Genomic DNA, 230,686 nt, shown 5'->3' on the forward strand with positions numbered 1-230,686 from the left:
GAGCATTGGAACCACCTGATCCCATCCCGAACTCAGCAGTGAAACGATGCATCGCCGATGGTAGTGTGGGGTTTCCCCATGTGAGAGTAGGTCATCGTCAAGATTAAATTCCGAAACCCCTATCTGCGTAGCAGGTAGGGGTTTTGTCTTTAAAGTAGAAACATCAAGAATTCGTCGGCACGTCATTACAGACGGATCGACACACAGAATTTCTTGACGACCATAGAGCATTGGAACCACCTGATCCCATCCCGAACTCAGCAGTGAAACGATGCATCGCCGATGGTAGTGTGGGGTTTCCCCATGTGAGAGTAGGTCATCGTCAAGATTGAATTCCGAAACCCCTGTCTGCTGACGCAGACAGGGGTTTAGTCGTTTCAGGGCCCTGTAGGTTACTTCGAGGTCTTTCTGGCCTGAGCTTCAGGGCTGTCTAGGTAGCGTGTGATGACTTGCACCGCACGGTTCAGGTGGAGCTCCAGCAACTGAACAGAGCGTTCCACATTCCGCTCCCGGGCTGCATGCAATAGAGCTCTGTGGTCGTCCTGGGATAGCTTGCCGAGGCCCATGGCCTCCAGGTTGAAACGCAGGAAGCGCTCCTCTTCATTCAACCCGTCCTCAACCAGCTGCAACAGCCGGCGATTGGGCGCCCTGCTGTACAGCATCATATGGAAGAGACGGTTGAGACGGCCGATTTCGGTGTAGTCGTGTTCTGTTTCGAGTTCTTCGATGTATCGTTGGGCCTGTTCGATGTCCGCATCCTGGAGCAATGGGATCGACAGGCGTAGCGCTTCCGACTCCAGGAGAATGCGCAAGGCGTAGGTTTCCACGGCATCACCCTGGACCAGCGGAGCGACGACGGCACCTTTATGGGCTACAACATTAAGCAGTGCTTGTGCCTCGAGCTGGCGCAGGGCTTCGCGCACCGGCATGCGACTGACGCCGAACAGGTCGGCCAGGTCTTGCTGACGCAGTGCAGCACCACAAGGGATGCGCCCGTCCAGGATGGCCGAGCGCAGGGTTTCTTCGATCACCGAACGCGCCAGATGTGCGGGAATCGGCCCGTTGATCTTGATACTGCTAAGAGGGTTGGGCTTTTGTGTCACTACAACGCACCCTGATTCAGAGGTTTTGGATCCAAATGACACTAGTGACTGCCTGACGGGAAGTCAAACAAGCAGTAGCTCACCTGTCTTTAGTTTAGCGCGACGCCAATGATCTCATCGTGCCATTGTTTTTTTTCAGGCTAACCTTCACCATTCAATCGACTCCTTCCTGTCCACCCTGGATGCCTTTGCATTGACGGCACCTATAGCGATTCCCCGGATTCTAAGTTGGCTGTGCAGTGCATTACTGCTGGCTGGCGTGATGCTGGGCAGCCTGAGTGCCGACTGGGATTTTTCCCTGATCAGCCGGAAGGCGCAGGGGTTGTACGGGCCCTTGGGCCAGGGGCAGCAGCGCATTGACGACTGGCAGCAGCTATTGGCCAGCCAGAAGCAGCTCGGCGAGCTGGAGAAGCTTAATGTGGTTAACCGCTTCTTCAACAAACAGCTGCGCTACGTTGAGGACATAGACCTGTGGCGCCAGGTGGATTACTGGGAAACCCCGATCGAGGCGCTGTGGAAGGGCGCCGGCGACTGTGAAGACTACGCTATAGCCAAGTACTTCAGCCTGCGCCATCTCGGTGTCGCCAGTGACAAGTTGCGTATCACCTATGTAAAGGCTCTGACCCAGAATCGCGCGCATATGGTGCTGACCTACTACTCCAGCCCGGAGGCCATGCCACTGGTGCTCGACAGCCTGATCGACGTGATTAAGCCCGCCAGCCAACGAAAGGATCTGCTGCCGGTCTACTCTTTCAACGCAGAAGGGTTGTGGTTGGCTGGTGCCAAGGGCAACCAGAAGGTTGGTGATACCAAACGCCTTTCGCGATGGCTGGATGTACTGAAAAAAATGCAGGCCGAAGGTTTCCCGCTCGAGACGACTAATTAGGAGCACGCGCTCAGATGTCTTTGTTCAAACAGCTGTTGATTGCTATCTGTCTGTTCCTGGTAGTCGCTTTCACCGGCAGCTTCATGGTCAGCCTGGAAAGCTCGCGCACCCAATACGTCAATCAACTGCGCTCCCACGCTCAGGACGCGGCGACGGCACTGGCGTTGTCCTTGACGCCGAACATCGACGACCCGGCGATGGTCGAGCTGTTGGTCAGCTCGATTTTCGACAGCGGCTACTATGCGAGCATCCGCGTAGTCGACGTGAAGACTGATCAGACGCTGGTTGAGCGTACGGGCATCCCTGCAGTCACCAACGTTCCGGACTGGTTCGTCAAGCTGATAGGTCTTGAGGCTGCCGGTGGTGACGCGATAGTCAGCCGTGGCTGGGAACAGGCGGCGCGGGTCGAAGTGGTCAGCCATCCGATGTTTGCTCTGGCCAAGTTGTGGCAAAGCGCGTTGGGTAGCCTTGGCTGGCTGCTGATCTGCGGCGCGGTGAGTGCAGTGCTGGGCGCGCTGTTGCTGCGTCGGCAACTCAAGCCGCTCGATTATATGGTCCAGCAGTCCCATGCCATCGCCCGGCGGGAATTCCTGAGTCTGCCGGAATTACCGCGCACTCCCGAATTGCGCCGGGTGGTGCAGGCCATGAACCAGATGGTAGAAAAACTCAAAGCGCTGTTCCAGGAACAGGCCGAGCGCAGCGAAAAACTGCGAGCCGAATCCTATCAGGACACCTTGACCGGATTGGCCAACCGGCGCTATTTCGAGATGCAACTGAATGCGCGGGTCAGCAATCCTGAACAGGCCAGCTCCGGTTATCTGCTGTTGTTGCGGGTCAAGGATCTGGCTGGACTCAACCAGCGACTCGGCGGCCAGCGCACCGATGAAGTACTTAAAGCAGTCGGCGAGCAACTGTCGCGCGAATGCGCCAAATACCCGGAAACCCAGAACCTGGTCACTCGTATCCGTGGCGGTGAGTTTGCTGTGCTGGCACCGGGTCTGGTACGCGAAGAAGCACTGCATCTGGCCCAAAACCTCGACAGCGCCCTGGCGAGTCTGCACGCCACTGGTGCTACAGATGTGCCGGCAGTGGCCTCCATTGGACTGGCACCATTCGCCCATGGCGACTCACCGCAATCGGTGTTGAGCCTCGGCGATCAAGCATTGGCGCAAGCGGAAGGCCAGGGCGAGCAGAACTGGGCCTGCCTGGACCACAGTCTTTCGGCCAGCGTCGGCGACGATCACCACGCCTGGCACCGCTTGCTCGACCAGGCACTGAGTCAGCAGCGTTTCGACTTGTATTTCCAGCCGGTAGTGGCTGCCCAGGACACGCAGATGGTGCTGCATTACAAAGTACTGTCGCGGTTGCTCGACGAACAGGGCCAGACCATTCCTGCCGGGCGTTTCCTGCCATGGCTGGAGCGCTTTGGCTGGACCGCACGGCTCGATCGGCTGATGCTCGAGCGCGTGCTGGAGCAGATGCACGGACACGAAGAGTCACTGGCGTTGAACCTGTCATCGGCCACCCTGGCCGACCCCCAGGCGCTGAACAAAGTCTTCGAGATCCTGCGCGCTAACTCCAGCCTCGGCCCACGTCTGACCCTGGAAATCGGCGAAGAGCAACTGCCCGAACAGGCGGTACTGGAGCAACTGACCCGACGCCTGCGAGAGCTTGGCTTCTCCTTGAGCCTGCAGCGCTTTGGCGGACGCTTTAGCATGATTGGCAACCTGGCACGACTTGGACTGGCATACCTGAAAATCGATGGCAGTTACATTCGATCGATTGACCAGGAGAGCGACAAGCGTCTATTCATCGAGGCAATTCAGCGGGCGGCGCACAGTATCGATTTGCCGCTGATTGCCGAGCGGGTCGAGACCGAAGGTGAATTGTCGGTGATTCGCGAGATGGGGCTTTATGGGGTGCAGGGGCAGCTGTTCGGTGAGCCCAAGCCCTGGGGATGAGCTGATGCCTGAAAAGATCGTTCGCGATACGGACGATCTTCATGGGTACCGGGAGGTCAGATCAACCCGGCTTCTTCTTCATCGATCAAATGGCTCAGGCCACCCAATGCTTCACGGGCTTGGGTCCGGTCCATGAGTTTTGCCTGGGCCGCCGGTGGCAGATCGGTGACGCGGATTACGCCTTTCTGGGTCAGCACCTGAATCAAGTCGTCGAGTACCCGGATCATTTCCAGGTCGCTCTGCTTGAGCTGCTTGAGGCTAGTCTCCACGGCCTCGTTAGCGTACCAGTCCTGGATTTCATGGTGGTCGGCCGGCAGCGTCTCCGTGGCCTCGGCGTAAGCCGCAGCTTCCACGCGAACCAACAGGCCCTGCGCATCGCGTTGCACGTAAAACATTGAGCATCCCTCGGAAATTAACCAGCATCATGCCGTCAGCAGCATAGGACAACTGTACGCGAGTATGCGGTGCGCCGACGAAATCGTCATCGGACGGTAGCCGCAAACGTGACGACCGCCCCATAAGGGCGGTCGTTTTTACGCATCAGCTGTTGTTGTGGTCGACCTTGATGGTCGGGTCGCTACCGGCAATCAGGCTGTGCAGGTTGGCGCTCGACCAGTTGTTGCCTTCCAGTTTGATCGTCACATCCGGTGTGGCCGCTGCCGCGTCGCCGGAGTTGAACTTGCCGCCCGAGCTGACCTGCAGCGACGACACGCCATCGACCGTAGAGATCTTCAGGAAGTTGTCGATGGTGCTGCCGGTTTCGCCCTGCAACAGATCGCGCAGGTCGATGCGGTCGCCTTCGCTGGCCTTGAAATCCTTGATCACGTCGCTGCCGGTGTCGCCCGCCTTCCAGACGAAGGTGTCGCCACCGGATCCGCCGATCAGGATGTCATTGCCCTGGCCACCGGTCAGTGAGTCGTTGCCGGTACCACCCAGCAGGATGTCATTGCCTCTGCCGCCGTCGAGCAGATCGGTACCGCCTGAACCGAACAGGATGTCATTGCCCGCGCCGCCTAGCAGGGAGTCGTTGCCATCATGGCTACCCGATACATCGAACGCTGTGTAGTGCTCGGTGATGTACTGGTGCACATTGCTGGTGGTGACTTTGCTGACGTCTACGCCGGTCTCTTTGGCGACGAACGCCTGCATCGCCGGATAACCCTCGCCGGCGATGCCGTTGAAGCTCACCAGGTCGCCGAACAGGATGTCGTTGCCATTGCCGCCATTGACGATGTCGTTACCCGGCATGGTTGCTTCGGTATGACCGATGATCGAGTCGGCAAGGTTCTTTGGATCAATGTCGGTCTGCGGCGTTCTATCCGAGTCGTACGGCCTCAGGTCGCTGAGCGTCACGTCCTTGTTCAGGCCGATAGCTTCCACCGCCGACACCTTGGCCAAGAGCGCGAAGCCATCGGAGGAGTTGTCGATGGCGTCGGAACCGGTGCTGTTGCCGGTGCCGTCGCGACTGGACAGCTCATAGGTGCCGTTGCCCTCGGCGCGAATGGTACCCAGATCATCACTGCTCCAGTAGTTGCCAAGCCATGAGGACTTGTACGTCTGCAGCGTGACCGTGCCATCGCTATCGATGGACAGTTTGTGAGTACTGTCCAGAGTGGCGCTGTAGGTCTGCCCCAGTTTGTAATTGCTGGTGGTGATAACGTCGTCGAACTTCACGTTGCCGTACAAGGTCGGGTTGGTCAGCTCACCGCTCTGGTAGTAAGTCGGTTTGCCGTCGGTGATGAAGTACGTGAGGTTCGTCGCCCCGGAGTTGGCCTTCGCCTCGGTGCTCTGGAACCAGTTGGCCGTGGTTTTGAACACGTCCTCGTAGTTAGTGCCGCCGCCGGAAGCCATCGAATCCAGCACCCCTTTGAGCAGGGTCAGGGCATTTGGATCGTTCAGGTTGACCGAAACAGACTTGTTGACCTGGCTATCGAAGTCCGCGAGGAAGATGTTCACGGTGCCCGAGTTTCCACCCATGCTCTGCTTGAGCGTGTTGAACACCGACGTCAGCGAGGTCTTGGCCGCGCTGATCGACGACGCGCTCATACTGCCCGAACTGTCGACCATGAACGCAATGTTGTAGTTGGTGCCCGGCACCACCGTCAGCCCGCCGATGTCGGCGATCATGATGTCGTTGCCGTCGGTGCCGACGACATTGTCATTACCGGTGGTGCCAGTGACCGAGTTATAAACCGCCGGATTAATCGCGATCGGAATCTGAGTGGTATTGCTGGCCGAACCACCTTGGCTTTCGGTCGAGACTGCCGTGACTGTCAGCGTGTTGGTACCGGTGGCGTACGGTGCCGGGGTGTAGCTCAATTTGCTTACATCCCACCCGCTGAGGTTCACGACGGTATTACCGAGCGTGCCGGTAAAGGTGTGCGTGCCGTCGGTCAAGGTCGCACCTGCCGGGATGCCGCCGATCGAGGTAATGGTCTGTGTTTCAGAGCCATCAGTGTCCGCGGACGTTACCTTCAAGCCCAACGCAATGCTGCCGTTTTCGGCGACCTGTGTCGTGGTGGCGGACACGATCGGTGCATCCGCGACCGCGGTCACACTGATGTCTAGCGTGGAGTTTGAACCGGTGCTGGTGATGTAGGTGACAGTCGGAACCTTGCCGCTCCAGTTGTTGGCGGGGGTAAAGCTGTATTCACCGTTGGCACCGAGAGTCAGCTTGCCGACGTTCAGTATCGTGGCGGTACTCCCTGCCGTGTACTCCACGCCACCCACCGTGAACTTGGCCACGCTGAGGGCGTTATCCACATCGCGGTCGTTGGTCAGTACGTTGCCGGTGGCGATCGTGTCCTCAAGGGTAGTTTTGAGGTCAGCAGCCAGCACGCTCGGGTCATCGACCGGTGTAACGCTGATGTTCAGGGTCGAGGTGTCGTTGGTGCCCGAGCCGTCGGTGACGGTGTAGGTCACGGTCGGTACCGTGCCGTTGTAGTTGGCGGCCGGGGTGAAGGTGTAAGCACCGTTCGCACCGATCACCAGGGTGCCGACGTTGGCGATGTTCGCGGTCTGGCCGGCGTTGAACGAACCAGTGACGCCAGCGACGCTGAAAGTGACCACGCTGACCGAGCCATCGACGCTGGTCGTACCCGTGAGGACGCTGCCGGTGAGGGCGGTGTCTTCCAGTGTGGAGACCGTTTCGTTGGCGTCGGTGAAGCTGTCGTCGACCGGTGTAACGCTGATGTTCAGCGTCGAGGTGTCGTTGGTTCCCGAACCGTCGGTGACGGTGTAGGTCACGGTCGGTACCGTGCCGTTGTAGTTGGCAGCCGGGGTGAAGGTGTACGCACCGTTCGCACCGATCACCAGAGTGCCGACATTGGCGATGTTCGCGGTCTGGCCGGCGTTGAAACTACCGGTGACGCCAGCGACGGTGAAGTTAACGACGCTGACCGAACCGTCGACGCTGGTTGTGCCAGTGAGGACGCTGCCGGTGAGGGCGGTGTCTTCCAGTGTGGAGACCGATTCGCTGGCGTCGGTGAAGCTGTCATCGACCGGGGTGACGCTGATGTTCAGGGTCGAGGTGTCGTTGGTGCCCGAGCCGTCGGTGATGGTGTAGGTGACCGTTGGTACCGTGCCGTTGTAGTTGGCGGCCGGGGTGAAGGTGTAAGCACCGTTCGCACCGATCACCAAAGTGCCGACGTTGGCGATGTTCGCGGTCTGGCCGGCGTTGAAACTACCGGTGACGCCAGCGACGGTGAAGTTAACGACGCTGACCGAGCCGTCAACGCTGGTCGTACCAGTGAGAACGCTGCCGGTGAGGGCGGTGTCTTCCAGTGTGGAGACCGTTTCGTTGGCATCGGTGAAGCTGTCGTCGACCGGTGTAACGCTGATGTTCAGCGTCGAGGTGTCGTTGGTTCCCGAACCGTCGGTGACGGTGTAGGTGACGGTCGGCACAGTGCCGTTGTAGTTGGCGGCCGGGGTGAAGGTATAAGCCCCGTTTGCCCCAATGACCAAGGTGCCGACGTTGGCGATGTTGGCGGTCTGACCAGCTGTGAAGGTGCCATTGACGCCTTCGACGGTGAAGTTGACCACAGTGACCGAGCCATCGACGCTGGTCGTACCAGTGAGAACGCTGCCGGTGAGGGCGGTGTCTTCCAGTGTGGAGACCGTTTCGTTGGCATCGGTGAAGCTGTCATCGACCGGTGTAACGCTGATATTCAGCGTCGAGGTGTCGTTGGTTCCCGAACCGTCGGTGACGGTGTAGGTCACGGTCGGTACCGTGCCGTTGTAGTTGGCAGCCGGGGTGAAGGTGTACGCACCGTTCGCACCGATCACCAGAGTGCCGACATTGGCGATGTTCGCGGTCTGGCCGGCGTTGAAACTACCGGTGACGCCAGCGACGGTGAAGTTAACGACGCTGACCGAACCGTCGACGCTGGTTGTGCCAGTGAGGACGCTGCCGGTGAGGGCGGTGTCTTCCAGTGTGGAGACCGTTTCGTTGGCGTCGGTGAAGCTGTCATCGATCGGGGTGACGCTGATGTTCAGGGTCGAGGTGTCGTTGGTTCCCGAGCCGTCGGTGACGGTGTAGGTGACGGTCGGCACAGTGCCGTTGTAGTTGGCGGCCGGGGTGAAGGTGTAAGCACCGTTCGCACCGATCACCAGGGTGCCGACATTGGCGATGGTCGCGGTCTGGCCGGCGTTGAACGTGCCGGTAACGCCCGCGACGGTGAAGTTGACCACGCTGACCGAGCCATCGACGCTGGTTGTGCCAGTGAGGACGCTGCCTGTGAGGGCGGTGTCTTCCAGTGTGGAGACCGATTCGCTGGCGTCGGTGAAGCTGTCGTCGACCGGTGTAACGCTGATGTTCAGCGTCGAGGTGTCGTTGGTTCCCGAACCGTCGGTGACGGTGTAGGTCACGGTCGGTACCGTGCCGTTGTAGTTGGCAGCCGGGGTGAAGGTGTAAGCCCCGCTTGCCCCAATGACCAAGGTGCCGACATTGGCGATATTGGCGGTCTGGCCGGCAGTGAACGTGCCAGTGACGCCCGCGACGGTGAAGTCGACCACGCTGACCGGACCGTCAACGCTCAAGGTACCGGACAACACATTGCCGGTCGCCACGGTGTCTTCGTTGACCGTAACGGTTTCGTTGGCATCGGTAAAGCTGTCATCGACCGGGCTGACGCTGATGTTCAGGGTCGACGTGTCGTTGGTTCCCGAGCCGTCGGTGACGGTGTAGGTGACTGTTGGCACAGTGCCGTTGTAGTTGGCAGTTGGAGTAAAGGTGTATGCACCGTTCGCTCCGATGACCAAGGTGCCGACGTTGACGATGGTGGCGGTCTGGCCGGCAGTGAACGTGCCAGTGACGCCCGCGACGGTAAAGTCAACCACGCTAACAGGACCGTCAACACTCAAGGTACCGGACAATACGTTGCCGGTCGCCGCGGTGTCTTCGTTGATCGCAACGGTTTCGCTGGTATCGGTAAAGCTGTCGTCGACCGGCGTGACGCTGATGTTCAGGGTCGAAGTGTCGTTGGTTCCCGAGCCGTCGGTGACGGTGTAGGTGACTGTTGGCACCGTGCCGTTGTAGTTGGCAGCAGGGGTGAAGGTGTAAGCACCGTTCGCTCCGATCACCAAGGTGCCGACGTTAGCGATGTTGGCGGTCTGGCCGGCGTTGAACGAACCAGTGACGCCAGCAACGGTGAACTCGACCACGCTGACCGAGCCGTCAACGCTGCTCGTACCAGTGAGAACGCTGCCGGTGAGGGCGGTGTCTTCGTTGACGGTAGCGGTTTCGCTGGCATCGGTGAAGCTGTCATCGACCGGGGTGACGCTGATGTTCAGAGTCGAGGTGTCGTTGGTTCCAGAACCGTCGGTGACGGTATAGGTGACGGTCGGCACTGTGCCGTTGTAATTGGCGGCCGGGGTGAAGGTATAAGCCCCGTTTGCCCCAATGACCAAGGTGCCGACGTTGGCGATGTTGGCGGTCTGGCCGGCGTTGAACGTCCCAGTGACGCCCGCGACGGTGAAGTCGACCACGCTGACCGGGCCATCAACGCTCAAGGTACCGGACAACACGTTGCCGGTCGCCACGGTGTCTTCGTTGACCGTAACGGTTTCGCTGGCATCGGTGAAGCTGTCATCGACCGGGGTGACGCTGATGTTCAGAGTCGAGGTGTCATTGGTTCCCGAACCGTCTGTAACGGTGTAGGTGACGGTCGGCACTGTGCCGTTGTAATTGGCGGCCGGGGTGAAGGTATAAGCCCCGTTTGCCCCAATGACCAAGGTGCCGACGTTGGCGATGTCGGCGGTCTGACCAGCTGTGAAGGTGCCATTGACGCCTTCGACGGTGAAGTTGACCACAGTGACCGAGCCATCGACGCTGGTCGTACCAGTGAGGACGCTGCCGGTGAGGGCGGTGTCTTCCAGGGTGGAGACCGTTTCGTTGGCGTCGGTGAAGCTGTCGTCGACCGGGGTGACGCTGATGTTCAGCGTCGAGGTGTCATTGGTTCCCGAACCGTCTGTAACGGTGTAGGTGACCGTTGGCACCGTGCCGTTGTAGTTGGCAGCCGGGGTGAAGGTGTAAGCCCCGCTTGCCCCAATGACCAAGGTGCCGACATTGGCGATGTTGGCGGTCTGGCCGGCAGTGAACGTGCCAGTGACGCCCGCGACGGTGAAGTCGACCACGCTGACCGGGCCATCGACACTCGAAGTACCGGACAACACGTTGCCGGTAGCCGAGGTGTCTTCGTTGACCGTAACGGTTTCGCTGGTATCGGTGAAGCTGTCATCGACCGGGCTGACGCTGATGTTCAGCGTCGAGGTGTCATTGGTTCCCGAGCCGTCGGTGACGGTGTAGGTGACGGTCGGCACCGTGCCGTTGTAGTTGGCCGCCGGGGTGAAGGTGTACGTGCCGTTTGCCCCAATGACCAAGGTGCCGACGTTGGCGATGTTGGCGGTCTGACCAGCTGTGAAGGTGCCATTGACGCCTTCGACGGTGAAGTTAACGACGCTGACCGAACCATCGACGCTGGTCGTACCAGTGAGAACGCTGCCGGTGAGGGCGGTGTCTTCCAGGGTGGAGACCGTTTCGTTGGCGTCGGTAAAGCTGTCGTCGACCGGGCTGACGTTGATGTTCAGGGTCGAGGTGTCGTTGGTTCCCGAGCCGTCGGTGACGGTGTAGGTGACGGTCGGCACAGTGCCGTTGTAGTTGGCAGCCGGGGTGAAGGTGTAAGCCCCGCTTGCCCCAATGACCAAGGTGCCGACATTGGCGATATTGGCGGTCTGGCCGGCAGTGAACGTGCCAGTGACGCCCGCGACGGTGAAGTCGACCACGCTGACCGGACCGTCAACGCTCAAGGTGCCGGACAACACATTGCCAGTCGCCACGGTGTCTTCGTTGACCGTAACGGTTTCGTTGGCATCGGTAAAGCTGTCATCGACCGGGCTGACGCTGATGTTCAGGGTCGAAGTGTCGTTGGTTCCCGAGCCGTCGGTGACGGTGTAGGTGACTGTTGGCACCGTGCCGTTGTAGTTGGCGGCTGGGGTGAAGGTGTAAGCACCGTTCGCACCAATGACCAGGGTACCGACGTTGGCGATGGTGGCGGTCTGACCGGCGTTGAACGTACCAGTAACGCCAGCGATGGTGAAGTCAACCACGCTGACCGTGCCGTCGACGCTAGAGGTACCCGTCAACACACTACCGGAGACTGGAGTCTCTTCTGCGGTGGTCACGCTTTCGCTGGCATCGATGAAGCTGTCGTCGGCCGGCGTGACGCTGATGTTCAGGGTCGAGGTGTCGTTGGGTCCAGAGCCGTCGGTGACGGTGTAGGTGACCGTGGGCACAGTGCCGTTGTAGTTGGCAGCTGGAGTAAAGGTGTATGCACCATTCGCTCCGATCACCAGGGTGCCGACGTTGGCGATGTTGGCGGTCTGACCAGCTGTGAAGGTGCCATTGACGCCTTCGACGGTGAAGTTGACCACAGTGACCGTGCCATCAACGCTCGAAGTTCCGGACAGCACGCTGCCGGTGGCCACGCTGTCTTCCAGGGTGGAGACGGTTTCATTAGCGTCAGTGAAGTTGTCGTTGACCGGCGTAACACTGATGTTCAGCGTACTGCTCGAGCCAGTATTGGTGGTGTACGTCACCTGTGGAACGTTGCCATTCCAGTCAGCAGCCGGTTTGAAGCTGTAGTCGCCATTGCTGGCGATGATCAGCGTTCCGACACCGGTGATGGTTGCGGTCTGACCCGCCGTGAAGCTGCCGTTGACCCCATTCACGCTGAAGCTGGAGACGCTCAGGGCATTATCGACATCGTGGTCGTTGTGCAGCACGTTGCCGGTTGCGTTGTGGTCTTCGCTGACGGTGTTCTGGTCTGCTTGCAGTACGCTTGCGTCATTGACGGGCGCAACGTGCACCACCAGTGGCAGCGAGGTGCTGGCGCTTTGGGCATCGCCGTCTTTGGCGGTGGCCGTTACGGTCAGGGGGATGTCGCCATTGAAGTTCGTTGGCGGTGTCAGCTTGAGCGTGGACAGGTTCCAACCCGTAATGTCCACCGACGTCGAGCCGTCGGCAGCGTTAAAGGTGTGAGTGCCATCGGAGAGCGTGGAACCCGCCGGCAAGCCGCTCAGAGTGAGAGCAAGCGTTTCCGAACCGTCGACGTCATTGGTGTGGGCCTGGATGGTCGATAGCAGGATCGCGTTGTCTTCGAGGCCCGAGTTGAGCACCTGAGTGACATTGATGTTGTCCAGCAGGCCGCCCACGCTATTGCTGTCCCCAGCGCGGAACTCGAGCTTCTGATTGCCATCGGCAGTGACCGGAACGTCGAAGCTGTAGTGCTTCATGCCGGTGGCCGAGGTGTTCAGAGTGCCAATGAGTTGACCACCCCAGTACACATTGATGAGCGAATTATCCACGCCGGCACGCGGTGCATAGTCGAGCGACACGTTATAAGTGGTGCCGGCCTTGGCATCGATAGTGGTGTAGAGGTTGCTCGCATCACCGGTATTGCGCTCCAGTTCAATGACCTGGTTATCGCCGCCGGCACCGTAGACGCTGGCCTTGCCGATTTCGACCATGCCACCGCTGTTGTCAGTGTGCCAGGCACCATTGCCGAGCTTGCTGACATTGACGTTGCTGTTATAGGAGCCGTTAACAGCGACTTCCTGTAAGTCGGTCGAAGCAACCACACCGCCACCGGTCAGTGACAGGCTAGGGGTGTCGGTTACTGGCGCAACGACGATGGTTCCGGTCGCGGAAGACGCGGAAGGCAAACCGCCGTTGTCGGTCGCGTTATAGGTGAAGCTGGTGGTACCGCTCCAGTCGCCGGTTGGCTTGAAGTAAATCGTTGCGCCGTTGGCGGTAGCGGAGATCACGCTGCTGGCGGTCAATGCGATTGTCCCGGCGGCGTCGGCGTAAAAACTGCCATTGGCCGGCAGGCTGGTCAGGCTGAAGTGGTTGACGCTGCCGTCAATGTCATTGCCGCCAAGCTGCACGGCGATCAATTGATCTTCATTGCCGTGGGCCGAAGTGGAATTGACGGTCGGAGCGTCGTTGACCGAATTGACCGTAATATCCAGCGTGCTGGTGGAGTTGGTGTTGGTGGTGTAGCTGATCTGTGGAACGTTGCCGTTCCAGTTCGCGGCCGGGGTGAAACTGTAGTCGCCGTTAGTGGCGATAGTCACAGTACCGACTCCGGCGATAGTCGCGACCTGGCCCGCGGTAAAGGAACCGGTGGCGCCTTGCACAGTGAATGTCGCGACACTCAGAGCGTTGTCGACATCGCTGTCATTACCCAGCACGTTGCCGGTTGCAATGTGGTCTTCATCGACGGTGTTGGTGTCCGCGATCAGCACACTCGGGTCATTGACCGGGGTGACGCTGATGTTCAGGGTCGAGGTGTCATTGGTTCCAGAGCCGTCAGTGACGGTGTAGGTCACGGTCGGCACAGTGCCGTTGTAATTGGCGGCCGGGGTGAAGGTGTACGCACCGTTCGCTCCGATGACCAGGGTGCCGACGTTGGCGATGGTCGCGGTTTGGCCAGCTGTGAAGGTCCCATTGACGCCTTCGACGGTGAAGTTGACCACGCTGACCGAGCCATCGACGCTGGTCGTACCAGTGAGGACGCTGCCGGTGAGGGCGGTGTCTTCCAGGGTGGAGACCGATTCGTTGGCGTCGGTGAAGCTGTCGTCGACCGGGGTGACGCTGATGTTCAGGGTCGAGGTGTCGTTGGTTCCTGAACCGTCAGTCACGGTGTAGGTCACGGTCGGCACAGTGCCGTTGTAATTGGCGGCAGGGGTGAAGGTGTACGCACCGTTCGCTCCGATGACCAGGGTGCCGACGTTGGCGATGGTCGCGGTTTGGCCAGCTGTGAAGGTCCCATTGACGCCTTCGACGGTGAAATTGACCACGCTGACCGAGCCATCGACGCTGGTCGTACCAGTTAGAACGCTGCCGGTAAGGGCGGTGTCTTCCAGGGTTGAAACCGTTTCGTTGGCGTCGGTGAAGCTGTCGTCGACCGGGGTGACGCTGATTTTCAGGGTCGAGGTGTCGTTGCTTCCCGAACCGTCGGTGACGGTGTAGGTCACGGTCGGCACAGTGCCGTTGTAATTGGCGGCAGGGGTGAAGGTGTAAGCACCATTCGCACCGATCACCAGGGTGCCTACGTTGGCGATGGTCGCGGTCTGGCCAGTTGTGAAGGTCCCATTGACGCCTTCGACGGTGAAATTGACCACGCTGACCGGGCCGTCGACGCTCGAGGTCCCCGCCAATACGTTGCCGCTGGCCGTGGTGTCTTCGTTGATCGTGACGGTTTCACTGGCATCGATGAAGTTGTCGTTAACCGGCGTGACGCTGATGTTCAAGGTCGAGGTGTTGTCGGTGCCCGAGCCGTCGGTGACGACGTAGGTCACCGTTGGCACCGTGCCGTTGTAGTTTGCGTCCGGGGTGAAGGTGTATGCACCGTTCGCTCCGATCACCAGGGTGCCGACGTTGTCGATGGTCGCAGTCTGGCCGGCAGTGAACGTGCCAGTGACGCCAGCGACGGTGAAATTGAGCACGCTGACCGGGCCATCGACGCTCGAAGTGCCGGACAACACGTTGCCGGTAGCCACAGAGTCTTCTTTGATCGAGACGAATTCACTGGTATCGATGAAGTTGTCGTTGACCGGTGTGACGCTGATGTCCAGGGTCGAGGTGTCGTTGCTGCCCGAACCGTCGGTGACGGTGTAGGTCACCGTTGGCACCGTGCCGTTGTAATTGGGGGCCGGAATGAAGGTGTACGCACCGTTCGCCGCGATCACCAGGATCCCGACGTTGGCGATAATTGCCGGGACACCTGCCGCGTAAGTGGTCGCCCCGACGGTGAAATTGAGCACGCTGACCGGGCCGTCGACGCTCGAAGTGCCGGTCAGCACGTTGCCGGTCGCCCAAGTGTCTTCGTTGATCGTGACGGCTTCATTGGCATCGACGAAGTTGTCGTTGACCGGCGTGACGCTGATTTTCAGGGTCGAGGTGTCGTTGCTTCCCGAACCGTCGGTGACGGTGTAGGTCACGGTCGGCACAGTGCCGTTGTAATTGGCGGCCGGGGTGAAGGTGTAGGCACCGTTCGCTCCGATCACCAGGGTACCGACGTTGGTTATGGTCGCGGTCTGGCCGGCGGTGAACGTGCCAGTGACGCCAGCGACGGTGAAGTTGAGCACGCTTACCGGGCCGTCGACGCTCGAAGTACCGGTCAGTACATTGCCGGTAGCCACCGTGTCTTCGTTGATCGTGACGGTTTCACTGGCATCGACGAAGTTGTCGTTGACGGGTGTGACGCTGATGTTCAGGGTCGAGGTGTCGTTGGTTCCGGAGCCGTCAGTGACGGTGTAGGTAACCGTTGGCACGGTGCCGTTGTAGTTGGCGGCCGGGGTAAAGGTGTAAGCCCCGTTCGCTCCGATGACCAGGGTGCCGACGTTAGCGATGTTGGCGGTCTGACCGGCGGTGAACGTGCCAGTGACGCCAGCGACGGTGAAGTCGACCACGCTGACCGGGCCGTCGACGCTTGAAGTTCCCGCCAATACGTTGCCGCTGGCTGTGGTGTCTTCGTTGATCGTGACGGTTTCGCTGGCGTCGGTGAAGCTGTCGTCAACAGGTGTGACGCTGATATTCAGGGTCGAAGTGTCGTTGGTTCCGGAACCGTCAGTGACGGTGTAGGTAACCGTTGGCACTGTGCCGTTGTAGTTGGCGGCCGGGGTAAAGCTGTACGCGCCATCGGCACCAATGACCAGGGTACCGACGTTGGCGATGGTGGCGGTGGTGCCTGCGGTGAACGTACCAGTGACGCCTTCGATGGTGAAGTTGACCACGCTGACCGGGCCGTCGACGCTGCTCGTTCCACTCAGGACGCTGCCGGTGACTGGAGCGTCTTCGGCGGTGGTCACGGTTTCGCTGGCATCGGTGAAGCTGTCGTCGACCGGGGTGACGTTGATGTTCAAGGTCGAGGTGACGTCAGTGCCGGAGCCGTCGGTGACGGTGTAGCTGACGCTTGGCACGTTGCCGTTGTAGTTGGCGGCCGGGGTGAAGGTGTATTCACCGTTCGCTCCGATCATCAAGGTGCCGACGTTGGCGATGTTGGCTGTCTGACCGGCGGTGAACGTGCCACTGACGCCTTCGATGGTGAAGTTGACCACGCTGACCGGGCCGTCGACGCTGCTCGTTCCACTCAGGACGCTGCCGGTAACTGGAGCGTCTTCGGCGGTGGTCACGGTTTCGCTGGCGTCGGTGAAACTGTCGTCGACCGGGGTGACGTTGATGTTCAAGGTCGAGGTGACGTCAGTGCCGGAGCCGTCGGTGACGGTGTAGCTGACGCTTGGCACGTTGCCGTTGTAGTTGGCGGCCGGGGTGAAGGTGTATTCACCGTTCGCTCCGATCACCAAGGTGCCGACGTTGGCGATGTTGGCTGTCTGACCGGCGGTGAACGTGCCACTGACGCCTTCGACGGTGAAGTTGACCACGCTGACCGGGCCGTCGACGCTCGAAGTGCCGGACAACACGTTGCCGGTAGCCGCGGTGTCTTCGTTGACCGTAACGGTTTCGCTGGCGTCGGTGAAGCTATCGTCGACCGGGGTAACGTTGATGTTCAAGGTCGAAGTGGCGTCAGTGCCGGAACCGTCGGTGACGGTGTAGCTGACGCTTGGCACGTTGCCGTTGTAGTTGGCGGCCGGGGTGAAGGTGTATTCACCGTTCGCTCCGATCACCAGGGTGCCGACGTTGGCGATGTTGGCTGTCTGACCGGCGGTGAACGTGCCACTGACGCCTTCGATGGTGAAGTTGACCACGCTGACCGGGCCATCGACGCTCGAAGTGCCGGACAACACGTTGCCGGTAGCCGCGGTGTCTTCGTTGACCGTAACGGTTTCGCTGGCGTCGGTGAAGCTATCGTCGACCGGGGTAACGTTGATGTTCAAGGTCGAAGTGACGTCAGTGCCGGAACCGTCGGTGACGGTGTAGCTGACGCTTGGCACGTTGCCGTTGTAGTTGGCGGCCGGGGTAAAGCTGTACGCGCCATCGGCACCAATGACCAGGGTGCCGACGTTGGCGATGGTTGCGGTGGTGCCGGCGGTGAACGTACCAGTGACGCCTTCGACGGTGAAGTTGACCACACTGACCGGGCCATCGACGCTCGAAGTGCCGGACAACACGTTGCCGGTAGCCGCGGTGTCTTCGTTGACCGTAACGCTTTCGCTGGCGTCGGTGAAGCTATCGTCGACCGGGGTAACGTTGATGTTCAAGGTCGAAGTAACGTCAGTGCCGGAACCGTCGGTGACGGTGTAGCTGACGCTTGGCACGCTGCCGTTGTAGTTGGCGGCCGGGGTAAAGCTGTACGCGCCATCGGCACCAATGACCAGGGTGCCGACGTTGGCGATGGTTGCGGTGGTGCCGGCGGTGAACGTACCAGTGACGCCTTCGACGGTGAAGTTGACCACACTGACCGGGCCATCGACGCTCGAAGTGCCGGACAACACGTTGCCGGTAGCCGCGGTGTCTTCGTTGACCGTAACGCTTTCGCTGGCGTCGGTGAAGCTATCGTCGACCGGGGTAACGTTGATGTTCAAGGTCGAAGTGACATCAGTGCCGGAACCGTCGGTGACGGTGTAGCTGACGCTTGGCACGCTGCCGTTGTAGTTGGCTGCCGGGGTGAAGGTATAAACCCCGTTGGCTCCGATCACCAAGGTGCCGACGTTGGCGATGGTCGCGGTGCTGCCGGCGGTGAACGTGCCACTGACGCCTTCGATGGTGAAGTTGACCACGCTGACCGGGCCGTCGACGCTCGAAGTGCCGGACAACACGTTGCCGGTAGCCGCGGTGTCTTCGTTGACCGTAACGCTTTCGCTGGCGTCGGTGAAGCTATCGTCGACCGGGGTAACGTTGATGTTCAAGGTCGAAGTGACATCAGTGCCGGAACCGTCGGTTACGGTGTAGCTGACGCTTGGCACGCTGCCGTTGTAGTTGGCGGCCGGAGTAAAGGCGTAGGCGCCATCGGCACCAATGACCAGGGTGCCGACGTTGGCGATGGTTGCGGTGGTGCCGGCGGTGAACGTACCAGTGACACCTTCGACGGTGAAGTTGACCACACTGACCGGGCCATCGACGCTCGAAGTGCCGGACAACACGTTGCCGGTAGCCGCGGTGTCTTCGTTGACCGTAACGGTTTCGCTGGCGTCGGTGAAGCTATCGTCGACCGGGGTAACGTTGATGTTCAAGGTCGAAGTGACGTCAGTGCCGGAACCGTCGGTGACGGTGTAGCTGACGCCTGGCACGCTGCCGTTGTAGTTGGCTGCCGGGGTGAAGGTATAAACCCCGTTGGCTCCGATCACCAAGGTGCCGACGTTGGCGATGGTCGCGGTGCTGCCAGCGGCGTAGGTGGTATCACCGATGGTGAAGTTAACCACGCTGACCGGGCCGTCGACGCTCGAAGTACCCGACAACAGGTTGCCGGTGGCGACGGTGTCTTCGCTGACCGTAACGCTTTCGCTGGCGTCGGTGAAGCTGTCGTCGACCGGACTGACGTCGATGTTCAGAGTCGAGGTGACGTTGTTGCCAGAGCCGTCGGTGACCGTGTAGCTCACGCTTGGCACCGTGCCGTTGTAGTTGGCGGCCGGAGTAAAGGTGTACGCGCCATCGGTACCAATGACCAGGGTGCCGACGTTGGCGATAGTCGCGGTGCTGCCAGCGGCGTAAGTAGTTTCACCGATGGTGAAGTTAACCACGCTGACCGGGCCGTCGACGCTCGAAGTACCCGACAACAGGTTGCCGGTGGCGACGGTGTCTTCGTTGACCGTAACGCTTTCGCTGGCGTCGGTGAAGCTGTCGTCGACCGGACTGACGTCGATGTTCAGAGTCGAGGTGACGTTGTTGCCAGAGCCGTCGGTGACCGTGTAGCTCACGCTTGGCACCGTGCCGTTGTAGTTGGCGGCCGGAGTAAAGGTGTACGCGCCATCGGTACCAATGACCAGGGTGCCGACGTTGGCGATAGTCGCGGTGCTGCCAGCGGCGTAAGTAGTTTCACCGATGGTGAAGTTAACCACGCTGACCGGGCCGTCGACGCTCGAAGTACCCGACAACAGGTTGCCGGTGGCGACGGTGTCTTCGTTGACCGTAACGCTTTCGCTGGCGTCGGTGAAGCTGTCGTCGACCGGGGTGACATCGATGTTCAGGGTCGAGGTGACGTCCGTACCGGAGCCGTCAGTGACGGTGTAGCTCACTGTCGGCACGCTGCCGTTGTAGTTGGCTGCCGGGGTAAAGGTGTAGTCGCCGTTAGCCCCGATCACCAGGGTACCGACGTTGGCGATAGTCGCGGTGCTGCCGGCGGAGTAAGTGGTTTCACCGATGGTGAAATTGACCACGCTGACCGGGCCATCGACGCTCGAAGTACCGGACAACACGTTGCCGGTAGCCGCCGAGTCTTCGTTGACCGTTACGGTTTCGCTGGCGTCGATGAAACTGTCGTCGACTGCAGTCACGGTCAAATCCAGCGTGCTGGTCGAGCCGGTGTTGGTGGTGTACGTGATTTGCGGTACGACGCCGTGGTAATTGGCGTCCGGAGTAAAGGTGTAGTTGCCATTGGTGCCGATGGTCACGGTACCGACCCCGACGATAGTCGCTGTCTGGCCTGCGGTGAAACTGCCGGTCACTCCGGCGACGGTGAAGCTGGCGACGCTGAGTTGCGAGTCAGCATCGCTATCGTTGTTCAGTACGTTACCCGTCGCGACGCTGTCTTCGGCCAGTGAGCCAGTATCAGCGGTCAGGACACTCGCAGCGTTGCTGGTAGTGGTGTTCTGATTGCCGATATCGAGCGTGGTGATTGCGGCAGCGGAATCAGGACCGTCGGTTGGGAAACCAATGGTTGCGTCTACCCGGCCAGCAGTGGCATCGAGCATAACAAAGCTGTGACCGCCACCGGCGGCACCACCATTAGAGCCCGCCGCAGCCGGACCGGCAGCGGTAGCCTCAAGTGCCGTAGTCGGGTCGACGCCGGCGGCGATAGCTTGTTGCAGTTCATCAACGGATGGCGCGGCTTGCGCGGTGGCTTCTGCCAGATCGCTGCTGGAGTCCGCAGCGCTGGCGCTCCATTGGGTTTCACGTCCCAGATCCAGGGTACGGCCGTCAGCCAGTTCCAGGGACACGGCGCCGGACAGGCCCGTGTCAATCTGGTCGCCGACGGACAGTCGGTCGCCTTCAACGAGTACGCGGCGCACGCCCTCTGGTGACACCACGAAAACTTGACCGACAATGCTTTTGACGACGGCAACAACACTGCTCATTGAAGACTCTCCGGGTGTCACATTCAGTTGACTTACATTGACCTGAGGGGGGGACTTATCAGATCGGGGACGCAATTTTTAAAAGTAGTACAAATATTTGACGCCAGTTTGCGCCAATATTTTGTCTATATTCTTTGGCTATTAACTTTATGCCAAACTATTGACCTTCTTGGATCCATCCTAAACAATCGTCCCAATAATGTCACATTGATATTTGATGGGTGGCCTGCCCTAGGCGCGTGATTCAGTTCCGCTTTTGAACTTTCCGACATGCGGTCATCCCACCTGCCATCTTCCGACACGGCGTTTTCATTCGCGCTGATTCAAGACAAGTAGTTCTGGGAAACTCCTACCATGCGTCCGCTTTTGTTCATGGCTATACCTTTCGCTCTCACCGCCTCTTTTGTTCAAGCGCAATCCTTACCGCAAGCCATGCAACAGGCGCTGGATGTCCATCCGGAGGTCCAGGCAGGCGTAAACAGCCGATTGGCCGCGGATTATCAGTTAAAGGCTGCGAAAGGGGGATACCTGCCCAAGGTTGACCTGCTGGGCGGTTATGGCCGTGAAGGCACTGATAGCGTGACCACCCGAGGCGATGGCAGCAATAACCACTACGAAACCCTGAACCGCGGCGAGTCAAATTTACGTCTGTCGCAAATGGTCTTCGACGGTTTTGCGACGTCGAACGAAGTGGGGCGCCAACAAGCCACCGTCAACTCCCGTGCCTACTCGTTGCTTGGCACCTCCGAACGCACCGGGCTGACCGTGGCCCAGGTTTATCTCGACGTGCTGACTCGCCGTGAGTTCGTACGCCTGGCCGAAGACAACCTCAAAAGCCACCAGCGCATTTACGATCAGATACAGCTACGCACCCAGCGGGGCGTCGGCAGTGGTGCCGACCTTGACCAGGCCGAGGCCCGGATGGCCCAGGCCCGTAACAATCTGCTCACTGAGCAGACCAACCTTGCTGATGCCGAGACCAATTACCTCAGTGCTGTCGGTCAGATGCCCGATCAGCTGGAGCTCCCGGCGCCATTCATGGCGTTATTGCCGGCCGATCTGAACGAAGCCCGCGCGCAGATGCTGGAAAACAGCCCGATCCTGCGCTCGGCCGAGTCCGACATCGCTGCTGCGGAAAAGCAATATGAGACCGCCAAGTCGACATTCTATCCACGTGTCGATGCTGAGTTGGGTTCCACCGCCGACAACAATATTGACGGCCAGGCCGGCCATAACAACGAATGGCAGGCTATGCTGCGTATGCGCTTCAACCTGTATGCCGGCGGCAGCAACAAGGCTGATCTGGAATCTCGGGCCTACCTGTCGAACCAGGCGCTGGACATCCGCAACAACGCCCTGCGCCAACTGAATGAAGAACTCGGCTTGGCCTGGAATGCCTTGAACAACGCCAACGCTCAGGTACCAATTGCCCAGCAGTACGTCGATCGCAGTACTTCAGTGCGAACTGCCTACCAGCGTCAATTCAGTCTCGGCGAACGTACCTTGCTCGACTTGCTCGACAGTGAAAATGAACTGTTCACCGCATCGCGGCGTTTAGCTGAGATCAAAAACATTCAGTTATTTACTCAGTATCGAATCAAGGCGACCATGGGCGAGTTGCTCAAGAGCCAGGGAGTGGTGGCGCCGTTGGCATCCGTTGTGCAGAACGATGTGAAGCCCAAGGTGCAGCTACCCGGGATGAATTGAGTTATCCCTTTCAACTGCTAAAGAGTGTCGAGCGTGGAATCAGAAATCAGTCGAGTAAATCTCAGTCATGATCCACGCGCATTGCACGACGATCCGTTGCTGGACGGTCTGCTCGCTCTTTGCATGCTGCACCAGAAGCCCGCCAGTGCGGCGATGCTGACAACCGGCCTGCCACTGCCCAAACAACGCTTGAGCGTCGAGTTGCTACCCCGGGCGGCAGCTCGCGCCGGGCTGCAGGGCCGGGTGCTGCAGCGCAAACTGGAAGAAATTCCCGCCATCGCCATGCCGGCGCTGTTGCTGCTAAAGGATGGCCGCAGTGCTGTACTGCTCGGGTGGCAAGGTGAAGACCAGGTCCGGGTGCTGCTCAGCGAAAGCGATGGCGGCGAATCTCTGGTTAGCCGCGAGTTGCTGGCTGACGACTACATCGGCAAAGTCTTTTTCGCCCAGCCGCAGCACAAATTCGACGTCAACCACGGCACGCTGATTCCGCGCGCACGCTCGTGGTTCCGCGATACCCTCAAGCGTTCGCGCTGGCTGTATGCCGACGCCATCGCTGCCAGTTTCCTGATCAACATCATCGCCATGGCCGCGCCGCTGTTCGTGATGAATGTCTATGACCGTGTCGTACCGAACCAGGCTGAAGCCACCCTGTGGGTGCTTGCGCTCGGCATCACCGGCGCCTACATCTTCGACCTGATCCTCAAGAGCCTGCGCAGTCTTTGCCTCGATCTGGCCGGCAAGAAAACCGACCTGATCATCTCCGCCACGCTGTTCGAGCGCATTGTCGGCATGGCCATGAAATACCGTCCGGCGCGGGTCGGCAGCTTTGCCCAGAACATCCATGAGTTCCAGAGCCTGCGCGACTTTCTCGCCTCGCTGACGCTGACCAGCCTGATCGATCTGCCGTTCACCATCCTGATATTTATCGTGATCGCGATACTCGGCGGGCATCTGGTGTGGATTCCGGTGCTGGCATTCCCGATTGCCCTGGCTATTGGCTACGCCTTGCAGAAACCCCTGGTGGCAACCATGGAACGCACCATGGCGCTGGGTGCCGAGCGCCAATCGAGCCTGATTGAAACCCTCGCCGGTCTCGACGCGGTCAAGGTCAACAACGCTGAAAGCGAACGCCAGTATCAGTGGGAGCAGACCATTGGCACCCTCAGCCGCCTTGAACTGCGGGTGAAAATGCTCTCCGGTCTGGCGATGAACATTACCCTGCTGATCCAGCAACTGGCCGGGGTGATCATGATCGTCTTTGGCGTGTACAAGATCATCGCCGGTGACCTGAGCATGGGCGGTCTGATCGCCTGCTACATGCTCAGCGGCCGCGCGCTCAGCCCGCTGGCGTCGCTGTCCGGCTTGCTGACCCGCTACCAGCAGGCACGCGTGACCATGACCTCGGTCGATCAAATGATGGAGTTGCCTCAGGAGCGCAATTTCGAGGAGCGCCCGCTCAGCCGCAAGGTACTGCAGGGTGCCATCGAATGTCGGCAGCTCAACTTCACTTATCCGCAACAGCAGAATCTGGCGCTGAAGAACATCAACCTGGTGATTCGTCCCGGCGAGAAAATCGGCATCATCGGCCGTAGCGGCTCGGGCAAGAGTTCGCTGGCGAAGCTGCTGGTGGGGCTGTACCAGCCGGACGACGGTGCGTTGCTGGTCGATGGTGTGGATATCCGTCAGATCGATGTCAGCGAACTGCGCTACAACATCGGCTACGTGCCGCAGGACATCCAGTTACTCGCCGGCACCCTGCGCGACAACCTGGTATCCGGTGCGCGCTATGTGGAAGACGAGTTAGTGCTGCAAGCCGCGGAGCTGGCCGGTGTCCACGAATTTGCCCGTCTGCACCCGCAAGGCTATGAGCTGCAGGTCGGCGAGCGTGGGCAGAACCTGTCCGGTGGCCAGCGCCAGAACGTTGCCCTGGCCCGTGCGCTGCTGCTCAACCCGCCGATCCTGCTGCTCGATGAACCGACCAGCGCGATGGACAACACCGGCGAAGAACGCCTCAAGCAACGCCTGGCGGCGGTGATTGAAAACAAGACCGTGGTGCTGGTGACGCACCGGGCGTCGCTGCTGTCGCTGGTTGATCGCCTGTTGGTGATCGACCGTGGGCAGATTCTCGCCGATGGCCCGAAAGCCGTTGTGATGGAAGCGTTGAAGAAGGGGCAGATCAGTGTTGCTTAAGTCGGGTTTCAAGGACTCTATCCGCCGTTACTTCAAGGGCTCCGCATCGCTGCAAGGCCAGCCATTGCCGGAAGTGAACAAGGCGCTGATCGAAGATGCGCCGCGCGTGGTGCGGCTGACCATCTGGGCGATCATCGGTTTCTTCGTGTTCCTCATGCTTTGGGCCAACTTCGCGGTCATCGACGAAGTGACCAAGGGAGATGGCAAGGCGATTCCGTCCTCGAAGATCCAGAAAATCCAGAACCTTGAAGGGGGTATCGTCGCCGAACTGTTCGTCAAGGAAGGCCAGATCGTCGAGGCTGGCGCCCCGCTGATTCGCCTGGACGATACGCGTTTTGCTTCCAACGTCGGCGAAACCGAGGCTGACCGGCTATCGATGCTGTTGCGCGTAGAGCGGCTGAGCGCCGAGGTCGATGACCGACCGCTGAATTTCCCCGCAGACGTACTCAAGGCGGTTCCGGGGCAGGCCCAGAGCGAAGAATCGTTGTACATCAGCCGCCGCCAGCAATTGCACGACGAGATTGGCGGCTTGCAGGAGCAACTGATCCAGCGTCAGCAAGAGCTGCGCGAGTTCACCTCCAAGCAGGCACAGTACCGCCAGCAACTGAGTCTGCAACGCCAGGAAATCAACATGTCCGAGCCGCTGGTGGCTCAGGGCGCGGTCTCTCCGGTGGAAGTATTGCGCCTCAAGCGTGCCGAAGTGGAGACCCGTGGTCAGCTCGATGCCACCACCTTGGCGATCCCCCGTGCCGAATCGGCGATCAAGGAAGTACAGCGCAAAATCGACGAAACCCGCGGCAAGTTCCGTAGCGAAGCCCTGACACAACTCAACGAAGCGCGCACCGACCTGAACAAGGCCCAGGCCACTGGCAAGGCCCTGGAAGACCGGGTCAGCCGTACCCTGGTCACTTCACCGGTGCGAGGGATCGTCAACAAGCTGCTGGTCAATACCATCGGTGGGGTCATCCAGCCAGGCAGTGATCTGGTGGAAATCGTGCCGCTGGACGACACCTTGCTGGTCGAGGCGAAGGTCCGTCCACAAGACATCGCCTTTCTACACCCGGGGCAGGAAGCGACGGTGAAATTTACCGCCTATGACTACACCATTTATGGCGGGCTAAAGGCCAAACTGGAACAGATCGGTGCCGATACCATCACCGACGAAGACAAGAAAACCACCTACTACATCATCAAGCTACGTACCGATCGTAGTCACCTTGGCTCTGACGAAAAACCGCTGCTGATCATCCCGGGGATGGTCGCCTCGGTAGACATCATTACCGGCAAGAAGACCGTGCTCAGTTACCTGCTCAAGCCAATCATTCGGGCCCGGGCCGAAGCGCTGCACGAACGTTGATTGTTCAGCGAGGCTGCTGGCATTGTGTCTGAGTCAATCCATATCAGACACGAGTGCACACCATGCAACTCCCGGACATGAACCTGTTGGTTGCCCTCGACGCCTTGCTCGACGAGGGCAGCGTTGTCGGCGCCGCACGCCGCATGAACCTGAGCCCGGCCGCGATGAGCCGGACGCTGACACGCATCCGTGAGGCCATCGGTGATCCCATTCTGGTACGCGCAGGGCGAGGGCTGGTGCCGACACCCAAGGCCCTGCAGTTGCGTGAACAGGTGCGCGACGTGGTGGAGCAGGCCGCGCTGCTGTTTCGATCGGCCGATGCCGTGGAACTGGGCTCGTTGCGCCGACGTTTCAGTATCCGGGCCAATGACTTTTTCGTAGGCGTGTACGGCGGCAAGCTGTTCGATACGATGGACCGCCAGGCGCCGCACTGCGAATTGCGCTTCGTCCCGGAGGGTGATGGCGACGATGAAGCGCTACGCGAAGGGCGGATCGATCTGAGCATCAGCAATACCCGGCCGCAGACCCCGGAAGTGAAAGTCCAGAATCTGTTTTCGACCCACTTTGTCGGCCTGGTACGCGCGGACCATCCGTTGTTCGACGAAGAAATCACCGCCGAGCGCTATGCGGGGTTCTCCCATATCAGCATGTCCCGGCGAGGCATCGCCCGCGGGCCGATCGACACAGCGCTCAATGCCCTGGGGCTGGAGCGACGGGTTGCGGTCATTGCCCCGAGCTTCCATGCGGCGATGTTCGCCCTGCCCGATTCGGATCTGATCCTGCCAGTGCCCAAGGAAGCGCTACTGAGCGTGCGACGCCTGGGACTGAAACTGCGCTCGTTCGACCTGCCGATCCCGTTACCGACCCTGATGCTGACCCAGGCCTGGCATCCGCGCTTCGACAAGGACCCGGCTCACCGCTGGATGCGCGAAACGCTCAAGGCGTGTTGCGACGAGACATGGCTCGCTGCCCAGCCAGCCTGAGTGGTAGGCCAGCTCCGGGTGCTGCAATCCCGGGGAACACAGAAACAAGAATGCGGAACTGTTGGAGTTCGCGTTTCTCTGTAGGAGCCGGCTTGCTGGCGATGGTCGATAACGATAAAGCGTATGAGCTGAATGAATGCGGCGTATTTGAGACCATCGCCAGCAAGCCGGCTCCTACTGGTATGACGTTCTGCGTACTTCCCGGGATTGCCTGAAGAACCCGAAATAAGCCATATCGTTATTCACTAACGGTATTTAAATTAGTTCTCTTATACCTATAAAGTCACTCTCCTGCGTACCTGCCGACCAATCGGCGCGCCGCACGACCGAACCAACACGGGACCACCGTGAGTTTCTGATCGACGCGCGCCTTTGAGCGTGCCGTGCGTGGGAGAGATTTATGTCTGCAGCTTCAGCATCGCCAGCTATCGCGCCACAGCTCTTCGAGATTCGTCCCTTCATCGGCGCAGTGGGCGCCGAAATCGTCGGGCTCGACTTGTCCCGTCCAATCAATGACCAGGACTTCGCCCGCATCCACCGCGCGCATCTGGACCATCACGTGGTGGTGTTCCGCGACCAGCGCATCACCCCCGAGCAGCACATCGATTTCAGCCGTCGCTTCGGCGTGTTGCAGATCCATGTGCTCAAGCAGTTTTTGCTGGCGGGGCACCCGGAAATCCTCATTGTTTCCAACATTATTGAAAACGGCCAATCCATCGGTCTCGGCGATGCCGGCAAGTTCTGGCACTCCGATCTCTCCTACAAGGAACTGCCAAGCCTGGGCTCGATGCTGCATGCCCAGGAGTTGCCATCCGAAGGTGGCGACACGTTGTTCGCCGACATGCACAAAGCCTGGGACAACCTGCCCGAAGCACTGCGCAAAGCCGTCGATGGTCGCTCGGCCGCGCATTCCTACACGGCGCGTTACAGCGAGACCAAATTCGAAGGCAACTGGCGCCCGACGCTGACCCCGGAACAACTCGCCCAGGTCGCCGAAGTGGTTCACCCGATCGTGCGGACTCACCCGGAGAACGGCCGCAAGGCGTTGTTTGTCAGTGAAGGATTCACCACACGCATCGTTGGCCTTCCCGATGACGAGAGCAAACAGCTGCTGGCCGAGCTCTACGCCCACAGCGTATTGCCGCAAAACATCTACCGCCATCAATGGCAGCCCCATGACCTGGTGTTCTGGGACAACCGTTCGCTGATCCACCTTGCCGCCGGCTGCCCCAGTCATCTGCGCCGCAAGCTGTATCGCACCACCATCCAGGGCGACGCGCCTTTCTGATTTATCGGAGATCGATCATGTCCAAACGTATTCCATTTGCACCCCTGGCCGCCGCCATCGGCTTGGGTTTCAGCCTGATCGCCGGCAGCCTGGTGGCGCCGACCGTGGCCCATGCCGAAGGTGAAATCCGTATCGCCGAACAATTCGGCATCGTTTACTTATTGCTCAACGTGGTTCGCGATCAGAATCTGATCGAGAAATACGGCAAGCAGGAAGGCATCGACATCAAGGTCGACTGGACCCAGCTTTCCGGCGGCGCGGCGGTCAACGATGCATTGCTCTCCGGTTCCATCGACATTGCCGGGGCCGGTGTCGGCCCGCTGCTGACCATCTGGGACCGCACCCATGGCAAGCAGAACGTCAAAGCCGTCGCCTCCCTGGGTAACTTCCCGTACTACCTGGTGAGCAACAATCCGAAGGTCAAAACCATTGCCGACTTCACCGAGAAGGACCGCATCGCAGTACCGGCGGTCGGCGTGTCGGTGCAGTCGCGCTTCCTGCAATATGCTGCCGCCAAGCAGTGGGGCGACAAGGAATTCAATCGCCTCGACAAGTACACCATCGCCGTCCCGCACCCCGATGCGACAGCGGCGCTGGTGGCTGGCGGTACCGAACTGACCGGGCACTTCTCCAACCCGCCGTTCCAGGATCAGGCACTGACCAATCCCAATGTGCACGTGGTATTGAACACTTACGACCTGCTCGGCCCGAACTCGCCGACAGTGCTGTTCGCCACTGAAAAATTCCGCGACGAAAACCCGAAAACCTATAAGGCTTTCATCGACGCCCTGACCGAAGCTGCGCAGTTTGCCCAGAACGACAAAGGCGCGGCGGCCGACACCTATATCCGCGTGACCAAGGCGAAAATCGACCGCGCAGAGCTGCTGAAGATTATCGACAACCCGCAGTTCGAATTCAGTGTCACGCCGAAAAACACCTACCCACTGGCCGAGTTCCTCTACCGCGTGGGCGCTATCAAAAACAAACCGGACTCGTGGAAGGACTATTTCTTCCAGGACGCCAAGCCGCTGCAAGGGAGCTGACCGAAATGAATGCCCCTTTGCAAGGCCACACGGTCAGCAAACCGACCACGGCAGCGCAGGCGCTGCTGTCGGTCGATAACGTCAGCCTCGAATACCGCACGCCGCAGCGTGTGGTTCGAGCGACCCACCAAGTCAGTTTCGAAGTCGACCCGGCGGATCGTTATGTCCTGCTCGGCCCGTCCGGTTGTGGCAAGTCGACCTTGCTCAAGGCGGTCGGTGGTTTTATCCAGCCTGTTGAAGGAGAGATTCGCCTGCAGGGGCAGACCGTCCACGCACCGGGGCCGGATCGCATCGTCGTGTTCCAGGAGTTCGATCAACTGCCGCCATGGAAAACCGTCAAACAGAACGTGATGTTTCCACTGCTGGCGTCTAAGACTCTCAAGCGTCGCGACGCTGAAGAGCGCGCGCTGCATTACCTGGAAAAGGTGGGGCTGGCGGCGTTTGCCGATGCCTATCCGCATACGTTGTCTGGCGGCATGAAAGCTCGGGTTGCCATCGCCCGGGCGTTGGCGATGCAGCCGAAAATCCTTTTGATGGACGAACCCTTCGCTGCCCTCGACGCGCTGACCCGGCGCAAGATGCAGGAAGAATTGCTGCTGCTGTGGGAAGAGGTGCGCTTCACCCTGTTGTTCGTCACCCACTCCATTGAAGAGGCGCTGGTGGTGGGCAATCGCATCCTGTTGCTGTCGCCGCATCCGGGGCGGGTGAGGGCGGAAGTCCACAGCCACCAATACGATCTGCACAGCCTCGGTGGCGTGGCGTTCCAGGAATCGGCGCGGCGTATTCATCGGCTGTTGTTCGATGAAGGTCAGTCGCCGCAAATCGAGCGCGAACTGGATTTCACTGATATCCGCATTGCTTATTGAGCTGCCTGGAGGATTGCCCGATGAGCCAATCATCATCCCTGCGTAAAGAATTCGAAACCGTTCTACAGCCACTGACCAGCGTGCCGCTGGAGCGAGAACTGCCCCTCGGCCAACGCCTGTGGCAACAGGGCTGGCTGCGCAAAAGCCTGATCCTGATTTTGCTCGCGGTGCTCTGGGAGGCCGTCGCCCGTTATCAGAACAACGACCTGCTGCTGCCGAGCTTCCTGCAAACTGGTCATGCCTTGTATGACGGCCTGCTCAGTGGTGAATTGCTGGGCAAGGTGTGGATTTCCCTGGTGGTGTTGCTCAAGGGTTACCTGATCGGCATCGTCCTGGCGTTTGCCCTGACCACACTGGCGGTGTCGACGCAGTTCGGCCGGGATCTGCTGAGCACATTGACGTCGATGTTCAACCCGCTGCCGGCCATTGCGCTGTTACCGCTGGCGTTATTGTGGTTTGGCCTGGGGCAGAACAGCCTGATTTTCGTGCTGGTGCATTCTGTGCTCTGGGCCTTGGCACTGAACACTTACGCAGGCTTTCTCGGCGTCTCGGAAACCCTGCGCATGGCCGGGCGCAACTACGGCCTCAAGGGCATGCGTTTCGTGTTGTTCATCCTGATCCCGGCTGCGCTGCCGTCGATCCTCGCCGGCCTGAAAATCGGCTGGGCGTTTGCCTGGCGCACCCTCATTGCTGCCGAACTGGTGTTTGGTGCTACCAGCGGCAAAGGCGGTTTGGGCTGGTACATCTTTCAGAATCGCAATGAGCTTTATACCGACAAGGTGTTTGCCGGGTTGGCGGTGGTGATTTTGATTGGCTTGCTGGTGGAGAATCTGGTGTTTGATACGTTGGAGCGGGTGACGGTGAAGCGGTGGGGGATGCAGCGGTGAGGCGTTGTCGGCCGGTTTGATTTTTATCGCCTCAGGATCAACCCCGCTAATTGTTTCGTCTGAATAAAATTAATCAATGGTCCCCTGTGGGAGCTATGTCAGGAGGCTATTGTTGCGTCTGACGCACTTATAACCTGCCAATAAGTTGATTTTCGTCAGCAGCCACGCTTCTTAAAATGCTTCGGTATTCTCCCGGAGCTCGCAGTACATGACTTCCCTCACGGTCACGATGCCTGTAGCCGCGCCTAGCCCGGTAGCCGCCGCACCAGCGGTCTTCGGCCCACGGATCATCATCGGTCTGGTCGGTGTACTGCTGGCGGTGTTGGTATCGGGCCTGAACGAGATGGTGACCAAGGTCGCGCTGGCCGATATTCGCGGCGGGTTGTCCATCGGCTACGACGAAGGCACCTGGCTGGTCGCCAGCTACACCGCCACCTCGGTGGCCGCCATGGCCTTCGCGCCGTGGTGCGCGGTGACCTTTTCATTGCGCCGTTTCACCCTGTGCGCCATCGGCGTATTTACCTTGCTGGGCGTGGTGAGTCCGTTCGCCCCGAACTACGAAAGCCTGCTGCTCCTGCGCACCCTGCAAGGCCTGGCGGGGGGCGCGTTGCCACCCATGTTGATGACCGTAGCCCTGCGCTTTCTGCCGGCCAACGTGAAGCTGTACGGCCTGGCTGGTTATGCACTGACGGCTACCTTCGGCCCGGGGCTGGGTACACCGCTGGCCGGATTCTGGACCGAGTATGTCGGTTGGCAATGGACCTTCTGGCAAATCGTCGCGCCCTGCCTGATTGCCATGGTCGCGGTGGCTTATGGTTTGCCGCAGGATCCGCTGCGACTGGAACGCTTCAAGGCATTCAACTGGCGTGGATTGCTCCTGGGTTTTCCGGCGATTTGCATGCTGGTGATCGGCATCCTGCAGGGCAATCGCCTGGACTGGTTCGAGTCGGACTTGATCTGCGCTTTGCTCGGTGGCGGCCTGCTGCTGTTGCTGGCTTTTCTGATCAACGAATGGTCGCAGCCAGTTCCGTTTTTCAAGTTGCAGATGCTCGCCATCCGCAACTTGTCGTTCGCCTTGATGACCCTGGCCGGGGTGCTGGTGGTGTTGCAGGCGGTAGTCATTATTCCGTCCGGCTACCTGGCGCAGGTGCAGGGTTATCGCCCGCTGCAGACCGCGCCAATCATGCTGCTGGCTGCGCTGCCGCAGTTGATCGCGCTGCCGTTGGTGGCGGCGTTGTGCAACCTGCGTTGGGTCGATTGCCGGTGGGTGCTGGGGATCGGCCTGGGCATGCTGGCGCTGTCGTGCATCGGTGGTTCGCAGCTGACATCGATGTGGATTCGCGACGATTTCTATGTACTGCAATGGCTGCAGATTTTCGGCCAGCCGATGGCGGTGTTGCCGCTGTTGATGCTCTCCACCGGCAGCATTCACCCGATGGAGGGGCCGTTCGCATCCTCCTGGTTCAACACCGTGAAAGGCCTGGCGGCGGTGATCGCCACCGGCGTGATCGAGGCACTGACCACGGCGCGCCTGCATTTCCATTCGACCATGCTGGTCGACAACCTCGGTAACTCGCCATTGGCCGAGCGCGACAGTGCGGGGCTCGCCCATCGTCTGCACGAACAAGCGCTGGTGCTGACCTCTTCAGACCTTTACCTGTGCATGGCCGGCGTCGCAGTGGCGTTGATCCTGCTGATTTTCTGGGTGCCGACGCGGATTTATCCGCCACGGGCGCCGACCTGATCGCTTCACTGAAACAGAAGGTTTTCATGACGACTCAAGCAAAGCAAAAAATAGCGGTGGCCGTGGCCGTCGCACTGGCTGTTGGCGTGTTGCTGTACCTGACGATGCCCGGCCTGTTCGGCAAGCGCACCAGCCAAAACACCAATGATGCATTCGTTTCCGCCGATTTCACCCTGGTGGTGCCGCGGGTGGCCGGGTTCATCAAGGAAGTGCTGGTGGAGGACAACCAGCAGGTCAAGGCCGGGCAGTTGTTGGCACTGATCGACGACCGTGACCTGCGTGCCGCCGCCGAGGCCGCTGATGCGCAAACGCTGATGGCCCGCGCACAACTGCAAAACGCCCGGGCAACCCTGGAACGCCAGGCTTCGGTGATCGCCCAGGCACAGGCGTCGGTGGTCTCGGCCAAGGCCGAAATGGCCTTCGCCCAGCAGGAACTGAACCGCTACAACCACCTTGCGGGAGTGGGGGCCGGCACCGTACAGAATGCGCAGCAGGCCAGGACCCGCATCGATCAGGCCAGCGCGCGGCTGGATACGGCCACGGCAGTGCTGGCGGCCGAGCGCAAGCAAGTGGAAATCCTCGCCGCACAGCGTGACGCCGCCGACGGTGGCTTGAAGCGCGCGCAGGCGGCACTGGAAATTGCCAGCTATGAACTGTCGTACACGCGCATCGTTGCGCCGCAGGATGGTGTGATAGGTGAGCGCGCGGTGCGGGTCGGTGCTTATGTGACACCGGGCAGCAAGCTGCTGGCTGTGGTTCCGTTGCATCAGGCCTACGTGGTCGCCAATTTTCAGGAAACCCAACTCACCGATGTGCAACCGGGGCAACAGGTCCAGGTGCGCGTCGACAGCCTTGGCGGCGCGGCACTGAACGGTCGGGTCGAAAGCATTGCGCCGGCCACCGGGGTCACGTTCGCCTCGGTCAAACCGGACAACGCCACCGGCAACTTCACCAAGGTGGTACAGCGGATTCCGGTGAAAATTGTGCTGGAGCCGGGGCAGCCACTGGCTGAGCGTGTGCGGGTGGGGATGTCGGTGGAGGCGAGGATTGATACCGCCAGTGCCGGCACCGAGCATGAGGTTGCGCAACGATGAGGAGGCTTGGTGACTGGTCTGACGCTTTCGCGAGCAAGCCCGCTCCCACACTTGATCTGCAGGGTGGTCAAGCTCCCTGCATAAAAGGAAATCCCGTGTGGGAGCGGGCTTGCTCGCGAAGAGGCCGTGCGCCGCAACTCATCCTGAGCGCCGTGTTCGCCGTAAGCCTCAGTGCCTGCACAGTAGGCCCGGATTTCCACAAACCCGAAGCCCGGCAAATCGCAGAGTGGTCCAGGCCATCAAAAGCCGCGGACAGCCAAATCATTAACGAGACAATCAACGAACGCTGGTGGGAGGTTTTCAACGACCCGAAACTCTCTGAACTGAGCCAGCGCGCCCTTGCCGACAACCTCGACCTGAAGATTGCCAGCAGTCGCCTGCAGCAAAGCCGCGCCGTACGCCAGGTGATCACTGCCGAGCGCTATCCGAACACCGCCGCTACCGGCAGTTATGCGCGTAAACGCAATAGTGGCGAAGGCCTGAGCGACCCCTCGGGACACAACGGCAATTCGGCGTTCAATCTTTGGGACGCAGGCTTTTCAGCGTCCTGGGAACTGGATTTCTGGGGCCGGGTGCGCCGCGAAACCGAAGCGGCAGACGCCACACTTGAGGTCGCGGAAAACGATCGTCGTGGGGCGCTGTTGTCGGTGCTGGCCGAAACGGCCCAGGACTACATTCAGCTGCGGGGTGTGCAAAACACTCGGGCAGTCACCGAGCAGAACCTCGACGTCGCTCGCCACAGCTTGAAGCTCTCACAGTTACGCCTGGCCGACGGGGTGGCGACGGACCTGGACGTCGCCGAGGCTGCCGCGCAAGTCGCGGCCATCGAATCGCGGCTGCCGGCCCTGGAGCAGCGTCAGTCGCAACTGATCAACGCCTTGAGTCTGTTGATGGGTGAACCGCCACAAGCGCTGGCGGCGGAGTTATCCACAGACGCGCCAGTGCCGCAGACGCCGCGTCAGGTCGCCATCGGAGTGCCGTCGCAACTGGCCGAGCGCCGTCCGGACATCCGTCAGGCCGAGGCCCGCCTGCATGCGGCGACGGCCAACATCGGCGTGGCGAAGGGCGATTTTTATCCGCGTATCACCCTGTCGGGCAATTTAGGTTCGCAGGCCATGCAATTGAGCGATTTCGGTTCATGGAACTCGCGCTCGTTCGGTATCGGCCCGCAGTTCAGCCTGCCGCTGTTCGACGGTGGCCGCTTGCGCGGCGTGGTTGAGCTACGCGAAGCGCAACAGCAGGAGGCGGCCATCGCCTATCAGCAAACCGTACTGCGCGCCTGGCATGAAATCGACGATCAGCTGACAGCCTACAACGCCAGTCAACTGCGCCGCGACAGCCTGGCCGAAGCCGTGCGCCAGAACCAGATCGCCCTGCGTACCGCGCAACAGCAATACGTGGAAGGGGTGGTGGATTTCGTCAATGTACTCACCGTGCAAGGCGCCTTGCTGACGACCCAGGAGCAATGGGTCGAAAGTTCGACCGGTGTGTCATTGGCGATGGTGGGGTTGTACAAGGCGTTGGGTGGGGGATGGGAGTCGGTTTATCCGGTGGCGGTGAACACTCGATAAACGCCAGCGGCTCAAGGTTTCGCCGACAGATCGGCCATGCCCTTGAGCAACTCGATCGGCAATGGAAAGACGATGGTCGAGCTCTTGTCGCCGGCAATCGAACTGAGTGTCTGCATATAGCGCAATTGCATGGCCCCCGGCTGACGCCCCAGCATTTCGGCGGCCTGCATGAGTTTTTCCGAAGCCTGCAATTCGCCCTCGGCGTGAATCACCTTGGCCCGCCGTTCCCGTTCGGCCTCGGCCTGCTTAGCGATGGCGCGGACCATCGATTCGTTGAGGTCAACGTGCTTGATCTCAACGTTGGCCACCTTGATCCCCCAGGCGTCGGTCTGGGCGTCGAGCACTTGCTGGATGTCGACATTCAACCGTTCCCGCTCGGCCAACAATTCATCGAGCTCATGCTTACCCAGCACCGCGCGCAACGTGGTCTGGGCCAATTGGCTGGTGGCCATCAGGAAGTCTTCGACCTGAATGATTGCCTTCTGCGGATCGAGCACGCGGAAATACAGCACCGCATTGACCTTCACCGAGACATTGTCGCGGGTGATCACGTCTTGCGGCGGTACGTCGAGGACTACCGTGCGCAAATCGACGCGGACCATTTGCTGGACCACCGGAATCAGCAGAATCAGACCGGGCCCCTTGACCTGCCAGAAGCGCCCGAGCTGGAACACCACTCCACGCTCGTACTCGCGCAGGATACGAAACGTCGAACCCGCCAGTGCGATCAGCAACAACAGCAGCGCGACGAAACCCAGTTGCACACCCATGACTATTCTCCACCCGGTGCCGCGTCAGCCGCGGCCACTTGCAGCAGCAATCCCTTGCGCGCTACCACCCGCACCCGTTGTCCGGGTTGCAGCGGCGTCGCGCTGAGCACTTGCCATTGTTCTCCTTGCAGATGCACCCAGCCGCCATGGGCGTTACCAGCCTGCAATGAAGTTATCGGTGCCACGCTGCCGACGAGGCCGGCATCACCGCTGACCGTGTGGCGCGGCCGGGTTTTCAGGGCGTGGATCACCAGCAGGAGCAGCAGCAGGGCGCTGACCAGTCCCAGACCGATCATCAAGGGCACGGGGACTTCGGTGTTGGTGAGGATGACCGCACCGATCACGAACATCACGATCCCGCCCAGGCCGATCACGCCGTAGTTGGGCAGGGCGGCCTCGGCTATCAGAAACGCGATGCCGAAGGTGATCAGCCAGATCCCGACAGGGTTGGGAGCCAGCAGCACAACCGAGTCTGCGGCACAGGCCGATCCGCTCAGTGCCAGGAACAGCGCAACAGCACAACAACGAGTGTTCACTTGACCCTCCGGGAGAGTCATGGGGTGGCTCTGCATACAGTTTAGTTGAGCCTGGGGTTGTATGAACTTCGCTCAATTGTCGGCGGTGTCCGATGGGCGGAATTCCAGCCGGAAGACGTCAGCGGGCCTAGATTTTCAGTACTGCGAAAATGTTAACCATCGTCCGCAAATGATTGTTGCGCGGACACCGAGGTGCATCATGCGTATGGCAAGAACCGTGCAGCGCAGCCTGGACAAGGCTCAATGCGAATATGACATCGTCAGCCACCCACATTCGGCCAGCAGCCTGGAAACGGCGCGGGTCGCCGGCATTCCTGCGGAACGGGTGGCGAAATCGGTGATCCTTGACGACCACCATGGTCACTATCTGATGGCGGTACTGCCCGCCAGCCGTCACCTGGACCTGAGCAAGGTGCGCAGCAGTGGCCAATGGCAAGTTTCCCGTGAAAGCAATCTGGCGCACCTGTTTGATGATTGCGAGCGCGGCGCCGTGCCTGCCTTGGGTGAAGCCTATGGCTTGGACGTGGTGATCGACCCACTTTTGACTCGGCAGAAAGACATCTACCTGGAGGCTGGGAACCACACCAACCTGCTGCGTATGGACATGCCCGAGTACCTGAAAATGGTGCCGCATGCCGAGGTGCGGGAATTGAGTCATTAGTTCTGCAGTGTTTTCGCTGCCGTCATCGCGAGCAGGCTCGCTCCCACAGGTTTTGTGATCGATACAGATCCTTGTGGGAGCGAGCCTGGTCGCGATGACCGCGCAGCGGTCCCCGAATTGGTCCCCAGGAGTTCGATATGGAAAGCCCGACGCATAACCTTCCTTCGCTGTTCAAACAACTCGGCCTGGCGGATGACGCCGAAAGCATCGATAAATTCATTGCCACCCACTCACCGCTCAAACCGGAACTGCACCTGGCGGATGCCTTTTTCTGGAGCCAGAGTCAGGCGCAGCTTCTGCGCGAAGAGATTCTCGATGATGCCGACTGGGCGGAGGTGGTGGATCAGTTGAATGTGATGTTGAGGAAGGGGCGGGGGGTGTAAAAATCTGATGGGCAGCAGCTTTCAAGATTGCTGGGAGATTAAAAGTAGACCAGAATTACGACCTTATTTGAGGTCTTAATTATGCAAAGTGTCCTGGCCGATATGGCAGTCAGTGTCTCTGAACTGAAGAAAAACCCGTCTGCCGTCTTAAATGGCGCTCATGGTGGGCCTGTTGCTGTGCTCAATCACAATCGAGTCATGGGTTACATGGTCCCGGCCGATGTTTTCGAGGCCATGATGGAGCGCCTCGATGATATGGAGCTGGCGGAAATCGTGCGTTCTCGTCGTCATGAAACGCCAATTCCGGTAACGCTGGATGACCTATAAGCTCGAATTTCTGCCGTCTGCACGCAAGGAGTGGGACAAGCTGGGGCACACGCTGCGTGAGCAGTTCAAAAAGAAACTGACAGAGCGGCTCGAAGTGCCCCGGATTCCCTCTGACTCGCTGCATGGCATGCCTGACTGCTACAAAATCAAATTGAAGTCATCGGGCTACCGGCTTGTCTACGAGGTGATAGATGAGCGTGTTGTCGTTTCTGTAGTCGCGGTGGGCAAGCGCGAACGTAGCGAAGTCTACGAAAGGGCCAAGAGACGCTGAATTGTTTCAAAACTTGACGAGGAATCCCTGCAAATGCCATATTGATAGTTAGCAAACTAACTATGTATATTTCCTCTCGTGCCAAATAACCTCAACGTCCTCCAGATGAACATCAGCAGCTCCATGGTGGTGGCCGCCAGGCATTGGCGCAAAATCTGCCAGACCACGCTGGTCAACTATGGAATCTCCGAAGCCTGTGCCGTCCCGTTGTTGATGATCGGGCGTCTGGGTGAGGGTGTGCGGCAGGTGACAGTGGCGCAGGCGGCAGGGATGGAGAGCCCTTCTTTGGTACGCCTGCTCGATCAGTTGTGCCATGACGGCTACGTTTGCCGCACCGCAGACACCCAGGACCGCCGCGCCAAATGCCTGAGCCTGACTGCGACCGGCCGGGAGCTGGTGCAGGCGGTCGAAGTCGAACTGGTGCGCCTGCGTCATGAGGTCCTCGATGGCATTGACCAGAGCGATCTGGAAGCTACGCTGCGGGTACTGAGAGCTTTTGAAGCGGCCACGCCGCCATCGGTGGCCCACTCTTGAAAGGATTTTTTGCTGGTATGCCCCCGGCGCGGGACTGGTTCTACGGGGTTCGCACTTTCGCCGCATCAATGATCGCGCTGTACATCGCCCTGCTCATGCAAATGCCGCGTCCGTATTGGGCGATGGCCACGGTTTATATCGTTTCCAGTCCGTTTCTCGGCCCGACCAGTTCCAAGGCGTTGTACCGTGCGATCGGTACGTTCATCGGTGCTGCGGCCGCAGTGCTGTTCGTGCCGATGTTCGTTCAGAGTCCTTATGTGCTGGTGGTCGTGATTGCGCTGTGGACCGGGACGCTGCTGTTCTTGTCTTTGCACCTGCGCACCGCCAACAACTACGCGCTGATGCTCGCCGGCTACACGTTGCCGCTGATCGCCCTGCCGGTGGTGGATAACCCGTTGGGGGTATGGGACGTCGCAGAGGCACGGACCGAAGAGATCTTTCTGGGCATTGCCGTGGCGGCGGTGGTTGGCGCGATATTCTGGCCACGACGCCTGGCCCCGGTATTCAACGATTCGGTAAGCAAATGGTCTGCCGAGGCATCGACCTACAGCCTGCGTTTCATCAGCCGCAATGTGCAGCCCGAAGAAGTCAGCGCGCTACGTACGTCCATGGTTGCCACCTTCAACACCCTCGAATTAATGATCGGCCAGTTGCCCCATGAAGGCGCGGGTCCGCAAACGGTACGCAACACCAAGGAATTGCGCGGGAGAATGATCCACCTGCTGCCGGTAATCGATGACCTCGACGACGCGCTCTATGCTCTGGAGCGGCGCACGCCTGAACTGGTGGAAAAATTCGCGCCTCTGGCGGCCGCTGCCAGCGAATGGCTGGAGCACAAGGATGCCGACCCGAGTCGCTGGCAAGCCCTCAAAGATCAACTGGAGGCCCAACAGCCGGGTCCCGAAGCGCTGGATGACCGTAAGCAACTGCTGCTCTCCAATGCCATTTACCGCCTCGGCGAATGGGTTGATTTATGGCAGGACTGCCGCAGCCTGCAATACGCCATCCAGTGCGACAGCCAGGACAACTGGCGCGCGGTGTATCGACATTGGCGCCTGGGGCGGCTGACCCCGTTCCTGGATCGCGGCTTGATGCTCTATTCCGCTGTTTCCACCGTCACTGCCATTATTGTCGCCTCGGTCTTGTGGATCCTGCTGGGCTGGACCGACGGCGGCGGCGCCGTGATTCTGGCGGCGGTGGCGTGCAGCTTTTTCGCCTCGATGGATGACCCGGCGCCGCAGATTTACCGGTTCTTTTTCTGGACGGCGATCTCGGTGGTGTTCGCCAGCCTCTACCTGTTTCTGGTCCTGCCCAACCTGCATGACTTTCCGATGCTGGTGCTGGCGTTTGCCGTGCCGTTCATTTGTATCGGCACTCTGACCGTCAAGCCGCAGTTCTATCTGGGCATGCTGCTGACCCTGGTCAACACGTCGTCTTTCATCAGTATCCAGGGCGCCTACGACGCGGACTTCCTCAGCTTCGTCAACTCCAACCTGGCCGGTCCAATGGGCTTGCTGTTCGCGTTCATCTGGACGTTGATCGCCCGGCCTTTCGGGGCCGAGCTGGCGGCCAAGCGCCTGACCCGATTCAGCTGGCGCGATATCGTCAGTCTCAGCAAACCGGCGACGCTGGCCGAGCATCGGCAGTTGGGCGTGCAGATGCTCGATCGACTGATGCAGCATTTGCCACGCCTGGCCATGACGGGTCAGGACACCGGCATTGCGCTGCGGGAAGTACGGGTGGCGTTGAATCTGCTGGATTTGCTCGCCTATTCACCGCGTGTTCGTGGTGTGCCGCAAGTAATGTTGCGTCAGGTGGTGAGCGAAGTGGGCGACTACTTCAAGGCGTGCCTCAAGGCCGACGAGCGCTTGCCGGCACCTGGCCCGTTGCTGATGACCCTCGACCGCACCCGTCGCGCCCTTGGTGGCGCCGGGGATGACGAAACCCGTCGGCATCTGCTGCACGCCTTGAGCGGCCTGCGCCTGGCATTGCTGCCAGGTGTCGAATTCGTCGGCTCTGCCGAACCTGAAGAGCCGCTTCCCCATGGCATCGATGGAGCGCCTTTATGATCGGTGATCTGGATATCAACGGGGTGTTCCTGCCTACGCTGCTGGTACTGATGGGCATTACGTACGTGTTGTACCTGTTGGTGCACGGGGTGCTGACGCGCCTGCACTTTTACCGTCTGGTCTGGCACCGGGCATTGTTCAACGTGGCTCTCTACGCCTTGCTGCTTGGCGCCGTGGACTCACTCAGTCGATACCTGATGACATGAAAAAACCGTTCCTGACTTTTGGTCGCGTGGTGCTGACCCTGTTGATCGTGAGCTTCGCCGTTTTCGTGGTGTGGCGCATGGTGATGTATTACATGTTCGCGCCCTGGACCCGCGACGGGCACATTCGTGCCGACGTCGTGCAAATCGCCCCGGATGTGTCCGGGCTGATCCAGCAAGTAGAAGTGCGCGATAACCAGTTGGTCAAACGTGGCCAAGTGCTGTTCAGCATCGATCCGGACCGTTTCAAGCTGGCGCTGCGTCAGGCCAAGGCAGCGGTCGCCGATCGCGAAGAAACCCTCGCCCAGGCCCAGCGTGAGGCCAAGCGCAACAAGGGGCTGGGCAATCTGGTGCCGGGTGAGCAACTGGAGGAAAGTCAGTCCCGGGTCGCCCGCGCCCAAGTGGCATTGATGGAAGCCCAGGTGGCAGTGGACAGCGCGCAACTGAACCTCGACCGTTCGGTGGTCCGCAGCCCGGTGGACGGCTACGTCAACGACCGTGCTCCGCGAGTCCAGGAGTTCGTCAGCGCCGGGCGGCCGGTGTTGTCGGTGGTCGACAGCAATTCGTTCCACATCGATGGCTACTTCGAAGAAACCAAACTGGGTGGTATTCATATCGGCCAGAGCGTCGATATCCGCGTGGTTGGCGACAGTGCGCGCCTGCGCGGGCACGTGGAAAGTATTGTCGCCGGCATCGAAGACCGGGATCGCACCAGCGGCAATAATCTGCTGCCCAACGTCAATCCGGCGTTCAGCTGGGTGCGCCTGGCACAGCGGATTCCGGTGCGGATCGCCTTCGATGACGTGCCTGAGGATTTCCGCATGATCGCCGGTCGCACCGCGACAGTATCAATCATCGATGACAACAATCGGGAGCCTGCGCAATGAGCAAGGCCTCGGGTTTGGCCGTCGTCGGGTTAGGCCTGTTGCTCTCGGCGTGTCAGGTGGTCGGGCCGGATTATCACTTGCCCACGGAAGCGGCCATTCAGCGCAAAGACCTGCAAAGTGATCTGGCGAAGGATGCTAAAGCCGTGGTTTCCGCACCCGTGCCGGCCGATTGGTGGCGCTTGTACCGAGACCCGCTGCTCGATCAATTGGTGCAGCAGGCCATGGCTTCCAACACCGATTTGCGGGTGGCGGCGGCCAGACTGTTGCGGGCTCGCGCCCAGGTCGACGAGGCGCAAGCCATGGGTGGCTGGAGTGGCGGCGTGAAAATGGGCGCTCAGCGTTTGCAGGAATCCGGTGAAGCCTTCCTGCTGCCGGAAAAAGTGCCGGTGGCCAACATCGGCGATATCGGCATCAGTGCGTCGTACCAGTTCGACCTGTTCGGCACGCTGCAACGCGGCATCGAAGCGGCCAAGGCCAATGCCGATGCGACGCAAGCCGCGGCCGATACCGCACGCATCACGCTGGTGGCGGATGTAGTGCGCGCTTACACCCAGGTTTGCGCAGCCAACGAAGAGCGCGAGATCGCCGAGCACTCCCTCGACCTGCAAGCCCAGAGCACCTCGCTGATCCAGCGCTTGCGCGATGCCGGGCGCGGCGACGAAACCCAGGTGACTCGTTCACAAACCCAGTTCAAATCACTTCGCGCCGACCTGCCGCGTTACGAAGCGGCGCGTCAGGCCGGGCTTTACCGTTTGTCGATGCTGCTGGCCAAGCCGGTGGATCAATTACCCGCTGGAACCGCGACCTGTGCCGAGCTGCCGAAAATCGCGCAACTGGTGCCGGTGGGCGATGGCGCCGCGTTGCTCAAACGCCGTCCGGACGTACGCCAGGCCGAGCGCCAACTGGCTGCCGCAACAGCCGACATCGGCGTTGCCACTGGCGAGCTGTACCCCAATATCAGCATCGGCGCGACCGTGGGCACCGTCGGTCTCCTGGAGAACCTCGGCGAACCGTCCACCAACCGCTGGGGCTTCGGCCCATCCCTGACCTGGAACGTGCCGACCAATGGCGCGCGGGCGCGAATCCGCGAGGCGGAAGCCGCGACCCAGGGTTACCTGGCGCACTTCGATGGCGTGGTGCTCAACGCCATTCGTGAAACCCAGACCGGCCTGGCCCAGTACTCGGCGTTGTTGCAACGTCGCGATGCCCTGGCCGATGCCGCGCAATCGGCGCAACTGGCCGCCGATCAGACTCACCGCTTCTTTCAGGCCGGCCGCGAGTCGTTCCTGGCGGACCTGCAAGCGACCCGCACCTACACCGATGTCACGGCGCAACTGGCTGCTGCGAACACGCAAGTTGCGATGAGCCAGATCGATCTGTTCCTCGCCTTGGGCGGTGGCTGGGAAAGCGGACGAACGCAAGCGTCGAACCCCGGCAAACCCTGAGGCCGTTGCTATGCTTTGAAGTGTTGGAAGGGCGCCTCGTGCAAAGCGCCCTTTTATTGCACAAAGCTCGCGCAGGTCATGGGGAAACCAATAATGAAAAACCCTTATGCTCTCGGCTTCTGGTGTGCCGTGGTGGTGTTAGTGCTGCTTTCGGCGACCTATTTCTACGGCATCATGCTGGCTGACCAGATTGATAAGGCGCTGGCCTTTCTCGATAGTGCCATCGCGCTGATCGCGGTCATGTCCATTGCGGTGGTGGCCTGGGCGTCGGTCCAGAATCAACGCACCAAAAAAAGACAGCTTGAACAAGGCAAGACTCTGGTGCTGATCTGGGACACCAAGGTTGCGCTGCGCCGTGTCGAAACGGTGTTCGACCGCTATTTCTGGGGCAGTTACTGGCAACCTGGGCGTACGTTTCAGGAGGTCATGGGGGAACTGACCGGCACGCCGCTGGAGAAAAGCCTCGAGACCCTGAAAAAACAATGCCTGGCGCTCGACAGGCAAGTGGCTGACGACGGTCGGCACTGGCTCAGCAATGCCCGGGAACTGGCCGATGTCGCCACGGCCATGGCCCGTGAACGTTATCAACTGGACTTCTGCGACCCCCGCGCCGAAGTGACGGGCGGGGCGGTGATCAATCGCGACTTCGAGGTGTTGGTGTACACCTGGACTGCGCGGTTAAAAAGCTTTGATCATCAGCTGGATGAAATCGAGGTTCAGTATTCCTGATTTTGTTTTGGCTGTTCTGACGCCTTCGCGAGCAAGCCCGCTCCCACAGGAGATCGCATTCCAATGTGGGAGCGGGCTTGCTCGCGAAGGCGCCAGAACATCCACCGCAATTCTCTGCTTTTGATGACCAACCCAAAGACACTCTTTCACCGTTAATCATTGGGCCGCTCAACGCGCCTGATGCTAATCTGCACCCCACTTTCAGCGCAGTCGTGACCGCAACCCGTCATGGGGGCAGGGAAGACGACGACACCTTCAGCAACGGACATTGAACGGGTCATACATGAATAAATCAGCAGGCGTGCTTCTGGGAATTGTTGTCGTCATCGGAGCCATCAGCGCCGGCGGTGCATGGTTTACCGGCAGCAAACTCGAAGGCGTGCTCAACACCTCGATCGCGGATGCCAACAAAGAGCTGCAAGCCGCGATGGTCGGTTCCAACGGTACGGCGTCGCTGGAGCTGGTGTCGCTGGAACGTCATGTCTTCAGCAGTACTGCGCACTACCGCCTCAAGGGCGAAGGCGAAATGTTTGGTGAAACACCACTCGAGTTGCAGTTCGTCGACCACATCGAACACGGCCCGCTGCCGTTCTCGCGACTGATGTCGCTGAAATGGTTGCCGGTCATGGCGACCAGTCACTATGAACTGGAAAAGACCCCGCTCACCGAGAAGTGGTTTGCCGCCGCCAAGGACAAATCGCCCCTGACCGGCGTGGTCAACATCGGCTACGACAACGCCACCAACGGCACACTGCAATTGCAGCCACTGGAAATGGCCCTGGATGAAAAATCCAGCATGAAGTTCTCCGGCCTGAGCATCGACGTCGCTGCCAGCGCGCAGGCGAAAAAGGTCAAGGCCGATGGCTACATGGACAGCCTTAAACTGATCACCGTTTCCGAAGATCAGGCACCGGTGCAAGTCGAGCTGAACGGCCTGACTCTGGCCAGCAACCTGACAAAAAGCACTTACGGTTTCTATGTCGGCGAGAACGTGCTGGAACTGGCCAGTGGCAAATCGACCTTTGGCACCAAGCAGTCGGTGCTCGACTTCAAGAAGTTCGAAATGAAGAACCTGACCGAAGAATCCGGCACCAATGCCTCGGGGCGTGCCGATTACAAGGTCGGCGAAGTATCCCTGAACGGCAAGGCCGTCGGTTCCGCGGCCATGGCCATGAGCCTGAAGAACCTCGACATTCCGGCAACCCTGTCGTTGATGCAGGTGTATCAGAGCAAGCTGCAACCCTATGAAAGGGCTGCCTCCGAAGCGATCGCAGCCGGGCTGCCGGCACCGGAGTTGCAACTGACCGAAGCCGAAGAGGCACTGCTCAAGTCCAGTCTGGAGAAAGTGCTGGCGGCAGGTCCTCAGGTTGCCCTGGAAAATCTGTCGTTCAAGACCACCAACGGTGAAAGCCGCGCCAACCTGGTGCTCGACCTGACCAAGCCACAAGCGATCGACCTGCCGACCGATCAGTTGGTCCGACAACTGATCGCATTGCTGGACTTCAATCTGCAAGTGTCCAAACCCATGCTGGTTGATGTGCTCTCGCTGCAGTCGCAACTCGACGGCCAGACCGACGTCAAGTTGATTGCCGATCAGGCCACTGCCACCGCGGACATGTTCAGCAGCATGGCGGTCGGCTCACAGTTGGCGAAACTGGATGGCAATAACATCGTCACCAAGTTGCACTACGCCAACAACCAGGTGGAGTTCAATGGCCAGAAAATGACCGTTGAAGAGTTCGCCGCTTTCGTCATGAGCAAAGTCGGTGGTGTCGGCGAGATGCAATAAACGTTGGGCTGGCCTGTGTAGGAGCTGTCGCAGGCTGCGATCTTTTGCTTTTAAAAGATCAAAAGATCGCAGCCTGCAGCAGCTCCTACGGGGATCTGGTGCGCGCAATGCTTATCGGCGAACCAGCCGCCACGCCTCGTCTGTCGGCAATGGATGTTTCATCCGTTGCGCCAGCAAGAGCATGGCCCGTTCTTCATCGCAGGCAACGAAACGCTCTGCGGGCGGACGTTTCAAATATGGGTCTGGACCCAGCCATGAGGTTCAGTGAAATCCCAGTGCCACGGCGTGAACGGTCCGGCTATAGTTTGCACGCCGACGACGGCCCAACACGCACAAGGTGCTCCGGTATGACCCGATCGACCTCATTGAACCCTTGGCTTGCGGCGTTGGCTGTCGCTCTTTGCGTGCAATTTCCGGCACAGGCTCAGGAACGATTCACCCTGAACATCCCTGGTGTATCGGATGACCGTTTGTTCACGGCGGCGGCCGCCAGCGATGCCGCCGGCTGTGGCGGACACAACGTTTCCCCGGCGCTCAACTGGAACGCCGGCCCGGCAGGCACCCGCAGCTATGCCATCGTCATGCATGACCCCGACGGCCAGAAAGGCCAGGGTGTCGATCACTGGGTGCATTACGGCATCAAGCCCACCACGCAACAGATCCCGGCCGGTGCAGGGGCAAAATCCGCGCTGGAGGGCATCGGCGGCACCAACAGCAAGAACACCACGGGTTACGTCGGCCCGTGCCCGCCAGTGGGTGACAGCGCTCACCACTACATCATCCAGATTTATGCCTTGGACCTTACCCCGGACGCCTTGCCCGCCGGCCTGACCCGCGCGCAGCTGCTGGAAAAAATAAAAGGTCATGTGCTGCGAAACAGCAGCGTAGTGCGGCGTTATCACCGCTGAAGATTTTTTCTGCGTTAAGCGCGGCGATTTGGCATCCAGGCCCGAAAGCGCGCACTATCGAGCCATAGTCGATGCGTTGGAGGATGCCGTGGCAAAAAAAATCGACCGCATCGCCCAAATGCTCAACTGCCCGAAAAAGGGTGAGGAACTGCGGCGAGCGATTACCGAGAGTCGCAAGGATTTTCTGCTGAATCAGCCGGAAGAAGACGTTGTTGAAGACGACGACCTTGAAGAGGAGTTTTTCGAGGACGACGAGGACGACGATGAGTACGACGAATTCGACTGGACTACAGAATAAAAAAACCGCTTCGGCGGTTTTTTTGTGGGGCCAGGCAAAAGCCCTGATGTGCTGTTTCTGGCTTAGAGCCCATTGGGGAGAAATTTTGTTGCGCCGCTGACATCGTCGATTTTCTTGATGCGAAAGGCTTTCAGGCAAGTTTCGTCGCGTGTGTTGGTGTCAGCGCAAAATTGCTTGATGAAGTCGGCAAAGACCATATCCTGGCCATTAACGGTGAGGACTCGCTTGTAGTATTCACCATTGATGCCTTGGGCTTGACGACTGCTAGTCATTTCCTGATCCACCACCAGGCGTCCGTGCAGATCGACAGCTGGAACCTGGGCTTTGGGATCTTCTTTGGAGCAGGCGCTCAGGAGCAGTCCTGCGGCAATCAGCATACAAAAACGCAGCATATGAATTCATCTCTGGTAACGGATACCCCGGACCGAAGTCCGGGGCAGATCGATAGGAAGATTATTCGCCGAACAAACGGCTGGAGCGGTTGACTTCAGCCTTGCCGGAATCTTCCAGCAAAGACTTGGCGCCTGAGGTCACATTGCGTGCCGAGTCGGCTTCAGACTGGATCACGTCGGTGCGTGCTGCGCTGTCACGCAACTCCGCATCGATGTAGTCGTTGGCGCGCGCGGTGCGCGCACGCTTGGCCTGCAGTGCCAGACGGCGCTCCTCCAACTCCAGTGCGCGCAACTCGTCTTCGTAGCCTTCTTCACGGGTTTGAACACGTTTATGTTCAAGATCCTGTGTCTTGCGCTGCTCAAGAGCCCTTTGCTGCGCAGCTTGCTGTGCCACTGCCCGCTGCTTGCGATCAGCTGCGCTGCGAGCCTCTTCGCGTGCCCGATCGGCTGACGCCTGGCGGATGCGTTCGGCCTCGGCGGCGGCTTCAGACTGTTTGGTTTGCTGTTCAATTTGATGCAGGCTGTCGAACTGGTTTGCCAATGTCGGCAGGGTGAGCAGTGCGAGAACGGAGCCCAGAACAATATGTTTCATGTCCGTCCCCTTAGCTTTTCTTGGGTTCTGGACAGGTCGCATTCGGCTGAATGCGTGTTTCGTTGGAGATCGTCATCACCATCAGTGAGATTTCGCCAACCTTGAACTCACAAGGGCGACCTACCTGGGTAGAGGTGTAGATCTTGCCGCTTTCGGAATAACCAATCAGCACGCCCGGTACCAGGGTGGTGTCATTGACCAGAGAGCCAGCCATGGCGCCGGCAGCACCACCGGCTACACCGCCAACAATGGCCGTGTCGGTGTTTTTAGTGTTGCCCAGTGCGGCACCACCGAGCAGGCCCAATACCCCGCCCGCCATCATGGCGGCTTTTTTGTTCTTTTCGTTGCTGACTTTGATCTTGCTCGGCGAAATCGTAATGATTTTTACGGTTTTAGCTTCCTGCTGAGTGTTTACCTGACTGGCGTCGAATACATCTGCTTGATACTCCTCACCGTTGGTTTGGCAGCCAGCAAGAACGGCAACAATCGACAGCACCAGGCAGCGTTTTAACATCATCATTTCTAATATCTCTATGAGCGTAAGAAATCCCGGAAGGGACAATCCATTGTGATTAGCGGCAATGTGCCATCATTCTAATCAAACTCAATAAGGGAAGGCCAAGAAAACTTTGGAGGCGGTTGTGGATTTGTGCTTTGGTCGCCAGGACCGGTATGGAAGTCGGCTGGATGGCCAGACTCTGGAGGCTGCATTCAATGCTGGCCTGTTCGTGATTTTGATGGTCGGCGACGTCGGTGCGGCGGCTTTCAGCAACTGCTGAACGAGGGGAGGGCGCGCGCATTACAGTCAGGCAAATATCCGGCCCACAAAAAAGCCCCAGTCCCATAAGGCCTGAGGCTTTCTCGTTTCTTCTATATGGTGCACCAGGCGGGATTCGAACCCACGACCCCTGCCTTCGGAGGGCAGTACTCTATCCAGCTGAGCTACTGGTGCAGCGGGCGCCATGATACTCATATGCACTGCGGGCGTCCATGCTGCTGAATCGCCTGTGTTTTTCGAAGCTGTCACAGGCGTTTGCTACGCTGATCAGAAAAAATGAGGCAAAAGCGTCGTTTTCGTTCTTTTTTTCGAACAGCCTATTGTCCTTTACCCCCTTTGATCCTAGGATTCGTTTGAGATTTCAAACGCTCTTGTCTGGGTGCTGAACCGCGCGAGTTCATTGCGTGCGCTATTTATGTGCTTCAGCCCGGTGAATGATTTCCCTGACGGCAGCCTATCGAGGCGCCTTTCTACAATCATAATTTGCTCCGCATTTATTGCGGTGCTGTTAAGGAAAGCCGACATGCAGCTTAAAGACACCCAGTTGTTCCGCCAGCAAGCCTTCATTGATGGCGCTTGGGTCGATGCGGACAATGGTCAGACGATCAAGGTCAACAACCCGGCAACGGGCGAAATTCTGGGTACTGTGCCGAAAATGGGCGCTGTCGAAACCCGTCGTGCAATCGAAGCCGCTGACAAGGCGCTGCCGGCCTGGCGTGCACTGACCGCCAAGGAACGCGCGAACAAGCTGCGTCGCTGGTTCGAACTGATCATCGAGAACCAGGACGACCTGGCGCGCCTGATGACTATGGAACAAGGCAAGCCATTGGCCGAAGCCAAAGGCGAAATCGTTTACGCCGCTTCCTTTATCGAATGGTTCGCCGAAGAAGCCAAGCGCATCTACGGTGACGTGATTCCGGGCCACCAGCCAGACAAGCGCCTGATCGTGATCAAGCAGCCGATCGGCGTGACTGCTGCCATCACCCCGTGGAACTTCCCGGCTGCAATGATCACCCGTAAAGCCGGCCCGGCCCTGGCCGCCGGTTGCACCATGGTGCTCAAGCCTGCTTCGCAAACTCCGTTCTCCGCCTTCGCCCTGGCTGAACTGGCCCAGCGTGCCGGTATCCCGGCTGGCGTTTTCAGCGTTGTTTCCGGCAGCGCCGGGGACATCGGCAGCGAGCTGACCAGCAACCCGATCGTGCGCAAGCTGTCCTTCACCGGTTCGACTGAAATCGGTCGTCAACTGATGTCGGAATGCGCCAAGGACATCAAAAAAGTGTCCCTGGAGCTGGGTGGCAACGCCCCGTTCATCGTGTTCGACGACGCGGATCTGGATAAGGCCGTCGAAGGCGCGATCATTTCCAAATACCGCAACAACGGTCAGACCTGCGTCTGCGCCAACCGCCTGTACATTCAGGATTCGGTCTACGACGCGTTCGCCGAGAAGCTGAAAGTGGCTGTGGCCAAGCTCAAGATCGGCAACGGTCTGGAAGACGGCACCACCACCGGTCCGCTGATCGACGAAAAAGCTGTGGCCAAGGTGCAAGAGCACATCGCTGACGCCGTTTCCAAAGGCGCCACCGTGTTGTCCGGCGGCAAGCCGATGGAAGGCAACTTCTTCGAGCCGACCATCCTGACCAACGTGCCAAACCACGCTGCCGTAGCCAAGGAAGAAACCTTCGGTCCATTGGCGCCGCTGTTCCGCTTCAAAGACGAAGCCGACGTGATCGCGATGTCCAACGACACCGAATTCGGTCTGGCCTCGTACTTCTATGCTCGCGACCTGGGTCGCGTGTTCCGGGTGGCTGAAGCCCTGGAATACGGTATGGTCGGCGTCAACACCGGGCTGATCTCCAACGAAGTCGCGCCATTCGGCGGCATCAAGGCCTCGGGCCTGGGCCGTGAAGGCTCCAAGTACGGCATCGAAGATTACCTGGAAATCAAATACCTCTGCCTGGGCATCTAAGCTCGCAAGACATCAGCCCGGCAGGGCATTGCTTGAAACGCAAAGGGCACGAGAGCGCTGACCCTTTGCGTGCTTCAAACGGAACTTTCTCTGTGGCGGGGAAAACTGTGGCAGTCGATCATCGCATGCTGCCTTAGTCACCTTCCCGCCGCTTAATCCTTGAACCACGCCGACCGATGAGCGGCGAATGAGGAATGTAATGAGCAAGACTAACGCTGATTTGATGGCCCGCCGTACCAATGCAGTTCCACGTGGTGTTGGCCAGATTCACCCGATCTTCGCCGAGTCCGCGAAGAACGCGACCGTGACTGACGTTGAAGGTCGTGAGTTCATCGACTTCGCCGGCGGCATCGCTGTACTGAACACCGGCCACGTGCACCCGAAAATCATCGCCGCCGTGACCGAGCAGTTGAACAAGCTGACCCACACTTGCTTCCAGGTTCTGGCGTACGAACCGTACGTGGAAGTGTGTGAAAAAGTGAACGCCAAGGTTCCGGGTGATTTCGCCAAGAAAACCCTGCTGGTCACCACCGGCTCCGAGGCTGTGGAAAACTCCATCAAGATCGCCCGTGCTGCCACTGGCCGCGCCGGCGTGATCGCCTTCACCGGCGCTTACCACGGTCGCACCATGATGACCCTGGGCCTGACCGGTAAAGTCGTGCCTTACTCGGCCGGCATGGGCCTGATGCCAGGCGGCGTATTCCGCGCGCTGTACCCGAACGAACTGCACGGTGTGAGCATCGACGATTCGATCGCCAGCATCGAGCGCATCTTCAAGAACGACGCCGAGCCGCGTGACATCGCTGCCATCATCATCGAACCGGTTCAGGGCGAAGGTGGTTTCTACGTCGCGCCAAAAGAGTTCATGAAGCGTCTGCGTGCCCTGTGCGACCAGCACGGCATCCTGCTGATCGCTGACGAAGTACAGACCGGCGCTGGCCGTACCGGTACCTTCTTCGCCATGGAACAGATGGGCGTTGCTGCCGACCTGACCACCTTCGCCAAATCCATCGCTGGTGGCTTCCCGCTGGCCGGTGTGTGCGGCAAGGCCGAATACATGGACGCCATTGCTCCAGGCGGCCTGGGCGGCACCTACGCCGGTAGCCCGATCGCTTGCGCCGCTGCATTGGCAGTGATGGAAGTGTTCGAAGAAGAGCACCTGCTGGACCGCTGCAAAGCAGTCGGCGAGCGTCTGGTCACTGGCCTCAAAGCCATCCAGGCCAAATACCCGGTAATCGGCGAAGTCCGTGCCCTGGGCGCAATGATCGCGGTCGAGCTGTTCGAAGACGGCGACACCCACAAGCCAAACGCTGCAGCGGTGGCGTCCGTTGTGGCCAAGGCTCGCGACAAGGGTCTGATCCTGCTGTCCTGCGGCACCTACGGCAACGTTCTGCGCGTCCTGGTACCGCTGACTTCGCCGGACGAGCAACTGGACAAAGGCCTGGCGATCATCGAAGAGTGCTTCTCCGAGCTTTGATCTTCGAGTGTGACCCGGTCGACAAAAACCCGCTTCGGCGGGTTTTTTTTCGTCCCTTGAATCACAACGGGTGGATTGGCGCTGTAACGAATGGCCGCCATTGGCTAAGGTTCAGGCATTGCCAGGGAGCGCTAGTATGACAAGTGTCATTTTACCCGCCGTGCCGAGAGTACTGATCGCCGAGGCCGACCCCTGGTCCCGCGATCTGCTCAAGGAAGTGCTTTTGAACGTGCGCTGCGATGCGCGGCTGGATTTGTGCGCCGATGGCCAGCAGGCACTGGAACTGTTGGCGGCCAATCCCTATGACCTGGTGATCGCCGACTGGGAGCTGCCCGGCGTCGATGGCCTGAACGTCCTGCGCAACATTCGCCAGCGCAAACGCCAGCCGCCTTTGCCCTTCATCCTGATGAGCGGGCGCGCCGATAGCGCCAGTGTGCGCGAAGCCTTGCCGTTGGCACCAACGGCCTACCTGACCAAACCCCTGAACATGGAAAGCCTGACCCGGCGGCTGCAGGGCTTGCTGCTCAATGCTGGCGTCGAGGTGTCGTGCGAGGTTCCGTCGTTGGCGCCGGGCATGACGCTGTCGGTGTACCTGGAGCGTCGGCGCGAACTGGCGGAGGGGGCGCCGTTGATGACTGACGTGCAGTTGGCGGTCAAGCGCAGTCTCAATCCCGGGGGGCTCGATCTGACGGTGTTGGAAGACGAAGTCCGCACAGATCCACAAGTTACCGCTGTGCTGATAGCGGCCGCCAACAGCGCCGCCCAGCACCAGGGTGGCGCCGTGCAAACCCTGGCCCAGGCACTGCATCGCCTGGGTACCGGGCAAAGCATGAACCTGATCCTCGGGCTGGCACTCAAGCGCAGCGCCCGGCTCAGCGATCCCTGCCTGGCTGACTATGCCGAGCGCTATTGGGAGTTGTCGCTGCATACCGCCGAATACGCGCGCACGCTGGCGCGCCTGCTCGATCTGGATCAGGAGCGCTGTTATTGCGCAGGCATGTTGCATCGCCTCGGTGATCTGGCATTGCTGCGCTGCTTGCAGGAATGGCAGCAGGCGGGTGGTGAACTGGACGAGCGGGAGGAAGTGGGTGAAGCCTTGGCGCATTTTGCTGCGGCCTACGGCTCGGGGCTGCGTACTCGCTGGCGCCTGCCGCTGGAGCTGCGGGAGCTGATTGCAGCGGCCTATCAGCTCGGTGGCGGGGTTTACTCGCGCGAAGCGCTGGTGATGAACGTGGCGGCGCAGCTGGCGCGTCTGACCGAGCATGAGGGCGTCGAGGCGTTGGCAACGAGCCGGACGGCGCGCCTGCTCAAGATTGGTTTGCCTGAGTTGATGCGCTTGCGCAAAAAATGATCAAGCACAAACCTTTGTGGGAGCGAGCAAGCTCACTCCCACAGGGGTTTAATGTCGGGTTTGGCCGGGGGCGCCAGTTCAGCGCCCTCGTTACAGTCAAGCAGCGTTAGGGCGCAGCGAATAGGTCTTCAGCTGATCCGCGAAGTCGCGCAGGGATTGAATCCCGCTGGCCTCGGCTTCGTGTACCCAATCCTTGATGGCGGCGAGCATGTCGTGACCATTTGAGCTGGTCTTGACCCAGATCTGCTGCAGGGCCAGGCGTTTCTCGTAAATCACCTTCAGTGCATGACTGTGCTCGAGCATGTTCTGGATGCGCACGTGGTGTTTGTCATCCAGCAGGCTGGTTTCCCGCGAGAGCAGGCGTTTGGCCCGGTGAAACTGGTGGCGCACCGAATGATCGACCTTTTCCAGCTCTTGTTTGACCAGTGGGCCGATCACCAGCTTGCGGTACTGGGCCATGATCTGGAAGCGGTTGTTCAGGATCGCCATGGCGGTATCCATGTCCAGGCTGCCTTTGCCTTCGACGCGGTGGGCAATCGGCGCAACCCGCTGGACTTTGGCCAGGCGCAGAAAGCTGAAGACTTTGATCCAGGCCCAGCCGAGGTCGAACTCCCATTTCTTCACCGACAGTTTTGCCGAATTGGGATAGGTGTGATGGTTGTTATGCAGTTCTTCACCGCCAATCAGGATGCCCCATGGCACCAGGTTGGTCGCCGCATCCCGGCATTCGAAGTTGCGGTAGCCGACGGCATGTCCCAGGCCATTGACCACGCCGGCGGCCCATACCGGAATCCACATCATCTGGATCGCCCAGATGGTGATACCGATGGTGCCGAACAGCAGCAGGTCGATAACGCCCATGATCGCGATGCCCAGCAGCGGGAAACGGCTGTAGAGATTGCGCTCGATCCAGTCTTCGGGACAGTTTTTGCCGTAGATGCGCAGGGTCTCGGGGTTTTCCGCTTCGGCGCGGTACAGCTCTGCGCCTTTGCGCAGAACGGTCGACAGGCCCTTGATGACCGGGCTGTGCGGGTCATCGACGGTTTCGCATTTGGCGTGATGCTTGCGATGGATGGCGGTCCACTCGCGGGTGTTCTGCGCCGTGGTCAGCCACAGCCAGAAACGGAAGAAATGCTTGAGGCCCCCATTCAGCTCTAGGGAGCGATGGGCGGAGTAACGATGCAGGTAGACCGTGACGGCGATGATCGTGACGTGGGTCATCAGCAGGGTGACTGCCACCAGAGACCAGGGCGACAAGCCAAGAAAACCTTCGTACCACATAGGCTATAGGGCCCTCGATAAAGAAAAAGACAGCCATTGCATTATCACTAAGCCCACAGAGAAAACCAGTCACCCTTTCAGATAAGAGTGGCTGGATGTGTCTTTTATTTATAATTCCCACTTTTTTGTAGGGGTATCGATCGCCGGATGTATGCCACCTATCGCGCTGCCTTGCTCGCAACGCTGCTTTATCTGTTGCTATCTGTGGTTTGGCTGCAGCTCAGTGGCTATTTATTGAACAGTTTCTTCGATGATTTAGCTGGGCGTGCGCCGGTGATTCGGTAAAAGATCAAAAGATCACAGCCTTTGACAGCTCCTGCAGGGTGCGCACTACGGTGTGGGGGGCTGAGGCTGCGATCTTTTGACCTTCGTTCTGCGCAAGCCCTTGTCCCATCAGATAATGTTTTCTGGTTATATAAACATTCTTAAATAGTCTTTTTAAGAATATCCGCGCCTCTCTACTATTGCCCTCAAGCCACAAGCAGTGCCGTCCACTGCCAGGCAATCTCTCAGTAGAAGGAGCAGCACCATGAGCGCATCCCTGCGTAGCGTTGACGGTCAAGACGAAGCCACCATCCTGCGTGAAATCCAGAGTGCCTTGCGTGACCTGCGTTTTGGCGCAGTGGAAATCACCGTGCACAACGCCCAGGTGGTTCAGATCGAGCGCAAGGAAAAATTCCGTTTGCAGCAGCCGGGCAACAAGCCGGGCTGAGGCTGACGATCTGTAAGCCGGCAACCGTTTCCAACCCATAAGAAAAAGCCATCACGCCCAGAATTCCAGGAGCTTTCACCATGTCGTCGATTCGTCATTTCGCTTTGGCCGCCCTGGCCAGTGCCCTGTTCGCCGGTTCCGCGGTTGCCAAGGATTACGAACTGCTCAACGTGTCGTATGACCCGACTCGTGAGTTGTATCAGGATTACAACGCCGAGTTCGTCAAGTTCTGGCAGAAGGACCATGCCGGTGACAACGTGAAGATCCAGCAATCCCACGGTGGTTCGGGCAAGCAGGGGCGGGCAGTGATCGACGGCCTGCGTGCCGACGTGGTGACCTTGGCGCTGGCCGGTGATATCGATGAAATCGCCAAATTGGGCAAGACCCTGCCCGCCGACTGGCAGAAGCGCCTGCCGGAAGCGAGCACGCCGTATACCTCCACCATCGTGTTCCTGGTGCGCAAGGGCAACCCGAAAGGCATCAAGGACTGGGGTGACCTGGTCAAGAATGACGTCTCGGTCATTACGCCAAACCCGAAAACCTCCGGTGGTGCGCGCTGGAACTTCCTCGCGGCGTGGGCTTATGGCCTCAAAGCCAACGGCGGTGACGAAGCCAAGGCCAAGCAATACGTGCAAACCCTGTTCAAGCATGTACCCGTGCTGGACACCGGTGCCCGCGGCTCAACCATTACCTTCGTCAACAATGGTCAGGGCGACGTGCTGCTGGCCTGGGAAAACGAAGCTTTCCTGGCCCTGAAAGAAGATGGTGGCGCCGACAAATTCGAGATCGTCGTGCCTTCGCTTTCGATCCTTGCCGAGCCGCCAGTGGCAGTGGTCGACAAGAACGCCGAGAAAAAGGGCAACGAGCAGATCGCCGAAGCCTACCTCAAGCACCTGTACAGCCCGGCCGGCCAGGAAATCGCGGCGAAAAACTTCTATCGTCCAAGGGACAAGGAAGTGGCTGCCAAGTACGCCCAGCAGTTCCCGAAACTGGAATTGGTGAGCATCGACAAGGACTTCGGGGGCTGGAAAACCGCTCAGCCGAAATTCTTCAATGACGGCGGTGTATTCGACCAGATCTACCAGGCACAGTAATCTTAAATAGCCACCACAAGCCCCAATGCAAGTCAGCTACGGTGCTTGGCATGTGGGAGCGGGCTTGCTCGCGAAGGCGGTGTATCAGGCGGCATTTACGTTGACTGAGACACTGCTTTCGCGAGCAAGCCCGCTCCCACATGGGTGGGTTTAGCGGATCGCTTTTTAACCAAGGACTTTTATGTCGCGTCGTATCTCCCCCGTCATACCCGGCTTCGGGCTGACGCTGGGCTACACCTTGGTGTACCTCAGCCTGATTGTGCTCATACCTCTGGCGGCGATGTTCATACATGCCGCCCAACTAACCTGGGATCAGTTCTGGGCCATCATTTCGGCGCCACGGGTGCTGGCGGCGCTGAAGCTGAGCTTCAGCACCGCACTCTATGCCGCGATCATCAACGGCATCATCGGCACGCTGCTCGCCTGGGTGCTGGTGCGCTATACCTTCCCTGGACGCAAAGTCATCGACGCCATGATCGACCTGCCGTTCGCATTGCCCACCGCCGTGGCCGGTATCGCGCTGACTGCGCTGTACACCCCCACGGGGCTGGTTGGTCAATTTGCAGCCGATCTGGGCTTCAAGATCGCCTATACCCCTCTGGGCATCACCCTTGCCCTCACTTTTGTGACACTTCCATTCGTAGTACGTACCGTACAGCCAGTATTGGCCGATATTCCCCGTGAAGTGGAAGAAGCGGCGGCGTGCCTGGGTGCCAAACCCTTACAGGTTTTCCGTCATATTCTGGTGCCGGCACTGCTCCCGGCATGGCTCACCGGCTTCGCGTTGGCCTTTGCCCGCGGGGTCGGCGAGTACGGATCGGTGATTTTCATCGCCGGCAACATGCCGATGAAAACCGAGATCCTGCCGCTGCTGATCATGGTCAAGCTCGACCAGTACGATTACACCGGCGCCACCTCCATTGGTGTACTGATGCTGGTGGTTTCCTTTGTCCTGTTGCTGCTGATCAACTTGTTGCAGCGGCGCATCGAAACCCCATAAGGAGGCGCAGAACATGTCCCAATCGTCTATTGCTGCCGCTTCCTCGAATGCTGCCCGTCGTGGCAGTGCGACATCGCGGCGAATCCTGATCGGTCTTGGCTGGCTGATTTTTGCGCTGTTTCTATTGCTGCCGCTGTTTATCGTGGTGTCCCAGGGCCTGAAGCTTGGTCTGGGTGCGTTCTTCACCGCGATCTTTGAACCGGATGCACTGTCAGCGCTGAAACTCACGGTGATCGCCGTGTTGATTTCGGTGCCGTTGAACCTGGTATTCGGCGTCAGTGCCGCGTGGTGTGTGAGCAAGTACTCGTTCCGCGGCAAGAGCATGCTGGTGACGCTGATCGACCTGCCGTTTTCGGTGTCGCCGGTGATCGCGGGCCTGGTCTACGTGTTGATGTTCGGCGCCCAGGGCCTGTTCGGGCCGTGGCTTCAGGATCACGACATCCAGATCGTCTTCGCCCTGCCGGGCATCGTGCTGGCGACAATTTTCGTCACCGTACCGTTCGTGGCCCGCGAGTTGATTCCGCTGATGCAGGAACAGGGCACCCAGGAGGAAGAGGCCGCGCGCCTGCTCGGGGCCAATGGCTGGCAGATGTTCTGGCATGTCACCGTACCCAACATCAAATGGGGCCTGATCTACGGCGTGGTGCTGTGCACCGCCCGGGCCATGGGTGAATTCGGTGCGGTGTCGGTGGTTTCCGGGCACATTCGCGGGGTGACCAACACCCTGCCGCTGCACGTCGAGATCCTCTACAACGAATACAACCACGTGGCCGCGTTCGCCGTGGCGAGCCTGTTGCTGATCCTGGCGCTCTTCATCCTGCTGCTCAAGCAGTGGAGCGAAAACCGTATTAACCGCCTGCGCACCAGCGCCGCGGAGGAATAATTCATGTCGATCGAAGTGCGTAACGTCAGCAAGAATTTCAACGCGTTCAAGGCCCTGGACAACATCAGCCTGGACATCCAGAGCGGCGAACTCGTGGCGCTGCTGGGCCCGTCGGGTTGCGGCAAGACCACGCTGCTGCGGATCATCGCCGGTCTGGAAACCCCGGATCAGGGCAACATCGTGTTTCACGGTGAAGACGTCTCCGGGCACGACGTGCGTGATCGCAACGTCGGTTTCGTGTTCCAGCATTACGCCTTGTTCCGCCACATGACGGTGTTCGACAACGTCGCCTTCGGCCTGCGCATGAAGCCGAAGAATCAGCGCCCAAGCGAAAGCCAGATCGCGGCAAAGGTTCATGAACTGCTGAACATGGTGCAGCTCGATTGGCTGTCGGATCGCTACCCGGAGCAACTGTCCGGCGGCCAGCGTCAGCGTATTGCCCTGGCCCGGGCCCTGGCGGTGGAGCCGAAAGTGCTGTTGCTCGACGAACCCTTCGGCGCCCTCGATGCCAAGGTCCGCAAGGAGCTGCGCCGCTGGCTCGCGCGCCTGCACGAAGACATCAACCTGACTTCGGTGTTTGTGACCCACGATCAGGAAGAAGCAATGGAAGTCGCCGACCGCATCGTGGTGATGAACAAGGGCGTGATCGAACAGATCGGCTCACCGGGCGACGTTTACGAGAACCCGGCGAGCGATTTCGTTTATCACTTCCTTGGCGATTCCAACCGTCTGCACCTGGGCGAGGACAAGCACGTGCTGTTCCGCCCGCACGAGGTGTCGTTGTCGCGGCATGAACTGGAAGACCACCATGCGGCGCAAGTGCGCGATATCCGCCCGCTGGGCGCGACGACGCGGGTGACGCTGAAGGTCGAAGGGCAGAGTGATTTGATCGAGGCCGAAGTGGTGAAGGATCACGACAGCCTGATCGGACTGGCCAAGGGCGAGACGTTGTTCTTCAAGCCCAAGGTCTGGCAGAAAGTCGCCAACATCTAAAATCTGGCAACAGACAAGGAGCTGGCTTGCCAGCGATCAGCGATAACGCGGTGTGTCATGCTCACCGCAATCGCCAGCAAGCCGGCTCCTACAGACCTTTCAGGCCGCTGCGTTTTTGCGATTGGCCCGCACTCCGCCTGCCCGCGCCTCGATCTGCTCCTTGAGCTCAAGGCGCATCCCCAGCAGGAACGCCAGTTCAGCCACCACGAACAACGGGCCGACAATCAGCCCCGTCACGTCATCGACAAATGCCGGTTTGCGCCCTTCGTAGTGATGGCCGACAAACTGGATCACCCACCCGATCACAAACATCGCCAGGCCGCTGCTCAACCACACCATCGTGCTTTGCTGGGCCAACACGTACCCGAGCCATACACTCAACCCAAGCAACACCGTCATCACCACACCGAGGCGCAATTCCAGGCGCAGGTAGAACCACGCCGAGGCCAGCGACACCAGCACCGCCGGTGAAAGCCAGCCAGCGCCCCATTGCGGACGCGACAGCAGAACGGCCACGGCGACCATGATCAGCGGAATACCGATGAAGTGAGTGGCAATGTTGCGTGGGTCGCGATGGTAGGCGGCGTATTGACTGAGGTGGTCGACGAGGCTTTTCATTGTTGTTCTCCTGTGGGTTGATGGATCATGCCCCGGGGCCACTTCACGCTCTGTCAGCCAGGCGACAATCTCTAGGAGTTTTCATGGATATGCAGGTCTGGCGCCCATGCCTGATGCGCGGTCAGTGGTTCAGCCATTTGCCTGTTTCTCTACAGGATAGTCTGCTGTCCGTTGCCCGGGTACGGCGCTTGTCACCGGGCCAGCGCCTGTTCCAGCGCGGTGATCCGCCTTGTGGCCTGTACGCGGTGCTTGAGGGCGCGGTGCGCATAGGCGCGGTGAGTGAGCAGGGCAAGGAGGCGTTGCTCAGCGTGGTGGAAGCGCCGCACTGGTTCGGCGAAATCTGCCTGTTCGACGGCCAGGCGCGCACCCATGATGCATTTGGCCTGGGCCAGTGCGCCCTGCTGCACATCCCGCAGGCTGCGCTGCTGGCGCTACTCGCCGAACAACCGGAGCACTGGCGGCAACTGGCCTTGTTGATGAGCCAGAAGCTGCGCCTGACCTTTATCTATCTCGAACAACTAAGCCTGATGCCCGCCCCGACGCGGCTGGCGCACCGTTTGCTGATGATCGCTCAGGGCTACGGCGAGATCGACCCGCCGCGCCGCGTCCTGCAACTGCCCCAGGAGCAGTTGGCGTCGATGTTGTCGTTATCGCGCCAGACCACCAATCAAATCCTCAAGGATCTTCAGGGGCAGGGCATTTTGAAGCTTGGTTATGGCGAGATTGAAATCCTTGATGTCGAGCGGTTGCGCGAGCTGGCGATCTTTTAAGGGTGGGCTTTCCTCGCGAAGGCGCCTAGCCTGTCAGGACGACAATTGAGGTGTGCCATGCGTGTGTTGCTAGTGGAAGACGAACCCGAGGTCGCCGAACGGCTTGCCAAGGGCTTGAGCGAGGCCAGCTATACGGTGGATGTGGCCGTCAATGGCATGGACGGGCGGCGTTTCATCGAGTCCGGTGAGTACGAGATGATCATCCTCGACGTCATGCTGCCGGGGCTCAACGGCTGGCAGTTGTTGCAACAGATCCGCAAGCTCGGCGCAACGCCCGTGCTGTTTCTCACCACTCGCGATGGCATCGAGGATCGCCTGCGTGGTCTGGAGCTGCACGAGGATGATTACTTGCTCAAGCCGTTTGCCGTGAGCGAACTGGTGACGCGGGTGCGCAAGTTGTTGCGGCGGGATCGGGGGCGTTGACGCGATGAGTTTTGCACAAAGTTGAACTGCTCTCGGCCTTGAATCTGCACTAAATACAATGCATATTCGTTTATAGGCAAGATTTGCACTGTATACGATGCAGGATTTTTGAATGGAAAACCTTGGTGAACTGATTCGTACACTACGCAAAAAGCAAAAGCTTACCCAGCAAGCGCTGGCAGAACAGTATGGAATGAGCCGCTCTACGATATCGGGTATCGAGAACAGCTCCATCTCCGAAATTGGTCTGCGCAAGGTTGAGGCGATCCTCAATGGATTTGGGTATGAGCTTACCGCCGTACCTCGCCAGTCAACGCGTCCAACGCTGGACTCTCTGAAGAAGGTTAATTTCCATGGATGAGCGGCAGAAAATTGACCGGCTGCACATCAGCGTCTCCGACGCTGCGGTCGGCATTCTCGGTCGTGGTCAACCTCGCAGCGATTCAGTTTTTACCTATTCCGAAAGCACGCAGGAAGAGAATTCGGTTTCGTTGACGATGCCGGCTCGCTTGGAAAGTTATACGTGGGAGCAAGGTGTACCGCCGATTTTCGAAATGAACCTGCCAGAAGGTGCCCTGCGCGACGAATTGGTTCGTCGCTTCAGTAAAGCGGTCAGAGGGTTTGATGATTTTTCCATGCTGGCAATCGTCGGACCCTACCAGCTCGGTCGAGTGGGGATTGCAAGTGCGCAAGATGGGAGCGACTGTCCACCTGACACCAGCCTCGCTGATCTTTTGGTTCACGACGGTGCCCAAGGTTTATTCGAAGAACTATTACAGACGTATGGCCAGTATTCGGGCGTTTCCGGCGTGCAGCCCAAAGTGCTTATCCGCGATAGTGAGACAGTCGTTGACCGTTTGACTCATCGCGGCGCGACTCACTTGGTCAAATCGTTCCGTCCAGAGGAATACCCTGAGCTTGCGGCCAACGAATATTTTTGCATGCGGGCCGCGTTGCATTCGGGTCTTGAAGTGCCGAAATTTGAACTCAGTGAGCACGGAAAATTTCTGATTGTCGAACGCTTCGACCTGAACGACCAAGGGTATTTGGGGTTCGAGGATTTCTGTGTTCTCAATGCTTGGCCATCAAAGGCCAAGTACGATGGTTCATACGAAGGTGCCGCCAGGCAGATCAAAGAGTTTGTCTCCCCGCCATTGCTCAACCGGGCGCTTGAATCTTTTTTCAAGATTGTTGCGCTCTCGTCGGGCCTGAAGAATGGAGACGCTCACCTCAAGAACTTTGGTGTGCTGTACGATCATTGTGGTTCCGATACGCAGATCCGCCTCGCACCGGCCTACGACGTCATCACCACTTCGGTCTACATAAAGACCGACAGCATGGCGTTGTTGCTCGGTGGGTCGAAAGCATGGCCCAAGTACAAAATGCTGATGCGTTTTGGCCGGTCGGCCTGCAATCTGACGGAAGGGCGTTGCAATGAATTGCTGCAACAAGTGGCCCATGGCATGGACGTGGCGATGAACGAAATGGCTGATTACATCAAGGTTAACCGAGGTTTTACCAGCGTTGGCGAATCGATGATTGAGCAATGGCGCTCAGGCATGGCACGCAGTCTCGTGAAAAACTGATCAGCGCAACCCATCCCGAAACTGCCCCGGCGTCATGCCGGTCCAGCGTTTGAATGCGCGGCTGAAACTGCTGGTGTCAGCGAAGCCGAGCAGATAGCTGATCTCACTCAATGACACTTGCGGGTCACGCAGGTGCAGCAGCGCCAGATTTTCCCGACTTTCGTTGAGCAGCGTATCGAACCGGCAGCCTTCATCGGCCAGGTGCCGCTGCAAACTGCGCAGGCTCAAGTGCAGGGCCTTGGCGATGTGCTCGGCGCTGGGTTCGCCTTCGGGCAACTGCTCCTCAATGGCATCACGAACCTTGCGCTCCCACGTCAGCGGCTTGAGTTGCGCCAGGGTTCTCTTGAGCACGGTTTCGTTGTGTTCGGCCAGTTCCGGGTTGGCATCGTCCAGATGGCTGTCGAAGTCCAGGAGGCCGAATTCCAGCCGGTCTTCCTCGGCGCCGAAGTGCACCGGTGAGCGGAATACCTTGTGCCATTGATGCGCGTCCAGCGGTTCCGGGCGCCGCAGGAACGCCGCCAACGGTGCGTAGTCACGACCCAGGCGATTACGGCAAGTGCGCACGTAGATCGCCATGAAGGCATCGATGGCCTCGAAGGCCGGTGCCGGATTGCCAGGCGGAATTTTCAGACTGAAATGGTAGCGATCCTCTGCCCGGATCAGCTCCAGCTCCAGGGCATCGCTGACCACCTGGTGATAACGCACGATGCGCTCGAACACTTCGCGCAGACTGCCGCTGGCCACCAATGCGTAGCCCAGCGCGTGGAACGTAGTCGGGCTGACAAAGCGCGATACGCGCAAACCAATCGCCGGGTCGCCGCTGACCTGCACCGCCAGTTCCCACAGCCGCGTGGTGCCAGACAACGGGTAACGAGCGTTCGGGTCGTCCATCAAGTGTGGGTCGAGGCCTGCTTGATGGCACAGTGCGCCGCTGTCGATGCCCAGGGCATCGAGTTGCTTGCGCAGAGCGCGGGTCCAGCTGGCAAGGGAGGTCGGTTCACTCATGCTGATTGGCGCTTCCGGTCAACAGGTTGGCGTTCACGGCTACCGCGTTGTGAAGATTCGCAAGGCAGGATGCGAACATCAATAACCAGAGGATGGAAGCATGGACCGTACTTCTGCAAGTGCCCAGCGACTGAATGCAGCGCAACGATCGGCACATATTCGCGAAGTGGTGCTGGCCAGAGGCGTCGAACTGCGTAAACAGTATCCGATTCTTAAGCATCAGGACGCCCTTGGCGCGGGCATTCTGGCCTTCGCGCTGATCGGTATGGTCGGTTCGGCGGCGTTGTACATGACCGGGCACATGGCCTGGTGGGTCTGCCTGCTGCTCAATGCCTTTTTCGCCTCGCTGACCCACGAGCTGGAACACGACCTGATTCACAGCATGTACTTCCGCAAGCAGCGGGTGCCGCACAACCTGATGATGGGGCTGGTGTGGCTGGCGCGGCCGAGCACGATCAATCCGTGGATTCGCCGCCATCTGCATCTCAACCACCACAAGGTGTCCGGCACTGAAACCGATATGGAAGAGCGCGCCATCACCAATGGTGAACCATGGGGGTTCGCACGGTTTTTGATGATTGGCGACAACATCATGTCGGCGTTCATCCGCATGCTCCGGGCGCCAACCTGGGCGCGCAAATTAAGCATCATCAAGCGCACCCTGAAGGTCTACGCGCCGCTGGCACTTGTACATTGGGGCGCTTGGTATGTGTTTCTCGGCTTCCACGCAGCGAACGGTATCGCGTACTTGATGGGCGCGCCGATCGAGTGGTCGGCGATGACGCTGTCGGTGATGCAGGTGATCGATATCGCGGCAGTGGTGATCATCGGCCCGAACGTGCTGCGTACGTTCTGTTTGCACTTCATCAGCTCAAACATGCATTACTACGGTGACATCGAGCCGGGGAATGTGATGCAGCAGTGCCAGGTGCTGCATGCATGGTGGTTGTGGCCGTTGCAGGCATTCTGCTTCAACTTCGGCAGTAGCCATGGCATCCACCATTTTGTGGTGAAGGAACCGTTTTACATCCGCCAGATGACCGTGCCGGTTGGACATAAGGTGATGCGCGAAATGGGTGTGCGCTTTAATGATTTTGGTACGTTTGCGCGGGCCAACCGGTTTGTGCGCAAGGATGTCGGGGTGCAGGAAGAGGTGCGTACAGCGCAGGCTTGATGAGTGTCGATGATGGCCTCATCGCGAGCAGGCTCGCTCACAGGGGACCTCTGTTGTACTCAAATAGTGAGTCCAAAGACGACCCACTGTGGGAGCCTGCTCGCGATAGCGATAGTTCAGACAACATCAATCCGGCTGAAACGGCGAGGCTTGCCGTGCCATTGCTTGCCCGGATGGCGCACGCCGGCCACCGGGCCAACCATCAACGGCGTCAATCTGTATCAGGCACGGGCCAGCGCCGCTGGTGCAACGCTGGTCAACGCGGCAAGGCGTGGTCGTGCCGGGGCGTATGACTCCGGCGACTTGAATCAGTACAGCTCCAGCCCTTCTGGCTTACTGAACCTCAGCTACCGCGTCACCGACGACCTCCTCACTTATGCAACCCTCACCACGCTCTGGACGGCAGCCAACGGCGGCTATGAAGGCCTGCTCGGTGCGCCGCGGACCCTGGGTGTGACGGGTCGCTACGACTTTTAAGCAGCAACTGTCTCCCGCGGCTACCCAGGGCTGCGCGCGGGAGACAGACGCCTCAATTGCCGGTGACCAGGACGCAGGTTTGCGCCTTGCAGCCCTTGCCATTGCTCAGCGAGACAAACCGGATGACTGCCTCGGGCGTCGAAGTGGAAATCGTCACCGTGGCGTTTTGGTAATCCCTGGCCTCAAAGCGCTCATCCGGTAACACGACGCCCTTCCACTGCCTCTGGAAGACATTGATGGGGTAACTGGTCTTGTTGCTGATCTCGAGTTCAATCGGTTCCTGGTCCTTGGTAGTGGCCGCAAAAAGCGATAACGGCGCCAATAACAGCGCCATGTAAGTCAGCAGGCGGGTAGTGAATGTCATGGGTACTCATCCTGAGTTGATTGAATGAAGCGGTATTTAACGTTGGTACAACTGTTGTTGTTCTAAAGCGTGTAGCTGCCCTTTAGCAATCCTGCTGTTGTAAGACGGCGTGTGCACCGGCTTGAGACCGTATGAATCATGCCGTCCGGGAATATTTTCCATGCCTTGAAAGCATGCAGTCTCGGCCTGTGGCCCCGACCCTTTACGGATCAAGGCGTGTAGCAATTCGGAAGTTTTATATATTCCTTAAAGTTCTATATTTAACTTTAAATATTACTTCCGAAGCTAAGCGTTTCGGCCAATGATTCTTCCATCCAGAGGTCGTCGGGGGATGTTCAGTACGACCATCGATTTCAAGATTCATTAAACCGAAACCAAATTCGCGCGAAACGTTTACACGAGGAATACACCATGACGTTACTGGCATCTCCACTTGCATCCATTGAAAGCGCGGTGATCTGACTGTTGGTGGTTTTTTCCGTCGCCACCTGGGGGCTGGCATTGCTCAAGGGTGTGCAGTTTGGCCGCCTCAAGGTGCAGGATCGCAGGTTTCATAAACAGTTCTGGGCCGCTTCGAGTCTGGATTCAGCGGCGGAGTTGGCCGAAACCCAACCCGGCGCTGCAGCGCGGGTAGCGCAGACCGGTTACGCGGCAATTCAGGTGGGCGAGGCGCAACAAGCGGCGGACCTGAGCCAGGCGATCAATCATCAGGATCGCCTTGAAAGGGCCTTGTGCAAGCAGATCGTGCGTGAGCGCCGCTCGAGCGGGCAGGGATCACCAAGCTGTCGGTGATTACCGCGCGCTGAAAGGTTTTCGATTTTCCGGGGCCGTCTCCTTGGCAGGGTGCGGCCCTTTTTTTGCCTGAAACAAAGCCCCCAAAGGGGTATGTGTTATTCGATATGGATCTTAATAAATAGCTTCTTATTCCTTAACGAATATAAATCTCCTCCCTATACTCGACCGGGAACAGACACGCAGCAGGAGAGCTCCCCCCATGCGCAACGAATCAATTCGCTACCTGATTGTGCCGGGCTGGCAAGGATCGCCAGAAGATCATTGGCAAAGCCACTGGCAGAACAGCCTGCCGAACAGCGCACGGGTTGAGCAGTCTGACTGGCTGACACCGCGTCGTGAAGACTGGGTGGCGGCGCTGGCCGAGGCGATTGCCGCCGATAGCACGCCAGTGATCCTGATCGCCCATAGCCTGGGTTGCATCACCGTCGCGCATTGGGCGGCGACTGCGCCTGTGCAGTTTTTGCGTCAGGTGCGTGGCGCCTTGCTGGTCGCCCCGGCGGACGTAGAACGCCCTGCCTGTGCACCGGCCCTGCGCAACTTCGCGCCGATCCCGACGCACTTGCTGCCATTCCCGAGCCAGGTCGTCAGCTCCGACAACGACAGCGCCGTCAGTGCGCCGCGAGCCCTGGAGCTGGCGCGCAATTGGGGGGCCGAGGCGGGGATTCTGGCGGGGGCCGGGCACATCAATGTGAAGTCCGGTCATCAGCGCTGGGAGCAGGGTTTTGCTTACCTCTATCGTCTGCAGAACCGCATGGAGCATCACGCCCTGCGTCGCGCCTGAACCTTCTTGTTTTGTGAATCGGCCCCCCGCCTCCCGGCGGCTTTGGGCGGGAGTCTGCCATGAGTTTTGAAACATTCGGTCAGCCACTGCTGACGTTCCCCGATGCTGAAAAAAGTCCCCTGAGCATTCGCGCCAAGGCGCTGGTGTTCGTCGATCCGCGTTCCCGCCAGTTACGCCAGGACCTGGAGCTACTGGCCCCGCGCGCCATCTCGGTGCTGATCCGTGGCGAAACCGGTACCGGCAAGGAATTGTTGGCGCGGCATATCCATCGCGCCAGTGATCGTGGCGGGTTGTTCGTTTCGGTCAACTGCGGCGCGATCAGCCCGACCTATGCCGACGCTGAACTGTTCGGCTACGCGGCGGGCAGTTTCAGCGGTTCGGCGAGCAGTCGCGCGGGTTGGTTTGGGTCGGCCAATGGCGGCACCTTATACCTGGATGAAATTGGCGACCTGCCGCTGGCGATTCAGATCAAATTGCTCGCCGCTCTGGAAAACCACGAAGTGACCCGCGTCGGCGCTTATCAGCCAAGCCCCGTGGATGTGCGGTTAGTGGCAGCCACCAGCATCGACCTGGCCCAAGCGGTCGCTGCCGGGAAATTTCATGAGCGGCTTTATCACTATCTCAGTGAGGGGCAACTGGAGTTGCCGGCGTTACGTGAGCGCACGGGCGACATTCTGTCGCTGGCCGAGTATTTCCTTGGCATTTACAGCCAGCGCCTGGAACTGCCGGTGCCGTTGATCAGCGAGGCGGCACAAGCTGTGCTGGAGCGCCACAGTTGGCCCGGCAACACCCGGGAGCTGGAAAACATCATTCACTTTGCGCTGCTGGTGAGCACAGGTGACGAGATTTTGCCTGAGCATTTGAATTTGCCGGATGACGGATTGGTGCAAATTGAACGACAACTCCAGCTGATTCTCGACACGGGTTCCGACGCCGAAAAAGACGCTCTGAAACAAATACTTAAGCAAACTGGCCTCCTGTAGGAGCGAGCCTGCTCGCGATGAACCTGAGAGCGCCGCGGGGTGTCAGGACACCAGCGTTATTGTTGACGACCACCGCGAGCAGGCTCGCTCCAACATGGAATGCGCGAGTTAGAGCTGTATGAACAAAATGGAATATGAAAGTGAATAAAAGATATTGTTCGGGAATAAAAAATCCCGGTATTGTCCGCGTCACGCCAGCGATAGCACTTCGCTGGCACCTTCATATTTAGCCGTCGCCACAAGCGACTGTGATTTTCGATAAGGACACTGCATGAAAAAGGTTCTGTTGTTCACCGCACTGGCGGCTGCCCTGACCGCGGGCCTGGCCCAGGCTGGCGAGAAACTGATAGTTGCGGCGACCCCTGTTCCACACGCCGAGATTCTCGAACTGATCAAGCCAACCCTCGCCAAAGAAGGCGTGGACCTGGAAATCAAAGTATTCACCGACTACGTTCAGCCAAACGTACAGGTCGACCAGAAGCGTCTGGATGCCAACTACTTCCAGACCCTGCCATACTTGAAAAGCTTCAACGAAGGCAAAGGCACCAACCTGGTGACCGTGATCGGCGTGCACGTCGAACCGTTCGGCGGCTACTCGAAGAAAGTCAAAACCCTGGCCGAACTGAAAGACGGCGCGACCATCGCTATCCCGAACGAAGGCAGCAACAGCGGCCGTGCCCTGATCCTGCTTCAGAAGGCTGGCCTGATCGAGCTCAAAGACCCGAAAAACGCCCTGGCCACGCCGAAAGACATCGCCAAGAACCCGCACAACTTCAAGTTCAAGGAGCTTGAATCGGCGATGTTGCCGCGAGTGCTGGATCAGGTTGACCTGGACATGATCAACACCAACTACGCGCTGGAAGCGGGCCTGAACCCGGCTAAAGATGCGCTGGTGATCGAAGGTGCCGATTCGCCTTACGTGAACTTCCTGGTCGCTCGTCCGGACAACAAGGACAGCGCAGCCATCCAGAAACTGGCCAAGGCCCTGACCAGCCCTGAAGTGAAAGCCTTCATCGCGCAGAAGTACAGCGGCGCGGTACTGCCGGCGTTCTGATTCGCCAGGTAAACCCCTTCAAGGTTTCAAACGCCGACGGCTGATAGAGCGTCGGCGTTTTTTATGATCGTTCCCACGCAGAGCATGGGAACGGTCGTCTCAGGCCGTCGCCGTCCGCGCCTTCAACGCCTTGTGCAATGCCATCAACAACTTCACGATATCTTGCGGGTCCAGCCGCTGGGGCACTTCCACGTCTGCCATTTTCCCGTCCTTGTGATTGTTCGGCCGGGGGAGTCTGGCCAAACGCGATCCGTCCTTGGAGTGGCAATCTGAAAAAAAGATCCGTCCTGCGGCGCAAACGAAAAAGGATGTCCTCCGCTGCCCGGAAAATTCGGAATTCTCAGAGCATGACTCGCCATTCATTTGCCATCGCAACAGCCGATAGAACAGCGCCAAACGTCAGTCATGCATCCGGCCAATACCACGCGGGCTCATCAAGCACTCGCTGCCCGACAATCCCGGTCTGCCCCAGGTTTTTCTCCAGCACGATGCAGTTACACTCCGGGTCCTCCTGCAACGCCGAAATCAATCGCCGGGCATGGGACACCACCCACACCTGGCACTGTTCTGATGCCCGGATAATCAAGCGTGCCAATGCCGGCAGCAGGTCCGGGTGCAGGCTGGTTTCCGGTTCGTTGAGCACCATCAGGGTCGGCGGGCGAGGTGTCAGCAGCGCCGCCACCAGCAGCAGATAACGCAATGTGCCGTCCGACAATTCCGCCGCCGAAAGCGGTCGCAACAACCCTTCCTGATAAAACTCGATAGCAAAACGTCCGCCCGCCAGTGGCTCGATATGCAGCCGTGCACCGGGAAAGGCGTCGCTGATTGCGGCCCGCAATGCTTCGGGGTCACCAATTTCGATGATGGTCTGCAAGGCTGCCGCCAGGTCGCGGCCATCGTGATGCAGCACCGGCGTGCGCGTGCCCAGTTGCGGTTGGCGCACCGGCGCGTCGGCGTCGCTGCGAAAGTGATCGTAAAAGCGCCAGCGGCGGATGAATTCGCGCATCTCCAGAACCTCTGGAGAAGCGCGCAGGCTGCCGACCTGATCAAACAAACTGTCGAAATTCGGCGTGTGCTGCGCCAGTACGTCCCAGCTACGGTCGACCCGGGCGCGGATCCTCGGGCCCTCGCGATCCACCAGCAGGCTCGCCGGGCGATAGAACGGCCCGGCCCACAGGCACTCGCGCTTTATTTGCGGGTCGAGGCTGAAGCGCGAGGGAATGGGGGTGCTTTGCCCGGGCAACATGAAATGACCGTTGGAATCGGGCAGGCCGAGGCTGATGGAATAGCCGAAGTCTTCCCCGGTAAACCCGAGTCGCAGGCGTTTTACGCCTTGGCGCACAGAAGCTTGCACCGGGACCTCGCCGTTGCGCATGCGTCGGCTGATGTTTTCCGGGCCGGCCCAGAAGGTCGAATCCAGGCCACCCTCGCGCGCCAGGGCGTTGACCACGCCGCCCTGGGCGGTTTCCGCGAGCAGGCGCAAGGCTCGGTACAAATTGGATTTGCCACTGCCATTGGCGCCGGTGATCAGGTTCAGGCGGCCCAGGGGGATCACCAGTTTGTTGATCGAACGGTAATTGGCTACCGCGAGGGTCTTGAGCATGTGATTACCTGGAACGAGCGACCGGGTCCTATTGTCCGACATGCGCAGGCGTCTGGCGCAAGCACTTTCGGGCGCAGGCAGGAGCAGTTTTTCTTTTTAAATGAGCGGTGTGCAAGGCCGGACGCCTGTTCTAAGCTCTCTGTCGTGTTGTTTAAAAAAAGGCCAAGGAGTTTGCATGCGGGTCCCCGGATTGAAAAGTGTAGTGGCCTTGGGCGTTGTCACCTTGCTGACCGCCTGCGAAAAGGAAAAGCCTGTAGCGGAATATCTACCGCGGGTGTTCGTCCAGGAAGTAAAACCGGCGGATTACGCCGCCCCGATCACCCTGACAGGTGACATTCAGCCCCGCGTGCAAACCGAGTTGTCCTTTCGCGTCGGCGGCAAAATCATCCAGCGTTCGGTTGATGTCGGTGATCGGGTGACGGCCAAGCAAGTGCTGGCCCGGCTCGATCCCAAGGATTTGCAGACCAGTGTCGATTCGGCCCAGGCGCAAGTGCTCGCCGAGCAGGCCCGGGTCACGCAGAGTGCCGCGGCGTTCGTGCGTCAGCAGAAACTCCTGCCCAAGGGCTACACCAGCCAGAGTGAATACGATTCGGCCCAGGCCGCGCTGCGCAGTAGCCAAAGCGCCTTGAGTGCCGCCCAGGCGCAACTCGCCAACGCCAAGGATCAACTGAGCTACACCGCGCTGGTGGCCGATGCTCCCGGCATCATTACGGCGCGTCAGGCTGAAGTCGGCCAGGTGGTGCAGGCGACGATGCCGGTGTTCAGCCTTGCCCGCGATGGCGATCGGGACGCAGTGTTCAACGTTTATGAAGCACTGCTGGCGGAGAAACCGAAGGATCAGACCATTGTCCTCAGTCTGCTTGATAACCCCGCCATCAAAACCACCGGAACGGTGCGTGAAGTCACGCCGGCGGTGTCGGCGCAGTCCGGTACCGTGCAGGTCAAGGTCGGCCTCAACAGCGTGCCTGCAGGCATGGAACTGGGCTCGGTCGTCAGCGCAACGGCCCGGGGGTCGGGCAAGTCGGTCATAGAGCTGCCCTGGTCGGCGCTGACCAAAAACATCAGTGAGCCTGCCGTCTGGATTGTCGATGACAAGGGCCAGGCGCAGTTGCATACCGTCACGGTCGGCCGTTACCTGACCGGCAAGGTCATCATCAGTGGCGGGCTGGAAGGTGGGGAAAAAGTCATCATCGCCGGTGGGCAGCTGTTGCACCCGGGCATGGAAGTCGAAATTGCCGAAAACACTTACAAGGATTTGACGTGGGAAGCCAAGCCATGAGGCCTTTATGGGCATTGTCCATCGCACTGGTGCTGAGCGCCTGTTCCGAAAAAGAGCCGCCGCCGGAGCCGGTGCGGCCGGTGCTGTCGATCAAGGTAGAGGCCTTGAGCGAAGAGGACCTGGGCCGGTTTGCCGGCAGCATTCAGGCGCGTTACGAAAGCAATACCGGCTTCCGGGTCGCAGGGCGCATCGCCAGCCGTAACGTCGATGTCGGCGCGGAGGTCGAGAAAGACACCTTGCTCGCCACGCTTGATCCGTCCGACCAGCAAAACCAGTTGCGTTCGGCCCAGGGCGATCTGGCGAAGGTCCAGGCGCAATTCATCAATGCCAAGGCCACGGCCCTGCGTCAACAAGCCTTGTTTGATCGCGGGGTGGGTGCACAGGCGCAGCTGGACGCCGCCAATACCGACCTGAAAACCACCCAGGCGTCGCTCGATCAGGCTCGGGCGGCGGTCGACCAGAGCAAAGATCAGCTCGGCTACACCGAGTTGCGTGCCGACCACAAAGCCGTGGTCACCGCGTGGAACGCCGAAGCCGGGCAAGTGGTGTCGGCCGGTCAGCAAGTGGTGACACTCGCGCAGCCAGACATCAAGGAGGCGGTGATCGATCTGCCCAATACCCTGGTGGATCAACTGCCCAGTGACGTGGTGTTCCTGGTCGCCGCGCAACTTGATCCGGACACCAACACCACCGCGGTCATCCGTGAAATCGAACCCCAGGCTCAAAGCGCCACACGTACCCGTCGCGCGCGCCTGACGCTGGCGCAAACGCCGCCGGGCTTCCGTTTGGGCACGGCCATCAGCGTTACCCTGAGTTCGGCCATCAAGCCGCGCATCGAACTGCCGCTCACGGCGCTGCAGGATGTCGACGGCAAGCCACGCATCTGGGTGATTGATCCACAGAGCAAAACCGTATCGCCACGTGAGGTTCAGGTCATCAGCCGCACCGACAGCACCGCTGTGTTGGCTGACGGCGTGAAAAACGGCGAGCGCGTGGTCAGTGCCGGAGTCAACAGCCTCAAACCGGGGCAGAAAGTGAAATTCGACGAGGACAGTCAATGAAAGGGCCTTTCAACCTCTCGGAATGGGCCCTCAAGCATCAGTCGTTCATCTGGTACCTGATGTTCGTCGCCTTGCTCATGGGTGTGTTCTCGTATTTCAACCTGGGGCGTGAAGAAGACCCCTCGTTCACCATCAAGACCATGGTGATCCAGAGCAAGTGGCCAGGGGCGACCCAGGAGGAAACCCTCAAGCAGATCACCGACCGCATCGAGAAAAAGCTCGAAGAGCTCGACTCGCTCGACTATGTGAAGAGCTATACACGCCCCGGCGAATCGACGGTGTATGTGTACCTGCGCGATACCACCCAGGCCAAGGACATCCCGGAAATCTGGTACCAGGTGCGCAAGAAGATCAACGACATTCGCGGCCAGTTCCCCCAAGGCATGCAAGGCCCGGGGTTTAACGACGAATTTGGTGATGTGTTCGGTTCGATCTATGCGTTTACCGCCGATGGCCTGACCATGCGCCAGTTGCGCGACTACGTGGAACAGGCCCGCGCCGAGATTCGCGGTGTGCCGGGGCTGGGCAAGATCGAGATGGTCGGCCAGCAGGACGAAGTGCTGTATCTGAACTTCTCCACGCGCAAACTCGCGGCGCTCGGCATCGATCAGCGCCAGGTGATACAGAGCCTGCAATCGCAGAACGCCGTGACACCGGCAGGTGTCATCGAAGCGGGACCGGAGCGGATTTCGGTGCGTACCTCCGGGCAGTTCGCGTCGGAGAAAGACCTCGCCGAGGTCAACCTCAAGCTCAACGACCGCTTCTATCGTCTGGCCGACATTGCCGATATCCGCCGTGGCTACGTCGACCCGGCGTCGCCGGAATTCCGCTTCAACGGCAAACCCGCCATCGGCCTGGCAATTGCCATGCAGACCGGGGGCAATGTCCAGGCGTTCGGCAAGGCCCTGCATGCCCGTATCGATCAGTTGACCGCTGACTTGCCCGTGGGTGTTGGCATCTTCAACGTCTCCGATCAGGCCGTAGTGGTGGAAGAGGCCGTCGGCGGCTTTACCAGTGCCTTGTTCGAGGCGGTGGTGATCGTGCTGCTGGTCAGCTTCGTCAGCCTGGGCGTGCGTGCCGGTCTGGTGGTGGCGTGCTCGATCCCGCTGGTGTTGGCGATGGTCTTCGTGTTCATGGAGTACAGCGGCATCACCATGCAGCGGATCTCCCTCGGCGCCCTGATCATTGCCCTGGGCCTGCTGGTGGACGATGCCATGATCACCGTGGAAATGATGGTCACGCGCCTGGAAATGGGCGAGACCAAGGAGCAGGCGGCCACCTTTGCCTACACCTCCACGGCCTTCCCGATGCTCACCGGTACACTGGTGACAGTGGCGGGTTTCGTGCCGATTGGCTTGAACGCCAGTTCCGCCGGTGAATACACCTACACACTGTTTGCGGTGATTGCCTGTGCGATGCTGGTGTCCTGGGTGGTGGCGGTACTGTTCGCGCCGGTGATCGGCGTGCACATCCTCAGCACCAATGTGAAACCCCACGAGGGTGAACCCGGGCGCATCGGCAAGGCGTTCAATGGCGGCTTGCTGTGGGCCATGCGCAATCGCTGGTGGGCCATCGGCTTTACCGTGCTGTTGTTCGTGCTGTCGGTGTTCTGCATGCGCTTCGTGCAGAACCAGTTCTTCCCGTCTTCGGACCGCCCGGAAATCCTGGTGGACCTGAACCTTCCGCAAAACGCCTCGCTCGATGAAACCCGCCGGGCCGTGGACCGTCTCGAAGCCACACTCAAGGGCGATCCGGACATCGTGCGCTGGAGCACCTATATCGGCCAGGGCGCGATCCGTTTCTACCTGCCACTGGACCAGCAACTGCAAAACCCGTTCTACGCGCAGTTGGTGATCGTCAGCAAAGGCGAGTCCCGCGAGGCCATGATGCAGAAACTGCGTGAGCGCCTGCGCAATGACTTCGTCGGCATCGGCGCTTACGTCCAGGCCCTGGAAATGGGCCCGCCCGTCGGGCGTCCGATCCAGTACCGGGTCAGCGGCAAGGACATCGACCAGGTGCGGCGACATGCCATCGACCTGGCTACCGAGCTGGACAAGAACCCGCACATCGGCGAGATCATCTATGACTGGAACGAACCGGGCAAAGTCCTGCGTATCGACATTGCCCAGGACAAGGCACGGCAGCTCGGACTCTCTTCCGAGGACGTCTCCGAACTGTTGAATGGCATTGTCAGTGGCGCGCCGGTGACTCAGGTCGATGATGATATCTACCTGATCAACGTGGTCGGCCGCGCGGTGGATTCCGAGCGTGGCACCCCGGACACCCTGCAGAACCTGCAGATCGTCACACCGAATGGAACGTCGATTCCGCTGCTGGCCTTCGCCACTGTGCGCTACGAGCTTGAGCAACCCTTGGTATGGCGTCGTGATCGTCTGCCGACCATCACCATCAAGGCGGCGATTCGCGACGAGATCCAGCCGACGGACCTGGTGAAAATCCTCAAGCCGTCGATCGACGCCTTTGCCGAAAAACTGCCCGCAGGCTACAAGGTCGCCACTGGCGGTACCGTAGAGGAAAGCGGCAAGGCCCAGGGGCCGATTGCCAAGGTGGTGCCATTGATGCTGTTCCTGATGGCGACCTTCCTGATGATCCAGTTGCACAGCGTGCAGAAGATGTTCCTGGTGGCCAGCGTTGCGCCGCTGGGGCTGATCGGTGTGGTGATCGCGCTGGTGCCAACCGGCACACCCATGGGCTTTGTGGCGATCCTGGGGATTCTCGCGCTGATCGGCATCATCATCCGCAACTCGGTAATCCTGGTCACGCAGATCCACGAGTACGAGGAGAAAGGCTATGCGCCGTGGGATGCGGTGTTCCAGGCGACCGAGCACCGGCGCCGCCCGATCCTGTTGACGGCGGCGGCGGCGAGCCTGGGCATGATCCCGATTGCGCGGGAGGTGTTCTGGGGGCCGATGGCCTACGCGATGATCGGCGGGATCATCGTCGCGACCTTGCTGACACTGCTGTTTCTGCCGGCGTTGTATGTGGCTTGGTACAAGATTCGCGAGCCGAAGAACGACTCATCGGTTTCTGCTCCATGATCTTTCCGGTTACATTTTTGGGAACGGTCTGACTTACAACGCCGGTGAATTGCATTAGCGTCCCTTCTCCATTTGGAGGAGGGTCGCTGGATGTCTACCGTCGTTTACTGGTTGCGCCATGTATTGCTTCTGGCAGGCCTGTGCCTGTCGTCCGGCGTGGCGGCCACGACCGTACTGGAAAATCCCCAGTGGCGTATCGAGCTCGATCCCGCGACCCTGGCCATTCGCGTCACACCATCGGGCAGGGCGGCGGTTCAGGCATCGGCGGGGGTGGCCGGGCACAAGGTCAGTGAGCTCGTCCGGCAGGGTCATCGCCTCGACTGGAAATGGGATGATGGCGCCTGGGTGCTCAGTGTCCGCCTTGAACAGAACGAACTGTCGTTCTCGATCACCGCAAGCAAACCCGGGGATCTGGACTTCCTGCACCAGCCCGGTACTGCAATGGGCAAGGGGCTGGTCTGGCCTCTGGCGGAGGGGCGTTATGTGCCCGCGAATGATCCGGTCTGGCGTGATTTTCTCTTGGAACAAGCCCGCTTCAACACCACCCAGGACCTGAGCCTGCCGCTGTGGGGTGTCGACCACGACGGGTTCACCCTGAACTGGCTGATGACCAATCCTTATAACAATCAACTGACCTTCAGCGCCGAAGGCAAGGCCCTGGCGCTGACTGCGCGACACCAGTTCACCTCGCTCAAGCCCACAACGCCGTTGACGTTCACGCTGTTGCTCGGCGATGACGACCCACTGGCGGGCGCCAAACGCTACAGGCAGTGGCTGATCGATAACGGTCGCTACGAAACCTTGAGCAGCAAGATCGAAAAAACCCCGCTGGCCAGCAAGCTGTTGGGCGCCAGTCATGTCTACCTGTGGGGCAATGATCTGTTGGGGCCCAAGGACGTGCGTGACTGGCCTGCGCTGCTCAACCATTTGCGTGGCAAAGGCGCTTTGGCCAGTGAACTGCGCACTGGGCTGGATCCCGAAGCGAGGCAGATTCTCGAGGGCGCCGCGTCGTTCAACTACGAGAAAACCATGCTGCTGCGTGGTCTCAATCGGGCTTTGAATACCCTGGCGCGCAAAAGTTGGCAGGCGCGACCGGTGCCGGACATGCAGGCGCTTGCAGGCGGGTACGCAGAGCTGAGGGCGCAGTTGGCCAACACCATGCCCGATGCCTTGACTCCAACGCCCGAGCGCTGGGGAGGGAGCTTGTCGCTCGACACGCTGGAGCGGTTGCAGAAGTCCGGGCTGTCACGTTTGTGGCTGGGGCTCGGGGAGGGCTGGGAAGGCGGTCTCTGGCATCCGGAAGCGGTTCGCGCGGGTGTGGCGGCGGGGTATCTGATGGCGCCGTATGACTCCTATGAAACCGCACTGGCCCGTGACGAGAACCCGGACTGGACCACCGCTCATCTGGGTGACAAGGCCAATATCGAGTGCGCCGTCGTGCTCAAGGACGGCACGTTGAAAAGCGGTTTTCAGCAGTCTGGCCACTACACCGACCCGCACTGCGTGCGATCGTTGCTGCAAACGCGGGTCAAGGCGGTTCAGGCGGCGGCCGGCTTTAACAGCTGGTTTCTCGATGCCTATGCTACCGGCATGCTGTTCGACAGCTATCGCCCCGAAGCTCCGATGACCCAGGCGCAGAATGCCGAAGGCAATATCGCGGCGTCGCGCTGGATCAATGAAGTCATGCAATTGCCCGCGGGGTCCGAGGACGGCAATGCGACCACCGCTCAGGGGGTTCTGTTCGCCCATGGCATGCAGACGCCAGTGATAGGTTGGGGCGATGTCGATCTGAGCAAAAACCCTCAGTCCGAGTACTATCTCGGCAATTGGTATCCACCGGAGCAACCGGCGGTGTTCTTCAAGCAAGTGCCGATGAAAGAGCCTTACCGACGCATTCATTTCGATCCGGCGAGTCGCTTGCCTTTGTATCAGGCGGTATTCCACGGTTCGGTCATCACCAGCCATCATTGGCTGTTCGACAGTCTGAAACTGAGCAACGTACGGGCGCAGAATGAGCTGGCCCAGCTGCTCTACAACGTACCGCCGCTCTATCACTTGAGTGCCTCGACGCTTGAGCAGCGATTGCCGCTGATCGAGCGTCAGGATGCGTTCTTTCGTCCCTTGCACGAGCGCCTCGCGACGCAGGCGATGACGCGATTTCATTGGCTGACCGAGGATCGTCTGGTGCAACAGACCACTTTCGATGATGGTACGCGGCTGCGGGCGAACTTTGATGGGCGCACGCGCCAGGTGCAGGGGCAGGCGTTGCCGGGCCATAGCATTACCGTACTGTCACCGGATGGCGCTGTAAGCCGGTATCGGGTGGACGCCGTGCCTTGAGGGCATCAGCCCTTGCGCCAGACACTCGCCAGCCAGGGCTGCTGCTCTCGCGGCAGCCCCGCCGGCCGGTAGTAGTGTTCCAGCTCGACAAACCCTGCATTGGTCAGTAGCTGCTGCCAGGTCGCGAGGTCGTGATAGGACCCATACCGAGGTCCATTCCAGCCCTCCTGGTTGTCGCCCCGGGGATTGGAGCTGAACAACACACCGCCCGGTTTCAACGTTTCGCGCAACTGCTGCAACACCCGTGGCAACTCCTGGCGGGGAATGTGAAACAGCACCGCGTTGGCAAAAATTCCGTCGAAGCGTTCGGCCGGCAGATCGAGTTTCAGAAAGTCCTGCTGCCAGACTTCGCAACTGCTGTCCTGGTGCGCCATCTGCGCAAACTTTTCCGAACCATCCAGGCCAACCGCTCTGTGTCCCATACGGGTGAAGGTTTGCAGGTCACGACCGGGGCCGCAGCCGAAGTCGAGAATGTCGAACGGGGCCTCACCCTGGATATGCCGCAACAGCGCATCGATGTTCTGGCTGACATCGTGGTCACGCGTCCCTTCACGAAAACCTTCGGCCACCGAGTTGTAATGGCCCAAGGTGGTGGAGGTGATCTGCTCAAGGTCGTCGGGTGTCTGTTTCATGGTCGGCTGCGCAGGTAAGTGGGATTGGCCGAATATACGCCATGGAGCCGCAGGCTGCTGCGCAGCCCATCGCGAGCAGGCTCACTCCCACAGTTGACCACGTACTCCTGGACGACATTGGTCCAATGTGGGAGCGGGCTTGCTCGCGAAAGCGGTGTTACTGACACCTGATCACTAAAGCCAGACTCAGCCCTGCTTCATCCCCAGGCATTCAATGGACCGGTCAACCATCGCCTTGGCGATCTCCAGCAAATGCCAAACCGAAAACACCATGGCCCTGTCGGCCCCATGCAAGTGGTCACCACACTGATACGCCGTCACCGAAGCACAGCGCAGCAGATCAGCGATGTAAAGTTGGGTGTCTTCGAAGCTCACGTCTTTGCTGACGTTGTAAAACCGAAGTTCGTCCGGTGCGGTGGGGTGTTCGCCGGTGAGGTAGAAATCGATGGCGCGGTAAAGGGCGGAGCGATCTCTTGGCGGGTCGTCGGTGGGGCCGTGTTGGGCGGATGTTTCGGGTGGTGGGTCGGGGACGGATTTTTTCATTGTGTTGCTCCTATTGCTGCATGGGAGCCGTCACTTTTCGCCTACTAAACGTTGGGTGGCGGCTGTACGCAGGTTAGTAGGCCGGTCAATAGGAAAACCGGTGCACCCGAAGGTGCCCCACGCACAGCCACCATATTCAGTTCCCGACAAAAAAATTGCCGGACATGAACATGAAAACGCTATGCACCTATTGATCCGGGCTACTAAACCCGATCACTGATGAGCAGTGACTGACCGAGACTAGCCACACGATTTGACAGGCGCAAGCGAGCGAAATGATCTAGGAAACGTCCTGCAAAGGAAAGCGAATTGGCCTTCGGAAAGGCTGAATTCCCTGTGCGAAATATCGCTTTTCCATCATCACTTATCGCTTGTTCAACCCCCGAGCCAAGCGATCCCCACCCAGTTGAATAATCGCCACCAACACCACCAGCAACACAATCACTGTCAACATGATCTGGCTATCAAACCGCTGGTACCCATACCGATACGCAATGTCCCCCAGCCCACCGGCACCAATCGCCCCGGCCATGGCCGATGAGTTGATCATCGTCACCAGCGTTATCGTGAAACCACCGACGATCCCCGGCAGCGCCTCAGGCAACAGCACATGCCAGACGATGTGCCAGCGCCGGCAGCCCATGGCTTGCGCCGCTTCGACCAACCCATGGTCGACTTCACGCAAACTCACTTCAGCAATCCGCGCAAAGAACGGCGTCGCCGCGATGGTCAGCGGCACCACGGCTGCCCAGACGCCGTAAGTGGTGCCCACGATCAGACGCGTGAATGGAATCAAGGCCACCATCAGGATCAGAAAAGGTATCGAGCGAAACAGGTTCACGAAAGCGCCCAGCACGCGGTTCAGCGCCGGGGCCTGGTAGATGCCGCCCTTGTCGCTGGTGACCAGGATCACGGCCATCGGTATGCCCGCCAGCAGCGCGATCAGTGATGAAACTCCGACCATCAAAAACGTATCGATGAAACCTTGCAGCAAGCGATCAAACCACATAACCCAGCACCTCTGCTTGTTGTGCCCATTTGCCGGCGCGCTGACGCAACTCTGCCGCGCCGAGCGCCGAGCCGCTCACCGCCAGCAGCAATTGACCGAGCGCATGGCCCTGAATCCGTTCCACGCCGCCCTGCAACAAGCGCACGCGACCGCCGAGTGCTGCGAACAGCGCTGCCAGATCCGGCTCGTCCGTTGCACTGCCAGTGAATTGCAAACGCAGCACCAAGGCAGCGTCCGTAGACTGTGGTTGAGCCTGAAGACGACTTTGCAGTTCTTCCGGCAATGCGTGTTGCAACGGCGCCAACAATGTCTTGCTGACCTCATGCTGCGGGTTGCCGAACACTTCCCACACCGGCCCTTGCTCGACGATGCGCCCGTGCTCCAACACCACTACGCGATCGCAAATGTCGCGGATTACCGCCATCTCGTGGGTGATCAGCACGATGGTCAGGCCCAGGCGCTTATTAATCTCGCGCAGCAGGCCGAGAATCGATTGCGTGGTCTCCGGGTCCAGCGCTGAAGTCGCCTCGTCACACAGCAGAATCTCGGGGGCGTGTACCAGCGCACGAGCGATGCCGACGCGCTGTTTCTGGCCGCCGGACAACTGCGCAGGGTAAGCCTTGTGTTTGGCTTGCAGGCCCACCAGTTCCAGCAGTTCGCGGACTTTCTGCTCGCGTTTATCCTTGGGCACACCGGCGACTTTCAGTGGTAACTCGACGTTCTGCCAGACCGTCTTGGCAGACATCAGGTTGAAGTGCTGAAAGATCATGCCGATGCGCCGACGCAGTGCTACCAGGCGGTCCTCATCGAACTCGCCGATGTCGACCTGATCGATCAGCACCCGGCCGCTGCTCGGTTGTTCGAGGCGATTGATGGTGCGGATCAGCGAAGACTTGCCGGCACCGCTGCGACCGATGATGCCGAACACTTCACCGCGCTGGATCGCCAGGTCGATGCCGTGCAGGGCTGCCACCGGCCCCTGCTGGCCGTTGTAGGTTTTGCCCAGGCCGATGAAGCGCACATGAGCCCGGTTGAGCTGCGGGTGCAGTTCGGTGTGGTCCGCGTTGTGGGGCTCCGGAATTTCCAGTCGCCGTTGGATGGCAGCGCTCATGCTCAGCTTTCCCAACCGGCCTGGTACAGCTTGCCGTGAGCTTTATCCAGCGCGGCACGAACGGCCGGCGAGTGCTGGTAGATGTCGACGAATTTGATCAGGCGCGGGTCGGTTTTGCTTTTCGGCTGGATCACGAACTGGATCACGTACTCCTTGTGATCCAGGCCATCGAACAGCAGGGCAGAGCCGGCGTCGAAGGTCTTCGACAGGCGGATGTAAGCGGGGTAGCCCTGGACCAGGTCGGCATCGTCATAGGCACGCACCAGTTGCACGGCTTCGACCTGCAGGATTTTTATCTTTTTCGGGTTGGCGATGATGTCCTCTTCGGTGGCTTTGTAGCCAACACCCGGCTTGAGGGTGATCAAGCCGGCCTTGGCCAGCAGCTGCAAACCGCGACCGCTGTTGATCGGGTCATTGGCGATGGCAACGCTGGCGCCTTCGGGTAGCTCATCGAAGCTTTTGTATTTCTTCGAGTAGAGGCCGACGTTGTTGATGATCCCCGGTGCGAACGGCACCAGCTCAAAACCGGAGGCGGCTTTGGCGTTTTCCAGGAACGGGATGTGCTGGAAGTAGTTCACGTCGATGTCGCCGGCGGCGAGGCTGACGTTGGGGGCGATCCAGTCGGTGAACTCGACGAGTTCGACTTTCAGGCCTTGTTTACCGGCCTCTTCTACGGCGGCCTCCAGAGGAATGGCGAAGGCCGCGGTGGTGCCGATTTTCAGTGGTGCGTCGGCGGCAAAGGTCACCGAGCTGAAGAGGCCGAGGGCCAGGGCCAGTGCTTTGACTGGTTGAGAGAGGTAGTTCTTGGTCATGATGTTTTTCCAGTCAGTTCGTTTATATGGGCACGCATTTTGTGGCGAGGGGGCTTGCCCCCGTTGGGCTGTGAAGCGACCCCAAAGGCATTCATGGGTGTGGCAGGTAAAACGGGTATGCAGGCTTGCGACTGCTACGCAGTCGAACGGGGGCAAGCCCCCTCGCCACAGCGTTGGTGTCGGTAGTGAGAGCCGGTATGTTGTTCAGGTAAAAGCGCCTTTTGCTGAAACAGCTTTTCGCGCAAGGTGCCGCTGTCGTAAGCGGTCTTGTACGATCCACGCCGTTGCAGTTCCGGTATCACCAGCTCGATGAAATCCTCATAACTTTCCGGGGTAACGATGCGGGTCAGGTTGAAGCCGTCGAGGCCGGTTTCGGCGATCCACGATTCTAGTTCGTCAGCCACCTGTTCAGGTGAGCCGACCACGGTGATGTAGCGGCCGCCGAGGGCGTGTTGTTCAAGCAGCTTGCGCCGGGTCCAGTCGTTGTTTTGCAGGTGCTTGGTGGCGGACTGGATGGCATTGCTCTTGACGTACTGGATCGGCTCGTCGATGGCGTATTCGGAAAAGTCGATCCCGGTTGAGGCCGAGAAATGTGCGACGCCGGCCTCTGCGCTGGCGTAGCTCAGGTATTCGGCGTGCTTGGCCCACGCCAGCTCTGGCGTGGCGCCGACGATCACGTTCAGGCCCATGAACACCTTGATGTCATCCGCATTGCGTCCCGCCTCGACGGCACTGGCGCGAACCTTGTCCACCTGCACCTTGGTCGACGCTTTGGTCTGGCCGCTGATGAACACGCACTCGGCGTGGCACCCGGCGAACAGCAAACCGCGATCCGAGCTGCCGGCCTGGAACAGCACCGGCGTGCGTTGTGGCGACGGCTCGCAGAGGTGGTAGCCCTCGACCTGATAAAACTCGCCCTTGTGTTCGACCTTGTGCACTTTTTCCGGTTGGGCGTAGATCCGCCGCTGCGGATCGTTCAACACCGCGCCGCTTTCCCAGCTGCCTTCCCAGAGTTTGTAGAGCACCTGCAGGTACTCGTCGGCCTGGTCGTAACGCCGGTCGTGCTCGACCTGTTCGCGCAGGCCCATGGCCTTGGCGGCACTGTCGAGGTAGCCGGTGACGATGTTCCAGCCGACCCGGCCACGGCTCAGGTGGTCCAGGGTAGACATGCGCCGGGCGAACAGATACGGCGGCTCGTAGGTGAGGTTGGCGGTGAGGCCGAAGCCAAGGTTTTTCGTCACCGCCGCCATGGCCGAAACCAGCAGCAAGGGATCGTTGACCGGCAGCTGGATCGACTCTTTGAGCGGCACGTCCACTGAGTTCTGGTACACGTCGTAGACGCCGACTATGTCGGCGATGAACAAGCCATCGAACAACCCGCGCTCGAGCAGTTGCGCCAGTTCGGTCCAGTATTCGATGGTGTTGTAGCGGGTCGAGGTATCGCGCGGGTGCGTCCACAGACCGTGGTTGATGTGCCCGATGCAGTTCATGTTGAAGGCATTGAGCAGGATTTTCTTTTTCCCCATCAGATGGTCCCCCGCAGTGGCGGGTTTTCATCGTTGAGGTAGTAGTTGCCGACGGCGTGATACTTCCAGCGTACCGGGTCGTGCAGGGTATGCACGCGGGCGTTGCGCCAGTGACGATCAAGACCGTGTTCGATCAGGGTCGCCTGGCTGCCGGCCAGTTCAAACAAGGTGCTGCCGGCGGCAAGGGAGATCTCGGTGCTGATGGCTCGGGCTTCGGCTACCGCTATTGAAGCAGCGGCGACGGATTCGGCATGGGTGTCGGCCTGGGCGTTGTCGAGCAACTCACCGGCGCGTTCCAGCAGTGCCTCGGCGGCGTGCAGGCGAATGCTCAGGTGGCCGAAGCTCTTGAGCGTCAGTGGGTCTTCGCTGGCTTTGTCGTGGGTGGCGTCGATCCATGGGCGGGTTTTGGTCCGCACAAAATGCAGCGCATCTTCGTAGGCCGCGCGGGCGATACCGGTGTCGATGGCCGCGTGGAGGATCTGCGCGAGCGGGCCGACCGGGGTCGGGCGCTCGAAGGCGCTCTGGAACGGGATCACGTCTTGCGCGGCAACGTAAACATCCTCGAACACTACCGAGCCACTGCCGGTGGTGCGCTGACCGAAACCGCTCCAGTCGTCGATTACAGTCAGGCCTTTGCTGTTGCGCGGGACAAACGCCAATTGCTGCACGCCGTGTTCATCCACCACTGATGTGGGGATGCGCTGGGCGTAAATAGCCCCCGTGGCGTAGAACTTGCGACCGTTGATGCGATAGCCGCTGGCGTCGCGGGTCAGGCTTGTGACGCGGTCGTGAGCGGTTTTGGTGCCGAGTTCGGCCAGGGCATTGCCAAAGCGTTGCCCAGCCAAAACTTCTTCATAAAGGCGTTTTTTCTGATCGGCGCTGCCATTGACCCGCAGCACTTCCAGTGCATAGAAATGGTTCTGCGGAATTTGCCCGAGCGAGCCATCGGCCTGGGCAATCAGCGCGATGACCTTGGCCAGCGTGACATTGGAAACACCGGCGCCACCGTATTCTTTTGGCACGCTGATGCCCCACAGGCCTGAACGGGAAAACACCTCCAGTTCCGGGTGCGGCAACCGGCGTTCGCGGTCGCGCAGGGCGCTGTCGCGTTTGAAATCTTCGGCCAGATCGCTGGCGACGATCAGGGCTTGCTCATCGCTGGTGATGACCGCGACGTGGTGAGAACTTGTCATGTGCTTCTCCAGAGATCTGGTCAAAAGTGTTCTGGTTAAATCCAGGAGTGGCGAGCGGGCAGGGTGCCGTTCAGGCGGTAGGTGCCGACCGCGTGATACTTCCAGCGCACCGGGTCGTGCAGCGTGTGCACCCGGGCGTTACGCCAGTGGCGATCGAGGTTGAATTCGGCGAGGGTGGCGCGGCTGCCGGCCAGTTCGAACAGCTTCTCGCTGGCCAGCAACGAGATCTCGGTGGTCAGCACTTTGGCTTCAGCCACGGCAATCGAGGCGCTGGCGGCGGAGTCGACGGTGAGCGGCGAAGCGCTGACCTGATCGAGCACCTGCCCGGCCTTGCGCAACAGCGCTTCGGCGGCGTGCAACTCGATTTTCAGTTTGCCGATGTCGGCAATCACATACAGGTCATCGCTGGCTCGCTCGACATTGGCATCGATCCACGGCCGGGCGCGGGTTTTCACGAAGTCGATGGCGTCGTCGATGGCGCCTCGGGCGATGCCGGCGTCGATAGCGGCCTGGATCAACTGCGAGACCGCGCCCTGGATGTTCGGCGAGTCGTTGATTTTCCAGTTATCCACAACCAGTTCGGCATCGACCCGCACGTTGTTGAGCAAAATGGTGCCGCTGGCAGTGGTGCGCTGACCGAAGCCCGACCAGTCATCGACAATGCGCAATCCCGGGGTGCCGCGACGGATGAAAGCCAGCACTTGTTTGCCGTCATCGTTCAGCGCCTTGACCGCGACCCAATGGGCGAACAGCGCGCCGGTGGAATAGAACTTCTGCCCGTTCAGGATGAAACCATCGCCGTCGGCGGTGATCCGGGCCTTGAGTTCCAGGGTATTTTTGCTGCCGCGTTCAGGGCCTGCGTTGCCGATTCGCCAGCCATCCAGCACGCTTTTGAACAGCTGTTTTTTCTGCGTTTCGGTGGCACTGCCTAGCAGCAGATTGAGAATGCCGAACTGGTTTTGCGGGATCTGCCCCAATGCCGGGTCGGCCGCGGAAATGATCGCGAAGACCTCAGCCAGGGTGACGAACGAAACCTGCGGCCCCCCATACTCACGGGGAATGGAAATACTGCCCAGGCCGCTGCGGGTGAACTGTTCGATTTCTGACCACGGCAACTTGCGCTGCTGGTCGCGTTTTGCCGCTTGCTGGCGGGCAACCTGCGCCAGCTCATGGGCGGCCTTGAGCGCCTGGGCATCGTTGCGCAAGACTTGTGCGGGCAACAACAGCGGGGCGATGTCCAGATCACTGTGGACGATTGCATCTGCCAGACTGGACATCAGTGCCGCTCCTTGGCTGCACGCAATGCCCTGGCGATCTGCACTGGGGTGATTGTGTTCCGGACCATACCTACCTCTCATCTCATGGCGTCGTCGCGTTGTGCGACGAACGAAATCAAGAATGTCCGGTGGTCCGGTTTATATACCCTAAACGTGTATAAATTTTTTATAAACTAACTTTTAGGAATATGGATAGAAGGAGGCCTTCATGCCTCGCGGGGGGCACGAGGCCTTCCGGTGTCATCGCTGGAAGGACTCTGCGGCCCTGAAAGGTATTTTCTTCGGGACGTGCAGCCAAGGACTGCAGCCGATTTTCAGCGTTCTTGGCGGCGCCCAGCGTGAGTTATTGCCCACGCGGTCGAGGATGCAGTAAGTCACTTCAAGTCGCAGGTCTTCACCGGCTTCGAGGATGACTGCCGGTGGTACCCAAACCTGAATCGGCTGGTCCACATCGCCCGCCTTCAGGCGTGGCAGGTCCATGCGCACATCGCCCCAGCGCAGGGTGATTTCGTCGTCGATGGCCATGTTCAGGTAGGGCTCGATGGTCAATGGAACACCGCGCTTGATCTGATTCGGATTGACCCCCTGGCGGCGGATCATTTCGGGGATCGTCAACGGCGCCAGGCTCTGGTTTTCATCACCGTACAGCGCCGAAGGTTGGCCGCCGGGGCAGTCGAGTTTGATCTGCACCTGCCTTGCAGCCGATACCGAAGGTCCCAGACCGATCTGCATGACCCGGTAGTGAATTCGAGAGGTGCCAGAGACGATGAAGCTTTCCGGGACGCGCAGTTGAACCGGGTGACCGATGTCCTGGCCGGCGAGCACTCTGGAGGCCACGTAGCAGTTGTCCCAGAACAATTCGATCAGGTCGCCTTCATCCATTGAGGGATAGGGCGGCACGTCGATCATCAGGTGTGCGGCCATGGTGGTGTTGATGACGGTCTTGTGTGATTGCGCCAGGGTTGGCGCTGCAAGCCTGGTTTTGTTCGAGCTGCTGGTCATGGGAGTCTCCTTGGGGTTTTGCATCGAAGTCCGTTTCGCAAGAACGAGAGTTTCGAACAGCAATACCGTTCATTACTTTGAGTTGAAATAATGATGAGCGTGATGATTGACGCGTTTGGAGACTAGATAAAGGTGCGCTTCAATAGGTGTCAATAGGGTTTGTTAGTTTGGCGCTAACTATTAAGTTATTCAGAAAGTTCCTACGAGGCGGAGTTAATAAACTCTAGCGAAGCGTCGAACTATTCCAGGCAGGCCGTTGTGTATCAGGGCGGGCGCCAACTTTTACGAAGCGCAGGCAGGACGTTTCAACGACAGCTGGCGTTCAGGAAAAACACTGCCGAACATATATATGTACCGCGCACGCTGACAAAAAGTTGCCTGTTGTTTGTGCGGTTTAATTGTGTGTGAATGGTATGGTTGAAGAGGGTTGTAACTTCCGTCCGTGGAAGTTAGCAATTATTGCGAGTGTGTATTAGTTGTGGCTGTTGTTCAGAAACTTGCTGAGAAATTGTTTCGTTCGCTCTTCTTTCGGGTTGGCAAACAGCGCCTTGGCTTCACCTTGCTCGACGATCACACCCTTGTCGAAAAACACCACGCGATTGGCCACATCCCGGGCAAAACCCATTTCGTGAGTGACGATCACCATGGTGCGCTTTTCTTCGGCCAGGCCGCGAATGGTCGCAAGAACTTCGCCTACCAATTCCGGATCAAGCGCCGAGGTCGGTTCATCGAACAGGATCACTTCCGGTTCCATCGCCAGCGCCCGGGCAATTGCCACGCGCTGTTGCTGGCCACCGGAGAGGCGTCGCGGGTAAGCGTCCTCCTTGCCCGCCAGGCCAACCTTGGCCAACAGTTTTTTGCCCAGGGTCACGGCCTCGTCTTGCCCGATCTTCTTCACGATGATCGGGCCTTCAATGACATTTTCCAGCGCAGTGCGATGGGGGAACAGGTTGAAGTTCTGGAACACGAAGCCCACGTGCTGGCGCAAGCGTCGCACCAGGCCCTGTTGCTGGTTCAGGGGGCGGCTGCCATCGATCTCGATGTCACCGACCTTGATCCGGCCGCTGGTGGGCTCCTCCAGAAAATTCAGGCAGCGCAGGAAGGTGGTCTTGCCGGAACCACTGGGGCCGATAATCGCCACCACCTCGCCTTCCTTGACCTCTAGATCGATGCCGTTGAGCACGACTTGACCCTTGAACTGCTTTGTCAGTTTTTCCACGACAATCATCGGGTCAGGACTCCTGGTCATGCCGGTTGACCCGCGCTTCCAACTGATTCTGCAGGTGCGACAGCACCGTAGCCAGAACCCAGTAGATCAGTGCGGCGGCAAGATACATGGTGAAAATTTCGAAGGTGCGGGCGGTGATCAATTGCGCCTGGCGGAACAGCTCCGGTACCTGGATGGTAGCGGCCAGCGCGGTGTCCTTGACCAGCGAAATGAAGCTGTTGCCCAGCGGCGGCAGCGCCGTGCGCATCGCTTGTGGCAGGATGGCCCGACGCAGGGTCTGGGCACGGGTCATGCCGATGCTCGCAGCAGCTTCCCACTGGCCACGCTCGATCGAGCTGATCGCGGCGCGAAGGATTTCACAGGCGTAAGCGGCCATGTTCAGCGAAAAGCCGATCAGGGCTGCTGGCAGCGGATCAAGTTCCACTCCCAATTGCGGCAAGCCGTAATAGATCACGAACAGTTGCACCAGCAACGGCGTGCCGCGAAAGAACGACACGTAGATGCGGGCGATCCAGCTCACCAGTTTGAAGCGCGACAGGCGCATCAACGCGAGGCCGAAGCCCATCAGCAGGCCGAAGAACATCCCTCCCAGGCTCAAGATCACTGTGTAATACGCGCCCTTGAGCAGAAAGGGCGCGGAGTCCAGCGCAAGTTGAAAAGCTGCTTCCATTATTGAGTGACGTCTGCGTTAAAGTATTTTTCCGAGAGCTTTTTCAGGGTGCCGTCGGCACGCAGCTTGTCGATTGCCTTGTTCACTGCGGCCAGCAGTTCAGGCTCGCCTTTGCGCAGGGCGATGCCGGCTTCCTGACGGGAGAACGCATCACCGGCGGCGGTGGTGTCCTTGGCCTTCTTGGCGTATTCCAGCGCCGCGAGGCGGTCGATCAGAATGGCGTCGATACGACCGACACGCAGGTCCTGGAACTTGGTCGGATCATCTTCGTAGGTGCGGATGTCAGCGGTCGGCACATTGGCTTTCACCCACTCTTCGTAGTTGGTGCCCAGGCCTACGCCGACTTTTTTGCCAGACAGGTCAGCGGCGGACTTGATGTTCAGCTCGGCGGCCTTCTTCGTCAGCACCAGCGCCTGAATACCGGAAACGGTGTACGGCTCGGAGAAGTCGTACTTCTTCTTGCGTTCTTCAGATATGGTCACCTGGTTGATCACCGCGTCCAGACGCTTGGATTCCAGTGCCGCGAGAATGCCGTCCCATTTGGTTGGCTGCAGTTTCACCTTCACGCCCAGCTCTTTGGCCAGGGCTTCGGAGAACTCGACTTCGAAGCCGGCCAGCTTGCCGTCGGCGTCGACGAAACTGAACGGTGGGTAGGTGCCTTCCAGGCCGACGTTGATCACGCCAGCGTCTTTGATTTTTTGCAATTGCTCACCGGCAACTGCCTGGCCAATCAGGCCGGCGCTCAGAGCCAGGCCCAGCGTACCCACCAGCAGATTGCGACGTAGTGCGGAAAAATTCATGACAAGCCCCTGTGTTTTCTTATGGAAGACGCTTAAGGAAAGTTGGCAAATTTCGACTGCGACATCGTGCCTTAAAGGAACGTTAGCGTCTCTCGACAAATTCGCCTGCGGTGTGACTATATGACGGCACCGTTAGATTGGAAAATGGTAAATATGATTTTTTATATTCCATAAATGAATATTGGTGAGGCATGGGAGAGATCGCAGCCTCCGGCAGCTCCTACACAAGGATCGGCGTACTCTGTAGGAGCTGCCGCAGGCTGCGATCTTGCGCTTACATAAAATCCTTGTAGGCAAACAACGCCGGTGCCCCACCGGTGTGCAGGAAGATAATCGGGCCCTCATTGAAACGCTGGCGACCAATTCCATCCAGTAATCCCGCCATGGCCTTGCCAGTGTAGACCGGGTCGAGCAACAGGCCTTCCTGACTGGCCATGAGCTTCACCGCCGCCAGTGTGCCGGCATTCGGCTCACCGTAACGGGGGCCGAAATATTCGTCCCAGAGCTCAACCTTGAAAGCTGCCGGCAGGGCTACACCCAGCAGCTCTGCGGTACGTTCGGCAAGGCCTTGAACCTTGGGTCGCTGATCCTCTTCACTGCGAGAAACCGTCACACCGATCACCGGCAGGTCCGGCAGCGCTTCGCTCAGGGCCAGTGCCAGACCGCTGTGGGTTCCGGCGCTGCCAGAGGCCAGGACCACGGCGGCGAAGTTCAGGCCGGTGTTCTTGATCTGCTCGGCCAGTTCCAGCCCGGCGCGCACGTAACCCAAGGCACCGAGTGCGTTCGAGCCACCGATCGGCACCAGATAAGGCTTCTTGCCGTTGTTGCGCAAGCGGGCAGCCAGGGCATGCAATTGTTCGTCGGCGTTGTCGAGATTTTCCACCAGTTCGACCTTCGCATCGAACAGGTCCAACAACAGCCGGTTGCCGTTGCCGGTGTAATTGCTGTCGTCAGTACCCAACGGGTTTTCCAATAGCGCCACACAGCTCAGACCCAGCTTGGCCGCAATCGCGGCAGTCTGGCGTACATGGTTTGATTGCAGCGCGCCGGCGGTGATCAGCGTATCGGCGCCTTGGGCCAGAGCGTCGGCGGCAAGATATTCGAGTTTGCGCAGCTTGTTGCCACCCATGGCCAACGGCGTCAGATCATCGCGTTTGACATACAGGTCCCGGCCAAGCCAGGTCGACAGGCGTTCGAGTTTTTCCAGGGCGGTAGGCTGACCGAGCAGGTCGAGACGGTGAAAACGGGCAAGCTGTTGTTTAATCATGGGTCCGTACTGGCGGTGGAAGATGTCAGGACTATAGGCACGCCCCTATCTCGGGGCAACCGCCAATCGCTTATAGCCAATCGTACTGAACACAGCACAATTGGTTCTTAATTTGCTCGACAGCCCTTGCCGTAAAGTAAGCGCCGACAGCGTGGCCAGACAGTCCGGCCGCCCTAAAGGAGTTTTTACCGTGAGTGAGCGTTCCAGCCATTGGCAATTGCAGACCATCGTCAGCCAACTGCGCACCGCACGTGAACAGTGGCGTGCGCAAAACGGCCGGGCCAGCGGTGAGCAGGGTGGTCGCGAGCTGCCTTCCCGAGCGGCCATGGCGGAAATTCTCGAAGCCTTGTGCGGTGCGTTGTTCCCGATGCGTCTGGGGCCGGTGGACCTGCGTGAGGAGAGTGAAGATTTCTACGTCGGCCACACCCTTGATGTGGCGTTGAATGCCTTGCTTGCCCAAGCACGGCTCGAGTTGCGCTATGCAGCGCGGCACAGCGCCGAGGTCGAGACTGAAGTCGAGGCCAAAACCATCCAGATCATCCAGGACTTCGCTCTCGCCCTGCCCGGGTTGCGCAGCCTGTTGGACACCGACGTGTTGGCGGCCTATCACGGTGACCCGGCGGCGCGCAGCGTTGATGAAGTGCTGTTGTGCTACCCGGGGATTCTGGCGGTGATTCACCATCGTCTGGCTCATCATTTATATCGGGCCGGGTTGCCGTTACTGGCGCGGATCAGTGCGGAAATCGCGCACTCGGCAACCGGCATCGATATTCACCCCGGCGCGCAGATCGGCCGCAGCTTCTTCATCGACCACGGTACCGGCGTGGTGATCGGCGAGACGGCAATCATTGGCGAGCGCGTGCGGATTTATCAGGCGGTCACTCTGGGCGCCAAGCGTTTTCCGGCAGATGAAGACGGTCAGTTGCAGAAGGGCCAGCCTCGCCATCCGATTGTCGAGGATGATGTGGTGATCTATGCCGGGGCGACGATTCTGGGGCGGATCACCATTGGCAAGGGCTCGACCATCGGCGGTAACGTCTGGCTGACCCGCAGCGTGCCGGCGGGCAGCAACCTGACTCAGGCAAACCTGCAGCATGACGATGGGGCGCAGAAATAAGCCCCGATTTCTTTTCAACGGCCCCGGCGCATCTCGACATGGTCCACGCCGGGGGCTGCGCGGGTCAGGGCTTCGGCGCCAGACTCGCCTCGCCACTCAGCCACTTCTGCGACAGGGCCTGCAGTCGCCCGTCGTCCTTGATGCGCTGTAGCGCATGTTCCAGGCTGGCATGGAAAGCCGGATTGCCTTTCTGGAATGGAATCACCAGGTCCACCGGCAGCCCGACCTTGGGTTTTTCTTCGGTCAGTGCCTGCACCAATACCAGCGGCCGTGGTTGTTCGTCCTTATTCGCCAACATTTGCTCATTGACCTGACTATAAGGTTCGCTGAAGTCGAAACGATCCTTGAGTTGTGGGGTCTGTGATATGTGATTGAGGGCGACGTCGTACTTGCCACTTTCGACCCCGGTCAACAGGTCGCTGCCGTCGGTGACGACAAAGTCAGCCCGCACATCCAGTTCGCTGGCCAGCAGTTGACCGAGCTCGACTTCGAATCCGGTGAGTTTGCCGTCTTCCTTGAAACTGAAAGGCGGGGTATCGGCTTCAACGGCAATGCGCAGTTCGCCTCGGTCGTTGACGTCGTCAATCAGTTCGGCATGAGCCAATGGGCTCAAAAGGGGTAGCAGGCAGATCAGGCCAGGCAGAAATCGCATGGTCACTCCTTTGAAATTATTATCGAGACCCATTGATTCAGGCTCGCTTTGCTATGGTTGTCGAGTGCCTTCGACAACAAATGGTCATTAAGTTGTGATGACCACACGGATTTTACGGAAAAAAACTGGAGAAGATAATGAAAAGCTTTATGTCACGTTCGGCCATGGCTGGCCTGCTGATGGGTGTTTCGGTATTGGCCAGTGCGGCGACCCAGGCCCCCGAGGGGGCTGAAGTGTCCATCGTTGCGCCTGCGGACGGTGCGACGGTACCGCAGACTGTCGTCGTCAAATTCGCCGTAAAGGACATTGCGCTGGCACCAGCGGGTGATCCCACCAAGAACACCGGCCACCATCACTTGCTGATCGATGTCGACGAATTGCCTGCGGCCGGTCAGCCGATTCCGAACGATGCCAATCATTTGCACTTCGGCAAGGCGCAGACCCAGGCTGAAATCACGCTGACGCCGGGCAAGCACACCTTGCAACTGGAACTGGGCGACCGCAACCATCTGCCGTTCGATCCGCCGATCGTCTCTGAAAAAATCACTGTAAACGTTAAATGACGTTGCAGCGCACATGAAAAAGGGAGCCAGAAGGCTCCCTTTTTTATCGCTCAAATCGCAATCAGAACAACACCCGGCTACGGATGGTACCGTTGACGTGTTGCAGCTTCTCTTGCGCCAGCTCCGAATACTCGGCGTCTACGTCGATGACCACGTAGCCGACTTTCTCGTTGGTCTGCAGGAACTGACCGGAGATGTTGATGCCGTTTTCGGCGAAGACCTTGTTGATCTCGCTCATCACACCCGGGATGTTTTCGTGGATGTGCAACAGGCGGTGCTTGCCAGGGTGAGCCGGCAGTGCCACTTCCGGGAAGTTCACCGACGACACCGAGGTACCGTTGTCGCTGTACTTGACCAGTTTTTCCGCCACTTCCAGACCGATGTTGGCCTGGGCTTCAGCGGTGGAGCCGCCGATGTGCGGGGTCAGGATCACGTTGTCCAGGCCACGCAGCGGGCTTTCGAACTCTTCGTCGTTGGAGCGTGGCTCCACCGGGAATACGTCGATGGCGGCGCCGATCAGGTGTTTGTCCTTGATCGCTGCTGCCAGGTGGTCCAGCTCGACCACGGTGCCGCGCGCGGCGTTGATCAGGATGCCGCCTTTCTTGATGGCGCGGATTTCCTTCTCGCCGATCATCCACTGGGTCGCAGCGGTTTCCGGAACGTGCAGGGTCACGATGTCGGACATGCCCAACAGCTCGTGCAGGTTGCCGACCTGGGTGGCGTTACCCAGTGGCAGCTTGGTCACGGTGTCGTAGAAGTACACCTGCATGCCCAGGCCTTCTGCCAGGACCGACAGTTGAGTACCGATCGAGCCGTAGCCGACGATACCCAGCTTCTTGCCGCGGATTTCGAAGGAGTTGGCCGCGCTCTTGATCCAGCCGCCACGGTGGCAGGAGGCGTTCTTCTCAGGGATACCGCGCAGCAACAGGATCGCTTCGGCCAGCACCAGTTCGGCAACGGAACGGGTGTTGGAGTACGGGGCGTTGAACACGGCGATACCGCGTTCGCGCGCCGCGCCCAGGTCGACCTGGTTGGTACCGATGCAGAAACAGCCGACAGCCACCAGCTTCTTCGCGTGATCGAAGATTTCTTCGGTCAGTTGAGTGCGGGAGCGAATGCCGATGAAGTGCGCATCAGCGATCTTTTCCTTGAGCTGGGCTTCCGGCAGAGAACCTGTGAGGTACTCGATGCTGGTGTAGCCCGCCGCCTTGAGGACGTCGACAGCCGATTGGTGGACGCCTTCGAGAAGAAGGAACTTGATCTTGCTCTTATCGAGAGAAGTCTTGCTCATCTGCGTAAACCTGTATCCCGGAGAAAAATGGCAGGAAGTAGCCAGCAGACGCTGACCCGGACGGCAAGAAAGCCGTCACCGCAGAACAGCCGTTGGGCACTACCCTGCGGGGTCGGTATGCTAGCATAGGCGCCCCGCTAAACACTCATTCCTGCGACGTGAAGCGTTCTCAGGATGACCATGAATTGTTCGAGAGTTCTGTCGATGACCAATCCTGCCCTGATTGATGAGCTGAAGACCCTGGTTGAGCCTGGCAAGGTGCTGACCGACGCCGACTCCCTGAATGCTTACGGCAAGGATTGGACCAAGCATTTCGCCCCGGCCCCGACGGCCATCGTGTTCCCCAAGACCACCGAGCAGGTCCAGGCCATTGTCCTGTGGGCCAATAAACACAAGGTGGCGCTGGTGCCGTCCGGTGGTCGCACCGGGCTTTCCGCCGCTGCAGTGGCAGCCAATGGCGAAGTCGTCGTCTCCTTTGATTACATGAACCAGATCCTCGACGTGAACCTCACTGATCGCACCGCCGTTTGTCAGCCAGGCGTGGTCACTGAGCATCTGCAAAACGTCGCCGAAGAAAAAGGCCTGTACTACCCGGTGGACTTCGCTTCGGCAGGTTCGAGCCAGATTGGCGGCAATATCGGCACCAATGCCGGCGGGATCAAGGTCATTCGCTATGGCATGACCCGTAACTGGGTGGCGGGCATGAAAGTGGTCACAGGCAAGGGCGATGTGCTGGAACTGAACCGCGACCTGATCAAGAACGCCACCGGTTATGACATGCGCCAGCTGTTCATCGGCGCCGAGGGCACCCTGGGCTTTGTGGTTGAAGCGACCATGCGTCTCGACCGCGCACCGAAAAACCTGACCGCCATGGTCCTCGGCACTGCCGATTTCGACTCGATCATGCCGGTGCTGCACGCTTTCCAGAGCAAGCTGGACCTGACCGCTTTCGAGTTCTTCTCCGACAAAGCCCTGGCCAAGGTCATGGGGCGTGGTGATGTGCCGGCTCCATTCGAAACCGATTGCCCGTTCTATGCCCTGTTGGAATTCGAGGCGACCACCGAAGAAGTGGCCAACCACGCCCTGGAAACCTTCGAGCACTGCGTCGAGCAGGGCTGGGTGCTGGACGGTGTGATGAGCCAGAGCGAAACCCAGTTGCAGAACCTGTGGAAGCTGCGCGAATACATCTCCGAAACCATTTCCCACTGGACGCCGTACAAGAACGACATTTCGGTCACCGTATCGAAAGTCCCGGCTTTCCTGAAGGAAATCGACGCGATCGTCGGCGAACATTACCCGGACTTCGAAATCGTCTGGTTCGGCCACATTGGCGACGGCAACCTGCACCTCAATATCCTCAAGCCGGATAACCTGAGCAAGGACGAGTTTTTTGCCAAGTGCGCGACCGTCAACAAGTGGGTGTTCGAAACCGTGGAGAAGTACAACGGTTCGATTTCCGCCGAGCACGGCGTGGGCATGACCAAACGCGATTACCTGACCTACAGCCGCTCGCCGGTTGAGATCGAGTACATGAAGGCGGTCAAAGCGGTGTTCGACCCTAACGGCATCATGAACCCGGGCAAGATCTTTGCTGTTTGATTTTCGAATGTTAAGAGCACGAATCAGGAGTCGGTAAATGAGCTATCAGCACCAGTATGTCGACGGTACGCGTATTCATTTTCCGCTGGGGAAAGTGGTGTGCATCGGGCGTAACTACGCCGAACACGCCAAGGAGCTGGACAACCCGGTTCCAACCGAGCCGCTGCTGTTTATCAAGCCCGGCAGTTGCGTGGTGCCGCTGGAAGGTGGTTTCAGCATTCCGACCGAGCGCGGTTCTGTTCACTACGAAGCCGAAATCGCCGTGTTGATAGGTAAGCCATTGTCGACCAAGCCAAGCCGTGAAGAAGTGCTGGATGCCATTTCCGGCTTCGCTCCAGCGCTGGACCTGACCTTGCGCGACAAGCAGGCCGAGCTGAAATCCAAAGGCTTGCCGTGGGAAATCGCCAAGAGCTTTGACGGTGCAGCGGTGATTGCGCCGTTTGTGTCCGGCAGTACCTTTGCTGATCTGACCGATATCGGCATCCGCCTGACCATCAATGGCGAAGTGCGCCAGGATGGTAACAGCAGCGCGATGCTCAACCCGATCGTGCCGATGATTCAGCACATGGCCGGCTGCTTCTCGCTGCAGGCCGGTGACGTGATCCTCACCGGCACGCCAGTGGGCGTTGGTCCGCTGAATGTTGGCGATGAGATCGTTCTGGAATTGCCGGGCGCCAGCTCTTTCACCAGCAGCGTCCGCTAAAAAAGCAAAAGATCGCAGCCTGCGGCAGCGCCTACAGAGATTGGTGTAGGCGCTGTCGAAGGCTGCGATCTTTTGATCTTTGTCGCCTTACAGGGCTTTCCCGCCATTTACCGTTTTTTTCACATCTGGTCTGGATAATTCCACGGCTTTCGGCGTCTGCGCCGAGCGCGATTATGTTATTACCCCTAGCCTGAATTCCTGGATGCATTGCCCGATGGCCACCCAACCTCTGTCCACGCTCAAACCTGCCCGCCGTTCGCGCTTCGCCCTGCGTTGGTATGCCTGGCTTTTTCTGCTGGTCGCCGTCGCCTATGGCGTTGCATTTGCCCTGCACTGGGATTCGCGCGGCGTACTCTGGGTAAAGGAGCAACTCAAAAGCCCCGCCGAGCGTCAGGCGAGCATCTGGTTACCTGATTACCGAGCCGTGATCGACGCCAAACCGTTACCGGGCATGGAAAAGGACGAGGCGTCTGATCTTGACTACGACCCCCAGACCAAAACCCTGTTTTCGGTCATGGGCAAGAACCCGTTCCTGGTCGAGCTGACTCTGCAGGGCGACGTGCTGCGCAAAATGCCGCTGGTGGGCTGGAGCAATCCAGAAGGCGTCGCCGTGCTGGGCAACGGTCTTTTGGCCATTGTCGATGAACGCGAGCATCAGATCACCATCGTCAAGGTCGATGCTGACACCCGCGAACTGAATATTGCCGACTTCCCGAAGTACGACCTTGGTCCTTCGAAAGACCAGAACAAGGCCTTCGAGGCCATCACCTGGGATTCGCAAAACCAGCAACTGCTGCTGGGTGAAGAGCGCCCACCGGCGCTGTTTACCTGGAAAGGCGACGGCAAGACGCTCAGTGGCGACAAGCAGAAACTGGCCAGCGATGCCCTGATCATGCGCAATCTGTCGGCCTTGGCCACTGATCCGCGGACTCGTCATACCCTGGCGCTGTCCGCCGATTCGCACTTGTTGCTGGAGTTGGATCTGGCGGGTAAGCCGGTCAGTTTCATGACCCTGCTGAGGGGCTTCAATGGCCTGGGCAAAACCATTCCCCGAGCCGAAGGCGTGACCATGGATGAGGCGGGCACGCTGTACATGATGAGTGAGCCGAACCTGTTCTATCGCTTCGAAAAGCAAAAGTAATCGATACCCCGCAGGAATCTGCGGCTGCTCCTGCGGGGAATTGCTTTAAGCTTTAATTCAGACGGTCGTGATATTTCAGTCGCCTGTTTTGAACCCGAGTCCGCCCGAATGCGTCGATTTGCCCGTCCCAAGCCGCTGATTCAGATCCTGTCGGTGATCGCGCTGATTGCTTTAATTGCAATCGGCCAATATCTGCGCCTGTTCGAGCGTGCCTGGTTCAATCTGCATGCGCTGTGGCAGCCGGTGAGCAGCCAGTCCATGGGGCTGGATAAGTATCAGGTAGTGCTGGAAGCGCAGGCGATAGCAGGTCTGGACGATGATATTTCTGCCCTGACCTACGATCCGGTGCGCCGCAGCCTGTTTACCGTCACCAACAAGAACTCCGAGCTGATCGAGCTCTCCCTCGATGGCAGAATCCTGCGCCGGGTGGCGCTGGTCGGTTTCGGCGATCCGGAAGCGATTGAGTTCATCAGCGCCGACACCTATGTAGTCACCGATGAAAGTCAGCAGCGCTTGATCAAGATTCATCTTGAACAGGGCACCACTTTCGTCGATGCCGCAGATGCCGAGCAAATGACCATTAGCGTACACCTGGGCGGCAACAAGGGGTTCGAAGGGCTGGCGTATGACTCTGAAGGCAAGCGCCTGTTTGTCGCCAAGGAGCGTGACCCGATGCTGATCTACGAGGTGCGCGGCTTCCCGCATTTCAATCCGGAAAAGTCCTACTCCGTACACGTGATCAACAATCCCAAGCGCGATGCCGGAATGTTCGTAACGGATCTTTCAAGCCTGCAATACGACGAGCGCAGCGGCCACTTGCTGGCGCTGTCTGATGAGTCGCGGCTGATTATGGAGCTGGATGTGAACGGACGACCGCTGAGCACCCTGTCACTGGGCATGGGCCGGCAGGGCCTGAAAAAGAACGTGCCCCAGGCAGAAGGGATTGCCATGGATGACGACGGTACTATTTACCTGGTCAGCGAGCCGAACCTGTTTTACGTCTTCAAGAAACCTGCACAACCCTGATACACACCAAAAACAACTGTGGGAGCGGGCTTGCTCGCGAAAGCGGACTATCAGTCGACATCTCTTTTGACTGATAGTCCGCTTTCGCGAGCAAGCCCGCTCCCACAGTTATTGTTTCGCGTTTGATTACTCGGCGCGCAGGGTTTTCACGCCTTCGCTAGTACCCAACAGCAACAGATCCGCCGGGCGTGCCGCGAACAAGCCATTGGTGACCACACCGACGATCGCGTTGATCTGGGTCTCCAGCTCCACCGGATTGGTGATCTGCATGTTGAACACGTCGAGGATGATGTTGCCGTTGTCGGTCAGCACGCCTTCGCGGTAAACCGGGTCGCCACCGAGCTTCACCAGTTCGCGGGCCACGTGGCTGCGGGCCATCGGGATCACTTCGACCGGCAGCGGGAAGGTGCCCAGTACTGGCACCAGTTTGCTGGCATCGGCGATGCAGATGAAGGTCTTGGCCACGGCCGCGACAATCTTTTCGCGGGTCAGGGCGGCGCCACCGCCCTTGATCAGGTTCAAGTGCTCGTCGCTTTCATCGGCACCGTCGACGTAGAACTCCAGGTCGCTGACAGTGTTCAGCTCATAAACCGGAATGCCGTGGCCCTTGAGGCGTGCAGCGGTGGCTTCGGAGCTGGCGACGGCGCCGTCGAACGCGCCCTTGTGTTGGGCCAGGGCATCGATGAAGCAGTTGGCGGTGGAGCCGGTGCCGACCCCGACGATGCTCTTGTCGTCGAGTTTCGGGAGGATGAAGTCGACGGCGGCCTGAGCCACTGCCTGTTTGAGTTGATCCTGGGTCATGCGGGCTCCGAGGTGCCGAAGAGGGTGAAGAAAAGCCGGCATTATAGGCCCCGGGGCGAGTAAGGTCATTGCCCGATTACCCGTTTGCTGGAATACGCACACCTTAGCGCAGAGGATGTTGCCTGTAGTGAGGGGGCTTGCCTGTGGTGAGGTGGCTTGCCTGTGGGGAGGGGACTTGCCTGTGGTGAGGTGGCTTGCCTGTGGGGAGGGGCTTGCCTGTGGGGTGGGGCTTGCCTGTGGCGAGGGGGCTTGCCCCCGTTGGAGTGCGAAGCACTCCCCTGCATTCTTCCCGACAAACCGCACAGGCAAGTTTTACGACTGCTTCGCAGCCGAACGGGGGCAAGCCCCCTCGCCACAGGCAAGCCCCACTCCACAGGCAAGCCCCTCGCCACAGGCAAGCCCCACTCCACAGGCAAGTCCCACCCCACAGAAATGCCCCACACCACAGGCAAGTCCCCACCCCACAGGTTAGTGTCCGTTCTTAAAACCACCTGTTTACTGTGGTCGCACGCCTGAAAGCCGGGTTAGACTCCGTGGTCCCGCCCAACCCGCTCAGTGATGCTTTCCGATGCTTGAACAGTACGTCAAAAAGATCCTCACCTCGCGCGTTTATGACGTTGCCGTAGAAACCCCATTGCAGCCTGCCCGCCAGCTCTCCGAGCGGCTGGGCAACAGTATTTTGCTCAAGCGCGAAGACTTGCAGCCGGTGTTCTCGTTCAAGATTCGCGGCGCCTACAACAAGCTCACCCAGTTGAGCGACGAAGAGCGCGCGCGCGGTGTGGTCACCGCATCGGCGGGCAACCACGCGCAAGGCCTGGCCCTGGCGGCCAAGGTATTGGGCGTGAAAGCGACCATCGTGATGCCAAAGACCACCCCGGAAATCAAGGTTGAAGGCGTGCGTTCCCGTGGTGGCAAAGTGGTACTGCACGGCGATTCGTTTCCCGAAGCCCTGGCATACTCGCTGAAACTGGTCGACGAAAAAGGCTACGTCTACATTCACCCCTACGACGATCCCCACACCATTGCCGGGCAGGGCACCGTGGCGATGGAGATTCTGCGCCAGCACCCGCAGCCATTGGATGCGATTTTCGTTCCAGTGGGCGGCGGCGGCCTGATCGCGGGGATCGCGGCATACGTGAAATACCTGCGCCCGGACATCAAGATCATTGGTGTCGAACCGGACGACTCCAACTGCTTGCAAGCGGCCATGGCTGCCGGCGAGCGCGTCGTGCTGCCGACCGTAGGCATTTTCGCCGACGGCGTGGCGGTGGCCCAGATCGGCCAGCATACCTTCGACATCTGCAAAGATTATGTCGATGAGGTTATCACCGTCAGTACCGACGAGATCTGCGCGGCAATCAAGGATATCTACGACGATACCCGCTCGATCACCGAACCTGCCGGCGCCTTGGGTGTGGCCGGGATCAAGAAGTACGTCGAGCAGCGCGGCGTCAGCGGCCAGACCTTCGTTGCCATCGACTCCGGTGCCAACGTCAACTTCGATCGCCTGCGCCATGTTGCCGAACGCGCGGAACTGGGCGAAGGCCGCGAAGCCATCATCGCCGTGACCATTCCGGAAAAACCGGGCAGCTTCAAGGCGTTCTGTGAGGCTATCGGCAAGCGCCAGATCACCGAATTCAATTACCGCTACAACACAGGCAGCGAAGCGCACATTTTCGTCGGCGTGCAGACGCACCCGGAAAACGACCCGCGCAGCACCCTGATCGCCAGCCTGAGCGAGCAGGGGTTCCCGGTGCTGGACCTGACCGACAACGAACTGGCCAAATTGCACATCCGCCACATGGTTGGTGGTCGTGCGGCGCACGTGGTTGATGAAGTGATTCTGCGCTTCGAATTCCCGGAGCGGCCGGGTGCACTGTTCAACTTTCTCAACAAATTGGGCGGGCGCTGGAACATCTCGATGTTCCACTATCGCAACCATGGTGCGGCGGATGGCCGGGTCGTTGCGGGCCTGCAGGTGCCTCACGAAGAGCGTCATCTGGTACCGGCGGCGCTGGAAGAAATCGGTTACCCATACTGGGATGAAAGCGACAACCCGGCCTATCAGTTGTTTCTTGGCTGAAGGGCTACGCTGACAGGCCAGGCAATAAGGAAATCTGACAATGGAAACGTTAACTGCCCTGAAAGCGGCGCACATGGTGGCAACTGTTGTATTGCTGGCTTGTGCGCTGGGACTGGGAGTCTGGGTATTGCTGGCGCGGCGCAAGGGTGACGCGACGGCGGGTAGTCGCACCTTGCAGCGGCCAAAGATGTTCATCTGGCTGCTGATGGGCCTGGCGCTGCTGAGCATGCCGTTCACCGGCTGGTGGATGGTGCATCTCGTGGGCTGGTCGCTGGGACAGACCTGGTTGCTGGCCTCCAGCGTTTTGTACAGCGTAGCGGCGTTGGCGTGGTTCTGGCTGCTGGTGCGGTTGAACAGGTTGCGCAAGGCGCCGGGTGCGGTGGGCAGGTTTACCTTTGCCTTGGCGTTGTTCAGTTTTGTCTGCTTTGTGGCGATTGCCGGGTTGATGGGAGCAAAGCCAGTGTAGGAGCGAGCCTGCTCGCGAAAAACTCAAGATCGCTGCGGGGCATCAGGTAGCCCCGCGTTATCGTTTACGACCATCGCGAGCAGGCTCGCTCCTACAGTATGGCGGTATCAGTCGCGCAGACTGATCACCGGCCAGCCACGCTGCTGGGCCTCGGCCCGCAGATTCGGATCAGGATCGACCGCCACCGGATTCGCCACCTGCTCCAGCAACGGCAAGTCATTCATCGAGTCGCTGTAGAAATAGCTGTCTTGCAGCGAATACCCGGTCTCTTCCAGCCAGCGATTCAGCCTTGTCACCTTGCCTTCACGGAAGCACGGCACGTCGGTGCTGCGCCCGGTGTAGCGGCCGTCGACCATTTCGCATTCGGTGGCGATCAGGGTTTCGACACCCAGGCGCTCGGCAATCGGTCCGGTAACGAAGCGGTTGGTCGCCGTGATGATCACCAGCTTGTCGCCGGCGTCGCGGTGCCTGGCCAGCAGTTCGAGGGCCTTGGGCAGCATGATCGGCTCGATGCAGTCGCGCATGTAATCGCTGTGCCACAAATCCAGGGTAGCCATCTCGGTGCGGCCCAGAACTTCCAGGCAGAAGTTCAGGTACGCGGCGTTATCCAGTTTGCCGGCCAGGTAATCCTGGTAGAACTCATCGTTGCGCGTCTTGTACGCGACAGGGTCGAGAAAGCCGCGCTCGCAAAGGTAATCGCCCCAGGCGTGATCGCTGTCACCGCCCAGAAGGGTGTTGTCCAAATCGAATAAAGCCAGGCGCATTGCAGTTACCCGCTGAAAAGTCAGTAAAAAGGCCACAAGAATACGGTCTTTTGACAAGAGTGCACATAACACAGGAACCTTCGTTGCCGCCTTCACAACCTTTGTGGAACAATGCGGCGACATGCGTTTGCGAGGTTGTTGCCGTGATCGACCCCGATGGTTTTCGCCCTAATGTCGGGATCATTCTGACGAATGACGCCGGCCAGGTGCTATGGGCTCGCCGTATCAATCAAGATGCCTGGCAGTTTCCACAGGGAGGAATCAACCCCGAAGAGACGCCGGAAGACGCCTTGTACCGCGAGTTGAACGAAGAAGTGGGCCTGGAGCGCGAAGATGTTGAAATTCTCGCCTGCACCCGGGGCTGGTTGCGCTATCGTTTGCCGCAACGTCTGGTACGCACGCACAGCCAACCGCTGTGCATCGGCCAGAAACAGAAATGGTTTCTCCTGCGCCTGATCTCCAACGAGCAGCGGGTGCGGATGGATTTGACCGGTAAACCGGAATTCGATGGCTGGCGCTGGGTCAGCTATTGGTATCCGTTGGGCCAGGTGGTGACATTCAAGCGCGAGGTGTATCGACGCGCTCTCAAAGAGCTTGCCCCGCGCCTTTTAACGCGCGACTGACGACGGAGTTCGACCCCGAGCCATGCTCAATACGCTGCGCAAGATCGTCCAGGAAGTTAACTCCGCCAAGGATCTCAAGGCGGCGTTGGGGATTATTGTGTTACGCGTCAAAGAGGCCATGGGCAGCCAGGTCTGCTCGGTCTATCTGCTTGACCCGGAGACCAACCGTTTCGTGCTGATGGCCACCGAGGGCTTGAACAAGCGCTCGATCGGCAAGGTCAGCATGGCGCCCAATGAAGGTCTGGTCGGCCTGGTCGGCACGCGTGAAGAGCCCCTGAACCTCGAAAACGCCGCGGATCACCCGCGCTATCGCTACTTCGCCGAAACCGGTGAAGAGCGTTACGCTTCGTTCCTCGGCGCGCCGATCATCCATCACCGCCGCGTCGTCGGCGTGTTGGTCATCCAGCAAAAGGAGCGCCGCCAGTTCGATGAGGGTGAAGAAGCCTTCCTCGTGACCATGAGCGCGCAGCTCGCCGGGGTAATCGCCCATGCCGAGGCCACCGGTTCGATCCGTGGCCTGGGTCGCCAGGGCAAGGGCATCCAGGAAGCCAAGTTTGTCGGCGTTCCGGGGTCGCCGGGTGCGGCGGTCGGTACCGCGGTGGTCATGCTGCCACCGGCTGACCTGGACGTGGTGCCGGACAAGACCATCACCGACATCGACGCCGAACTCGGGCTGTTCAAAACCGCCATCGAAGGCGTGCGCGCCGACATGCGCACCTTGTCCGCCAAGCTCGCCACGCAATTGCGTCCGGAAGAGCGGGCGTTGTTCGATGTCTACCTGATGATGCTCGACGACGCCGCGCTGGGCAGCGAAGTAACCACCGTGATCAAGACCGGTCAGTGGGCCCAGGGTGCGCTGCGCCAGGTGGTCACCGATCACGTCAACCGTTTCGAATTGATGGACGACGCCTACCTGCGCGAACGCGCTTCGGACGTCAAGGACCTCGGCCGGCGCTTGCTGGCTTATTTGCAGGAAGAGCGCCAGCAAACCCTGGTCTACCCCGACAACACCATCCTGATCAGTGAAGAACTGACGCCGGCAATGCTCGGCGAGGTGCCGGAAGGCAAGCTGGCGGGTCTGGTTTCGGTACTCGGCTCCGGCAACTCCCACGTGGCGATCCTGGCGCGAGCCATGGGCATCCCGACGGTGATGGGTCTGGTCGACCTGCCGTATTCCAAGGTCGACGGCATCCAGATGATCGTCGATGGCTACCACGGCGAGGTCTACACCAACCCGAGTGACGTGCTGCGCAAGCAGTTCGCCGAAGTGGTCGAGGAAGAGAAACAACTGGCCCTCGGGCTCGATGCGCTGCGCGATCTGCCGTGTATCACCGTCGACGGCCACCGCATGCCGCTGTGGGTCAACACGGGCCTGCTGGCAGATGTGGCGCGGGCGCAGAAGCGCGGTGCCGAAGGCGTCGGGCTGTACCGCACCGAAGTGCCGTTCATGATCAACCAGCGCTTCCCGAGCGAAAAGGAACAGCTGGCGATCTACCGCGAGCAGCTCGCCGCTTTCCACCCGCAACCGGTGACCATGCGCACCCTGGACATCGGCGGCGACAAATCACTGTCGTACTTCCCGATCAAGGAAGACAACCCGTTCCTCGGCTGGCGCGGCATTCGTGTCACCCTCGACCACCCGGAAATCTTCCTGGTGCAGACCCGTGCCATGCTCAAGGCCAGCGAAGGCTTGAACAACCTGCGCATCCTGCTGCCGATGATCTCCGGCACCCATGAACTGGAAGAAGCCCTGCACTTGATCCACCGCGCTTGGGGTGAAGTGCGTGACGAAGGCTGCGACGTGCCGATGCCGCCGATTGGCGTGATGATCGAGATCCCGGCGGCGGTTTATCAGACCAAGGAACTGGCGCGGCAGGTGGACTTCCTCTCGGTGGGCTCCAACGACCTGACCCAGTACCTGCTGGCTGTGGACCGTAACAACCCGCGGGTCGCCGACCTCTACGATTACCTGCACCCGGCGGTGCTGCAGGCGTTGCAGAACGTGGTTCGCGATGCCCATGCCGAAGGCAAGCCGGTGAGTATTTGCGGTGAGATGGCCGGTGACCCGGCGGCGGCAGTGTTGTTGATGGCGATGGGCTTCGACAGCCTGTCGATGAACGCCACCAACTTGCCGAAGGTGAAGTGGATGCTGCGTCAGATCAACCTGAGCAAGGCCAAGGAGTTGCTGGCCGAGCTGATGACCATCGACAACCCGCAAGTTATCCACAGCTCGCTGCAACTGGCGCTGAAGAACCTCGGGCTGGCGCGGATGATCAATCCGGCGGCAATCAAGCCCCTCTAAGCCTGCACTGGCCCCTTCGCGAGCAAGCCCGCTCCCACATAGGATTTGTGACCGCCGCAAATCCCCTGTGGGAGCGGGCTTGCTCGCGAAGAGGGCCGGAAGGACAGCGCAAAACTAAATCCTTATTTCCACCTCCCCCAAATGCCCGCCATACGGCCCGAAACTCCTTTCGACCAGATGCCGCGACCCGTCCGCCTGCACAATCAGTGCAGTACTCGCCCGCGTCCCATAACTTTGGCTGGCAATGAATACACTCGACAGCAGCGTCTCGGTAGCCAATCCCACGCCGGTATCCGGCAGGTCGGCGAACGGCGCCGTCTGTGGATCGCCCAGTAACGCCAGCAACGCCTGGGGGTGCGGAGCATCCAGCACCTCCCTCAGCGCAGCCTTGGCCTTGAGCAGTTTTGGCCATGGAGTATCCAGCCCGGCATTCGACACCCCATAAATCCCAGGCTGCAGCATCACCGCCTCAGAATCCCGGGCATTGAAGTGCCAAAGCTCATTGCGATTGCCAATCAGCAGATTGAACCCGGCATATTCCAGCGAACGCCGGACAACATCGCCCAAATAGTCATCAATCGAGCTGCTGCCGCTGAGAAAACCTGCCACCAGTTCACCCCGCGACTTGCGCGCGGGTGGTTGGTGAGGATCGCGGATGTTGGTCAACGCGGCGAAGCGCCCGTTGGCGCCGACGCCAAGCCAGGTGCCACCGGCTTCAAGGTCGCGCCCTGCATGGACATGGGGCGCATCGGCCCACGACGCCAGCGGCAGGCTGGGGCGGGCGTAGAATTCATCGCGATTGGCGGCAACGACCAGCGGCTGGGCATGACCCGGTCGCCAGGCAAAAACAATCAGGCACATAAGGCAGTCCTTGGGTGTTTTTTGCCCACTCTACGCAGACATCGTCCGCTCTTCCATCGCCTCCAGTGGAGCTTGAGGCTATGCATCCGTTACCATGCCGCTCTTATTCGGGGAGGCGGCCATGGAATTTCTGCTCTATCTGGCGCTCGGCGCAGGTGCAGGCGTGCTGGCGGGGCTGTTTGGCGTGGGTGGCGGGATCATCATCGTCCCGGTGCTGGTGTTCAGTTTTACCTTGCAGGGTTTCGATCAGTCGATCCTGACTCACCTGGCGGTCGGTACATCCCTGGCAACCATTATCTTTACCTCGATCAACGCGGTGCGTGAGCATCATCGACGTGGCGCCGTGCGTTGGCCGATCTTCGTGTGGATGACCGTTGGCATTCTGATAGGCGCCGGTTTTGGTGCGTTGACCGCCGAGGCGATCTCCGGACCGAACCTGCAAAAAATCATTGGTGTGTTTGCCCTTGTTATCGCCGCGCAGCTGGCGCTGGACGTCAAACCCAAGGCCAGTCGAACCGTACCGGGCAAACTTGGCCTGACCCTGGCCGGCAGTGTGATTGGCTGGGCTTCGGCAATTTTCGGGATCGGCGGCGGTTCGCTGACCGTGCCATTCCTGACCTGGCGCAGTGTGCCGATGCAGCAGGCGGTGGCCACTTCATCCGCCTGCGGGCTGCCGATCGCTTTGGCCAGTGCATTAAGTTTCATGATTCTTGGCTGGCACGATCCGTTGCTGCCGGCCCATAGTCTCGGTTTCATCTATTTGCCGGCGTTGCTGGGCATTGCCCTGACCAGCATGGTTTTCGCCCGGTTCGGTGCACGATTGGCCCACAGGCTGTCACCGAAGTTGCTGAAAAGACTGTTTGCCGCTTTGCTGTTCTGCGTCGGCCTGAACTTCTTGCTCTGACGAATGCGCAATCCTGGCTTAATCCTGAGGTGGCAGCGTCGCCCGGGAATTTTTAGATTTGAACTCTAACGAGGAGTCGCAATGCTGCCTTACCCGCAGATCGACCCGGTGGCCTTGGCCATCGGTCCGCTGAAAATCCACTGGTACGGTCTGATGTACCTGATCGGCATCGGCGGCGCCTGGCTGTTGGCGTCCCGCCGCTTGAACCGTTTCGACCCGACCTGGACCAAGGAGAAACTCTCCGACATGGTGTTCTGGATGTCGATGGGGGTCATCGTCGGCGGCCGCCTCGGTTACGTGCTGTTCTACGATCTGAGCGCCTACCTGGCCAATCCGATGCTGATTTTCGAAGTGTGGAAGGGCGGCATGTCGTTCCACGGCGGTTTCATCGGCGTGATGCTCGCAGCATTGTGGTTCGGTAAAAAGAACAACAAGTCGTTTTTCCAGCTGATGGACTTCGTCGCGCCGATGGTGCCGATCGGGCTGGGTGCAGGACGTATCGGTAACTTCATTAACGCCGAGTTGTGGGGCAAGGCGACGGACGTGCCCTGGGCGATGGTCTTCCCGCCGTTCAGCGATCCGGCGCAGTTGCCGCGTCATCCGTCGCAGTTGTATCAGTTCGCCCTGGAAGGCGTGGCATTGTTCCTGATTCTGTGGCTGTTCTCGCGCAAGCCGCGGCCAACCATGGCGGTATCCGGGATGTTCGCGCTGTTCTACGGCATCTTCCGTTTCATCGTCGAATTTGTCCGCGTACCGGACGCGCAACTGGGCTATCTGGCCTGGAACTGGCTGACCATGGGGCAGGTGCTGTGCGTGCCGATGATCGTCGGTGGTCTGTTCCTGATCTGGCTGGCGTACCACCGCGCTCCGGCAACTCCAGCGCCAGCCGTATAAATTCGAAGCCCGGGTCACCACCCGGGATTCAAGGACACAGGTAACTCATGAAGCAATATCTCGAACTGGTCGCCCACGTCATCAACAATGGCACCAAGCAGGCCAACCGCACCGGTGTGAACACCATCAGCTTTCCCGGCGCGATGCTGCGTTATGACCTGCAGGAAGGCTTTCCGGCGATTACCACGCGCAAAATGGCGTTCAAATCCGCCATCGGCGAGATGTGCGGATTCCTGCGTGGCGTGAACAACGCTGCCGAATTCCGCGCCCTGGGCTGCAAGGTATGGGACCAGAACGCCAACGAAAACGCGCAGTGGCTGGCCAACCCGTTCCGTCAGGGCGCCGACGACCTCGGTGAGATCTACGGCGTGCAATGGCGCAAATGGCCGGCGTACAAGCAGATTCCGCTCAGCAACCAGGCGGCTATCGAGCAGACCCTGCAGCAAGGCTACCGTCAGATTGCCGAAGGCGAGGAAGATGGTCAGGCCTACGTGGTGTTGTATAAAGCCATCGACCAGGTGCGCCAGTGCGTCGACACCATCATCAAGGACCCGGGCAGCCGGCGTATTCTGTTCCACGGCTGGAACTGCGCCCAACTCGATGAAATGGCCCTGCCGCCGTGCCACCTGCTGTACCAGTTCCACCCGAACGTAGAAACGAAGGAAATTTCCCTGACCCTCTACATTCGCTCCAATGACCTGGGCCTGGGCACGCCGTTCAACCTGACTGAAGGCGCCGCGCTGCTGAGCCTGATCGGCCGCCTGACCGGCTATACACCGCGCTGGTTCACCTACTTCATCGGTGATGCCCACGTTTATGAGAATCACCTGGACATGCTTAACGAACAGCTCAAGCGCGAGCCGTTCCCGATGCCGAAGCTGGTGATTTCCGAGCGTGTGCCGGAGTTTGCCAAGACTGGGGTGTACCAGCCGGAGTGGTTGGAACTGATCGAACCGGGTGACTTCTCGCTCGAGGGTTACCAGCACCACGCGCCAATGACCGCGCCGATGGCGGTCTAAAGGCCTGCCATTGAACCAATGTGGGAGCGGGCTTGCTCGCGAAGAGGCCGTGTCAGTCGATAGAGATGTTGACTGACCGACCGCTTTCGCGAGCAAGCCCGCTCCCACATTTGGTTTTGCGCGGTTTTTAGTGGCCGTGACTGCGACCGACATGGGAATGCTCCACCTCGGTTGCCACAACCGCGCCACTCACTTCCAGCTGCTGCAAAATCCCGCACTGATCGATATTCGGCCCTTCGCTGCAGCGTTGGCGCAGGTCGAGCAGTTGTGTCTGCAAGGCCAGCAAGCCGTCGATTCGAGCTTTCACATGGTGAATATGCTCGTCGATCAGCGCATTGACGCTCTCGCACTGATCCTGCGGGCTGTCGCGAAAGGCCAGCAGGCTGCGGATTTCTTCCAGGGTCATATCGAGGGTGCGGCAATTGCGGATGAAGGTCAGGCGCTCGGCGTGGGCCTGGGTATAAACCCGATAATTGCCATCGCTACGGGCAGGCAGTGGCAACAGGCCTTCGCGCTCGTAATAGCGGATGGTTTCCACGGCACAATCGGTGAGTTTTGCCAGCTCTCCAATCTTCATCCTGACAATCTCCAAATAGGTGCTTGACCCTATAGTGGCTACAGGGTCTTAACTAGGCAACAGGCACTCTTATGGACACGACCAATGAGCGATTCCCTGCACTCCCACAAATCCGGGGCTGATCACGATAACAGCCACAAGCTGCAAGCAGTGCAAACGCACGACCATGGCGGTCACGGCGACTCCTGCTGTTCATCCAAAATGACGGCGCCTGCTCTGGTCAAATTGAGCGAGACGCCAACGGTTGGGGCTCGACTGAGTAGTTTTCGCATTGAGGCGATGGACTGCCCAACGGAACAGACGCTGATTCAGGCCAAGCTAAGCAAACTGACCGGCGTGCAGCAGTTGGAGTTCAATCTGATCAATCGGGTGCTTGGGGTGACCCACGATTTGCCCGGCACCGAACCCATCGTCGAGGCGATCAAGTCCCTCGGCATGCACGCAGAACCATTGGAAGAGGGTGTTGAAACACTCGCGCCGACACCGGGTAAAAAGCCGTGGTGGCCATTGGCGGTGTCCGGTGTCGGCGCATTGCTGGCCGAAGTCATTCATTTCACATCCGCCGCGCCAGACTGGGTAGTAGCGATCGTCGCGCTGGTTTCGATTCTCAGTGGCGGCCTTGGCACCTACAAAAAGGGCTGGATCGCGCTAAAAAACCTTAACCTGAATATCAATGCGCTGATGAGTATCGCCGTAACCGGCGCGATCCTGATTGGCCAGTGGCCGGAAGCGGCGATGGTCATGTTTCTGTTCACGGTGGCCGAGTTGATCGAGGCCAAATCCCTGGACCGTGCGCGCAATGCCATCAGTGGGCTGATGCAGATGACCCCGGAGCAGGCAACGGTGCTGCAGGCCGATGGCAGCTGGGTGGCCCGCGATGTAAAGACCATTGAGCTTGGGGCGCGGGTGCGGGTTCGTCCCGGCGAGCGCATCGGCCTGGACGGCGAGGTGATCGCGGGCAACTCGACGATTGATCAGGCACCGATCACTGGCGAGAGCCTGCCGGTGGAGAAAACCATTGGCGACAAAGTGTTCGCCGGCACCATCAACCAGGCCGGTTCCCTGGAATATACGGTGACCGCTGCCGCCAACAATTCGACTCTGGCGCGCATCATTCATGCCGTCGAGCAGGCCCAGGGTGCCCGGGCGCCAACCCAGCGTTTCGTGGACAGCTTCTCGAAAATCTATACCCCCGCAGTGTTCATCCTGGCGCTGGCGGTTGCGGTGATCCCACCGCTGTTTATGGGCGCTCTGTGGTTCGACTGGATCTACCGGGCGCTGGTGTTGCTGGTGGTTGCTTGCCCATGTGCACTGGTGATTTCGACCCCGGTCACCATCGTCAGCGGTCTCGCAGCCGCTGCGCGCAAGGGTATTCTGGTGAAAGGCGGTGTGTACCTGGAGGGTGGTTACAAGCTCGACTACCTGGCCCTGGACAAGACCGGAACGATCACCCATGGCAAGCCGGTGCAGACCGATTACCTGTCACTCGACCCGACCGCCGACGAATTGGCCCCGGCCATTGCCGCCGCGCTGGCCGGACGTTCTGATCACCCGGTTTCGCTGGCGATCGCCAACGCGGCTGTGGATAAACAATTCACGCCGCTGATTGTGGATAACTTTGCCGCGCTGGGCGGGCGTGGCGTGCGTGGCGAGATCGATGGCCAGCTCTACCACCTGGGCAATCACCGTCTGGTGGAAGAGCTGGGGCTGTGCTCGCCGGTGCTGGAAGAAAAACTGTTCGCTCTGGAAAAACAGGGCAAGTCGGTGGTGCTGCTGCTCGACCAGTCCGGCCCGTTGGCACTGTTTGCCGTGGCCGATACGGTGAAGGAGTCCAGCCGCGAGGCGATCCGGCAATTGCATGAGCTGGGTATCAAAACTCTGATGCTCACTGGTGATAACGTCCACACCGCCCAGGCGATCGCTGCGCAAGTGGGCATTGACGAGGCCAGGGGCGACCTGTTGCCGGGCGACAAACTACAGGCAATCGAGGCCCTGTACGCCAAGGGCCATCGGGTGGGTATGGTCGGTGACGGCATCAACGATGCCCCGGCATTGGCGCGATCGGAAATCGGTTTCGCCATGGCCGCAGCGGGCACCGATACAGCGATCGAAACCGCCGATGTCGCCTTGATGGACGATGATCTGCGCAAAATCCCCGGTTTTATTCGTTTGTCGCGGCAGACCTCGAGCATCCTCAAACAAAACATTGCCTTGGCATTGATCATCAAAGCGATCTTTCTTGGGGTAACCTTCGCTGGGGTCGCTACCATGTGGATGGCGGTGTTCGCCGATATGGGCGTGAGCCTGTTGGTGGTGTTCAACGGCTTGCGCTTGCTGCGCAAATAGAAGAAGAGGGACAGGCGTGCTGAGTGCCGAGTTGAAGGCGTTTTACATGGTTGCCCGCCTGGGCAGTATTACCCAGGCGGCCAAGAAACTCGGCCTGAGCCAACCGACGGTGACGACGCAGATTCGCAATCTCGAAAGTCAGTACTCGGTTGAACTGTTCTACCGCGGGGGTCGCCGCCTCAGTGTCAGCGATGAAGGTGCCCGGCTGCTGCCGATGGTCAAGGTGCTGATGCAGCAGGAGGCCGACATTGAGTTTTTTCTGCGCAATTGCGGGCAGGTGCAGGGCACCTTGCGCATCGCGGCCACGGCGCCGTATTACATCCTCGACCTGGTGAAAACCTTTCGCGAGCGCCTGCCGCAGGTGGAAGTTTCGGTGGAAATCGGTAACTCCCAGCAGGTACTTGAAGCGTTGGAGGATTACCGTGTCGATGTCGCGGCTTCATCGCAGTTGTTGGAAGATGCGCGACTGGTTCGCCGGGTGCTTGGCAGCGACCCGCTGGTGCTGGCGGTGCATCGCAATCATCCGCTGGCGCTTCACGAGCATGTGCCGCTCAACGCGTTGGCCGGCCATACCCTGTTGATGCGCGAATCGGGCTCGACCACTCGGCGGCTGACTGAGGAGTTGCTGGCCAGCGCCGGGGTGAGTTTCGGGCCGTTGCTGGAGATCGGCAGTCGTGAATCTATCCGTGAAGCGGTGTTGCGCAACATCGGCATCAGCATCATCGCCCGCCAGGAAGTCCCCCATGATCCGCAACTGCGCGTGCTGACTATCGAAAATGCACCACAGATTCCTGAATACCTGTACTGCCTCAAGGAGCGCAAAGGCGCGCGTTTGCCGGCGGCGTTTCTTGGGTTGGCGCAGGAAATGTCCCCGGCATAGGGCGTGCTGTGACTCTGCCGACCTCTTCGCGAGCAAGCCCACAGGGGAACGCGGTCAATTGTGGGAGCGAGCCTGCTCGCGATGGGGGCAGCCCGGGCAACCAAAATCCCTGAATACCACTATCGGCAGTTTTTGCCCTACTGCCACATGACGGACTCATTACATCCCTAGGATGGCCTTCATCCGCTAGATGAGGCCCGTCCATGAACAGCTCGATCGCAACTGCCCTGACCAACCCTGGCGCGCCGATGAAGGTGCGCGGCGTGCAGAAACGCTTCGGCGCCTTCACCGCACTGGATAACGTTTCCCTCGACGTCGCGGCCGGTGAGCTGGTGTGTCTGCTCGGCCCGTCCGGCTGTGGCAAAACCACCTTGCTGCGCTGCATCGCCGGTCTCGAAAAACAAGACAGCGGCGAGTTGTACCTGGGCGATCGTGATGTTTCTCACCTGGCCCCCCAGGCCCGGGACTACGGGATCCTGTTTCAGTCCTATGCGCTGTTCCCCAACCTTACCGTTGAAGCGAACATTGCCTACGGCCTCGCCGGCAGTGGCCGCGATGAAGTTCGCCGTCGTGTCGGTCAGATGCTCGAACTGGTCGGCCTGACCGGCAGCGAGAAGAAGTACCCGGGCCAGTTGTCCGGCGGTCAACAGCAGCGGGTGGCATTGGCCCGTGCCCTGGCGCCGGCACCGTCATTGTTGCTGCTGGACGAGCCAATGTCCGCCCTCGATGCGCGAGTGCGCGAGCATCTGTGCACGGAACTGCGCCAGCTGCAGCGCAGCCTCGGCATCACCACCCTGATGGTCACCCACAATCAGGACGAGGCCATGCTGATGGCGGACCGCATCGCCGTGATGAACAACGGCAAGGTCGAGCAGTACGCCACGCCACAGGAGATCTACAACCGCCCGGCCACGCCCTTTGTCGCGGAGTTCGTCGGTCAGGGCAACTGGCTCCCATTCCACAGCAGCAGCGACAGCCACGCGCAGGTCGGCGGGATGCACATGCGCCTGGCCGATGGCAGCGCCAGGACCGCGTCAGGCCGGTTGTTCTGCCGCCCCGAAGCGATCAACGTCAATCCGCTGGTGCATGAGGAAAACCTGTTCCCGGCCAAGGTTCGCGAAATCACCTTCCTGGGCAACCGTTGCCGCATGAGTTTCGAACTCGATCAACTGCCGGGCCATGCACTGCTGGCTGAACTGGCGCCTGAAGCCATGCCGCGTCTGGGGGCGCAGCAGATCATGGTCGCGTTGCCACCGCGCAGCCTGCAGGTGTTCGCCTGATGAGCGCGAACATGGCGCTGCCGCTGCCAGGCAAGCAGGTTCGGCAGATCTCCCATGCCGAGATCGGTGATCGTCTGTTCGTGGTCGGCGGCAAGGTGCTCCTGCTGGTGTTGCTGGGTTTCGCCGTGTTGATGCCGTTGCTGGCGATCTTCTGGCGCGGGTTCAGCGCCGAAGCCGGGCAGGGTGGGGGGTGGATCGCGGCGCGGGAGTTGGTGACCAGTGAGAACTTCCACTGGTTACTGGGCAATAGCCTGAAGGTTTCCCTCAGCGTGGCGGCTATTGTCGTACCGCTGGCCTATCTGTTTGCCTACGCCTTGCAACGCACTTTGATCCCGGCGAAGGGTATCTGGCGTGGTATCTCGCTGCTGCCCTTGATGGCGCCATCGATGCTGCCGGGGATCGCGTTGGTTTATCTGTTCGGCAACCAGGGCATGTTGCGTGGCCTGCTCTCGGACAATATCTACGGCTTCTGGGGCATCGTACTCGGCGAAGTCATCTACACCTTCCCACACGCCCTGATGATTCTTCTTTCTGCGTTGTCCCTGGCGGATGCGCGGTTGTTCGATGCCGCCTCCAGCATGGGCGCCAGTCCGGCGAAAGCCTTCCGCAGCATCACCTGGCCGGCGACCCGCCAGGCAGTATTCGCTGCGTTCTGTCTGGTGTTCACCCTGACCATTACCGATTTCGGTGTGCCTGTGGTGGTCGGTGGCGATTATCAAGTCCTGGCGCTGGAAGCCTACAAGGCTGTGGTCGGCCAGCAGCAATTCGGTCGCGGTGCGTTGATCGGCATGGTGTTGCTGCTGCCTGCGCTGTTCAGCTTTGGCGTCGACGCCTGGTTGCGTCGACGTCATGGCGACTCCATGAGTGGTCGTGCCCAGGTGTTCCAGCCAGCACCGTCGAAGCTGCGCGACGGTTGCTACCTGGCCATCGTCCTGTTGATCTGCGCTGCACTGCTGCTGGTGTTCGGCATGGCGGTGTTCTCCTCGCTGGTGAAGTTCTGGCCGTACAACCTGTCGCTTTCGCTCAACCATTACCAGTTCAACGAAACCGCCGGTGGTGGCTGGCTGGCCTACAGCAACAGCTTGAAGATGGCACTGGGTACAGCGTTGATTGGCAGCCTGCTGATCTTCACCGGTGCGTACCTGATGGAAAAAACCAAGGGCCAGCGCGGACTGAACATGGCCCTGCGCATGCTCAGTTTCATCCCGATGGCGGTGCCGGGACTGGTGCTGGGGCTGGGTTACGTTTTCTTCTTCAACCTCACCGGCAATCCGTTGCACGTGCTCTACGGCACCATGACCCTGCTGATTGTCTGCACCATCGCGCACTACCTGACCACCGCACAAATGACTGCCACCACCGCGCTGCGTCAACTCGATGCGGAGTTCGAAGCCGCCGCGCTGTCGCTTAAGGCGCCACTGTACCGGCACTACCTGCGGGTCACCGTGCCGATCTGCCTGCCGGCTCTGCTGGACATCGTGCGTTATTTGTTCGTCTCGGCCATGACCACTGTCTCGGCGGCGATCTTCCTCTACAGCCCCGACACCATCCTCGCGGCGGTGGCGGTGCTGAACATGGACGACGCCGGCAACGTCGGCGGCGCGGCAGCGATGTCGACCCTGATTCTGTTCACCTCGGCGGGTGTGTCCCTGCTGCTGGCCTGGGCTTCGCGCGGCTTGCTGCGCCGCTCCCAGGCCTGGCGGCAGACCGCACCCGGTCATTGATTCGCTGCTCCTCAAAAAAACCCTTCAACTCAAAAACAGGAAAAGATCATGTTCAAGCCCCTGGCCCTGGCCGCTGCTGTCCTCACCGCTTTCAGCCTGAACGCCTTCGCAGCGAAAACCGAGTTGACGGTGTACACCGCCCTCGAAGCCGAACAACTGAAGACCTATAAAGCCGCCTTCGAGAAAACCAACCCCGACGTCGAAATCAAGTGGGTGCGTGATTCCACCGGGATCATCACCGCCAAGCTGCTGGCCGAAAAAGACCGCCCGCAAGCCGATGCCGTCTGGGGCCTGGCCGCTTCGAGCCTGGCGATCCTCGATCAGCAAGGCATGCTGCAAACCTACGCGCCGAAGGATCTGGGCAAGATCGGCGGCAACTACCGCGACGCCGCCAACCCGCCAGCCTGGGTCGGCATGGACGTCTGGGCCGCGACTATTTGCTTCAATACCGTTGAAGCCGAGAAGCAGGGCCTGACCAAGCCGGTGAGCTGGCAAGACCTGACCAAGCCTGAGTACAAAGGCAAGATCGTCATGCCGAACCCGGCTTCGTCCGGTACCGGTTTCCTTGACGTCAGCGCCTGGCTGCAAACCTTCGGCGAGAAGCAGGGCTGGCAGTACATGGACGAACTGCACCAGAACATCGGCCAGTACGTTCACTCCGGCTCCAAGCCCTGCAAGCTGGCGGCCGCCGGCGAATTCCCGATCGGTATTTCCTTCGAGTACCCGGCCGTTCAACTCAAGCGCCAGGGTGCGCCGCTGGACATCATCCTGCCGAAAGAGGGCTTGGGCTGGGAGATCGAAGCGACTGCCGTGATCAAGGGTACAGCTCACGAAGAAGCGGCGAAGAAACTGGCTGACTTCTCGGCAAGTCCCGAGGCGATGGAGTTGTACAAGGAAAACTTCGCTGTCCTTGCTCAGCCTGGTATCGCCAAGCCGCAGACCGAGTTGCCGGCTGACTATGAGCAGCGCCTGATCAAAAACGACTTTGCCTGGGCTTCGAAAAATCGCGACCAAATCCTGAGCGAATGGCGCAAGCGCTATGACGGCAAGTCCGAGAAAGTGGCGGCCAAGTAAATCTTCATCGGCTGAGATGGCCCCTTCGCGAGCAAGCCCGCTCCCACAGTAGATCTCCAGTGGAAGGAGACCCGGGGGTCGCACCAGGCAAATGTGGGAGCGGGCTTGCCCGCGAAGGCGGCTTCGAATTCAGGACAAATCTTCATGACACAACACACCGACATGCTGATCGTCGGCGCCGGCATCCTGGGTTTATCCCACGCCTATGCCGCCGCCAAACGCGGTCTGAAAGTCACGGTTTTCGAGCGCAGCACTACGCCCTTGGGCGCCTCTGTGCGCAACTTCGGCCAGGCACTGGTCACCGGCCAGCCGCCGGGACCGATGCTGGAACTGGCCCGTGCCAGCCGTGAAATCTGGGGCCAATGGGCACAGCTCGCCGGCCTGCAACTCAAGCGCAACGGTTCCTATCTGTTCGCTCGCAGCGAAGCCGAAGAACAACTGTTGGAGGCTTTCTGTGCCGGCCGAGCGGTGGAACACGGTTACAACGTGGACCTGCTGCGTGGCGCCGCCTTGCAGGATTTGTACAGCGGCCAGTTCCGTCATCATCGCGCCGCCTTGCACGGCATGGACGACCAGCAACTTTATTCCCGCGAAGCGATCCCGGCATTGATCGACTACCTGCGTCGCGAAATGGGTGTCGAGTTTCATTTTTCGACTCTGGTGCGCGACATCGAACCGGGCCGTCTGCACAGCACCGCCGGCACATTCCATGGCGGGCAAATCATTGTCTGTTCCGGCCACGATTATCAGACCTTGCTCGCCGAGCAGATCGCCGAGTTGAACCCGCAAATCTGCCGTCTGCAAATGCTTCGCGCCCGTCCACAAATCAACCTGAACCTGCAGCACGCCCTGCTTACGGGGTTGAGCTGCGTGCATTACGGGGCATTTGCCGATCTGCCGGAAGCTGCGGCAGTACAGGCTGAAATTCTGCGCGATGCAGCGCATTTGCATGAAAACGGCATTCACCTGCTGATCAGCCCGACGCCTTATGGCGAGTTGATCATCGGCGACTCCCACCATTACGCCAGTGATACTTCCCCATTCAATGCCGAGCAGGTCGATGACTGGATGATTGAGTTGGCCGAGCAAACGTTGGGCTGCAAGGTGCAAGTGGTCGAGCGCTGGCAGGGAGTCTATGGTTCACGGGGGCCGGGGCCTTTTTCGTTCTTGCGTCCGGCGCCAGGCGTGAGTGTGGCACTAATGCACACGGGCGTGGGCATGAGCGTCGGGCCGGCGATGGCCGAGCAAAACGTAGCCACTGTTTTGGGAGAAATCTGATGGAGCGCAGCGAGCAAGTGATTGCCGAAGTGTTCGGTTTGTACGAGCGCTTTGGCGACAGCGATTACATCGGTGAGCCGGTATCGCAGATCGAGCACATGTCCCAAGCCGCGCAACTGGCCATGGCCGAAGGCTACGATGATGAAGTGGTGTTGGCGGCATTTTTTCACGACATCGGGCATATTTGCGCCGAAAGCGCCGAGAACATGGGCGGCTTTGGCGTGGTCAGCCATGAGCGGCTGGGTGCCGATTACCTGCGCCGCGCAGGTTTCAGCGAACGCATGGCAAGACTGGTGGAGTATCACGTCCAGGCCAAGCGTTATTTGACGTTGAAAGAGCCTGGGTACTACCAGCGCCTGAGCGAAGCCAGTCGCCGCACCCTGGAATATCAGGGCGGGGTGATGACGGCGGTCGAGGCACAAGCTTTCGAGCAGGATCCTTTGTGTGCCGTGAGTTTGCGCATGCGTCACTGGGATGAACTGGCCAAGGAAATGCGCGTGCCGGTCATTGATCTGCAGATCCTCAAGCAAAAGGCCGCTGGCCTGTTATCTCGTCAAGTGAGCTGAGTATCACAGTGGGCGCAGCGCATTCGGTGCGCCCGGATTCTTCGTCGGATGCAACCTCATTTTGCATCCATGAGCTAGCGTAGTAGCAGTACCGCCGAGCCTTGAAATTAGTCCTTAGCCCCCTATCCATGTTTTACTTGAACGTTCATTCAAGTTAAACCGGTGGTTCGCCGCCCGCTCACAACAGGAGGCTTGCCTTTGCTGAGTCCGATTTTCACAGCCACGTTTCTACCCTTCGAGGTGCACCGTTCATGAGTGCATCCCCCACCCCTGCAAGCGGCCTGGTCCGCATGAATCCGCCGGTTTTCTACTTCGCGGCGAGTTTCATTCTGTTATTTGGCGTTGTGGTCATCGCCATGCCCGAACAGGCTGGAGCCTGGTTACTGGCGGCGCAAAACTGGGCGGCCAACACGGTCGGCTGGTATTACCTGCTGGCGATGACCCTGTATCTGGTCTTCGTGGTGGTCACCGCCTTGTCCGGCTACGGCAAGATCAAGCTCGGTGCCGACCACGACGAACCCGAGTTCAGTTATCTGTCGTGGGCCGGCATGCTGTTCGCCGCCGGTATCAGCATCACCCTGTTTTTCTTCTGTGTGTCCGAGCCGCTGACCCACATGCTCCAGCCGCCCCAAGGCGAAGCCGGTACGGCGGACGCGGCGCGCCAGGCGATGCAGATCCTGTTTCTACACTGGGGCCTGCATGGCTGGGGTGTATTTGCCTTTGTCGGCATGGCGCTGGCCTACTTCGCCTACCGCCACAATCTGCCTCTGGCCCTGCGTTCGGCGCTGTATCCGCTGATCGGCAAGCGCATCAATGGCCCTATCGGTTATGCGGTGGATGGCTTTGGCATCATCGCCACGGTGTTCGGCCTCGGCGCCGACATGGGTTTTGGTGTGTTGCACCTCAACTCGGGCCTGGACTACCTGTTCGGCATCGCCCACACCCAGTGGATACAGGTCGGCCTGATCACGCTGATGATGGGCGCGGCGATTATCGTCGCGGTGTCCGGTGTCGATAAGGGTGTGCGGGTCATGTCCGACATCAACATGCTGCTGGCCTGCGCGCTGCTGCTGTTCGTGTTGTTCGCAGGTCCCACCCAGCACCTGCTCAATACCTTGATCCAGAACCTCGGCGATTACCTCGGCGCCTTGCCGATGAAGAGTTTCGACCTGTATGCCTATGACAAACCCAGCGACTGGCTGGGCGGCTGGACCGTGTTCTACTGGGCCTGGTGGATCGCCTGGTCGCCTTTCGTGGGCTTGTTCATCGCACGGATTTCCCGTGGCCGGACCATCCGCGAGTTCGTCTTCGGCGTGTTGCTGATTCCACTCGGCTTCACCCTGGCGTGGATGTCGATTTTCGGTAACAGCGCCATCGACCAGGTACTCAACCACGGCATGAGCGCACTCGGAATGTCGGCCATCGACAACCCGTCGATGACCCTGTATCTGCTGCTCGAGACGTACCCGTGGAGTAAGACCGTGATCGCGGTCACGGTGTTTATCAGCTTCGTGTTCTTCGTGACGTCAGCCGATTCCGGCACCGTGGTGCTGTCGACGCTTTCCGCCAAGGGCGGCAGTCCTGATGAAGATGGACCGAAGTGGCTGCGGGTGTTCTGGGGCGTGATGACCGCTCTGGTGACCAGTGCGTTGCTGTTTTCCGGCAGCATCGATGCGTTGAAGTCTGCGGTGGTGCTGACCTCTCTACCGTTCTCGCTGATTTTGCTGTTGATGATGTGGGGGCTGCACAAGGCCTTCTACCTGGAATCACAGAAGCAGATCGCACAGATGCATTCCCTGGCACCGGTCTCGGGATCCCGGCGTGGCAAGGGCGGCTGGCGTCAGCGTCTGAGTCAGGCAGTGCACTTCCCCTCTCGGGATGAGGTCTATCGCTTCCTGGATACGACGGTGCGCCCGGCGATTGAGGAAGTGTCTGCCGTGTTCATCGAAAAGGGTTTGCACGTAGCGACTCACCCGGACCCGACCAATGACAGCGTCAGCCTGGAAATCGGTCATGGCGATCAGCATCCGTTCGTTTATCAGGTGCAGATGCGCGGCTACTTCACGCCGTCCTTCGCCCGCGGCGGCATGGGCTCCAAGCAACTGAACAACCGCCGCTACTACCGGGCGGAGGTGCATTTGAGCGAGGGCAGTCAGGACTACGATCTGGTGGGCTACACCAAGGAACAGATCATCAACGATATCCTCGATCAGTACGAACGGCACATGCAGTTCCTGCATCTGGTGCGCTGACCAGAACGGTGACGCCGAGGCGCTTTCAGGTCTCGGCGCTGATCGGCAAAAGTGTCGCCCACTTGCGTCAGTTCAGTGCGCGAGCCCGGCCTGCCTGCGCAGATACGGTGAACAAGGAAGTCGCCATCGATGGCGCGGTCTCGGTGTTGGGTGCAGAGGTTTACGCGGGGGAGGTATTTGCGGACTCGTTTGAAAATAAAAAATGAAACGTTTCAGCAATTAGTCGAATTCAGGGTTTTCTGGCGTTTGTCCAAGCGTATGCTTGGCGACTGGCGAAGCAGTCGATACCAGATTCAAGACCGACAAGAGAGGATTCGATGACCTACACCGCTGCCGAAAACCGCTACGACTCCATCCCTTACCGCCGCGTGGGCCGCAGTGGGCTGGTGCTGCCGGCGCTGTCCCTGGGCCTGTGGCACAACTTCGGCGACAGCACGCCGATCGACACACAGCGCGCGCTGTTACGTACAGCGTTCGATCTGGGGATTAACCATTTTGATCTGGCCAACAACTATGGCCCGCCATATGGCAGTGCCGAGATCAATTTCGGCCGATTGCTACGCGAAGATTTCAAGCAGTACCGCGACGAATTGATCATCTCCAGCAAGGCCGGTTGGGACATGTGGCCCGGGCCTTATGGGCAGGGCGGCGGGTCGCGCAAGTACGTGCTGGCCAGTCTCGACCAGAGCTTGCAACGCCTGGGCGTGGACTACGTGGACATCTTCTACTCCCACCGCTTCGATCCCGACACCCCGCTGGAGGAAACCGCCAGCGCACTGGCTACCGCGGTACAGCAGGGCAAGGCGTTGTATATCGGCATCTCGTCCTATTCCGGAGTCAAGACCCGTGAAATGGCGGCGCTGCTCAAAGAGTGGAAAGTGCCGTTGTTGATTCACCAACCGGCCTACAACCTGCTCAATCGCTGGGTGGAAAAGGACCTGCTGGATACGACCGACGAGCTCGGCACGGGGGTGATTGCCTTTACCCCACTGGCTCAGGGTTTACTGACTGACAAGTACCTCAATGGCGTGCCGGCGGATGCGCGGGTCAACCGTCCGGGCGGTGGTTCGTTGCAGTCATCGCATTTGTCCGAGGCCAACATTGCCCAAGTGCGGGCACTCAACGAGATCGCCAGGCGTCGTGGCCAGAGCCTGGCACAACTGGCGCTGGCCTGGACGTTGCGCGATGCGCGGGTCACCTCGGCATTGATCGGTGCGAGCCGGCCGGAGCAGATTATCGAGAACGTAGGGGCGTTGAAGAATTTGAGCTTCAGTGCTGAGGAGCTGGCGGAGATTGACCGGTTTGCCCAGGAGGGCGGGATTAATCTGTGGGAGAAACCTTCGACAGCTGAGTAGGGGGTTGGCGCCAGATATTCTGGCGCCTGCGCTGGCCCCTTCGCGGGCAAGCCCGCTCCCACAGGTTTCTCGGGTGGACTCAGAGCTTGGTCAACACACGGCCACTGTGGGAGCGGGCTTGCCCGCGAAGGGGCCAGCGCAGGCACTACAAATTCCGCGGGCTCAGCGAAAGAAAGGCACATCCCCCAACACCGTCGCCCGCTGCATTACTCGCCGGGCCGGGCGGTAGTCATCCACCGCGTAATGCTGAGTCACGCGGTTATCCCAGAACGCGATGTCGTCCTGCTGCCAGCGCCAGCGAATGGTGAATTCCGGCCGAGTCGTATGGGCGAACAGGAACTTCAGGATCGCCTCACTCTCGGTTTCCGACAGCTCGTTGATCTTCGAGGTGAAGCCCTCGTTGATGAACAACGAACGGCGCCCGCTCACCGGATGCGTACGAATCACCGGGTGCGATAACGGCGGATTCTTGCGCCGCGCCTCCTCCCACTGGCCCAGCGCTTCAGGTGTATTGCCATAGCGCTCCAGCGGGAACGAGCGGGCGAAGTCGTGGGTGGCGGTCAGCCCTTCAAGCAAGGTTTTCATCGGTGCTGACAACGCCTCGTATGCAGCGATTCCGCTGGCCCACAGCGTATCGCCACCAAACTCCGGCAATAGCTTGGCACTGAGCACCGCTCCCATGGCCGGCGTTGGCAGGAAGGTCACGTCGGTGTGCCAGATTGCGTTGTCGCGCACGTCGGTGACGGCGGTGTCGAGAATCAGAACTTCCGGCTGCTCCGGCACGTTCGGGTAGATCGGGTGAATGTGCAGATCGCCGAAATACGAGGCGAAGCGTGCCTGCTGCTGCGGCGTGATTGGCTGGTCGCGCAAGAACAGCACCTGGTGCTTGAGCAGCGCCTGCTCGATGACATCGCGTTGTTCCAGGTTCAGCGGCTGGCTGATGTCGATGCCGCTGATCTGGGCGCCGAGGGCAGAACTCAAGGGGGTGATGGTCAGTTGACTCATGGTGATTCTCTTCAATTCGGCTCGCAGAGCTGTTTGTGGGAGCGGGCTTGCTCGCGAATGCGGTTTGTCAGGCAACATTACTGTGATTGATACACCGCCTTCGCGAGCAAGCCCGCTCCCCCATGATTCTTTAGTGGGCCTGGCCGTGCCATGGCACCAGTTTGCGTTGCAGGGCGCGCAGGCCCATTTCCATGGCGAAGGCGATCAGCGCAATCACCAGAATCCCCAGCACCACCACATCGGTGACCAGGAACTGTGCAGCGGACTGCACCATGAAGCCCAGGCCGCTGGTGGCAGCGATCAATTCGGCGGCGACCAGGGTCGACCAACCTACACCCAGACCAATGCGCACACCGGTCAAAATGTCCGGCAAGGCACTGGGCAGAATCACATGACGAATCAACTGCGCACGGGTCGCACCCAGCGACTGCGCAGCACGCAGTTTCGCCGGGTCAACGGTGCGCACGCCGGTTGCCGTGGCGATGGCTATCGGGGCGAAAATCGCCAGGTAGATCAGCAAGACTTTCGACAGCTCGCCGATGCCGCACCAGATCACAATCAGCGGCAGATAGGCCAGCGGTGGAATCGGGCGGTAGAACTCGATCAGCGGGTCGAGCACACCACGGGCGATACGGTTGGCACCGATGGCAATCCCCACCGGCACTGCCGTCAATACGGCAAAACCCAGGCCCAGGCCGATGCGGCTGAGGCTGGCGCCCAAGTGTTGCCACAAGGTCGAGTCCATGTAACCGCTGGTCGCCAGCAGCCAGCCTTTTTGCAGCACCGCGGACGGCGGCGGCAGGAACAGCGGCTCGATCAAGCCGCTGGCCGTCACGGCCCACCAGATGGCGAGCAAGGCGATCAGGGTCAGCACGCTGATCCAGCGCGTGCTGAGGCTGCGGCGTACCGGGATGACGGTGCCTGAGCTGCTCGGCTTGACCGTTGCAGCCGGAATCTCGTAACTGCTCATGCGCGCTCCTGCCGCTGGGCGGCGCTGCGTTGGGAGAACACTCTGGCGAGCACGTGTTCGCGGGTTTCGATAAAACGCGGGTCGGATTTGATGGCTCGGGCGGACTCACCGGCGGCGTACCGCTGACCGAAATCCAGACTCAGGCGTTCGACGATTTGCCCTGGGTTGGGTGCCAGGAGAATCAGGTCGGTGGCGAGAAAAACTGCCTCTTCGATGTCGTGGGTAATCAGGAATACTGGTTTGGCAGTGCGCCGCCAGACTTGCAGCAGCAGCTCTTGCATTTGTTCGCGGGTGAAGGCGTCGAGGGCGCCGAAGGGTTCATCCATGAGCAAGACTCGCGGATCGGCAGCCAGTGCACGGGCGAGGCCGACGCGTTGCTTCTGGCCGCCCGAGAGTTGCCATATGCGGCGCTTTTCGAAGCCGGACAGGTCAACCAGCGAGAGCATTTCCCGGGCGCGGATTTCACGTTTGTCCCGGGTAACGCCGGCCAGTTCCAGGCCGAAACCGACGTTGGCCAACACATCCTGCCAGGGCAGCAGGGCGTCGTCCTGGAACACCACGCCGCGCTCGGCGCTCGGGCCCTTGATCGGTACACCATCGAGGGTAATGCGCCCGGCGCTGGGCTCGACGAAACCGGCAATCAGGTTCAACAGCGAGGTCTTGCCACTGCCGGACGGTCCGAGGGCGACCAGCAACTGCTGGGGCCCCAGACTCAGGGAAATATCCGCCAGCACCGGTTCCGCTGCACCGGGGTACCGTGCGCTGATGCGCTCCAGCTGTAGCAAAGCCATCGCAATAGACTCCCGATCAGTTGGTGATGAACTTGGCGTTGACGTACGGTGCGTAGTCCGGCAGCACGGCCTCGACCTTGCCTTGTTCCTTGAGGAATACGGCGGTATCGGTGATGGCTTTGGTGGTGGGTGCGCCCAGGGTCGTGACCTGATCGGCCGCCAGCGGGTAGACGTTGCCTTGCAGCAACAGCGGAATGTCACTGGCCTTGGCGCCAGAGAGTTTTACCAGCTTGTCGACGTTGCTTTGGTCGGCCAGCCAGGCTTTCGGATCCTTGCGGTAGTCGGCATAGGCGTCCAGGGTGACTTTGGCGAACGCGGTGACGATCTCCGGATGCTTCTCGGCAAAGTCCTTGCGCACGATCCAGGCGTCGAAGGTTGGTGCGCCGAATTTGGCTAGCTCGCCTGAAGTGATCAGCACTTTGCCGTTTTCCTTGGCCACACCCAGCGCTGGGTCCCATACGTAAGTGGCATCAATGTCACCGCGTTTCCACGCGGCAATGATCGCCGGGGGGGCGAGGTTGAGAACCGTGACTTTCGATGGGTCGATGTTCCAGTGCTTGAGTGCCGCGAGCAGGCTGTAGTGGCCGGTGGAAACGAATGGCACGGCGATTTTCTTGCCGATCAGATCCTGGGGCGTCTTGATCCCGGAACCGTCGCGGGCGACCAGTGCTTCGGCGGCGCCGATTTGCGTGGCGATGAGGAAGGTTTCTACCGGAACTTTTCGGGTGATTGCTGCAGTCAGCGGGCTGGAACCGAGGTAGCCGATCTGTACATCACCGGAAGCAATGGCGGCGATGATGTCGGCACCATTATCGAATTTGCGCCAGCTGATATCGGCCTTGGTGGCCTTTTCGTAGGCGCCGTCGGCCTGGGCGACTTTCGCCGGGTCAACGGTGGTCTGGTAGGCGACGGTGACGTCGGCCGCCTGGGCAAACAGACTCGCGGCAGCCAAAGATGCGGCCGCCAGCAAGCGAAGGGGGAAATGCAGTTTCATTGGAAAGCTCCTTGTCAGGCGACCGAAGTGTCGGCGTGAAAAGGAGACTAAATGATCTAAGAATTCGAAAATAAATAACTTTTTCGAATTAGCTATAAGCTGAAAAATCTAAGGGTGAACAGGGATCGTTCTATCGCTGTGCATGGGGATGCAGCCGGTGACGCTGCGCGTCACCTGGACGCGGAGCGTCCCTTGAGTCATTCCCACGCAGAACGTGGGAACGATCCCTGTCAGGCGCTGATTAATTACTGATCGCCAGGATACTGGCCTGGTACGCCCCGACAAACACATCAAAATCGCCGACTTCGTTATTTTCCAGCTCATCCTGCTGAGCCAGTGACGAACGCGCCAGCGCTTCAAATTTCGCCTGTTCCTCGGCAGCCAAAGGCTCGCTGCGAAAGTACTCGGCGTGGACCTGGCTCTGGCGCAAGGAGAACTGGGCGAAGCTTTCCTTGTGCTCGGCCATTGCCGCCAATACTTGGGCGGAGGGCGTCAGGGACGGATCCTTGACCTTGGTCATTTGAGCATCCAGCGCCTTGCTGTGGGCGTCGCCGCCATGGCTCTGATCGAGCAGTGCCGCCAGCGGGGCAATGTTTTCCAGTAGTTGGCCGGCCCACTCTTTCAGGTCGACCGCTTGGCCGTCCCGCTGCAATTGCAGGCCTGGACGACGGCCTTCCTTGACCACGCTGAGGAAGTTCGAGGTCGCGTTGGTGCAGTGGGTGTTGGTCAGCAGCGGGCTGTCATTGAGCGCGCAGTACAACAGGAAGGCATCGAGGAAGCGTGATTCGGCCAGGTCGATACCCATCGGCAGGAACGGGTTGATGTCCAGGCAGCGCACTTCGACGTACTGGATGCCACGGGCCACCAGCGCCTGGATCGGCCGCTCGCCGGTGTAGGTCACGCGTTTGGGGCGGATGTTGGAGTAGTACTCGTTCTCGATCTGCAGGATGTTGGTATTGAGCTGTACCCACTCGCCATCCTTGTGGGTGCCGACTTCGACGTACGGTGCATACGGCGTAGCCACCGCCTTGCGCAGGCTGTCGGTGTAGCTGCTCAGATCGTTGTAGCACGGCGTCAGGCCGGCCTGGGCGTTGCTCTGGTAACCGAGGTCACTCATGCGCAGGCTGGTGGCGTACGGCAGGTACAGGGTCTCCGGGTCCAGTTGCTCCAGCTGGTGCGAGCGTCCGCGCAGGAAACCGGCGTCCAGCGCTGGTGAGGCTCCGAACAGGTACATCAGCAACCAGCTGTAACGACGGAAGTTGCGGATCAGCGCGATGTAGGACGACGACTGATAGTCGCGGTCGGTGCCGACAAATCCTTCGGCCTGCCTGATCAGCGGCCAGATTTTTTCCGGCAGGGAAAAATTGTAGTGAATACCGGCAATGCACTGCATGGTCTTGCCGTAGCGCAGGGCCAGGCCCTTGCGGTACACGTACTTGAGCTGCCCGATATTGGAGGTGCCGTAATAGGCGATCGGGATGTCTTCCTCGGCCGGCAACGGGCACGGCATCGATGGGCTCCACAGGTACTCGTTGCCGAGCTTGCTGTAGGCAAAACGATGAATGCTGTCCAGGCTTGCCAGCGTATCGGCAGGATCGGGCAGAGCCGGGGTGATGAACTCCAGCAGCGACTCGGAATAGTCGGTGGTGATCTGTTCGTTGGTCAGCGCGGAACCCAATTCTTCCGGGTGAGGCGTTTGCGCCAGGCGACCTTCGCTGGTCACGCGCAGGCATTCACGTTCGATGCCGTGAAGGCACTGTTCGAGCAGAGAGAGGTTAGCGCGCTCGCCGAGCAGAGCCAGGCGGCGGTTGAGAAGTTCGCTCAAGTTGGATTCCTTCACGCGTCAGTCGCCCCAATATGGGGGTGGTCAAGACGGTCTACAAGGGTGAAGTTGAAACTGGCGTTTTCGCCTGGTTTTTCGAGCCGCACAGGCAGTATGCCGGTCAGTCAGAAACTACACGATCCCTGTGGGAGCGACCTGTGGCGAGGGGGCTTGCCGGAACGCCGCATCGCCCCGCTTGAGTGCGTAGCACTCACAAAATCCTGGACATTCAGAGATTTTGGGGCTGCTTCGCAGCCCAACGGGGGCAAGCCCCCTCGCCATAGGCGCTCCTACAGGATGTATGACGCTGAAATTAACTCAAATTGATAGCGACTAGCTACAGGACAGCGAACGTGCCTTGCGCTTTTGCGACCAGTTTGTCGCCTTGCATCACATCGGCCTCGACCACCAGCGTGCGCCGACCCGGATGAATCACCCGCGCCGTGCACATCACCTCACCGTCAGAAACAGCGCGGATGTAGTTGATCTTGCATTCGATGGTCGCGCTCTGCTGGTCGAAGCCATGGGTGCTGGAACAGGCCAGCCCCATGGCAATGTCCACCAGGCTGAACAAGGCCCCGCCGTGCAGCTTGCCGCCGCGATTGCGCAGCTCGGGTTCAAGCGCCAGGGCGACTTGGGCCACCCCGGTTTCCAGGCTGTGCAAGCGGCAACCCAGCAGCTTGAAAAACGCGCTCTGGGTCAGGCCGGCAGGGATCTCCATCAACGTTTCTTCAACTGCTTGGCATTGGCGAACAGCGAGGCCATGGCATTGTTGCTCGGTGCCGCAGCGGTGGTCTCCTTGCGTGGTGCGTTGTTCTGGGACTGGCGCGGAGCCGAACCCGGACGTGCACCGCGAGCGCCGTCGATTTTCTCGCCCGGGGTGTCGCTCATGCGCATCGACAGGCCCACGCGCTTGCGCGGGATGTCGACTTCCATGACCTTCACTTTCACCACGTCACCGGCCTTCACCGCTTCACGAGGATCCTTGATGAACTTCTCCGAAAGCGCAGAGATGTGCACCAAACCGTCCTGATGCACGCCGATGTCAACGAACGCGCCGAAATTGGTCACGTTGGTCACCACGCCTTCGAGGATCATGCCCAGTTCGAGGTCCTTGAGGTCTTCGACGCCTTCCTGGAATTCGGCGGTCTTGAACTCGGGACGCGGGTCGCGCCCGGGTTTCTCAAGTTCTTGCAGAATGTCGGTGACGGTTGGCAGGCCGAAGCTTTCATCGGTGTACTTCTTCGGGTCCAGGCGCTTGAGGAATGCGGCATCACCGATCAGCGAGCGGATGTCACGGTCGGTCTCGGCGGCAATGCGCTGCACCAGTGGATAGGCTTCCGGGTGAACTGCCGACGAGTCCAGCGGATTGTCGCCGTTCATCACGCGCAGGAAGCCGGCTGCCTGTTCGAAGGTTTTTTCACCCAAGCGCGCAACTTTCTTCAACGCGGCGCGGGTCTTGAATGCGCCGTGTTCATCGCGGTGGCTGACGATGTTCTGCGCCAGGGTCGCGTTGAGGCCGGAGATGCGGGCCAGCAGCGCCACCGAAGCGGTGTTCACGTCGACGCCCACGGCGTTTACGCAGTCCTCGACTACGGCATCCAGGCCGCGAGCCAGTTTGAGCTGCGATACGTCGTGCTGGTACTGACCGACACCGATGGATTTCGGATCGATTTTCACCAGCTCGGCCAGCGGGTCTTGCAGGCGACGGGCAATCGATACTGCCCCACGGATCGACACGTCGAGGTCCGGGAATTCTTTGGAAGCCAGTTCCGAGGCCGAGTAGACGGATGCGCCGGCCTCGGAGACCATGACTTTGGTCATTTTCATGGCTGGATATTTTTTGATCAGTTCAGCCGCGAGCTTGTCGGTTTCACGGCTGGCGGTGCCGTTACCAATGGCGATCAGGTCCACGGAGTGCTTGGCGCAAAGGGCGGCGAGCACGGCAAGGGTCTGGTCCCACTTGTTGTGCGGCACGTGCGGGTAGACCGTGGCGTGATCGAGCAGCTTGCCGGTGGAATCAACCACCGCCACCTTGCAGCCGGTACGCAGGCCCGGGTCGAGGCCCAGGGTAGCGCGCGGGCCGGCCGGGGCCGACAGCAGCAGGTCGTGCAGGTTGTGGGCGAACACATTGATCGCCTCGGTTTCGGCGCCGTCGCGCAGTTCGCCCAGCAGGTCGGTTTCCAGGTGAGTGTAGAGCTTGACCTTCCAGGTCCAGCGCACCACTTCGCCCAGCCATTTATCGGCGGCGCGGTTCTGGTTCTGGATGCCGAATTGCTGGCCGATCATGCCTTCGCACGGGTGCATGGTGCCTGGCAGTTCGTCACCGACCTTCAGCGCAGAGCTGAGAATGCCTTCGTTGCGGCCACGGAAAATTGCCAGGGCGCGGTGCGACGGCATGCTTTTGAGCGGTTCGTCGTGCTCGAAGTAGTCGCGGAACTTGGCGCCTTCCTCTTCCTTGCCGGCGATCACGCGGGCACTGAGGGTTGCCTCCTGCTTGAGGTAGTTGCGCAGCTTGTCCAGCAGACCTGCGTCTTCGGCAAAGCGCTCCATCAGGATGTATTTGGCGCCTTCGAGGGCGGCTTTCACATCGGCCACGCCTTTTTCGGCGTCGATGAAGCGGGCGGCTTCGGTTTCAGGAGTCAGGGACGGGTCATTGAACAGGCCATCAGCCAGCTCGCCGAGGCCGGCTTCCAGGGCGATCTGGCCCTTGGTGCGGCGCTTCTGCTTGTACGGCAGGTACAAGTCTTCGAGACGGGTCTTGGTGTCGGCGAGCTTGATATCGCGCTCAAGTTGCGGGGTCAGCTTGCCCTGCTCGGTGATGCTGGCAAGGATGCTGATGCGCCGTTCGTCGAGTTCTCGCAGGTAGCGCAGACGCTCTTCAAGGTGACGTAGTTGGGTGTCATCGAGACTGCCGGTCACTTCTTTCCGGTAACGGGCGATGAAAGGAACGGTAGAACCTTCATCGAGTAGCGCGACGGCCGCTTCGACCTGTTGTGGGCGTACACCGAGTTCCTCGGCGATGCGGCTGTTGATGCTGTCCATAAAACCACCTGACAAATTGTGAAAGCAGGCTCGCAGGCGCGAAGATAAGGCCTTGACGAGTCTGGTTGAGCGGCCTGGCCTGCGCCGCTACCTGGATCAAAAGGTATCCCGTTGACCCGTGAAATCGAACAATTACTGCCGATGCCATGAAAATAAATGGCGTCTGTCTGTAGTACCTGTCTGATGTTGCCTGACACAAAAGGCCGCGCATTATAACCAGCGTTCTGCCCTTCGGGGGCATTGCAGGTGCAGGCACAATGCCCGGATTTCTGGCGGTTGAGGAAAAATCTGCTAACAATGCACACGGTGCGTATAACGGCAGCTACGCCATAATGCGCACCGAGCTAAAAGGAGCATCCAATGAGCAGCACTGCAAACATTGCTGAAGGCGAAAAAATTCTTATTGTTGACGACGATCCGGGCCTCAGCAGCCTGCTGGAGCGTTTTTTCGTCAGCAAGGGCTACCGCGCCCGCGCCGTACCGAACACCGAACAAATGGACCGCCTGCTGGCGCGTGAAGTGTTCAACCTGGTCGTACTCGACCTGATGTTGCCCGGTGAAGACGGTCTGACCGCCTGCCGCCGCCTGCGCAACGCGAACAATCAGATTCCGATCATCATGCTTACCGCCAAGGGCGACGAGCTGAGCCGCATCAAGGGCCTGGAGCTGGGCGCCGACGACTATCTGGCCAAGCCATTCAACCCGGATGAGCTGATGGCTCGCGTAAAAGCGGTACTGCGTCGTCAGTTGGCGCCGGTTCCTGGTGCGCCGGGCAGCGAAGACGAAAGCGTGACATTTGGTGATTACGAGTTGTCCCTGGCAACCCGCGAGCTCAAGCGAGGTGATGAGGTTCACATGCTCACCACCGGTGAATTCGCAGTGCTCAAGGCGCTTGTGATGAATGCCCGTCAGCCATTGACCCGCGACAAGTTGATGAACCTGGCCCGTGGCCGCGAGTGGGATGCGCTGGAGCGCTCCATCGACGTGCAGATTTCCCGTCTGCGCCGGATGATCGAACCTGATCCGTCCAAACCGCGTTATATCCAGACCGTCTGGGGCGTGGGTTACGTCTTCGTGCCGGATGGCACTGCCACCAAGTGATCGGTGATTTGTAGGAGCGAGTCATGCGGGTAAAGGGTCAGATGATCTTGCCCGCAGACTCGCGATCCGCAATATGCGAGCATCGCTCGCTCCTGCAAGTGTGTAGCGGTTACCCATGAAAACCCCTGTTTGGTTCCCCCAGAGTTTCTTCTCCCGCACCCTTTGGCTGGTGCTGATCGTCGTGCTGTTTTCCAAGGCGCTGACCCTGGTTTATCTGCTGATGAACGAAGACGTGCTGGTTGACCGCCAATACAGCCATGGCGTTGCCCTGACGCTGCGGGCCTATTGGGCTGCCGATGAGGAAAATCGCGCCAAGATCGCCGAGGCTGCGACTTTGATCCGGGTAGTCGGTGCCGGGGTGCCGGAAGGCGAGCAGCATTGGCCCTACAGCGAGATCTACCAGCGCCAGATGCAAGACGAGTTGGGAGCCGATACCGAAGTCCGATTACGCATGCACTCACCGCCGGCGCTATGGGTTCGGGCGCCAAGCCTGGGTGACGGCTGGCTGAAAGTGCCGCTCTACCCGCATCCTTTGCGCGGCCAGAAAATCTGGAACGTGCTCGGCTGGTTCCTTGCGATCGGCCTGTTATCCACGGCCTCGGCCTGGATCTTCGTCAGCCAGCTCAACCAGCCATTGAAACGCCTTGTGTATGCTGCGCGGCAACTCGGCCAGGGCCGTAGCGTGCGTCTGCCGATCAGCGATACGCCCAGCGAAATGACCGAGGTTTACCGCGCTTTCAACCAGATGGCCGAAGACGTTGAGCAGGCCGGTCGCGAGCGTGAGCTGATGCTGGCCGGGGTGTCCCATGACCTGCGCACGCCGTTGACCCGCTTGCGTCTGTCCCTGGAATTGATGGGTGATCGCACCGACCTGACCAACGACATGGTGCGCGACATCGAAGACATGGACGCCATTCTCGACCAGTTCCTGGCGTTCATTCGCGATGGTCGTGACGAGTCGGTGGAAGAGGTGGACCTGAGTGATCTGGTCCGTGAAGTTGCCGCGCCGTACAACCAGAACGAAGAAAAAGTGCATCTGCACCTTGAACCGATCCAGCCGTTTCCGCTACGTCGGGTTTCAATGAAGCGGTTGTTGAACAACCTGATCGGCAATGCGCTGCATCACGCCGGCAGTGGCGTGGAAGTGGCGGCCTATGTATCGGGTGACACTGCCGCTCCCTATGTGGTGCTGAGTGTCATGGATCGTGGCGCCGGGATCGATCCATCGGAGCTGGAAGCAATCTTTAATCCGTTCACCCGTGGCGACCGCGCACGGGGCGGGAAGGGCACAGGCTTGGGGTTGGCGATCGTGAAGCGGATTGCTTCGATGCATGGCGGCAATGTCGAGTTGCGCAACCGTTCGGGTGGCGGGCTGGAAGCGCGGGTGCGGTTGCCGCTGGGTCTGCTGTTGCCCAGAGATGCGGTCTGACTGTCTGACTTGATCGTTCCCACGCAGAGCGTGGGAACGATCAGCAAGTGAGGGTTAACCCTTACCCTTGGTCCGTGTCATGTTCGGCCCGCCATTCTTCTCCAGATGCTCGATGATGATCCCTGCCACATTCTTCCCGGTGGTGGTCTCGATCCCCTCCAGTCCAGGTGACGAGTTCACTTCCATCACCAGCGGTCCATGATTGGAGCGCAGGATATCCACGCCAGCCACCGCCAGCCCCATCACCTTTGCTGCACGCAAAGCCGTCATGCGTTCTTCCGGTGTGATCTTGATCAGACTCGCGCTGCCGCCACGATGCAGGTTGGAGCGAAACTCTCCTGGCTTGGCCTGGCGCTTCATTGCTGCAATCACCTTGTCGCCTACTACGAAGCAGCGAATGTCGGCACCCCCGGCTTCCTTGATGTACTCCTGAACCATGATGTTCTGCTTGAGCCCCATGAATGCCTCGATCACCGACTCCGCCGCTGTTGCGGTTTCGCAGAGCACCACACCGATGCCTTGGGTGCCTTCGAGAACCTTGATCACCAGCGGCGCGCCGTTGACCATTGCGATCAGGTCGGGAATGTCGTCGGGGGAGTGGGCAAATCCGGTAACAGGCAAACCGATGCCGCGACGCGACAGCAATTGCAGTGAGCGCAGCTTGTCCCGTGAGCGGGCGATGGCGACCGATTCGTTCAGTGGATAAACCCCCATCATTTCGAACTGGCGCAATACCGCGCAGCCATAAAACGTCACCGATGCACCGATCCGCGGGATCACTGCATCGAAACCTTCCAGCGGCCTGCCCCGGTAGTGGATCTGCGGCTTGTGGCTGGCAATGTTCATGTAGGCGCGCAGGGTGTCGACCACCACCATTTCATGGCCGCGTTCAGTCCCGGCTTCAACCAGGCGACGGGTGGAATACAGACGTGGATTGCGCGACAGCACAGCGATCTTCATGCAACACCTGTGGAGGAGGTAGATACCGGGAACACCGGCTTGTCTTGTACATATTTTATGCCCGGATTGACCACCAACTGTCCGTCGATCAAGGCTTTTGAACCGAGTAGCAGGCGATAGCGCATGGACTTGCGGCAGGCGAGTGTGAACTCGACCCGCCAGACCCGATCACCAAGGGCCAGGGTGGAGCTGATCACGTATCGCACCTGCGCATGACCATTGGAGCTTTTAATGGTTTTTTTCGTCACCATCGGCGCCTCGCAGCGCCGGTGACGCAGTTGCACCACCGAACCCAGGTGAGCGGTGAAGCGCACCCATCGTTCCCCATCGCGCTCGAAGGGCTCGATATCAGTGGCATGGAGGCTGGAGGTACTGGCGCCGGTGTCGATTTTTGCCCGAAGGCCCGCGACTCCCAAATCCGGGAGCGCCACCCACTCGCGCAGACCGACGACGGTCAAATGATCAAATGTCTTCAAAGATGCTCAACCGGTAGAAACCGCTCGGGCCGCATGGGGCCTGATGCGCGGTATTCACGCAGAATAATGATTAAAAGGCGACAGATATCTACGGCCCGGATTTCCAGCCCCTCGCAAGGGTCTGGACTGTGTGCATTGTAATCCGCACTGGTGTAATTCTTGGTACGAATGAAACGGTAGTACAGTTCACCAATATTTCAGAGCGAGGAAATTCCATGGCACAAAAAAACGAAGAGGACGACAAAGTCCGTCTCGATAAGTGGTTGTGGGCCGCACGTTTTTACAAAACCCGCGCCCTGGCCAAGGCGGCGATTGAAAGTGGCAAAGTGCATTGCCGTGGCGAGCGCTGCAAGCCGGGCAAGGAGCCGCGCATCGGCGATGAGTTCGTGATTCGCACCGGGTTCGAGGAGCGCACGGTGGTGGTACAGGCTTTGTCGATTATTCGCCGTGGCGCACCCGAGGCGCAGACCCTGTACGCCGAGACCGAAGCCAGCATCGCCAAGCGCGAAAATGCTGCGGCCCAACGCAAGGCCGGCGCTTTGGGCGTGAGTACCGATGGCAAGCCTAGCAAGAAGCAGCGGCGGGATCTGTTCAAGTTTCGTGGCAGCAGCAACGACTGAAAGATCGCCTGACTTGCAATTGCACGATTGCGCATCCATATCGGGGTGACGCTGGCAACACTGCCGCTCGTCGAAAACTGCACACGGCTGCTGACCTGTAGGCCATAACCACAAGGCCAGCAGCGTCAGCAGCATGAAACCGCAGGTCAGCCGACGCCGATTCCACTTCGCTTGGAACCGCCGCGCAATGTCCATAAAATGCCTGCAATGCCATGTTGCAAGCGCATTTCTTGCCTCCTGTTAACTTTTGTCATCATTTCAGATACCCAAACTTATGACCGATCTAGCGGACAACGACTTCACCCAACGCTTCATCTTTGATGACAGCGACACCCGTGGCGAGCTGGTCTCGTTGGAGCTCAGCTATGCCGAAGTCCTGGCCAAACACGCCTACCCGCAGCCGGTCGCGCAATTGCTCGGTGAGCTCATGGCCGCCGCCTCTTTGCTGGTCGGCGCCTTGAAGTTCGATGGCTTGCTGATTTTGCAGGCCCGTTCCGAAGGCCCTATTCCGTTGCTGATGATCGAGTGTTCCAGCGAGCGGGATATTCGTGGCCTGGCCCGTTACGAAGCCGACCGGATTGCCCCGGACGCAACCCTGGCGGACCTGATGCCGGACGGCGTCCTGGCACTGACCATTGATCCGACCCAGGGCCAGCGTTATCAGGGCATCGTCGACCTTGACGGCGAAACCCTGTCCGAATGCTTCACCAATTATTTCGTGATGTCCCAGCAGGTCGGCACGCGTTTCTGGCTGTACGCCGATGGCCGTCGCGCCCGTGGTCTGTTACTGCAGCAATTACCCGCTGATCGCTTGAAAGACGAAGAAGATCGCGCCGCCAGTTGGCAGCACATCACTGCACTGGGTAGCACCCTGACCGCCGATGAGCTGCTGAGCCTGGACAACGAAACCGTGCTCCATCGCCTCTATCACGAAGAGCAGGTGCGCCTGTTTGATGTGCAAAAGCTGCGCTTCCGCTGCAGTTGCTCGCGCGAACGTTCGGCCAATGCCCTGGTCAGTCTGGGTATGGAAGATGCGCAGCAACTGGTGGTCGAACACGGCGGCAACATTGAGATCGACTGTCAGTTCTGCAACGAGCGTTATCTGTTCGATGCCGCCGACGTCACTCAATTATTCGCTGGAGCGGGTGTTGATACGCCGTCAGATACCCGGCACTAAAACGGTTCAGCGCAGGTAAATTCACTGGAGACCGCCGGAATAACGCCGTTACGACGGGAGGGCCCTACTTTTTTTGGGCTTTTCTGGCATAATCCGGCCCACTTTTTTCGCGGTAGTAGTGCACGACTTTCTACTACAAAACGTTTGGAGCACTCGGCCACTGGCCGACGGGGAACCTCATGACGCAAGCCAATAACGCCGTGTACACCGATCTGAGTGTTGATGATCTGGTTAAAGAAGCCCTCAACCGCGGTGAAGGCGAGCTTGCCGATACCGGCGCACTGGTAGTTCGCACCGGTCACCGTACCGGCCGTTCGCCAGTCGATCGCTTCATCGTTGAAGAGCCGAGCACCCAGGCCGCTATCGCCTGGGGCCCGATCAACCGCAAGTTCCCGGCCGACAAGTTCGATGCCCTGTGGGCTCGCGTCGAGGCGTTCAACAACGCGCAAGAGCATTTCGTTTCCCACGTGCATGTAGGTGCGGCCGCCGACCACTACCTGGCCGTGAAGATGACCACCCAGACCGCCTGGCAGAACCTGTTCGGCCGTTGCCTGTTCATCAATCCTGCCCAGTACAACCCGGCTGGCCGTGAAGAGTGGCAGGTTCTCAACGTCGCCAACTTCGAGTGCGTTCCGGAGCGCGACGGCACCAACTCCGACGGCTGTGTGATCATCAACTTCGCGCAGAAGAAAGTATTGATCGCCGGCATGCGTTACGCCGGTGAGATGAAAAAAGCCATGTTCTCCGTGCAGAACTTCCTGCTGCCGGCCGCTGACGTGCTGCCAATGCACTGCGCTGCCAACATCGGCGAAGAAGGCGACGTGACCCTGTTCTTCGGTCTGTCGGGCACCGGTAAAACCACTCTGTCGGCAGACGAAAGCCGTTACCTGATCGGTGACGACGAGCACGGCTGGGGTGAGGGCGTGGTGTTCAACATCGAAGGCGGTTGCTATGCCAAGTGCATCGACCTGTCCGAGAAGAACGAGCCGGTCATCTGGAAAGCCATCAAGCACGGCGCAGTCCTGGAAAACGTCGTTATCGATGACGCCAAGCACGCCGACTACGCTGATGTCAGCCTGACCCAGAACAGCCGCGCCGCTTACCCGCTGGAGCACGTTGCCAAGCGTTCCGAGCAGAACCTGGGTGGCGAGCCTAACGCTGTAATCTTCCTGACTTGCGACCTGACCGGCGTCCTGCCGCCAGTGTCGATCCTGAGCGAAGAACAAGCGGCCTACCACTTCCTGTCCGGCTACACCGCTCTGGTGGGTTCGACTGAAATGGGTTCGGGCAGCGGCATCAAGTCGACTTTCTCCACCTGCTTCGGCGCACCGTTCTTCCCGCGCCCGGCTGGCGAATACGCTGAGCTGCTGATCAAGCGCATCCGCGGCTTCGGCTCCAAGGTCTACCTGGTCAATACCGGTTGGACCGGCGGCGGCTACGGCGTCGGCAAGCGCTTCAACATCCCGACCACCCGTGCGGTGATCGCTGCGATCCAGAGCGGCGCTCTGATCGGTGCCGAGACCGAGCACCTGGACACCATCAACCTCGACGTGCCACTGGCCGTACCGGGCGTTGAGACTGGCCTGCTGAACCCACGCAACACCTGGGCTGATAAAGCCGCCTACGACGAATCGGCCAAAGCACTGGCCGGTCTGTTCATCGAGAACTTCAAGAAGTTCGACGTGAGCGATGCGATCAAGGCTGCCGGTCCAAAGCTGTAAGCGCTGGTTTCGAGCCATGAAAAAGCCGCCCCTCGGGGCGGTTTTTTTATGCCCGTGGGTTCGGGTTTTCAGGTGCTTGTTGCAATGGGCGTGACTGAGAGCAAATTCAGGGCAAACGCTGGCGGGCGATTTCAAGCAGGTCATTACCATCCTGGGTGAGCAGGTAAAGCGCGCTGACGATCTTCGGGATATCACTCGCATCGGCCTGCTTGAAGCACAGGCAATACAGGGTTTCGAGCAGATCGCTGGCGGCTCGGATGCGCTGTCGGGCGGCGTCGAGGATCTCGTGGGGATCGGCCTCCGTATCGATGACCAGTACCGGAGTTTCGCTGTAACTGGTTTTGAGCGGGTGATAGCGGTCTGGCAACGAATCTGGCTTGTCCATCGAGGTGGGTCCTGTGCGAAATCGGCAAGTGTTCCCGGCAGGGCGAGACACTGTTTTCAGCCGTGCCGGAAACTATAGAAGGGAGGGAGGTTGCGCGACAAGACGGCTGAGGAGGACAGGTTTTGTAGGGCTTTTATTGTGTCTGGCGGAAGAGGCCTACGCATCTCCCAAGGTTTTACCTTGAATAGCCACTTTCGGTAAAAAAACCGACAGGGGAGAGGGACGCCGCATGGCAAAGTCGGGGAAGTGGAGCGTCAGAAGTTGTAGGAAACTTCGTAGACGCTCACTCAGTAACCGCGAACACCTGTGAGTGCGATGCCTGCCTGACCGGTGAAGCTGGAGGTGCGTGTGGCGTACTTGGGATCGCAGTGTTCGGTCCATGGCGGATTATTCGATTGTGGATTGAGATGGAAGACGTGAAGCCGCTTCCAGGTCCAGCAGCCCTCTGCCGTATGCTTCACTGTTGGCATAGATGCCAGTCCGGTTCGCTGTCGCCAGCAGGTGTTCACGTACCTGCTGTGCAGTGAGCTCGGGGTAGCGGCTTTGCAATGCCGCCAGAGCACCGCTGACCAGCGCGGCGGCGGGTGACGTGCCCGCGGTTTGTACGTACCCACCATCCTTGCTGGTGGTCAGCAAGCCCTGGTCCGCTCCGGAGTCGCCACCCGGTACGGCAATGCACCATGCTGCCGCCACGCCGCAGTAGTTGGACTTGGCATTGATGGCAGTCCCATCGTTTTTCAATGCAACAACGGCGATCCAGCCTTTTTCCAGTTCAGGTATGGCGAGGGGCAAACCCGGTTCGGCCAAGGGTTCGCGTTTGAGTTCGTTTCCAGTCGGGAACACAAATACGGCGCCGTCCCGCACCAGTTTTCGCGCGGTTAACAATGACTCCGGCATGACCTGTTTGTAGCGCTCTTCATTGATTTCTGTCGCAGGAATGGTGTTGGCCCACGAGTTGTTCAGTATGCGTGCACCTTTGTCGAAACCCGATTGCCATGATTGCGCGATCTCACTGTCGAAAAAAAAAGGCTCATTGTCGTCGCCGAAACGAAAAGGGATCAGCTGTGCGTCGAACGCGACGCCGTGCATACCCTGATCGTCCTTGTTGGCGGCGATAATTCCAGCCATCTGGGTGCCGTGACCGATTCGATCAAGGCCACCGGGACGTTTCTCGACGTAGTCGAAACCGGGATCACGAATTCTGCCCTGGAATTGCGGCAGGTCGGCGTTCAGGCCCGAATCGATCAACGCAACCGTCACTCCCCGTCCAGTGCCACCGCGTTCGTAGAGGTGCGATGCGTTGATCACCCCCAACCCTTTTTGAGCTTGATACTCAGGTGTGTTGAATGCGTCCGGCACTACGGGGAGATGGTGAGAGGCTCTGCATCCGCCAAGAAGCTGCGCAGTGGTCATCATCAGGGCAAAGGGAACTACAAAGGTTTTAAGCATGATCGGTCCTTCGAAAGGGGACGCGCTACTCAGCCTTCCTGACTTCGCGCGGTGTAGGTGAACCATAACCCTGGGAAGTGCAAGCTAGTCAGATGGCAACGTGCTTCATGTGTTTCAATCCGTGGCGCGAGCAGAACGGGTGACGCTGTATTATCCGGTATGGTTTTTACCCCCGACCTTTTCTCGACTCGCTGCGATCGCCGGCTAGGCTTTGCACTTCGCAGCAGTCAACGGAGTGACAGCGTTATGCACAGCACCCTGGAGCAGGTTTTCGGTTATCCACAATTTCGCCCGGGTCAGGAGACTGCCGTCAGCGCCGTTTTGGGGGGGCGCTCCGCTGCGGCGATTTTCCCTACCGGGTCCGGCAAGTCCCTTTGTTATCAATTACCGGCAGTGTTGCTGCCGCATCTGACGCTGGTGGTCTCGCCGTTGCTGGCGCTTATGCAGGATCAACTGGCGTTCCTCCAGCGCCATGGCATCGCCGCAGGCAGTATCGATTCGGCCCAGAGCCGCGATGACGCCAGCGATGTGATGGCCCGTGCAAAGTCCGGCGAACTGAAAATCCTGATGATTTCCGTGGAGCGCCTGAAAAACGAGCGCTTTCGCAACTTTTTGCAGCAGGTACCGATCTCGCTACTGGTGGTGGACGAGGCTCATTGCATCTCGGAGTGGGGCCACAATTTCCGTCCGGACTACCTCAAGCTTCCCGATTACCAACGCCAATTCAACATCCAGCAGGTGCTGCTGCTTACCGCTACCGCCACGCCCAAAGTGATCGCAGACATGCAGGCCAAATTCGCCATCGCAGCCGACGATGTGGTGACTACCGGTTTCTATCGGCCGAACCTCAACCTGCTGGTAGAGCCGGTTCGCGGCCAGGACAAGCGACGACGTCTCGTCGAATGGATGAGCGAACGTCCCGACCAGCCAAGCATCGTCTATGTAACCCTGCAGAAAACCGCTGAGCACATTGCCGAGCACCTGGGTCGCAACGGTATTCAGGCCGAGGCCTATCACGCGGGGTTGCCCCATGAACAACGGGAGGCGATTCAGCGTCGGTTCATGGGCGGACAGTCCAACTGCATCGTCGCGACCATCGCGTTCGGCATGGGCATCGACAAGAGCGACATTCGCAACGTGGTGCATTTCGATCTGCCCAAATCCATCGAAAACTACAGCCAGGAAATCGGCCGCGCCGGGCGTGACGGACAGCCTTCCGATTGCCTGGTATTGGCCAACCGCGACAGCCTCAACGTGCTGGAAAATTTCGTCTATGGCGACACACCCGAGCACGCCGGCATTCGCTGCGTACTCGACGAATTGCAGGCTGCTGCGCCGCAAGGTCAGTGGGAGTTTTTGCTGGGGCCGTTGGCGGACCAGAGCAACATTCGCCAGCTACCGCTCAAGACCTTGCTGGTGCAACTGGAGTTGCGCGGGATCATCGCCCCGCGCTATGCCTATTACGCCGAATACCGCTTCAAGTATTTGCAGGAGCCCGATGCCTTGCTGGCCCGTTTCGAGGGGGAACGCAGGGATTTCGTCGCCGCGATCATCCAGACTTCCAGCCGCGCACGGACCTGGGCCACGGTGAATTTCGATGCGTTGTATGAACAGCATCAGGCCGAACGCACTCGGGTGGTGAGGGCGTTGGATTACTTTCAGGAAAAGGGTTGGGTCGAGCTGGAAAGTAAACAGATGACCGAGGTCTACAGTCTGCTGCAAACCGGTTTCGACGGCGTCGTGTTGAGTGAAGAGTTGCACGCTTGTTTCACCCGGCATGAGCAAACCGAGATCGCGCGGATTCACGCGATGTTGGCGCTTTTTGCCACTGACAGGTGTCTGGGTTATCGCCTGGCCGAGTACTTTGGTGATGACAATGCACCGCAGCAGTGCGGGCATTGTTCGGTGTGTCACGGGCAGGTGGCGCGCCTGCCGGCACCACCGGATTTGCCGGCGCTTGTGGATAAAAATTTCGAGGCGTTGTGTGCAGACTTTATCCACAGGCACGAGCAGTACACCGGCACATTACCTTCGGCCGAGCGTGTGACGCGGTTTTTGTGCGGCATCAGCGTTCCGCTATTTACCAAACTCAAGGCGCGGGCCATTTCGGGTTTTGCGGTGCTGGAGGTTTACCCGTACGCCGAAGTGCGCGATTGGGCCCAACAGCATCTCTCAGTCTGATCGGTGATCTTTCTGGGGTGTATCCACGCGCTGAATGTTGCTCATCACAGGAATAAATTTCAAAAAAGCACAGTGGCTGATTATGGTGATGGCTGTCTTCGGATCGCCAACAAGAGAACAGAATATGAGCCAGACACCGTCGAATATTCAGCGCGCCGCCGTCATCGGCGCGGGCACCATGGGCCGGGGCATTGTCATGTGCCTGGCCAACGCCGGGGTGGCGGTGCAGTGGGTCGATAACAACCCGCAGATGCTGGAACAAGCGCTGACGTCAGTGGCGGACACCTACGCCCACAGCGTGCGACAAGGCCGGATCGATCAGGCCGAGGCCGATGATCGTATCGCCCGAGTAACGACAGCGCCCGATTATGCGGCTATACGGGATGTCGACCTGGTCATCGAAGCGGTCTACGAAAACCTCGAACTCAAGCAGAAAATCTTCCGCGAACTGGACGCTCTGCTTAAACCTGAAGCCATCCTGGCCAGCAACACCTCGGCGCTGGACATCGATGCCATCGCTGCAGTCACTCGCCGTCCGCAACAGGTCCTGGGCCTGCATTTCTTCAGTCCGGCGCACATCATGAAGCTGCTGGAAATCGTTCGTGGCGCGCAGACCGCCCCGGCGGTGCTTGAAGCCGCTCTGGCACTGGGCAAGCGCATGGGCAAGGTCAGCATAGTGGCGGGTAATTGCCCGGGTTTTATCGGCAACCGCATGCTGCGGACCTACACCCACGAAGCGCGCAAGATGTTGCTTGAAGGTGCTTTTCCTCACCAGGTCGACGCAGCCCTGCAAGGCTTCGGTTTTGCCATGGGACCGTTCCGCATGTACGACGTGGTTGGTGTCGATCTGGAATGGCGCGCTCGACAATTATCCGGCACAGGGCAGGATGCGCCGCAGTTTCAGGTAGATAATCGTCTGTGCGAAGCGGGTCGTTTCGGCCAGAAGAGCGGCAATGGCTATTACCACTATGAGCCGGGTAGTCGCCAGGCCGAACACGATCCGCAGGTTGATGCGCTGGTACTGCAGGTCAGCGAGGATCTCGGGTTCCACCGTCGCGAGATTGGCCCGGAGGAAGTCCTGGAGCGGTGTTTGTTGGCGTTGGTCAACGAAGGCGCGAAGATTCTTGAGGAGGGTATCGCGGGATCTGCCCATGACATCGATCTGGTATACCTCAACGGGTACGGTTTCCCGGCGGACAAGGGCGGACCGATGGCTTGGGCGGATCAGCAAGGTTTGGCGGATATTCATCAGCGGCTGGTGGCGCTCGAGACGCGGCAGGGTGACCACTGGCGGCCGGCGCGCTTGATTGGTGAGCTGGCGGCGGTGGGTAAAGGGTTTGCTGACAAGTAATGGGTATGGCGCCTTAGTGGGCTAGCCCGCAAAGAACGATAACGAGATTTTCGCCTTGAACTGGCAAACCAACTCCAGGAACCAACGCTGATGCCCCAACGCTGCGAATACCCGCACTACCAGTCTGTTACCACGCGCTGGCACGACAACGATGCCTACGGTCACGTCAATAACGTCACCTACTACAGCTTTTTCGACACGGCGGTGAACACTTACCTGATCGAAGTCGGTGGCCTTGATATCCATGATGGCGAGGTGGTGGGATTCGTGGTGAGTTCAGCCTGCGACTACTTCGCTTCCGTTGCGTTTCCGGACCGGATAGAGATTGGCTTGCGGGTCGGCAAGCTGGGTAACAGTTCCGTGCAATATGAGCTGGCGGTATTCAAGGAGGGGGAGGATGAGGCCTGTGCGGCCGGCCGCTTCGTGCATGTATTCGTAGATCGTGTTTCGAACCAGCCGACGCCGATTCCGGCAGGACTGCGCAACGCTCTGGAGCGGCTCGTGGTTTAAAATAAAAAAACGCAGCCCTCGGGCTGCGTTTTTCTTACCTGCCTGCGAAACCATTCCGGTCTCAATGACGGTGACGGTAGTACTTCTTGTGATGCTTGCGATGGCCATAGGCATGACCGCGACCCGGGTGGCCGTCACGGTAGTAGCGGCCGTCGCGATGACCGCCACGATAATCATCGCCGTCATCATCATCGTACTTGTTGCCCATGTAGTTACCCAGCGCACCGCCAGCGCCGCCGCCTACTGCGGCGCCGACCAGGCTGCCGGAGGTGCCGCCAACATTGCGCCCGACCACGTTACCGCCTGCCGCGCCCAACGCACCACCAATGGCGGCTTCGCCACGGCTGTGTTTGTCTGCGCCGACTGCGCTACCACCCGCGCCGCCGAGGGCCGCGCCAATGGTTGAACCTGTACTGCCGCCCAGTGACTGGCCGACGACCGAGCCCAAAACCCCGCCCAACGCGCCGCCCACACCTGCTTCGGTGTTTCCGCCGGCAGAGGCAATGCCACTGACAAGGCCAAGGGACAACAGGAGAATCGAGGAGAACTTCATGGAGGAACCTCAAGGGGATGACGGCTCGATCCTGAGGCTGTATCAGTGGAGTGACAATCGAAATCCGACGAGTAACACGACTTGTGCACAATTCTATAAGTTATTGTTTTTTAGACGGAACTTAAGCGATTTTCGCTGGTCTTTAGTTACTTCGGAATGGCCGTTTTTGTGAAAAAACGGCCTTTTTTGTGGGCGATTGGAAAGTTGCCGGATGGTCCCAATCATGTGTTGTCAGGGCCTGCTGACGCTTTAAGCCGACCTGGCCAAAATCAACCCGGTCTCACTCGCCGCTTCCAGCCGGATCGCCACAAACTTCGACGTCGGCGTATGGCTGCCATCCCCGGTACTTTCCAAGGGCACCAGTGGATTCACCTCTGGATAGTAAGCCGCTGCCTGTCCGGCAGGAATATCAAATGCCAGCAACGTGAAGCCTTTCACCCGCCGCTCAACACCATCATCCCAGATCGACACAATGTCAGCCTTCTGCCCGGGTTTGAAGCCCAGGCGAATGATGTCGGCTTCGTTGACGAACAACACATCACGCTGCCCCTTCACACCGCGATAACGATCGTTGAGGCCATAAATGGTGGTGTTGTACTGATCGTGAGAGCGCATTGACTGCATGATCAGGTCCGGCAATACACCGGTTGCCCGGGTGCGTTCGTGCACCAGGTCTTTGGGCAGGTTATTGGGACGGAAATTGGCGCGGCCCGAGGTGGTGTTCCAGCGTCGCGCCCCCGCGCTGTTACCCAGATAGAAACCGCCCGGGTTCTTGATCTTCTCGTTGAAGTCCTTGAAGCCGGCAATGGTGTCGGCGATCAGGTCGCGAATGCGCCGATAGTCAGCCACCAGCCAGTTCCAGTCTACCGGATGGTTGCCCAGGGTCGCCGTAGCGATACCGGCCAGGATTGCCGGTTCCGAACGCATCTGGTTCGACAGCGGCTGCAACTGACCATTGGACGCATGGACCATGCTGAACGAATCTTCGACGGTCACCGCCTGTGCGCCTTCGCCCTGAATATCGATGTCGGTACGGCCCAGGCACGGCAGGATAAGGGCGTCTTTGCCATGAGCCAGATGGCTGCGGTTGAGCTTGGTGCTGATCTGCACGGTCAGGTCACAGTTGCTCAGGGCCTGGAAGGTTCGTGGGCTGTCGGGGGTGGCCTGGGCGAAATTGCCCCCCAGGCCGATGAAGACTTTAGCCCGACCTTCGGCCATGGCGTGGATCGCCTCCACCACGTTGTGGCCGTTTTCACGGGGTACCTTGAATTGGAGGCGCCGCTCCAGCGCATCGAGGAGCGCCACCGGCGGGCGTTCGTTGATGCCCATGGTCCGATCACCCTGCACGTTACTGTGGCCACGCACCGGGCACAGGCCCGCGCCTGGCCGGCCGATGTTACCGCGCAGCAGCATCAGGTTGGCGATTTCCTGGATGGTCGCCACTGAATGGCGATGCTGGGTGATGCCCATGGCCCAGCACATGATGACGCTCTTGCCCTTGGCATACATGCGCGCCGCTTGCTCGATCTCTACCAGGGGCAGGCCGGACTGTTCGACGATCTGCTCCCATGGGGTGTCGTCGATGGCTGCCAGGTACTCCAGCACATTGGCACAGTGTTCATTGAGAAAGTCGTGATCGAACACCGCCGGGGCATCGGCTTTTTGTGCATCGCGCTCCCACATCAGAAGGAATTTCGCCATCCCGCGCATTATCGCCATATCGCCACCCAGTGCCGGGCGGAAGTAGGCCGTATTGGTTGGCTTGTCTGCGTTGGTGAGCATTTCAAGCGGATGTTGCGGATTCTGAAAACGCTCCAGGCCACGCTCCTTGAGCGGGTTGATGCAGACCACTTGAGCACCGCGCTTCACCGCTTCGCGCAGCGGTTCGAGCATGCGTGGGTGGTTGGTGCCGGGGTTCTGGCCCCAGACGAAAATGGCATCGGCGTGTTCGAAGTCGTCAAACGTCACGGTGCCTTTGCCGACGCCAACACTCTGCGACAACGCAACACCGCTGGCCTCGTGGCACATGTTCGAGCAGTCGGGGAAATTGTTGGTGCCGTAGGCGCGCACGAACAATTGATAAAGGAATGCCGCTTCGTTACTGGCACGTCCCGAGGTGTAGAACTCGGCCTGATTCGGGCTCGACAAACCCTGCAGATGTTTGGCGATCAAGGCGAAGGCGGCGTCCCAACTGATCGGTTTGTAGCGATCGGTTGCGGCGTCATAGCTCATCGGCTCGGTAATACGGCCCTGATACTCGAGCCAATAGTCGCTCTGCTCCAGCAGCGAAGTGACGCTGTGTTTAGCGAAGAAGTTGCCGTCGACCCGACGTTTGGTCGCTTCCCAGTTCACCGCTTTGGCGCCGTTCTCGCAGAACATCACCATGCCGCCTTCCTTGGAATCGCCCCAGGCACAACCGGGGCAGTCGAAACCGCCGTTCTTGTTGGTCTTGAGCATCATGCGCAGGTTTTTCAGTGCGTTGTCGCTGGTCAACCAGGCCTGGGCGACGCTGATCAGTGCACCCCAGCCACCGGCGGGGCCTTTGTAGGGCTTGTAGCGAGGAACGGGTGTCTGGTCGGCTTGACGGTGTTGACTCACGCTTGGTTCTCCAACGCTGGGCTGTAGACCCGCGGCGCATTCTTTTGTGGCAGATGGATGAGATTGAGGTTGTGGCGACGGGCCCATTGCACGGCAAGGCCGGTGGGTGACGACAGACTGACCAGGGTCTGGATGCCGGCGCGCAATACTTTCTGGATCAATTCGAGGCTGCAACGGCTGGTGACGATGGCCAACCCGCCAGTGGTCGGGATCTTTTGCCGGATCAGGCCGCCGATCAATTTGTCGAGGGCGTTATGCCGGCCGATGTCTTCACGTCCCAGCAGCAATTCGCCCTGGTTGTTCATGAACACCGCAGCGTGCACCGCGCCGCAATGCTGGCCCAGGGGCTGGAAGGCACCGATGCGCTCGCGCAGACCGTCGAGCCATTCGGCGGGAGGCAACGGTGCGCCGGGCAATACCTGAAGCTGCGGCAGTGCCTGCTCGACCGCTTCAACTCCGCACAGCCCGCAGCCGCTGGTGCCGGCCAATTGCCGGCGTTGCTGCTTGAGGTTCCAGAAGGCGCGGTTGGCGATGGTCACTTGCGCGTACTGCGCCGAACCCGAGCCGCTCAGTTGCAGGTCGTAGATGTCCGCGGCGTCCTGAATGATGCCGCTGCCCAGACTGAACCCGACGATAAAGTCTTCCAGGTCCGTCGGGGTCACCAGCATGACCGCCTGGCTGATGCCGTTGTAGGCAATCGCCAACGCCACTTCCTCGGCCAGCGCAGTGCTCGCCGATTCGCAGTACTGAAGGTTGTTGTAGCTGTAAGTCTGGCTTGCGGCGGGCGCGGGTGTTTCGAGGGCAGGCGCCGCGCAGGCAGGGCGCTTGGTATTCATGGCATCACCGTCGGTTTGATCAGCTTTAAGACTAGGCGCGACAACTTGTCGCGTCTAATCGCTAATACTGATCTACCGATAGATAGCGTCGATCAAGAGCAAGGCCGCGATTGCTGATAAATCGCAAAACACGCTTCCGCCAGCGCCGAGCGTGGCGCACTGCGACGCTTGATCAACCCCAGCCGGCCTAGGGTCTGGGCATTTTCGATAGGCTGCAGGCGCAAATGATCAGTCAGGCTTTCCAGGCCGCCATCCAGCGGCATCACGGCGCAACACAAGCCGCCGTGCACAGCTTGTAGCAATTGATGCACAGCGTCGGTTTGCAACAACGGCTGTGGCGTGAGGCCACGGCTGTGGAAGTTATGGTCGATGGACTGGCGGAAGTGCATGCCACTGGTGAGCATGCCCAGCGGCAGTTCGATCAACGCTTCCCAACTCAGCGGCGCCTCGCCGAAGGTGAAGAAACGCTGGTCGTAGAGCAGGCCCATACGGGTTTCGCTGAAAGTCAGAGAGTCAAAACGTTCGGCATCCAGACGTTCCAGGTAAGACACACCGAGGTCCAGGCGGTTGTTCGCCAGCTGTTCGAGAATCTGTTCGGAACTCAGTGCCGAGAGCTCGAAACGCAAATTCGGATGTTCCCCGTGCAGGCGCTGCAGCAGCGGCAACGGATCGAAACTCGACAATGGCACCACGCCCAGCCGCAAGGTCCCGACCAGACTGCCGCGACAGGCCGCCGCTTCAGCGTACAAACCGTCGTAGGCCGCCAGCACGGTGCGCGCCCAGGCCAGCACCCGCTCTCCCGGTGCGGTGAAGCCCTCGAAACGTTGACCGCGATTGACCAACGGCAACTCGAGTTCTTCTTCGAGGTTGCGCAGGCGCATGGACAGGGTCGGCTGGGTGATGTGGCAGCGCGCGGCGGCCTGGCCGAAATGGCGGGTTTCGTCGAGCGCGATGAGGAATTTCAGCTGCTTGATGTCCATCTTCGCTCCAGGGTGGGTGAAGGGGAGGATTCTATCGTCCGGGGGGAAGCGGCGTCATTGGTCGGGTTGGGTCCGCAAGTGACGGGTGTGGTCTAGGCTTTTTCATCTGGACACCCAAACCCAAGGAGAGCAAACAATGAGCCTGTTCAGTTTTCTAAAAGAAGCTGGTGAAAAAATCCTCGATGCACTGACGCCGGACAAGGCCGAAGCCAATAGCGAGGCGCTGACCAAGCATGTGCAGAGCGCCTTGACGGGCATCGACACCTCCAAGGTCCAGGTGAAAGTCGAGGGCGACAAAATCATTGCCACGGGCGAAGCTTCAAGCCAGGAAGAAAAGGAAAAGATTCTTTTGGCACTTGGCAACGTGGCGGGTATCAGCGGTGTTGATGACCAGATCACTGTGACCGGGCCGGTGGCAGCGCCAGCGAAGTTCGTCACGGTCGAGAAAGGCGACACACTCAGTGCCATTTCCAAGCGCGTCTATGGTGATCCAAACAAGTATCAAAAAATCTTCGAAGCCAACAAGCCGATGCTCAAGGACCCGAACAAGATCTATCCGGGGCAGTCGTTAAGGATTCCTGAGTAGGCCTTAAGTCCGTGTGATGGCCATCGTCGGAACGCCGCCCGGACCATGCCACGCTCCCACAGCATCTGAGTCGTTCACTAATCAATCGCACGACACAAATCCTGTGGGAGCGTGGCTTGCCCGCGATGCAGGCGCCCTAGTCTCAAAGCCCGGTAATCAAATCCCGATAATCCTCAACCGCGGCAAATTCGCCTGTGTCCTTCGGCCCCTTGCGGCTGTCCGGCTCTTTCACGGCCAACAAATGCGCCACACCAAAGTCCCGCGCACTGCGCAGGATCGGCAAGGTGTCGTCGATAAACAGACTACGTGACGGGTCGAAATCGATATCGGCTTGCAGCGCATCCCAGAACTGCGGATTTTCCTTGGGGAAGCCGTAGTCGTGGGAGCTGATCAACCGCTCGAAATACGGCGCCAGCTCGATTTTTTCCAGCTTCAGCGACAGCGAGTCGCGGTGCGCGTTGGTGATCAGTACCACGCGCTTGCCGGCTTGTTTTATCGCCGCCAGAAAGGTGTCCGCATCAGGACGCAGAGCGATCAGATGAGCGGTTTCCAGTTTGAGCTCTCGCACCGGCAGCTTCAGCTCGGCGCTCCAGAAATCCAGGCAGTACCACTGCAACTGTCCGGCATTGCGTTCGAACAATGGCTGCAGCTCCTGTTCGGCAATGGCCCGGTCTATACCGTGCAGCTCGGCGTAACGCTGGGGCAGGTGTTCCAGCCAGAAGTGATTGTCGAAATGCAGGTCCAGCAGCGTGCCGTCCATATCCAGCAGAACGGTATCGATAGCGGACCAGGGTAGTGAAGGCATGGCAACGTCTCGGACGGTAGAAAGATATCTGACATAAACAATAGGGAAAGCCGCGTTATAGTAGCGCGTTCACGCCAAGGAGCTTTGCATGCGCCAGAAACCCACCATACTCGCCCGCGAAATTGTCGCCACCAGTCGATTGTTCTGTGTGGAAGAGCTGAAGTTGCGCTTTTCCAATGGCGTGGAACGCACGTATGAGCGATTGGTCGGCAAAGGTGCCGGGTATGGCGCGGTCATGATCGTGGCAATGCTGGATGCCGATCATGCGGTGCTTGTCGAGGAATATTGCGCCGGTACGGATGAGTACGAGATGTCCTTGCCCAAGGGCCTGATCGAACCGGGTGAAGACGTATTGGCCGCCGCCGAACGTGAGCTCAAGGAAGAGGCAGGCTTCGGTGCCCGGCAACTTGAACACTTGACCGAACTATCGCTGTCGCCCGGCTATATGAGCCAGAAAATTCAGGTAGTCCTGGCTATGGACCTCTATGAAGAGCGTCTGGAAGGCGACGAGCCAGAGCCTATGGGCGTGAGCAAAGTCAGTCTGCGTGAGCTGTCGGCGCTGGCGCAAAACCCACAGTTCAGCGAGGGTCGTGCCTTGGCGGCGCTGTATCTGGCCCGTGACCTGCTGACTCAGCGTGGGGTGTTTCTGCCATGACTTTCACTCACCCGTTGATGGCGCCCGTGGTTGAGCTGGCGTTGAAGGCCGGCGAAGCGATCCTGCCGTTCTGGCGTACCGGTACAGCGGTGACGGCCAAATCGGATGACTCGCCTGTCACTGCGGCGGACCTGGCTGCCCATCATCTGATTCTGGCCGGCTTGACGGCGCTGGACCCGAGCATTGCGGTGCTGTCCGAAGAAGACGCCAACATCCCCCAGAGCGTACGTGCTGGATGGCAGCGCTGGTGGCTGGTCGATCCACTTGATGGCACCAAGGAGTTCATATCTGGCAGTGAGGAATTCACCGTCAATATTGCCCTGATCGAAAACGGCCAAGTGGTATTCGGCGTGGTGTCGATGCCGACCAATGGGCGCTTCTATGTCGGTGGAGCCGGGCTCGGTGCGTGGCGTGGCGATCAAGGTGGTACACCGGTAACGATTCAGGTGCGGCATGCCTTGGCACCCGGCCAGGCGTTTACCGTGGTTGCCAGCCGCCGCCATTCCAGTGAGCAGCAGGAGCGTTTGCTGGCGGGGTTGAGTGCAAGCCTTGGAGAGCTGCAACTGGCTAATATCGGCAGCTCGCTGAAGTTTTGTTTGTTGGCTGAAGGCGAAGCGGATTGTTATCCGCGTTTGGCGCCAACGTCGCAGTGGGACACGGCGGCGGCGCAAGGTGTGCTGGAAGGCGCGGGCGGGGAGGTGCTGGATTTGAGCGGCGCGCCGTTCTGTTACCCGGCGCGGGAGTCGCTGTTGAATGAGTTCTTTTTGGCGTTGCCGGCGAAGGCCGCGTGGCGGGAGAAACTATTGGCGCTCGCCAACTCGTAGGAGCCAGCAAGCTGGCTCCTACGGCGACCATTGCCTATCAGCGGTGCAGCACGTATTGCCCGGTAAACAGCACCGCATACTCATCACTCCCCGCATTCACCACCCGTGTAGCCAGCGTCAACCGCGCCCGACCATAACGCTGGTACATGGTCAGAAACTTCTTCCACGCCGCCGCATTCGGCGCCTGACAAATGGCTGTGGCATCACTCGTCACGGGTAGGGGATAGCTGATCTGCCCTTCCTGAATCACGATGTGCCCATCTTCGATGCCTTCCTCTTTCAGGCGCAAATGCAACCAGCCCCAGCCGACCAGCACCGCAGCGCAATACAGGCTGCCACCGAACATGGTGCTCTTGTGGTTGACGTTGGCTTCCAGCGGCAGCTGCAGGCGCAGTTGCTGGTCGTGCCAGTCGAGCACTTTGAGGCCCATGTCCCGTGTCAGAGGGATGTCGTGATGAAGAACCGATTCCAGTTGACGGCTTTCGCGGGTCATTGCGTGGCCTCTTGTTTGAAGTGAGGGATTGGACGGTGGCTCATTCGTGCTCGTCGGCGTGGGTGGAAGTGCCGCTGTCGGCGAAACTCAAGCCATGCTTGCGCAGTTTGTCATGCAGGGTCTTGCGCGGAATGCCCAGGGCTTCGGCGACGCTGCGCACGGAGCTGTGAAAGCGCGCCAGTTCGGCCGCAATCAGGCTTTTTTCGAAGTTTTCCACTTGCTCACTCAACCCGCCGCTGATCATTTCGACCGCAGTGCCGACAGCATCGTCGGGCGCGTTGTTATCCAGGGCCAGTTCCAGCCCCAGGGCGAATCGTTCGGCGGCGTTTTGCAGTTCGCGCACGTTACCGGGCCAGGTGTGGCGCAGTAACAAGGCGCGCTGTCCCGGCTGCAGTTCATGGGGCGGCAGGCCGTGGCGGGTGCTGGCCTCATCGGCGAAATGCTGGAACATCATCAACGCATCTTCGCCACGCTCGCGTAGCGGCGGAATTCGCAGGGGCGCGACATTCAGGCGGTAGTACAAGTCGGCACGGAAGCGCCCCTGATCGGCGGCCTGGCGCAGGTCTTCCTTGGTCGCCGCGATGATGCGCAAGTCCAGCGGGATCAGTTGGTTGCCACCCAGGCGTTCGACTACCCGCTCCTGGAGCAGACGCAGCAATTTGACCTGCACATCGAGGCTCATGCTTTCGATTTCATCCAGGAACAGCGTGCCGCCGTTGGCGAATTCGAATTTGCCGATGCGGCGTTTCTGCGCACCGGTAAATGCGCCGGGTTCGTGGCCGAAAAGCTCACTTTCAACTACCGATTCGGCCAGTGCGCCAGCGTTGATCGCCACGAACGGCCCGTTGCGGCGGTTGGATAAATCGTGCAGGGCCCGCGCAACCACTTCTTTACCGGCGCCGGTCTCTCCGAGAATCAGCACATCGGCCTTGGTTGCCGCCAACGCGCCGATCTGTTCGCGCAGGCGCAGCATCGGCGCCGATTGCCCGACCAGGCGCGTGCTCAACTCCTGGCGATCGCTCAATGCGAGCCGCAAGCTGCGGTTATCCAGCACCAGGCGGCGCAGCGCCAGGGCGCGGCGCACACTGTCGAGCAGGGCATCGCTGGCGAAGGGTTTTTCCAGAAAATCATAGGCTCCGGCGCGCATGGCTTGCACCGCCAACGGCACATCGCCGTGTCCGGTGATCAGCAACACCGGCAGGTCGGGGTCCTGGGCATGCAGCTCGGTCAGCAGTTCGAGGCCGTCCATACCGGGCATGCGGATGTCACTGACCACCACGCCCGGCCAGTCGCGCTCCAGTTGCGCGGCCAGGCCCTTGGCTTCGGCCAACGGCAAGATTTTCAGGCCGGCCAGATCCAGGGTCTGGCTCAGCGCCTGGCGCAGATGGGGATCGTCGTCGATCAACACGACCTGAATACGGTTGTCGATGGTCATGCACTTCGGTCCTCGGGCGGTTGCAGGCTCACGCCCGGTGCACCAGCGCGCAGCTTGAGAGTAATCAACGCACCGCCTTCCTTGTGGTTGGCGAACGACAGTTCACCACCGAAGGCGCGCATCAGGGTTTCGCAAATCGCCAGGCCCAGGCCAAGACCTTGTGTACGGGTCTTGGTGGTGTAGAAAGGCTCGCTGGCGCGGGCAAGGGCTTCCATGCAGAAACCCGGGCCATTGTCGCGAATGTACAGGTTGACGCTATCGGCGCTGGATTGGGCACTTAGCCAGAGTTTACGTGGCGGGCCTTTTTCCGTCAGGGCATCAAGGGCGTTGGCCAGCAGATTTCCGAGCACCTGGCGCAGGCGCGTTTCTCCCGCTTCGACCCACAGGGTGGCGGCGGGCAAATCGCGGATGAGCTCAACCTCCATACTGCGCCGACGTTTGGCCAGCAGGGCCAGTGCATCGTCCAGCGCTGGCTGCAGGGCCACGCTTTCCGGGGCATGGCGATCGCGCCGGGCGAAGGCGCGCAGGTGGGCAATGATCGAAGCCATGCGCCCGGTCAATTCGCTGATCAGCTTGAGGTTGCCCCGGGCATCATCGGTGCGTTGGTGATCGAGCAGTACCTCGGCGTTTTCCGCGTAGCTGCGAATCGCCGCCAGCGGCTGATTGAGTTCATGGCTGATGCTCGCCGACATCGTCCCCAATGCCGACAATTTACCCGCCTGCACCAGATCATCCTGGGCGCGTACCAGTTCCTGTTGAGCCTGTTCGCGCTCCAGCACCTCTTGTTTCAAGCGCCGGTTCAGGCCTTCGAGATCGCTGGTGCGCTCGGCGACCCGGGCCTCCAATTCGCGACGGGCCTTGGCTTCGAAGGCGATGCGCTCAAGGTAATGGCGACGGCGCTGCATCATCAGGCCCAGGAGCAGCATCAACACCAGCAGAGTGGCGCCACCGACGGCGACCACTGTGCGTACCGGGCGGTCAATCAACGTACGCGGGGCGAGGATACTGACGTTCCAGCCGGTCTCGGCGATTGGCTGGGTCTGGGTCAGCCAGGCATTGGGGTTGAGCTTGAGCGGCTTGGGATCGCGGGTTGGGTAAGGTTGAATCGCAGTAATGGCTTTGCTTTCTTCTTCGCTCAGCGCGCGGGTCGAACGGAAACGCCACTCAGGCCGCGACGTCAGGATGACCACGCCGTTGTGGTCGGTCAGCAGCAGTTGTTCCGGGGTTTTGCCCCAGAGGCTTTCGGTGTGGTCGAGGTCTACCTTGACCACCAGCACCCCAACGATTTTCTCGCCGTCACGCACGCCTGCAGCAAAGAAATAGCCGCGCTTGGCAGAGGTGGTGCCCAAGCCGAAAAAGCGTCCGAGCCGCCCGGCCATGGCTTCGCTGAAGTACGGCCGGAACGAAAAATTGCGCCCGACGAAACTGTCGTGCTTGTCCCAGTTGGAAGCGGCCAGGGTTTTGCCGCTGGAGTCCATCAGGTACATGACTTCGGCGCCGGTCTGGGTGCTGATGTTTTTCAGCAGGCGGTTGGCATTGCCCTGGGTGACGCCATCGTCCGGTGCGCCGATGACGGCCCGCAGGGCCGGCAGATCGCCGAGGATCTGCGGTAATACCTCATAGCGATGCAGGGTACCCAGAAGGTTGGCGACGTAGAGATCGAGGGTCTGCCGATTCTGGCTGGCCAGTTCGCTGCGGTAGTAGCGCTCGGCGAGATGTTCCAGCGGCCACAGCAGAGGTGCCAGGCACAGTGCAAGAAGGGCCAGGCTGCGCCAGCGGGGTCTGGGAGGAAGGGTCGCAGTCATGAGCATCGGGCGCCTGTGGGTACAGGCGCATTATGCCTAGGCTTGCGCGTACCGTCTGCGCGGTAAGCGACGCGAAGTTCTTTGCCCGGCTTCAGGGGAAGACATCGGCATCCTTGAAGAACGTTGCGGCCTGATCCTTGGCCGATAGTTGCGGTGTCTGCGCAAGCTGCCAGTCGATGGCCAGGTCCGGGTCGTCCCAGCGGATGCTGCGCTCGGCGGACGGGTTGTAATAATCCGTCGTTTTATAAAGAAACTCGGCTGACTCGCTGAGCACCACGAAACCGTGGGCGAAGCCTTCCGGCACCCAGAGTTGGCGATGGTTGTCGGCAGACAGGCGTACTGCTACCCATTTGCCAAAATTCGGCGAGCTGCGACGAAGGTCCACGGCGACGTCGAGTACTTCGCCGTGGGTGACGCGAACCAGTTTGCCTTGGGTGTTTTCCAGCTGGTAGTGCAGGCCGCGCAAAACACCTTTTTGCGAGCGGGAATGGTTGTCCTGGACGAACTGAATATTTTCCCCGGTGGCTTGTTCGAAAGCCTTCGCGTTGAAACTTTCGTAGAAGAAACCACGTTCGTCACCAAAGACCCTGGGTTCAAGGATCAGAACACCGGGCAGGTCGGTGGTCACTACATTCATGGTCTGTCTCCGGCAATGGGCTTTGATGGCGCACATTCTTGCGCAAAGTGCCGGCCGGGGCGAGAGACATGTGCAGTCAATTGCCGGCACAAGCGACCAGTACCGGCTCCCGGGGGCTTGCGTATCGTCCAAAGCAATGGCGATATAGGCGTCTAATGAAATTTCAGGGGTCGTTGTATGTCGCTTGCCACGTTGATTCATCGCGCCAGTTTGCCCAGCCCGCAGGTGTCTGCGGAGCAAGCGCTTGAGCTGTTGGAGGAACATTACGGGCTCAGCGGAAAATTACAGGCCCTTGGCAGCCAGCAAGACCTGAACTATCGCGTCGACAGCGATCAAGGGCGTTTCGTCCTGAAAATCTGCAGGGGCGACTATGCGACGCTGGAGTTGCAAGCCCAGCACGCGGGGCTCAGGCATTTGGGCGAGCACCCGGATGTACACGTACCGCGCGTGATCCCGGCAAAAAATGGCGCAGACCTGCTGTCCCTGGACGTTGGTGGTGATGCGGTGCATGTGCGCCTGCTCGATTACATCGAAGGCCAGCCCCTGACGAGCCTCGAGTATTTCAATCCAGCCGTGGTGGCCGGTTTCGGTCGGTTGTGCGGCGAGATGGATCTGGCACTGGCTGATTTCGATCATCCGGGGCTGGTGCGAACGCTGCAGTGGGACGCTCGCCACGCCCATGCGCTGATCGCGCATTTGTTGCCCGTGATCAAGGATGAAACCCTGCGTCGACTGATTGTCGAAGCATCCGAACAGGCCGAGCGCCATTTGCAGCCGCTGGAAGACAAGCTGCCGGTGCAGGCCATCCACATGGATATCACCGATGACAACGTGGTGTGGCAACGTGATGCGCAGCGCCACTGGCAATTGCAGGGGGTCATCGATTTCGGCGATCTGGTGCGTACCTGGCGTATCACCGATCTGTCGGTGACCTGCGCCGCGCTGCTGCATCACGGCGAAGGCAATCCGTTGTGCATTCTGCCGGCGATCCAGGCCTATCACGCGGTCAACCCGTTGCAACGTGAAGAACTGCTGGCGCTCTGGCCGTTGATCGTGGCCCGGGCGGCGGTGTTGGTGCTCAGCGGTGAACAGCAGGTCAGCATCGATCCGGGCAATGCCTACAGTCGCGACAATCTGGTCCACGAGTGGGAGATCTTCCGCGTCGCCACCTCGGTGCCGTTGGCTTTGATGGAGGCTGCGATTCTGACGTCGGTCGGCGAGAACCTGCCAGTCATCAACAGTGAAGGTTTCGCGCCGCTGCTGCCCAATCTGGTGGGGCGAGAGTTTGCCTTGATTGACCTGGGCGTGCTCAGCCCGCATTTCGAAGCCGGTAACTGGGAGCAGCAAGGCATCGATCAACGCCTGTTGAGCGAAGCGGCAGCGGCGCATGGTCTGGCAGCCAGTCGCTACGGGCAATATCGCTTGTCCAGGACCCGGCCGGACAGCGCCATTGAACCCGACACTTGCCCGTTGCACGTTGAGTTGCACGTACCCCAGGGCACACCGGTCGAAGCGCCCTTTGCCGGGGTGGTGCATTTGTCGGCAACGGGGTTGTTGCAACTCGACGGCCCGCAACTGAGTCTGCGCCTGTGGGGTGTCACACCGTCGCTGCACAGCGGCGCGGCGCTGGTTAAAGGCCAGGTGCTGGGTTCTGTCAGCGGGCCGCTGTTGGTGCAGTTGTGCCAGGGGGCTTCTATCGATGCGCCGTTGTTCTGTGCGCCGTCGCGTGCGGCAGCCTGGCAAGCACTGTGTCCATCGCCGGCAGCGCTGCTGGGGCTGGCCTGTGACGCGGAGCCCGAACTCGATGGGCCGACTTTGCTGGCCCGCCGCGACGCCAGTTTCGCCCGCACGCAAAAACACTATTACGTCGACCCGCCGCGCATCGAGCGTGGCTGGCGCAATCATTTGATCGACATGCAGGGCCGCTCCTATCTCGACATGCTCAACAACGTCGCGGTATTGGGCCATGGCCATCCGCGCATGGCGGCGGTCGCCAGCCGGCAGTGGTCACTGCTCAACACCAACTCGCGTTTCAACTACGCGGCGGTGGCCGAGTTCTCCGAGCGCCTGCTGAAATTGTCACCGGACGGCATGGATCGGGTGTTCCTGGTCAATAGCGGCAGCGAGGCCAACGACCTGGCGATTCGCCTGGCATGGGCCTACAGCGGCGGCCGCGACATGCTCAGCGTGCTGGAGGCCTACCACGGCTGGACGGTAGGCGCCGACGCGGTCTCGACCTCTATTGCAGACAACCCCAAGGCCTTGAGCAGCCGCCCGGACTGGGTGCATCCGGTGACTGCACCGAACACCTATCGAGGCGAGTTCCGTGGCCCGGACAGTACGCCGGACTACGTGCGCAGCGTCGAACACAACCTGGCGAAAATCGCCGGGCAGAATCGTCAACTGGCTGGCTTCATTTGCGAGCCGGTATACGGTAATGCCGGTGGTATCTCGCTGCCACCGGGTTATCTGCAGCAAGTCTATGGGCTGGTGCGTGACCGTGGCGGTGTGTGCATCGCTGACGAAATACAGGTCGGTTATGGACGCATGGGCGACTTCTTCTGGGGCTTTGAAGAGCAGGGCGTGGTGCCGGACATCATCACCATGGCCAAGGGCATGGGTAACGGCCAGCCGTTGGGCGCGGTGATTACCCGCCGGGAAATTGCCGAAGCGCTCGAGGCCGAGGGCTACTTCTTCTCGTCCGCCGGCGGCAGTCCGGTCAGTTGCCAGATCGGCATGGCGGTGCTGGATGTGATGGAAGAGGAAAAGCTCTGGGAAAACGCCCAGGTCGTCGGCGGGCATTTCAAGCAGCGGTTGGAAGCGCTGATCGATATTCATCCGTTAGTGGGTGCGGTGCACGGCTCCGGTTTCTATCTGGGCGTCGAATTGATCCGCAACCGAGAAACCCTGGAGCCGGCGACCGAAGAAACCACGGCGCTGTGCGAGCGCTTGCGTGAACTGGGGATCTTCATGCAACCGACCGGCGACTTCTTGAATGTCCTGAAGATCAAGCCGCCGATGGTCACCTCGCGCCAGAGCGTGGATTTCTTTGTCGACATGCTGTCGAAGGTGCTGGCTGAGGGACTCTGATCGATCCGTGCAGGAGCAGCCTGCGACAGCTCCTACACGGATTAAATGCCGATTGTTATCGATAATAAATACTTCGTTTAAGACGTAACGCATTTTATGAGCTTCTAAAGTCGATATTAATCGGTTATAAAGTCGCCGTTGCCCACGGCGTGAATGATCCTGCCCGGGGCTCCCATTTCTGTAATGGATCGATGCCAAGCTCGATTCCAGCGCTTGCCCCGGAGATGTTTCATGACTCGTAACGTTACCGTAGCCGCTACCCAGATGGCCTGTTCCTGGGACCTTGAAGCCAACATCGAGACCGCTGAAAAGCTGGTCCGCGAGGCCGCAGCCAAAGGCGCGCAAATCATCCTGATCCAGGAACTGTTCGAAGCCCCGTACTTCTGCCAGAAGCCGAATCCGGATTACCTGCAGCTGGCCACAACTGTCGAAGACAACGTTGCCATCAGGCACTTCCAGAAAGTCGCCAAAGAGTTGCAAGTCGTGCTGCCGATCAGCTTCTACGAGTTGGCGGGGCGTGCTCGCTTTAACAGCGTCGCGATCATCGATGCCGACGGCAGCAACCTGGGGGTTTATCGCAAGAGCCACATCCCCGACGGCCCTGGCTATCACGAAAAGTACTATTTCAATCCGGGTGATACCGGCTTCAAAGTGTGGAACACACGGTACGCGAAGATCGGCGTGGGCATCTGCTGGGACCAGTGGTTCCCGGAATGTGCGCGCAGCATGGCCTTGCTGGGGGCGCAGATCCTGTTTTACCCGACCGCCATCGGCAGCGAGCCCCACGACAAGACCATTTCCTCACGGGATCACTGGCAGCGTGTGCAGCAGGGCCATGCCGGTGCCAACCTGATGCCGTTGATCGCCAGCAACCGTATCGGCAACGAAGAGCAGGACGGCTACGACATTACCTTCTACGGCTCGTCATTCATCGCCAACCAGTTCGGCGAGAAAGTTCAGGAGCTCAATAAAACCGAAGAAGGTATTCTGGTGCACACTTTCGACCTCGACGAGCTGGAGCACATCCGCAGCGCGTGGGGTTCGTTCCGCGACCGTCGTCCAGACCTGTACGGCGCTCTGAAAACCCTCGACGGTTCCCTGGAGTCCTGATTGCCATGACCACTTTGAACAGCACCCCTCGCGCCGACGGCTTCTACATGCCAGCCGAGTGGGCACCCCAAACCCAGACCTGGATGATCTGGCCCGAGCGCCCGGACAACTGGCGCCTGGGCGGCAAACCGGCACAAGCCGCTCATGTCGCTGTGGCCAAAGCCATTGCACGTTTTGAACCGGTGACCGTGGCAGTCTCCGCCGGCCAGTACGAGAACGCTCGTTCCCGCCTGGACGTGCCGAATATCCGCGTGGTGGAAATGTCCAGCGATGACGCCTGGGTCCGGGATACCGGCCCGACGTTCGTCATCAACAACAGCGGTGAAGTCCGTGGTGTGAACTGGGATTTCAACTCCTGGGGCGGTTTCGAAGGCGGTCTGTATTCACCGTGGAACCGTGATTCCCAGGTCGGCGGCAAGATCCTCGAAATCGAGCGCAGCCCGCGCTACCGCACCGAAGGCTTCGTGCTTGAAGGCGGCTCGATTCATGTCGACGGCGAAGGCACCCTGATCACCACCGAAGAGTGTCTGCTCAACCACAATCGCAACCCGCACATGAACCGTGGGGAAATCGAAGAGGTGCTGAGCGCGAATCTGGCTGTGGATAAAATCATCTGGCTGCCGGACGGGTTGTTCAACGACGAAACCGACGGTCATGTGGATAACTTCTGCTGCTACGTGCGTCCGGGTGAAGTGCTGTTGGCCTGGACCGATGATCCGCAAGACCCGAACTACCCGCGCTGCCAAGCGGCAATGAACGTGCTGCAAAACAGCACCGACGCCAAAGGCCGCCCATTTACGGTGCACAAGATGCCGATTCCGGGCCCGCTGTTTGCAACCGAGGAAGAATGCGCCGGTGTCGATCCGGTGGACGGTACTCAGGAGCGTAATCCGACTGTTCGTCTGGCCGGCTCCTACGTGAACTTCCTGATCGTCAACGGCGGCATCATTGCCCCGAGCTTCGATGACCCGCAGGATGCTCCGGCAAAAGAGATTTTGCAGAACCTGTTCCCGCAGCACGAAGTGGTCATGGTGCCGGGTCGCGAACTGTTACTGGGGGGCGGCAATATTCACTGCCTTACCCAGCAGCAGCCTGCGCCGCACAAAGAGTGAGTGCGGTTGTAACATATTGAGTTGATTGCAAAATCAGTTTGTCAGGCTTTGACTTCATCGCTGATACCGAAAGCCCGCAGTCCTCAAGGATCGCGGGCTTTTTTGTATCCGGCTGGCGACATTTCAGCGACCTTGGCACAGCTCTTGTATCTGCGCATGTGCAAGACGGGGAGGGGAAGGACTTCGATGTTCTGTCATAAACCTTGGATAAGTTAGCCGCTCAAAAACCGGGAGAGAGCGCTGGAATGAACGCCGAAGTGAATGTAGCAAGCGAGCGGGCAATGCATCCCCTGGCGGTAAACAGCGAATCGCTCCAGAGTCTGGCGCACTGGTTCAAGTCCAACGAAACGTGTCAGATCGGTGAGACTGATCCGCGCCGGACAATGATCGAGCGCTACCCTGCTGGATTGTTCAGCGAGGCGGAACTGGAAGCGTTGTGGGATGTAATGGAAGGATAGGAACAACGACAACGGATTGATCAGGGAAAAGCGCTGCCGCGATGGTGGCGCTTTTTTTTGAGAAAAAATCAAAAATCGCAGCCTGCGATCTTTTGATCTTTAACGCACTACCACCTGACGCCAACCCCCGCAGTTTGGAGACTGAAGCAGGTGTAAACCTATGCCAGGACCACAACGCGAGTCTTATATAACTCATTACATCGCGTAACTAATGATGTTCCGGCCCCCACCTTTATCCCCCTCTGCTAACTCCATACATTGAGTTCCAACACCTCCCCATCATCCCGACGGGAAGGTCACTGGAGATGTCCTCATGCCTTTCGTAAGCGTACGCATTACCCGCGATGGCGTTACCACTGAGCAGAAGGCTCAGGTGATCGCCGAAATCACCGAAACCCTGGAGCGCGTGCTCAACAAACGCCCTGAACTGACCCATATCGTGATCGAGGAAGTCGACACCGATAACTGGGGTTACGCCGGGATCACCACCACCCAGTACCGCAAGCAGCTGGCTGAGAGTGAGGGGCCGTCATGACAGCCGTGTGTCGGTGAATTGGTCGCTTTTTAATCATTATTGTCGTCAGAGGTATTCATCATGAGCCATTCGAAAAAAGTCATCGTTATCACCGGCGCATCCCAAGGTCTCGGCGACGGCATGGTCAAGGCCTTCCGTGAACTCGGTTACCGGATCGTCGCCACGTCGCGCTCGATCAAGCCATCCAGCGATCCGGACATTCTCACTGTCGCCGGCGACATCGGCGAACCGGCCACTGCCCAGCGGGTCATCCGCGAAGCCATTGCCCGTTTCGGTCGTATCGATACGCTGGTCAACAACGCCGGGATCTTCATCGCAAAACCGTTCACCGCTTATACCCCTGAAGACTATGCCAACGTGTTGTCGGTGAACCTCAATGGCTTCTTCTACATCACCCAGCTCGCCATCGCCGAGATGGAAAAACAGGGCAGCGGCCACGTCGTCAACATCACCACCAGCCTGGTTGATCACGCCATCGACGGAGTGCCATCGGTACTGGCGTCGCTGACCAAAGGCGGCCTGAACGCGGCGACCAGATCCCTGGCTATCGAATACGCCAAACGCGGGATTCGGGTGAACGCAGTCAGCCCCGGCATCATCAAGACCCCGATGCACGGCGTAGAAACCCATGAAGCACTGGGCAACCTGCACCCGGTCGGGCATATGGGCGAGATCGACGATATTGCGCAGGCGGTCGTGTACCTGGATGGCGCCAAGTTTGTTACTGGCGAAATCCTGCACGTGGATGGCGGGCAGAGTGCGGGTCACTGAGACCTGATTTTTTGGGACGACAGAAACAACAAAACCCTCGTATTTCTACGAGGGCTTTGTTTTGTATGGTGCCGGCACCAGGAATCGAACCCGGGACCTACTGATTACAAGCGGCTTGTCTCGGCGTTTTTCCATGGTTCATCAAGTAACGAAATCGAGACAAATCGTTCATATACAAGGTATTAGTCTTGTTTCGTTGTTTCGTCTTGTTGCACGTTGTAGTCTAAAGTCACCCAAGAAGCTGTGACCAAAGCTGTGACCAAAGATGAGGCGACCAATGGCGAGCAACGCATCGAAGACTGTGAATGATCAGAAGGTGAAGGGCATGACTCCCGGCTGCTCACCTCTGGTCGAAAGCCTGCCAGGACGTGGCACGGGGGCACTGGTGTTCAAGCGGGCGAACGAGGGCTCGCCCGTTTGCTACTACCGCTATCACCTGGCTGGCAAGCAAGTGCTGATCAAGCTAGGCGTGTATCGGCGCAACGCTCGTGAAGTCGGCCTTGCCCTGCCGGAACTGCGCGACCAAGCAGCCGCAATGGCGCAGATAGCTAAAGCGCACGGCGACGTGAAGGCGTACCTGGCAAAACAGGAAGCCGACGCCGAAGCGGCACGTACCGAAAACGAGCGCGCTGTCGAAGCTGCACGCCTGAAAGCGGAGGGGAAAGCCCGAGAGCGCCAGCACCTCGCCGAAATCGAAGCGTCATGCGGCACCTTCGGAGAGCTGTTTCTCGACTACATCGACTCACGCAGGGGGAGAGCCACTGCCGGCGTCATCAAGGAACTGGAGCGGTTGTATCAGACCAATATGCTGGCCCCTCACCCCAGCATCATGGCGATGAAGGCGCGCGACATTCGCCCCGACCACATTCTCGCCATTCTTAATCCGATCTGGGATCGCGGTGCAAAAGTACAGGCTGAACGGATGCGTTCATTCCTGTCAGCGGCATTCAATCATGGCCTGCGCGCCGAGAATGCGGTCGGCAGGTCGAGCGCCAAGAGCTACAACCTAGTGAGCAACCCGGCCACCGTAGTTGTAGTCGAGAAGGTATCGGCACCCGCTACCCGGGCGCTTTCGGATGCGGAGCTGAGCAAGTTCTGGGGAACAGTCGAAACCACCGAAGGCATCGGGCCGGTCATGGCTTTGCTGTTTAAGTTCGTCATTTCAACAGGCGGGCAGCGCATTCTCAACATCTGCCAGACCACCTGGGATGACTACGATCTGGAAGCCGGTACCGTGCGCTTGGTCCATCGCAAGGGTCGCGGAGGTCAAACGATGAGCAGGCCGCATTTAGTCCCGTTGACAGAGCGAGCGGTCGCCATTTTGGAACGTGTGAAGGAGATCAATGGCTGTCACCCCTGGCCGTGGACCACCACCGGAAAGCAGCACATCGTCGTCAGCAGCCCGCGCCATGCCCTTGCCGACTGGTTGAAGTCAGAGCACGCGGTTATTGACGGGAAGCAGACCCCCAGCTTCTCGCCGCGCGACTTGCGCCGAACCTGCACCCAACTGATGCAGCGATACGGCATCAGCGATCAACTGTCCGACCTGCTGCAAGCGCACGGCCAGACTGGTGTGGCGAATCTTCACTACAGAAATAACCCCGAGGCGGCGTTACCGGAGAAGCAGCGCGCGATTGAACTGTTCGAGCACGCGCTCGCCAAGGTGTTGGGGAAAAAGCAGACCGCCAAGGTAGTGCGACTGTCCGGGAGGAGGTGAGATTGTAACAAAATGTTTCGGACACCCGATGCCATTGATTCACCTTGGTTGTGTATGGGTTGATATGGTTAAAAGTCGAGTGTGTGTAAGCAGTTACGCCTTAGTGAAAGCTCGGTAATGGGGATGTTGATCTTCCTGAACGTATCGCTACTATGCGGCTACTGGCTAGACGCATCGACCCAGATGAAACGCCTCGAGTGCTGTGGCTCGGGAGTACTGGGTATGTAGTCGCTGCTGGAATGCAGACAAAGAAAAGCCCCCGGCACGTTAATGCCGAGGGCTGATCTGGGGAGGGCGCTCTAACGTCCTTTTGCATACCGGCAAGCCAGTACACATACCCCAAGGGGAGAAGCTTTTGAGAGGGCTTCACTATCTACAAGCAAAGCTTGTAGACGCAGGGAGTTTAAGCCACCTGAATTTCGCGTCAATGCAAATTCATATCGCCTGACCAGCGTAGATCCAATGACCTGTCGTGCGGTCTTGGTGGCTTTCTACCCTATCCCTGAGGGGCATCCAATGCAGTTCGAAATGGACGCTCAATATGCATCAACACAACACTAGCGCTACTCCTGCCAATACAACACCTAATCTGCCGATTCCCGGCACCTACGGCACCACGGCACAACTCAGCACTTTCTACCAAGTCAGCCGCACGACCTGGTGGCGCTGGTCGCAAATGCCTGGCTTCCCGCGTGCCGTTCGCTTCGGTCGCTCGGTTCGCTGGCCGGTCGAGGCCGTCGAAGCCTTCCTGACTTCGCAGGAGGCTTAAACCATGCGTACCCAACAACCCGCGAACCAACGCGGGCCGGCAGCGTTCGGCCTGAAGAAAGACACCGCTGACCTGATCCATGTTGAGATTCAGCGCATCGCCAATGCGGCTCTGCTCGCTGCCGACAATCTGCTGGCCGACTGGCTGCCGGATGGCACTCGCAAGGGCAAAGAGTATTGGGCAATCAATCCGGTGCGCGGTGACCGCACGCCCGGGTCGTTCAGCATCGACTGTCACACCAGTAAATGGCACGACTTCGCCAGCGGCGATAAAGGTGGCGACCTCGTGTCGCTGTTGGCCTACCTGCGCGGCTGCCGGCAGATCGATGCCGCTCGCATTATCGCCGGGCAACTGGGGTTGCCTTTTGGTGGCGGCCCACAGTGCGACCTGCTTGCCGAGGAGGTCGAGCGGCAGCGTTACGCCCGTCAGTGTGAGCAGCGTAAGCAGCAAGACGATGAAAAAACGCGGGCCAAGTGGGAGCAGGCCGCCGCTCGTGCACGTCGCAACTGGGCGCTCGCGGGCCCGGCTGATCCCACCCATCCATATCTGGTCCGCAAGCGCATCCAACCCCATCATCTGCGTCAGCTCGGCAGCGAATTACTGGTTCCCATCTACTGGCGCGGCGAATTGGTGAACCTTCAGCGCATCAAGGCCGATGGCGACAAGCTTTTCCTTTCGGGTGGCCGGATCACCGGTTGCTATGGCCTGTTCGGGCGTATCGAGCCCGGCGTCGAGCTGTTCATCGTCGAGGGTATCGCCACGGCTGCCACGCTTCACGAGCAGACCGGCAAGCCGGTCGCCGCTGCAATGAACGCCGGCAATTTGCTGCCGGCTGGCTTAGAGCTGAAGCACAGCTATCCCGATGCCGTGCTGATCGTCGGCGGCGACGATGACCGCGCCAAGGAAGTCGAGGGCAAGCCCAACACGGGCAAGGTGGCGGCCATCCATGCGGCTGCGATGCTCAGTTGCGGGTACGTCCTGCCAGCCTGGCCGGAGGATGCGCCGCGGCATTTCTCCGACTTCAACGATTTGGCCGTCTGGCGGGAGGGCCGGGTATGAACGACTCCCTGATGACCGAAGTTCAGACCCCGGTAGTGTCGGCACCTAAGCCGCTGCTGCCGGACGTCGTGCCGCCGACGCCCTATCCCTTGGACGCTCTGCCCGACATCCTTCGCGGCGCAGTCGAGGCGATTGTCGAGCATGCAATGGTGCCTGCCGCCATCGCTGGGCAATGCATTGTCGGCGCAATCACCCATTCGGCTCAGACGCGTGTCAACGCTTGGCACCCCCAGGACAAGCCGGAAGGTGCGCCCTGCATGCTGTTCATGCTGTCACTGTTCGATTCGGGGGAGGGCAAGTCGAGCGCGCGTGAACTGGCGTTCAAGACGATTGACGAAGCGGAGAAGGAGGCGCGTGCCCGCCACCGCCAAGCCTGCGCTGAGATTGAGGCTATGGCTGCTGGCCTGAAAGGCAAGGAGCGTAATGAGTATCTGGCGGCAAACCCGCTGCCACCCGATCCGAAGACCCAATACAGCGATGCGACTTACGAGCCGTTGGTCGGCGACTTCATCCGGGGCAAGTCTGCAGCCAGCTGGGACACGGACGAAGGCGGGCAAATGCTCTGTGGTCACTCGCTCAAGGCTGACACCAAGGCCGCGACCCTCGGTGGCCTGACTACAGTCTATTCCTCAGGGAAGTTCGAGCGCACCCGCTCGCGCAGCAACCTGGAAGGCTCCGGCGTGGCCTATAACCGCCGCCTGAGCATACACCTGATGGCGCAACCGGTGGTCGTGAAGGAGGCACTGAGCAATCCTCTGTTGGTCGGGCAGGGCTTTCTTGCGCGCTTCCTGCTCGCCGCGCCGGATAGTCTGGCCGGCAACTGCTTGATCACCGTTGAGTCACTGCAGCGCAACGCCTACGCAGACCCGCGTCTGCAAGCGTACTGGTCGAGGCTTAAAGAGATCGCCGCCAGCCCGGAGTATATCGACCCAGAAACCGGCGAGGTCACCCCGCCCGTTCTGGAGCCTGATGAAGAGGCTAAAAAGGAATGGGTGAAGTTCCGCAACGAGATCGAACGCGAGCGAGGGCCGCTCGGAATGTTCGCTGAGCTCAAACAGTTCGCCGCCCGCTGCGCCGAGCAGGCGTTGCGCCTGGCTGCGGTGTTCGGCTGTTTTGAGGGTGTTAAGCATATCGATGCCGACTGCATGCGCCGCGCTTGCATGCTGGCGCGCTACTCCCTCTCCGAGTGGTCGCGCTACATCGATGCAGGCGCGGTTGATCCGGAGCTGAAGCGCGCCGCTGAACTGTTGAGCTGGTTGCGCGACCCTAAGCACGCGGCAAAGTGGCAAGTGTTTCATGTCAATGATCTGGGCAAGTCTGGGCCGCCTGCGGTTCGTAAGGCCAAGGTGCGCGACAAGCTGCTGGCCGTTTTGTTGAAGTATCACCACCTGCTGAGCATCGACGGCAAGCAATTCAGGATCAACCCCCTTGCGGAAGTTGCGGATTCTGCGGAAACCCAGAAACCGCGCGGTTATACGACTGCGGAAGATCTGCGGAATGTTGCGGAAATTGCACGGTTCCCCCGCGCAACCCATCCAGCATCCGCAGAGCTTCCGCAAACTTCCGCAGAGCTTCCGCACACGGAAGGCCAGCAATTGCACGGCCTTCCGCAGAATCCGCAGAATCCGCAGCTCCTAGCGTTCGCAAACACGCGTTGCGAACAGCCATGGGAGCGGGAGCTGTGAGTGCCGCCGAGCTGATGCACCGTGCGAGCGTGGCCGGCGTCGAGATGGCGGTCAGTCAGGAGGGTCGCCTGAAACTGCGTGCTGACTTCGAGCCGCCCGCCGAACTGCTGGCCGAACTGACGGCGCACAAGGTCGAGATCATCGCCGCACTGAGCGCCGCTAACGATCCTATCCCGTCGAGCGCCTGGCTTTACCGTGTCGCACGCCTGCTCGGCATCCATCCTGCCGTGCTGCTGGAAGGCGGGCATTTGGAGCCGAACGACCTTGTCGAGCTGGCCGGAACAGATGCGGGACTGGTGGCCTACACGATCCGCGCCAGCCCGGCCTGGATCAATCGGCCGCAGCGAAGCGACCAACCGGTCGAGGTCCACGCTGCGGAGGAGCATAAGCCACAGCGCACCGTCCACACTGCCGCGACGGCGTCAGACGCATGGCGAGAGGCCGATGCGGCATACACCAACCACCTGATGAGCTGCCGTGCTTGCCATGCGGCAACCGGCCGTTACTGCGCGGCTGGGGCTGATCTGCGCCAGCGTTATAACAACACCCCGATGGAGACGAGCGAATGAACGACGCCCCGACAGTGAAGTTATAACCCCCCCCAGCGCATCGGCGCAGCGCATTGGGATGCTTGCGCCAGTGCGCCAAACATGACCGGCGCAGCGCCGAACGCCATCGGCGCAACGGCGCAAAGTAAAGTCCACCCCGAGTGCCGCCCAGTCTTCGAATTACGGCCGTGGGAGTATGTAATTAGTTGAGACCGAGGAGTAAGCGATGAGCAAGAACCGCCTGTTCAAGAATCAGCCGAAAATCCGCCTGATCGTGTCCGTTGAAACTGAAACCGTGGCCGCGATTGATCGTCTGATCCGTTATCCCAGCGCCAACCGTTCAGAGTTCGTGCGTCTGGCTATCGAAGAGAAGCTGGAGCGTGACGTGGTTCTGTTCCAGAACCGTGTTTCATCAGTTCCCTAAGCGTTCTGAAACAGTTGGATTTTCGTCGTCCCTAAAGCGTGCGAATTTTGATGATTTTCAGACCAGTACGCGCACGCGCACGCGCACGCGTATATAAAGCAGAACAGTCATAAAATTCGTGGCTTTATGTACATTGGAGGGTGGTTTCTTTTCGATTTCCGCCGATTGAGATAGTCAGCAATCGGCCAAAAGCGGTCATAGGGTGTCTACAAAGCCGAGCGATTCACACTTTGCCTTGGCAGTACGCAAGGCTCGCCTATCCATTTTTCACTTTGAGCCGGTACGGCGAGATTTCCGAGACATCTGAATCAGCTCATGTCGCTTCTTGCGAACTCCTCAGCCAGATAGTCGATCAAAGCCCGCACGGACGGCAGTAGGCCGCGCCTGGATGGGAAAACGGCATGCACGATGCCCGTTCGCGGTGCCCATTGCGGCATAACGTTGACTAGAAGTCCGGCGGCAAGGTCGTCGCGCACGACGACAGAAGGAAGGTGCACGAGGCCAATACCTGCCAAAGCCGCTTGCCGCAGGGCGATTAGATCATCGGTCACTAGTTTCGGACGGTGCTTGATTGCGGCACTGGCACCATGCTCGTCCTCTAACAGCCAGACATACTCACGCTGCGCCGAGCCCCAATGGAGGCTGGGCCGACCGTATAGATCTGCTGGTACTAGTGGCTCGGGCAGATGCTGCAACAAGGCAGGACTGGCCACCACGCATTGAGTGCTGTTGGCCAGAACCTTCATCACCAGGTCGCTGCTTTCCAACGGTGGAAAGCGTACTCGCAAGGCAATGTCGATGCCCTCTTGAATCAAGTCGACCTGGCGATTGCTGCTCTCGATATGCAGCTCCACCAGAGGGTACTTGAGCATAAAGCGGGCAAGCATCGGACCCACCCAGAAATTAAGCAGTGCGGTCGGGCAACTGATCCGGACGACACCTTGCGGCTCCGAACGGTTGCGCTCGATCATTTCAGCGGCCCCCTCCGCCTCCACCATCATCGCCACACAATGGCGGTAGTACGCCTGGCCAATCTCGGTAACAGAGAAGTGTCGCGTGGAGCGCTGAATCAGACGCACGCCGAGGCGCTCCTCGAGGTTGGCGATACGCCGGCTGAGCTTGGACTTGGGCATGTCAAGGGCGCGCCCGGCAGGAGCGAAACCGCCTTGTTCAACCACCTGAGCGAAGTAATAAAGGTCGTTAAGGTCTTCCACCAGTGTTCTCCAAATAGAACTCTGAGGCTAATTTAGCGGATCTACCGCAACCTGTGTTGCAGTTCTATCGTGTTCTCCATGGATTCAAGGAGCCACGACATGAAAAAAATCATCGGTATCTACAGCAGCCCTCGCCCCCACTGGGTCGGCGACGGCTTCCCGGTTCGCTCACTGTTTTCCTATGACAGCCTGGGCAAACACATCAGTCCGTTCCTTCTCTTGGACTATGCCGGTCCGCATGACTTCACCCCGACAACGCAACGGCGCGGTGTTGGTCAGCACCCGCATCGCGGTTTCGAAACGGTGACTATCGTCTATCAGGGCGAGTTGGAGCATCGTGACTCCACTGGCAGTGGCGGCCTTATCGGCCCCGGCGACGTGCAATGGATGACCGCGGCCTCGGGTATCCTGCACGAGGAATTCCACTCTGCGGAGTTCGCCCGCAGCGGCGGCACCTTGGAGATGGTGCAGCTCTGGGTGAACCTACCAGCGCGCGACAAGCTCGCCGCACCGGGTTATCAGACGCTGTTGGCGGCCAACATCCCCACCCTGCCCTTGCCCGACCAAGCCGGTCAGCTGCGTTTGATTGCTGGTGAGTACGCCGGCCACCAAGGCCCAGCTCAGACATTCACCCCCATGGATGTTTGGGACATGCGCCTGACGGCCGACAAACCGCTTGCTCTACGACTGCATGAAGGGCGCAGCACCGCCCTGGTGGTGCTGCGCGGCACCTTGCTGGTCAATGACGTCGAGTTGGTACGCGAAGGTCAACTGGCATTGCTTGATCGCGGCGGTGACGAAATGTTGCTGGAGGCGAACGGCGACTCACTGGTGTTGCTGCTCAGCGGTGAGCCTATCGATGAGCCTGTGGTGGGTTACGGCCCCTTCGTGATGAACAACGAAGCCGAGATCCAGCAGGCGATCCGCGATCTGCAGGCAGGCGAGTTCGGCCGCATGCACGACTGACGATCACACACCGGACTTGGTTGTTGCCTAGTCTGGTACACATCCCCCACAGCGGATTTGTGGGCCAAACGGGCAGTTTCCCGTCCAGGCCAGGATGGCCTCACCCTGAGAAAGAGGAAATGACTATGAGCACATTTGCGCAAGTCGCCAACTTCAACGGCAAGATCCCCAGGATCGACCCCAACGATGCCGCGTTACTCCTGATCGACCACCAGAGCGGGCTGTTTCAGACCGTGAAGGACATGCCGATGACCGAGTTGCGTGCCAACGCCATCACCCTGGCGAAGATCGCCACTCTGGCCAAGATACCTGTAATCACCACGGCATCGGTGCCGCAGGGGCCGAATGGCCCGCTGATTCCCGAGATCCATGCGGCCGCACCCCACGCCCAGTACGTGGCGCGAAAGGGCGAGATCAACGCCTGGGACAGCGCGGACTTTGTTGCAGCAGTGGAGAAAACCGGGAAGAAAACCCTGATCATCGCCGGCACCATTACCAGCGTGTGCATGGCCTTCCCCAGCATCAGCGCGGTCGCGGCTGGCTACCGGGTATTCGCGGTGATCGACGCCTCCGGCACCTACTCGAAAATGGCCCAGGAGATCACCCTGGCACGCATCGTCCAGGCCGGGGTGGTGCCGATGGACACCGCAGCCGTCTGTTCAGAAGTCCAGCAAACCTGGAACCGCCCCGACGCGGCTCAGTGGGCCGAGGCCTACAGCGCGGTCTTCCCGCATTACCAACTGCTGATCGAGAGCTACCTAAAAGCTCAGCAAGTGGCCAATGACAACGAAACCCTCGACTCGCAACGCTAACCCCATGCCATGCCACCTGTGCGCATGACACTCAGTAGAAGCAAGGAGAAGCACCATGACTACGCCCTATAAACGTCTCGACAAGAACAACGCAGCCGTACTGTTGGTCGATCACCAGGCCGGCCTGCTGTCGCTGGTTCGCGACCAGGACCCAGACAAGTTCAAGAACAATGTGCTGGCCCTAGCCGACCTGGCCAAATACTTCAAGCTGCCGACCATCCTCACCACCAGCTTTGAGACCGGCCCCAATGGCCCGCTGGTGCCTGAGCTGAAGGAGTTGTTTCCGGACGCGCCCTACATTGCCCGTCCTGGCCAGATCAACGCCTGGGATAACGAAGATTTCGTCAAGGCGGTGAAAGCCACCGGCAAGAAGCAATTGATTATTGCCGGCGTAGTCACCGAAGTCTGCGTGGCGTTCCCAGCACTCTCGGCCCTCGAAGAAGGTTTCGAGGTCTTCGTGGTCACTGATGCCTCCGGCACCTTTAATGAAATCACCCGTCACTCGGCCTGGGATCGCATGTCCAGCTCCGGCGTGCAGCTGATGACCTGGTTCGGCCTGGCCTGCGAGCTGCATCGCGACTGGCGCAACGATATTGAAGGCCTCGGCACGCTGTTCTCCAACCACATTCCGGACTATCGCAACCTGATCACCAGCTACAGCACCCTTACCGCCGGCAAGTAAGACAGGAGCGGTGGCTGCGTTATTGCATGCAGCCACCAACCTGCCTCTACATAATCAACACGCGCTGTACGCCTAACCCCAACCTCACAGCCAATCCGCAGTTTGCCCAAGGAAGCCCGCCATGCCCCATGAAACCAGCCTGTTGTAGGCCGCGGTGGTATTTCTGCTGGCCGCCGTAATCGCGGTGCCGCTGGCCAAGCGCCTGCAGCTGGGAGCAGTGCTGGGTTATCTGGCGGCCGGCGTGCTGATCGGCCCGTCGCTGCTGGGGCTGATCGATGACCCGCAGAGCGTCAGCCATATTTCTGAACTCGGCGTGGTGCTGTTGCTCTTTATCATCGGCCTGGAGTTGTCGCCACGGCGGCTTTGGGTCATGCGCAAATCGGTGTTTGGTGCTGGCCTCGCCCAGGTGCTGCTGACTGGCCTGTTGATCGCCGGCGTAGCCTTCTGGGGTTTTCAGCAAGCGCTGAATACGTCCTTGGTACTCGGCTTGGGCCTGGCCTTGTCATCCACCGCCTTCAGCTTGCAATTGCTCGCCGAACGCAAGGAACTGACCAGCCCGCATGGCCGCCAGGCGTTCGCCATCCTGCTGTTTCAGGACATCGCGGCGATCCCGTTGATTGCAGTGATTCCCCTGCTCGGTGCCGCCTACGCCGCCAGTGCGGGCGGCATCGAACCCTTGCTCAAGGTGCTGGGCAGCATCGGCCTGGTCATCGTCGGTGGACGCTACCTGCTGCGCCCGGTGATAGATCTCGTACAGCCCGATCAATGCGCATAAAGACTCAATATGTCGTCATACTTGCCGCTCTGTTTGATCTGGTCGAGTGCCCGTTGCCATCGAGCCACTTCCGAACCAGGTGTGCTTTTGGACAGTGCTATGTATCCATCGGAGGTGAGGATCGTCACCGGCGTTAGACGCAATGCAGAGGCAGAGACCTTGGCTTCGGCCAGCTTATGTTGTAAGCCCCATATCGATGAAGCTACAAGCAGCACTCTGCCCGCTTGCAGCATCTTGAAGCAGCCCGAATAGCTATTGCTACGGATGATGGCAGTAAAACCTTGGCTCACAAGGGCAGCATCATCCACGTTGTGGTTCAGCACACAGACGGGTAAATGGCGAGCATCAGATAGCGTATTGATTCCGGTTGGACGTTCGGCGCTTTCATATAGCCGATCCGTTTCGCTGGAAATCGGCCCTACCCAATTGACGGTCGATTCCCTGTCCGCCGTTCGGCTTACATTGAAAAAGGCAATGCCTTCGTTTTGTTGTACCAGCGCCAGGCCTCGAGCCAGTGGCACTTCGGTAATCTCCATAGGCTCGCCGAGCTCTGACAACAACGTTCGTACCAGCTCTAGGTAGAAGGCGCGCTTCCCACTATGTGGCAAGCCGCGCAGGCTCCCGCTCGTACGGGACACCTCAAGGCCGGTACTGTGCGTCAATACCTGCCACTCATCGGCCAGGACATGGGATGAGCTGAAAGCCAGAATCGCGGCCAACATCCTCCTTTTCATACATCCCACCCGGGCTGCTCCTGTTCATCCTTCGAGTCACTATAAACGCGTCACCAGATGATTCGAGTCGACAGCGAGCATCGACAACTCGCCCTACGGTCATCGATTGGTGCCAGCGTTTTCAGGCACTCAGATTGGGCCTCCGATTCCCATCGAACGGAGACAGAATGCCAATGTTTTCTAACGGGCACCATCTGAAACCTCGTCTAATCCCGTCAGCAAGTGCAAACGGTCGGAGGGTATTTATTCAAAGAAATAGATTGTGCTTGAGCACGCGAGGACAAATTCGAGCCACCTTCAGAGGTTGGGTTAGCCAGTTGGACAGCATCATCCTTGAAGTTTGTCTTACACCAAGCGTAGCTGATCAAATCCTAGGTGCATTGAATGTAATGCCTTCCTGAAAATCTATCATTGACTGCCAGCCACGACTGGCAGTATTGGGTCGTTTTCTGCCTTAAGAGACGGGCAGAAAACGGCCAGAGGCAGACGTGAGTAGTTGGCCCGCACGGCTCAGATCTGGTGCAGCCGATAGTCACAACGGCGCACAGTGAAAATTAGCGCCTGACGTGTTGGCTATATGCTCTAGGAGTGCGCCACCCTCTGTTAGGATCTCAGTTCACTGACGGAACAGGAGTGCGGTTCGTGAGGAAGTACAGTGCAAGCGTCGACAGCGTTCCCAAGGGCATATTGCTAATCAGCGCTGCTGTCTTTCTCCTTTCACTGGCCGACGCAGCGGTCAAATATTTCAGCGCCAGACTTCCGCTCTGGCAGCTTTTCCTCATCGTGTCCTGCCTATCGGTGCCCACCCTTGGAACCTGGCTCGGCAGGAACATCAGATCGGGTCGACACTCACCCGTCTCGATGTTCTGGGTGACGATCAGGAGCATTCTGCTGTTGTTAATGTGGATAACGTACTACTCAGCATTACCGTTGATCCCGTTATCAGTAGCTGCCGTGGCGATCTACACAACTCCCCTTTTCATAGCGCTTTTCTCCACCTTTTACGGAGGTGAGCCGTTATCACTGCGGGGTTGGGTTGCGATGGGAATAGGCTTCACGGGTGTCGCCACAGTGTTACGCCCGGGATCAGATATTTTCGTTCTTGCAACTTTGCTACCTGTGATTGCGGCTGTTTTCTACGCGGTCGCTATGGTTGTGACACGCCAACATTGTCGCAATGAACATCCACTTGTATTGGCTCTGGGCTTGAATGTCGCTTTTCTTGTCGCCGCCGTCATCGGAGGCATCGCATCGCTAATGGTCAGTGAGTCCACTGTCGCTGGTGCCGCGTTTTTACTCTCTCCATGGCAGACGCCTGGCTGGCAGGAGATGCTTTTTATCTTCTGTTACGCCTGTGCCCTGATTTTCATAAATACAGCTACCGCCAAGGCCTACCAAGTTGCGCCTCCTGCACTTATTGGGACTTTCGACTATGCCTACCTGATTTTTGCCTGCCTTTGGGGTTATGTGCTGTTCCAGGAGGTGCCGGACATTTTCACATGGGCTGGAATCTTTTTGATTGTCATCGCCGGCTTCCTGATTCTGCGTGCCAAAAAATTTAAATAATAGGCGGTTCTTGGGCCAGAGACGTCGTCCGTGAGCGGTAGCTGTCGGCCAAAAGCTGACGTAATCGTCGCATCATTGTTCTTGCTGAAGGCAGTGCTCCTCAATAAGCAGCAGATTAGCGTTAGTCACTCACATAGCGGTCTCGGCCTTGTTGTTTGGCCTGGTAAAGCAAAAGGTCGGCACGGATAAGCATGGCCTGAATGTTGTCTTCAGGCCCACGCCAAGCTGTGCCACCTATGCTACAGGTGACGCCAATAGGTGTTCCGGCATAGTCCAGCGTCGAGTCGCGCAGGATCTGCAACAAGCGCTCGGCCATCGTATGTGCGCCCGTCAAATCGGTATTTGGGAGCAGGATGAGGAACTCTTCCCCACCGATGCGGGCGACCAGGTCATGTTGGCGTACGGCTTGGTTAAGCAGCTGGGCAAAAAACTTCAGCACCTCATCCCCGCCGTCATGGCCGTAGGTATCATTGACCCGTTTGAAGTGGTCGATATCCAGCAGAAATATGCACAACGAACTGGGCGTACGCTGGGCCCTGGCCAATTCCGCCTCTGCCAGTGCCATCGCCTCCCGTCGGTTGTACAGCCCGGTAAGAAAGTCGCGGGTCGCCGCTCGATGCTGTATCCCGTAGGCGTCAATCAATTTCCCCGACAGCCAAATGATCGACAGCACACTGGCAAGCATGCCAACCAGCATCGACAACCCGAGACCATTCCAGCTCAGGAACAGTGACAGGAAACTCGGTGTCAGGATTTCACTATAGAACTGCAGGTGTAGGGCATGTTGTGGGTCCTCTATGTCTCGGACAAAACGCTCCTGGCCTTGCTCCTCTGAAATGTGTGTCGTGGGCCAGTTGGCGGCTGTGGCAGGTAGCAGGTCTGCCTTGTCGCCGGTGAAACGAATGTCGACATACAAGGGGGGGTTATGGCCGTGGCTCACGGCGACATGCACGACAAGCGCATCGACAAACGCCGGCCCGATCGCCGAACGCGGCGGCAGCGGTAACGGCTGTAACCGAGTCTGTGTTTCCCGTATCACTGCGTTACGCCCGCTGCAGCTGTAGCCTAGAAGTTGTCGACTGGTCATCTGAATGCCGCCCTTCGTCAGGCGCATTTGTGGTGCCAGCGGACTGGGCAAAGCCGCAACTTGATTTATGGGTACTCGCGATGTGTACTGAGTCAGCTCTTCGATACCTTCAGTCTGGGTCTCTGTAGCGCGCTGCTGCTCGGCAATGGACTGGTCTGGCAGACACCCGGTCGGTAGGGGATTTGCCCGAAGCAGTGATAGTTGCAGTTCATGGGTCGCCAGCTGGCGTACCAGAGTGTCATAGCCCCAGCTGCTTCGATGAGCCAGCAATGCTTGCTGCCCCTCCAATAGCAGAGCGCGCTGACGGTGATAGCGGTCGGCCACCCCGATAACGGCGATAACGATCAAGATTGCCCCTATAATCCAGCTGCCAACCTTTACGGCGCGCGCAGACTCGATTACCCACCTCATGATAGCCTCTCCAAAATGGCATTTGGGGAAACCTGTCTTGCGCTCCTGTTACCAAGCATCTGACCTCCTGCTCTCGCCAATGGGCTCGTTGGTTGCAGCATAGGCAGAGCGCAGGGCTCTCACTGCAAATTATTGTCCTTTGGCTGTACCCAACGACAACACGCAATAGATGAATCAACTGACGAACCACTTGGCCGGTTACAGTTCAGGCAGGCCTCACCATGCCGGGAGCGGGTCGACGATGTATTGGCGAAACTCTATAAGGTGATCCAGTTGGTGCAGGACCTCAGCAGTGAGATTCGATCACCGACTATTTCCGCGTAACAGGCATCCGACTCCCGGAATTTGACGACCAGTGACCGACCGTTTGTGGACGGTAGAATTCAACCTGATGTGACAGGGCAACTTTGGGTCGTTTTCTGCCGACCACAACAGACAGAAAACGGCCAGGAGCAGTCATTCGAGATATGTCCTCTAAGCAGATGCCCCCTACCTGCCCCAAGTTTTTTGGTTACGTATCACTTTGAGTTATTCCGGCAAAGTGCAACGAAAAACACATTTCCTAAGCCCTGAATTCAAGACTCGTCCGTCCCATTTTGTCTTGTTTATATGTAGCACCTGAGGTGCACCTAAAAAACACTTCGATGGGGACATGACAACGCCCCCTGATAGCGTCGCCCCAATGAGTGAGTCACCCGAAAATTTCCCAGCACGACAATAAAAAAATCGCAATCGTGGGCGAGCTCAGAAGCAGCAGTGACTGGGTGTTCTGCTGGTTTCTTGGGGGCTCCAGGCTTTCGGGCTGTACGGGGCTTTGGTTTGGCTGCTTGAACATCCGCGCCCTTGGTGGCCGGTTTCTTGGCTGCCATTGGGGGATTCCTTACGCTGGGGAGGAGGAATATTGGGGCTGTCCATCATTGCAGCCGAGGTCGCGGCCAAGCTTCCGCCGGTACCATTCGAGGAGCTGCTTTGGATCGAGGAAAACGTGGCGGTCTGATCGAAAATGCCGTCCTCGTCCAGGGAGACGTCAGGCGACCCCTTTGCTGCTTTTTCAGTACTTACTAGGGGGGGATTTACCGGCGCCGGATTATCCGTCTGCGGTGGAACTGGGATTTCATTGACGACGTAGGCGAGGCGGGAGAACTTACCGCTATCATTTCGGGCCTGGTCTGTTACCAGGTAACCGACCGTTTCGAGCTCATTGAGAATTACCCGAACCGCGTCGCAGCTTGAGTGCTGGTGCCCTCAGCCCGAAAGCTGATTTGTTTGAATTGTTCATGCGTTACCCAGCGTCCACGGCTTTCGCGGGAAAAAAGAGTGAGGAGGCATCATTTCATCAGGCACGGATCTATTGCTTGATGTGAGGATGACTGGCAATAAAGGCCAACGCGACCAGATCACTTGAGCCAATTCCAGTCCATCCATACTGCCCGGCATGCAGATAGGCGCCCTTGTCGTTTGTGCTGGACACGTTCAGTGATCTCCCGCGCTTTCCGTCCTTGCCCCTAGGCCTCTTGCCGAGTTTGGCTCGGGGAAACCTCTCGACTACTCTTCTGTCATTAGCCGTCCCTGCACCCCGTTCGTAGGCATTGCTTATAACCCTGTTTCAGGCTTCGATCTCTGGGCGTATTTTTATTTTGCCCTGGGAGTGAGGCGCGACTTTTTCTCTAAAAAGACAAGCACTTGCTTTGCTGGTATAAGAATTGGACAGACGTATTGTCCCTAGTGCGACCAGCTTATGAATCACTTGCCGTTTCAGCTGAGCTCTTCAAATGCATGGATGTGGGTGGGTAAATTAGCTCCGCCGCAGACATTACTCGAGTCTGTTCCTCGTACGGCTCTACTAGAGGCCCTGCGTGCGCATGCCCATGTGCCATTGACGCTGCTGATATCCCCGCCAGGTTTTGGCAAGACTACTTTGCTGATGCAATGGCGCGAATCGCTGCTAAGGCAACCAAGCGCACCTACCGTAGCTTGGTTGTCACTGGATGAGGCTGATGGCGAAGCTAACCGATTTCTGGCCTATTTGATAATGGCCTTGGAAACAGCCGGGCTTGAACTGAAGAGCCTGAGCACGCTCGCGGCAAATCAGACGCTAGACATATACCCGCAAAAAACCATTACCTCTTTGCTACAAGAGCTAGCAGGTGATGGACGATGTTCGGTCCTGATAATCGATGACTATCATCTGGTAGCCGGAGGGCCGGTTGACGAGATTTTGCAAACCCTCCTAGAACGAGGCAGCCAGTGGTTACACTTGGTGATCGCCAGCCGCAGCCGACCGGACTGGTCACTTGCAAAGCTGAAGACCCGGGGGCTAGTTCATGAAATCTCTACGGGGGAGTTAGTGCTGTCATTGGACGAATCCCAAAACCTGTTAGGTGGGGGGGGCGTCCAATTGGCGGATATGGCACGTGTGCATGAAAAAACCGAGGGCTGGGCGGTGGCGGTGCAATTAGCCAAACTCTGGCTAGTGGGAGGGTCAGGCTCGTTGTATGGGCTGCAATCCTTTTCAGGAAGCGTGGGCGACGTAGCGGAATACCTAGCCGAGCAGATTTTTAAAGAATTATCCGAAGAGTGCCGTGAGTTTCTCATCGAGACGTCACCGTTGGAGCGTTTTAATGCCGATCTGGCCAACACCGTTCGCGGTCGTAGCGACAGTGCGGCATTACTCGCTCAACTCGTGCATGTAGAGGCCCTGCTAATCCCTCTGGATGCCCAACGACGCTGGTTCCGCTACCACGCTTTGTTAACAGAGTTTCTAAGACCGCGCCTAGAGGCCGATCTGGCCGCGCGCATTCACCGCGCAGCAGCACTTTGGCTGGCCGAACGAACCGACTGGGTGCTAGCCGTCTCTCACGCCATGAGTGCTCAAGACATCCCACTTGCCGTCAAACTGATTGTTGATGCTGGCGGATGGGAATTAGTCCTGCGCAAAGGTATTCGTTATACCCAAAGTCTGCTCAAGCAATTTGACGGCCCGACTCGGCGTAGTGAACCTGATCTGTTGTTAGTTGAGGCCTACCTTCACGCCAAATTGGGCGACTTTGAATTGTCTGCGCAATTGCTGAGTCTTGCGCAGGTGGCAGTTTGCGGTGATCCACGCTTGGAACGGGACTTCACGGTTATTCGAGCACTGTCACAGGCGTATTTTGATCAATTTGAAAACATAAATGGAGAGATAACTCAGATTATTGATCAAGGACCAGGTCACGCTCATGAAGTATTGGGAATGGCTACGTTGCAATGTGTAAGTGCTCTCGCCGCGCTGGCCCAAGGACGTCTGAATGATGCACTCGACTTCTCACGCAAGGCGCGAGTTCGGATGCGGCTTGTGACAAGTCACCTTGGTGAAAATTTTTGTCTGATTCACGAGGCGCAAGCCTTGGCCTTAGGCGGAAAAATCGTCAATTCACGAGCGGTTGTCGATGAAGCACTGGTCATGGCAGAGGAAAATTTCGGCAGTGAGAGCTCATTGAAAGCCGTCGTCGGATGCTTTAAGGCTCAGCATTTGTATTGGCAGGGTTCATGGGTTGAAGCTCAGCCATGGATACAGGAGGGCTGGGATTCGTTGGAACATATTGACGGTTGGCTCGACGTTTTTGCTGCTACTGCCGAGGTTTCGTGGCGCACCCTCATGCGTACCCACGGCTTGCAGCCAGCGCTGTCGTTATTGGAAAAAGTTGAACAGCTTGCGAAGGAACGGCGCCTATTCAGACTCTCCCGGTTGGTTGTTCTTTGGCGGGTGGACCTACTCGCCCAGTGCGGCCAAGTGACCCAAGCTCGTCAACAAGCGCTGGCGATTGGGCTGGATAGCCAGTCGGATACACAAGACTGGCGTTGCCGCGAAGCTGCTGGGTTGGCATTCGCTAGACTGCAATTGGCAGTTGGCGCATCGGCGTCAGCATGCGCACGCTTGAAGCAAGACGCTGAAGCTTTGATGAACATGGGGTTGCTTTTGCCTGTTTGGCGTATCCGTCTGATGGAAGTACTCGCAGGGCATAAATCCCAAGGCGAGTTCAGCACAGAGGATGTAAAGCACGCTTTGGGGCCAATCCTGCAAAATGATTTGACTGGTCTACTTCTTGAGATCGGTCCCGGATTACTGCCGGTATTAGAACAAATTCCAGAGCCTTTTGCGGGTATGGCAATGGTTATGACACGCTTGCGTGGTTGGCGAGCTCATCCAGTGCGCGCACGGGCGCAATTCAGTGGCAAGGAGCTGCAAGTACTAGAACTTTTGGCTGACGGCCAATCGAACAAAGCCATCGCCATGGCATTAGGTGTCTCTGAAAATACTGTGAAATTCCACCTCAAGCAGATCTTTCGCAAGCTCTCGGTAGAGAGTCGCTCTGCCGCCATCAGCGCAGCGTTACGCGATGGTCTACTGGATCCTCGCCAGTAAAACCACCCTTCTACCCATCCGGGTAGTTGCCTATGTAGCCCGCCCCGAAACTACCCTTCGAACTCATTGAAGCCCCCCTGCGTGGGCAATATAACTTTCCTTGCCAGCAACCATCGCATCGCCGGACCGTGACACGGCCAATGAAGCGATGTCTCGTTGCGAATAAAAATAATCTTGCGAGGAAACGTGCTGTGGATATCAACGGCAAGACCGTACGGGTAGCTACCGACATCGGTGGTACCTTCACTGACCTGGTCTACTTCGAGTCCGATCCGGTCACCGGAAAACAAACCATTCGAACTGCGAAGTCCGACACCACGCCGCCGAATTTCGAGCAAGGCATTCTCAATGTGCTGCGCAAGGCCGAGGTGCGCCTTGAAGATGTCGACTTCCTCGCCCACGGCACGACAGTAGTCATCAATGCTCTGACCGAGCGTCGGGGCGTCCGTACCGGACTCATTACTACGACAGGCTTTCGCGACATTCTTGAAATCGCCCGAGCCAATCGTCCAGATTATTTCAATCTGCAATGGGTTAAACCGACTCCCTTTGTTCCACGGCATTTGCGTCGAGAAGTGGGGGGGCGGATTCACATGGATGGGCAGGAGCGCGAGTCTCTTAATCTGACCGGCGTTGAGCAAATCATCGACGATTTCCGCAGCGAGGGCATCGAGGCAATAGCAATTTGCCTATTAAACTCTTACGCCAACCCTGTTCACGAGCTAGCCGTTCTGGCCGAGGTTCGCCGGCTGTGGCCGGAGGTATCGGTGGTGGCCTCGCATCAGATCACTCGCGAATGGCGTGAGTACGAGCGCACCAGTACTAGTGTGTTATCGGCCTATGTTCAGCCTATCGCAGCTCGTTATCTTTCCAATCTGGAAACGGCTTTGCGCGTCGGTGGCTACAAAGCCCCCTTATATGTAATGCAGTCGAATTGTGGTGTCGATAGCGTTGCTCACGCCAGAGAGATACCTATCACGATGGTGGAGTCGGGACCAGCCAGTGGTTTTTGGGCTGCGGCTGAGCTGGGAAGGCTGATCGACGAACCGAATCTTTTAGGGTTAGACATCGGCGGTACCACAGCTAAATGTTCGCTAATTCAGAACGGCCAAGTGTCTATCAAGACAGACTACTGGATCGAACGAGATCAGGTCAGTGCGGGTTACCCGATCATGGTTCCGGTAGTGGACCTAGTGGAAATTGGCAACGGTGGTGGCTCCATTGCCTGGGTCGATGAGTTTGACAAGCTGCATGTCGGCCCGCAGTCAGCAGGCGCTCTTCCAGGCCCGGCTGCTTACGGCAATGGCGGTAATCACGTAACCACAACTGACGCAAACCTGGCTCTTGGCAGAATCAACAAGGATTACTTCTGCGGCGGGGCAATGAACGCCGATATGGCTGCTGTAGAACGTACGCTGGGCGAACTGAGCGTGCGTATGGATTTGCCGAGCGAAGAAATTGCTCGCGGCATTGTGCGAATTGCCAATGACAACATGGTTAACGCACTGAAACTGGTTTCTCTGAGCCGAGGCCATGATCCGCGGGACTTCACACTTATCGCCTTTGGTGGTGGGGGTGCAATGCACGCTGTAGCGCTGGGGCAGGAACTGGGGGTGAAAAAAGTCATCATCCCGCGCGGTGCCTCGGTATTTTCCGCATGGGGCATGACGATGTCGGACTTGCGCCGCGACTTGTTCGTCAATCGTTTTATCGAAACCTATCGCGAGGGGGCTGTTCAGGAGGCACAAGGGTTCCTCGACGATCTAGTAGCCTCCGCTCGCGATCAGTTTACTGCTGAGGACATAGATCCGGAAAAGGTAGAACTGACCGTTTACTGCAAGCTGCGTTACCAGAATCAGGAACACTCGGTTGAAGTGCCATTACAACTCAACGAGCGAATCGCTGAGCATTGGGCACAGATTGCGACGCGCTTCCACGAAATGTATGAGCAGAAATATACATATCGTCTTGATGCCCCTCTGGAAATAGTTGGCTTTCATCTGATGGCGGTCGCCCAGATCGGCAAACTTGATCTTGAAGATCTGCCAGTGACCGGTGCCACGTTGGAAGGGGCCTTAAAGGGCCATCGTCTAGTCGACTATGCCTTGGAAGGTATTCACGAAGCGGCCATCTACGACTACGCGCAGCTCGAGCCCCATATGACGTTTAAAGGTCCGGCCATCATCGAGGACTCCGGGACGACAGTAGTCGTGCATCCAAGCAATGTGGTGCAGGTGGACCGTCTAGGTAACCTTCATATCACCCAACTGTCGACTGGCGGAGCGCAGTGATGAACAGAATTGATATTTTCACACTGGAAATTGTGCAGAACTCCCTTCAGGCAATCGCCGACGAAATGTTTGAAGCGATGCGCAAGGCGGCAATGAGCCCAGTGATTTATGAAGTACTGGACATGGGCACGGGTATCACCGACGCCCAAGGTGAGATTGCCAGCTCAGGGGCAGGAATCCCCGCTTTTGTCGGTGTTTTGGACAAGGCTGTAAAGCAAATATTGGTACATCACCCACTTCCTGGAGAGATTGAAGAGGGTGATGTGTTTATCACCAATGACCCACACAGCGGTGGCGTGACACACCTTAACGACGTGGTGTTGGCAATGCCTGTATTCGCCGAAGGGCGGTTAGTGGCCTGGACTGCCAACATTGCACATTGGAACGACGTTGGCGGGATGGTGCCGGGATCATTGTCGACTGATGCTACCGAGATTTTTCAGGAAGGCCTGCGTCTGGCGTCGGTCAAACTAATTTCTCGAGGTCAGCCGATACGCTCGGTATTGCAGATTCTACGTGCCAATACACGTATGCCTGACTTTATGGAAGGCGACATGTGGGCTGGGATTTCGGCAGTACGTAGCGGTGCCACGCGCATCCGTGAACTGACCGAAAAGTACGGTGCGGATCTTTTTCTTGCTGCCATGGAAGACTTCATGGATTTAGGGGAAAAAGTATCACTCAAAGCGTTGCAGGATTCTCCCTGTGGTCAATTTGACATTGAGGAGCCACAAGACGACGGGCAAGTCTTCAAGGTGTCGGTACACATCAGCAAAACCCAGATGATCATCGACTTGCGCGATAACCCGGCCCAATGCCAGGGGCCAACCAACCTAAGCCGCGACGGCGCTGTAGTTGCAGCACAGATGGCGTTCAAATCTGTGACGGCGCCACAAGGCGTTACCAACGGTGGAACCTTCCGACCGCTCCAAGTACTTACGACCCCGGGCACCCTGTTCGATGCACAGGTGCCTGCCGCCGAAGGTTTCTATTTCGAAAACCTGATTCGCGTTCATGACTTGATATTGCGTTGCCTGGCCAGCCACTTTCCTGAGCGAGTGCCTGCAGGGAATTTTGCTTCAGTCTGCGCCACCATCATTGGAGGTCTGCACCCAGACACCGGGCGCGTTTTTACCCTAGTAGAGCCTGAGATCGGAGGCTGGGGTGGCGAGAAAGGCCGTGATGGTAACAACGCAATGTACTCAGGGCTTCATGGTGAGACCTACAACTGCCCCGTCGAGGTTTGTGAAGCTCGCTACGGCTTGTACGTGGAACGGGTGGAATTGAACGATGAGCCCGGCGGCCATGGTAAGTATCGCGGTGGGCGCGGCCTGTGCATCGACTATCGGGTTCGCAGCGATGCAAGCTTCCTGACTTGCGGTTACACCCGTTCGACTATCCCACCGTGGGGTATGAGCGGTGGCTCTGATGGTACGCCAAACTATGTCACGGTCATACGCACCACCGGTGAGCATGAACGCTACGCCATGGCCAGCAGTATCGTCCTGAATGCAGGAGACTTGGTGCGCATCCGTACCGGGGCTGGTGGCGGGTATGGTAATCCGGCCGAGCGTGATCCCGCTGCCGTGCTAGACGACGTGAAAAATGGCTATTTGGATGCCGCCACTGCCGAATCGGTTTACGGCATCCGGGTCTGACAATCGCGCGATAGTGGAGGCAACAGCATGTTCGAAGCGATTACGTACCAACGCCGCCGGCAGGCCTTACGCGAACACCTAGGCTCGGGCATCGTGTTGCTCCCTGGCAACGAAGATTCGCCAATTAACTTTGCGCATAACACCTATCCATTTCGACAAGATGCAACGTTCAGCTATTTTTTCGGAATTGATCGGCCATCGTTAGTTGGCATCATCGACCTTGATAGTGGAACGGCATCGATCTTTGCCGATGATATCAGCTTGGATGATGCTATATGGCTGGGCAACGACTTGTCGTTGTCTGAATTATGCGAAGCTGGGTCGGGTGTTTCTCTGCGTCCATCAGTGTTGGCGCCTCGCTGTCTGGAAGTAGCATGGAAACATGGCCGTAAGGTCCATTTTCTACCGCCATATCGTGGCGAAACTGCTCTTTTGCTATCGCGCTTAACTTCCATTGCCCCTAAGTTGCTCGCGTCAAAAGCGTCTGACAAATTAATTCGAGCAGTGGTTGCCTTGCGAGAAATCAAGGAGCCCTGCGAGATTGAGCAAATCACCCGTGCTATGCGGGTCGCCGATCAGATGCATCGGGTGGCAATGGCTACGACCCGTCCTGGTGTATTGGAGCGGGAAGTAGTTGCCCGAATGCGCGAGGTGCTGGGGCGAGAAGGGCTGCAAGAGGCTTATCAGCCGATATTTAGCCGTCGAGGCGAGATCTTGCACAATTTGAAGCACGACTCACGCCTTGAATTGGGTGATTTGGTAGTGAACGACGCTGGTGCTTCGAGTTCAATGGGCTATGCCAGTGATGTGACCCGTACATTGCCCGTAGGTGGACGTTTTCTACCTCACCAAGCTGAACTTTATAAATTGCTGGTTAGGGTTCAAGAGAGCGCTATCGAGAGCCTCTATCCAGGCATTTGCTATATCGACGTACACCGTGAGGCATCCCTGCAACTGGTGGAAGGTATGACCGAATTGGGTTTCTTCCACGGCAATCCTGCAGACGTTGTTGAAAGCGGTGCGTACGCGCTTTGTTTCCCACACGGACTAGGTCATCAACTTGGTTTGGATGTGCATGACATGGAGTCCTTGGGCGAAGACTTAGTTGGATACGATGAAAAGGTTTCGCGTAGCCAACAGTTTGGACTAGGCAATTTGCGACTGGGCAAGAGCCTTAAATCGGGCATGGTGATGACCGTCGAGCCCGGGATTTATTTTATCCCTGACCTGATTCGGCGCTGGCAAGCAGAGGGGCGTCATACAGATTTCATCCAATACGAACGCTTTTTGGACTACGAGAGATTTGGTGGTATGCGGGTGGAAGACGTTATTTTACTCGGAGATAAATCGGCAAGCATTCTCGGGCCAAACATTCCAAAGCAGTTATATGAGGTTGAAGAGGCTATGTCCTGATCTGTCTCAAGCTCAACAAAACTGTATAAAACAACAATAACTAAGAGATATACATCATGAAGTCATATAAACCTTCGCGTTTTGGAGGGCCGGTATTGCTCGGCCTGAGTTTGAGTATCAGTGCGACTGTGCAAGCAGATCAGTTTATCGGTTTCGGACAGCCAGGCGTTCCAGGTTCTTTCGCGTTGGAGTCCTTCCCGGTTTACAATCGAACTTCACAGGGCGACGATCGTGCTGGCGCGAACACCGTACTGGCCTATTTCTCGGAAACGGGGTTTACCGGTACTACGCGCGACCAGATAGAAGTTTGGGGGGGCGCGATTGCAGGTTACGCCGATACCAATGGTGCTAAAGACTCTAATGAGTGGGGTTTCGCCTCACCGAACATTGGTCTTGAGTACTACTACAATGTCATAGAGCCGAAATCCACTGCCACTTATGCATCGCCAGATTATTTTACCTTCTGGACAAGTCCGACGCTGATGGTTGAGTTCCCTAATGGTAATGACGATGCCGTTGGTTTTGGCGCCGGCTCCAACCGCTATGCTGTCAACTTTAGCATTAACAACTATGTGCAGTATGGTAAGTTCGCTGCGACATTTACCCCGGTAGGGGTCTATTACGCCGCACGCAATCGCAACGAAACTGATTTTGGAAATGGTACCTCTGAACGTCTGCGTGGAGGTGTCAGCTATTGGTTTGCTGATATTGCCGCCGGTTACCTGGTTACAAATGATCTCTGGCTTGGCGTGCATCACGTCTACAACTTGAATAACAGATCATCGACAGATTTTGAGGAGTCGCGCGAGGGTAAAATCGGGCCGTCTATGACGTACACAGGCTTCGCCAAGCAGGGAGTTTATATTTCGGCCAATTTGAACTTCGACTATTACCACACCGACAACATTCCATACTCTAACTCGTTCACTATGGCTCTTGTGAAGAGCTTCTAATTTCTGCCTTTGCGAAGGAAGTTTTTATATGTCTCAGAGTACTTTTGCCACCGAGCCGCAAGATGTTCCTGTTTCATTGTGCTGGTTAAACCCAATTGGAAGCCCAGCCTTTGACGAACCTATTGCGCAGTTATTGCGTTCGATAAAACTGCCTTCAACTCAAGTTGAGGTTGTGTCATTCGACATGCAGCCCAGCCCGTCGCATTTAGAGTATCGCTGTTACGAAGCAATGATTTATGAACGCAGCGTGCGCGTAGCCAGAGACTGTGCTCAACGAGGCTTAGACGGATTGGTACTGGGATGTTTCTACGATCCGGCGTTGGAGGATGCACGGGAAATTTCAGGAGAGATGATTGTTGTTGGGCCGTGCCAAGCGAGCTTGCAAGTTGTCGCAAATCTGGCCAACCGATTCTCGATTATCGTAGGACGGAATAAGTGGATGGAACAAATGGGGTCTCGGGTGAAAGCCTGCGGGGCGGGTGATCGACTAGCCTCGATGCGCTCGCTCAACATGGGAGTAGATGAGTTCCAGCGTGATCATGCACTGACCCGTAGTCGCATTATTGAGCAGGCGCGTCGTGCAGTCGAAGAGGACGGTGCGGAAGCAATAATCCTGGGTTGCACCATTGAATTCGGTTTTTTCGAACAAGTGCAGGCAGAGATTGGTGTACCTGTCATTGATCCCGTGGTGGCTGCGTTCAAAGTTGCTGAGGCAGCGGCAGGCATGAAACGCCGGTTTGGCTGGTCACCTAGTCGTGTAGGTAGCTGTGAGCCCCCACCGGAGGCCGAAATCAAAGCATTCGGTTTGTTTCAAGGGCCGGCACCAATCGGTAATTGCGTAAAGGCTTAAATCACTTGTTTGCGCACATGCCAACGATTCACGGCAGCGCCTTTAATCAGGATTATCTTCTATGAGCCATTCACCGACTGCGGTAGTCGACCGCCCCACAGAACCTTCCGGGAAATCCAAATACTGGATGCAAGTAGGGGAGGTCTTCGAAAACTTCCCCTTGACTCGTGAGCATCTTAAAAGCTGCCTGGCACTTTTTTTTGTGTTCGCCATTGAGGCCTGGGAGATGATGATTATCGTCTACACCGCGCCTTTGATCAGTCAGGATTTTCAACTTGATGCCGTGTCTCAGGGAAACCTCATAGGGGCAATGTTCATCGGCATGCTTGTAGGGGCTTTGGGCTGGGGTAAGATTTCTGATCGCTATGGCAGAAAACGTGCAATCGCATATAGCTTGCTTGGGTATGGTCTCTTTTCGCTAGCTAGTGCGTTTGCCCCAAATTATCCAGTTTTCTACGTGTTGCGCTTTCTTTCAGGTATGGCGGCAGTGGGGATGATGATCGTCACATTTGCCCATTTTGAAGAGCTGCTGCCAGTGCGTTATCGCGGGCCCTGCACAGTTTATTTGGCGTCCGGTTGGCCAATCGGTATGTTGCTAGCATTGGGAGTTTCTGCATCCCTTATGCCCTACGGTTGGCGCACAGTCATTGCATTGAGCTCGTTTGGGGGATTATGGGCCATTGTCATTGCCCTTTGGGTGCAGGAGTCGCCCTATTGGCTAGCATCGGTGGGACGACAGGAAGAAGCGCGCAAAGTCCTGGCAAAATTAAGCCGAGGGGCGGTGCAGCTGCCTCGTGAGTGCGAGCTTGTGGTGGATCAGACGCACCAGGGTAAACATCGCGAGCTATTCTCCCGTGACATGCGGAGAATCAGCTATCTACAGATCGCCGTAAACTTTACTTTTTCATGGGGCTATTGGGGGCTGCAAACCTGGCTTCCTACGTTGCTCCAGCAGCGTGGCCTGAGCTTGCCACAGAGCTATAGTTTTATAGCATGGTCGGCAATTTGCATGATACCGGGTTACATGGTTGCGTCTTACTTGACCGGTCGTCTGGGGCGCAAAAAAGTTCTTATCGGCTTTATTGGCGCTGCGGTCGTGGCAGGTTACGGTTTTGCCAATAGCCAATCCATGGAAATGCTTTACCTAAGTAATTTTGCGTTGGCATTTTTTAGTCTTGGCGCTTGGGGAGTATGGGGTACCTGGGTCTGTGAGCTCTACCCGACGTCCCTGCGTACCTTGGGGTACAGTTGGGCCGCTTTGGCGCAACGCATTGCTAACGTGATTGCACCAACGCTGATCGGAATGTTGGTGGCGTATGGTTCTTCGTTCAATGTGACAACAACTATCATAAATATGTTTATGGTGGCGACATTATTTCTAGTGGCATTTATCCCTGAAACCGAAGGCAAGCCACTGCATTAAAGGCAACAAGCATCCGATGAGTCCTGGTGGGTGGAAAATCCACCAGGACTTTGGTTGTAGTCGATCTGACTCTTCTCAAGTTGTGATATTGCCAATTCTGCAGGTTCGCGTTTAATTTTAAGTAAACATCACACAAGTACTCAAATGATGGAGCCAGTCATGTCTATTGCGGGGGTGTGGAGGAACGAATACGGTTCGACCATGATTCTTACCACTGTCGGGAACACTATTACAGGGACATATAAATCTTCTACGGGGTCAACTGGGGAATACAGAGTTTCAGGCTATCAAGTAGGAAGAGATGCAACAGTGGACGTGGGTCAGCCGATTGCACTAGCAATCGAATGGCATTCTGTTGTTGGTGGCCCGTCCGATCCTAGTTGGAATTGGACTTCAGGCTTGAGCGGACAGATCAGCATTTTTGATGGTGAGGAAGTATTGGTTCTCTCTCACATGATGATAGCCTCCACTGATTTTCCAGATTTAAGCACGACTGGCAACTATATTGACAAATTGACCTATCGTAGGGCTCTAGCGCCGGACCATTCTGCTCGCAAGGTTGATACCGAAAAGTACATGCCAATTGTCGACCCTTTGAACGGTAAATGGATTTCAGTTGGAGGCTCAATATTGAACTTAAGTGTAAAGACTGACATTGAAAATAAAATTGGCTATGTTACTGGTAGTATGAATTCTTCGGATGGCAGTTTTGAGATTGTCGGATTTACCGATATTAATGCGTGGAGTGACGCCCTGAGTTTGCAGTCCATTGCAATTTGTGTGGCCAAACCCTCTGTGACAGAAGTGTTTTCGTTATCCGGCACTCTGAACCTTACGACCCGTAGACTACAATTGGTGAGCATGAACAGCCTCGCCACGGCGTCGAAAAACAGCTACGCGCAAACCCGTATTTCCTCTATGAGTTTTCGGCATTCACTCTCTTTTTGAGTACTGATCGCTTCTGATCCAGAGTGTGTAAAAACGCTCATTGCCACAGCACTCAGCACCAGTTGATCGTTATGCACGAGGTGGCAAACGTTGATTCCGGCCGCGATCCACTCTTCTAAATGGTCAAGCAGTTTTTTTAGAAAATTGCATCAGACACGCTGTTGGTAGTGGCTGTGCCACTACACACTCATGCTCCAAACACCTGCTATGGGCCGATTTCTACCCGTCGCCACCGTCAGCTTTGGGTCCAGGCTGTGTGAAAACGCATTCACCGTTTTGAAGTCTGCATTGCTACGTAAAATCTATAGGCATTTGGTTAGAAAAGCAGGCCTGAAATCTGCGTAGGAACACAATTTTCGTTACGGTTTTGACTGGAAAACACGCTCGAAAACGTTTTCACCCAGCCTGGGCCGTTTCCGCCCTTCGCGACAGGCAAAAAGCGGCCAATCTCTACCTGTCATGAAGGGCAGCAATGGGTCGTGCAGGTCATGTTTGCTAAGGGCCGGGCGGATCAAATCCGGCGCAGATGGCTGGTTAGGTCGAATGCAAATGGGTGGTCAAGTCAGTGTAATTGCCTTGGCGTCAGCGGATCTGGAGAAGTGACTGTAGCCAGCGGCGAGTTCAGCTAGTCTTCCCGCGCCAGTTACTCAAGGACGATACCCATGTCAGATTACTCTGAAGCCAACATAGCCACAGCAGACGCACTCACACTGCTCCTACACAACCAGCACGCCATATGTGCGGCCATTGAGGAGGTGACCAAGTGGCTTTCTGAGAATGGAGTGGGGAGCGTTGCCGGTAACGCAATTGCGGCCATGGAAACGCTGGACCGGAATGCTCAAGACATCACAGGCGCCATCACGCGACTTCGCCAGTTATAGGTATGCCTTAGCTGCTACGCGCACATTCAAATTTATTTGTCCTTTCCGCTTGATAAGTGACACTCATAGTGCAACAGTATTAGTAGAACACCCTAACTGATACGGAAGGCACATCATGTTCATCCGCGCATATCTCCGAGCATCCACTGAAGAACAAGACGCCAGCCGCGCCCAAGCCTCGCTTGACCAGTTCGCCAGCGAACATAACAAGGTCATCGCGAGCGTGTATTTGGAGAATGCTAGCGGCGCCTCCGCAGACCGGCCCGAGTTGCTGCGTCTGCTCAAAGATGCGCGCAAGGGTGACGTGCTGCTGGTGGAGTCGATAGACCGCCTTTCCCGCTTGCCGGTGGAGGACTGGCAGAAGCTCAAGGCCACGATTGATTCCAAGGGCCTGCGCATCGTCGCGCTCGATCTGCCGACCAGTCACCAGGGAATGCAGGACACGAAGGGCGACGAGTTCACCGGGCGGATGCTGGGCGCTATCAACTCGATGCTAGTGGAAATGATGGCCGCCATTGCGCGCAAGGATTACGAGCAACGCCGCGAGCGTCAGGCCCAGGGTATCGAAAAGGCGAAAGCTGCCGGTAAGTATCAGGGCCGGCCGATTGATGAAGATCTGCACAAGCGCGTTACGGAACTGCTCGGTGCAGGCCTTGGCATCCGCGCAACAGCCAGGCACGCCAACTGCTCAACCACCACAGTCCTCAGGATCAGGGACTTGGCCAGCGCCTGAAAGCGAATCCACAGTCGATTTCTGCCTGTTGCCACTGTCAGCTTCTCGCCCCTCGTAACAGGCAGAAATCGGCCAGGAGCCGCCATTCAACGCGACTCGATAATACTCACCCGACCGTGCATCATGATGCTCGCCAACATCTCCTGTGGCACCAGCGCCAGAAGAGCAGAACACTGTTATCGCGAATCAGGTATTTACACTGCCCGCCCCTGGCGAATGAGCCTATAGAAATGGAAGTCATCTCATGTTTGAACGTAACAAAATGGTTCCAGAGTTAATGGTCACTGACCTGAATAGCAGTCTGGCTTTTTGGGTGTCTTGCCTAGGGTTCGAAGTAGCTTATCAACGCCCAGAGGATGGATTCGCTTACCTCGACTTGAACGGTGCTCAAGTAATGCTTGAGCAGGTTGATCCGGACGCAGGCCAATGGCTGACTGCGCCCCTTACCAAGCCGTTTGGAAGAGGAATAAACCTGCAGATTGACGTTATGGCCGTAGTACCAATCATCCAAAAACTTGGCCAGGCTGGATTTCAACTCTATCGAGAATGCAAAGACACCTGGTATCGGGCTAGCAATGTAGAAGTAGGCCAGCGCGAATTCATCGTCCAGGATCCCGATGGTTATCTTGTGAGGTTGGTAGAGCGGTTGGGTGAGCGGCCGGTTTGATGAATCTGAACACAGACCAGGGCGACCGTCCGTTTAGGGTCGACCTCTGCCGGTCATACTAGGGACGTACAGGTCAAATTCGGTCCAAAGGATCGTCAGATCGAGTCCAAATAGCTGGGTAGATCTGGGAAAGGCAACGGCGAGATGAGATGAGCTAGGCTTCCGGCATCATTACTCAAGGACGACCGTCATGCCCGATAACTCAAATTGCAAAATCGCCACAGCGGACGCTCTGACATTGCTCCTCCACAACCAGCACGCCCTAAGTGCAGCGATAGAAGAAATAACCAAGTGGCTGTCAGGAAATGGGGTCGGCAGTGTCGCCGCTAATGCGATATCGGCAATGGAAACGCTGGACACAAATGCTCAAGCCATCACAGATTCCATTATGAGGATACGTCAGTCTTAGATCACTCAGTGAGGTCCAGGACTGCCCTCTGATTTGAATGGCTCCCCGACTTTTTAGACACAATTGACTGGTAAAGGGACGGATAGCGACGGTCTGGCACGACCGTCGCAGTGAATGGTCACACCTCCGTCTGCTCCGCTATTTCCAAGGCATCATCGACTTCGATTCCCAAGTACCTGACAGTGCTTTCAAGCTTCGTATGACCAAGCAGGAGTTGGACCGCTCTAAGGTTCTTCGTCCTGCGATAAATCAACGAAGCCTTGGTTCTCCGTAGCGTGTGAGTACCATACATGGTTGGGTCAAGGCCAATGGTTGTCACCCACGCTTTGACTATTCGAGCGTATTGCCTGGTGGATAAATGCTCTGAAGCGTGCAACCGGCTCGGGAACAAGAAATCCTCACTGCGAAGACGCGCCTGGCGCATCCACGCTTCCAGAACCGTTCGGGTCTGTTCAGTGATTTCAAATTGCACTGGGTGTTGAGTTTTCTGCTGCATCACGATGGCCCGTGACGACACATGCTCCCCATGGGCAATGTCTCGGACCCGCAATTTGGTTAAGTCACAGGCACGCAGCTTGCTATCGATGGCCAAGTTGAAGAGCGCCAAATCACGCGTCTTCTCAGCAAGCTGAAGTCTTACTCGGATAGCCCAGATATCTCTGACTCGGAGCGGGGCTTTCTGACCGACAAGCTTTCCCTTGTTCCAAGGCTGATGGCGGTATCTAGCAACAGTGTTCATGGCTTGTCCTCCACGTTGAGGGAAGACAAGGGTGGATCAGTCACAACGGCTGGTGGTGGCTATCAGACCCACAACTGCCTGTCAGCAAAGGCATAAATCGACCCATTGCAGTCGTTCAGCGTGCCAAGAACGCAGCCCGCAAGTAATTATGTTTCCGAGTGCGAAATGGCGAGCAGCGTTCGCCACCAAAGAACGTAGAAGCGACGGTCAACGTTCTGGGAAAAACCCGATCAAAGGTTATGGGTTGTCATGAAGTGATAAAGCGCTGTCGCTAAATGAAAGGTCGGCAGCCTCCCTACCTATAAACTCCTCCTCAAAATTTGCACGGCAAGCTACGCTAAACACGAGGTCTGTGGGGAATGATACTGGTCCAACACGAACCATTAGGTATGACCGGTCGTATCTCGCTCCCTTTCTTCATTCGATGGAAAGTGGCCATGCGGGTGGGGCTCCGCCGAAACTTGATTGAAGTGTACGCGGCACATTAACTTACAGTGGGGTAGGGTTAGTCCTTCAAGAAGAATGAATAATAGCCAACGTGAAAACCAATGGAAGCAATGGATAGAAGACAACAAACACTTGATGAAGCACGTTGCAAACTTTGAGGTGCGATTTGTTCAGGATATACTGACAGGAATCCCTGAGATAGATCCCAGCTATGTAACGGCTCAGTTCCCATTTAAAGACCAAAAAAATGGCAATAGACGCATTGACTTCATGATACTTAATGAGCAGAAAGGAATTCGATTAGCTATTGAAATTGACGGGTTGTGGAAAATGCAACAAGATCAAGTTGATAACCATATTGCCTGGAATGACCTTCTTTCTCGACAGAATGCATTATTGCGCGCTCTAGGGTGCATGCTGCTACGCTATTCAAATCAAACCTGGCTGAATAAACCAAAATTTGTAATTCAAGAAATTCGCAGCGAATTACTTAAGCAAGAATATGACCACTCTAGCGCTGTGGAAGCTAAGCTGCGCATAGCGAATGATAAAAATTGTCTTGAAGCTGAGATCGCACTGAAGAACCTGAAGATTGCCGAGTTGCAAAAAGATCAGCAAAAAATGGCGCAACTCCAAACGGAATACAAAAGATTATTAGCCAGCAGCGCACAGATACAAAAAAATCTAAGCAGTCAAGAGCAAGAAACTGGTCACTATAAATCTTTTCGCGATGATTCTATCCAGGATTACGAGGAGGCTAAAAGAGAGATTGGTAGCCTTGCAGAAAAAAATCCCAACATGGAAATCAATCAACCTGAGCAACTTCAGAAAGCGGATTCACAGGCTGCGCAAGCTGCAAAAGACCAAATTTCCAGCGTTGCTGCTGGGGCAAGCTTGGGTATGTCATCTGCAGAAGCAGAGCGAACCTTTAGTCAAAAAGAACTAACTCAGATCACCAAGCAGTTGCTAGCTATATTGGATGATAGCAATAAGTCTAAACTCTCTGAATCTAGAAAAACACCGCTGATTATTTTTGTATCCGTGCTGATTACAAGTGTCACGATTGGCTTTTTCATGCATTCGAATAGCCAACCTGAGCTTGCAATTTCGACCCGCTATCTCACTCCGCCAGCATCAAGTATCAATACGTCTTTAGGTGAATCTAACGTTTCGGTCAACGATTATTTAAGCACAACAGAAGCGAATAGGCATGTCGGTGAGAAAACAACGCTCTGCGGAAGAGTTGTACAGATTCGAGAAACCGATAAAGTCACTTATTTGAATTTCGATAAAGCTTATCCGAATAGTACAGTTACCGCTGTAATTTGGAATGAGAACGCAAAAAATTTCTCTGGTGTTAATCAGAAAGTAAATAGAACAGTCTGTATTGAAGGAGAAATCAGCAACTACAAGGGCAAGCCCCAAATCACCCTACGCGACAGTGCGCAGTTAATAACCAAGTAGGTAAATAATGTATAAGTCATGGTTGTTCGCCCTGCTCATCAGTTTATTGTTCACTAAATTTGCTATGGCTGCCAATACGATAGAGGCCAGTAAGGCACCTTTTCATGTTGGCGAAACACTTTTAGTCTGCGGGCAAGCAACCGAGGTCAAAAAACTAAATAATCGCACAGTTATTAACTTTGACAAGCCCTATCCAAACCAGCCGCTGGCCGTGATTATTTGGAATTCCGATACAGCAGGTTTTGAAAAAAAGTTTGGCAGCCTCGCGGGACTTGAAGGCGCGAAAGTTTGTGCCTATGGTGAAATTGTAGATTACAAGGGAAGTCTGGAAGTTATTGTGAAAAAAGACAGCTACTTAAGATTGATGAAGAATTAAAATATATTGATTTATACTTTTTTCGTGATCGCGTCTCACTTTGGGTAAGCTTCTCGGGCCGCTGTATTGCTCCAGAGGGACTGCCTAGGATCAGGCGCATTTTTGCGCTCCGCATGGCTAAGCGTTCTCTCTGATCATTGGCCTTCTTGTTTTTCAGCCGCATGGCTATGGTGAGGCGCTCTGGTTTTTCATACGCCGCGACAGTCCACTTTTGGCCGTTCTCTGCCGGTCATCACAACAGCTGGTCAAGTCGAGTGCAAACGGTAGGTCGAAACGAATGCAATTGACTGGTCAGTGGCAAACTCTCGATGCCATCGCCGCCCATGGCGCCGTCGTCGAGGCAATGATAAACAAGCTTCGGGCGCTGGCTTCCTTGAGCGAAGCCCCAACCTAGTAGCTAGGCTTCACAAGAACTCACTCAAAGATGCAGTGGCAAACCATGATGTTCCAACAAGACCTCTTCGAGCCCGAGGCTGCCCGTTCACTGCTGGATCAGCTGCTAGTGGACTCGCGTCTCTATCACGGTAGCTCCGACTACAAGAAGCTCCTGGACTTCATCGTGAAGCTCAGGAACTTCGCGCCATTCAACGCAATGCTGCTGCAGATCCAGAAGCCGGGACTGAGCTACGCCGCATCGGCATACGACTGGCGAGAACGCTTCAATCGTCGTCCGAGACGGGATGCCCGTCCCTTGCTCATACTGTGGCCTTTCGGGCCTGTGGCTCTGGTTTATGACGTACTGGACACCGAAGGTGACCCACTTCCTGCAGACGTCAACTTCTTCCAGGCGAGCGGTGATATCACCGAGGAACGCATGATGCGTTTCCTTACCCTGATGGAGCGCAAGGGCATCAAGCACCATTACTTCGATGCTGGTGACTGCAGTGCCGGGTCCATCGAGCAGATACGAAAGCCGCCTGCCCCAACGGACAAGAACGACAAAACAACTAAGGTGCCCAGCGAGTACCTGATGCGGATTAACCGCAACCACACCCCCAATGTGCAGTTCAGCACCTTGGCGCATGAACTCGGTCATCTTTTCCTTGGGCATCTAGGTGCTGACCAGCGGCTCAATATTCCCCAGCGTCCGCGGCTGACCCACGCTCAAGCGGAACTGGAAGCCGAGTCATTTGCCTATCTGGCATGCAGCCGCAATGGAATTACATGCAGATCGCAAAGCTACCTGGCCGACTATGTTGACAAACACACGTGCGTCGATGATGTGGACATCTACCAGATCGTCAGGGCAGTCGGTCAGATGGAAACCCTTCTGGGCTTAACCGCCCATACGCGCTACGAGATGCCCAAGGCTTAGGCGCGAATCTACTGGCCCTCATCCATCAAATTCCTCCGGGCCCTGACCTGCTCAAGCAGCTCATGGGCCGAAGTGCCGCGAACGCCAGGCATGTGTGCTTGCCGCCCCGTGGCCGATCGCTGCCCGTCGCGTAGGGCAGTACTCGACAGTGCAGCGAGGTGCCGGTCAAAAAGAGAGCCACCAGCTCCAACCAACTGAGAAGCTTTGACCAAAGCTGTGACCAAATCGGGTATGAAAACACAGAAACAAAAAAGGCCCACCTTTCGGTGAGCCTAAGTTGTTGATCTATATGGTGCCGGCACCAGGAATCGAACCCGGGACCTACTGATTACAAGTCAGTTGCTCTACCATCTGAGCTATACCGGCGTGTCAGGGCGACGATTATAGCGATTGCATAGCTTCTGTAAACCCCTGAATTCTGACTATTTTTGTCCGGGCTTCAGGTCAGGCGCGCAGCAGGGTTTTCTTGAGTTTCTGAATGGCTTGCCAGGTTCGACTTTTTTGCATCGCGCGCAGCTGTGCTTCGGCCTGTTCGGCGCGTTGCAGGGCGGTGGCGAGTTGGTGTTCGGCGTCGCCGACGGGGTGGCTGAACTTGTGGCCTTGGCAGAACTGGAATTCGTCCAGGTTGCACGGCGGGATGTCGAAGGCAGGCTTGAGGTTCAAGTGTTCTTCGGCGAGGTAGTAGGTATTGATGCCGTCGAACAGGATGGAGTGATAGCCGGCGTCGGTGACGAGGTTTTCCCAAGTTTGATTGCGTTCCCACGGGGTCTCGATGAGGATGACCCATGGTCGCCATTGGCTGAAGTCCATGCCACGCAGGACGGTTTCCTCATGGCCTTCGACATCGATTTTCAGGAAGTGGATGGCGCGGCCCCGGGCGTGTTCTTCGCAAATGGAGGTCAGGGTGCGGGAGGTGACCGTTTGGCTGCGCACGTCCATGCCGGCGTCTTTGTGCAATTTGGCCATGGCCGGCTCGAGGGTCGACAGGCCGGTTCCGGCAATGGTGTAGAAGGTCAGGTTGTCGGCGCTTTCCCCGGCCACGCATTGCAGGTTGGTGTCTTTGGGGCGTTGCAGGCACAGGGCGTCGTAGTAGTTGGGCATCGGTTCGACGTTGATGCCTGTCCAGCTATTGTCGTAGAAGGCCCTGGTGACTGAGTCATGGCTGGGGTCGTTTGCCCCGACATCGATATAGAAGCCGTTTTCGACGTTTTTGAGGGCGCGCCACAGGCGTATGTCTTCGAAATTCTGTGCGTAAGAAATGAACGTCACTGTCGCGTCCTGTCGAATTGGTTTTCTTGTTCGTGGCCGCACTGTCGGCGTCCTTGGGTGTGTGTATAACAAGAGTCGCGAAGTGGCGCAATTTCCCCCTCTTGGGGTCCGGGATTAGGCGCTTATGTCCTTTGCATAGAATGCTTATGCACATCCGGCCTGACGCCGCTCCCGTTCATTTCCGATTTTTGTGAATCCGTTCTCGTTTGTTCGCAAATACCTGTTTTTTGGGTTTTTTTGGTGCGTGAACAAAAAATGAACAGTAACGATTCCGCCAACAAACAGCCGAATTTATTGGATCCGCGATTATTTAATCAACAGAGTTATCCACAGGCTGAGCGCGTTTTAAGGGCGTTCAGCCAGGAGCAGGAAGTTGCGCGGTGTAAGCGGGGTTTCGCAGAAGGTGCCCAGACGAACGGCAAAGCCCTGCTCGCTAAGGAACAATGCCCGATCGAGCACCAGCCAAAGCTCCAACGGGCGTCGGAAAAGCCCGCGCAGCAGTTCCAGATTGCGCACTTCGGCCAGCCGCCGCCAACCGGCGGCCTCGAGTTCAGGCCAGTTCTGCGGACCTGTTGTGGATAATTCTTTGAGTGCGGCCAAATGATGGCAGTAATCGGCGAAGGACCTGTCCAGCCAGGCGCTGGGCAGGGAGGGGGTTTGCAGGTACTCATCCACGCCGCGCAGTTGGCGTTGCAGCAAATCGAAACCCAGGCGCCGGGCCATGGAGGTATCGCGTTGGCGTCGGACCCGAGCGCCGGCGGTGACCGTTTCGCTCATGGGTAGCGCCAGGTCATCGAGCGACAATTGCAGGTCGGAATCCTTGGCGGCGTAAGAGATCGCTGAATATTTGGGCTGGCTGATACGGTTATAGCAGCAAGGCGCAATGGCCAGTTGTTTGCAGCCTGCCGCGCTGGCCAGCTGGATCAGCCGCACATGCAGGTCGCCGCAGGCGTGCAGGGCGACGGGAGTGTAGGCCGCGCTTAATAATGCCGTTGTATCTGCTGCGAGCACATCCTGTTCGATATGCAGCGCCCTAAGCTGATGTCGTTGGCTGAGCGCCTGGCCGCTGGTCACCAGGGCGGGGTCGTATTCCAGGCAGGTCAGTTGTTGCCCTGGTTGCAGCAGGCGTCGACCCAGGTGACCCTTGCCGGAGCACCAGTCCAGCCAATGCGCGGGTGGAGTATCGAATGCCAGCCGACTGGCGAAGGCTTCGATCTGTTGCCACTTGCGCCCGGGTACATCGACATTCAGCCGATGGCCCGCTGCTGGAAGCTCATGTGGCGGTAATTGATCTACTGCACTCAGCGTCCGCGACATCGTCGCCAGGGTCGCAAAGGGCTCCGGCGCGTCGAGCATACAAGGTTGGTTATGACTGGCCTCTGCGTCTTCCAGCGTCCGCTTGCGAAGCCAAACGGATAGCTCGGGGTAGGAGGTTTCCCAGGGAAGCTGCAGGTGGGTGAACGGTCGCGGCTTCCACAGCGCCTGATGCTCTGTGAGAAAAGCATCCAGCGCGGTGAAGCGGGCGAGCAAGTCCTCGCCCGTCAACACCCGGCAATCAACGTCCTTGGCAGGCATCGACGCGCAACCAGCGCTCCAGCAGCTTGAAGCCGCGCACCAGCACGTAAGCCATCACCAGGTAGAACATGCCCGAGGCGAAGAAGATCTCCACCGGCAGGTAGGTCCGGGCAATGATGGTGCGGGCCATGCCAGTCAATTCCAGCAGGGTCACGGTGCTGGCCAGGGCACTGGCCTTGAGCATCAGGATCACTTCGTTGCTGTACGCGGGCAAGCCGATCCGCGCAGCGCGGGGCAGGATGATGTAGATCAACGCCTTGGTTCTGGACATGCCCAGTGCCCGTGCTGCTTCGATCTCGCCCGGTGGAATCGCCTGAATGGCGCCACGCAGGATTTCGGCGATGTAGGCGGCGGTGTGCAGAGTCATGGTCGCCGTGGCACACCAGAACGGATCGCGCAGGTACGGCCACATTGAACTGTTACGGACCGCGTCGAACTGCGCCAGGCCGTAGTAGACCAGGAACAGTTGAACCAGCAACGGCGTGCCACGGAAAAAGAAGATATAGCCGTAGGGGAATGCCCGCACCCACCACAGGCGCGACGAGCGGGCGATGCCCAGCGGTATCGCCAGCAGCAAACCGGCGATCACGGCGATGGCGACCAGTTCCAGGGTCAGGGTCGCGCCCTGGGCCAGTTTCGGCAGCCACTTGATGATGACTTCCCAGTTCATTGGGTGCTCCTCGCGAAGCCGCGAGCGGCGCGTTTTTCCAGGAAGTGCATGCCGGTCATGGCCAGGATCGTCAGACCCAGGTACATGAAGGCGGCCACCATGTAGAAGGTGAACGGCTGCTTGGACACGGTCACGCCGATTTGTGCGTGACGCATGATTTCTTCCAGGCCGATCACCGACACCAGTGCGGTGTCTTTCATCAGGATCATGAACAGGTTGCCCAGGCCCGGCAGGGCGATGCGCCACATTTGCGGCATGATCAGCTTGGTGAAGATCCGCCATTTCGACAGGCCCAAGGCCACGCCGGCCTCACGATGGCCCTTGGGAATGGCGAGGATAGCGCCGCGGAACACTTCCGTGGCGTAGGCGCCGAAGCACAGGCCCAGCGCAATCACGCCGGCGGCGAAGGCGTTGAGTTCCAGGTCGGGGTTGCCGAAGAACTCACCCAGGGCCCGCATCAGGTTGACCGTACCGAAGTAGATCAACAGCACCCAGAGCAATTCCGGGATACCGCGAACCAGGGTCGAATAAGTACCGCCAAGCCATTGCAGCGGCTTGTACGGTGAAGTCTTGGCCAAGGCGCCGAGCAGACCGAGCACCAGCCCCAGGCACAGGGCCGAGAGTGCCAGTTTCACAGTCATCAGCGCGCCAGCGGCGAGCGCCGGGCCGAATCCGTAGAGGTCGATAATCATGGATTTCTTTTCAAATCGCGGCAGGCAATGCCGAGAACCGGCGACGCATTGGAGCGGCGCCGGTCAGGCAGGTCAGAATCAATAGATGCTGAACGGGAAGTACTTGTCGTTGATCTTCTTGTAGGTGCCGTCAGCGACGATTTCTTTCAGCGCATCGTTGAGCTTGTTGCGGATCGGGTCGCCTTTACGCACAGCGATACCGATCTTGTCGCTCTCTTCCACCGGGTCGCCCTTGAACTCGTAGGAACGGCCGGCTTCGCTTTTCAGCCACTCGTAGTTGACGTACTTGTCGGCAAGGATGCCGTCCAGACGACCGGAAGTCAGGTCGAGGTAGGCGTTTTCCTGGGTGTCGTACAGCTTGATGGTGATGTCATCACCATAGGTGTCTTCCAGGAAGGTGCCGGCCAGCGTCGCGCGCTGGGCGCCGATCACTTTGCCTTTGAGCGCAGCCTTGTCGGTTTTGAAGTCGACGTTTTTCGGTGCGATGAACTGCAGCTTGTTGGAGTAGTACGGTTCGGTGAAGTCCACCGCTTGCTTACGCTCGTCGGTGATCGACATCGAAGAGATCAGGAAGTCGAACTTCTTGGCGTTCAGGGCCGGGATGATGCCGTCCCAGTCGGAGGTCACCACGGTGCACTCGACTTTCATCTTGGCGCACAGGGCGTCGCCGATTTCCTTGTCGAAACCGACAACGTTGCCGCTGGCATCTTTGTTGTTGAACGGCGGGTAAGCCGCTTCGATACCCATCTTCAGGGTTTCAGCCATGGCGCCGGCACTGAAAGCCAGGGTGACGGCGGCTGCCAGGAAGACCTTTTTGTAGTTCTGCATGCGGGTAGCTCCGTTAGCGGTTGCTGGACATGAATTGTTTGCAGCGCGCCGAAAGCGGGTTTTCAAACACCTGCTGTGGCGATCCTTGCTCTTCTACCAGGCCTTGGTGGAGGAACACCACTTCGCTGGAGACCTGACGGGCGAAGCCCATTTCATGGGTGACCAGCAGCATGGTGCGACCTTCTTCGGCCAGGGCGCGGATGACATTAAGTACTTCCTGGACCATTTCCGGGTCAAGCGCGGAAGTCGGCTCATCGAACAGGATGACTTTCGGCTGCATGGCCAGGGTGCGGGCGATGGCCGCGCGTTGTTGCTGGCCGCCGGATAATTGCGCGGGATAGGCATGGCGCTTGTCGGCAATGCCGACCTTGGCCAGCAGGGCTTCGGCGACTTCGATGGCTTCGGCCTTGCTCTGGCCGAGCACGCGGCGCGGGGCCTCAATGATGTTGTCGAGCACGCTCATGTGCGGCCACAGATTAAAGTTTTGAAACACAAAACCGATTTCGCTGCGCATGCGGTTGATCTGCTTGCCGTCGGCGGCGACCAGCTCGCCGTTTTTTGCGGCCTTGAGCTTGAGCTCTTCGCCGGCCACCAGGATCTGGCCCTGATGAGGGTTTTCCAGCAGGTTGATGCAGCGCAGGAGCGTGGACTTGCCGGAGCCGGAGGAACCCAGGATCGAGATCACATCGCCGTCGCGAGCGGTCAGCGAGATGCCCTTGAGCACCTCCAGCGAACCGTAGCGTTTGTGCAAGTTGCGGATTTCAAGCGCGGGCGTGGCCTCAGCCATGTGCGTTCCTCATATATGTTGCGCTCCTGCTGTTGGCGGCCTTCCTGGCGAGGCGGCCAACCTAGCATAGCGTTTCAATGGCAGCCAACAGCGCTAAGTGCGGTAAGCGGGTGGCATGTGGCAGGTTGTCGCATCGGCACAGCAGACTGTCGCCCCATCAACAACCGAACAGCCGTTTGAACCTTGCCTCTTGATAAAAAGCGCGGCGGCTGTCGCAAAAAAAGGCGCGATGTTGCCAGCTTTGACGGGGTGTTGGAAGCGCTATCCGGCCAAACGTTGCAGATCTGCACTTTTATTGTGCTCAGACCCATTTCCGGATGTGTTTCCGGTGCGTTTTTTTGTCACCAGAAGTGAGTCGCAGGGTAACGCTTTGGCAAAGTGCCATTATTTTCAATGACTTGCGACGACTGTCCGGTCAGGTCGAGATCGCCGGATTAGAGGGAGTTGAAACATTTTGGCGCATTTATTGCGTGCAGAATCCAGAACGCCCCGTTGGCTTCTTTTTACGAGAAGGACGCAAATGGGTTGCAAGCATTCGCTTTTCCTTACAAAGGTAGTTTCAATGAGCAGTACCCAAAGCTCTAACGGCCTCGAACAGGGGCTCAAACCGCGTCATGTGACGATGCTGTCGATTGCCGGGGTTATCGGTGCCGGCCTGTTCGTCGGCTCGGGTCACGCCATCGCAGCCGCAGGCCCGGCGGTGCTGTTGGCTTACGCTGCGGCCGGCATGCTGGTGGTGTTGGTAATGCGCATGCTCGGTGAAATGGCTGTTGCATCGCCAGACACTGGCTCCTTCTCGACCTACGCCGACCGTGCGATCGGTCACTGGGCCGGTTTCACCATCGGCTGGTTGTACTGGTGGTTCTGGGTGCTGGTTATTCCGCTGGAGGCCAACGCCGCCGCCACCATCCTGCATGCCTGGTTCCCTGGCGTGGATATCTGGGCGTTCGCCCTGGTCATCACAATGCTGCTGACCGTCACCAACCTGTTCAGCGTGAAGAACTACGGCGAGTTCGAGTTCTGGTTCGCTCTGCTCAAGGTTGTAGCGATCATTGGCTTCATTGCTCTGGGTGTCATGGCGATCTTCGGCTTCATGCCGACCAGTCAGGTCAGCGGCGTGTCGCACCTGTTCGATACCCAAGGCTTCCTGCCAAACGGCATGGGCGCAGTGTTGGGTGCGATCCTGACCACGATGTTTTCGTTCATGGGTACCGAGATCGTGACCATCGCGGCCGCGGAATCGAAGGATCCGGGCAAGCAAATCTCCAAGGCCACCAATTCGGTGATCTGGCGGATCGGCTTGTTCTACCTCGTATCGATCTTCATCGTCGTGGCCCTGGTGCCATGGAACGACCCGGTACTGGCCAGCGTCGGTTCCTACCAGACTGTGCTTGAACGCATGGGCATTCCGAATGCCAAGATGATTGTCGACATCGTGGTACTGGTCGCTGTGACCAGTTGCCTGAACTCGGCGCTCTACACGTCTTCGCGCATGATGTTCTCCCTGGGCAAACGCGGTGATGCGCCGTCCATGTCCACGCGCACCAACAAGAGCGGTACGCCTTACTGGGCGGTGATGCTGTCCACTGGTGCTGCGTTCCTGGCCACATTCGCCAACTACGTGGCCCCGGCCGCAGTGTTCGAGTTCCTGCTGGCCAGCTCCGGCGCCATTGCCCTGCTGGTGTATCTGGTGATTGCGATCTCGCAACTGCGCATGCGCAAACAGCGTATGGCTCGCGGTGAGAAAATCGTCTTCAGCATGTGGCTGTTCCCGACCCTGACCTACGCGGTGATCGTGTTCATCGTCGCGGCCCTGACCATCATGCTGTTCCAGGACGCCCACCGCGTGGAAATCCTCGCGACCGGCCTGCTGAGTATTCTGGTGGTTGCCGCCGGTCTGCTGATATCGCGTCGTCGCAAGCTGCAAAAGCGTGGCGCGGTGGTGCTGAGCTGATTCGTATCGCGTAACGCAAAACGGCCGCTGTCAGTGATGACAAGCGGCCGTTTTTTTAGCAGTAACCCTTACTCGGCTTTTTCGTCCGGCGCATCCAGCGAATCGCGGTACACGTCCAGTGCATCACCGAAGTCCTTGATGAACTGCGGCTCGCTCAGCCAGGCCTGGGCGGCCTCGCGGTCCATGCCGTCGGCCCACATGCGGTAGTCGATCAGCATGTCTGCGGCCAAGTGGGTAGCAGCCATGCCTTCGTCGTCGGCGTTTTCCATGTCCAGCAATTCTGGATGGTCGACGATGATAAAGGCGAGGTTCGTCAGCAGCACCGAGAGCATTTCGCTACGGCTGACGGCTTCCGCGTCGCGCATTTTGCTGAACATTGCCAGGGTGTATTCCGGGATCGGCTCGTCGAGGTGGCCAAGGTCATCATCCAGCACGGCGGGTTTTCTGCCGTGGATGTTGATTTGCCTGGCTTTGGCTTTTGCGCGCTTGGCGCGTTTCTGTTGCTTGTTCAGGGAGGCCATGGGAACTCAGTTCGGTTTCTGTTGGGTTTGCGCAGCGATGGCATCGGAGGCCGCCACGTAGTCAGCCTGGAAGGCTGGTGATTCAATCCACGCCAAGGCGCCCGCCTCGTCGGTTTCGGTCGACCATTGGCGATATTCGATCAAGGCGGCCAGGATGAAGTCCATCGCGCCTTCTTCGCCTTCCTGCTCGTACACCAGCTCCAGCAGTGGGTCTTCGAGGAAGACAGTGCACATGGCCTGCTGGCTGATCTTTTCGGCGTCGATCATCTTTTTGAACAATTCGGTCAAGTCCACCGATTCGAAGTCGATGCGATCGTCGTTCGGGTCCAGCTCGACCGGCGCGGCAGCCCGTTGGGTGCGGTTCTGCTTGGCCTTGGCTTTGGCGCGGGTGGCGCGTTTTTGCTGCTTGTTGGCGGAGGCCATGGGCGTTGTTCCGTAATTCATTGAAAGGGTTGTCAGCTGCGCGGCACTGTCCGCCCGGGTGTATCGGGGGACAGTTCGCCGTTTTGCAGCCAGGACAATGCAATGGGCCATAGTGTGGCTTGGTATGCGCTGCGAAAAAAGGCGAAATGCCCAACTTCTTGTTCGCCGATGTCTGGCGGTTCGATTCGAAGATGGGTTGTGCTCGCATTGCTGAAGTAGCCGAGCAGGCGTTCGATGGCCGCAATGGTACCGTAGGGATCGTCGCTGAGGCTGATTGCCAGGGTCCTCGCGGTGACTGCGGCGAAGGGCAGGCGACCACTGCTTGCGTGGATGATACGGCCGCTGGGGCGTTTTTCGTACTTCGCAGTCGGCGTGCTCCAGTCTCGGACCACGCCAGCAGGTGTGTCTTCCAGCCAGCCCAGTCGTTTGCCGGGGAAATAACCGTAGATCAACGTCAGCAGTGGCATCAGCACGTGCCATTTGCCGAACATCCGCCAGCGATGGGCCGGGGCGTAGTCGCGCCAGTAAGCGAATTGTGCACCGACGGTCAACAAACGCCGGATCAAATGCCCGGACGCACCCAACCCTGCTGCGCAGCCGCCAAAACTGTGGCCAACGACATCGACTGGCTGACCCGCAAACTCGCGCTGTGCGCGTTGCAGCATTGCCTCGAAATCCAGTGCTCCCCAATCACTCCATGATGCTTGGAGCCCTTTGAGCGATGCCGGGCGCGACTCGCCGATACCACGGTAGTCATAGGTGATGACATCGAAGCCGTTGGCGAACAGGTAATCGGCGAAGCGCGAGTAGTGGCGGCAGCGGACCGAGGTGGCGGCGTTGATGATGACAACCGCGCGAGCGGTGTCCTGGCTAGCGTGCCGCCAGGAAAAACCGCCGAGCATGAAGCCGTCTGGGGCGCGCTCAGTGAAGGCTTCGCCGCAGGTGCCAGTCGTCAGCGGCAGCTCTATTTGAGTAGGAGCCAGTGGTGGTGTTTCCTGCAAACTCATCGGTGCCTGTCCTTTGCGGATAGGTGACAACGATAGTCTTCGCGGTGCAGATGAACAATCCATTGGGGCTATCACGAGCCGATGGCAGGGGAGATCCGCGGGTGGCTCGCGTAGTACGTTCCGTAATCGGCCCAAGACTGAATCAATCTAAAACTCGTACCTTCGCGAGGAAATCAAAGCAGGGTAACGAGTGGGTTCCCCAGAGCCCGGGAGTCGCCATCATGAAGATTATCCATTCACTTCTATTGCCGATCGCCACGGTTGGCCTGTTCATGTTTCCAGCCATGTCGCCTGCCGCCACCCCCGCGGCAATCGACAGTTCGGGCGTACAGGTTCAGCGGCAGGAGCAAAACGGGATCGCTTATCTGTCCGGTGGTGTTGGAGAGGACGAATCAAAGGCCATCCAGCAGGCCACTGGCTATAACCTGCACATGACGTTCGCAGTCGGGGCAGATAACAAGTACATACCCGATGTGGACATCGTTATCCAGAAAGCCCAGGGACAAACCGTGCTGACGCTGAGTGACGCAGGTCCGCTGGTCTATGTTCAATTACCTGCCGGCAAGTACTCCGTTGTCGCGACGCGCAATGGTGAAGAGCGGCGTGAAACGGTGGATGTAGGCAGTGGTGCAGCGAGTAACCTGGTGTTCCACTGGAATAGTGATAGCTAGCGAGAAAGGCAAGGTGTAGAAGGGGCAGGCCCAATCAGCACTCAAGTCCACAAGCAACCATTTCTCAATGGCTGCTTGCGGATTGCAATGCGCTAGGTTTTTCGGTTTGCCAAAGCGCAATTGAGTTTTTGCTGAACAATCACCTGGGGGAAGGGAGTTAGCGGATGCTGCGGATGTTGCCTTTATTGCCTTTTACCGTGACGGATACTTTCTTGAAGATGAAGTAGTTTTCTTCGTTCACTTCATACCGAGGTGCGACGATCAGGTCGGCCCCGGAAGATTTTACAGCTTTGTAGGCAGCAGCGGATTTAACTGCGCTGACCGGGTCCAGGCCAAGGCCGCTTAATCCACCGCTCTGACCGCCGTAGCTGACGCCATCGGCAAACTGGGAGTCGCCACCAAACTTCAGGAAGCCGAACAGCACGTTGACCGAAGACTGGCCGGAGATGGCATCACCGACGGCGATGTCTGCTTTCAGGTCTGCCTTGACCGTGCTGTCGATCGGCGAAGAAGGTTGGCTGTTGTTGTAGCTGACGCAACCGCTGGCGGTGGCAATGATTGTCGATAGGGCGAGGAACTTTACAAGCGTGTTCAAAAAGCTGCTTCCTTACGTTGAAAACTGAGTACATGCAGGCAGATTTGCTGCTGCGCTAGTTTCAACTGGATAGGCTTATGCGCTCTATGAGAGTCATCCTAAAACGGTGTATGAGCAGTTGGTACAACTTGAGTGAAAAGGCGCTGACAGAGGTAGGAGTTTTCGGCGGGGAAGGCTTTTTGCTAAATCCCGGGCATAAAAAACCCTGAATCTTGCGATTCAGGGTTTTCAGCATCTTGTGTCAGGGACGGAGTCGCCCCTGCGCCACTCTCAGTCAGGCAATCAGGTCGGTAGTTTGCAAGGTGCTTACCCCCACCAATTGAATCTCGAACTCGGCGGCGGTGTCGGCGTCGGTGCTGCCGTAGAGAATGCCCCCGGCAAATCGCAGCTGCGCTGTGGCATTGCTGCTGAACGCGCTGGAACCGATGAAACTGAAGGCATCGTTGGCCGTTGTTGCCAGGTTGGCGTCCAGGGTCGAGAGGTCGATCTTGTCGCCTTCTACGGTCTTGAAGTCGCCAATGACATCGCGCAGAGCGCCAAGGCCCATTTCACTCAAGGCATTGAAGTCGAACTTGTCGGCTCCGGCACCACCATAAAGCTTGTCCAGGCCCGCGCCTCCGATCAGCAGGTCGTTGCCAGCACCACCCGTCAACGTGTCGTTGCCGGCACCGCCGTTGAGGGTGTTGGCAAGCGCATTGCCAGTGAGCTTGTCGTGGTAGTTGCTGCCGGTGATGTTTTCGAAGTTCAGCAAGGTGTCAGAACCGGAACCACCGGTGGCTTGTGCGGTGGTCAGCGCCAGGTTGGCCGTCACTGCCGCCGTGGCATAGGCATAGGACAAGGTATCTACACCGGCGCCGCCGTTGAGGATGTTGTTGCCGGCCCCGGCATCGATGACGTTGTTGAGGCTGTTACCGGTGCCGTTGGCAACGCCGGTCGACAGCAGGCGCAGGTTTTCTACGTTGCTGCCAAGGGTGTAGGCGCCGAGGGAGCTATAGACGGTATCGACGCCGCCGGTGCTGGTGACAGCATTGGTCTCGCTGACGACATCGCCGGCATTGTCGACGTAGTAGAGGTCATAGCCATCGCCGCCAATCAGGCTGTCGGCACCGCCAGCGCCGTTGAGCTGGTCGTTGCCCAGGCCACCGGTGAGGGTGTTGGCGCCGGCATTGCCGGTCAGCTTGTCGTTGTAGTTGCTGCCCTTGAGGTTTTCGAAGTTCAGCAGGGTGTCTGAGCCAGAACCACCGGTGGCTTGCGCGGTGGTCAGGCTCAGGCTGGCCGTTACTGCCGAAGTAGCATAGGCGTAGGACGCGGTATCGATACCAGTGGCACCGTTGAGGACGTTGTTGCCGGCCCCGGCTTCGATGACGTTGTTGAGGCTGTTACCTGTGCCGTTGGCAGCGCCGGCCGACATCAATCGCAGGTTCTCGACATTGGTGCCCAGAGTGTAAGCCCCGAGGTAGCTATAGACGGTATCGGTACCGCCGGTGCTGGCGACAGCATTGGTTTCACTGACGACATCGCCTGCGTTGTCGACATAATAGGTGTCGTAACCGTCGCCGCCGTTCATGCGGTCGGCACCGGCAGCCCCGTTGAGCTGATCGTTGCCCAGGCCGCCGTTGAGGGTGTTGGCGGCCGCGTTGCCAGTCAGTCTGTCGTTATAATTGCTGCCGGTGAGGTTTTCGAAGTTCAACAGGGTGTCGGTACCGGAACCACCGGTGGCTTGCGCCGTGGTCAGTCCCAGGTTGGCCGTCACTGCCGCCGTGGCATAGGCATAGGATGCTGTGTCAGTACCGGCGCCACCATTGAGGATGTTGTTGCCGGCCCCGGCATCGATGATGTTGTTGAGGCTGTTACCGGTACCGTTGGCAGCGCCGGCCGCCAGCAGGCGCAGGTTTTCGACATTGGTACCCAGGGTGTAAGTAGTGAGGTAGGTATAGACGCTGTCGGTACCACCGGTACTGACGACAGCATTGGTTTCGCTGACGATGTCGCCGACATTGTCGACGTAGTAGATGTCTGAGCCATCGCCACCGGTCATCTGATCGACACCACTGCCGCCTTCGAGGGTGTCGTTGCCGGCACCGCCATTGAGGGTGTCGTTTTCTGCGCCGCCGATAAGGATATTGGCCAGGGCATTACCCGTTAGTGTGTCGGACTCATCAGTACCGATGATGCCCTCGATAGAAACGAAAGTATCGTAGCCTTGGTTCGAATTATATTGCGAACCGGTGTTGGACAGATCGACAGTTACACCGTAGTTGGAATAGGCATACGAAACAAAATCGGTGCCCGCCGCGCCATTGAATGTATTGCTTGAAGAGTTGCCGACAAAGGTGTTGTCCAGAGCGTTACCTGTGCCGTTGATACTGCTGTTGCCGATCAGAACCAGGTTCTCGAGGTTGGCACCGAGTGTATAGCTGATATTTGACTGAACGACGTCGGTGCCCTGGTTGGCAAGCTCAACAAGTGTATCCAGCGCATCGACGATATAGGTGTCATCTCCCAAGCCGCCCACGAGCCTGTCGGTGCCCGCTGCGCCGTAGAGTACGTCATTTCCTGCAAGGCCATTGATGACGTCATTGCCCGATGAACCATAGAGCGAGTCATTCCCGGCAGTGCCTTGCATGTTGTCATTGCCGGACGTGCCGCTGACGATGCTGAACTTGTAGTAACCCGCCACGCCCGTATTACCAGGAGTGGTTTCCAGGTCAAGAATGGAGGACTGATTGCCCGATTGCGGCAGCTCATACCAAGAGGAGCCGTCGCCAGTCGAGTAACCGGCGCGGGCAACGGTTCCCCCCAGGCCTGCGGTGCCACCACTGGCGCTACCGGTCGTCCAGTTGATGGTTTCATATCGGAAGATGACATCGAAGTTGCCGTTGCCTTTCCCCACCAGCTGGAGTTGAAATGCATTGAGTTTATCGATCTTGCTGCTGTAGTAACCCACGTCATCCCAAGTAACGGTCAGCGTGCCGTTGCCTGTGGTGTTGAAATCGTAATAGACCAGATTGCTGCCCGACGATGTGCCGCCAGGCGTAGCGCCGACTGCTCCACCACGGGTGTCGACGTCGGCAAAAAATGGCGCAATCATTGCGATGCTGGAATCTTGCATGCCGTAGGGGGTATAGGTGGAAAGACCGCCACCAAAGGTAATGTTTCCGTTGTTATTGACGGAAATGTTGGTGTAGTTGGTGCCGAAGAAATTGACTCCGGCAGCCCCGAATACAGACGTGATATCAATGCCGGAAGTGTAGCTGTCATCGTTTCGAGTCAGCTGGTTCTCTCCGAACCCGGCTGCACCACCTAGACCGTTTATCAAGCTAGCCATATCTACACCCCTGTCGTTTATTTATTGCTTTTTAGTCAGTTTGTTTTCGGGACAACCGTGAAACATGAGTATCTCTGGCCGATCAGGCAATCAGGTCGGTAACTTTCAGTGTGCTCACTCCCAGCACCTGAATTTCGAACTCGGCGGCGGTGTCGGCGTCGGTGCTGCCGTAGAGAATGCCTCCGGCAAATCGCAACTGCCCTGTGGCATTGCTGCTGAACGCGCTGGAGCCGATGAAACTGAAGGCATCGTTGGCTGCCGTCGCCAGGTTGGCATCCAGGGTCGACAGGTCGATCTTGTCGCCTTCGATGGTCTTGAAGTCGCCAATGACATCGCGCAGCGCGCCAAGGCCCATTTCGTTCAAGGCGTTGAAGTCGAATTTGTCGGCCCCGGCGCCACCATAAAGTTTGTCCAGCCCCGTGCCGCCAATCAGCAGGTCGTTGCCGGCACCACCGGTGAGGATGTCGTTGCCGGCCCCCCCGGTCAGGGTGTTGGCAAGCGCATTGCCGGTGAGCTTGTCGTGATAGCTGCTGCCCGTGAGGTTTTCGAAGTTCAGCAAGGTGTCAGAACCGGAACCGCCGGTAGCTTGTGCTGTGGTCAGGGCCAGGTTGGCCGTCACTGCCGCCGTGGCATAGGCATAGGACAAAGTATCAATGCCGGCGCCGCCGTTGAGGATGTTGTTGCCGGCCCCGGCATCGATGACGTTGTTGAGGCTGTTACCGGTGCCGTTGGCAACGCCGGTCGACAGCAGGCGCAGGTTTTCTACGTTGCTGCCAAGGGTGTAGGCGCCGAGGGAGCTATAGACGGTATCGACGCCGCCGGTGCTGGTGACAGCATTGGTCTCGCTGACGACATCGCCGGCATTGTCGACGTAGTAGCGGTCGGAGCCATCGCCGCCGATCAGGCGGTCGGCACCGGCGGCACCATTGAGCGAGTCGTTGCCGAGACCGCCGTTCAAATGATCATTGGCGCGGCCGCCTGTCAGCGTGTCATTGCCCGCTCCGCCGTCGATGATCACGCTGCCGGCGCTGGTCCAGGTCAGGGTGTTGGCCAATGCATCGCCCGTCAGGGTTGAAACCTTGTTACCGTTCGCGTCAAAGCGCTGGGTATAAATATCAACTTGCCCGGGCACCCCATAGGACTCCCAGGCAATCACATAGCCGCCGTCGGCCAATGCAGTGACCTGGGAGAAGATTTGTTTGCCGGCAGTGATGGTGTTGATGCCGGTTTCGGTACCCACCTTGACGCCGCTGGCATTGAAGCGCTGGGCGAATATGCCATTTACATCACCGGTGCCTTGGCCTGCCCAGGTCACCAGATAACCGCCATCTGTCATGGCGGTGACGTTAGGCTCTTCCTGATAGCCTGCGGTGGTGGTGTTCACTCGGGTTTCGGCACCCACTTTTACGCCTGCGGCATTGAAAAGCTGTGCGTAGACGTCGCCAGGGGCATCGGTTTCGTCATTTCCATCGCCATCGTCGGGAGCCGATTGCCAGGTAACGACGTAGTTACCGTTACTCAGAACCTTGATAATGGGGTCTGACTGTTCGTCGGCAACCCTGGTGTTTATGCGGACTTCGCCGCCCGACTTGCTGCCGTCAGCCTTGAACCGCTGCCCGAAGATGCCGTAGGTATCGTCTCTTCCGTTACCTTCCCAAACCACCATAAAGCCGCCATCGGCAAGGCCGGTGACGGTAGCGCCATCCTGGTCGGACTGGGTGGTGGTAGAGACACGAGTCTCCACCCCAACCTTTGTCCCGCTGGCGTTATAGCGCTGCAGGTAACCGCCCCAACCGCTGCCGTCCTGGCCGAACGAAGCCCAGGACACCACAAAGCCGCCGTCCTTGAGTGCGGTGATCTGCGCGCTGTCCTGGATGCCGTTTCGGGTTGTGTTGACGATTGACTCGCTGCCAACCTTGACGCCATTGGCGTTGTAGATCTGGACGGCGATGTCCGACATATCGTCGAAGTTATCCGATTGCCAGGCGACCACGTAGCCGCCATTGGCCAATGCGGTAATGGTGGGATCTTCCTGTGCGCTATTGGTAACACGATTGACGAGGGCTGGCCCGCCTACCTTTACGCCGCTGGCGTTATAGCGCTGGGTGTAGATGTAATCGGTGGTGTTTGTTCCCTGATCGGCCCACGCCACGATATACCCACCATCTGTCAGTGCCGTGAGGGAGGGTTCGGAATGATAGCCAGTCGTAAGGTTGACGCGGATTTGGCCCAGCGTTGGCATTGCAAATTCCTTTTGCGCAAAGAGAAGACGGAAGTGCTTGGCAGTCTACAGGGCTAAACGATGGCGTCAAACTGCCATCAGTCGGGCGATCAGAGCAGTAGCTTTAGGCTGTTTTTCGGGGTGAGGCTCGTGAAGCCACCCTTACAGCATGAAGTCCGCAGTCGACAGATTATTGGTGCCGACGATCTGGATGGCGAACTCGGCGGCGCTGTCCGCATCGGTATTGCCATACAACACTCCCCCTGCGACCTTCAACTGTCCGACCGCACAGATAGTGGCACTTATTGTAGGTAGCCCTTTGCCACTGCGCTTGCCCGGTCGTCGTTTCGTGTGGGATGTGTGCCGGAGAGTGGGCAATGTTTCAGAAGCGAGCGCTGGAGGCTCTTGGGGGAGGGGTAGTGCGGGAGTTGTCTGGCGGCCATTAAATCGCAGGCAATAAAAAACCCCAAGGAATCATCTTCGCTTGGGGTTTTTCGGTATTTTGGTGCCCAGAGACGGAATCGAACCGCCGACACGGGGATTTTCAATCCCCTGCTCTACCGACTGAGCTATCTGGGCAACGGGGCGCATTAAACTGGTTTTTCAGGGGGTCGTCAAGCAAGTTTTCAAAAAAAATTTAATTATTACCGTCGCTTACGTTCCGACCCCCGATAAATCGGGGTTATTCCGACGGCGGCACGTAGCCTTCGGCCTTGGCGTAATCCTCGCCGGAGAAGTACTTGTCCATCTCGCCCTGAAGATATTTGCGATCTTCGGCGTTCATCATGTTCAGGCGTTTTTCGTTGATCAGCAGGGTCTGGTGCTTTTGCCAGTCGGCCCAGGCCTTGGCCGAGACGTGGTCAAAAATGTCCTGGCCTTTGGCGCCCGGGAATGGAGCGCGCTCCAGGGCGGGCAATTCTTCTTTGTACTTGCGGCACATGATGGTGCGGGTCATGACGACTCTCCTGCGTTCAATACGGCGGCCGCGCGTTCGAGCAAGGTTTTGACCGGGGCGGCAAGGCCCAGGCGCGGCGGGGTGGCGAGGTTATACCAGAGCCAGTCGGCCTCGGCCACGTGATGGCCGCTCTCCTGGACCTGGACCAGCCAGGGTTCGATGGATAACTGGAAATGACTGAAGGTGTGCACCAGGCTCGGCAAGGCCTGTTGCGCTCCGAGTTCCAGCGAGTGTTGTGCCGCCAGATGTTGCAGGTCGTCGAGGTCGTCGAGTTCCGGCAGGCTCCAGAGGCCGCCCCAGAGGCCCGTGGAAGGGCGACGGTAAAGCAGGATCGCGCCTTCGCCGTTGCTGAGCAGCGGCATCAACGTGCGCTTCTGTGGCACGGCTTTGCGCGGCTTGGGGATCGGGTAGCGGGTTTCAAGGCCGAGCATGTGCGCTTCGCAGCCCTTTTCCAGCGGGCAGAGCAGGCAGCTCGGCTTGCTGCGGGTGCAGAGCGTGGCGCCGAGATCCATCATCGCCTGGGTGTAGGCGTTGACCCGATCATGCGGTGTAAAGCGCTCAGCGTTGGCCCAGAGCTGTTTGGCGACCTTGGGCTCGCCGGGGTAGCCCTCTTGTGCGGTAAAGCGCGCCAGCACGCGTTTGACGTTGCCGTCGAGGATCGGCGCGCGCAGGCCCATGCTGATGCTGGCGATTGCACCGGCAGTGGACAGGCCGATGCCCGGCAGGTCGGTGAGTTTTTCCACGTCATGGGGAAACTCGCCACCGTACTGCTCGACGACGATTTTCGCGGTCTTCTGCAGATTGCGCGCGCGGGTGTAGTAACCCAGGCCTGTCCACAGGTGCAGCACTTCGTCTTCCGGTGCGGCCGCCAGGGCTTGGACCGTTGGCAGCGAGGCCATGAAGCGGTCGAAGTAATTCAGTACGGTGCTGACCTGGGTTTGCTGCAGCATGATTTCCGAGACCCACACCCGATAGGGGTTGATGTCCTGCTGCCAGGGCAAATCGTGACGGCCATGGCGGTCGAACCAGTCCAGTACCGCCGATGAAAACTGCTCGGCTCTCATCGCTTGAACAGCCCCTTGAGCGCGTCTTTGAGTTGCGGGCTGACCTTGTCACCGAGTTTCTCGTCGATTTTTTCGCCGATTCGCTCGCCGGCCAGCTTGCTTGCCACCTGACCCATGCGTTCGTTATCCACGCGGCAAGCCTTGGCGCCCAGTTCCAGCGGTCCACGGCAGCGCAATGGCCACTCGATACCGACGAATTTCTCGCCGACCTGGCAAGCCGGGTCGGGCATGTCGCTCTTGTCGCCTTCGACGATGATGCCGAGGCGATAATCCATGCCCAGCACGCGCAGGTCAATGTCGCCGTCACCGTTGACGGTCATGCCCGGAATGCGCACTTTCAGGTCCGGGTTGCTGGCCACGCCATTGCGCAAGGTCAGGTTGCCCTTGAGCTCCTGGAACGGTGTGTCCTTGCCACGTGGTTCGCCGCTGAGGGTTTTGCGGTTGAGGGTGGCGATGCCCTTGCACAGCTGCTGTTCAAGGTTGGCATTGAGCAGCACGCCATTGTTGATGACGAAACTGGCGTTGCCATTGAGTGTTTCGATCAGCGCTTTCTGGCTGTTGCCGCTGCCGGTCAGGGCGCTGTTGAGCGTGACCAGGCCTTTGACGGGCGGATTCTTGCCCTGGCTTTCGAGGATTTTTTCGACCGGGACCCGGCTGATCTTCGTCTGCATGTTCAACACTGGCACCGGTTGGCGCACGTCGAGGGTGCCCGTGGCTTCAAAGGTGCCGCCATACAGATCACCGCGAAGGTTCTGCAGGGTCAACAGGCCGCCCTGGCCCGCCGCCTTCAGGGCCGCGTTCTGGATCGGCAGTTTTTCCAGGGTCAGTTGGCCGAAGGTCAGGTCGGCGTCCACATCGAGCTTGCTCAGGCGCTCCACCGGCAGCAGGCGCTCGTTGCTCCACGCCTCCTTGGTGGGTGCCTGGGGCAATGGGGTGCTACCGGCGCCAGCCAGGGCATCGGCTTCGGTACTGGCAACTTCAGCCTGGCGCACTTGTGTCGCGCTGTTGGCTTCGGCTGATTTTGGGCGCAGGTAACGGTCGACGTTGAAAGTGTCGGCCTTGAGTACCGCGCGCAACGATTGTTTGGCGAAATCTTCGACGGCAATGCGGCCGCTGAAGGAGCTGTCGTCGACTTTCAGATTGATGTTGTCGAACGCCACGCTGGTCGGTGTGGCTGCCAAGCGGCTGACCAGCTCGACTTTGCGCAGGCTGCCTTCAGCCATGGCCGGTAGTTGCTGGCCGATGCTGTCGATGAATTGCGCCAGGTCGAACTGTGCAATCGAAATGCCGCCACTGACCTGCGGGGTCTTGTCGAGGTCATTGACCTTCAGTTCGCCCAATGCCCGCAGCTGGTTGGCGGAGATCTTGATGCCGGTCCACTCGGCGACATTGGCGGCCTTGTCCAGCAGCAACTGGCCCTGGGCTGCGAAAGTCACGGTCTTGCCTTGCAATGGATCGCCAGCGACTTCACCGGACAGTTTCAGGTCTTCGAATTTGTAGCGCTGCAAGGCGCGCTCGAAACGCAACTCGCCGTTGAGCTCGGTGCGGACCCGCAGCACTGGCTGGTTGGTGCCGAGGAATGCGGTGAGTTTGACCGGGATGTTGGTGGAGTCATGCACCGCGCCGGTGCTCAGTTGAATGCTTTCGGCGCTGAACTGCCTGCCGGTTTTCTCGTCGTTGTACTCGACCCTGGCGTTATTGACGGTCAGGCTGTCGATGTCCAGGCGCATTGGCAGAGCCGGTTTTTCCGCTTGTGCAGTGGTTTGCGGTACAGGCTCGCCGGTGACGGCAGGTGTGGTCGAGGTGGCGGAGCCGGTCGGAGCCGGTGCCTTGCCGACGTCTTCCCAATTGCCGTGGCCGTCCTTGTCGCGGACCAGTCGCAGGTTCAAGCCTTCGACGCGCACGTCGCTCATCTGCACCTCACGGCGCAGCAGCGGCAGCACGCGCACCGACAGGCCGAGCATCTGCAAGTCGGCGAACGGTTCGGTCGGTTTGACCAGGGTCGCCACACTGGCATCGTGCAGCTCCAGCCCCAGCCACGGGAACAGGCTCCAGCCGATATCGCCATTGAGCGTCAGCTCGATGTGGGCCTTGTCGCGGGCTATCTGGCGGATCTCGTCTTTGTAGTCGTTGGGATCGAAGAGGTGGGTCAGGGCAAAGCCCAGCGCCACAATGATCAGCAACAGCCCGAGAAGTACCAGACCCAGGATTTTGCCGAACGCTTTCATGGGCGAGTCCTTGTAATTAGTCAAATTCAAAATTTAGCCGAGGAGTATAGCGCTCCAGACCAGACGGCCGGTCGGCGATCACTGCGCAAGAACATCAAGCGGCAGTTTCAGCTTGGCTGCCAGTGCCTGAGCTTCCAGGTGCCCGGCAGGCGCCAGCAGGCGCAAGGTTGAGCCGGTTTGAGCGGCCATTTTTTGCGCTTCGGCCACCAGTCGCTCGGCGACGCCGCGGCGACGGGTAATTTTTCGTACGCAAATATGGGACAAGTGCCAGACCTCCTGGTGCCGCTGCAAGCGAGCTGCACCGAGCAGTCGATCATTGAAGCGCCCGGCGATCAGCGAGCCGTCTCGCAGGCAGTCTTCGATCAGTTGTGCATCCGTGGCAAACGGCGCAAACAACCAGTCTGGCGCGTCGCGGTAAATTTTCTGCAGGTCTTGTTGGTCCTGGTCAGAGGGTTCGCGCAGCGGCTCAACAATGATCGGCATATGGTTTCCTGTGAAGTTGTACGCGTTCTCTATGCAGGAGGGAGATCAGATAACGTACAAAAGGTGATGTCAGTTTGGTTTTTCCATCGTCTGCTGATGGTAACCTTTGCCCGTTCGTCCGTCCTTCTGCGACTTGATGTCGCATAACCATACTCAGCACTCCAAAAAGCGGTCATGCGTGCGCATTAAGGCCGGGGGGCGGGTGGCAGGGCGAACCATACTAATAATTGGGGGATTCACAATGACCACGAGCATTACGGCGGACGGCCTCGGCGCCGATCAGCCTGCGTTCCTGTCCAAGGAGCGGATTATCGCCAAGCCCGGTTTCAACCGCTGGCTGGTGCCACCTGCCGCGCTGGCCATCCACCTGTGCATCGGCATGGCCTACGGCTTCTCGGTGTTCTGGCTGCCACTGTCCAAGGCCTTGGGTGTCACCGCAGCGGTGGCTTGCGCGCCGGACATGAGCTTTATCGCTCAAGTCTTTTCGTCCCAGTGTGACTGGCCGATTTCGATGCTTGGCTGGATCTATACCCTGTTCTTCATCTTCCTCGGTTGCTCGGCGGCAATCTGGGGCGGCTGGCTGGAACATGCCGGGCCGCGCAAGGCTGGTGTCGTGTCGGCGCTGTGCTGGTGTGGTGGCCTGCTGATTTCCGCTCTGGGGGTATACACGCACCAGATCTGGCTCATGTGGATCGGCTCCGGGGTCATTGGCGGTATCGGCCTGGGCCTGGGTTACATCTCGCCGGTGTCGACCCTGATCAAATGGTTCCCGGACAAGCGCGGCATGGCCACCGGCATGGCGATAATGGGCTTCGGTGGTGGTGCGATGGTCGGCGCTCCGCTGGCCGCAGCGCTCATGGGGCATTTCGCTTCGCCAACCAGCGTTGGCGTGTGGCAGAGCTTCCTGGTGATGGCCGCGATCTACTTCGTGTTCATGATCGGTGGCGCATTGTCCTACCGCGTCCCGCCAACCGGCTGGAAGCCTGAGGGCTGGACCGCACCGGCGAAAAAAGCCTCGAACGCGATGATCACCCACCGCCACGTTCACGTGAACGTGGCGTGGAAAACACCGCAGTTCCGCCTGGTGTGGCTGGTGCTGTGCCTCAACGTATCCGCCGGCATCGGCATTCTCGGCATGGCTTCGCCGCTGCTGCAGGAAGTGTTCGCCGGCAAGTTGCTGGGCAATGATCTGGCCTTTGGCCAGTTGGATGCTGCGCAATTGGCCTCGATTGCTGCAATCGCCGCCGGATTCACCGGCTTGCTGAGCCTGTTCAACATCGGCGGGCGTTTCTTCTGGGCATCGTTCTCGGATTACCTGGGGCGCAAAAACACCTACTTCGTGTTCTTCGCCTTGGGCTTTGCCCTGTACGCGTTGATCCCGAACCTCGGCCACCTGGGCAACATTGCGCTGTTCGTGGCAGCGTTCTGCATCATCCTGTCGATGTATGGCGGTGGTTTTGCGACCGTTCCTGCGTATCTCGCGGATCTGTTCGGTACACAAATGGTCGGCGCTATCCACGGTCGCCTGCTGACGGCGTGGGCAGCAGCGGGCGTATTGGGCCCGGTGTTGGTGAACTATCTGCGTGAATATCAGCTGAGCATCGGCGTTGAGCGTGCGGCGGCGTACGACATCACCTTGTACATCCTGGCCGGCCTGCTGGTGCTGGGTTTCCTGTGCAACCTGCTGATACGTCCGGTGGCCGACAAGTACTTCATGACCGAGGCCGAACTGGCTGCCGAGCAGGCGCTGGGTCACGATAAAGGGGCTGACAGCAGCACGTCGCTGGAATGGAAAGCGGCGGCGGGCACCAAGCCGCTGGCGCTGGCTGCCTGGCTGGTGGTGGGTCTTCCGTTGGCGTGGGGTGTCTGGGTGACCCTGCAGAAGACGGCAGTACTGTTTCACTAAAGGTGCTTGGCCCGAATCTGGAGAGGTTCGGGCCAGTCCCGTATACCACCCGTGTGGGAGCGGGCTTGCTCGCGAAAGCGGTGTGTCAGTCGCCGATAATGTCGACTTAAACATCGCTTTCGCGAGCAAGCCCGCTCCCACATTGTTTTTTTGTACTGCCCAAATGGCTTGTATGGACATGTCTATCGCCTGCGGTGCTGGATTCAGCCCGTCAGGGATATCACGTATCGTGTTTCTGTTTGGCGCCCGCACGCCTATAATGGCTACCTTTTTCGCCCAATGATTTTGCGGAGCTGGTGATGGCCGAACGTAAGGCGTCAGTCGAGCGCGACACTCTGGAAACCCAGATCAAAGCCTCGATCAACCTGGATGGCACCGGAAAGGCCCGGTTTGATATCGGTGTTCCTTTTCTTGAGCACATGCTTGACCAGATCGCCCGTCACGGGCTGATCGACCTGGATATCGTCAGTAAGGGCGACCTGCATATCGACGACCACCACACCGTGGAAGACGTCGGTATTACCCTGGGTCAGGCGTTCACCAAAGCCATCGGCGACAAGAAAGGCATCCGTCGCTACGGCCACGCCTACGTGCCGCTCGATGAAGCGCTGTCGCGCGTGGTGATCGACTTTTCCGGTCGTCCTGGCCTGCAGATGCATGTTCCGTACACCCGCGCCACCGTCGGCGGCTTCGACGTTGACCTGTTCCAGGAGTTCTTCCAGGGCTTCGTCAACCACGCCAACGTCACCCTGCACATCGACAACCTGCGTGGGCACAACACCCACCACCAGATCGAAACCGTGTTCAAGGCTTTCGGCCGCGCCCTGCGCATGGCCGTCGAGCTGGATGACCGCATGGCCGGGCAAATGCCTTCGACCAAGGGCGTTCTGTAATGCAGACGGTCGCGGTTATCGATTACGGCATGGGCAACCTGCACTCGGTGGCCAAGGCCCTCGAGCACGTCGGTGCCGGCAAGGTCCTGATCACCAGCGATGCCAACGTGATTCGCGAAGCTGACCGGGTGGTTTTCCCCGGCGTCGGTGCGATTCGTGACTGCATGGCGGAGATCCGACGCCTGGGCTTTGATTCGCTGGTGCGCGAAGTCAGCCAGGATCGTCCGTTCCTCGGCATCTGCGTCGGCATGCAGGCCCTGCTTGATCACAGCGAAGAAAACGACGGCGTCGACTGCATCGGCCTGTTTCCGGGTCAGGTGAAGTTCTTCGGCAAGGATCTGCACGAAGACGGTGAGCATCTGAAAGTCCCGCACATGGGCTGGAACCAGGTGAAGCAGAAGGTCAGTCACCCGCTGTGGCATGACATTCCTGACCTGGCGCGTTTCTACTTCGTGCACAGCTACTACATCGCTGCCGCCAACGCGCGTCAGGTGGTGGGTGGCGGTCACTACGGTGTCGATTTCGCCGCCGCGCTGGCCGAAAGCTCGCGTTTTGCTGTGCAGTTCCACCCGGAGAAGAGCCATACCCATGGCCTGCAATTACTGCAGAACTTCGCTGCGTGGGACGGTCGTTGGTAAATGGCAGTCAAGAAAACGAAGCCGCCGATCCTGACCCTCACTCCCGAACAGGAGAACGAGGCCAATCACAAGATCAAACGCTTCATGGAGGATCGCTTCGAACTGGACCTGGGTTCGTTCGAAGCGGCCGAAATCCTTGAGCTGTTTACCCGCGAAATTGCCCCGCACTATTACAACAGGGCGATTTTCGATGTGCAGACGCACCTCAAAGAGAGGTTCGAAAGCATCGAAAGCGACCTGTGGGCGCTCGAGAAAAACTGATTTCCGAGCCAAGCTGAACATTCAATTTTGAAGGTTTGCCAGATGCTGATTATTCCCGCTATCGATCTCAAAGACGGTGCCTGTGTTCGTCTGCGCCAGGGCCGCATGGAAGATTCCACAGTGTTCTCCGATGACCCGGTGAGCATGGCTGCCAAGTGGGTGGAGGGCGGTTGCCGCCGTCTGCATCTGGTCGATCTGAACGGTGCCTTCGAAGGCCAGCCGGTCAACGGCGAAGTGGTCACCGCCATCGCCAAGCGCTACCCGAACCTGCCGATCCAGATCGGTGGCGGTATCCGCTCCCTGGAAACCATCGAGCACTACGTGAAAGCGGGTGTGAGCTACGTGATCATCGGCACCAAGGCCGTGAAAGACCCGGCCTTCGTTGCACAAGCCTGCCGCGCTTTCCCGGGCAAAATCATCGTGGGTCTGGATGCCAAAGACGGTTTTGTCGCCACTGACGGCTGGGCTGAAATCAGCACCATCCAGGTGATCGACCTGGCCAGGCAGTTTGAAGCCGATGGCGTGTCTTCGATCGTTTATACCGACATCGCCAAAGACGGCATGATGCAAGGCTGCAACGTGCCGTTCACCGCTGCGCTGGCCGCAGCCACCAAGATTCCGGTAATCGCCTCCGGCGGCATCCATAACCTGGGTGACATCAAGACGCTGCTCGACGCCAAGGCACCGGGCATCATCGGCGCCATTACTGGCCGCGCGATCTACGAAGGCACCCTCGACGTCGCCGAAGCGCAAGCTTTCTGCGATTCGTACAAAGGCTGAGGACTGACCATGGCGCTGGCCAAACGCATCATCCCTTGCCTGGACGTGGACAACGGCCGGGTCGTCAAGGGTGTGAAGTTCGAGAACATCCGCGACGCCGGTGACCCGGTGGAAATCGCTCGTCGCTACGACGAGCAGGGTGCCGACGAGATCACCTTTCTCGACATCACTGCCAGTGTCGACGGCCGTGATACCACGTTGCACACCGTCGAGCGCATGGCCAGCCAGGTGTTCATCCCGCTGACCGTAGGCGGTGGCGTGCGCACGGTGCAGGACATTCGCAACCTGCTCAACGCGGGCGCAGACAAGGTCTCGATCAACACCGCGGCGGTGTTCAACCCGGAATTCGTCGGTGAAGCGGCGCAGCATTTCGGTTCGCAATGCATCGTGGTTGCCATCGATGCGAAAAAGGTCTCGGGGCCTGGTGAAACGCCACGCTGGGAAATCTTCACCCACGGCGGGCGCAAGCCGACCGGCCTGGATGCTGTCGAGTGGGCGAAGAAGATGGAAGGCCTGGGTGCCGGCGAAATCCTGCTGACCAGCATGGACCAGGACGGCATGAAAAACGGTTTTGACCTGGGTGTTACCCGCGCCATCAGCGATGCGCTGGGCATTCCGGTGATTGCCTCAGGCGGTGTCGGCAACTTGCAACACCTGGCCGACGGCATTCTTGAAGGTCACGCCAGCGCTGTACTGGCGGCGAGTATTTTCCACTTTGGCGAATACACCGTGCAGGAAGCCAAGGCCTACATGGCCCATCGTGGAATTGTGATGCGCTAGGTTCGTATCAAAACTGCCTGTGCGACGATCATGCCTGATTGTCGCCTGGCGAGTTTTCGTACAATGCTTGAACAAACCAATGCAGGCCAGTGGACATCATTGCAGGCTCAAGGCACTCTTGGGTACGCCATGGATTCAGGTAGCCAGACATGCTTAAACGCTTTCTTCTCGTCCTTGCCAGCGCCTCCCTGTTGTTGATCAACGGGGTACAAGCCAAAGACAGTCCCGATACCGACCTGGTATTGCTGACGGAAAACTTCCCTCCGTACAACATGGCGAAGAACGGCAAGAATTTCGCCCAGGATGAGAATATCAATGGCATCGCCGTGGATATCGTCCGCGAGATGTTCAAGCGCGCCAACATCACCTACAGCCTCACGCTGCGCTTCCCCTGGGAGCGAATCTACAAACTTACCCTGGAAAAACCCGGTTACGGCGTGTTCGTCATGGCGCGGGTGCCGGACCGCGAACAACTCTTCAAGTGGGTTGGCCCTATAGGTCCGGACGACTGGATCATGCTGGCCAAGGCCGACAGCAAGATCACTCTGGATTCGCTGGAGCAAGCACGCCAATACAAGATCGGCGCCTACAAGGGCGACGTGATTGCCGAGACCCTGGCCAAACAGGGTCTCAATCCGATCGTCGTGCTGCGCGATCAGGACAACGCCAAAAAGCTCGTCAACGGCCAGATCGACCTGTGGGCCACCGGTGATCCGGCCGGGCGCTATCTCGCTCGCCAGGAAGGAGTGAGCGGGCTCAAAACCGTTCTGCGCTTCAACAGCGCCGAGTTGTACCTGGCGCTGAACAAGGACGTGCCAGACGAAACCGTGGCCAAGCTCCAGGCGGCGCTGGATCAACTGCGCAAGGAAGGCCGCGTGGACGAGATCATGGCGCGTTATCTGTAGCAGTTGGCAATCCTGTCACAGGCGCAGGAGCGCACACTTCATTGTCTTCGCGCGGATATTCGGCAAAGTCCAGGCCGTCGCTATCCGCGTAGGTGAAGCTTACCGCCGCTTGTGTGCCATCTTCACGCAAGAGATCGTAACGACTGTGTAGTTGATAAACCGCCAGCATTCTATTTTTCGGAATGATGGCGGCGATATCTATGGCTTGCGATTTTACCCAGCCGCTGAAGGATTTCTCGGTGTGAGTGAAGCTTTTGGTCAATCTGGCCGAGTACGTTACTGGATGACCAGCCTCCGAGACCCGGGTCGGCCATGCAGATTTCACCTCGATTGAAGTTATTCGGGTGAAGACCTGCAACAACTTGTCGATCAAGGTTCGAGGCGCTGACCATCGCAATAGTTTGCTCTTTTCGTCGGTGTTATGGCCTTCACCGATGAGCACGTACTGGTCTGTTCTGGCCAGGTGGTAGTACGGTGATTTACTGAACCTTTCGATCGGTAGCATGAAGTTGTCTTCGACTGCGAACCAGGGAAGTCTGGCCGTTTGAGTGGCCGCCGGTGTTTCGAGAGGTTGAGGTGCGCTGAATCCGGTGAGTACCGGAAGCTGCGGCGCGGGATTGATCTGCAGGGGGATCTGCATTCGCAATGAGTATGCCGCTGCATGAGTGAACGGCTTGTCATAGCTGTTGGCGCCGATAAAGGTGCCTGGTGCGAAATAGATCTCGCCTTCTTCCGCGTTCGGTGGGGTGATACTCCAAGCGCTGAAGTCCACTTTTGCACCGCTGCCCTTGTCGTTCCAGATCAGGTCGCCGACGTTCGAAGCGATCACCAGATCCGTCCGCACGCAACGTACGGCGTTCAGCGAAGGTTTATCGTGACCATTGGAGCAAACCAGTCCCAGTGCCACATACCCATCAGGCGGGATCGGGCGCCATATCGCTCCGCTTGATCCGGAGTCAGAGCTTTTCCAGATTTGCTCGTAGTCGTCAGGTCGGCTGAGCGCTTTCTGTTGATGTGGCTCGTTGCTCTGCGGATCGCCCTCGCAGACCACCGCCATCACTCGTTGTCCGCTGATGTTGCTGTCTGCGGACGCCGCGAGGTCGCCCAGCGGGAAGTACCCTGGCAACAAATCAGGTGCCGGACTCGGCCGCCAAAAGCTTGCCAGTTCCGCACCTGAGCCCTTGGTGCTCCAGACCCGTTGAAATTCCGTCGTGAAGTTGATCAGCAGGTTGTCGAATTTTATCGACTCCATGGGTTTTGCGACCGGGATCGCCGTGTTATCGGTGGGCATAATCAAATCCTTGATTGTTAAAAGCAGTCAAAATGGCTGCAACCTGTTGCAGGTCTTACTCTGCGGAGTGTGGCTAGGCCTTGTGCGGTAATTATTTATCGACAGTGATAATTTCAGGCGCCCGTACCACGTCTGTGCGCACCTCGGAGGTATTCAGATCCTCATCCTGGATATAGCTGCAAAGCGTAATTGGAAGTGCGTCCATTGGCACAACAAGTCCAATTTGCTGTCGTGTAAATTCCCCGGGGTTCAGATCCGCACACTTGCGTTCGCCAATGTCGTCATCAAAGTAGTGAACCCAAAATGGATAAGGACTTTTTTCATGCCAATCGACATAAAGTTCGGGGAAATCAGGAGAGGGGGTTAGTGTCAGTGCGGGCTGCGGCAATGGCTTGAAATTCGTTTCTACGAGGCGTGCGGGGATTATTTGAATACTGTTGAACAGGCGGGCATCGGGCCTGTGCCCTGCTGATTGAACGCCCAGCAGGCACAGGAAATACATGCCACTTTCGCTGCCTATCGATGTGTCGATGACGGCGTCGACAGTGCTTATGGTGCCGCTGTAATAGTGAGGCGAGTAGCAGGATTTCGCATCCTGTACTGTTTTAAGTCGATAGAAAGGAGCATCCATCGAGAACCTGATATTCCACTTGGGTACCAGATTGTCCGGATGGCTGGGGGTTCTGAATTTTTCGGGAAGATAGGCGTTTTTTATTCTGAAGTCGGTTGTGGAAGATAATTGGCAGTCACTTGATTTCAGATCGAAACGTCCATCGACGAAGCAGGCTGACAGAGAGTCAACGGGAACACTGTACTGTGTTTCTTCAGCGAGGAATGGTTTTGCGTCTCGCACTTCGCAGGGGTTATTGCGTGAGCACATTTTTTCCAGCGTGGCGCCGTGAGTGGATGTAAACAGCACACCTGCT

The 230,686-nt window shown here is 58.7% G+C and carries 194 protein-coding genes, 3 tRNA genes, 2 rRNA genes and 4 pseudogenes (1 of these 203 cut by a window edge); 125 read left to right on the top strand and 78 right to left on the bottom strand.

What is annotated here, in order from left to right; translation table 11 throughout:
* Both rrf (KW839_RS08890) and rrf (KW839_RS08895) read left to right on the top strand, forming a co-directional pair.
* Positions 1-103, top strand: a 5S ribosomal RNA gene (gene rrf, locus KW839_RS08890); the annotation flags it as partial.
* Positions 104-212: 109 nt separating this feature from the next.
* Positions 213-328 (top strand): 5S ribosomal RNA (gene rrf, locus KW839_RS08895).
* A gap of 64 nt (positions 329-392) precedes the next feature.
* Here rrf (KW839_RS08895) and KW839_RS08900 read toward each other — a convergent pair.
* Positions 393-1,103 carry a GntR family transcriptional regulator gene (locus KW839_RS08900; protein ID WP_218424111.1) on the bottom strand — a complete coding sequence of 237 codons (711 nt, stop codon included), beginning with the start codon at positions 1,101-1,103 and terminating at the stop codon, positions 393-395.
* Between the two features lie 262 nt (positions 1,104-1,365).
* Between KW839_RS08900 and lapG the strand changes: the two genes are divergently transcribed.
* Both lapG and lapD read left to right on the top strand, forming a co-directional pair.
* Positions 1,366-1,989 carry a cysteine protease LapG gene (gene lapG / locus KW839_RS08905; RefSeq protein ID WP_371318058.1) on the top strand — a complete coding sequence of 208 codons (624 nt, stop codon included), beginning with the start codon at positions 1,366-1,368 and terminating at the stop codon, positions 1,987-1,989.
* Positions 1,990-2,003: 14 nt separating this feature from the next.
* Positions 2,004-3,950, top strand: a complete 1,947-nt coding sequence (lapD, locus tag KW839_RS08910) for a cyclic di-GMP receptor LapD (RefSeq protein ID WP_218424112.1) — start codon at positions 2,004-2,006, stop codon at positions 3,948-3,950.
* Between the two features lie 56 nt (positions 3,951-4,006).
* On the opposite strand, the gene KW839_RS08915 is transcribed toward lapD, so the two are convergent.
* Both KW839_RS08915 and KW839_RS08920 read right to left on the bottom strand, forming a co-directional pair.
* A complete protein-coding gene (locus KW839_RS08915; RefSeq protein ID WP_060541906.1) occupies positions 4,007-4,345 on the bottom strand; it encodes a hypothetical protein in 339 nt (112 codons plus the stop codon).
* Positions 4,346-4,490: 145 nt separating this feature from the next.
* A complete protein-coding gene (locus tag KW839_RS08920) occupies positions 4,491-20,702 on the bottom strand; it encodes a tandem-95 repeat protein (RefSeq protein WP_218424113.1) in 16,212 nt (5,403 codons plus the stop codon).
* A gap of 354 nt (positions 20,703-21,056) precedes the next feature.
* On the opposite strand from KW839_RS08920, the gene KW839_RS08925 reads away from it, so the two are divergent.
* The 11 genes from KW839_RS08925 (at position 21,057) to KW839_RS08975 (ending at position 35,432) form a co-directional block, all read left to right on the top strand.
* Positions 21,057-22,409, top strand: coding sequence for a TolC family outer membrane protein (locus KW839_RS08925; RefSeq protein WP_218424114.1), 1,353 nt, complete (start codon positions 21,057-21,059; stop codon positions 22,407-22,409).
* A gap of 33 nt (positions 22,410-22,442) precedes the next feature.
* Positions 22,443-24,599, top strand: coding sequence for a type I secretion system permease/ATPase (locus KW839_RS08930; protein WP_218424115.1), 2,157 nt, complete (start codon positions 22,443-22,445; stop codon positions 24,597-24,599).
* Positions 24,589-25,956, top strand: coding sequence for an HlyD family type I secretion periplasmic adaptor subunit (locus KW839_RS08935; RefSeq protein WP_060541916.1), 1,368 nt, complete (start codon positions 24,589-24,591; stop codon positions 25,954-25,956). The genes KW839_RS08930 and KW839_RS08935 overlap by 11 nt, the downstream gene beginning before the upstream one ends.
* A 62-nt stretch (positions 25,957-26,018) precedes the next feature.
* Positions 26,019-26,939, top strand: coding sequence for a LysR family transcriptional regulator (locus tag KW839_RS08940; RefSeq protein ID WP_060541917.1), 921 nt, complete (start codon positions 26,019-26,021; stop codon positions 26,937-26,939).
* Between the two features lie 400 nt (positions 26,940-27,339).
* Complete coding sequence (locus KW839_RS08945; protein WP_218424116.1) at positions 27,340-28,227, top strand: TauD/TfdA family dioxygenase; 888 nt, start codon at positions 27,340-27,342, stop codon at positions 28,225-28,227.
* A 17-nt stretch (positions 28,228-28,244) separates the two neighbouring features.
* A complete protein-coding gene (locus tag KW839_RS08950; protein WP_218424117.1) occupies positions 28,245-29,270 on the top strand; it encodes an ABC transporter substrate-binding protein in 1,026 nt (341 codons plus the stop codon).
* A 5-nt stretch (positions 29,271-29,275) separates the two neighbouring features.
* Positions 29,276-30,136, top strand: coding sequence for an ABC transporter ATP-binding protein (locus KW839_RS08955; RefSeq protein ID WP_060541920.1), 861 nt, complete (start codon positions 29,276-29,278; stop codon positions 30,134-30,136).
* A gap of 20 nt (positions 30,137-30,156) precedes the next feature.
* Positions 30,157-31,023 carry an ABC transporter permease gene (locus KW839_RS08960; RefSeq protein WP_060541921.1) on the top strand — a complete coding sequence of 289 codons (867 nt, stop codon included), beginning with the start codon at positions 30,157-30,159 and terminating at the stop codon, positions 31,021-31,023.
* A gap of 208 nt (positions 31,024-31,231) precedes the next feature.
* A complete protein-coding gene (locus KW839_RS08965; RefSeq protein WP_218424118.1) occupies positions 31,232-32,767 on the top strand; it encodes an MFS transporter in 1,536 nt (511 codons plus the stop codon).
* Positions 32,768-32,793: 26 nt separating this feature from the next.
* Positions 32,794-33,861, top strand: coding sequence for an HlyD family secretion protein (locus KW839_RS08970; protein ID WP_218424119.1), 1,068 nt, complete (start codon positions 32,794-32,796; stop codon positions 33,859-33,861).
* Positions 33,858-35,432, top strand: coding sequence for an efflux transporter outer membrane subunit (locus KW839_RS08975; protein ID WP_218424120.1), 1,575 nt, complete (start codon positions 33,858-33,860; stop codon positions 35,430-35,432). Before KW839_RS08970 ends, KW839_RS08975 begins: the two co-directional genes overlap by 4 nt.
* An 11-nt stretch (positions 35,433-35,443) precedes the next feature.
* Here KW839_RS08975 and KW839_RS08980 read toward each other — a convergent pair whose 3' ends face one another.
* Positions 35,444-36,202 carry a slipin family protein gene (locus KW839_RS08980; protein WP_218424121.1) on the bottom strand — a complete coding sequence of 253 codons (759 nt, stop codon included), beginning with the start codon at positions 36,200-36,202 and terminating at the stop codon, positions 35,444-35,446.
* A gap of 2 nt (positions 36,203-36,204) precedes the next feature.
* Entirely contained in the window at positions 36,205-36,738 is a 534-nt protein-coding gene (locus KW839_RS08985) for an NfeD family protein (RefSeq protein WP_218424122.1), read from the bottom strand.
* 199 nt (positions 36,739-36,937) lie between these two features.
* Here KW839_RS08985 and KW839_RS08990 point away from each other — a divergent pair, with 199 nt between their 5' ends.
* The 13 genes from KW839_RS08990 to KW839_RS09050 all read left to right on the top strand — a co-directional run bounded on the left by KW839_RS08990 (position 36,938) and on the right by KW839_RS09050 (position 47,242).
* A complete protein-coding gene (locus KW839_RS08990; protein WP_060541927.1) occupies positions 36,938-37,399 on the top strand; it encodes an aminoacyl-tRNA deacylase in 462 nt (153 codons plus the stop codon).
* Between the two features lie 137 nt (positions 37,400-37,536).
* Positions 37,537-37,782: a DUF2789 domain-containing protein gene (locus KW839_RS08995; RefSeq protein ID WP_218424123.1), complete on the top strand. Its 246-nt coding sequence runs from the start codon at positions 37,537-37,539 to the stop codon at positions 37,780-37,782.
* A gap of 81 nt (positions 37,783-37,863) precedes the next feature.
* Positions 37,864-38,109, top strand: coding sequence for a type II toxin-antitoxin system Phd/YefM family antitoxin (locus tag KW839_RS09000; protein ID WP_060543886.1), 246 nt, complete (start codon positions 37,864-37,866; stop codon positions 38,107-38,109).
* Positions 38,099-38,380 carry a type II toxin-antitoxin system RelE/ParE family toxin gene (locus KW839_RS09005; RefSeq protein WP_060543887.1) on the top strand — a complete coding sequence of 94 codons (282 nt, stop codon included), beginning with the start codon at positions 38,099-38,101 and terminating at the stop codon, positions 38,378-38,380. Before KW839_RS09000 ends, KW839_RS09005 begins: the two co-directional genes overlap by 11 nt.
* Before the next feature lie 105 nt (positions 38,381-38,485).
* Positions 38,486-38,914 (top strand): MarR family winged helix-turn-helix transcriptional regulator, encoded by a 429-nt coding sequence (locus KW839_RS09010; protein ID WP_218424124.1) that lies wholly within the window; start codon positions 38,486-38,488, stop codon positions 38,912-38,914.
* Positions 38,911-40,983: an FUSC family protein gene (locus tag KW839_RS09015; RefSeq protein ID WP_218424125.1), complete on the top strand. Its 2,073-nt coding sequence runs from the start codon at positions 38,911-38,913 to the stop codon at positions 40,981-40,983. Before KW839_RS09010 ends, KW839_RS09015 begins: the two co-directional genes overlap by 4 nt.
* Positions 40,980-41,189: a DUF1656 domain-containing protein gene (locus KW839_RS09020; protein WP_060543890.1), complete on the top strand. Its 210-nt coding sequence runs from the start codon at positions 40,980-40,982 to the stop codon at positions 41,187-41,189. The genes KW839_RS09015 and KW839_RS09020 overlap by 4 nt, the downstream gene beginning before the upstream one ends.
* Positions 41,186-42,073, top strand: coding sequence for an HlyD family secretion protein (locus tag KW839_RS09025; protein WP_060543891.1), 888 nt, complete (start codon positions 41,186-41,188; stop codon positions 42,071-42,073). The genes KW839_RS09020 and KW839_RS09025 overlap by 4 nt, the downstream gene beginning before the upstream one ends.
* Entirely contained in the window at positions 42,070-43,518 is a 1,449-nt protein-coding gene (locus KW839_RS09030) for an efflux transporter outer membrane subunit (protein WP_218424126.1), read from the top strand. Before KW839_RS09025 ends, KW839_RS09030 begins: the two co-directional genes overlap by 4 nt.
* 93 nt (positions 43,519-43,611) lie before the next feature.
* Entirely contained in the window at positions 43,612-44,247 is a 636-nt protein-coding gene (locus KW839_RS09035; RefSeq protein ID WP_060543893.1) for a hypothetical protein, read from the top strand.
* Between the two features lie 283 nt (positions 44,248-44,530).
* On the top strand, positions 44,531-46,036 hold the full coding sequence (locus tag KW839_RS09040) for a YdgA family protein (RefSeq protein ID WP_218424127.1): 1,506 nt from the start codon (positions 44,531-44,533) through the stop codon (positions 46,034-46,036).
* Positions 46,037-46,383: 347 nt separating this feature from the next.
* Entirely contained in the window at positions 46,384-46,944 is a 561-nt protein-coding gene (locus KW839_RS09045; RefSeq protein ID WP_218424128.1) for a YbhB/YbcL family Raf kinase inhibitor-like protein, read from the top strand.
* A 28-nt stretch (positions 46,945-46,972) separates the two neighbouring features.
* Positions 46,973-47,242: a hypothetical protein gene (locus tag KW839_RS09050; protein ID WP_256352592.1), complete on the top strand. Its 270-nt coding sequence runs from the start codon at positions 46,973-46,975 to the stop codon at positions 47,240-47,242.
* A gap of 62 nt (positions 47,243-47,304) precedes the next feature.
* Here KW839_RS09050 and KW839_RS09055 read toward each other — a convergent pair whose 3' ends face one another.
* The 3 genes from KW839_RS09055 to KW839_RS09065 all read right to left on the bottom strand — a co-directional run bounded on the left by KW839_RS09055 (position 47,305) and on the right by KW839_RS09065 (position 48,788).
* Entirely contained in the window at positions 47,305-47,634 is a 330-nt protein-coding gene (locus tag KW839_RS09055; RefSeq protein ID WP_218424130.1) for a hypothetical protein, read from the bottom strand.
* A 61-nt stretch (positions 47,635-47,695) separates the two neighbouring features.
* Complete coding sequence (locus KW839_RS09060; RefSeq protein ID WP_218424131.1) at positions 47,696-48,226, bottom strand: DUF5384 family protein; 531 nt, start codon at positions 48,224-48,226, stop codon at positions 47,696-47,698.
* 10 nt (positions 48,227-48,236) lie between these two features.
* On the bottom strand, positions 48,237-48,788 hold the full coding sequence (locus KW839_RS09065; RefSeq protein WP_256352593.1) for a hypothetical protein: 552 nt from the start codon (positions 48,786-48,788) through the stop codon (positions 48,237-48,239).
* Between the two features lie 79 nt (positions 48,789-48,867).
* On the opposite strand from KW839_RS09065, the gene KW839_RS09070 reads away from it, so the two are divergent.
* Positions 48,868-49,005, top strand: a complete 138-nt coding sequence (locus KW839_RS09070; RefSeq protein ID WP_218424132.1) for a hypothetical protein — start codon at positions 48,868-48,870, stop codon at positions 49,003-49,005.
* A gap of 96 nt (positions 49,006-49,101) precedes the next feature.
* Here KW839_RS09070 and KW839_RS09075 read toward each other — a convergent pair.
* Positions 49,102-49,178 (bottom strand) — tRNA-Arg (locus KW839_RS09075).
* A gap of 349 nt (positions 49,179-49,527) precedes the next feature.
* Here KW839_RS09075 and gabD point away from each other — a divergent pair.
* From gabD to KW839_RS09090, 3 genes are all read left to right on the top strand, one after another.
* On the top strand, positions 49,528-50,970 hold the full coding sequence (gene gabD, locus KW839_RS09080; RefSeq protein WP_060543933.1) for an NADP-dependent succinate-semialdehyde dehydrogenase: 1,443 nt from the start codon (positions 49,528-49,530) through the stop codon (positions 50,968-50,970).
* A gap of 199 nt (positions 50,971-51,169) precedes the next feature.
* Positions 51,170-52,447: a 4-aminobutyrate--2-oxoglutarate transaminase gene (gene gabT / locus KW839_RS09085; RefSeq protein WP_218424133.1), complete on the top strand. Its 1,278-nt coding sequence runs from the start codon at positions 51,170-51,172 to the stop codon at positions 52,445-52,447.
* Between the two features lie 136 nt (positions 52,448-52,583).
* Complete coding sequence (locus KW839_RS09090) at positions 52,584-53,798, top strand: response regulator (RefSeq protein WP_218424134.1); 1,215 nt, start codon at positions 52,584-52,586, stop codon at positions 53,796-53,798.
* A 96-nt stretch (positions 53,799-53,894) separates the two neighbouring features.
* On the opposite strand, the gene desA is transcribed toward KW839_RS09090, so the two are convergent.
* Positions 53,895-55,079, bottom strand: a complete 1,185-nt coding sequence (desA, locus tag KW839_RS09095) for a delta-9 fatty acid desaturase DesA (protein ID WP_060543936.1) — start codon at positions 55,077-55,079, stop codon at positions 53,895-53,897.
* Positions 55,080-55,608: 529 nt separating this feature from the next.
* On the opposite strand from desA, the gene oscA reads away from it, so the two are divergent.
* From oscA to KW839_RS09120, 5 genes are all read left to right on the top strand, one after another.
* A complete protein-coding gene (gene oscA, locus KW839_RS09100) occupies positions 55,609-55,791 on the top strand; it encodes a sulfur starvation response protein OscA (protein WP_007975618.1) in 183 nt (60 codons plus the stop codon).
* Positions 55,792-55,871: 80 nt separating this feature from the next.
* Positions 55,872-56,885: a sulfate ABC transporter substrate-binding protein gene (locus KW839_RS09105; RefSeq protein ID WP_060543937.1), complete on the top strand. Its 1,014-nt coding sequence runs from the start codon at positions 55,872-55,874 to the stop codon at positions 56,883-56,885.
* Positions 56,886-57,066: 181 nt separating this feature from the next.
* The gene (gene cysT / locus KW839_RS09110; RefSeq protein ID WP_060543938.1) at positions 57,067-57,885 is read left to right on the top strand and encodes a sulfate ABC transporter permease subunit CysT; all 819 of its coding nucleotides are present in this window, start codon (positions 57,067-57,069) and stop codon (positions 57,883-57,885) included.
* Positions 57,886-57,898: 13 nt separating this feature from the next.
* A complete protein-coding gene (gene cysW, locus KW839_RS09115; RefSeq protein ID WP_060543939.1) occupies positions 57,899-58,768 on the top strand; it encodes a sulfate ABC transporter permease subunit CysW in 870 nt (289 codons plus the stop codon).
* 3 nt (positions 58,769-58,771) lie between these two features.
* On the top strand, positions 58,772-59,761 hold the full coding sequence (locus KW839_RS09120) for a sulfate/molybdate ABC transporter ATP-binding protein (RefSeq protein ID WP_060543940.1): 990 nt from the start codon (positions 58,772-58,774) through the stop codon (positions 59,759-59,761).
* Positions 59,762-59,860: 99 nt separating this feature from the next.
* Here the strand turns inward: KW839_RS09120 and KW839_RS09125 are convergent, their stop codons facing one another.
* Positions 59,861-60,379, bottom strand: coding sequence for a DUF962 domain-containing protein (locus KW839_RS09125; RefSeq protein WP_218424135.1), 519 nt, complete (start codon positions 60,377-60,379; stop codon positions 59,861-59,863).
* Between the two features lie 83 nt (positions 60,380-60,462).
* Between KW839_RS09125 and KW839_RS09130 the strand changes: the two genes are divergently transcribed.
* The 4 genes from KW839_RS09130 to KW839_RS09145 all read left to right on the top strand — a co-directional run bounded on the left by KW839_RS09130 (position 60,463) and on the right by KW839_RS09145 (position 63,158).
* Positions 60,463-61,149 carry a Crp/Fnr family transcriptional regulator gene (locus KW839_RS09130; RefSeq protein WP_218424136.1) on the top strand — a complete coding sequence of 229 codons (687 nt, stop codon included), beginning with the start codon at positions 60,463-60,465 and terminating at the stop codon, positions 61,147-61,149.
* Between the two features lie 57 nt (positions 61,150-61,206).
* Positions 61,207-61,572 (top strand): response regulator, encoded by a 366-nt coding sequence (locus KW839_RS09135; RefSeq protein ID WP_060543943.1) that lies wholly within the window; start codon positions 61,207-61,209, stop codon positions 61,570-61,572.
* A gap of 112 nt (positions 61,573-61,684) precedes the next feature.
* Positions 61,685-61,933, top strand: coding sequence for a helix-turn-helix domain-containing protein (locus KW839_RS09140; RefSeq protein ID WP_060543944.1), 249 nt, complete (start codon positions 61,685-61,687; stop codon positions 61,931-61,933).
* Complete coding sequence (locus tag KW839_RS09145) at positions 61,926-63,158, top strand: type II toxin-antitoxin system HipA family toxin (protein WP_060543945.1); 1,233 nt, start codon at positions 61,926-61,928, stop codon at positions 63,156-63,158. Before KW839_RS09140 ends, KW839_RS09145 begins: the two co-directional genes overlap by 8 nt.
* On the opposite strand, the gene KW839_RS09150 is transcribed toward KW839_RS09145, so the two are convergent.
* Positions 63,159-64,163 carry an AraC family transcriptional regulator gene (locus KW839_RS09150; RefSeq protein ID WP_218424137.1) on the bottom strand — a complete coding sequence of 335 codons (1,005 nt, stop codon included), beginning with the start codon at positions 64,161-64,163 and terminating at the stop codon, positions 63,159-63,161.
* Positions 64,164-64,263: 100 nt separating this feature from the next.
* Here KW839_RS09150 and KW839_RS09155 point away from each other — a divergent pair, with 100 nt between their 5' ends.
* Both KW839_RS09155 and KW839_RS28070 read left to right on the top strand, forming a co-directional pair.
* The gene (locus KW839_RS09155; protein WP_218424138.1) at positions 64,264-65,337 is read left to right on the top strand and encodes a fatty acid desaturase; all 1,074 of its coding nucleotides are present in this window, start codon (positions 64,264-64,266) and stop codon (positions 65,335-65,337) included.
* A gap of 387 nt (positions 65,338-65,724) precedes the next feature.
* Positions 65,725-65,814, top strand: a pseudogene (locus KW839_RS28070) (hypothetical protein); the annotation flags it as partial.
* Between the two features lie 52 nt (positions 65,815-65,866).
* Here KW839_RS28070 and KW839_RS09165 read toward each other — a convergent pair.
* Positions 65,867-66,178, bottom strand: a complete 312-nt coding sequence (locus KW839_RS09165) for a hypothetical protein (RefSeq protein WP_060543949.1) — start codon at positions 66,176-66,178, stop codon at positions 65,867-65,869.
* 462 nt (positions 66,179-66,640) lie between these two features.
* On the opposite strand from KW839_RS09165, the pseudogene KW839_RS09170 reads away from it, so the two are divergent.
* The 4 genes and pseudogenes from KW839_RS09170 to KW839_RS09185 all read left to right on the top strand — a co-directional run.
* A pseudogene (locus KW839_RS09170) lies at positions 66,641-66,952 on the top strand (MotA/TolQ/ExbB proton channel family protein); the annotation flags it as partial.
* Positions 66,953-67,172: 220 nt separating this feature from the next.
* A complete protein-coding gene (locus KW839_RS09175) occupies positions 67,173-67,754 on the top strand; it encodes an alpha/beta hydrolase (protein ID WP_218424139.1) in 582 nt (193 codons plus the stop codon).
* Between the two features lie 59 nt (positions 67,755-67,813).
* On the top strand, positions 67,814-68,737 hold the full coding sequence (locus tag KW839_RS09180) for a sigma 54-interacting transcriptional regulator (protein ID WP_218424140.1): 924 nt from the start codon (positions 67,814-67,816) through the stop codon (positions 68,735-68,737).
* Between the two features lie 271 nt (positions 68,738-69,008).
* On the top strand, positions 69,009-69,791 hold the full coding sequence (locus KW839_RS09185; RefSeq protein WP_218424141.1) for a MetQ/NlpA family ABC transporter substrate-binding protein: 783 nt from the start codon (positions 69,009-69,011) through the stop codon (positions 69,789-69,791).
* A 403-nt stretch (positions 69,792-70,194) separates the two neighbouring features.
* Here the strand turns inward: KW839_RS09185 and KW839_RS09190 are convergent, their stop codons facing one another.
* Entirely contained in the window at positions 70,195-71,394 is a 1,200-nt protein-coding gene (locus KW839_RS09190; protein WP_060543953.1) for an AAA family ATPase, read from the bottom strand.
* Between the two features lie 175 nt (positions 71,395-71,569).
* On the opposite strand from KW839_RS09190, the gene KW839_RS09195 reads away from it, so the two are divergent.
* The 4 genes from KW839_RS09195 (at position 71,570) to KW839_RS09210 (ending at position 79,133) form a co-directional block, all read left to right on the top strand.
* On the top strand, positions 71,570-72,673 hold the full coding sequence (locus KW839_RS09195) for an efflux RND transporter periplasmic adaptor subunit (protein WP_060543954.1): 1,104 nt from the start codon (positions 71,570-71,572) through the stop codon (positions 72,671-72,673).
* On the top strand, positions 72,670-73,734 hold the full coding sequence (locus KW839_RS09200) for an efflux RND transporter periplasmic adaptor subunit (protein ID WP_060543955.1): 1,065 nt from the start codon (positions 72,670-72,672) through the stop codon (positions 73,732-73,734). Before KW839_RS09195 ends, KW839_RS09200 begins: the two co-directional genes overlap by 4 nt.
* On the top strand, positions 73,731-76,793 hold the full coding sequence (locus KW839_RS09205; protein WP_060543956.1) for an efflux RND transporter permease subunit: 3,063 nt from the start codon (positions 73,731-73,733) through the stop codon (positions 76,791-76,793). Before KW839_RS09200 ends, KW839_RS09205 begins: the two co-directional genes overlap by 4 nt.
* A gap of 90 nt (positions 76,794-76,883) precedes the next feature.
* Complete coding sequence (locus KW839_RS09210) at positions 76,884-79,133, top strand: glycoside hydrolase (protein ID WP_218424142.1); 2,250 nt, start codon at positions 76,884-76,886, stop codon at positions 79,131-79,133.
* 5 nt (positions 79,134-79,138) lie between these two features.
* Here KW839_RS09210 and KW839_RS09215 read toward each other — a convergent pair whose 3' ends face one another.
* From KW839_RS09215 to KW839_RS09275, 13 genes are all read right to left on the bottom strand, one after another.
* Positions 79,139-79,765, bottom strand: coding sequence for a bifunctional 2-polyprenyl-6-hydroxyphenol methylase/3-demethylubiquinol 3-O-methyltransferase UbiG (locus KW839_RS09215; RefSeq protein ID WP_060543958.1), 627 nt, complete (start codon positions 79,763-79,765; stop codon positions 79,139-79,141).
* A 186-nt stretch (positions 79,766-79,951) separates the two neighbouring features.
* Positions 79,952-80,308, bottom strand: a complete 357-nt coding sequence (locus KW839_RS09220) for a DUF6124 family protein (RefSeq protein ID WP_060543959.1) — start codon at positions 80,306-80,308, stop codon at positions 79,952-79,954.
* 364 nt (positions 80,309-80,672) lie between these two features.
* Positions 80,673-81,317, bottom strand: coding sequence for a methionine ABC transporter permease (locus KW839_RS09225; protein WP_060543960.1), 645 nt, complete (start codon positions 81,315-81,317; stop codon positions 80,673-80,675).
* Entirely contained in the window at positions 81,307-82,428 is a 1,122-nt protein-coding gene (locus KW839_RS09230) for a methionine ABC transporter ATP-binding protein (protein ID WP_218424143.1), read from the bottom strand. Before KW839_RS09230 ends, KW839_RS09225 begins: the two co-directional genes overlap by 11 nt.
* Before the next feature lie 2 nt (positions 82,429-82,430).
* Positions 82,431-83,240 (bottom strand): MetQ/NlpA family ABC transporter substrate-binding protein, encoded by an 810-nt coding sequence (locus tag KW839_RS09235; protein WP_218424144.1) that lies wholly within the window; start codon positions 83,238-83,240, stop codon positions 82,431-82,433.
* Positions 83,241-83,374: 134 nt separating this feature from the next.
* Positions 83,375-84,766 (bottom strand): LLM class flavin-dependent oxidoreductase, encoded by a 1,392-nt coding sequence (locus tag KW839_RS09240; RefSeq protein ID WP_218424145.1) that lies wholly within the window; start codon positions 84,764-84,766, stop codon positions 83,375-83,377.
* On the bottom strand, positions 84,766-85,959 hold the full coding sequence (locus KW839_RS09245; RefSeq protein ID WP_218424146.1) for an SfnB family sulfur acquisition oxidoreductase: 1,194 nt from the start codon (positions 85,957-85,959) through the stop codon (positions 84,766-84,768). The genes KW839_RS09240 and KW839_RS09245 overlap by 1 nt, the downstream gene beginning before the upstream one ends.
* 35 nt (positions 85,960-85,994) lie before the next feature.
* Positions 85,995-87,236, bottom strand: coding sequence for an SfnB family sulfur acquisition oxidoreductase (locus tag KW839_RS09250; RefSeq protein WP_218424147.1), 1,242 nt, complete (start codon positions 87,234-87,236; stop codon positions 85,995-85,997).
* 240 nt (positions 87,237-87,476) lie between these two features.
* Complete coding sequence (locus KW839_RS09255; protein WP_060543966.1) at positions 87,477-88,238, bottom strand: hypothetical protein; 762 nt, start codon at positions 88,236-88,238, stop codon at positions 87,477-87,479.
* 472 nt (positions 88,239-88,710) lie between these two features.
* The gene (gene tcyN / locus KW839_RS09260; protein ID WP_060543967.1) at positions 88,711-89,466 is read right to left on the bottom strand and encodes an L-cystine ABC transporter ATP-binding protein TcyN; all 756 of its coding nucleotides are present in this window, start codon (positions 89,464-89,466) and stop codon (positions 88,711-88,713) included.
* A gap of 4 nt (positions 89,467-89,470) precedes the next feature.
* Entirely contained in the window at positions 89,471-90,136 is a 666-nt protein-coding gene (gene tcyL, locus KW839_RS09265; protein ID WP_060543968.1) for a cystine ABC transporter permease, read from the bottom strand.
* The gene (gene tcyJ / locus KW839_RS09270) at positions 90,136-90,936 is read right to left on the bottom strand and encodes a cystine ABC transporter substrate-binding protein (RefSeq protein ID WP_218424148.1); all 801 of its coding nucleotides are present in this window, start codon (positions 90,934-90,936) and stop codon (positions 90,136-90,138) included. Before tcyJ ends, tcyL begins: the two co-directional genes overlap by 1 nt.
* Positions 90,937-91,210: 274 nt before the next feature.
* Entirely contained in the window at positions 91,211-92,203 is a 993-nt protein-coding gene (locus tag KW839_RS09275; protein WP_060543970.1) for a D-cysteine desulfhydrase, read from the bottom strand.
* Positions 92,204-92,393: 190 nt separating this feature from the next.
* On the opposite strand from KW839_RS09275, the gene epsC reads away from it, so the two are divergent.
* Positions 92,394-93,320, top strand: coding sequence for a serine O-acetyltransferase EpsC (epsC, locus tag KW839_RS09280; protein WP_060543971.1), 927 nt, complete (start codon positions 92,394-92,396; stop codon positions 93,318-93,320).
* 64 nt (positions 93,321-93,384) lie between these two features.
* On the opposite strand, the gene KW839_RS09285 is transcribed toward epsC, so the two are convergent.
* On the bottom strand, positions 93,385-93,972 hold the full coding sequence (locus tag KW839_RS09285) for a transporter substrate-binding domain-containing protein (RefSeq protein WP_060543972.1): 588 nt from the start codon (positions 93,970-93,972) through the stop codon (positions 93,385-93,387).
* A gap of 137 nt (positions 93,973-94,109) precedes the next feature.
* On the opposite strand from KW839_RS09285, the gene KW839_RS09290 reads away from it, so the two are divergent.
* A complete protein-coding gene (locus KW839_RS09290) occupies positions 94,110-94,535 on the top strand; it encodes a DUF4399 domain-containing protein (RefSeq protein WP_060543973.1) in 426 nt (141 codons plus the stop codon).
* Between the two features lie 61 nt (positions 94,536-94,596).
* On the opposite strand, the gene serA is transcribed toward KW839_RS09290, so the two are convergent.
* A complete protein-coding gene (serA, locus tag KW839_RS09295; protein ID WP_060543974.1) occupies positions 94,597-95,826 on the bottom strand; it encodes a phosphoglycerate dehydrogenase in 1,230 nt (409 codons plus the stop codon).
* 204 nt (positions 95,827-96,030) lie between these two features.
* Here serA and KW839_RS09300 point away from each other — a divergent pair, with 204 nt between their 5' ends.
* The 4 genes from KW839_RS09300 to KW839_RS09315 all read left to right on the top strand — a co-directional run bounded on the left by KW839_RS09300 (position 96,031) and on the right by KW839_RS09315 (position 100,295).
* A complete protein-coding gene (locus KW839_RS09300) occupies positions 96,031-97,425 on the top strand; it encodes an FAD-binding oxidoreductase (protein WP_060543975.1) in 1,395 nt (464 codons plus the stop codon).
* 37 nt (positions 97,426-97,462) lie between these two features.
* Positions 97,463-98,128, top strand: coding sequence for a fumarylacetoacetate hydrolase family protein (locus tag KW839_RS09305; protein ID WP_008026071.1), 666 nt, complete (start codon positions 97,463-97,465; stop codon positions 98,126-98,128).
* A 214-nt stretch (positions 98,129-98,342) separates the two neighbouring features.
* Positions 98,343-99,269, top strand: a complete 927-nt coding sequence (locus KW839_RS09310) for an SdiA-regulated domain-containing protein (protein ID WP_218424149.1) — start codon at positions 98,343-98,345, stop codon at positions 99,267-99,269.
* 108 nt (positions 99,270-99,377) lie between these two features.
* Complete coding sequence (locus KW839_RS09315; RefSeq protein ID WP_218424150.1) at positions 99,378-100,295, top strand: SdiA-regulated domain-containing protein; 918 nt, start codon at positions 99,378-99,380, stop codon at positions 100,293-100,295.
* 126 nt (positions 100,296-100,421) lie between these two features.
* Here KW839_RS09315 and rpiA read toward each other — a convergent pair whose 3' ends face one another.
* Positions 100,422-101,096, bottom strand: coding sequence for a ribose-5-phosphate isomerase RpiA (rpiA, locus tag KW839_RS09320; RefSeq protein WP_060543978.1), 675 nt, complete (start codon positions 101,094-101,096; stop codon positions 100,422-100,424).
* A 568-nt stretch (positions 101,097-101,664) separates the two neighbouring features.
* Here rpiA and ilvA point away from each other — a divergent pair.
* Both ilvA and KW839_RS09330 read left to right on the top strand, forming a co-directional pair.
* A complete protein-coding gene (gene ilvA, locus KW839_RS09325; protein ID WP_218424151.1) occupies positions 101,665-103,179 on the top strand; it encodes a threonine ammonia-lyase, biosynthetic in 1,515 nt (504 codons plus the stop codon).
* Positions 103,180-103,219: 40 nt separating this feature from the next.
* On the top strand, positions 103,220-103,645 hold the full coding sequence (locus tag KW839_RS09330) for a DUF2269 domain-containing protein (protein WP_218424152.1): 426 nt from the start codon (positions 103,220-103,222) through the stop codon (positions 103,643-103,645).
* 107 nt (positions 103,646-103,752) lie between these two features.
* Here the strand turns inward: KW839_RS09330 and KW839_RS09335 are convergent, their stop codons facing one another.
* The gene (locus tag KW839_RS09335; protein ID WP_060543981.1) at positions 103,753-104,409 is read right to left on the bottom strand and encodes an HAD family phosphatase; all 657 of its coding nucleotides are present in this window, start codon (positions 104,407-104,409) and stop codon (positions 103,753-103,755) included.
* A 143-nt stretch (positions 104,410-104,552) separates the two neighbouring features.
* Here KW839_RS09335 and KW839_RS09340 point away from each other — a divergent pair, with 143 nt between their 5' ends.
* On the top strand, positions 104,553-105,032 hold the full coding sequence (locus tag KW839_RS09340) for an RNA pyrophosphohydrolase (protein WP_060543982.1): 480 nt from the start codon (positions 104,553-104,555) through the stop codon (positions 105,030-105,032).
* 22 nt (positions 105,033-105,054) lie between these two features.
* Entirely contained in the window at positions 105,055-107,334 is a 2,280-nt protein-coding gene (ptsP, locus tag KW839_RS09345; protein WP_060543983.1) for a phosphoenolpyruvate--protein phosphotransferase, read from the top strand.
* Positions 107,335-107,448: 114 nt separating this feature from the next.
* Here the strand turns inward: ptsP and KW839_RS09350 are convergent, their stop codons facing one another.
* Positions 107,449-108,195, bottom strand: a complete 747-nt coding sequence (locus KW839_RS09350) for an NRDE family protein (protein ID WP_218424153.1) — start codon at positions 108,193-108,195, stop codon at positions 107,449-107,451.
* A 121-nt stretch (positions 108,196-108,316) separates the two neighbouring features.
* Here KW839_RS09350 and KW839_RS09355 point away from each other — a divergent pair, with 121 nt between their 5' ends.
* From KW839_RS09355 to KW839_RS09365, 3 genes are all read left to right on the top strand, one after another.
* Entirely contained in the window at positions 108,317-109,099 is a 783-nt protein-coding gene (locus tag KW839_RS09355; protein ID WP_218424154.1) for a sulfite exporter TauE/SafE family protein, read from the top strand.
* Between the two features lie 81 nt (positions 109,100-109,180).
* On the top strand, positions 109,181-109,993 hold the full coding sequence (lgt, locus tag KW839_RS09360) for a prolipoprotein diacylglyceryl transferase (RefSeq protein ID WP_060543986.1): 813 nt from the start codon (positions 109,181-109,183) through the stop codon (positions 109,991-109,993).
* A 47-nt stretch (positions 109,994-110,040) separates the two neighbouring features.
* On the top strand, positions 110,041-111,012 hold the full coding sequence (locus KW839_RS09365) for a thymidylate synthase (protein ID WP_060543987.1): 972 nt from the start codon (positions 110,041-110,043) through the stop codon (positions 111,010-111,012).
* A 127-nt stretch (positions 111,013-111,139) separates the two neighbouring features.
* Here KW839_RS09365 and cadR read toward each other — a convergent pair whose 3' ends face one another.
* Positions 111,140-111,589, bottom strand: coding sequence for a Cd(II)/Pb(II)-responsive transcriptional regulator (cadR, locus tag KW839_RS09370; protein WP_060543988.1), 450 nt, complete (start codon positions 111,587-111,589; stop codon positions 111,140-111,142).
* Between the two features lie 84 nt (positions 111,590-111,673).
* Here cadR and KW839_RS09375 point away from each other — a divergent pair, with 84 nt between their 5' ends.
* The 9 genes from KW839_RS09375 to mgrA all read left to right on the top strand — a co-directional run bounded on the left by KW839_RS09375 (position 111,674) and on the right by mgrA (position 124,344).
* Entirely contained in the window at positions 111,674-113,935 is a 2,262-nt protein-coding gene (locus tag KW839_RS09375) for a heavy metal translocating P-type ATPase (protein WP_060543989.1), read from the top strand.
* A 16-nt stretch (positions 113,936-113,951) separates the two neighbouring features.
* Positions 113,952-114,815 carry a LysR family transcriptional regulator gene (locus KW839_RS09380; RefSeq protein ID WP_060543990.1) on the top strand — a complete coding sequence of 288 codons (864 nt, stop codon included), beginning with the start codon at positions 113,952-113,954 and terminating at the stop codon, positions 114,813-114,815.
* 203 nt (positions 114,816-115,018) lie between these two features.
* On the top strand, positions 115,019-116,095 hold the full coding sequence (locus KW839_RS09385; RefSeq protein WP_060543991.1) for a putative 2-aminoethylphosphonate ABC transporter ATP-binding protein: 1,077 nt from the start codon (positions 115,019-115,021) through the stop codon (positions 116,093-116,095).
* Positions 116,095-117,819: a putative 2-aminoethylphosphonate ABC transporter permease subunit gene (locus KW839_RS09390; protein ID WP_218424155.1), complete on the top strand. Its 1,725-nt coding sequence runs from the start codon at positions 116,095-116,097 to the stop codon at positions 117,817-117,819. Before KW839_RS09385 ends, KW839_RS09390 begins: the two co-directional genes overlap by 1 nt.
* A gap of 48 nt (positions 117,820-117,867) precedes the next feature.
* A complete protein-coding gene (locus KW839_RS09395; protein WP_060543993.1) occupies positions 117,868-118,893 on the top strand; it encodes a putative 2-aminoethylphosphonate ABC transporter substrate-binding protein in 1,026 nt (341 codons plus the stop codon).
* Positions 118,894-119,037: 144 nt separating this feature from the next.
* On the top strand, positions 119,038-120,171 hold the full coding sequence (locus tag KW839_RS09400) for a TIGR03364 family FAD-dependent oxidoreductase (RefSeq protein ID WP_218424156.1): 1,134 nt from the start codon (positions 119,038-119,040) through the stop codon (positions 120,169-120,171).
* Positions 120,171-120,737: a phosphonate degradation HD-domain oxygenase gene (locus tag KW839_RS09405; protein WP_218424157.1), complete on the top strand. Its 567-nt coding sequence runs from the start codon at positions 120,171-120,173 to the stop codon at positions 120,735-120,737. The genes KW839_RS09400 and KW839_RS09405 overlap by 1 nt, the downstream gene beginning before the upstream one ends.
* Before the next feature lie 290 nt (positions 120,738-121,027).
* On the top strand, positions 121,028-122,989 hold the full coding sequence (gene betT, locus KW839_RS09410; protein ID WP_218424315.1) for a choline transporter BetT: 1,962 nt from the start codon (positions 121,028-121,030) through the stop codon (positions 122,987-122,989).
* Between the two features lie 317 nt (positions 122,990-123,306).
* The gene (gene mgrA, locus KW839_RS09415; protein WP_060543998.1) at positions 123,307-124,344 is read left to right on the top strand and encodes an L-glyceraldehyde 3-phosphate reductase; all 1,038 of its coding nucleotides are present in this window, start codon (positions 123,307-123,309) and stop codon (positions 124,342-124,344) included.
* A 162-nt stretch (positions 124,345-124,506) separates the two neighbouring features.
* On the opposite strand, the gene tauD is transcribed toward mgrA, so the two are convergent.
* From tauD to KW839_RS09450, 7 genes are all read right to left on the bottom strand, one after another.
* Positions 124,507-125,349 (bottom strand): taurine dioxygenase, encoded by an 843-nt coding sequence (gene tauD, locus KW839_RS09420; RefSeq protein ID WP_218424158.1) that lies wholly within the window; start codon positions 125,347-125,349, stop codon positions 124,507-124,509.
* Between the two features lie 130 nt (positions 125,350-125,479).
* The gene (gene tauC, locus KW839_RS09425) at positions 125,480-126,319 is read right to left on the bottom strand and encodes a taurine ABC transporter permease TauC (protein WP_060544000.1); all 840 of its coding nucleotides are present in this window, start codon (positions 126,317-126,319) and stop codon (positions 125,480-125,482) included.
* The gene (gene tauB, locus KW839_RS09430) at positions 126,316-127,110 is read right to left on the bottom strand and encodes a taurine ABC transporter ATP-binding subunit (protein WP_060544001.1); all 795 of its coding nucleotides are present in this window, start codon (positions 127,108-127,110) and stop codon (positions 126,316-126,318) included. Before tauB ends, tauC begins: the two co-directional genes overlap by 4 nt.
* A gap of 16 nt (positions 127,111-127,126) precedes the next feature.
* Complete coding sequence (gene tauA, locus KW839_RS09435) at positions 127,127-128,104, bottom strand: taurine ABC transporter substrate-binding protein (protein WP_218424159.1); 978 nt, start codon at positions 128,102-128,104, stop codon at positions 127,127-127,129.
* Between the two features lie 241 nt (positions 128,105-128,345).
* Positions 128,346-129,929 (bottom strand): glutamate--cysteine ligase, encoded by a 1,584-nt coding sequence (gene gshA, locus KW839_RS09440; RefSeq protein ID WP_218424160.1) that lies wholly within the window; start codon positions 129,927-129,929, stop codon positions 128,346-128,348.
* 334 nt (positions 129,930-130,263) lie between these two features.
* Positions 130,264-130,647: a PaaI family thioesterase gene (locus KW839_RS09445; RefSeq protein WP_060544004.1), complete on the bottom strand. Its 384-nt coding sequence runs from the start codon at positions 130,645-130,647 to the stop codon at positions 130,264-130,266.
* Positions 130,647-132,971: a Tex family protein gene (locus KW839_RS09450; protein WP_060544005.1), complete on the bottom strand. Its 2,325-nt coding sequence runs from the start codon at positions 132,969-132,971 to the stop codon at positions 130,647-130,649. The genes KW839_RS09445 and KW839_RS09450 overlap by 1 nt, the downstream gene beginning before the upstream one ends.
* 360 nt (positions 132,972-133,331) lie before the next feature.
* Between KW839_RS09450 and ompR the strand changes: the two genes are divergently transcribed.
* Positions 133,332-134,072: a two-component system response regulator OmpR gene (ompR, locus tag KW839_RS09455; protein WP_060544006.1), complete on the top strand. Its 741-nt coding sequence runs from the start codon at positions 133,332-133,334 to the stop codon at positions 134,070-134,072.
* 115 nt (positions 134,073-134,187) lie between these two features.
* Complete coding sequence (locus KW839_RS09460; RefSeq protein WP_060544007.1) at positions 134,188-135,501, top strand: ATP-binding protein; 1,314 nt, start codon at positions 134,188-134,190, stop codon at positions 135,499-135,501.
* A gap of 54 nt (positions 135,502-135,555) precedes the next feature.
* Here the strand turns inward: KW839_RS09460 and rimK are convergent, their stop codons facing one another.
* A complete protein-coding gene (gene rimK / locus KW839_RS09465) occupies positions 135,556-136,461 on the bottom strand; it encodes a 30S ribosomal protein S6--L-glutamate ligase (protein ID WP_060544008.1) in 906 nt (301 codons plus the stop codon).
* Positions 136,458-136,877, bottom strand: coding sequence for an ATP-dependent zinc protease (locus KW839_RS09470; protein WP_236707838.1), 420 nt, complete (start codon positions 136,875-136,877; stop codon positions 136,458-136,460). The genes rimK and KW839_RS09470 overlap by 4 nt, the downstream gene beginning before the upstream one ends.
* A gap of 275 nt (positions 136,878-137,152) precedes the next feature.
* On the opposite strand from KW839_RS09470, the gene KW839_RS09475 reads away from it, so the two are divergent.
* From KW839_RS09475 to KW839_RS09485, 3 genes are all read left to right on the top strand, one after another.
* Entirely contained in the window at positions 137,153-137,557 is a 405-nt protein-coding gene (locus tag KW839_RS09475; protein WP_060544010.1) for an RNA-binding S4 domain-containing protein, read from the top strand.
* Positions 137,558-137,831: 274 nt separating this feature from the next.
* Positions 137,832-138,734: an Hsp33 family molecular chaperone HslO gene (gene hslO, locus KW839_RS09480; RefSeq protein WP_060544011.1), complete on the top strand. Its 903-nt coding sequence runs from the start codon at positions 137,832-137,834 to the stop codon at positions 138,732-138,734.
* A gap of 179 nt (positions 138,735-138,913) precedes the next feature.
* Positions 138,914-140,455, top strand: coding sequence for a phosphoenolpyruvate carboxykinase (locus KW839_RS09485; protein ID WP_060544012.1), 1,542 nt, complete (start codon positions 138,914-138,916; stop codon positions 140,453-140,455).
* 106 nt (positions 140,456-140,561) lie between these two features.
* On the opposite strand, the gene KW839_RS09490 is transcribed toward KW839_RS09485, so the two are convergent.
* Complete coding sequence (locus KW839_RS09490; RefSeq protein ID WP_060544013.1) at positions 140,562-140,840, bottom strand: hypothetical protein; 279 nt, start codon at positions 140,838-140,840, stop codon at positions 140,562-140,564.
* A gap of 387 nt (positions 140,841-141,227) precedes the next feature.
* Positions 141,228-142,289, bottom strand: a complete 1,062-nt coding sequence (locus KW839_RS09495) for a S8 family peptidase (RefSeq protein WP_218424161.1) — start codon at positions 142,287-142,289, stop codon at positions 141,228-141,230.
* Positions 142,290-142,535: 246 nt separating this feature from the next.
* Between KW839_RS09495 and KW839_RS09500 the strand changes: the two genes are divergently transcribed.
* The 3 genes from KW839_RS09500 (at position 142,536) to KW839_RS09510 (ending at position 146,331) form a co-directional block, all read left to right on the top strand.
* Positions 142,536-144,470: an ATP-dependent DNA helicase RecQ gene (locus KW839_RS09500; RefSeq protein ID WP_218424162.1), complete on the top strand. Its 1,935-nt coding sequence runs from the start codon at positions 142,536-142,538 to the stop codon at positions 144,468-144,470.
* A gap of 124 nt (positions 144,471-144,594) precedes the next feature.
* Positions 144,595-145,821 (top strand): 3-hydroxyacyl-CoA dehydrogenase, encoded by a 1,227-nt coding sequence (locus KW839_RS09505; RefSeq protein ID WP_218424163.1) that lies wholly within the window; start codon positions 144,595-144,597, stop codon positions 145,819-145,821.
* A gap of 90 nt (positions 145,822-145,911) precedes the next feature.
* On the top strand, positions 145,912-146,331 hold the full coding sequence (locus tag KW839_RS09510) for a thioesterase family protein (protein WP_060544017.1): 420 nt from the start codon (positions 145,912-145,914) through the stop codon (positions 146,329-146,331).
* A gap of 61 nt (positions 146,332-146,392) precedes the next feature.
* Here KW839_RS09510 and KW839_RS09515 read toward each other — a convergent pair whose 3' ends face one another.
* The 4 genes from KW839_RS09515 to KW839_RS09530 form a co-directional block, all read right to left on the bottom strand.
* Positions 146,393-146,884 carry a glycine zipper domain-containing protein gene (locus tag KW839_RS09515; protein WP_060544018.1) on the bottom strand — a complete coding sequence of 164 codons (492 nt, stop codon included), beginning with the start codon at positions 146,882-146,884 and terminating at the stop codon, positions 146,393-146,395.
* Positions 146,885-147,133: 249 nt separating this feature from the next.
* Positions 147,134-149,482, bottom strand: coding sequence for an FdhF/YdeP family oxidoreductase (locus KW839_RS09520; RefSeq protein ID WP_218424164.1), 2,349 nt, complete (start codon positions 149,480-149,482; stop codon positions 147,134-147,136).
* A complete protein-coding gene (gene fdhD, locus KW839_RS09525; protein WP_060544020.1) occupies positions 149,479-150,318 on the bottom strand; it encodes a formate dehydrogenase accessory sulfurtransferase FdhD in 840 nt (279 codons plus the stop codon). Before fdhD ends, KW839_RS09520 begins: the two co-directional genes overlap by 4 nt.
* A gap of 92 nt (positions 150,319-150,410) precedes the next feature.
* Entirely contained in the window at positions 150,411-151,298 is an 888-nt protein-coding gene (locus KW839_RS09530) for a LysR family transcriptional regulator (RefSeq protein WP_060544021.1), read from the bottom strand.
* 136 nt (positions 151,299-151,434) lie between these two features.
* On the opposite strand from KW839_RS09530, the gene lysM reads away from it, so the two are divergent.
* Entirely contained in the window at positions 151,435-151,884 is a 450-nt protein-coding gene (lysM, locus tag KW839_RS09535; RefSeq protein WP_060544022.1) for a peptidoglycan-binding protein LysM, read from the top strand.
* A gap of 142 nt (positions 151,885-152,026) precedes the next feature.
* Here the strand turns inward: lysM and yrfG are convergent, their stop codons facing one another.
* Positions 152,027-152,689 carry a GMP/IMP nucleotidase gene (gene yrfG / locus KW839_RS09540; protein WP_060544023.1) on the bottom strand — a complete coding sequence of 221 codons (663 nt, stop codon included), beginning with the start codon at positions 152,687-152,689 and terminating at the stop codon, positions 152,027-152,029.
* An 88-nt stretch (positions 152,690-152,777) separates the two neighbouring features.
* Between yrfG and nudE the strand changes: the two genes are divergently transcribed.
* Complete coding sequence (gene nudE / locus KW839_RS09545; RefSeq protein ID WP_060544024.1) at positions 152,778-153,344, top strand: ADP compounds hydrolase NudE; 567 nt, start codon at positions 152,778-152,780, stop codon at positions 153,342-153,344.
* Entirely contained in the window at positions 153,341-154,168 is an 828-nt protein-coding gene (gene cysQ, locus KW839_RS09550; RefSeq protein WP_060544025.1) for a 3'(2'),5'-bisphosphate nucleotidase CysQ, read from the top strand. The genes nudE and cysQ overlap by 4 nt, the downstream gene beginning before the upstream one ends.
* Before the next feature lie 37 nt (positions 154,169-154,205).
* Here cysQ and KW839_RS09555 read toward each other — a convergent pair whose 3' ends face one another.
* From KW839_RS09555 to rfbC, 4 genes are all read right to left on the bottom strand, one after another.
* Positions 154,206-154,661 (bottom strand): thioesterase domain-containing protein, encoded by a 456-nt coding sequence (locus tag KW839_RS09555; protein ID WP_218424165.1) that lies wholly within the window; start codon positions 154,659-154,661, stop codon positions 154,206-154,208.
* Positions 154,662-154,701: 40 nt separating this feature from the next.
* Positions 154,702-156,096, bottom strand: coding sequence for a sigma-54 dependent transcriptional regulator (locus KW839_RS09560; protein WP_218424166.1), 1,395 nt, complete (start codon positions 156,094-156,096; stop codon positions 154,702-154,704).
* Positions 156,093-157,901, bottom strand: coding sequence for an ATP-binding protein (locus KW839_RS09565; protein WP_218424167.1), 1,809 nt, complete (start codon positions 157,899-157,901; stop codon positions 156,093-156,095). Before KW839_RS09565 ends, KW839_RS09560 begins: the two co-directional genes overlap by 4 nt.
* A 91-nt stretch (positions 157,902-157,992) precedes the next feature.
* A complete protein-coding gene (gene rfbC / locus KW839_RS09570; RefSeq protein ID WP_218424168.1) occupies positions 157,993-158,538 on the bottom strand; it encodes a dTDP-4-dehydrorhamnose 3,5-epimerase in 546 nt (181 codons plus the stop codon).
* A 177-nt stretch (positions 158,539-158,715) separates the two neighbouring features.
* Here rfbC and KW839_RS09575 point away from each other — a divergent pair, with 177 nt between their 5' ends.
* From KW839_RS09575 to KW839_RS09630, 12 genes are all read left to right on the top strand, one after another.
* Positions 158,716-161,628 (top strand): aminotransferase, encoded by a 2,913-nt coding sequence (locus KW839_RS09575; RefSeq protein ID WP_218424169.1) that lies wholly within the window; start codon positions 158,716-158,718, stop codon positions 161,626-161,628.
* Between the two features lie 231 nt (positions 161,629-161,859).
* On the top strand, positions 161,860-162,738 hold the full coding sequence (aguB, locus tag KW839_RS09580; RefSeq protein ID WP_218424170.1) for an N-carbamoylputrescine amidase: 879 nt from the start codon (positions 161,860-161,862) through the stop codon (positions 162,736-162,738).
* Between the two features lie 5 nt (positions 162,739-162,743).
* Positions 162,744-163,850 carry an agmatine deiminase gene (gene aguA / locus KW839_RS09585; protein WP_218424171.1) on the top strand — a complete coding sequence of 369 codons (1,107 nt, stop codon included), beginning with the start codon at positions 162,744-162,746 and terminating at the stop codon, positions 163,848-163,850.
* Between the two features lie 245 nt (positions 163,851-164,095).
* Positions 164,096-164,308 carry a hypothetical protein gene (locus tag KW839_RS09590; protein WP_060544032.1) on the top strand — a complete coding sequence of 71 codons (213 nt, stop codon included), beginning with the start codon at positions 164,096-164,098 and terminating at the stop codon, positions 164,306-164,308.
* A 313-nt stretch (positions 164,309-164,621) separates the two neighbouring features.
* Positions 164,622-164,843, top strand: coding sequence for a 4-oxalocrotonate tautomerase family protein (locus tag KW839_RS09595; protein WP_218424172.1), 222 nt, complete (start codon positions 164,622-164,624; stop codon positions 164,841-164,843).
* 60 nt (positions 164,844-164,903) lie between these two features.
* Positions 164,904-165,614 carry an SDR family NAD(P)-dependent oxidoreductase gene (locus tag KW839_RS09600; protein WP_218424173.1) on the top strand — a complete coding sequence of 237 codons (711 nt, stop codon included), beginning with the start codon at positions 164,904-164,906 and terminating at the stop codon, positions 165,612-165,614.
* A 277-nt stretch (positions 165,615-165,891) separates the two neighbouring features.
* A complete protein-coding gene (locus tag KW839_RS09605) occupies positions 165,892-167,331 on the top strand; it encodes a tyrosine-type recombinase/integrase (RefSeq protein ID WP_218424174.1) in 1,440 nt (479 codons plus the stop codon).
* Positions 167,332-167,872: 541 nt separating this feature from the next.
* Positions 167,873-168,100 (top strand): AlpA family transcriptional regulator, encoded by a 228-nt coding sequence (locus tag KW839_RS09610; protein WP_218424175.1) that lies wholly within the window; start codon positions 167,873-167,875, stop codon positions 168,098-168,100.
* Positions 168,101-168,103: 3 nt separating this feature from the next.
* Positions 168,104-169,159 carry a toprim domain-containing protein gene (locus tag KW839_RS09615; RefSeq protein ID WP_218424176.1) on the top strand — a complete coding sequence of 352 codons (1,056 nt, stop codon included), beginning with the start codon at positions 168,104-168,106 and terminating at the stop codon, positions 169,157-169,159.
* Positions 169,156-170,844, top strand: coding sequence for a DUF3987 domain-containing protein (locus KW839_RS09620; protein WP_218424177.1), 1,689 nt, complete (start codon positions 169,156-169,158; stop codon positions 170,842-170,844). Before KW839_RS09615 ends, KW839_RS09620 begins: the two co-directional genes overlap by 4 nt.
* Entirely contained in the window at positions 170,841-171,413 is a 573-nt protein-coding gene (locus tag KW839_RS09625) for a hypothetical protein (protein WP_218424178.1), read from the top strand. The genes KW839_RS09620 and KW839_RS09625 overlap by 4 nt, the downstream gene beginning before the upstream one ends.
* Positions 171,414-171,618: 205 nt before the next feature.
* Entirely contained in the window at positions 171,619-171,816 is a 198-nt protein-coding gene (locus KW839_RS09630; protein ID WP_218424179.1) for a ribbon-helix-helix protein, CopG family, read from the top strand.
* A gap of 308 nt (positions 171,817-172,124) precedes the next feature.
* Here KW839_RS09630 and KW839_RS09635 read toward each other — a convergent pair whose 3' ends face one another.
* Positions 172,125-173,033 carry a LysR family transcriptional regulator gene (locus KW839_RS09635; RefSeq protein WP_218424316.1) on the bottom strand — a complete coding sequence of 303 codons (909 nt, stop codon included), beginning with the start codon at positions 173,031-173,033 and terminating at the stop codon, positions 172,125-172,127.
* Between the two features lie 96 nt (positions 173,034-173,129).
* On the opposite strand from KW839_RS09635, the gene KW839_RS09640 reads away from it, so the two are divergent.
* The 4 genes and pseudogenes from KW839_RS09640 to KW839_RS09655 all read left to right on the top strand — a co-directional run.
* Entirely contained in the window at positions 173,130-173,996 is an 867-nt protein-coding gene (locus KW839_RS09640; RefSeq protein ID WP_218424180.1) for a pirin family protein, read from the top strand.
* 125 nt (positions 173,997-174,121) lie between these two features.
* On the top strand, positions 174,122-174,808 hold the full coding sequence (locus KW839_RS09645; protein WP_218424181.1) for a hydrolase: 687 nt from the start codon (positions 174,122-174,124) through the stop codon (positions 174,806-174,808).
* A gap of 55 nt (positions 174,809-174,863) precedes the next feature.
* On the top strand, positions 174,864-175,490 hold the full coding sequence (gene ycaC, locus KW839_RS09650) for an isochorismate family cysteine hydrolase YcaC (protein WP_218424182.1): 627 nt from the start codon (positions 174,864-174,866) through the stop codon (positions 175,488-175,490).
* A gap of 154 nt (positions 175,491-175,644) precedes the next feature.
* A pseudogene (locus KW839_RS09655) lies at positions 175,645-176,244 on the top strand (cation:proton antiporter); the annotation flags it as partial.
* 8 nt (positions 176,245-176,252) lie between these two features.
* Here the strand turns inward: KW839_RS09655 and KW839_RS09660 are convergent.
* On the bottom strand, positions 176,253-176,984 hold the full coding sequence (locus KW839_RS09660) for an ABC transporter substrate-binding protein (protein WP_218424183.1): 732 nt from the start codon (positions 176,982-176,984) through the stop codon (positions 176,253-176,255).
* 657 nt (positions 176,985-177,641) lie between these two features.
* On the opposite strand from KW839_RS09660, the gene KW839_RS09665 reads away from it, so the two are divergent.
* Positions 177,642-178,565: a DMT family transporter gene (locus KW839_RS09665; protein WP_218424184.1), complete on the top strand. Its 924-nt coding sequence runs from the start codon at positions 177,642-177,644 to the stop codon at positions 178,563-178,565.
* A 121-nt stretch (positions 178,566-178,686) separates the two neighbouring features.
* Here the strand turns inward: KW839_RS09665 and KW839_RS09670 are convergent, their stop codons facing one another.
* The gene (locus KW839_RS09670) at positions 178,687-180,063 is read right to left on the bottom strand and encodes a GGDEF domain-containing protein (RefSeq protein ID WP_218424185.1); all 1,377 of its coding nucleotides are present in this window, start codon (positions 180,061-180,063) and stop codon (positions 178,687-178,689) included.
* Positions 180,064-181,801: 1,738 nt separating this feature from the next.
* Between KW839_RS09670 and KW839_RS09675 the strand changes: the two genes are divergently transcribed.
* The 12 genes from KW839_RS09675 to KW839_RS27615 all read left to right on the top strand — a co-directional run bounded on the left by KW839_RS09675 (position 181,802) and on the right by KW839_RS27615 (position 196,694).
* A complete protein-coding gene (locus tag KW839_RS09675; protein WP_218424186.1) occupies positions 181,802-184,468 on the top strand; it encodes a LuxR C-terminal-related transcriptional regulator in 2,667 nt (888 codons plus the stop codon).
* A 191-nt stretch (positions 184,469-184,659) separates the two neighbouring features.
* Positions 184,660-186,759: a hydantoinase/oxoprolinase family protein gene (locus KW839_RS09680; protein WP_218424187.1), complete on the top strand. Its 2,100-nt coding sequence runs from the start codon at positions 184,660-184,662 to the stop codon at positions 186,757-186,759.
* Positions 186,759-188,417, top strand: coding sequence for a hydantoinase B/oxoprolinase family protein (locus KW839_RS09685; RefSeq protein ID WP_218424188.1), 1,659 nt, complete (start codon positions 186,759-186,761; stop codon positions 188,415-188,417). The genes KW839_RS09680 and KW839_RS09685 overlap by 1 nt, the downstream gene beginning before the upstream one ends.
* Positions 188,418-188,444: 27 nt before the next feature.
* The gene (locus KW839_RS09690; protein ID WP_218424189.1) at positions 188,445-189,830 is read left to right on the top strand and encodes an aminopeptidase P family protein; all 1,386 of its coding nucleotides are present in this window, start codon (positions 188,445-188,447) and stop codon (positions 189,828-189,830) included.
* A gap of 56 nt (positions 189,831-189,886) precedes the next feature.
* Positions 189,887-190,783, top strand: a complete 897-nt coding sequence (locus KW839_RS09695; RefSeq protein WP_218424190.1) for a hypothetical protein — start codon at positions 189,887-189,889, stop codon at positions 190,781-190,783.
* Between the two features lie 28 nt (positions 190,784-190,811).
* Positions 190,812-191,633, top strand: a complete 822-nt coding sequence (locus KW839_RS09700; protein ID WP_218424191.1) for an aspartate/glutamate racemase family protein — start codon at positions 190,812-190,814, stop codon at positions 191,631-191,633.
* Between the two features lie 61 nt (positions 191,634-191,694).
* Positions 191,695-193,056 (top strand): MFS transporter, encoded by a 1,362-nt coding sequence (locus KW839_RS09705; RefSeq protein WP_218424192.1) that lies wholly within the window; start codon positions 191,695-191,697, stop codon positions 193,054-193,056.
* A 159-nt stretch (positions 193,057-193,215) separates the two neighbouring features.
* Complete coding sequence (locus KW839_RS09710; RefSeq protein ID WP_218424193.1) at positions 193,216-194,004, top strand: avidin/streptavidin family protein; 789 nt, start codon at positions 193,216-193,218, stop codon at positions 194,002-194,004.
* Positions 194,005-194,666: 662 nt separating this feature from the next.
* Entirely contained in the window at positions 194,667-194,885 is a 219-nt protein-coding gene (locus tag KW839_RS27610) for a hypothetical protein (protein WP_256352595.1), read from the top strand.
* Between the two features lie 115 nt (positions 194,886-195,000).
* Positions 195,001-195,618, top strand: a complete 618-nt coding sequence (locus KW839_RS09715) for a recombinase family protein (protein WP_218424194.1) — start codon at positions 195,001-195,003, stop codon at positions 195,616-195,618.
* A gap of 244 nt (positions 195,619-195,862) precedes the next feature.
* Positions 195,863-196,285: a VOC family protein gene (locus KW839_RS09720; protein WP_218424195.1), complete on the top strand. Its 423-nt coding sequence runs from the start codon at positions 195,863-195,865 to the stop codon at positions 196,283-196,285.
* A gap of 190 nt (positions 196,286-196,475) precedes the next feature.
* Positions 196,476-196,694 (top strand): hypothetical protein, encoded by a 219-nt coding sequence (locus KW839_RS27615; protein ID WP_256352596.1) that lies wholly within the window; start codon positions 196,476-196,478, stop codon positions 196,692-196,694.
* A 118-nt stretch (positions 196,695-196,812) separates the two neighbouring features.
* Here KW839_RS27615 and KW839_RS09725 read toward each other — a convergent pair whose 3' ends face one another.
* Entirely contained in the window at positions 196,813-197,433 is a 621-nt protein-coding gene (locus KW839_RS09725; RefSeq protein ID WP_218424196.1) for a tyrosine-type recombinase/integrase, read from the bottom strand.
* 522 nt (positions 197,434-197,955) lie between these two features.
* Here KW839_RS09725 and KW839_RS09730 point away from each other — a divergent pair.
* The 3 genes from KW839_RS09730 to KW839_RS09740 all read left to right on the top strand — a co-directional run bounded on the left by KW839_RS09730 (position 197,956) and on the right by KW839_RS09740 (position 201,035).
* Positions 197,956-199,344 (top strand): hypothetical protein, encoded by a 1,389-nt coding sequence (locus KW839_RS09730; protein WP_218424197.1) that lies wholly within the window; start codon positions 197,956-197,958, stop codon positions 199,342-199,344.
* 7 nt (positions 199,345-199,351) lie between these two features.
* Complete coding sequence (locus KW839_RS09735) at positions 199,352-199,720, top strand: hypothetical protein (RefSeq protein ID WP_218424198.1); 369 nt, start codon at positions 199,352-199,354, stop codon at positions 199,718-199,720.
* A 424-nt stretch (positions 199,721-200,144) separates the two neighbouring features.
* A complete protein-coding gene (locus KW839_RS09740) occupies positions 200,145-201,035 on the top strand; it encodes an ImmA/IrrE family metallo-endopeptidase (protein ID WP_218424199.1) in 891 nt (296 codons plus the stop codon).
* 290 nt (positions 201,036-201,325) lie between these two features.
* On the opposite strand, the gene KW839_RS09745 is transcribed toward KW839_RS09740, so the two are convergent.
* From KW839_RS09745 to KW839_RS09775, 7 genes are all read right to left on the bottom strand, one after another.
* Positions 201,326-201,401 (bottom strand) — tRNA-Thr (locus tag KW839_RS09745).
* Positions 201,402-201,479: 78 nt separating this feature from the next.
* The gene (locus tag KW839_RS09750; protein WP_218424200.1) at positions 201,480-202,304 is read right to left on the bottom strand and encodes an FkbM family methyltransferase; all 825 of its coding nucleotides are present in this window, start codon (positions 202,302-202,304) and stop codon (positions 201,480-201,482) included.
* 345 nt (positions 202,305-202,649) lie between these two features.
* Entirely contained in the window at positions 202,650-203,879 is a 1,230-nt protein-coding gene (locus KW839_RS09755; protein ID WP_218424201.1) for a methyltransferase, read from the bottom strand.
* The gene (locus tag KW839_RS09760; protein ID WP_218424202.1) at positions 203,860-204,549 is read right to left on the bottom strand and encodes an ABC transporter permease; all 690 of its coding nucleotides are present in this window, start codon (positions 204,547-204,549) and stop codon (positions 203,860-203,862) included. Before KW839_RS09760 ends, KW839_RS09755 begins: the two co-directional genes overlap by 20 nt.
* Entirely contained in the window at positions 204,546-205,241 is a 696-nt protein-coding gene (locus KW839_RS09765; RefSeq protein WP_060544038.1) for an ABC transporter permease, read from the bottom strand. The genes KW839_RS09760 and KW839_RS09765 overlap by 4 nt, the downstream gene beginning before the upstream one ends.
* Before the next feature lie 78 nt (positions 205,242-205,319).
* Entirely contained in the window at positions 205,320-206,069 is a 750-nt protein-coding gene (locus KW839_RS09770; RefSeq protein ID WP_060544039.1) for an ABC transporter substrate-binding protein, read from the bottom strand.
* A gap of 13 nt (positions 206,070-206,082) precedes the next feature.
* A complete protein-coding gene (locus KW839_RS09775; protein WP_218424203.1) occupies positions 206,083-206,856 on the bottom strand; it encodes an ABC transporter ATP-binding protein in 774 nt (257 codons plus the stop codon).
* Positions 206,857-207,418: 562 nt separating this feature from the next.
* Here KW839_RS09775 and gabP point away from each other — a divergent pair.
* The gene (gene gabP / locus KW839_RS09780) at positions 207,419-208,810 is read left to right on the top strand and encodes a GABA permease (RefSeq protein WP_060544041.1); all 1,392 of its coding nucleotides are present in this window, start codon (positions 207,419-207,421) and stop codon (positions 208,808-208,810) included.
* 68 nt (positions 208,811-208,878) lie between these two features.
* On the opposite strand, the gene KW839_RS09785 is transcribed toward gabP, so the two are convergent.
* From KW839_RS09785 to KW839_RS09795, 3 genes are read right to left on the bottom strand one after another with little or no spacing between them, the layout of a single operon-like run.
* Positions 208,879-209,331, bottom strand: a complete 453-nt coding sequence (locus KW839_RS09785; RefSeq protein ID WP_060544042.1) for a hypothetical protein — start codon at positions 209,329-209,331, stop codon at positions 208,879-208,881.
* Positions 209,332-209,337: 6 nt separating this feature from the next.
* A complete protein-coding gene (locus KW839_RS09790) occupies positions 209,338-209,754 on the bottom strand; it encodes a hypothetical protein (protein WP_060544043.1) in 417 nt (138 codons plus the stop codon).
* A 32-nt stretch (positions 209,755-209,786) separates the two neighbouring features.
* A complete protein-coding gene (locus tag KW839_RS09795; RefSeq protein WP_218424204.1) occupies positions 209,787-210,761 on the bottom strand; it encodes an alpha/beta fold hydrolase in 975 nt (324 codons plus the stop codon).
* A gap of 221 nt (positions 210,762-210,982) precedes the next feature.
* Between KW839_RS09795 and KW839_RS09800 the strand changes: the two genes are divergently transcribed.
* A complete protein-coding gene (locus KW839_RS09800) occupies positions 210,983-211,432 on the top strand; it encodes a hypothetical protein (protein WP_060544045.1) in 450 nt (149 codons plus the stop codon).
* A 157-nt stretch (positions 211,433-211,589) separates the two neighbouring features.
* Here the strand turns inward: KW839_RS09800 and KW839_RS09805 are convergent, their stop codons facing one another.
* The 9 genes and pseudogenes from KW839_RS09805 to KW839_RS09840 all read right to left on the bottom strand — a co-directional run bounded on the left by KW839_RS09805 (position 211,590) and on the right by KW839_RS09840 (position 222,306).
* Entirely contained in the window at positions 211,590-212,027 is a 438-nt protein-coding gene (locus KW839_RS09805; RefSeq protein ID WP_060544046.1) for a hypothetical protein, read from the bottom strand.
* Positions 212,028-212,301: 274 nt separating this feature from the next.
* The gene (locus KW839_RS28075) at positions 212,302-213,594 is read right to left on the bottom strand and encodes a calcium-binding protein (protein WP_371318064.1); all 1,293 of its coding nucleotides are present in this window, start codon (positions 213,592-213,594) and stop codon (positions 212,302-212,304) included.
* Positions 213,580-215,355: pseudogene (locus tag KW839_RS28080) on the bottom strand (nidogen-like domain-containing protein); the annotation flags it as partial. The pseudogene KW839_RS28080 and the gene KW839_RS28075, both read right to left, overlap by 15 nt.
* A gap of 82 nt (positions 215,356-215,437) precedes the next feature.
* Complete coding sequence (locus tag KW839_RS09815; protein WP_218424206.1) at positions 215,438-217,597, bottom strand: calcium-binding protein; 2,160 nt, start codon at positions 217,595-217,597, stop codon at positions 215,438-215,440.
* Between the two features lie 482 nt (positions 217,598-218,079).
* Positions 218,080-218,155 (bottom strand) — tRNA-Phe (locus KW839_RS09820).
* Between the two features lie 103 nt (positions 218,156-218,258).
* Complete coding sequence (locus KW839_RS09825; RefSeq protein WP_057397205.1) at positions 218,259-218,531, bottom strand: oxidative damage protection protein; 273 nt, start codon at positions 218,529-218,531, stop codon at positions 218,259-218,261.
* Positions 218,528-219,595 carry an A/G-specific adenine glycosylase gene (mutY, locus tag KW839_RS09830; protein ID WP_218424207.1) on the bottom strand — a complete coding sequence of 356 codons (1,068 nt, stop codon included), beginning with the start codon at positions 219,593-219,595 and terminating at the stop codon, positions 218,528-218,530. The genes KW839_RS09825 and mutY overlap by 4 nt, the downstream gene beginning before the upstream one ends.
* Positions 219,592-221,823: an AsmA family protein gene (locus KW839_RS09835; protein ID WP_218424208.1), complete on the bottom strand. Its 2,232-nt coding sequence runs from the start codon at positions 221,821-221,823 to the stop codon at positions 219,592-219,594. The genes mutY and KW839_RS09835 overlap by 4 nt, the downstream gene beginning before the upstream one ends.
* A gap of 78 nt (positions 221,824-221,901) precedes the next feature.
* A complete protein-coding gene (locus KW839_RS09840) occupies positions 221,902-222,306 on the bottom strand; it encodes an acetyl-CoA sensor PanZ family protein (RefSeq protein WP_060544049.1) in 405 nt (134 codons plus the stop codon).
* A gap of 241 nt (positions 222,307-222,547) precedes the next feature.
* Here KW839_RS09840 and KW839_RS09845 point away from each other — a divergent pair, with 241 nt between their 5' ends.
* The 7 genes from KW839_RS09845 (at position 222,548) to KW839_RS09875 (ending at position 228,469) form a co-directional block, all read left to right on the top strand.
* Complete coding sequence (locus KW839_RS09845; protein WP_218424209.1) at positions 222,548-224,212, top strand: OFA family MFS transporter; 1,665 nt, start codon at positions 222,548-222,550, stop codon at positions 224,210-224,212.
* Between the two features lie 299 nt (positions 224,213-224,511).
* On the top strand, positions 224,512-225,105 hold the full coding sequence (gene hisB / locus KW839_RS09850; RefSeq protein ID WP_003186751.1) for an imidazoleglycerol-phosphate dehydratase HisB: 594 nt from the start codon (positions 224,512-224,514) through the stop codon (positions 225,103-225,105).
* On the top strand, positions 225,105-225,743 hold the full coding sequence (gene hisH / locus KW839_RS09855) for an imidazole glycerol phosphate synthase subunit HisH (RefSeq protein ID WP_218424210.1): 639 nt from the start codon (positions 225,105-225,107) through the stop codon (positions 225,741-225,743). Before hisB ends, hisH begins: the two co-directional genes overlap by 1 nt.
* On the top strand, positions 225,744-226,004 hold the full coding sequence (locus KW839_RS09860) for a DUF2164 domain-containing protein (RefSeq protein ID WP_218424211.1): 261 nt from the start codon (positions 225,744-225,746) through the stop codon (positions 226,002-226,004). It begins immediately after the preceding gene.
* A 42-nt stretch (positions 226,005-226,046) separates the two neighbouring features.
* Positions 226,047-226,784: a 1-(5-phosphoribosyl)-5-[(5-phosphoribosylamino)methylideneamino]imidazole-4-carboxamide isomerase gene (gene hisA / locus KW839_RS09865; RefSeq protein ID WP_218424212.1), complete on the top strand. Its 738-nt coding sequence runs from the start codon at positions 226,047-226,049 to the stop codon at positions 226,782-226,784.
* Positions 226,785-226,793: 9 nt separating this feature from the next.
* A complete protein-coding gene (gene hisF / locus KW839_RS09870) occupies positions 226,794-227,564 on the top strand; it encodes an imidazole glycerol phosphate synthase subunit HisF (RefSeq protein ID WP_007897430.1) in 771 nt (256 codons plus the stop codon).
* A 149-nt stretch (positions 227,565-227,713) separates the two neighbouring features.
* Positions 227,714-228,469 carry an ABC transporter substrate-binding protein gene (locus KW839_RS09875; RefSeq protein WP_060544054.1) on the top strand — a complete coding sequence of 252 codons (756 nt, stop codon included), beginning with the start codon at positions 227,714-227,716 and terminating at the stop codon, positions 228,467-228,469.
* Here KW839_RS09875 and KW839_RS09880 read toward each other — a convergent pair.
* Positions 228,450-229,760, bottom strand: coding sequence for a Vps62-related protein (locus KW839_RS09880; RefSeq protein ID WP_218424213.1), 1,311 nt, complete (start codon positions 229,758-229,760; stop codon positions 228,450-228,452). The genes KW839_RS09875 and KW839_RS09880 overlap by 20 nt on opposite strands.
* Positions 229,761-229,851: 91 nt before the next feature.
* Positions 229,852-230,686 carry the 3' portion of a serine protease gene (locus tag KW839_RS09885; protein WP_218424214.1) on the bottom strand. It continues 671 nt past the right edge of the window, so 835 of the gene's 1,506 nt are visible here — the last part of the coding sequence; its start codon lies beyond the right edge, outside the window — the gene reads right to left on this strand; its stop codon occupies positions 229,852-229,854.

The organism is Pseudomonas sp. PDM31 (genome assembly GCF_019218965.1).
Taxonomy (GTDB): Bacteria; Pseudomonadota; Gammaproteobacteria; order Pseudomonadales; family Pseudomonadaceae; genus Aquipseudomonas.

Bases quoted from the DNA above. Each gene is read 5' to 3' on its own strand.
- lapG (WP_371318058.1), top strand. From the start codon at position 1,366: ATGCTGGGCAGCCTGAGTGCCGACTGGGATTTTTCCCTGATCAGCCGG.
- lapD (WP_218424112.1), top strand. From the start codon at position 2,004: ATGTCTTTGTTCAAACAGCTGTTGATTGCTATCTGTCTGTTCCTGGTA.
- KW839_RS08915 (WP_060541906.1), bottom strand. From the start codon at position 4,345: ATGTTTTACGTGCAACGCGATGCGCAGGGCCTGTTGGTTCGCGTGGAA.
- KW839_RS08920 (WP_218424113.1), bottom strand. From the start codon at position 20,702: ATGAGCAGTGTTGTTGCCGTCGTCAAAAGCATTGTCGGTCAAGTTTTC.
- KW839_RS08925 (WP_218424114.1), top strand. From the start codon at position 21,057: ATGCGTCCGCTTTTGTTCATGGCTATACCTTTCGCTCTCACCGCCTCT.
- KW839_RS08940 (WP_060541917.1), top strand. From the start codon at position 26,019: ATGCAACTCCCGGACATGAACCTGTTGGTTGCCCTCGACGCCTTGCTC.
- KW839_RS08945 (WP_218424116.1), top strand. From the start codon at position 27,340: ATGTCTGCAGCTTCAGCATCGCCAGCTATCGCGCCACAGCTCTTCGAG.
- KW839_RS08950 (WP_218424117.1), top strand. From the start codon at position 28,245: ATGTCCAAACGTATTCCATTTGCACCCCTGGCCGCCGCCATCGGCTTG.
- KW839_RS08955 (WP_060541920.1), top strand. From the start codon at position 29,276: ATGAATGCCCCTTTGCAAGGCCACACGGTCAGCAAACCGACCACGGCA.
- KW839_RS08960 (WP_060541921.1), top strand. From the start codon at position 30,157: ATGAGCCAATCATCATCCCTGCGTAAAGAATTCGAAACCGTTCTACAG.
- KW839_RS08965 (WP_218424118.1), top strand. From the start codon at position 31,232: ATGACTTCCCTCACGGTCACGATGCCTGTAGCCGCGCCTAGCCCGGTA.
- KW839_RS08970 (WP_218424119.1), top strand. From the start codon at position 32,794: ATGACGACTCAAGCAAAGCAAAAAATAGCGGTGGCCGTGGCCGTCGCA.
- KW839_RS08975 (WP_218424120.1), top strand. From the start codon at position 33,858: ATGAGGAGGCTTGGTGACTGGTCTGACGCTTTCGCGAGCAAGCCCGCT.
- KW839_RS08980 (WP_218424121.1), bottom strand. From the start codon at position 36,202: ATGGGTGTGCAACTGGGTTTCGTCGCGCTGCTGTTGTTGCTGATCGCA.
- KW839_RS08990 (WP_060541927.1), top strand. From the start codon at position 36,938: ATGCGTATGGCAAGAACCGTGCAGCGCAGCCTGGACAAGGCTCAATGC.
- KW839_RS08995 (WP_218424123.1), top strand. From the start codon at position 37,537: ATGGAAAGCCCGACGCATAACCTTCCTTCGCTGTTCAAACAACTCGGC.
- KW839_RS09000 (WP_060543886.1), top strand. From the start codon at position 37,864: ATGCAAAGTGTCCTGGCCGATATGGCAGTCAGTGTCTCTGAACTGAAG.
- KW839_RS09005 (WP_060543887.1), top strand. From the start codon at position 38,099: ATGACCTATAAGCTCGAATTTCTGCCGTCTGCACGCAAGGAGTGGGAC.
- KW839_RS09010 (WP_218424124.1), top strand. From the start codon at position 38,486: ATGAACATCAGCAGCTCCATGGTGGTGGCCGCCAGGCATTGGCGCAAA.
- KW839_RS09020 (WP_060543890.1), top strand. From the start codon at position 40,980: ATGATCGGTGATCTGGATATCAACGGGGTGTTCCTGCCTACGCTGCTG.
- KW839_RS09025 (WP_060543891.1), top strand. From the start codon at position 41,186: ATGAAAAAACCGTTCCTGACTTTTGGTCGCGTGGTGCTGACCCTGTTG.
- KW839_RS09030 (WP_218424126.1), top strand. From the start codon at position 42,070: ATGAGCAAGGCCTCGGGTTTGGCCGTCGTCGGGTTAGGCCTGTTGCTC.
- KW839_RS09035 (WP_060543893.1), top strand. From the start codon at position 43,612: ATGAAAAACCCTTATGCTCTCGGCTTCTGGTGTGCCGTGGTGGTGTTA.
- KW839_RS09040 (WP_218424127.1), top strand. From the start codon at position 44,531: ATGAATAAATCAGCAGGCGTGCTTCTGGGAATTGTTGTCGTCATCGGA.
- KW839_RS09045 (WP_218424128.1), top strand. From the start codon at position 46,384: ATGACCCGATCGACCTCATTGAACCCTTGGCTTGCGGCGTTGGCTGTC.
- KW839_RS09055 (WP_218424130.1), bottom strand. From the start codon at position 47,634: ATGCTGCGTTTTTGTATGCTGATTGCCGCAGGACTGCTCCTGAGCGCC.
- KW839_RS09060 (WP_218424131.1), bottom strand. From the start codon at position 48,226: ATGAAACATATTGTTCTGGGCTCCGTTCTCGCACTGCTCACCCTGCCG.
- gabD (WP_060543933.1), top strand. From the start codon at position 49,528: ATGCAGCTTAAAGACACCCAGTTGTTCCGCCAGCAAGCCTTCATTGAT.
- gabT (WP_218424133.1), top strand. From the start codon at position 51,170: ATGAGCAAGACTAACGCTGATTTGATGGCCCGCCGTACCAATGCAGTT.
- KW839_RS09090 (WP_218424134.1), top strand. From the start codon at position 52,584: ATGACAAGTGTCATTTTACCCGCCGTGCCGAGAGTACTGATCGCCGAG.
- desA (WP_060543936.1), bottom strand. From the start codon at position 55,079: ATGTGGTACGAAGGTTTTCTTGGCTTGTCGCCCTGGTCTCTGGTGGCA.
- oscA (WP_007975618.1), top strand. From the start codon at position 55,609: ATGAGCGCATCCCTGCGTAGCGTTGACGGTCAAGACGAAGCCACCATC.
- KW839_RS09105 (WP_060543937.1), top strand. From the start codon at position 55,872: ATGTCGTCGATTCGTCATTTCGCTTTGGCCGCCCTGGCCAGTGCCCTG.
- cysT (WP_060543938.1), top strand. From the start codon at position 57,067: ATGTCGCGTCGTATCTCCCCCGTCATACCCGGCTTCGGGCTGACGCTG.
- cysW (WP_060543939.1), top strand. From the start codon at position 57,899: ATGTCCCAATCGTCTATTGCTGCCGCTTCCTCGAATGCTGCCCGTCGT.
- KW839_RS09120 (WP_060543940.1), top strand. From the start codon at position 58,772: ATGTCGATCGAAGTGCGTAACGTCAGCAAGAATTTCAACGCGTTCAAG.
- KW839_RS09125 (WP_218424135.1), bottom strand. From the start codon at position 60,379: ATGAAAAGCCTCGTCGACCACCTCAGTCAATACGCCGCCTACCATCGC.
- KW839_RS09130 (WP_218424136.1), top strand. From the start codon at position 60,463: ATGGATATGCAGGTCTGGCGCCCATGCCTGATGCGCGGTCAGTGGTTC.
- KW839_RS09135 (WP_060543943.1), top strand. From the start codon at position 61,207: ATGCGTGTGTTGCTAGTGGAAGACGAACCCGAGGTCGCCGAACGGCTT.
- KW839_RS09140 (WP_060543944.1), top strand. From the start codon at position 61,685: ATGGAAAACCTTGGTGAACTGATTCGTACACTACGCAAAAAGCAAAAG.
- KW839_RS09145 (WP_060543945.1), top strand. From the start codon at position 61,926: ATGGATGAGCGGCAGAAAATTGACCGGCTGCACATCAGCGTCTCCGAC.
- KW839_RS09150 (WP_218424137.1), bottom strand. From the start codon at position 64,163: ATGAGTGAACCGACCTCCCTTGCCAGCTGGACCCGCGCTCTGCGCAAG.
- KW839_RS09155 (WP_218424138.1), top strand. From the start codon at position 64,264: ATGGACCGTACTTCTGCAAGTGCCCAGCGACTGAATGCAGCGCAACGA.
- KW839_RS09165 (WP_060543949.1), bottom strand. From the start codon at position 66,178: ATGACATTCACTACCCGCCTGCTGACTTACATGGCGCTGTTATTGGCG.
- KW839_RS09175 (WP_218424139.1), top strand. From the start codon at position 67,173: ATGCGCAACGAATCAATTCGCTACCTGATTGTGCCGGGCTGGCAAGGA.
- KW839_RS09180 (WP_218424140.1), top strand. From the start codon at position 67,814: ATGAGTTTTGAAACATTCGGTCAGCCACTGCTGACGTTCCCCGATGCT.
- KW839_RS09185 (WP_218424141.1), top strand. From the start codon at position 69,009: ATGAAAAAGGTTCTGTTGTTCACCGCACTGGCGGCTGCCCTGACCGCG.
- KW839_RS09190 (WP_060543953.1), bottom strand. From the start codon at position 71,394: ATGCTCAAGACCCTCGCGGTAGCCAATTACCGTTCGATCAACAAACTG.
- KW839_RS09195 (WP_060543954.1), top strand. From the start codon at position 71,570: ATGCGGGTCCCCGGATTGAAAAGTGTAGTGGCCTTGGGCGTTGTCACC.
- KW839_RS09200 (WP_060543955.1), top strand. From the start codon at position 72,670: ATGAGGCCTTTATGGGCATTGTCCATCGCACTGGTGCTGAGCGCCTGT.
- KW839_RS09205 (WP_060543956.1), top strand. From the start codon at position 73,731: ATGAAAGGGCCTTTCAACCTCTCGGAATGGGCCCTCAAGCATCAGTCG.
- KW839_RS09210 (WP_218424142.1), top strand. From the start codon at position 76,884: ATGTCTACCGTCGTTTACTGGTTGCGCCATGTATTGCTTCTGGCAGGC.
- KW839_RS09215 (WP_060543958.1), bottom strand. From the start codon at position 79,765: ATGAAACAGACACCCGACGACCTTGAGCAGATCACCTCCACCACCTTG.
- KW839_RS09220 (WP_060543959.1), bottom strand. From the start codon at position 80,308: ATGAAAAAATCCGTCCCCGACCCACCACCCGAAACATCCGCCCAACAC.
- KW839_RS09225 (WP_060543960.1), bottom strand. From the start codon at position 81,317: ATGTGGTTTGATCGCTTGCTGCAAGGTTTCATCGATACGTTTTTGATG.
- KW839_RS09230 (WP_218424143.1), bottom strand. From the start codon at position 82,428: ATGAGCGCTGCCATCCAACGGCGACTGGAAATTCCGGAGCCCCACAAC.
- KW839_RS09235 (WP_218424144.1), bottom strand. From the start codon at position 83,240: ATGACCAAGAACTACCTCTCTCAACCAGTCAAAGCACTGGCCCTGGCC.
- KW839_RS09240 (WP_218424145.1), bottom strand. From the start codon at position 84,766: ATGGGGAAAAAGAAAATCCTGCTCAATGCCTTCAACATGAACTGCATC.
- KW839_RS09245 (WP_218424146.1), bottom strand. From the start codon at position 85,959: ATGACAAGTTCTCACCACGTCGCGGTCATCACCAGCGATGAGCAAGCC.
- KW839_RS09250 (WP_218424147.1), bottom strand. From the start codon at position 87,236: ATGTCCAGTCTGGCAGATGCAATCGTCCACAGTGATCTGGACATCGCC.
- KW839_RS09255 (WP_060543966.1), bottom strand. From the start codon at position 88,238: ATGACCAGCAGCTCGAACAAAACCAGGCTTGCAGCGCCAACCCTGGCG.
- tcyN (WP_060543967.1), bottom strand. From the start codon at position 89,466: ATGATTGTCGTGGAAAAACTGACAAAGCAGTTCAAGGGTCAAGTCGTG.
- tcyL (WP_060543968.1), bottom strand. From the start codon at position 90,136: ATGGAAGCAGCTTTTCAACTTGCGCTGGACTCCGCGCCCTTTCTGCTC.
- tcyJ (WP_218424148.1), bottom strand. From the start codon at position 90,936: ATGAATTTTTCCGCACTACGTCGCAATCTGCTGGTGGGTACGCTGGGC.
- KW839_RS09275 (WP_060543970.1), bottom strand. From the start codon at position 92,203: ATGATTAAACAACAGCTTGCCCGTTTTCACCGTCTCGACCTGCTCGGT.
- KW839_RS09285 (WP_060543972.1), bottom strand. From the start codon at position 93,972: ATGCGATTTCTGCCTGGCCTGATCTGCCTGCTACCCCTTTTGAGCCCA.
- KW839_RS09290 (WP_060543973.1), top strand. From the start codon at position 94,110: ATGAAAAGCTTTATGTCACGTTCGGCCATGGCTGGCCTGCTGATGGGT.
- serA (WP_060543974.1), bottom strand. From the start codon at position 95,826: ATGAGCAAGACTTCTCTCGATAAGAGCAAGATCAAGTTCCTTCTTCTC.
- KW839_RS09300 (WP_060543975.1), top strand. From the start codon at position 96,031: ATGACCAATCCTGCCCTGATTGATGAGCTGAAGACCCTGGTTGAGCCT.
- KW839_RS09305 (WP_008026071.1), top strand. From the start codon at position 97,463: ATGAGCTATCAGCACCAGTATGTCGACGGTACGCGTATTCATTTTCCG.
- KW839_RS09310 (WP_218424149.1), top strand. From the start codon at position 98,343: ATGGCCACCCAACCTCTGTCCACGCTCAAACCTGCCCGCCGTTCGCGC.
- KW839_RS09315 (WP_218424150.1), top strand. From the start codon at position 99,378: ATGCGTCGATTTGCCCGTCCCAAGCCGCTGATTCAGATCCTGTCGGTG.
- rpiA (WP_060543978.1), bottom strand. From the start codon at position 101,096: ATGACCCAGGATCAACTCAAACAGGCAGTGGCTCAGGCCGCCGTCGAC.
- ilvA (WP_218424151.1), top strand. From the start codon at position 101,665: ATGCTTGAACAGTACGTCAAAAAGATCCTCACCTCGCGCGTTTATGAC.
- KW839_RS09330 (WP_218424152.1), top strand. From the start codon at position 103,220: ATGGAAACGTTAACTGCCCTGAAAGCGGCGCACATGGTGGCAACTGTT.
- KW839_RS09335 (WP_060543981.1), bottom strand. From the start codon at position 104,409: ATGCGCCTGGCTTTATTCGATTTGGACAACACCCTTCTGGGCGGTGAC.
- ptsP (WP_060543983.1), top strand. From the start codon at position 105,055: ATGCTCAATACGCTGCGCAAGATCGTCCAGGAAGTTAACTCCGCCAAG.
- KW839_RS09350 (WP_218424153.1), bottom strand. From the start codon at position 108,195: ATGTGCCTGATTGTTTTTGCCTGGCGACCGGGTCATGCCCAGCCGCTG.
- KW839_RS09355 (WP_218424154.1), top strand. From the start codon at position 108,317: ATGGAATTTCTGCTCTATCTGGCGCTCGGCGCAGGTGCAGGCGTGCTG.
- lgt (WP_060543986.1), top strand. From the start codon at position 109,181: ATGCTGCCTTACCCGCAGATCGACCCGGTGGCCTTGGCCATCGGTCCG.
- KW839_RS09365 (WP_060543987.1), top strand. From the start codon at position 110,041: ATGAAGCAATATCTCGAACTGGTCGCCCACGTCATCAACAATGGCACC.
- cadR (WP_060543988.1), bottom strand. From the start codon at position 111,589: ATGAAGATTGGAGAGCTGGCAAAACTCACCGATTGTGCCGTGGAAACC.
- KW839_RS09375 (WP_060543989.1), top strand. From the start codon at position 111,674: ATGAGCGATTCCCTGCACTCCCACAAATCCGGGGCTGATCACGATAAC.
- KW839_RS09385 (WP_060543991.1), top strand. From the start codon at position 115,019: ATGAACAGCTCGATCGCAACTGCCCTGACCAACCCTGGCGCGCCGATG.
- KW839_RS09390 (WP_218424155.1), top strand. From the start codon at position 116,095: ATGAGCGCGAACATGGCGCTGCCGCTGCCAGGCAAGCAGGTTCGGCAG.
- KW839_RS09395 (WP_060543993.1), top strand. From the start codon at position 117,868: ATGTTCAAGCCCCTGGCCCTGGCCGCTGCTGTCCTCACCGCTTTCAGC.
- KW839_RS09400 (WP_218424156.1), top strand. From the start codon at position 119,038: ATGACACAACACACCGACATGCTGATCGTCGGCGCCGGCATCCTGGGT.
- KW839_RS09405 (WP_218424157.1), top strand. From the start codon at position 120,171: ATGGAGCGCAGCGAGCAAGTGATTGCCGAAGTGTTCGGTTTGTACGAG.
- betT (WP_218424315.1), top strand. From the start codon at position 121,028: ATGAATCCGCCGGTTTTCTACTTCGCGGCGAGTTTCATTCTGTTATTT.
- mgrA (WP_060543998.1), top strand. From the start codon at position 123,307: ATGACCTACACCGCTGCCGAAAACCGCTACGACTCCATCCCTTACCGC.
- tauD (WP_218424158.1), bottom strand. From the start codon at position 125,349: ATGAGTCAACTGACCATCACCCCCTTGAGTTCTGCCCTCGGCGCCCAG.
- tauC (WP_060544000.1), bottom strand. From the start codon at position 126,319: ATGAGCAGTTACGAGATTCCGGCTGCAACGGTCAAGCCGAGCAGCTCA.
- tauB (WP_060544001.1), bottom strand. From the start codon at position 127,110: ATGGCTTTGCTACAGCTGGAGCGCATCAGCGCACGGTACCCCGGTGCA.
- tauA (WP_218424159.1), bottom strand. From the start codon at position 128,104: ATGAAACTGCATTTCCCCCTTCGCTTGCTGGCGGCCGCATCTTTGGCT.
- KW839_RS09445 (WP_060544004.1), bottom strand. From the start codon at position 130,647: ATGGAGATCCCTGCCGGCCTGACCCAGAGCGCGTTTTTCAAGCTGCTG.
- KW839_RS09450 (WP_060544005.1), bottom strand. From the start codon at position 132,971: ATGGACAGCATCAACAGCCGCATCGCCGAGGAACTCGGTGTACGCCCA.
- ompR (WP_060544006.1), top strand. From the start codon at position 133,332: ATGAGCAGCACTGCAAACATTGCTGAAGGCGAAAAAATTCTTATTGTT.
- KW839_RS09460 (WP_060544007.1), top strand. From the start codon at position 134,188: ATGAAAACCCCTGTTTGGTTCCCCCAGAGTTTCTTCTCCCGCACCCTT.
- rimK (WP_060544008.1), bottom strand. From the start codon at position 136,461: ATGAAGATCGCTGTGCTGTCGCGCAATCCACGTCTGTATTCCACCCGT.
- KW839_RS09475 (WP_060544010.1), top strand. From the start codon at position 137,153: ATGGCACAAAAAAACGAAGAGGACGACAAAGTCCGTCTCGATAAGTGG.
- hslO (WP_060544011.1), top strand. From the start codon at position 137,832: ATGACCGATCTAGCGGACAACGACTTCACCCAACGCTTCATCTTTGAT.
- KW839_RS09485 (WP_060544012.1), top strand. From the start codon at position 138,914: ATGACGCAAGCCAATAACGCCGTGTACACCGATCTGAGTGTTGATGAT.
- KW839_RS09490 (WP_060544013.1), bottom strand. From the start codon at position 140,840: ATGGACAAGCCAGATTCGTTGCCAGACCGCTATCACCCGCTCAAAACC.
- KW839_RS09495 (WP_218424161.1), bottom strand. From the start codon at position 142,289: ATGCTTAAAACCTTTGTAGTTCCCTTTGCCCTGATGATGACCACTGCG.
- KW839_RS09500 (WP_218424162.1), top strand. From the start codon at position 142,536: ATGCACAGCACCCTGGAGCAGGTTTTCGGTTATCCACAATTTCGCCCG.
- KW839_RS09505 (WP_218424163.1), top strand. From the start codon at position 144,595: ATGAGCCAGACACCGTCGAATATTCAGCGCGCCGCCGTCATCGGCGCG.
- KW839_RS09510 (WP_060544017.1), top strand. From the start codon at position 145,912: ATGCCCCAACGCTGCGAATACCCGCACTACCAGTCTGTTACCACGCGC.
- KW839_RS09515 (WP_060544018.1), bottom strand. From the start codon at position 146,884: ATGAAGTTCTCCTCGATTCTCCTGTTGTCCCTTGGCCTTGTCAGTGGC.
- fdhD (WP_060544020.1), bottom strand. From the start codon at position 150,318: ATGAATACCAAGCGCCCTGCCTGCGCGGCGCCTGCCCTCGAAACACCC.
- KW839_RS09530 (WP_060544021.1), bottom strand. From the start codon at position 151,298: ATGGACATCAAGCAGCTGAAATTCCTCATCGCGCTCGACGAAACCCGC.
- lysM (WP_060544022.1), top strand. From the start codon at position 151,435: ATGAGCCTGTTCAGTTTTCTAAAAGAAGCTGGTGAAAAAATCCTCGAT.
- yrfG (WP_060544023.1), bottom strand. From the start codon at position 152,689: ATGCCTTCACTACCCTGGTCCGCTATCGATACCGTTCTGCTGGATATG.
- nudE (WP_060544024.1), top strand. From the start codon at position 152,778: ATGCGCCAGAAACCCACCATACTCGCCCGCGAAATTGTCGCCACCAGT.
- cysQ (WP_060544025.1), top strand. From the start codon at position 153,341: ATGACTTTCACTCACCCGTTGATGGCGCCCGTGGTTGAGCTGGCGTTG.
- KW839_RS09555 (WP_218424165.1), bottom strand. From the start codon at position 154,661: ATGACCCGCGAAAGCCGTCAACTGGAATCGGTTCTTCATCACGACATC.
- KW839_RS09560 (WP_218424166.1), bottom strand. From the start codon at position 156,096: ATGACCATCGACAACCGTATTCAGGTCGTGTTGATCGACGACGATCCC.
- KW839_RS09565 (WP_218424167.1), bottom strand. From the start codon at position 157,901: ATGACTGCGACCCTTCCTCCCAGACCCCGCTGGCGCAGCCTGGCCCTT.
- rfbC (WP_218424168.1), bottom strand. From the start codon at position 158,538: ATGAATGTAGTGACCACCGACCTGCCCGGTGTTCTGATCCTTGAACCC.
- KW839_RS09575 (WP_218424169.1), top strand. From the start codon at position 158,716: ATGTCGCTTGCCACGTTGATTCATCGCGCCAGTTTGCCCAGCCCGCAG.
- aguB (WP_218424170.1), top strand. From the start codon at position 161,860: ATGACTCGTAACGTTACCGTAGCCGCTACCCAGATGGCCTGTTCCTGG.
- aguA (WP_218424171.1), top strand. From the start codon at position 162,744: ATGACCACTTTGAACAGCACCCCTCGCGCCGACGGCTTCTACATGCCA.
- KW839_RS09590 (WP_060544032.1), top strand. From the start codon at position 164,096: ATGAACGCCGAAGTGAATGTAGCAAGCGAGCGGGCAATGCATCCCCTG.
- KW839_RS09595 (WP_218424172.1), top strand. From the start codon at position 164,622: ATGCCTTTCGTAAGCGTACGCATTACCCGCGATGGCGTTACCACTGAG.
- KW839_RS09600 (WP_218424173.1), top strand. From the start codon at position 164,904: ATGAGCCATTCGAAAAAAGTCATCGTTATCACCGGCGCATCCCAAGGT.
- KW839_RS09605 (WP_218424174.1), top strand. From the start codon at position 165,892: ATGGCGAGCAACGCATCGAAGACTGTGAATGATCAGAAGGTGAAGGGC.
- KW839_RS09610 (WP_218424175.1), top strand. From the start codon at position 167,873: ATGCATCAACACAACACTAGCGCTACTCCTGCCAATACAACACCTAAT.
- KW839_RS09615 (WP_218424176.1), top strand. From the start codon at position 168,104: ATGCGTACCCAACAACCCGCGAACCAACGCGGGCCGGCAGCGTTCGGC.
- KW839_RS09620 (WP_218424177.1), top strand. From the start codon at position 169,156: ATGAACGACTCCCTGATGACCGAAGTTCAGACCCCGGTAGTGTCGGCA.
- KW839_RS09630 (WP_218424179.1), top strand. From the start codon at position 171,619: ATGAGCAAGAACCGCCTGTTCAAGAATCAGCCGAAAATCCGCCTGATC.
- KW839_RS09640 (WP_218424180.1), top strand. From the start codon at position 173,130: ATGAAAAAAATCATCGGTATCTACAGCAGCCCTCGCCCCCACTGGGTC.
- KW839_RS09645 (WP_218424181.1), top strand. From the start codon at position 174,122: ATGAGCACATTTGCGCAAGTCGCCAACTTCAACGGCAAGATCCCCAGG.
- ycaC (WP_218424182.1), top strand. From the start codon at position 174,864: ATGACTACGCCCTATAAACGTCTCGACAAGAACAACGCAGCCGTACTG.
- KW839_RS09670 (WP_218424185.1), bottom strand. From the start codon at position 180,063: ATGAGGTGGGTAATCGAGTCTGCGCGCGCCGTAAAGGTTGGCAGCTGG.
- KW839_RS09675 (WP_218424186.1), top strand. From the start codon at position 181,802: ATGAATCACTTGCCGTTTCAGCTGAGCTCTTCAAATGCATGGATGTGG.
- KW839_RS09685 (WP_218424188.1), top strand. From the start codon at position 186,759: ATGAACAGAATTGATATTTTCACACTGGAAATTGTGCAGAACTCCCTT.
- KW839_RS09690 (WP_218424189.1), top strand. From the start codon at position 188,445: ATGTTCGAAGCGATTACGTACCAACGCCGCCGGCAGGCCTTACGCGAA.
- KW839_RS09695 (WP_218424190.1), top strand. From the start codon at position 189,887: ATGAAGTCATATAAACCTTCGCGTTTTGGAGGGCCGGTATTGCTCGGC.
- KW839_RS09700 (WP_218424191.1), top strand. From the start codon at position 190,812: ATGTCTCAGAGTACTTTTGCCACCGAGCCGCAAGATGTTCCTGTTTCA.
- KW839_RS09705 (WP_218424192.1), top strand. From the start codon at position 191,695: ATGAGCCATTCACCGACTGCGGTAGTCGACCGCCCCACAGAACCTTCC.
- KW839_RS09710 (WP_218424193.1), top strand. From the start codon at position 193,216: ATGTCTATTGCGGGGGTGTGGAGGAACGAATACGGTTCGACCATGATT.
- KW839_RS27610 (WP_256352595.1), top strand. From the start codon at position 194,667: ATGTCAGATTACTCTGAAGCCAACATAGCCACAGCAGACGCACTCACA.
- KW839_RS09715 (WP_218424194.1), top strand. From the start codon at position 195,001: ATGTTCATCCGCGCATATCTCCGAGCATCCACTGAAGAACAAGACGCC.
- KW839_RS09720 (WP_218424195.1), top strand. From the start codon at position 195,863: ATGTTTGAACGTAACAAAATGGTTCCAGAGTTAATGGTCACTGACCTG.
- KW839_RS27615 (WP_256352596.1), top strand. From the start codon at position 196,476: ATGCCCGATAACTCAAATTGCAAAATCGCCACAGCGGACGCTCTGACA.
- KW839_RS09725 (WP_218424196.1), bottom strand. From the start codon at position 197,433: ATGAACACTGTTGCTAGATACCGCCATCAGCCTTGGAACAAGGGAAAG.
- KW839_RS09730 (WP_218424197.1), top strand. From the start codon at position 197,956: ATGAATAATAGCCAACGTGAAAACCAATGGAAGCAATGGATAGAAGAC.
- KW839_RS09735 (WP_218424198.1), top strand. From the start codon at position 199,352: ATGTATAAGTCATGGTTGTTCGCCCTGCTCATCAGTTTATTGTTCACT.
- KW839_RS09740 (WP_218424199.1), top strand. From the start codon at position 200,145: ATGCAGTGGCAAACCATGATGTTCCAACAAGACCTCTTCGAGCCCGAG.
- KW839_RS09755 (WP_218424201.1), bottom strand. From the start codon at position 203,879: ATGCCTGCCAAGGACGTTGATTGCCGGGTGTTGACGGGCGAGGACTTG.
- KW839_RS09760 (WP_218424202.1), bottom strand. From the start codon at position 204,549: ATGAACTGGGAAGTCATCATCAAGTGGCTGCCGAAACTGGCCCAGGGC.
- KW839_RS09765 (WP_060544038.1), bottom strand. From the start codon at position 205,241: ATGATTATCGACCTCTACGGATTCGGCCCGGCGCTCGCCGCTGGCGCG.
- KW839_RS09770 (WP_060544039.1), bottom strand. From the start codon at position 206,069: ATGCAGAACTACAAAAAGGTCTTCCTGGCAGCCGCCGTCACCCTGGCT.
- KW839_RS09775 (WP_218424203.1), bottom strand. From the start codon at position 206,856: ATGGCTGAGGCCACGCCCGCGCTTGAAATCCGCAACTTGCACAAACGC.
- gabP (WP_060544041.1), top strand. From the start codon at position 207,419: ATGAGCAGTACCCAAAGCTCTAACGGCCTCGAACAGGGGCTCAAACCG.
- KW839_RS09785 (WP_060544042.1), bottom strand. From the start codon at position 209,331: ATGGCCTCCCTGAACAAGCAACAGAAACGCGCCAAGCGCGCAAAAGCC.
- KW839_RS09790 (WP_060544043.1), bottom strand. From the start codon at position 209,754: ATGGCCTCCGCCAACAAGCAGCAAAAACGCGCCACCCGCGCCAAAGCC.
- KW839_RS09795 (WP_218424204.1), bottom strand. From the start codon at position 210,761: ATGAGTTTGCAGGAAACACCACCACTGGCTCCTACTCAAATAGAGCTG.
- KW839_RS09800 (WP_060544045.1), top strand. From the start codon at position 210,983: ATGAAGATTATCCATTCACTTCTATTGCCGATCGCCACGGTTGGCCTG.
- KW839_RS28075 (WP_371318064.1), bottom strand. From the start codon at position 213,594: ATGAACGGCGGCGACGGTTACGACACCTATTATGTCGACAACGCAGGC.
- KW839_RS09815 (WP_218424206.1), bottom strand. From the start codon at position 217,597: ATGCCAACGCTGGGCCAAATCCGCGTCAACCTTACGACTGGCTATCAT.
- KW839_RS09825 (WP_057397205.1), bottom strand. From the start codon at position 218,531: ATGACCCGCACCATCATGTGCCGCAAGTACAAAGAAGAATTGCCCGCC.
- mutY (WP_218424207.1), bottom strand. From the start codon at position 219,595: ATGAGAGCCGAGCAGTTTTCATCGGCGGTACTGGACTGGTTCGACCGC.
- KW839_RS09835 (WP_218424208.1), bottom strand. From the start codon at position 221,823: ATGAAAGCGTTCGGCAAAATCCTGGGTCTGGTACTTCTCGGGCTGTTG.
- KW839_RS09840 (WP_060544049.1), bottom strand. From the start codon at position 222,306: ATGCCGATCATTGTTGAGCCGCTGCGCGAACCCTCTGACCAGGACCAA.
- KW839_RS09845 (WP_218424209.1), top strand. From the start codon at position 222,548: ATGACCACGAGCATTACGGCGGACGGCCTCGGCGCCGATCAGCCTGCG.
- hisB (WP_003186751.1), top strand. From the start codon at position 224,512: ATGGCCGAACGTAAGGCGTCAGTCGAGCGCGACACTCTGGAAACCCAG.
- hisH (WP_218424210.1), top strand. From the start codon at position 225,105: ATGCAGACGGTCGCGGTTATCGATTACGGCATGGGCAACCTGCACTCG.
- KW839_RS09860 (WP_218424211.1), top strand. From the start codon at position 225,744: ATGGCAGTCAAGAAAACGAAGCCGCCGATCCTGACCCTCACTCCCGAA.
- hisA (WP_218424212.1), top strand. From the start codon at position 226,047: ATGCTGATTATTCCCGCTATCGATCTCAAAGACGGTGCCTGTGTTCGT.
- hisF (WP_007897430.1), top strand. From the start codon at position 226,794: ATGGCGCTGGCCAAACGCATCATCCCTTGCCTGGACGTGGACAACGGC.
- KW839_RS09875 (WP_060544054.1), top strand. From the start codon at position 227,714: ATGCTTAAACGCTTTCTTCTCGTCCTTGCCAGCGCCTCCCTGTTGTTG.
- KW839_RS09880 (WP_218424213.1), bottom strand. From the start codon at position 229,760: ATGCCCACCGATAACACGGCGATCCCGGTCGCAAAACCCATGGAGTCG.